The sequence below is a fragment of the Pseudomonas sp. R3-52-08 genome (assembly GCF_003851745.1).
GTDB lineage: Bacteria > Pseudomonadota > Gammaproteobacteria > Pseudomonadales > Pseudomonadaceae > Aquipseudomonas.
In genome coordinates, this window is the sequence record NZ_CP027730.1 from 2,732,307 (window position 1) to 2,962,044 (window position 229,738).

Consider the following 229,738-nt stretch of genomic DNA (forward strand, 5'->3'; position numbering starts at 1 on the left):
GCGTAGGGGACGATGATCAAGTGTTCCAGGGACGGCAGCCGTGCGAGGATTTCATTGAGCTTGGCGCTCTGGTCGAGGGTCTTGCCGGCGTAACGATAACCGGCGCAAGTGATCAGCACCTTGGGTTCGATCTGGCCAAAACGGTCGATCACGCCTTGGGTGCCGAAGTCCGGTGAAGAGCACGACCAGATTGCCCCGAGGCTGGTGGTGGCGAGCATGCCGACCAGGGTTTGCCAGGTATTGGGCATGCACGCCGCCACACGGTCACCCACACCGACACCGGCCGAGCGCAGGCTGTTTTGCAGGCCGGCGACATGTTCGGCCAATTGCGCGTAGCTCAATTGTTCACGCTGGCCGTCTTCACTGATGGCAACCACCGCCGGGTGATCGTCGCGACGGCGCAGCAAGTGCTCGGCGAAGTTCAGGGTAGCGCCGGGAAACCACTGGGCGCTGGGCATGTCGGCGCTCTCGATCAACGTGGCGCTGGGCGGGCTGCGAAATTGCACCTCGAAGAACGCCACGATCGCCCTCCAGAAGTCCGGGCGCTGGTCGATGCTCCACTGGTGCAGGGCGGGGTAGTCGCCCAGTTGCAGGTTGTGGTGCGCATTGATGTAGCGGCGGAACTGGTCCATGCGCGTGTTGGCTATGCGTTCCGGGGAGGGTTGCCAGAGGATGTCGGACATTGCGGGGTCTCTTGTACTTGTATGAGGGGTGTCAGACAAAGCAAGTCCAATGTGGGAGGGGGCTTGCTCCCGATGGCGGTGTTTCAGTTTGCACATTCATTGACTGACCCACCGCTATCGGGAGCAAGCCCCCTCCCACATTTGGATATCTTCTGTTCGGTAGACCGTGGTTACTGGGCCAACCAACCGCCATCAATATTCCACGCCGCGCCACGCACCTGGCTACCGGCCTCACTGCACAAAAACAGCACCAGCTCACCCAGCTGCGGCGGCGTGACGAACTCCAGCGACGGTTGTTTCTCCGCCAGCAGATCATGCTGCGCCTGCTGCGGGCTCACCCCCTTGGCCGCGCGATCGTCGATCTGCTTCTGCACCAGCGGCGTCAGCACCCAGCCCGGGCAAATTGCATTGCACGTCACGTTGCTGGTCGCGGTTTCCAGGCCCACAACCTTGGTCAGGCCGATCACCCCGTGCTTGGCCGCCACATAGGCCGCCTTGCCCACCGAGCCCACCTGGCCGTGCACCGAGGCGATATTGACGATGCGCCCCCAGCCTTTGGCCTTCATGCCCGGCAGGCTCAAGCGCGTGCTGTGGAACACCGATGACAGGTTGATGGCGATGATCGAGTCCCAGCGCTCCACCGGAAAATCTTCCACCGCCGCCACATGCTGGATGCCGGCGTTATTGACCAGTATGTCGACGCCGCCGAATTCACGCTCGGCATAGGCCAGCATTTCGGCGATCTGCGCCGGGTCGCTGACGTCTGCCGGGTGATGCCCGACCTTGCCGCCAAACGCCTGCACCTGGGCGATCACGCCGCTGGCATCGCCGAAGCCGTTGAGGATCAGGTTGGCGCCGGCCTTGGCCAGGCTCAGGGCAATGCCCAGGCCGATGCCGCTGGTGGAGCCGGTGACCAGGGCGGTCTTGCCGTTCAATGTCGTCATGAAAACCTCACACTATGCCGGTGGCGTAGAACGTACCGATCACCACGAACACCGCGAGGGTCTTGATGATCGTGATGCCGAAAATATCCTTGTAGGCTTCGCGGTGGGTCAGCCCGGTCACCGCCAGCAGCGTGATCACCGCGCCGTTGTGGGGCAGGGTGTCCATGCCGCCGCTGGCCATGGCCGCGACCCGGTGCAGTACTTCAAGGGGGATATTGGCCGCATGGGCCGCTGAAATAAAGCTCTCGGACATGGCGGCCAGGGCGATGCTCATGCCGCCGGACGCGGAGCCGGTGATCCCCGCCAGCAGGGTCACGGTAATGGCTTCGTTGACCAGCGGGTTGGGGATGCCCTTGAGCCAGTCCGCCAATACCAGGAACCCTGGCAGCGAGGCGATCACTGCACCGAACCCGTATTCGGAAGCGGTGTTCATCGCTGCCAGCAGCGCGCCGCTGACCGCACTTTTACTGCCCTCGGCCAGCTTGCTTTTGATCGCCGAAAAACCGCACACCAATACCACGATAATCCCCACCAGCAGCGCCGCCTGCACCGCCCAGATCGCGGTGAGCTTGGCGATTTCGGTGGTCACCGGGGCGCTCATGCCCGGCAGGCTGAGGCTGTGGGTCTTGCCGTACCACTGCGGGATCCAGTGGGTGAACAGCAGGTTCATCACCCCCACCAGAAGCAACGGCGACAGCGCGATCCAGGGGTTGGGCAGGGCCAGGTCCTCGGCGGTTTCCGGCTCGTTGCGCAACTCGGTGCCATAGCCTTCACCCGCGCGCTGGGCCTTGTTGCGCTGGCGCGACAGGTAGAGCATGCCGGCGCAGAACACGAAAATCGTACCAATCAGCCCCAACCACGGCGCCGCCCAGGCGGTGGTGTTGAAGAAGGTGCTGGGGATAATGTTCTGGATCTGCGGCGTGCCGGGCAGGGCGTCCATGGTGAACGAGAACGCACCGAGGGCGATGGTGGCCGGGATCAGGCGCTTGGGGATATTGCTCTGGCGGAACATCTCCGCGGCAAACGGGTACACCGCAAACACCACCACGAACAGCGACACGCCGCCGTAAGTGAGCAGGGCACAGACCAACACAATCACCAGCATCGCCTGGCGCGTGCCGAGCAAACGAATGGCGGCGGCGACGATGGAACGCGAGAACCCCGACAACTCGATCAGCTTGCCGAACACCGCACCGAGCAGGAACACCGGGAAATACAGCTTGATGAAACCGACCATTTTCTCCATGAACACCCCGGTAAAGGCCGGTGCGACAGCGGAAGGGTCAGTCAGCAGAACAGCGCCGAGGGCGGCGATCGGGGCAAACAGGATAACGCTATAGCCACGGTAGGCAGCCAGCATCAGCAACGCCAGGGCTGCCAGAGCAATGATCACACTCATGGTGTGTCTCCAATTGTTATTTTTGTGGGTGAAACGCTGGAGAACGGCTATAGCGAGATGTGTGCCATGTTTCTAACTTATTGAAATATAAGTAAATTAATTATGTTGTCTATGATGATTTTCGACTTTGTCTCAATTCAGAGACCGCCACCGATCAAATGTGGGAGGGGGCTTGCCCCCGATGGCGGTGGATCAGCCAGTGAATATATGAGCTGGCTGACCGCTATCGGGGGCAAGCCCCCTCCCACAGGGATTGTCTTTATAGTGAGATTTGAGTCTCATGTTGGAGACTGCGCAATCCCCAACCCCACCATCTTCTTGTACAGCGTCGAGCGTCCCAGTCCCAATCGCCTCGCCGCCTCTACCACATTCCCTTCGCAGCGCTCAAGTGCCGCCGTAATCACCTGCCTATCAAACCGCTCCCGCGCCGACGCAAACGTCTCACCCTCGGCCGTGGCTACCGCACCACGCGCCACCGGCCTGAACGTGCCAATCGCCGCCCGAATCTCCCCGGCATTCAACACCAGGTCATCACTCAACAACGCCGCCCGCTCGAGCACGTTGCGCAGCTCACGGATATTTCCCGGCCAGGCATGCTGCGCCAACAGCGCCAGGGCTTCGCGGTCCAGTTCATGCTGGCTGCGCAGTTCCTCGAGGATCGCTTCGCTCAGCGCCGGAATATCCTCCAGCCGCTCACGTAGCGGCGGCACCTGGATCGGCAACACGTTCAGGCGGTAGTACAAGTCCGCACGAAACTCGCCACGCTTGATCGCCGCTTCCAGGTCCATGGACGTCGCTGCGATCACCCGCACATCGCTGTGCAGCATTTCGTTGGAGCCCACCGGTTCGAATTCCTTTTCCTGCAGTACCCGCAATAACTTGCTTTGCAGCGGCAGCGGCATGTCGCCGATTTCATCGAGGAACAGCGTGCCGCCCTGGGCGATCTGGAATTTGCCGGGACGGCCCTTGCGGTCGGCGCCGGTGAAGGCGCCCGGGGCGGTGCCGAAAAATTCAGCTTCGAGCAAGTCGTGGGGGATCGCCGCGCTGTTGATGCTGACGAACGCCTTGTGGGCTCGGGGCGAAGCACCATGGATGGCCTGGGCGAGCAATTCCTTGCCGGTGCCGGTTTCGCCGAGCAGTAGCACCGGCGATTCGGCGCTGGCACTGCGCCGCGCACGGCGCTTGACTTCAAGGCTGGCGGCGCTGGTGCCGATAAAGTGCGCGAAGTTGTATTTGCTTTGCCGCGAGCGCAACAGCGAACGCGTGGACGCCAGTTCCTGCTGCATGCTCAGGTAGCGCTCGATCAGCGGCGACAGGTTGCGCAGCTCATCGAACAGCGCAAAGCCAATCGCACCGATCACCGCGCCCGCATCGTCGTGGATCGGCAGGCGCATCACCACCAGCGGGCCCTTGGGCGTGTCCTGGATATCCAGCAGAATCGGCCGGTCGTTGCGCACCACCTGGCGCAACAGGCTGTTGGAAATCACCTGCTCGCAGGGTTGGCCGATGGCCTGCTCGGCGCTCTTGAGGCCGAAACGCTTGGCGTAGCGCTCGTTCATCCAGACGATATTCGCATCACGGTCAACGATCACCGTGCCTTCGCTGGACTGCTCGATGATCTCGAACAGCGACTGAATGGCCAGGCCGCGAACGTGTTGGTAGTCCTTGAGGTTTTCGGTGGTGTTCATAGTCATAGCGCCGATTGATGGTCCAGCAGGTGAAGCGTGGCGAGGGAGCCCGCTCGCCACTATAAACGCGCTTCTACAAGGGGATGTGTGCGGCAGCCAACAGTTCCTTGGTGTAGGGATGCTGCGGCGCTTCGAACACGGCATGGCTGGGGCCGCGCTCTACCACTTTGCCGTCCTTGACCACGATCATATCGTGGGCCATCGCCCGCACCACCGCCAGGTCATGGCTGATGAACAGGTAGGTCAGGCCGTATTTCTCCTGCAGTTCGCGCAACAAGGCCACCACTTGTTTTTGCACCGTACGGTCCAGCGCCGAGGTCGGTTCATCCAGCAGCATCAACGCCGGCTTTAGCACCAGCGCCCGGGCGATAGCAATGCGCTGGCGCTGGCCACCGGAAAACTCATGGGGGTAACGGTGCCGGCTGGCAGGGTCCAGGCCGACGTCCTTGAGCACCTGGATCACCTGCGCTTCGCGCGCGTCGAGGCTGCACGGGGCGTGGACTTCCAGGCCCTCGCTGATGATCTGTTGCACCGACATGCGCGGGCTGAGGCTGCCATACGGGTCCTGGAACACCACCTGCATCTGCTTGCGCCATGGGCGCATCTGCCGGTGGTTGAGCGGGTCGAGGGCCTCGCCCTGGAAGCGGATGCTGCCGGTGGAATCGAGCAGGCGCAGGATCGCCTGGCCCAGGGTCGACTTGCCCGAGCCGGACTCACCGACAATCCCCAGGGTCTTGCCGCGTTGCACACTGAGGCTGATACCGTCCACCGCCCGCAGGTAGCGCTTGGGTCGCAGCAGCCCGCCGCCGAGAGCAAACCGCACGCTCAGGTCGTTCACCTGCAATACGGTCTCGCGCTCCTCGCCGCACAACACTTCAGCCGAGGGCTCGGCGTCCAGCAGCAAGCGGCTGTAGGGGTGCTGTGGCGCGGCAAACAAGGCCTGGCAGTCGGCCTGCTCGACGATCTCGCCGGCGCGCATCACGCACACCCGCTGGGCAATGCTGCGCACCAGGTTAAGGTCATGGCTGATCAGCAGCAGTGACATGCCCAGGCGTTGCTGCAACGACTTGAGCAGCAGCAGGATCTTGCGCTGCACGGTCACGTCCAGTGCGGTGGTGGGTTCGTCGGCAATCAGCAGCTCCGGCTCGCAGGCCAGGGCCATGGCGATCATCACCCGCTGGCGCTGGCCTCCGGAGAGTTGATGGGGGTAGGCCTTGAGCCGCTCCTGGGGTTTCTGGATGCCGACCAGGTCGAGCAGCTCGAGGATACGCGCCTGCGCCGCCTTGCCGCCCAGGCCCTTGTGCAGCAGCAGGGTCTCGCCGATCTGCTTTTCGATCGTATGCAGCGGGTTCAGCGAGGTCATCGGCTCCTGGAAGATCATGGCAATACGGTTGCCGCGCAGCTTTTGCAGGGCCTTAGGCGACGCGCCCATCAGCTCCTGGCCGCGATACTTCACCGAGCCTGTGCTGAGCGTGCCGGCTTCGGGCAGCAGTTGCAGGATCGAATGAGCGGTCACCGACTTGCCCGAGCCCGACTCACCCACCAGCGCCAGGCACTCGCCGGGGCGCACGTCCAGGTTCACATTGCGCACCACGGTGTGGCCGCTGAACGCCACGCTGAGGTCACGGATTTCGATCAGGTTCATATGCAGTCACTCATGAGCGAGGGTCGAAGGCATCACGCAACGCCTCGCCGATAAACACCAGCAGCGACAGGATCAGCGCCAGGGTGAAAAACGCCGTCAGGCCCAGCCATGGGGCTTGCAGGTTCTGCTTGCCCTGGGCGATCAACTCGCCCAGCGACGCACTGCCGGCCGGCATGCCGAAGCCGAGGAAATCCAGGGCGCTCAAGGTCGAAATCGCCCCGGTCAGGATGAACGGTAAATAGCTCAAGGTGGCGGTCATGGCATTGGGCAGGATATGCCGGCCAATGATCTTGCCGTCGCCCAGGCCCAGGGCGCGCGCGGCCTTGACATACTCCAGGTTGCGCCCGCGCAGGAACTCGGCGCGCACCACATCCACCAGCGCCAGCCAGGAAAACAGCGCCATGATGCCCAGCAACCACCAGAAATTCGGCTCGACAAAGCCTGACAGGATAATCAGCAGGTACAGCACCGGCAGGCCCGACCACACCTCCAGGATGCGTTGCCCCAGCAAGTCTACCCAGCCGCCGTAGTAACCCTGCAACGCCCCGGCGGCAATGCCGATGGCGGCGCTGATCGCGGTCAGCGCCAGGGCAAACAGGATCGACACCCGTGCGCCGAAGATCACCCGCGCCAGCACATCCCGCGATTGATCATCGGTGCCCAGCCAGTTCACCGTCGACGGCGGGCTGGGGGCAGGGCGGGCCAGCTCGTAATTGGGCGTGTCGTCGCTGAACGGGATCGGCGGGAACCACATCCAGCCGCCGTCCTGCTTTATCAGCTTCTGCACGTAGTCACTGCGGTAGTCGGCCTGGAACGGCAGTTGCCCGCCGAACTGCTGTTCGGTGTAGCGCTTGAATACCGGGAAATACAGCTCGTGCTTGAAACTGAGCACCAGCGGCTTATCGTTGGCGATCAACTCGCCACCGAGGGTCAGGATAAACAAGCCGATAAATAGCCACAGCGACCACCAGCCGCGACGGTTTTTCTTGAAGCGCTCGAAACGCCGACGAGCCACGGGCGACAGATTGAGCATCAGGCGTTCCTCGCAGCGAAGTCGATACGCGGGTCCACCAGGGTGTAACAGAGGTCGCCGATGAGTTTTATCAAGAGGCCGAACAGGGTGAAGATAAACAACGAACCAAACACCACCGGGTAGTCCCGTGAGACGGCCGCTTCATAGCTCATGCGGCCCAGGCCGTCGAGGGAGAAGATCACTTCGATCAGCAGGGAACCGGCGAAGAATACGCTGATGAACGCTTGGGGAATCCCGGAAATCACCAGCAGCATCGCGTTGCGAAACACATGGCCGTACAGCACGCGGCGTTCGCTCAAGCCCTTGGCGCGCGCGGTGACCACGTACTGCCGGGTAATTTCGTTGAGGAACGAGTTTTTGGTGAGGATGGTCAAGGTGGCGAACCCGCCGATCACCAGTGCCGTGACCGGCAATACCAGGTGCCAGAAATAGTCGGCGATCTTGCCCACGGTGCTCAGTGTTTCGAAATTTTCCGACACCAACCCGCGCACCGGGAACCAGTTCAGCGACGTGCCGCCGGCAAACACCACGATCAGAAACATCGCAAACAGGAACGCCGGCATCGCATAGCCGATGACTATGGCGGTGCTGCTCCACACATCGAAGCTGCTGCCATGGCGCACCGCCTTGCGGATGCCCAAGGGAATCGACACCAGGTAAGTGATCAAGGTGGCCCACAGGCCGAGGGAAATGGTGACCGGCATCTTTTCCAGGATCAGGTCGATCACCGTCGAGCCGCGAAAGAAGCTGTTGCCGAAGTCCAGTTGGGCGTAGCTCTTGAGCATCAGCCACAGGCGTTCCGGTGCAGGCTTGTCGAAGCCGTATTGCTTTTCGATGTCCTTGATCAGCTTCGGGTCCAGGCCACGGCTGGCCCGCGAGCCGCTGATACCTTCGCCTGCGCCGCCGCCCACACCACCGCCGCCGATGCCTTGCAAGTGGGCGATGGCTTGTTCCACCGGCCCTCCGGGCGCGGCCTGCACGATCACGAAATTCACCAGCAGGATGATCACCAGGGTCGGGATGATCAGCAGCAGGCGCCGCACGATATAGGCAAACATCAGCGCGCATCCCCGCGTTTTTTCAGCTCGGCTTGCATCTGCTCGTTGGTCAGCGGCGTCGGGCTGACTTCCCACCAGGTTTCCAGGGCTTCATCGTTTTTCGCCTCGATGGCCGGGCGGCCGAAGCGGTTCCACCACGCGGCGGACGTGCCGGGCGGGTAGTAGTTGGGAATCCACAGGTAGTTCCACTGCAGCACCCGGTCCAGGGCGTGCGCATAGGTGAGCATCTGTGCCTGGGTGTCGGCCTTGACCAGGCCCTTGATCAGGCGGTCGACGGCCGGGTCCTGGAGCGCCATGTAATTGTTGGCGCCCGGATCGAACGCGGCGGCGGAACCGAAGAAATTGTACAGCTCCATGCCCGGCGAGGTGGTGACCGGAAAACCGGTGACGATCATGTCGTAGTCCCGCGCCATCAAGCGGTTGACGTACTGGGAGGAGTCGATGCGGCGGATATTCAAGGTGATGCCGATCTGCGCCAGGTTGCGTTTGTACGGCAGCAGCAGACGTTCCAGGCCCGCCTGGGCGTTGAGGAAGGTGAACTCTAACGGCTCGCCCTCGGCGTTGACCAGTTTGTCGCCTTCAGGCTTCCAGCCCGCCTCTTCCAGCAGGGCCAGGGCCTGCAACTGTTTGTCACGGATCATGCCGCTGCCATCGGTAACGGGCGCCTTGAATACCTGGGTGAACACCTCATCGGGAATCTGCCCGCGCAAGGGTTCCAGGATCGCCAGTTCTTCCTGGGTCGGTAACTGGGTGGCGGCGAGCGGGCTGTTGGAGAAATAGCTTTGCTGGCGGATATACAGGTTGCGCATCATCTGCCGGTTGGCCCATTCGAAATCCCACAGCATGGCCAGGGCCTGGCGCACGCGGCGGTCCTTGAACATCGGGTTTTGCACATTGAAGACATAGCCCTGGGCCGGTTGCGGCATCTCCTTGGCCAAATGCGCGCGTTGCAGGCGGCCATCGTCAAGGGCCGGGCCGTTATAACCGATGGAGTAGCCAGTGGCGGAAAACTCCCGATTGAAGTCGTAGGCACCGCCGCGCAGCACCTGGCGCGCCACTTCGGTGTCACCGAAATACTCAAGGCTCAAGTGATCGAAGTTGTACAGGCCACGGCTGACCGGCAAATCCTTGCCCCACCAATCGGGGTCGCGAGTAAAAGTGATGGTGTTGCCGGAGTCGATCTTGCTGACCTTGTACGGGCCACTGCCGAGTGGGGCTTCATAGCCGCCGCCGTTGGCGAAGTCGCGGCTCTTCCACCAATGTTTGGGGAACACCGGCAGGGTGGCGAGATCCAGGGGCAGGGTGCGGTTTTCATTGCTGGAAAAGTCGAAACGCACCTGGCGCTCGTTTTCGACTTCGACATGCTTGACGTCGGCGAACAGCGTGCGAAAACGCATGCTGCCTTGGGTCATCAACAAGTCGAAGCTGTAGCGCACGTCTTCGGCGGTGATCGGTTTGCCGTCGGCAAATCGCGCCTTGGGATTGAGGTAGAACCGCAGCGACAGGCCGTCGTCGGCGCGTTCCATCTTCTGAGCGACCAGGCCGTAGACCGTGTAGGGCTCGTCCAGGGAGCGCTGGGCCAGAGGCGCATAAACCCAGCCATCGACCTGGGAGACACCGATGCCTTTATCGACATACGGCAATACATGGTCAAAGCGCCCGATTTCCAGGGCGGAGCGGCGCAGGCTGCCGCCTTTGGGGGCATTGGGGTTGGCATAGTCGAAATGGCTGAAGCCGTCGGGGTACTTGGCCGGCTCGCCATACACCGTGAGGGACGCTTGTGGCGCCGCGATCACGGCGTTGCTGGTCAGGAACACGACCAGGGTGATGCTGAACAGTCTGGGAAAAGCCAATCGCATTATCAGCCTTGAGCGCGGATGAACAAAAATAGAGAGCTGTACGTTAACGGCTTAAGCGTCGTCAGTCATCACATGCACAACGGCCCGCCAAATGGCGGGCCGTTGTCTACAACATCAGCACAGACTGAATCAGTCCTGGCGGCTGGTGACTTCCAGCAGGTGATAACCGAACTGGGTTTTCACCGGGCCTTGTACGGTATTGACTGGGGCGCTGAACACCACGCTGTCGAATTCCTTGACCATCTGGCCGGGACCGAACGAACCCAGGTCGCCGCCTTGACGGCTGGACGGGCAGCTGGAGTTGGCTTTGGCGACTTCTGCGAAATCAGCGCCGCCTTCGATCTGGGACTTGAGTTCGTTGCACTTGTCTTCAGTGGAAACGAGGATGTGGCGGGCGGTGGCTTTGGCCATGGGAAATAACTCCTTGAGTAAAAAAACGGTGAGCCTACCGGATTCAGGCGGTTATTTCCTGGCAAAGTTCCGTCTACTTGCCTGAGCGGGCCGGAAGCGGCCTGGCCCGCGGGGTTCAGGCCAAAACGATGTAGTCGTTTTGTTGGATGATGGCGGCATGCGGGCCTTGTACAAGATGCACATAACGGCCGTCCACCAGGTCGATGGGCAGGCAGTCGTCGATATCCATTACCGCGTCGATGTGGGCCTGGGACCAGTGGCGCAACAGGTGCTGCTTGCCCTTGCTCATCGCTTCGCGCTTGTCGCGCGCCACCAGCAACAGGTAGTGATGCGCCTCGCCGAAGCGGTTGGCCTCATAGCCGCCGAGGTTGAGGAAATACAAGCGAGGCGCATCGCCATGCGGCGCCAATTGACTGAATTCGACCTTCCAGCCGTCGACGCCATCGACCGCCATCCACGAATCAATGTGCACGCCCTTGGGGCTGCCAAACCAGGCGTCGCGCAACTGCGGGTAGGTGGCCTGTAGCGTATCCGCCACGGCAAACGCGACATCGTGTACTTCGATCCGGGCCCTGGGGTGCTTGCCCCCGAGCATCACGACAAACAGCATTGCGGGTGATTCCTGGCGATTGATCAGAGGCCAACCATACTGCGATTGAACCCTTTTGTCCGGTCAATGCCACACTGTTAATCCGCGAACTCATCAGGAGGTTGTCATGCGTACTATCGATCTGGCCGGTGTTCCCGTCCCTGTCATCGGCCAGGGAACCTGGCGCATGGGCGAAGACCCAAACCAGCGCCGTGCCGAAGTGGCCGCCTTGCAGCTGGGTATCGACGAAGGCCTGACCCTGATCGATACCGCTGAAATGTACGGCGAAGGCGGTGCGGAGGAGGTGGTCGGCGAGGCCATCAAGGGCCGCCGCGACCGGGTATTCTTGGTGAGCAAGGTCTATCCGCACAATGCCAGCAGCCACGGCGTGCCCCGCGCCTGCGAAGCCAGCCTTCAGCGCCTGGGTACCGACTACATCGATCTGTACCTGCTGCATTGGCGCGGCCAGTACCCCCTTGCAGAAACTGTCGAAGCGTTCGAGCGTCTGCGCGAAGCTGGCAAAATCGGCCGTTGGGGTATTTCCAACTTTGATGTGGCAGACCTGCAGGAACTGGCGTCCCCCGCGTGTGCGACCAACCAGGTGCTCTACAACATTGAAGAACGTGGTATTGAATTCGACCTGCTGCCATGGTGGCAACAGCACCATCTGCCCTTGATCGCTTACTGCCCGATTGCCCAGGGCGGCGATCTGTTGGCGAGCCCGACGCTCAAGCAGATTGCCCATCGTCATGAGGCCACCCCCGCGCAAGTCTCTCTAGCCTGGGTTTTGCGTCAAGAAGGTGTGATCGCCATCCCCAAGGCAGTAACGCCCGAGCACATACGGCAAAATGCCGCTGCTGCGGAGCTGGTGTTGGACGAACATGACCTGGACGCGATCGACCGCGTTTTTGGCGCCCCCAAGCGCAAGCACCCGCTGGCGATGGTGTAGCGCGAGCAGGAACGGCACCTTCCCTGGGCCGTTCCCGCCACCGCCGCGGTTAGCCGGCTACTGGACTGCGCCAGTCGTCCGAGCCTGAAGTGCCGGCTACTTCATGGGTCCAGACGATCTTGCGATAGGTGAAATACACGTCCTCCAGATGGGTGAAGTGGGCGTTGTCCGGGTCCTGGCAGTTGGGCATGCGCGACTGGATGTCCACGATCGTCGCGCCTTCCAGTTCAATGGTGAAGTAGTGCTCCTGGGTGCCTGCCGAAGAGGTGCGAAACCATTCCAACCGGCATGACACTTCTTCCCCCGAGGTCAGTGCGCTGAATAGCAGGGGCGAGGATTTGTCGAAGACCTTGCTGATCATCAGCGGTTTATGCACGCGCTGGCCGGTAGGCTGGCCCGATTGCGGGTCGCGGGGAATGATCACCTGATGGGCAAATGCCTGCACCAGAATCTGATCCTCGTGGCCTTCCTGATAAATGTTGCCTACCGAGTCCTGGGTAAATGTACCTGCGGTGATCAAACCTTGTTTGACACCGGTGACTGAGAGGTACGCGGGTGTTGGCATGACGGGTTTCCTTGTCTGATTGAGTAGGTGCTCCCGAGCGATGAAGTTGTCGGCCGGGTGAAATGCCTTTAACAAAAAGCGTGCCTGAAAGTGCGTGGGTCAATGAAATCAAGGTGTAGAAAGTTAGAGCGTTTCATAGGGGGCTGATTTTGCGGGTTTTTAGTATTTTAAGTTGCACATAAGTGCGCAGTTAGTTGCTCATGGTGAGAAGTGAGTAATCAGGCGCAGTTGGCGGTGATCGCGGGCTATTTAACTTGATTAAGTGCGCAAATTACTGCGCAGGCCTTGATTTTAGAGGGCTCGTAGGAAATTCCTTAAGTGTGAGGCTGTGGCTTGCTGACTGTTTTTTTGATGGCTAAGGTTCGTTCACTTCGTTGTGTGTTGAACGAGGGTTAAGCGCAGCTCTGCTACGCATTTCCCAGCATCAAGTTTGCCTATTCAGCCTTCATAGTTGTGTGCAGCCCAAAAATGGTTCATTCAGAAAAGTTGTGCGCTTATTACCAGGAACTTGCACGGAAACCTTGTTCGCCAGGGGATTTCGCCGGCAATGACGTGCGCTTTTCAAGTGAGTTTGAAACCGTGGAAGCCGAGGTTGCCAAGGCGCAGTCCATACATGGCGCGGGCCTGCCGGACTGGCGGCAGGTCTGCGAATTCAGCGAGCGCCTGTTGCGTGAGCAGTCCAAGGACCTGCGCCTCGCTGTGTGGCTCACCTGGGGACTGCATCAGCGTGATTCATTCCCGGGGTTGCTGGCCGGCCTCGGTTTGCTGGTTTATCTCTGTGAGCATCACTGGGCGGCGGTCTATCCCACCAAGCTGCGCACCCGCGTTGCCGCATTGGGTTGGCTGGTGACGCGCCTGGCCCCGCTCTTCTCGCAGAACCTGTCGCTTGTCGACCGATTGCCCTTGTTCCAGGCGCTGCAGGCACACCTCGTGCGCCTTGATGAGCTATTGAACGAACGCCTTGGCAGCGACGCCCCGTTGTTGTTGCCGATCCGGCGACAACTGGCGGAACGTCTGGCGCGTGCCACGCAAGACGGCGCGCAGTCAGCGGGCGCTGCGGGCGTGATCACCCAGGTCAGGCAGGCGCTCACGCAGTCGCTCAAGCCTGAGCTGCTGATCAACAATGAAAAAGATGCCCACAAAGTGCTGCGCGCCTTACAGGAACAGGCCCGTACATTGTGTGCCTGGTGGTTGCGCCAGAATGCCACCGACCTGCGGGCCTTGCGTTTGGGACGCACCTTGGCGTGGCTGAGCCTGGTCAATTATCCCGATGCCAACAGTGAGGGGGTGACGGCGTTGCGCCCGCTGGCTCCCGACAAGCTTAAACGTTACCAGGATCGTCTCTGCCAAGGCCATCACGCCGAGCTGTTGCTTGAGCTCGAGGTCAGCCTGGCGGGCGCATTGTTCTGGTTCGATGGGCTACGCATGCTCTGGGAATGCCTTGAAGCCTTGCACGCGAACTTGGCCATGACCGAGCTGGAAACGAGCTTCGCGCTGTTATTGCAACGTTTGCCGAACCTGCCCGAATTGCGCTTCGACGACGGCACGCCGTTTGCGGGCGCGGCGACCTGTGAGTGGATCACGCTTCATGTTGTTCGCCACCTGCACAAAGCCGAGCCTTTCAATGCCGTTGCCGATGGCGGCAGCGAACCCTGGGAAGCCGCCTTGCAGACGGTCATGCCCAGCTTGCGCAAGGACGGGCTCAAGGCTGCCGTCGGCGTGCTCAAGCAGGGTTTGCACAGCGCTGGCAGTGAGCGCGCGCGCTTTAATTGGCGGCTGGCACTGGCCAGGTTGTGCATGCGCGCGGGCAAGCCTGACCTGGGCAGAATCCAGCTGGAACAGCTGGACCTCGAACTACAACGCGCGGGCCTGGACCGCTGGGAGCCGGAACTGGCCCTGCACGTCGGCCGGCTCCTGTACCGCTGCTATGACCTGTTGCCGCAAAACCACGCCGTGCGCGAAAGCAAAGACGCCACGCATCGCCGGTTGTGCCAGTTCGATCTGGAAGCAGTACTCGAATAAAAATCATCAAAAAGGAGAAGCACCATGGCCAAAGACGGTTCGGTAGCACCCAAGGAACGTATCAATATCACCTTCAAACCCGCGCTTGGTGGTGCACAGGAGGACGTCGAGCTGCCGTTGAAACTGTTGGTGCTGGGGGATTTTTCCCAGCGCGACGACCCGCGCAAGCTTGAGGATCGCAAGCCTATCGGGATCGACAAGAACAGCCTCGACGAGGTGTTGGCCAAACAGGCCCTGAATTTGACATTGAGCGTGCCCAATCGGCTTCAGGATGACGCTGAGGTTGAAGAACTGGCGATCCAGGTGCGAATCAACTCGATGAAGGACTTCAACCCCGCCAGCCTGGTCGAGCAAATACCGCAGTTGCAAAAGCTGATGGTGCTGCGTGAGGCATTGGTGGCACTCAAGGGCCCGCTGGGCAACACCCCGAGCTTTCGTAAAGCCATTGAGCAGGCCCTGGCCGATGACGACTCCCGTGCTTGGGTGCTGGCCGAACTGGGGCTGAGCAGCCCTGATGCCAAACCTATTCAGTAAAAGGACACTGATACCATGACGACTACCCAGTACAACTCGCTGCCTCTGCCCAAATCCGCCGACGAGTGCAGCATTCTCGACAACATCATTGCCCAGACGTTGCTGAGCGCCGATGACGAGGCATACAGCATCGCCAAGCGGGGTGTGTCGGCGTTTATCGAAGAATTGGTCAAGCCTCACAACCGCGAAGAACCGGTCAAGAAGCGTCTGGTCGACCGGATGATTGCCGAGATTGATGCCAAGCTCAGCCAGCAAGTGGACGAGATCCTGCACCACCCGGACTTCCAGGCACTTGAGGCAGCCTGGCGAGGGCTGCAACTGCTGGTAGAGCGCACCAATTTTCGCGAGAACATCAAGATAGAGCTGCTGAATGTCTCTCGGCAGGACCTGCTGGACGACTTCGAGGATTCCCCGGAAGTGACCCAGTCGGGGCTTTACAAGCATATCTACAGTGCTGAATACGGCCAGTTTGGCGGCCAGCCGGTTGGGGCGATCATCGCTAACTACTTCCTGTCCCCCAGCGCGCCTGATGTGAAACTCATGCAGTACGTTTCCAGTGTCGCCGGTATGGCTCACGCGCCGTTCATCGCGGCCGCCGGGCCAGGCTTCTTTGGTCTGGAAAGCTTTACCGGCCTACCTGACCTCAAGGATCTCAAGGATCATTTCGAAGGCCCGCAGTTTGCCAAGTGGCAGAGCTTTCGCCAGAGCGAAGATGCCCGCTACATCGGCCTTACCGTACCGCGTTTTTTATTGCGCACGCCGTACGACCCCCTTGAGTGCCCGGTCAAAACCTTTGCCTACCAGGAAAATGTGGTCAACAGCCACGAGCACTACCTGTGGGGCAATACGGCCTACGCCTTCGCCACTCGCCTGACCGACAGTTTCGCGCGCTTTCGCTGGTGCCCGAACATCATCGGCCCCCAGAGTGGCGGGGCGGTCGAGGACTTGCCGCTGCATCATTTCCAGAGCATGGGTGAGATTGAAACCAAGATCCCTACCGAGGTACTGGTTTCAGACCGGCGCGAATACGAGCTGGCGCAAGAAGGGTTCATCGCCCTGACCATGCGCAAGGGCAGTGACAACGCTGCCTTCTTTTCCGCCAGTTCCGTGCAGAAACCCAAGACGTTCGGCATCAGCGAAGAGGGCAAGGCAGCGGAGCTGAACTACCGGCTCGGTACCCAGTTGCCTTACATGATGGTGATCAATCGCCTTGCCCACTACCTCAAGGTCCTGCAGCGCGAACAACTGGGCTCGTGGAAGGAACGGACCGACCTGGAGTTGGAACTCAACAAGTGGATTCGCCAATACGTGGCGGATCAGGAAAACCCCAGTGCCGAGGTGCGCGGGCGCCGTCCGCTGCGCGCAGCGCGCATCGTCGTCAGCGATGTCGAGGGTGAGCCGGGCTGGTACCGCGTCAGTTTGAGCGTACGGCCGCATTTCAAGTACATGGGAGCGGACTTCACCTTGTCCCTCGTCGGCAAGCTCGACAAAGAATGAGCCGAGGCCAGGGGATGCGCCACCAAAACAGCCTTTTCGAGCGCCTCGAGCCCGATGCGTGCGCCAGCGTGTGCCGCATGACGTCCGTCGCCGCGCATTTGACGAAAATGCTCAGCACCCGCGCCGGCAGCGTCCAGACGCTGCTGGATTACGGCTTGCCTGATCTCAATGATATGCGGCTCAGCCTGCATGAATCCCTGACCCAGTCACGCCTGCTGATCGAGCGCTTCATCCAGGCTTACGAACCACGGCTGGTGAATGTTCGCGTCAGAGTGCTCCCGCGCGTCCATGAAACGTTGGCACTGGCATTTGCCATCGAGGCCGGGCTGCTCATCGACGGTGGCACACAATCTGTCGTGTTCCATGCGCGCCTGGCGGATGCCGGGCAGGTAGAGGTCTGCGCAGATGGCCTTTAACCGCTATTTTCAAAGCGAACTCAGTGCCCTGCGACAACTCGGGCGGCGCTTTTCCGAGCGCAACCCGGCCCTGGCACCGTTTCTCGCCGAGACCGGTCAAGACCCGGATGTGGAGCGTTTGCTGGAGGGTTTTGCATTCCTGACCGCACGCCTGCGCCAGAAGCTCGATGACGAGCTGCCTGAGTTGACGCATTCCCTGATGCAGCTGTTATGGCCCAATTACATGCGCCCAATGCCTGCTTTCAGCATCCTGCAATTTGACCCGTTGAACTGCGCCGGCCCCAGCGTTCGCGTGGCACGGGACACCGCAGTGGAAAGCGTGCCCATCCAGGGCGAGCGTTGCCGTTTCAGAACCTGCTATGCCACCGATGTGATGCCGCTGCAACTTCGTAGCCTGGATTACGCCTGCCAGGGCGAAGCAACCTGGTTGGACCTGCGCCTGACCCTGAGTGCAGAGGGGAATTTCAGTGCGCTGACATTCGAATCGTTACGACTGCACCTGGCCGGAGACCACTATGTGAGCCAAGGCCTGTACCTCAGCTTGTTGCGACATCTGGATGGCATCCATCTGCAGCTATTGGATCAAAACGATTTGCCGGTCAACGGGATCGATGGTCAACCTGCGACGCTATGGCTCAGCGCCAGCCAGGTTCAGCCGGTGGGTTTTGCAGAGGAACACGCATTAATTCCTTACCCGCAAAACACCTTCCGTGGTTATCGCCACTTGCAGGAATATTTCACGTTTCCCGAGAAATACTTGTTTGTCGATGTTCAAGGGTTGGGTGCGCTGCATCGATTGCCCCAAGAGGTGCTCAAGCAGGCACATGGCATGGTGTTGCGCTTCGAGCTGTGCACCCAGGGGCATGCGCTCCAGCGCCCCACCCTGGACAACGTCAAGCTGTACTGCACGCCTATCGTCAACCTGTTCAGTCACGACGCGATACCCATTCGGCTGGATGGAAAACAGGATGAATACCTGCTGTTGCCGGGGGAATATTCTCCGGAAAACGCCGGGGTGTTTTCGGTTGACCGTGTTACCGGATGGCGTCCTGGCGGCTTGGGCTATCAAACCTACGTGCCCTTTGAGTCGTTCGAGCATGACCATGATGGCGAAACTTCGCGGGCGCTGCCCAGCTTCAGCATCCGTCAACGGCCGTCGGTCCAGCATGACGGGCTGGCTACCTGGATAGGCTTTGGCGATCGCTGCGAGCAGGGCCCGGAAACACTGTCGATCGAGCTGACCTGTACCAATGCCGGTCTGCCGCGACAGCTAAGGGCAGGTGAGATCAACCAGCCCGGCGAGCACACCCCTGAGTCATTGACGTTCCGTAACATCACTGCGCCAACCGCGAGTTTTGCGCCGCCACTGGACCAGGATTATCTCTGGAAGCTCATCAGCAACATGTCGCTCAACTATGTGTCGCTGACCGATATCAACGCATTGAAAGTGATTCTCGCGACCTACGACCTGCCGCGCTATCACGATCGACAGGCGCTGAAAATCAGCCAGAAAAAGTTGGGCGCGCTGCGCTCTATCCAGCACGAAGCGGTTGACCGGTTGCACCGGGGCCTGCCGATTCGCGGATTGCGGGTGGACCTGACGGTGGATCCCCTGGGGTTTGCAGGCCAGGGCGATCTGTTTGTGTTCGCTTCGGTCCTCAATCAGTTCTTTGCGCTTTACGCCAGCCTCAATTCGTATCACGAGTTGCGAGTGATCAGCACACAAGGAGACGTGTATCTATGGCCGTTCCGGATGGGGCAGCAACCCCTGCTTTGACTCAGCTTTGCCATGCCATCCGCGAATACACGCTATTCCAGGCGGTGGTGCAGGTGGTCGCACGTTTACGTGAAGCTCATCCCCTGCTGGATGAGGATGCGCTGTATGACCAGCTGGAATTCCAGGCCAATCCAGGCCTGGGGTTTGCAGGACACGATATCGACCGTGTGGAGTTTTTCCTGGACCACGGGCACTTGCGGGCGCGTCTGCGCATCAACGTGCTGGGGTTGTTTGGCGCGGGCTCACCATTGCCCGCGTTTTATGCCGAGCAGGCGTTTGCGGAGCGCGCAGGTGGTAACCCCACGCGGACTTCCTCGATATGTTCCACCACCGACTGCACCGTCTGATGTTACCGATCTGGCGCAAATACCGTTACCGGGCCTGCTTTCAAAAGGGCGCCAGTGATGGGTTTTCCCAGCAAATGTTTGCGCTGATTGGCCTCGGCAGTCACGCGATACGGGGCGCCTCGCTTCTTGATTGCAAGCGCTTGCTGCCTTACCTCGGGCTTCTGAGCCTGCGCGCGCACTCGGCTGCGTTGATGGAGACCGTCCTGCGGTATTACTTCAAGCATGCCCAGGTGTTCATCGAGCAATGGGTCGAACGCACGGTGGACGTCGCGCATTCGCAGCGCAATGACTTGGGCCACGCCAACTGCACGCTTGGCCACGACCTGGTATTGGGGCGTCGCATCGCTGATCGCAGCGGCAAGTTCAGAGTGCACATCAAGGCCCTGGGTTGGCAGCGTTTTCACGACTTTCTGCCCACGGGAACGGCCTATGCCCCCGCGTGCTCGCTGGTACGTTTAACCGCGCGAGACGCGTTGCAATTTGACCTGCGCCTGGTACTGGCACCCGGCGAAATCAGGGCGTTGCATATCGGCGAAAACAATGTGTGCCGCCTGGGTTGGACCAGTTGGCTGGAACATGAGCGAGCGGACGGTGCGATCACGCTCGCCGGCCATTTTCATTAAGGATTGATGAGCATGATTAATGTGGACCTGCAACAACTGATCCTTGCATTGACGGCCCAGACCCGCCGGGACCTGACGCGCGCGGCTGAGCGCTGCATGGCGCGTGGTGGTCATGAAGTGTTGGTGGAGGATCTGCTTCTGGCCTTGCTCGAGCATCCCGCCGGGTTGATGGCCAAGGCACTGGCAGATGCCGACGTTTCCCTGGGCGAACTGCAAGCAGCCTTGCAGCCCAGGAGTGAGCAGAGCGCTACACGCAACCCGGTGTTCGCCCAGGCCTTGGTGCTGTGGTTACAACAAGCCGTGATGGTTGCACACGTAGAGTTGGGCCAACGTTGCGTCGATCACGGTGCCCTGTTGCTGGCACTTTTACAGCACCCGCTGGAGCATGCGGGCAGCTGGTATCACGCGGTGCTCAGCCGTCTAAATACCGGCAGGGTGCGTGATTTTCTGCAGGGCCAGCCCTGCGAAAGTCAGCCGATTGTCACGGAGTCGCTGTTGCAGCGCTTTACCCAGGACCTCACCCAGCATGCCCGTGAGGGCCGGATAGACCCAGTGCTGTGCCGCGAGCGCGAAATACGGCAATTGATCGACATCCTGGTGCGGCGGCGCAAGAACAACCCGATTCTCGTGGGGGAGGCCGGGGTGGGGAAAACGGCGATCGTCGAAGGGCTTGCGTTGCAGATCGCGGCTTTGCAGGTGCCCGAGGCCCTTAAAAGCGTTCGCGTGCTGACCCTCGATATGGGCTTGCTGCAAGCGGGTGCTGGCCTCAAAGGCGAGTTCGAGCGACGTCTCAAAGGTGTGATTGATGAAGTGAACGCATCGCCTGAGCCGGTCATCCTGTTTATCGACGAAGCCCATACCTTGGTGGGCGCTGGCGCCCAGCCGGGAGGCCTGGACGCGGCCAACCTGCTCAAGCCGGCCCTGGCGCGCGGCGCGCTGCGTACGATCGCCGCTACCACCTGGTCGGAATACAAGCAGTACATCGAAAAGGACCCGGCATTGGCGCGGCGGTTCCAGCCGGTACTGGTCGAGGAGCCGAGTGTCGAGCAGGCAGTGTCGATTCTGCGGGGACTGGTGCCTGTCTATGAAGCGAGCCATGGCGTGTATGTCCGTGATGATGCGGTGGTAGCAGCGGCCCACATGAGCGCACGCTATCTGGTGGGCCGACAGTTGCCTGACAAGGCGGTGGACGTGCTGGACACCGCCTGTGCCAGCGTCCGCACGCGTCAGGCAATGCCGCCTGAGGCCCTGCAGGCGTTACGCGCCGAACTGATCGAGGGCCAGCGGCAGGCGCGGGCGCTGAGTCGAGACTTTGATAGCGGATTGCCTGTGGATGCGCAGGCCCTTCAGGCGCTGAAGTTGCGCCTGGAAACCCTTGAGCACCAGCGCCAGGTACTGGAGCAACAGTGGCTTGAGCGCGATGGGCCGTTGGTGAAACCTGAGGTCTGCCCGCACGGCGTAGCGCATGTCATCAGCGCGTGGACCGGTATTCCCGTCGAGCAGCTGGCCCTTGAACCGAACACAAAAGTGCTTGGGTTTGCCGCGGCCTTGCGCTCGCGCGTGCTTGGGCAGGACCACGCGGTGCAGGCCCTTGATCGTGCCTTGCGCGCCGTTGCCGCCGGGCTCAACAAGGTCGATGCCCCTGTCGGGGTGTTTCTGCTGGTGGGGCCAAGCGGTGTAGGCAAGACAGAAACAGCCCTGGCCCTGGCGGATCTTCTGTACGGCGGTGAACGGTTTGTCACCACCATCAATATGTCGGAGTACCAAGAGAAGCACGCGCTTTCCCGATTGATCGGTGCGCCACCGGGTTATGTCGGTTATGGCGAGGGCGGGGTTTTGACCGAAGCCGTACGCCAGCGTCCCTATTCAGTCGTGCTGCTCGACGAGGTGGAGAAGGCCGACCCTGAGGTATTGAACCTGTTTTACCAGGTCTTTGACAAAGGGCGCGCGAATGATGGCGAAGGGCGGGAAATCGACTTTCGCAACACCGTGCTGCTGATGACATCCAACCTCGCCAGCGACGCTATCAACGCGCTTTGCGCAGGCGGTCAACGACCTGAACCCCAGGTGCTGCAAGACGCCATTTACCCGGTGCTGCATGCCCACTTCAAGCCCGCATTGCTCGCCCGTATGCGCGTCATACCGTATTACCCGATTGACGAGCAGGTGCTGCACGACGTGGCAGAGCTCAAGCTTGCGGGCCTTGGCCAACGGCTGCACTCGCGCAAACTGGCATTCACCTACACGCCAGAATTGGTCGCGCACATGACCGAGCGTTGCGCGGACGGTGACAGCGGTGCGCGGTACATCGACCATTGGATCGAGCGCCATTTGTTGCCGCAGATGGTGGACGGTCTGCTCGGCGCCATGGCCATGGAGACCCCGGTTTCCTCGGTGCATGCGCGATTGGATGGCAACGGCCTGCCGCTCTGCGAGTTCAGCCAATGACCGACCTTGATCAATTGCCTGACCCGCTTGCCCACGCCAACGCCTTGATCGGCTGCTTCACACGTATAGGCCTGGACAGTGACGGCGCTTCATTGCCCGGCGCGTGCGTTTCAGCGGTGGCGCAACTGAGTCACTGTGAGCTCACCCAGTTGTACCGGCTTGACGAAGCGACCGGCCGGCTTGAGCTGGCCGCCCAACACCTGAGCGCGACGCCCTCGGTGGCGGTGGCGACTTCAAGTATCGATCCGCGACAGGTGCCTTTACTGCGCGACACACTGGATCAAGGCGCCGCGGTCAGTGTGGATGATGTGCAAAACAGCCCTTACGACCTGGGTTTCTTGCCGGTGCTCGCATCACCTTGGCGCGCCTTGTTGAGTGTGCCGCTGTTCAACCGCCTCAATACGCTCACAGGCGTGCTGCTGTGCGTGACCCAACGCCCGGCAGCGTTGCAAGGCTACGCGTCCTCGCTGGGCCAGTTCGCCAGCTTCGCCTTGCACCAACTGGCCCTGCTGCGCAGCCTGCGGTGGGTGCCGGCTGTTGCGCCGCAAGGGCGCCCAGTGTCGCTGACAGGCACGTATGGCCTGATTGGCCATAGCACAGCGATGGCGCAAACGTGCCAATTAATCAGCAAGGTGCTGCATACCCCTTATACCGTCCTGCTACGGGGAGAAACCGGCACCGGCAAAGAGGTGGTGGCTCGGGCCATCCACTTGGCAGGGCCGCGTGCAGCCAAGGCTTTCGTGGTGCAGAACTGCGCTGCGTTCCCGGAAGGCTTGTTGGAGAGCGAGCTGTTCGGCTACCGCAAAGGCGCATTTACCGGTGCCGAGCGCAACTATGCAGGGCTGTTCGACGCCGCCCATGGCGGCACGTTGCTGCTGGATGAAATCGGCGATATGCCACTGACCCTGCAAGCCAAGTTGTTGCGTGTATTGCAGGAAGGTGAGGTTCGCCCATTGGGCGCCAGTGCTGCGCACAAGGTTGATGTGCGCATCATCGCGGCGACCCACCGTGACCTCGCAGCCATGGTCGCCGAAGGCAGTTTTCGCGAGGATCTTTATTACCGGCTTGCCCAGTTCCCCATCCAGTTACCGGCCTTGCGTGAGCGAGACGGGGATGTGCTGCAGCTGGCACGGCATTTCGCCGACAAGGCGTGCGCAAGCCTGGGAAGGACACCTGTGGAATGGTCGAATATCGCCCTTGATCAACTGTCGAGTCATGCCTTTCCTGGCAACGTGCGTGAACTCAAGTGCCTGGTGGAGCGAGCCGTTCTGCTGTGTGACGACAACGTGATCCTGCCGGCGCACCTGTCGCTTCCCCAGGCGTCGGCCGCGACCGCCGTTGATGATGTCACGCTGCGCCAGCGTCTGGAGCGGGTAGAGCGCGTGTTCCTGCTCGATTGCCTGCACAAGAATCGTGGCAACCGGACCCGTACGGCGCGTGAGCTCGGCGTCGCACGGCGCACGCTGCTTTACCGGCTTGCACGCTTGAACATTCCTTGCGGCGAAGCCAGCGGGGAGCGTTGAACGGTGCATCCGAGGATTGCCGAGATCATTGCCGCCGTCATCGATATGAAGTCGGCGGGCCTTTTCACCGAGGAGAAACCTGATGCCTGATCGTCCGTGGCACGTCGTCGTGCTTGTGTTGTGTCTGCTTGGCGGTTGTAACGCCAATTACGTATTCGATGATGCCCAATACCGTCCTTTGGGTGAGCCCCAGGCGGTGACCCGTGGCCGATAAGAAAGAGGGAGCTTGACCATGCGGCTTGTGTTTGAGGTAAGTGAGGCCGCAGGCGCAGACCCTGTGTCCACGGTGCGCAAAGTGTTTGACGGCGTGGGCGGTGTGATTGGGCGTGGCTCTGGCTGTGACTGGGTCATCCATGATCCCAGCCGGCTGCTCTCCAGTCACCACGGTTTGGTGGGTTACCGCGAAGGTCGTTACTTTCTGACGGATATCAGCAGCAACGGTATCGGCATGGCAGGCAGTTGCGAACGGTTGCACAAAGGGCAGGCGCGATTGATCGAAGATGGCGACGTGTTCGAACTGGGTGCGCTGTCGATACGCGCGCGGTTGATGGAGCCGATTCCACTTTTGCGTGAGCAGCCCATCACCACGGGAGTGCCGATTCCCGACGATGCTTTCCTGGCCCTGGACCCGTTGCAGGCACTGGACCTTGAGCATCAGCGACATAGCACCTCGGATGAACTGGCAGCTTTGAATGCGGGCGTTGGCGAGCCCGGAGAGTGGGCGGACCGGCACGCCGCCGACCGTGAGCATGTGGCAATGCCGTGCCGGGTGGAGCCCGTCAAGGAGCTTCCCGTAGCGGACTCTGTCGCGACGGCACCGCCGCTGGATGACGTCTTCTGGACGGAGTTTGCTGCGGCGCTGGGGCTTGACCTGGGCCGCCTTGACCACGTTGCCCGAAAGGCGCTGGCGATCAAGGTGGCGCGCCTTTGTCGGCTGGAGGTTGAACGGCTGCAACACAGCCGGGCCTTTGAAGAACAGGTTCGCCTGATCTCAACCCTGCACAGCGATTATCCAGGATGATGTCCATGTATCGAATCACCCTCACGCCCCTGTTGCTCACGCTCGGCCTGTTGGCTGGCTGCAGCGCCGTATCGCCTTTTTCGACATTGACCAAACTGGACCTGGTACTGACCGCCAGTGAGCAGGTCAACCCGGACCTTCATGGCCGACCCTCGCCGGTCGTGCTGCAACTGATTGAACTGCGCCATGGCGTAGCTTTCGAGAATGCCGACTTCTTCAGCCTGTATGACCACGCCGAGCAGGTATTGCCAAAGGACTGGGTGAGCAGCGAGGAAATAGAGCTGCGCCCAGGGGACCGACTGGCGCTCAAGCTGAGTGTCGGGCCAAAAAGTCATTTTGTGGGCGTGCTGGCGGCGTACCGAGACTTGCCGCACGTTCAATGGCGGCTGCTCGTTCCGCTCACCGCGCAGCAATTGAACCGTGCCGAGCTGGTACTGGACCACGACGGAATCCGGCTTGCCGACCCGCGCTCCGGCAAGGAGGTGCAGTGATATGCACGCGCATAAAGTCATTTGGCAGGAAGGCATGCTGTTGCGGCCGCAGCACTTGCAGCACAACGACCGCCATTACCAGCAACAGCTCAACCAGACGCGTTTGCTGGGTCCTGACGCCTGGGGCTTCCTCACGCTGGAACTCGATGTGCAGTACCTCAACCTGGGCAAACTGGTGGTCACTCAAGCCAGCGGTGTGTTGCCGGACGGTAGCCTGTTCGACCACGGCACCGCGATGGAGCCTCTGGTATTACAGGTACCCGCCAACCCAGGGGAACAGGCTGTTTACCTGGCGCTGCTGCTGGCAACCGGCAACCAGATTGAAGCCCGCCAACCGGAGCAGGGCGATGTCCTGGCGCGCTACCTCGCTTGTGAGGTGGAGGTAGGTGATTCGAACGCCGGTGCCGACGCTCGCTGTCGGATTCACTGCGCGCGACCTGATTTGCGTCTCCTGCTGGGTGAGCAGCACAGGGAGCAGGGCTTCGTCAGACTCAAGGTCGCCCAGGTGCTGGAGTCTACCGATGCGGGGGGCGTGCGCCTGGATGCGGAGTTCGTCCCGACGTTCATTTTTATGCAGGATCGCGGGTATGTATCGTCTTGTCTCAAGGAGGTGATCGGCCTGCTGGCGTCGCGGGGGGATGCCATCGCGGCGCGGATCCGGGGCGAGAGCAGCGCCGCCGGCACGCAGGTGGGCGATTTCCTCATGCTGCAAGTGATCAATCGTACCGAGTTGGAGCTGCGCCACTGCTTGAGCCAGGCCCAGGTTCGCCCTGAAGCGGTGTTCCGCGCACTGGTGGCGCTGCTCGGTGAGTTGTCGACGTTCGCCAGCGATAGCAGGCGCCCGGCGCTGGATGTGCATTACCGGCACGCTGACCAGGGGGCAAGTTTCCGGGGGCTGATGGAGGCTGTGCGTACGGTGCTGTCGGTCGTGCTGGAACAGCACTCCATCGAGTTGCCATTGCAACAACGTCAGTACGGCGTATTGGTTTGCCCGGTCAGCGACCTGAAATTGCTGGGTACGGCGACGTTCATCCTGGCGGCTACGGCGCAATGTGATTCGGAGACATTGCGCCAACGCCTGCCAGCGCATTTGAAAGTCGGCGCGGTTGAGCGCATACGCGAATTGGTCAATCTGCACCTGGCGGGTATCAAGGTCAAACCACTGCCCGTGGCGCCGCGCCAGATCCCGTTCCACGCCGCCAAGACCTATTTCATGCTGGACATGAATGCCCGCGATATCGCGCAGCTGGAGCAGTCGGGTGGCTTCGCGTTCCATGTCGGGGGCGAGTTCGCCGGGCTTGAGCTGACCTTCTGGGCCATCAGGAATTGAATGCTATGGACAGTGAATACTCGCAGGACGAAAAAACCGTCCTGCTCGATCGCGACGGCCACGGGCCCGCGCAAGGGCCGCTCACGGAGTTCCCGGCGCCGCCGCGCTATGAACAATTGCAGGACCGGATGATCTACGCGAGCCAAGCACTGGGTGCGCACAGCTTCACCACAGCGCTCAATCCCCTCGTGGTCGCCGCCTGGGAGCTATTGTCGCAAGTGGTCCAGCTCAAGGGCTGCTCCGGTCGGGAAAACCTCATCACGATCAACGACCGATTGTCATCCGCGGTGACTCAATTCGAAACCCGTGCCTTGCAGGGGGGCGTTGAAAACACCCAAGTCATGTCTGCGCGCTACGTGTTGTGCAGCGTGATCGACGAAGCAGTCGTCACCACGTCGTGGGGCGCTCGAAGTGACTGGTCGAAGGTGAGCCTGTTGAGTCGCTTTCATCACGAGACGTTTGGCGGCGAGAAAGTATTCCAGTTGCTGGAACGCCTGGCGCGCGACCCGGTAAAACACTTGGCGATGCTGGAGCTGGTGTACCTGTGCCTGTCCCTGGGGTTCGAAGGTAAATACCGGGTGATGGAGCGGGGGGTAGTGCAACTCGAAGCCGTTCGCGATGGCCTGTATCGACAGATCAGGCAGGTGCGAGGCAATCCACCGTCGGCGTCGGTGTTGCCGGAAGGGCAGGGGCGCACGCGACGCAGGCACGTACGCGTCATTCCGGTTGGCGGGTGTGTGGCCTTCACGCTGTGCGGTTTGCTCGCGATGTACACGGGATTCGCCTGGGTGTTGGAGCGAGAAAGGGCAAGTGCGCTGCAAAGCCTTCAATTGTCGGCGTCGGATCTTACCCGCACGCCCTAGTAAACGCAGGGAGCAACGAATGAACGCATTCTTCAAGGGCGTGGGCGCCGTGCTGGCCAAGGTTTGGGTGTGGAGCCTGATGCTGGTGCTTTGCTGCGCTGCATTTGTGTGGTACGCCGGACCGCTGTTGGCCGTGGACGACCACCGGTTCTGGCAAAGCGCCACTGCCCGCCTGTTGACCCTCAGCGTATTGTTTCTACTGTGGGGATTGGCGATGGTCCTGGCTGGCGGGCGCCGTGCTGCAGGACTCGAAAGGCCGGCTCCGCCAACCGCTCATCCGCCATTGAGAGCGGTGGAGGACGAGCAGAAGCACGTCCGTGGACGTTTCAAGGAAGCCCTTCATCGGTTGAAAACGTCTGCGCGCTATGGCGAGCGCAACGCACGTTGGCGCCATGATTTGCCCTGGTACCTGGTGATCGGTGAGCCGCGCAGTGGCCAGACCCAACTGTTGGCGGCAGCGGGTTTGCAGTCACCGTTCGATCAGGTTGACACGCGACCGACGGGCGGCAGCGGGCAGTGTGACTGGTACTTCGCCGATGAAGGGGTGCTTATCGACACGCCAGGGCGCTATCTGATTCAACCAGACCGTTCGGTGGATGCCGCCGGCTGGACCACGCTGTTGGCCAGCCTGAGGTGGCGGCATCGAGTGCGCCCGCTCAACGGCGTGGTGGTGACGCTGTCGGTAGACAGGCTCCTGAGCGGTAATGAGCATGACCTGGAGCAACTGGCGCGCCATGTCCATTCGCGCGTGCAGGAAATTCAGCAGGTGCTGCAGGTGGACGTACCCCTCTATCTGGTGGTGACCCAGGCCGATCGACTGGCGGGGTTCATCGAGTACTTCGACTCATCGTCAGGGGACGATGTCGGAGCGGTGCTGGGCCAACCTCTGGAGGCTGACAAGGCGGGCAATGACATCACCCAGGTTCGCCGAGCGTTCGAGCAATTACTGCAACGTTTGCACGGCGAACTGATTGAGCGATTGCATCAGGAGCGCGATGTCGAGCGCCGCGGGCGAATGCTTGATTTTCCCCAGCAGACCGCGCAAATAGGCGAGCGTTTGTGCCTGTTTATCGAGTGGGCGTTTTGCGCCCATCGCTACCAGCGCATCAGCGGCTTGCGCGGGTTCTACCTGACCTGTGCCAGCGACAGCCGCAGCCATTTCGTGCAGGGCCTGTTCAGTCGGGTGATCTTTGCCGGAGCGGACCTGGCCGCCTTGCAGACCCGGGAGCGCCAGCGCATCTGGCGGCGCAATGGGTTGCTGGGGATGGCGGCTGCGCTGGTCCTGGCGGGTGCCGGGGGGCTGTGGATGCACAGTTACGCGGCCAACCAACAACGTTTGGCTCATATCGCTGCACTTAGCGCCCCCGTCGTGCAGGGTAGCGATGAAACCTTGACACTCCTGGCGCTGCTGGACGCTCGCTGGGCGGCGACCCAGGTGTTTCCCACACCAGGCGACACTCCGCTGATCGAGCGAGCCGGCCTGTATCAGGGCGAGGTCAGCCGACCGTGGGTGGCGCGCGCCTATGAGCAGGCGTTGCAGCAGCGACTGCTGGGCCGCACCGTTGCCCTGCTCGAAGAGCAGGTACGCGCCAGCCTCGGCGATCGCGAGCGCCTGCTCGACAACTTGCGTGCGTACCTGATGCTCAATCTGCGCGAACGCCGGGATACCGCGTGGTTGGCGCAGCATATGGCCAGCCATTGGTCGCTGCGGTTTCCCGGTGATATGCCGGTACAGAAGCGCCTGAATGAACATTGGGCGCGACTGCTTGAGCAGCCATTTTCCGCCCGCCTCAACGACGAGTTGGTGGCTCAGGCGCGGGCCGCGCTGCGGGGCGAGTCATTGGCCGACGTGGTGTACCGGGTGCTGCGCGAACAATCGCGCGACCTGGAGCCGTTGCGTCTGGCCGAGGGCAAGGTCTTTGCCGCCATCGATCCACCGGTTCCTGGCTTCTACACCAAAAGGTATGTGCAGTACTTCGAAGCGCAAGGCCCCAGGCTGGTAAACGCCATCGCCCAGGATAACTGGGTACTGGGCGAAGGCACTGACTTGAGCAACCAGGATCTGCAGCGCTTGATGATCGAACTGCAACAGCGCTACTTCAGTGAGTATGCCCAGGCCTGGAGCGACGCCCTCGGTCGCGTCAGGCTGCTGCACACCGACGGCCTGCGCGAGGATGCCGAACGGCTCGCGGGGCTGACGTCGGCCCAATCGCCAGTCCTTCTGCTATTGCAGCAGCTTCGTGAAAATACCCGTTTACTGCCGGGCCTGGAGCTGCCAGCAACGATGGCCCAGCCGTCAGGCGCGTTGGGCGTGATCGCCAAGGCTGCGGTGGCGCAGGGGCAGGCTGCCTTGGGCGACTCGGCACGCCGGGCTTTGCAGCGGCGTTTTGAACCCTTGCATCAGTTGCTGGATGAGCAGCAGAACCCCAGCGCGGAGCTGGCCCAGGGGTTGCGCCTGCTCGACCAATTGCACCTGCAATTAGCGACGCTGAGCCGTGAGGGTTCGCCGGAGCAGGCGGCCTTTTTGCGGGCAAAGCGGCGGATGGACGGCCAGCAGGACGTGCTGGGCGACCTGCGTGCAGCGTCCAGCCGTTTGCCGCTTCCGCTTGCCGGTTGGTTTGAAGGGATTGGCGATCAGACGTGGCGCCATTTATTGGACCAGGCCTATGCCCATGTCAATCAGCGCTACCAGAGCGAGGTGCAGGGGCTTTACGCCAGGGCGATTCGCCAACGGTACCCGTTCAATGCCCACGCGACGAGTGATGTGGCCCTTGACGATTTTCGTGAGTTCTTTAAACCCCAAGGCGTGTGGGCGCGTTTTTACGAGGGGTACCTGCGCTCGTTTGTCACTGCGGATGGCACGCGCTACCGGTTGCGTGGGCTGGACGGACAGGGTTTGCCGATCTCGCGTTCGCTGCTGGATCAACTGACGAAAGCCCAGGTTATCCGACGCAGCTTTTTCACCGAAGATCAGGGAGAGTTGGCGGTGGGCTTTACCTTGGCGCCCTACAGCCTGGATCAGTCGGTCAACCGAGCGATCCTGCGATTGGGTGAAAAGCAGTTGGAATACCGGCACGGCCCGATCATACCCATGACGTTCCGGTGGCCCATCGAAGCAGATAACGGACGCGCCAGCCTCGTACTGGAGAGGGGGGGCGAATTGCGCCCCCTGGGTATCGAGAAGAGCGCCGGCGCCTGGTCGTTGTTCCGGTTTTTCGACTTGCTGCAACGCGAGCCTGCGAGTGACCGCAACGCGCAGATCGTCAAGGCTGACCTGGCCGGATTGCGTGCCAACTACCTGCTGACCAGCCAACGGACACCCAGCCCATTTGAGATGGACACGTGGCGCACCTTCCGTCTGCCGGAGCAACTGTGAACCCGATGCGGCCCACATGGCGCAGCGCCGGGCGTACACAGCGCGGGCAGTCACGGCCGCGCAATGAGGATGCCCTGCTCGATTGTGCGCAAGGAGGCTGTTGGGCGGTGGCGGACGGCATGGGCGGGCACCGGCACGGCGATCTCGCGAGCGAATGGGTGATCAGCAGCCTGGCTTCGTTGTCGGCGCAGGGCAGCCTTGACCAGCGGGTCGATGCGGTTCGACAACGGCTGCAAGGTGTCAACCGGCGGCTGGCGGATGCGCGGCGCACCGGCAGTGCGACGATGGGGAGTACGGTGGTCACACTGTTGCTGGATAACGGGCGTGCGGCCTGTGTGTGGGCGGGGGACAGCCGCTGTTATTTGTGGCGTGAACAACGCCTGTACCAGCTGTCGAAAGATCATTCGCTGTTGCAGCGCCTCATGGACGAGGGGCAGTTGAGTGCGACGCAAGCTCGGGCCCACCCTGATGCCAGAGCCTTGACCCGGGCCATTGGCGCGCACGCGTCATTGCGGCTTGAGGTGCTGGAGCTCAGGACCCGCCCTGGCGATGTGTTTTTATTGTGCAGTGATGGTCTCTACCAGGCCCTCAGCCATGTCCAGCTGGGCCTGGCGTTGAGTGCAGGCGGGCCGCAGCAGGTCGTGGAAAGATTGTTCGCCAGCGCGTTGCGCGCCCCGGCACGCGATGATTTGACCGCCGTCGTGGTGCACTCATGAGTGCGGCATCAACTCCCCCGGTTTTGCTCGTTGGCCGCTACCACCTTGAGCAGGTCGTGGGCCGGGGCGGGATGGGCGTGGTGTACCGTGCGCGCGATCTGTTACATGAGCAATTTGGCGAGCCTTGTTCCGCTGTGGCGCTCAAGCTGCTGGACGAGTCTTTATCTGCATGCCCGGACGCCCATGTATTGCTGTTCAGCGAGTTTGCCCTGGCGCGCCGCCTGCGACATGAGCGCGTGGTGAGGGTGTATTCGTTTGAGGTGGATACATCCAGCCAGATCGCCTTTTTTACCATGGAGCTGCTGCATGGCCTGACGCTGGACCGACTGCTTGTGGAATGCCCTGATGGATTGCCGTGGGCAGAGCTGCAACCGATTGCCCTGCAACTGCTGGACGCGTTGGTTTATGCCCATCAACACAACGTGCTGCATGGCGATATCAAACCGGCCAATGTCATGGTGGGCGAAGCGGGCGTGCGTTTATTCGATTTCGGCCTTGGGCAGTCATTTGCGCAGACCCCGGCGGACTTGGCGGCGGTGAATCGCAGCCGGTTGAATGCCTGGACCCGGGCCTATGCGGCGCCTGAATTACTGGCGGGTGGCGCGTTGACGCCCGCTGCGGACCTCTATGGCGTGGCGTGCGTCCTGTATGAGCTGGCCCAGGGCAAGCGCCTCGGGGAACGTCAACCGGGCGCCGGGCTGCCTCGGCCCAGGCAGTTGCCCCGACGTTGCTGGCCGGCACTGCACACCGCCTTGGCGCAAGACCCGCAACGCCGGGCCCTAACGGTCGCCGAGTTGCGGCAGGTCATGGGGTGCAGGCGGCTTCGCTGGTTCGGCTAGCCAGAACGTCAGCCAGCCAGGTCATGCAGTTGGCAGTAGTCGGCCCAACTCATGCCGGCCATCTGTGCGACTTCCTTGTGCACCTCGAGGCGCTGAGTTTCGAAGGCTTCGCTGGACTCGGCAGTCAGCTTGAGGGTCAGCTCCCAGGCGAACAGGCCCTGGCGCTCGGCCTGCGCCTCGAACGCTTCATACAGACGCTCGGTACGATACTGCGCCACGGTTTCTCCCCTGGCCTGGGCAGCCAGTGGGTTGAGGTTGTTCAATTCAGCGGCCACATCCGGGTGTTCGTGCAGGAACCGGTCCAGTGCGCGTTGATAGTTATCGCCAGGTGCTGACAACGCCAAGCCCCTCAGCGAGAGAGAGGGGAGTCGACGTCGGGCGCGTGCCCGTCGACGTGACGCCGAGCGCGCTTGCGCGACCTGCGCTGGAGCCAGCGTTGCAACGGTGCCAGTAAAAAGAACATCAGGTAGGCGACAAGCACCAACGTCAAATCTATCCAGGTCTCCGCGACGGGCCCGGTATACAGTTCGATGACGTTCTTGATGATAAATAACAGCGCCACGCTGCACAGCCACAACAGGATGGTGACAAATAGGGGGCGCATGGTGCTGGACCGCTTATGGTGCATGGTAAGGCTCTCTCTCCTTTGTGCCTGCTTCTGGCCAGGCAATATTCCCTGAGTGGGCACCCGGTGTTAACCAGGTTGTAACATCCTTTAACAAACGGAAACGCGGCGGATAATACCGACTCAGACAGGTTTAGGGGATGACTCAGGTCAGAAAGTTCGATTTTTTATCTAGGAATTTTCACAGCCCCCAGGTTTTTTTTGCTGAAAAGCCCGGTGAGATGGCAAAAAGCTTTCGCGCCGAGCATCAGGGCGTGTAGCGTTGACGGGTATTCCGGCGCTGATCTCCAGACCCCGCGAATACGGGCAGAGGGCGGCTCATGGCGCAAACGCTGTTCAAACTTTTCCTTACCCAGCGCCTGGCGGCCCTGGCCAGTATCGAGTCGTTGCGTGCGATTCGGGAGGGATTGTTGTGGATCCTGCCGTGCCTGTTGGTGTCTGCCATTTTCCTGATCCTGTCCGAATGCGCCAAGGTGCTGGGCTTCAGCCCACCAACAGTGAGCTTTCTTTCGGGCCTGCATGACCGGATCAGCTCGGTGATTCCACTGCTGGTCGCCGCTTCCATTGGCTATATGCTGGCCATTCAGCACCGCTTGCCACAACTGCCAATAGCCTTTTTGTGCCTTGCCAACGTAGTGGTGGCCACGTTTCTTTTGCGCGAATACCCTCGGGCTTCGGCCACCTTCCTGCTGTTCATTGCCATCGCGTCGCCGCTGATCAATGTGCCGTCCATCGCCTGGTTGCACCGTTTGCGTTGGACTCGCCTGGTGAATGAAGACCTGATCGGACACAACCTCAAGGGCACGATCAACATGGTGCTGCCCGGTGCGATCACTGCGCTGGCATTGGTGGTGGTGTTGTCGTTGCTGCTGCAGATCCCCTATGTGGCGCAACTGCAGGGACCGCAGGTGCTCAATGCGTTACAGGCGCCTTACGGCAGCGGTTTGTTTGTGACCTTGATGAACTCGCTGTTGTGGTTTTTCGGGATTCATGGCGTGTACGCCATGCAGCCGCTGTTCGACGTGCTGGATCAAGCTGTGGTGCTCAACGGCGCAGCGCTGGCGGCGGGTGAGCCGGTCCAATACCTGCTTAACAGCGGCCTGTTGGGCAGCTTCGCATTTATCGGTGGGTCGGGCGGCGCGTTGTGCCTGCTCCTGGCAATCCTGCTGTTTTCCAGGAGCCAGTCCATGCGGTTACTGGCGATGGCCAGCTTGCCGCTGTCGTTATTCAATGTCAGCGAAGTGCTGTTGTTCGGTTTGCCGATCATCCTCAACCCGCGGTTGTTCATACCCTTTCTGCTGGTGCCGGCGGTCAATGCGACGGTGGCGCTGGCGGTGGTGCAACTGGGTTGGGTAGCACCGGCCGTGGCCAGCGTGCCGTTTACCGCACCGGTGTTGCTCAATGCTTACCTCAGTACCCATGGCGACGTCGCGGCCGTGGTATTGCAGGTTGTACTGATGGGCCTGGGGACGCTTGTGTATGCGCCGTATGTACGGGCGATCCATCGCCAGGCAAGTGACGGCGGCACGGTATACCTCAAATCCCTGGACATGACATTTCGCGGCCTGGAGGAGAAGGGGCGGTTGCTGGAGTTCGACCCGGTACTCGCGTCGCACCGCGCCCTGGCCCGGCAGGCCATTGAGTTGAACCGGATCCAGCAGATCAGCGACTACGAGTTCTATCTTGAGTTTCAGCCCCAAGTCTCCACCCGTACCGGCCTGTGTACCGGCTGCGAAGCCTTGATGCGCGCCCGGGACGGCGAGGGCACGGTGCATTCACCCTGGGAGTTCCTGCAATGGTTGGCACAGGCCCGGTTGATGCCGGATGTGGACGTGTGGGTGGCGTCCCAGGCCGTACGCCAGTATCAACAGTGGAAGAAGGCCGGTTTTGAATTGCCCATGACCATCAATGTCTCCAGCGTCACCCTCAAGGACGCGGCTTATGGTAATCGCCTGGTGGAAATTCTCGCCCAGGCCCAGGGCTGGGTGTCGGTGGAAATCACCGAAGATGCGCTGGTCAGCGATATCCAGGCGACCCGTCAGACCATCCAGAAACTGCAGGCATTGGGGGCAAAGGTATATATCGATGACTTTGGCACCGGGTTTTCGGCGTTGAGTTACCTGCATCAGTTTCCGGTGGACTTCATCAAGATTGATCGCAGCTTCGTGGTTGCCCAGCACGATCCCAAGGGCGCTCAGGTGCTGACCGGCATGCTGCGTTTCTGTGAGGCGCTCAACCTGGGCGTGGTGGTGGAAGGGGTCGAGACCGCCGAGCAATTGGCGTTTCTGAATACGGGGGCTGAGTTGTTCATTCAGGGCTGGTATTTCAGCAGGGCGTTGCCGGGGCATGAAGTGCCGCAGTTTGTGCGCGAGCGGGCGGGATTGGGGTGATCTGGCAGTCATGGGCTTAGGTATCTACACAACTTTGTAGCAGCCTACGGTAACCACGATGCGAAGCGAGTCGCTCTTGATCTTGCTTTTGATCTAGGCGCCCCGTTAAACCACGCTGTCGGATTACGGGCACACCGAGCCTAAGCGAGGTGCCGAGTGGTGGGGCAAGAGCGTTTTGCTTACTTTTGCGCTTTTCAAAAGTGAGACGCCGTAAGGGCGGAACCCATAGCAGCCGTTACCGCAGCAACGGATATGTACTCGCTCGGATCCAACATCCTGGTCGGCTGTCAGGCCGCCATCGGGGGCAAGCCCCCTCCCACATTTAGGTCGCGGGGTATCAGTTAGAGAGTCTTCGGCTCCTGAGCCGTCACAGGTTCAGGGCCGTGCCAAAGTTGTGTAGATACCTATGGCCATCGGGAGCAAGCCCCCTCCCACATTTGGAACGCGGGGCATCAGTTAGAGAGGCTTCGGCTCCTGGGCCATCACAAGTTCAAAGCCGTGCCAAAGTTGTGTAGATACCCATGCAGTCATGGGGCCGACCGCTTTGGCGGCCGGCCCCGTTCAAATGCAAGCCGGCTTGCTAGACCGCCTCGTAGCCCCGATTGGTCCGCTCGATCTCCTCGACCAGTGCGTCTATCCCCTCCAACCGTGCCCGATTGTCATGGTCCCAAGGATGAAAGCCCGGTTTGAAATAGTGCAGCCACGGCCGCAGCATGCGCGCAAAGATGCCCTTGGGGGCATACAGAAACTTGAGCATGCGCCAGAACCCCTGCAGATGCCCACCCGACTTGCGGTCGGCAATCAACAGGCGCACGTGGAAATCGAACACCACCAGCCAGAACAGCAGCGTGGTAAACAGCATGGTGCCGGTGCGCAGCAAGTAGCGCTTGGGCCCAGGCGTGATCACCCGGTTCCACACATCGAAGGCCACCGCTTTATGTTCGGTTTCCTCAAGGGCGTGCCAGTACCACATCTGTTGGTAGCCCTTGAGTGAGTCGCCGAAACGCGACGGGTCGCTCAGCAGGATTTCCGCGAGCATCGCGGTGTAGTGCTCAAGGGCGATGGTCACCGCGAGGTTAAAGGACGGCGGCAGGTGTTTCTTTTGCAGGTCGAGGAAGAATTTCAAGCGGCGATCGAGGCTGTGCGCCGGCAGGCCTGCCGCTTGCAGCAGGTCGTTGTAGGCCACGTGTTCCCGGCTGTGCATGGCCTCCTGGCCGATGAAGCCCTGGATTTCTTTCTTGAGGTCCGGATCGTCGATGCGGGAACGGTAGTGGCGCACGCTGTCCATGAAAAACAGCTCGCCCTGGGGAAACAGCAGCGACAGGGCATTGAAAAAGTGCGTGATGAACGGGCCTTGTTCATGCCAGTTGGTGATGCGCCCGGCGGGCAGGGCGAAGCGGATATCACGGCGAATCGGCAACATGGGGTGTGCTCCTGTTCAGAGACGGGGCTCGTCGTTGGTTTCAAACACGGGCGTGCGTGGTTTGGGCGCCATGCGCCTGCTGGCAAACACCACCAGCGCTTGATAGGCCGCCGGCAGGCAACGGGCGAGCAGGTCGAGCAAATACGCGTCGCGGCCGATCAGCACGCGGCGTTTGTTTTTGCGCACGCCTTGCAGGATCACCTTGGCGGCCTGGTCGGCGTCGGTGATAAACAGCTTTTCGAAATCGGCGCGTGCCTGTTGTTCGCTATGGATAAGGAAACCGGTCATGTTCGCGTCAATCCGGCTGCTGCGGCAGATGTCGGTGCGAATTCCGCCAGGATGCACGCAGGTGGCGGAGACGCCGCAGCGTTGCAGGTCCAGTTCCTGGCGTAGCGCTTCGGTAAAGCCGCGCACCGCGAACTTGCTGGCGTTGTAGCCACTCATGCCGGGCTGGGCGAACAGGCCGAACACGCTGGAGGTGTTGACGATATGCCCGTCGCCGCTGGCCTTCAGGTAAGGCAGGAACGCCTTGGTGCCATGCACCACGCCCCAGAAATTGATGCCGACGATCCACTCCAGGTCGGCATAGTCCACGCCTTCCACGGTGCTCGACAGCGCCACTCCGGCATTATTGAAGACCAGGTTGACCTGGCCATGCTCGGCCGCACAACGCGCCGCCCACTCCAGCATGGCTTGACGGTCCGAGACATCCAGTACCTGAGTGGTGACGGTCACCGGCGACAGGGTCGAGGTCCTGACCAGGTCCCGTGTGCGCTCCAGCCCCTGGCTGTTCTTGTCGGCCAAGGCCAGGTGGCAACCCTCCCGTGCCAGGGCCAGTGCCAGTGCGCGACCCATGCCGGAGGCCGCTCCCGTGATTGCCGCCACGCGGCCGGTGAATGACTTCATGACAGACTGCCTTCTGTGGCGCAATGAGGGGTGGGTGCGGGGCGCGGCACAGGCACAACGGGCGCCCGGCTGACCACATAGTCCTTGAGCGCAAAATGCCGGGTGACTTGCTTGAACCGCCACGTCGAGCCGGGCCACAGCGTGGTGTTCTTGCCGGTACGCGGGTCGAGGTACCAGCTTTGGCAACCGCCGGTATTCCAGATGGTGCGCTTGAGCTTGCCTTGCAATTGCGCGTTGTAGGCCTGCTCCACGGCGGGTTTGACCTCCACCATGGCGATGCGTTGGCGCTGCATCTGTTGCAACGCATCAAGGATGTAAGCGACCTGGGCTTCGATCATCAGAATCATCGAGTTGTGCCCCAAGCCGGTGTTGGGCCCGACGATCAGGAACAGGTTTGGATAGCCCGGCACCGTGGTGCCTTTATAGGCATGGGCGCCGTCGTGCCAGGTGTCCATCAGGTCGACGCCGTTGCGCCCGATGATGCAGCCACGGGGCAGCGGATCGGCAGCCTGGAACCCGGTGCCGAAGATCAGGCAATCGGCGGGGTGCTTGATGCCGTCAGCCGTGATCACGCCATCGGCTTCGACCCGCAGCACCTGGTCGGTCACCACCTCGACATTACTGCGTGACAACGCCGGGTAGTAGTCGTTGGAGATCAGCACACGCTTGCAGCCGATGGTGTAGTCCGGCGTCAGAATCTTGCGCAGGGAAGGGCGGGCCACTTGTTTGCGCAAATGACGCAGGGCGATTTTCTGCACCATCTTCATCAAGCGCGGGTGCAGGGCAAAGCCCACCACACGGCCTTCCAATGCCCAATAAAAGGCGCTACGCACCAGCCTTTGGGTCACTGGCAGATGCTTGAACAGCCAGCGTTCGACATGTGAGATCGGCCGGTCGGGTTTGGGCATGATCCAGGGCGGCGTGCGCTGGAACAGGTCCAGATGCGCCACTTGCGGCGCAATCTGCGGCACGAACTGAATAGCACTGGCGCCGGTGCCGATCACTGCCACGCGCTTGCCCTTCAAACTGTAGTCATGGTCCCACTGCTGCGAGTGGAAACGCTTGCCTTTGAAACTGTCGAGCCCAGGAATATCCGGCAATGCAGGACGCGACAGGCCACCCATGCCCGACACCAGCACTCGCGCACTGACTTGGCGGCCATCGCTGAACGTCAGTTGCCAGCGTTGCTGCTGATCATCGAACACCGCCCGTTGAAGGCCCATGCCGAAACGCAGGTACGGCGCCAGCCCGAACCGCCGCGCGCATTGCTCCAGGTAAGCGCGAATCTCCGCTTGCGGGGCAAATTGGCGCGTCCAGTCGGGGTTGGGCGCAAAGGAGAAGGAGTAGACATGGGACTGCACGTCACAGGCACAGCCAGGGTAGTGGTTGTCACGCCACGTACCGCCGAGTGTGTCGGCCTGCTCAGCGACGAAGAAATCGCTGAGCCCGGCTTGCTTGAGTTTGATCGCCATGCATAGGCCGGCGAAGCCCGAGCCGATGATGGCGATGTCGATTGCGTCGCTGTGGGCATTCATAAGCGGTCCTTGGTGGGCATCGGATGTGCTCCTGTTTTTCTTTTGTGTTTTAGATAGAACACCATTGCAAAGGAAAATTGAATTAATTATTTTAAAAAAGATTTTAAATAATCTACCTGAAAATTTCGCCTACGCTAGGACCTTGTTCGATCTATGCGACTTGTCCGACAGACGCGCATGGAGGCTGGGTCCAAGGTGTGGACGAAGGTTGAGGCCTTGATCAATCCCGATCAGGTCGCCAGCAGCAGGGAAGCAGAGGACCGAGCTATGGCTGTCGAGTGGGTTGTCGCTGCAGGTGTAGTGATAGGCGCGAGCGCTGTGTCGTGGGCTTTCAGCGCCTGGATGACACGGCGTATTGAAACCGCCGTTCCGATCAACGGGCGCGTCGTCGAGGTGGATGGCGAGCGCTTTCATTATGTAGACGAAGGCCAAGGCCAGGCGCTGGTGATGATCCACGGGCTGATGGGCAGCAGTCGCAACCTGACTTATGCGTTGTCCGGTCAGTTACGTGGGCAGTTCCGCGTCATCAGCGTCGATCGCCCAGGGTCCGGCTACTCCAGTCGGCACCACCACACGGCGGCAGACCTGCCGGCCCAGGCGCGCCAAATGGCCGCTTTTATCAAAACCCTCGAGCTGGATCAGCCGCTGGTGCTTGGGCATTCCCTGGGCGGTGCGGTTGCCCTGGCATTGGCCCTTGACCATCCGCATGCGGTATCTGGCTTGATCCTGGTGGCGCCCTTGACCCATCCCCAGCGCATGCTGCCGTTGGTGTTCCTGCCCCTGGCCGTGCGCCCTGCCTGGCTGCGACGCTGGGTGTCGCGCACCTTGACCCTGCCCATTGGCCTGTTGACCAAGGGCGCGGTGGTCAAGGGCGTATTCGCCCCCGATGCCGCCCCGCCAGACTTCGCCACGCGCGGCGGCGGTTTGCTGGGGATGCGTCCCGAGAACTTCTACGCGGCGTCCACTGAGATCAACCGAGTCAACGATCACTTGCCGGACATGGTCAAACGCTACCCGCAATTGACGTTGCCAATCGGCCTCATCTACGGCGCCCGGGACAACGTGCTCGACTTCCAGAAACACGGTCAGGGCCTGGCCAGCAAGGTGCCCGGGCTGAAACTGCAGGTGGTGGAAGACCGAGGGCACATGTTGCCGATTACCGCCACAGAGCGAGTGGTGGCGTTGGTCGAGCAGACCGCCAAACGGGCTGGGCTTGCACGAAGCGCCGCCGTATTGCAGCCCTCGTTTGCCTTGGCGGGCAAATAACCATGTCATGCGATCTGCGGTTCCAGCGCGTCGACGCCCGCCCTAGACACCTGGCCGGCGCTCTGAAAAAGAGACTGCCCGGTCACACAAAAAGGCCCGGATAAACTGGTTGACGACCTAACGATTCCGCGCTATTTATTTAAAAAATTATTTCAATTTCTAATTTGAAACATTTTTTGAAATGCCTAAGAGCGAATAAAATAATGAAAAAAACGCCTTTTATCGCATGGTTGATGTCTTGGAGCGGCCAGCGCTCCGCCCTCCTGTTTGCTGCCTCCGCCTGCGCTCGGAGGTGGGCATGAACCCGTCCCTGGCGATGCCAGGCGTCTGGGCCGACGGCAAGCGTTACCTGTGGTGGCTCGGCATCATGCCCCTGGCGACTCCACTGCTCTCGGGGGCCCTGGCTATCGGCACCGGTATTCAGCAACTGTGGTGGATCGGTGTGCTGGTCATCTTCGGCTTGATCCCATTGATCGACGGCCTGTTGGGTGAAGACCTCAGCAACCCGCCGGAATCTGCCGTCAGCCATCTCGAATCCCAGCGCTACTACCGTTGGATCGTCTATACCGGCGTGCTGTTTGTGATCGCCTCGGTCGTGATCACCGGTTGGCTCGCCGCCGGCGGCATTGACTGGATTATCGGCGGCGGGCTGCTGCGGGCCACCGCGACGCTCGATCCGTCGAGCGGGCTGGCACATGCCGCAGCGTTCATTAGCGCCCGCACCGAGTTGCACGGCCCCGTCAGTGGCTTCACTTATCTGGGCATGGCGATGTCCACCGGGGCCGCTACCGGTATCGCGATCAACACCGCCCATGAGCTGGGGCATAAACCCAAGCCATTGGAAGTGTTCCTGGCCAAGGTCACGCTGGCGCCGACGTTCTACGGGCACTTCTACACCGAACACAATCGTGGCCACCACGTACGCGTCGCCACACCGGAAGATCCGGCCAGTTCGCGCCTGGGTGAAAGCTTCTGGGCCTTCCTGCCGCGCTCGGTATGGTTCAGCGCTCGCTCGGCCTGGAACCTGGAGCGCGAACGCCTGCGCAAACTTGGCCTGCCGGCCTGGCACTGGAAGAACGCGGTGCTCAGCGCCTGGATGTACAGCGTGCTGCTCTGGGGCGCGATGATTGCCTGGCTGGGCGCGGCAGTGATCCCGTTCCTGATCATTCAGGGCGTCTACGGTTTCTCGTTGCTGGAAGTGGTGAATTACGTCGAGCATTACGGCCTCAAGCGCCAGAAATTGCCCAATGGTCGTTATGAGCGCTGTTCGCCGCGGCACTCCTGGAACAGTAATCGAATAGTCACCAATATCTTCCTGTTTCAATTGCAACGGCATTCCGATCATCATGCCAACCCCACGCGGAGTTATCAGTCGTTGCGCCACTTTGATGAGTCGCCGCAACTTCCCTATGGTTACGCGAGTATGATTGTCTGGGCCTATGTGCCGTATTTGTGGCGGCGCCGGATGGATCATCGTGTATTGAATAATTATGCCGGTGATATCACCTTGGCTAATCTCCAGCCTTCACAGCGCTTGAAGTATCTGGAGAAGTACAGCGGCGAAGCCAAGCCGTTTTAATTTGAAATAAAAACGCGTTTTTCGAGTGTATTTCGATAAGGATTTCTACGTCGATTGTTTGTTAGCTTAGTTACAAGATGGTTGTTTACCCGAACGAAAATAATTTCAAGAGAAGGGCGTAAACATGCAAGTAACTCAGGTCACTATAAAGTTCACCGTTAAAGTCGTACTGGCCGCGCTGGGCCTGATCGCGTGGCATCACGCACAGGCCGCCCGTATCGAACCTGCCGGTAGCGCGTTTACAGCCCAGGGCCCAATCAGCTTCTCCAAAGGCGCGTTGATCAGTGCCGACTGCACCATCAAGGTGGCCGGCAAAGTGACGGCCGATGGGACATCCGTCAATATCGACAAAGTGGCGTTCGATGGCGGGCTCAAGTGCAGCCGGGTCGAAGCTATTAATTTGCCATGGGTCTTGATTGCAAAGGATATAAAAAGCGGCTCGATGTCGAAGATCAGCGTCGACGTGCATGCATTCGGTCTGGGCGGCAAGTGCGGTCCTTCTACCGCAGTCGGTACGTGGGATAACGCCACCGGCAAGTTGGAGGCTGTCAATGTACCTATTGGTGATGATTGCACCATTAAAGCGGTGTCAATCAAGATGCCGCCTGATTTCAAAGTAGTTGAATAAGGTTGTCGGACTTAACTGAATTTGGCTGGAATATGAAGCTCTGCAGTTTTACAGGTGGCTTCGTGTTCATGGTCATTACCCCAGGCGAATAACTCGCCATTACATGTGAGGCAAAATAATGAAAAGCTTGAAAACCCTCGTTTGTGCAACTTCGTTTGCAATGTGCTTTGGCGCCGCGTCGATGGCCAGTGCGGCTTCCGTCTCTCCGGACGGTCCGTTCTCGACTAACGCAGGCACCATCGTGGTGAAGTCGCCTTCGTCTTTTGGCGCGGCAGTGACATGCGGTATCACTTTTACCGGCAACGTTAGCGGTGGCGTGGCCTCGATCAACGGCGCAACGCTGACCGGCGGCGGTCTGTGCGCTTTGCCAACGCTGACTAACCTGCCTTGGGTATTGACTGCCTCGACGGGCACCACCGGTACCGTGACCAATGTCGGCTACAAGATCAGCTCGATCCCAGCCACCAACTGCGGACCAACCCCTATCGCAGTCAACTGGGCTGCAGGGACCAAAACCCTTTCGGCCGCCAATCAGTCGCTGAGCGGAAACTGCACTGTGGTTTCGCTGAACGTTGTCGCCCCGACGCTCACGGTAAACCCGTAAGCGCGTGACTCCGTAAAGGGCTGATCACCCGTTGAAATGCCGGCGCCCCCCGCGAGGCGCCGGTCAACGGTAAATCGCCTTCACTTATCACCCATCCCTGATTGTCATACACCGTTCCAGTACAGGCGCTTTTGAACAACGCTCCATGGCTACACGACCCACCGGCAGGGGCCGGGCGCACATAATAATAGGGAGTACCGCATGAATAATAAGAAACAACACGCTTACACGTTACTGGGACTGGCCCTGCTGGGAGGCCTGATCACTACGGGGCATGTGCAGGCGGGCGGGTTTTCCACGCCCACTTATGGCGCCCCCGGTTGGGGCCGCGCATTTGGTGGCGGTTCTCTGTTCAAGAATGACCCGAGTGCGGCGTACAACAACCCAGCGGCCATGGCGTTCATCGATTCAACCATCGTGCAGCAGACCGTCGATTACGCCCGGATCAAGATCAAATATTCCGGCCAGGCGTATGACCATAACGGCAACCCGGTGACCAACACGCCAGTGCTGGATGACCAAGGCAACCTGGGCGATCCGACCCTCAATACCAATAATGGCGGCCAGGGCGGTTTCACCGCATGGCTGCCCACCGGTTTTATGGTCATGCCCATCGGCGACCGCTTCGCTTTTGGCCTGAGCCAGGTCGTACCGCAAGGTATGAAAAGTACGTGGAACGAAAACTCAAAGCTGCGGGATTTCGCGGTCGACACCAAAATCGAGACCATCGGCCTGACAGGCTCCCTGTCGTTCAAGGTCAATGATGAATTTTCGGTCGGTGGTGGTGCCATCGTTCAGCGCAGCCAGGGCAACGTCAGCCAGAACGTTGATCTGTTGGCTGCCGCAGATGTCTCTCCCGGGCTTGGTGGCACCGGTTTTCCGAGCGGTGTCGGGCATTCCTTGATGCGCGTGAAAGTCGACAATATCTCGGTGGGCTGGTTTGGTGGCGTGGTTTGGAAACCAACGCAGCAAGACACGCTGGGCTTGAATTATCACGCCAAGATCAAAAACAAGATGACCGGCAAGTACGACGTTTATACGGACGCCATTGGCCGTAACGCGATGACCAACCCTATTGGTCCGAACGGAGAGACGCTGGTTGAAATAGCCTATCCCGGCCTCAGCCTGTTCCCGGATGGTGCGCATGCCAGTGCTCAATTGGATATTCCGGCGACTGCTGCGATTGACTGGGTCCATCAGTTCAATGACCGCTGGACGCTCGGTGTGAGTGCGCAGTGGACTGAGTGGTCCTCGTTCCAGGACCTCACACTCAAGTCTCAGGGCTCGACCATTGTTGCCATTCCCTACAACTACAAAAACGCGTGGATGACCTCAATCGGCGGCGACTACAAAGCCACCGACGAGCTCACCCTGCGTGCAGGTGTGGCGTATGACCAGACGCCTACCCGTAACTCCACCCGCGATCCGCGGATCCCTGATGGCGATCGTTATTTCCTGGCGTTTGGTGCCGGGTACGACATCAAGGCAGTGCCAGGCCTGTCAGTGGATGCCGCGTACTCGCACCAGTTCGTCGAAAAGGTCAACCTGAAAACCAAGAACGTCGATCGCCTCGGCGCTGCTCAACTGGACGGGAAGGCTGAGTCGTCAGGTGACGTCGTGAGCTTGTCGGCGACCTATAAGTTCTAGTCACGTACCTGACCGTGTTGAAGCCGGGTATTCAGCGCATCTTGAGACCCGGCGCACACTGACACGCTTACAGAACAATCCGCAGAACCTAATCGGAGCCACATGACTGATGCAATTAGGCTGCCTCGTTCAGCCCTGAATATTTTCGCCTGACCATTAAATAAAAATTTCAAAACAAAATTTGAATTTATTTTCCCGAGTTTGTAGTGTGGCTCTACGCCCCGCTCAATCCGAGCGGTCCGCACGGGTGCCACGCCCTGAATCAAGTAGAGGTATCCCATGGTTATCTGGTTATTGGTGGGTTTCGTTACGGCGATTGCCCTGGCGTATCGACAAGCCGCTGCCACCCTGTGGCTGGGCGCCGGCCTGGTATGGCTGGCGGCTGGCTATCTGTTCAACGCAGTGGCCGCATTCGGCGCTACCGTCGCAGCGGTGCTGGTGGTGTTGCCGGCCTTGTTGCTGGCGATCAAACCCCTGCGCCGCGTGCTGTTGACCCGCAAGGCCCTGGGGCTGTTTCGTACGATCATGCCGGCGATGTCCGACACCGAACGTGCGGCCATCGAATCGGGAACCGTGTGGTGGGACGCCGAGCTGTTCAGCGGCAAGCCCAACTGGCAGCGCCTGCTGCAAGCCGCGCCGGCCAGCCTGAGTGCCGAGGAGCAGGCGTTCCTCGACAACGAAGTCGAAACCCTGTGCGACATCGCCAACGATTGGGAAACCACTCAGGTGTGGCAAGACATGTCCCCCGAGGGCTGGCAGTACACCAAGGATGCCGGCTTTCTCGGCATGATCATTCCCAAGCAGTACGGCGGCAAAGGCTTCTCCCACTACGCGCACTCACAAGTGGTGATGAAGCTGTCGACCCGCTGTTCGGCCGCGGCCATTTCGGTGATGGTGCCCAACTCCCTGGGGCCCGCCGAACTGCTGCTGCATTACGGCACCGAGGCCCAGCGCAACTATTACCTGCCGCGTCTGGCGCGGGGTGAGGATATTCCGTGCTTTGCGCTGACCAGCCCATATGCCGGCTCCGATGCCGGGGCCATTCCCGACGTGGGGATTGTGTGCAAGGGCATGCACGAAGGCGAGGAGGTGCTGGGGTTCAGCGTGACCTGGGACAAGCGTTACATCACCCTCGGCCCGATTGCCACGGTGCTGGGCCTGGCGTTCCGTGCCGAGGACCCGGACGGTTTGCTCGGTGCCGCAGGTGCCTTGGGCATCACCTGCGCGCTGATTCCCACCTCCCATCCAGGCGTGAACAGCGGCCGTCGCCACTGGCCGCTGAATGCGGTATTCCAGAACGGTCCGACCACCGGCAAGGATGTGTTCATTCCGCTGGAATGGGTGATCGGCGGTCGCGAACAAGTTGGCAACGGCTGGCGCATGCTGATGGAATGCCTGGCGGCGGGCAGGGCGATTTCACTGCCGTCGGCCAACGTCGGTCTGGGCAAAGTGGCAGTCCGTGGCACCACCGCCTACGCTGCGATGCGTAAGCAGTTCGGCCTGCCCATCGGCAAGTTCGAAGGGGTGCAGGCACCGTTGGCCCGCATGGCCGGGCACTTGTATGCCTGTGATGCGGTGCGCAAGGTGTCGGTGGCGTCCCTGGATGCCGGCGAGAAACCTTCGGTCATCTCGGCCATCGCCAAATACCACGTCACCGAGCGCGCGCGAATGATCGTCAACGATGGCATGGACATCGTCGCCGGCAAGGGCATCTGCATGGGGCCCAATAATTTCCTGGCGCGCGCCTATCAGCAAAGCCCCATCGCCATCACCGTGGAAGGCGCGAACATCATGACCCGCTGCCTGATCATCTACGGCCAGGGCCTGATCCGCTGCCATCCCTATGTGCTGCGCGAAATGGAAGCGGCGCGCAACCCGGACCAGCGCAAGGCCCTGCAGGCGTTCGACAGCGCGATGTTCGGCCATGTGAGTTTTGTACTGGCCAACACCGTGCGTGCCACGGTACATGCGCTGACCGCTGGCCGGCTGCTTTCTGCGCCGGCCAAGACTGACCCGGCGCTGGCTTCCTACTACCGCCAGGCCAATCGTCTGTCGGTGGTGCTGGCATTGGTCTCGGATGTTTCCATGGGGGTGCTGGGGGGCGCCCTCAAGCGCAAGGAAAGTATCACCGGGCGCCTGGGCGATATGCTGTCGCAGTTGTACATCCTGTCTTGCGTGCTCAAGCGCTTTGAGGACGACGGCCGGCCCCAGGCCGACTTGCCGCTGGTGCATTGGGCGGCCCAGGACGCATTGCTGCGCGCCCATGAAGCGCTGGCCGAAGTGCTCGACAATTACCCGTCCAAAGCCGCTGCGGCGGTGCTGCGGGCCTTGAGTTTCCCGTTTGGCATTCCTTTGCGCAAACCGTCGGATCGCCTGTTGGCCCAAGTCGCCGAGGTCGTACAGACCCCCGGCGAAACCCGCGACCGTTTGCTCGCCAACTCCTACATTCCGCGCCCGGAAATCGACAAGCTGGCCTATGGCGAATTGGGGTTCCGCCTGTTGCCCCAGGTGGAGCTGATCGAGGCACGGCTCAAGCCCGTCATCAAGCAGGGCGTGCTCGCGCCGATGCCGATTTCGTCTGCGGCCTTTACCGGCTGGCGCGTCAAGGCACGGGCGTTGGATCTGATCAGCGACGACGAAGACGCTTTGCTCGCACGCTATGTGGAATACGCCGACCACGGCATCCAGGTCGACGATTTCCCGCAGGACTTCGGTTTGCTCGAGGCCCTGCAGCAGCGCAAGCAGGCGTTGGAGCCCGCCGCCAAACGTCGCGCCAGCCAAAGCGAGAACGCTTCGGTCAATTAATCCAAACGCGGTCCCAATGTGGGAGGGGGCTTGCTCCCGATAGCGGTGGCTCAGATGCAGATTCACTGACTGACACTCAGCTATCGGGGGCAAGCCCCCTCCCACATTTGATCGGATTTACAAAGCAGGATTTGTGTTATGAGTGACCGCTACCTTTCTTTCGTCAATTCCCCCTGGGGGCGCCGCCTGGCCCAGGCCGTTGGCTTGCCGCAACCCTTGCCCCTGCAACGCCATCGCAGCGGCCAGCACGGGTTGACCAACCCGGTCATCGTCGCCGGGGCAGGGCGCCTGACCGAGCACGTACATCGCCTCTTCAGCAACACCGACACCGTCGCCGCCACCGCGGCGACCGTCAAGGCGCCGTCGACGGTGAAGGTGCAGGGCGCGGTGTTCGATGCCACGCACGTGGCCGACCTGCAGCACCTGGATGAGCTCTATACATTCTTTCACGCCAACGCCAGACGCCTGAGCCAACACGCGCGCGTGGTGGTACTCGGCACCGCACCGGAACATTGCCAGGACTTGCCCCAGGCCGTCGCCCAGCGCGCGCTCGAGGGGCTGGTGCGCTCGCTGGGCAAGGAGCTGCGCCGGGCGATCACCGTGCAATTGATCTACGTGGCGCCGGGCGCCGAAGACGCGTTGGACAGCAGCCTGCGTTTTTTCCTGTCGCGCCGTTCGGCTTATGTGTCGGGGCAAGTGATACGCCTCCAGAAGCCGGTGGACAGTCACATCACCCTTCACTGGGACAAACCGTTCGCCGGCCGTCGCGCCTTGGTGACCGGTGCCTCCCGCGGCATCGGCCTGGCCATCGCCCAGGTGTTGGCGCGCGACGGTGCCCATGTGGTGTGCGTCGACGTGCCTCAGGCCCAGTCGGCGCTGCAGCAGGCCGCCGACAGTGTGGACGGTTCGGCATTGCCCCTGGACATCACCGCGCCGGATGCCGCCGCGTTATTGCAGGCGCATGTCAGCCAGTATGGCGCCTTCGATGTGGTGGTCCACAATGCCGGAATCACCCGCGACAAGACCATCGCCAAGATGACCGAAACCGCCTGGCGCAGTGTGCTGGCGGTCAACCTCGAGGCGCCGTTGCAGCTCAGCCAGGCGCTGCTGGACAACCACGGCCTGAACCCCGGTGGGCGGATTGTGTGCGTCTCGTCGATTTCCGGTATCGCCGGCAACCTCGGGCAGAGCAACTACGCCACGTCCAAGGCCGGGGTGATCGGCCTGGTGCAGGGGCTGGCCCCGCGTGCGGCGGCACAGCAGGTGACGGTGAATGCGGTGGCGCCAGGGTTTATCGAGACGCAGATGACCGCGAAAGTCCCGCTGTTGATCCGCGAGGCTGGGCGGCGTATGAATTCCTTGCTTCAAGGCGGCCAACCGGTCGATGTGGCCGAGACCATCGCCTGGCTGGCGCATCCGGCGTCCGGTGGGGTCAACGGCCAGGTGGTGCGGGTGTGCGGCCAAAGCCTGCTGGGAGCCTGAACCATGGACTATGTGACCCAGATCATCGACCCGCCACCCTCGCGCATCCAACTGGTGCTCGACGCTGTGCGTGGCTTGCGCAAGCCCGAGCCTGGGTCCGCGCCGCCATTGCCCAAGGAGCGTCTGGTACGCCCGGCGGTGGAACTGTCGAGCGCCGCCATCGCGGCGTATGCGCGTGCCTGTGGCTTTCGTCGCGAGCAAGGCGTGCCGCTGTCCTATCCCCACGTGCTGGCGTTCCCTTTGCACTTGATGCTGCTGACCCGACCCGGCTTCCCGTACCCGGCCAGCGGCATGGTGCATTTGGCCAATCGTATTCGCCAGCACCAACGTTTGCATGAAGGCCAGGCGCTGCGCCTGGAAGTGTTTTGCGAACGCTGGGTTGCCCATCCAAAGGGGCAGGCGTTGAGCATCGCGACCCGTGCCTACGGCGCGGGCGCCCTGGTATGGGAAAGCGACAGCCTGTACCTGCGCCGGAATGTGAAAAATCCCGTCGGGGAGCGGTGGGTGGACGCACTGCCGTTACAGGACGAGGGCTTGCTACGCACCCAGCGCTGGGTATTGCCCGCCGATCTGGGGCGCCAATTTGCCAAGGTCTCGGGGGACTTCAACCCGATCCATACCTCGGTGATGGGCGCGAAACTTTTCGGCTTTCGCCGCGCCATCGCCCACGGCATGTGGACCCTGGGCCGTGCGCTGGCGGCACAGCAGCCACCGGGTGGCCTGGACCACGCCGAGGCCCACTGCGATTTCAAGTTGCCGATCTTCCTGCCCGGCCAGGTCGCCCTGTGGGGCCGCCCCGTGACCGGCCCGCTTCGGGAATTCGAAGTGCGCAATGTGGCCGGCGACAAACCGCATATGCGCGGGTTGTTGCTGTGGGATCAAACGCCTGGAATGAGAGCCTTACATGAGTGACTACAGCTTCAATCCGCCACCGACCCGACGCGTGGCGATCATCGGCGGTAACCGCCTGCCGTTTGCCCGTTCCAATACCGTGTATGCCCATGACAGTAACCAGGACTTGCTGGTGGCCGCCTTGCAAGGCCTGGTGGATCGCTACAACCTGCACGGTCAGCGCCTGGGCGAATTCGTCGCCGGTGCGGTGATCAAGCATTCGCGCGATTTCAACCTGGCGCGCGAGTCACTGCTGTCGACCACGCTGTGCGCGCAGACTCCGGCCTACGATGTGCAGCAGGCCTGCGGCACGGGCCTGGAAGCCGCGTTGCTGGTGGCCAATAAAATCGCGCTTGGCCAGATCGAAGTGGGTATCGCGGGAGGCGCGGACACCACCTCCGACGCGCCCATTGGCATCAACGAATCCCTGCGCCACACCTTGCTTGCGGCCAATCGGGCCAAGGGCATGGGCGACAAACTGAAGGCCTTGTTGAAGGTGCGCCCCTCGATGCTGTTCAAGCCGCTGCTGCCGCGCAATGGCGAGCCGCGCACCGGCTTGTCGATGGGCGAGCACTGCGAAGAAATGGCCAGGCGCTGGCAGATCAAGCGCCTGGCCCAGGATGAGTTGACCCTCGCCAGTCACCAACGCCTCGACGCGGCCTATAAGCGCGGTTTCTTCGACGATCTGATCAGCCCCATCGGGGCCTCGCACGAGACAACAACCTGCGCGCCGACATCAGCGTGGAAAAACTCGCCAGCCTGGCGCCGGCCTTCGACCGCCAGGACGGCACGCTCACCGCCGGCAACTCAACGCCCCTGACCGACGGCGCTTCGGTGGTGTTGCTGGCCAGCGAAGCGTGGGCCGCTGCCAATGGCTGGCCGGTGCTGGCCTACCTGCGCACCGGCGAAACGGCGGCGGTGAATTTCGTCGACGGCACCGAAGGCCTGTTGATGGCCCCGGCCTACGCCGTACCGCGCATGCTCAAGCGCGAAGGCCTGGGCTTTGCCGATTTTGATTTCTTCGAAATCCACGAAGCATTCGCCGCCCAGGTGCTGTGCACGCTCAAGGCCTGGGAAGACCCCGACTACTGCCGCGAGCGGCTGGGCCTGGACGCACCGCTGGGCGCCATCGACCGCGCAAAAATGAATGTCAACGGCGGTTCGCTGGGCTGCGGCCATCCGTTTGCCGCCACCGGTGGCCGGCAACTGGCGGCGTTGGCCAAGGCCATCCATGAGCGCGGCGGCGGTCGCGGCTTGATCTCGATCTGTGCGGCAGGCGGGCTGGGTATTGCCGCCATCGTCGAAAAGTAGCCCTATCCACAACAACAATAAGGACGCAGCCATGAACGCCATCAGCCTGGAACACACCGAACGCATCTGGTTGAACGCCTACCTGCCCGGCGTGCCGGCGGACATCGATGCCGCTATCGAGGCTTACCCCTCGTTGCGCGAAGTGTTCGTGGAACACCTGGAAAAATTCCGCGAGCGGGTGGCGTATGTCAGCATCGGCACGCCCATGACTTACGCCGACTGGCACATCCAGGGCAGCGCATTTGCCGCCTGGCTGCAGGGCCAGGGGGTGAAGAAGGGCGACCGCGTCGCGTTGATGATGCCCAATTGCCTGCAGTACCCGATCTGCCTGCTGGGCACGATCCTGGCCGGCGCGGTGGTGGTCAACGTCAATCCGTTGTACACCGCCCATGAACTCAAGCACCTGCTCAAGGACAGTAGCGCCGAGACCGTGGTGATCTTCGAAAACTTCGCCCACACCCTGGAAAAGGTCATCGCCGGTAGCAGTGTCAAGCGCGTGGTGGTGGCGGCCATCGGCGACCTGCTCGGCACCTTCAAGGGCGCGGCGATGAACTTCATCCTGCGCAGCGTGCAGAAGCAGGTGCCGGCCTTCACGCTGCCTGGCTCGGTGCGTTTCAACCAGGTGCTGAAACAGGGGCGGGCGCTCAATTTTTTGCCCGTCAGCATAAGTCGCGATGAGCTGGCCTTCCTGCAATACACCGGCGGCACCACCGGCGATGCCAAAGGCGTGATGCTCAGCCATCGCAATATTATTGCCAACCTGTTGCAAGCCAAGGCCTGGGTCGGTAATCAACTGGACCAGGACAAGCAGGAGACCAACGTCACCTTGCTGCCGCTGTACCACATCTTTTCTTTGACGGTGAACTGCCTGATGTTCATGTGCCTGGGCGGGCGCAATATCCTGATCGCCAACCCACGGGACGTGAAGCGGGTGCAGATGATCCTGCGCAAGGAACGCTTCAACGGGATCGCCGGGGTCAACACGCTGTTTAACGGTTTGCTGGAGAACAAGGATTTCTGCGCGCGGGACTTTTCCGACCTGCGCATGGTGATCGCCGGGGGCATGGCCACGCACACAGCGGTGGCCAAGCGCTGGAAGGAAGTCACCGGCTTGCCGATCGTCGAGGGCTACGGGCTGACCGAGTGTTCCCCGGTGGTGAGCATCAGCCCCATCGACATCAACCGCATGCGCGAGATGGAATTCACCGGCAGCATCGGCGTGCCCTTGCCGTCGACCTGGGTGCGCTTCGTTCGTGAAGACGGCGAAATGGCCGAAATCGGCGAGCAAGGCGAACTGCAAGTGCGCGGGCCGCAAGTGATGCAGGGCTACTGGAAGCGCCCGAAGGAAACCGCCGAAGTGCTGGATGCCGAGGGCTGGTTGTCGACCGGTGACATCGGCGTGATGGATGAGCGCGGCTACATCCGCCTGGTGGATCGCAAGAAGGACATGATCCTGGTCTCGGGTTTCAACGTATACCCGAACGAAATCGAGGACGTGGTGGCGATGCATCCAGGGGTGGCGGAAGTAGCGGCGATCGGTGTGGAAGATGGCGTGACCGGCGAGAAGGTCAAGATCATCGTGGTGCGCAAGGACCCGAGCCTGACCCAGGAGCAAATCCTCGCCCATTGCCGGGAATATCTGACCGGCTACAAGGTCCCGCGTTATGTGGAGTTCCGCACCACCGAACTGCCCAAAACCACGGTGGGCAAAGTACTGCGCCGAGCCTTGCGCTGATATTGAAGGCGACTGCGATCAAATGTGGGAGGGGGCTTGCTCCCGATAGCGGTGTATCAGCCGACTCATGTATTGGCTGAACCACCGCCATCGGGAGCAAGCCCCCTCCCACATTTAGATTGAGTTCACTTCGACCCAGCGCTCTTCAAGCGCCGCCACACGAATCGCCGTCGCCAGCCGCTCCACCGCCCACGCCGTTTCAAAATCAGTGCCATCCACACCTTGCCCCGCCAGCGCCATGATCAGTTCGTGAACCTCCAGCGTCTTCAACTCGTTGTACCCCAGCTGGTGGCCCGCCGCCGGGCTGAACGCGGCATAGCCGGGCAGGGCCGGGCCGGCGAGTAAGCGCTGGAAGCCATCCTGGCCGGCTCGGCACAGGCGCAGCTCGTTCAAGCGCTCCTGATCGAACGCCAGCGTGCCCAGGGTCCCGCTGATTTCGAAGCTCAGGTGATTCTTATAGCCATGCTTGAGCCAACTGCTGCTCACCGTGCCGCGCGCGCCGTTGGCAAAACGCAGCAGGGCATGCACCTGGTCATCCACGGCGATGCTCTTGAGTTCATGGCTGCCTTTGAGGGCCGGTCGTTGAGCGTGGACGGTGTGGGTATCGGCGCACACGCTGGCCACATCGCCCACCAGGTAATGGGCCATCGACAGTAAATGGCTGCCCAGGTCCGCCAGCGCGCCGCCAGCGTGTCCTACCTCGCAGCGCCACGACCAGGGCGAGGCCGGGTCGGCCATGAAGTCTTCGCTGAATTCGCCCTGGAAACTGATGATCTCGCCAAGCTCGCCGCTGGCAATCATCTGTCGCGCCAGCACGATCATCGGGTTGTGCTGGTAGTTGTAACCCACGCGCGTCACCACACCGGCCGCGCTGGCAGCTCGACGCATGGCATCGGCCTGTTCCAGGCTGACGGCCAGCGGCTTCTCGCAATACACCGCCTTGCCGGCCGCAATCGCAGCCATGGCCATCGGGTAGTGGAGGTGGTTGGGGGTCGTGATGGCCACAACATCGACCTTGGGATCGTCGATCAGCGCCTGCCAGTCGGCATGGGCCTGGGCAAACCCCCAGGCGCTGGCGCAACGCTGCGCGCGCTCGGCGTCGGCATCGGCCAGGGCCGCCAGTGTGAGCGTGACGGGCAGTTCGAACACCGCCCGAGCGTTGTTGAACGCCAGCGCGTGGGCGCGCCCCATGAAGCCTGTGCCGATCAAGCCGATTCCGAGTTCACGCATCGCCGTGGTCCTTTGGATTATTGTTTTCAGGAAGCGTATTAATGGAATAAATATTCTCAAAATTCAATAGATGGAATAAAAATTCATTATCCCGCATGGCGCCATGATGCTCGTTCCCACGCTCTGCGTGGTAACGCCGCCAGAGACGCTCCGCGTCCCATAACATCATCATTTGAGCTGATGCAGCTATATTCACCATGTGGCCAAACGCCGCCAGTTAACAAAAGATAACGTAGCGCCGATTGTCAGACGATTCCAAAGCCCGATAGGATGGCCCGTGCTTGCGTCAGGCGCTCTAGATTGCAGGTTTCAGAGCCCCGCGCAAAGCAACACGACCTAACAATAATAAATGGGAGAAAGGTCTATGAGTGAGCCTGTCATGGGTTGGGTTGTTTGCCGCCCACGCGCCGCACGCAAGCTTGCGTTGCTGGCCACAGCGCTCTCGCTGTTTGGCGCCGTTGCGTTACCCAGCGTCGTCCACGCCGCCAGCGATACCCCCGCCGCAGCGGTGTTTGCGATTGAATCGCCCAAGGCCGCCAAAGGCCTGATGATTGACGTGGTCCACGCCGGCCAGCGCCTGGTGGCGGTGGGTGATCGCGGGCACATCCTCTATTCCGATGACCAGGGCAGCACCTGGACCCAAGCCAAAGTCCCCACCCGGCAGTTGCTCACGGCGGTGTTCTTCGTCGATGCCAGCCACGGCTGGGCGGTCGGCCATGATGCGCAAATACTCGCCAGCAGCGACGGCGGCGCCAGCTGGACCCAGCAATACCAGGACCTCAAGCGCGAAGCGCCGTTGCTCGATGTGTGGTTCAACGACGCCAATCACGGCCTGGCCGTGGGCGCCTACGGTGCGCTGATCGAGACCACCGACGGCGGCCAGACCTGGGAAGACGTCAGCGACCGCCTCGACAACGAAGACCAGTTCCACCTCAACGCCATCGCCTCCATCAAGGACGCCGGCCTGTTTATCGTTGGTGAGCAGGGCAGCATGTTTCGCTCCAGCGACGACGGCCAGACCTGGGAAAAACTCGAAGGCCCCTATGAGGGTTCGTTGTTTGGCGTGATCGGCACCGCTCAAGCGCAAACGCTGTTGGCCTACGGCCTGCGCGGCAACCTGTACCGTTCCACCGATTTCGGCAGCACCTGGGAGCCCGTCGAGTTGAACGCGGCGCGGGGAGCGCTGGAGTTTGGTTTGTCCGGCGCGACCTTGCTGGAGGATGGCGCCATCGTCGTCGTCGGCAATGGCGGCAGCGTGGTGGTCAGCCATGACGACGGCCAGACCTTCAGCGTGTTCAACCGTCCGGACCGTATCTCACTCTCGGCGGTCACTGCGGCCGGCAACGGCAACTTGGTCCTGGTCGGGCAGGGCGGCGTTCGCGTCGCTACAGCTGCTGGCGCCGAACCGACAAAACAATAAGAAGGCGGGGAAAGAATGAGCAGTCATCACAACGATAAAGCGACCTTTCTTGAGCGCCTGATTTTCAATAACCGCCCGGCAGTGATCGTCATCTGCCTGCTGGTGAGTATCTTCCTGTTCTGGCAGGCGACCTTGATTCGCCCGTCCACCAGCTTTGAAAAGATGATCCCCCTCAAGCACCCCTTCATCGAGAAGATGATGGAGCACCGCAACGACCTGGCCAACCTGGGCAACACCGTGCGCATCTCGGTGGAAGCCAAAGACGGCGACATTTTCACGAAGGAGTACATGGAGACCCTGCGCCAGATCAACGACGAGGTGTTCTATATCTCCGGCGTCGACCGCTCGGGCCTCAAGTCGTTGTGGAGCCCCAGCGTGCGCTGGACCGAAGTGACCGAAGAAGGCTTCGCCGGCGGTGAAGTGATCCCGCAGAGCTACAACGGCTCGCCGCAAAGCCTCGACCAGTTGCGCAACAACGTGCTCAAGTCCGGCCAGGTCGGCCGGCTGGTGGCCAACGACTTCAAGTCGAGCATCGTCGATATCCCGCTGCTGGAGTCCTACCCAGACCCGCAGGACCAGGGCAAGTTGCTGGCCCTGGATTACCGCAAGTTCTCCCATGAACTCGAAGACAAGATCCGCGACAAGTTCGAAGCGCAGAACCCCAACGTCAAGATCCACATCGTCGGCTTCGCCAAGAAAGTCGGTGACCTGATCGATGGCCTGGTGATGGTGGTGCTGTTTTTCGGCATCGCCTTCGTCATCACCCTGATCCTGCTGCTGTGGTTTACCAACTGCCTGCGCAGCACCGTCGCGGTGCTCAGCACCACGTTGGTGGCGGTGGTCTGGCAGCTCGGGCTGATGCACTTCTTCGGCTTCGGGCTGGACCCGTATTCGATGCTGGTGCCGTTCCTGATCTTCGCCATCGGCATCTCCCACGGGGTGCAAAAGATCAACGGGATCGCCCTGCAGTCGAGTGAGGCAGACAACGCCCTGACCGCCGCGCGGCGCACCTTCCGGCAACTGTTCCTGCCGGGGATGATCGCAATCCTCGCCGATGCCGTGGGCTTTATCACCTTGCTGATCATCGACATCGGTGTGATCCGCGAATTGGCGATCGGCGCGTCCATCGGCGTGGCGGTGATCGTGTTCACCAACCTGATCCTGCTGCCGGTGGCGATTTCCTATGTCGGCATCAGCCCGCGGGCCATCGCCCGGAGCAAGAAGGACGCGAACCGCGAACATCCGTTCTGGCGCCTGCTGTCGAACTTTGCCAACCCGAAAATCGCCCCCATCTCCATCGCCCTGGCCGTGCTCGCCTTCGGCGGCGGCCTCTGGTACAGCCAGAACCTCAAGATCGGCGACCTCGACCAGGGCGCGCCGGAACTGCGCCCCGACTCGCGCTACAACAAAGACAACAACTTCATCATCAGCAACTATTCGACCAGCTCCGACGTGCTGGTGGTGATGGTCAAGACCCGCGCCGAAGGTTGTTCGCGCTATGAAGCCATGGCGCCGATTGACCAATTGATGTGGAAAATGCAGAACACCGAGGGCGTGCAGTCGGCGATCTCGCTGGTCACTGTGTCCAAGCAGATGATCAAAGGCATGAACGAGGGCAACCTGAAATGGGAAACCCTGTCGCGCAACCCCGACGTGCTGAACAACTCCATCGCCCGCGCCGACGGCCTGTACAACAACAACTGCTCCCTGGCGCCGGTGCTGGTGTTCCTCAACGACCACAAGGCCGAGACCCTCGACCGCGCCGTGCATGCGGTGCAGGACTTCGCCAAGGAGAACAACAAGGACGGCCTGGAATTCATCCTCGCCGCCGGCAACGCCGGGATCGAGGCGGCCACCAACGAGGTGATCAAAGAGTCGGAGCTGACCATCCTGATCCTGGTGTACCTGTGCGTGGCGACCATGTGCATGATCACTTTCCGTTCCTGGGCGGCGACCCTGTGCATCGTGCTGCCCCTGGTGCTGACCTCGGTGCTGGGCAATGCGCTGATGGCGTTCATGGGCATCGGCGTCAAGGTCGCGACCCTGCCGGTGGTGGCGCTGGGCGTGGGGATCGGCGTGGACTACGGCATCTACATCTACAGCCGCCTGGAAAGCTTCCTGCGCGCGGGCTTGCCGTTGCAGGAAGCCTATTACCAGACCCTCAAGTCCACCGGTAAAGCCGTGCTGTTTACCGGTTTGTGCCTGGCCATCGGCGTGTGCACCTGGATCTTCTCGGCCATCAAGTTCCAGGCTGACATGGGCCTGATGCTGACTTTCATGCTGTTGTGGAACATGTTCGGTGCACTGTGGCTGCTGCCGGCACTGGCACGCTTCCTGATCAAGCCCGAGAAGCTGGCGGGGCAGAAAGGCAACTCGCTGTTTGCCCACTAAACGGCAAACAACCTGTAGGAGCGAGGGGGACGCCCAGTTCTTGCTCGCGAAGATCGTCAACGATAACGCGCTCATCCTGAATGAACGCGGCGCTCTCAGGTTCTTCGCGAGCAAGCTCGCTCCTACAGTGAACGATGTTTCACAGGGCTTCGTATCACGGCGCCAACGGCAGGAACCAGCGCTCGGCCAGCCCCTTGTCGATCAAGCCACGGTGCACATCGACCACGGCCTGGGCACTTTGTGCCTTGGCCAACAGCGAGTAATAGCTTTGCTTGCGTTGCTCCCTGGTTTTCAGGTGCGCGGCGGTGTAGCTGGCTTTGGGGGCGTCAGCACTGGCGTAGTGAAAGTGCGCATACCACAACGGGTAGCCCTTCAGGTCAGTGACGGCATATTCCTGTACAAAGTCGCGACGCTCGCCACTCAATTGAATGCGCTCACCGTACCGTGCCACACCGACGCGTTTCTGGCTGATCAGGTACTCAAGATTGCCATGGGTGGGCGCCAGCTCCAGGCACAGCTGAATCCGCAACTCATCACCCTTGGTCGTCAGGCGAACGGCGGCCTGGCGCATTTCGGCCGCGAGCGCTTGGTCGGTTGCCACGCGGGCCTCTGCGGGAAGCGCCTGGATGGCCTGATCCAGTTCCGTGGCAAGTTTGTCGTAGCGTGCAGCCTCGAAATGCAGTACTTCCTGCACATCTTGAGGGTGTCTGGAAACCTTGCGGTAGTCGTCTCCCCTGCGTAGATGGGTATCGAGCATGGCCAGTAATTTACGCGCCTCACCCTTGACCATGCTCAGCCCACGGGCCACCGCGGGTGGTTTGGGAGCAAGTGGCTCGGTGAATGCTATCCACTCATCGCCACGTTGCGAATACAGGCCCAGTAGTTGGTCACCGATCTCGGAGCGTACCTCCACGGTCTCCAGACTGCCGATGGATTTCACCTCGCCGATCAAGGTGCCGCGTTTCGGTGTCTTGATGACCTTTTTTGTCGGTCTTCCTGCCGTTGCCAAATTGCGCTTGGGTGCGCGCCGGCGAGGCTGTACCACCGGTTTGACTTCACCGGCCAATTGCTGGACGGCCTGCTGATAGAGTTCTTCTACCCGCATTGAGAGTCGGGCGAAGTACTCGTTTTCCAGTTCGTCGGCATTGACAATGCCGATCCCCTTCAAGGCGTCCACACTGCGGCCATAGTGTTCTACCAGGCTCTCCAAGACCTTGACGCGATCCTCAGTCGTCAGTTCCAGGGCGTTGAGTTCACTGTGAGTACGCACCTGTTCCTGCAAGGGGGTAAAAATACTGTCCAGGGTGTCGAACAGCGGATGACCAAATTCTTTGATCACGAGCAGCTTGAGGCTGCGGATCTGCAGATCCTTGATTGCCAGAGCGCTGATTTCGTTCGGTCGGTCCTGGGTCAGCCGCGCAAGCACCTCGCTGGCGGCGGCGCCCAGGTTGAACAGTTCATCCAGATAGCGATCCCTCAATTCCAGCCATTGGATCGAACGATCATTGATTTCCAGAGAGTCCTTGATGAACCGCTCATAACCTACAGGGTCACCGATGACGGCAAGTTTCAGCCGCGCACCGGCGACGGTGAAGTCCTTATTGGCATCGTAAAGGGCCGACCGATCTTTTTCGGCAATGACGAAGTGTTTTCGCGCATTGTTGACGGTGTTTTCCATCAAGGACACGACGGTGCGGGTTGCCAGCGGGATACCCAGCTCATCACGCTCCTTCAGGCTCTCCAGCAATTGTCGATACTCGGTCGTCTGCTGTTGCAACGCCCCGTCGAAGCGCTGACGAGTGCCGGCTCGCTGTGCGGCGTTGAAGCGGTTATCGCGCTCGGCGCTTTCCATGACGGATTGTGCAATGTCGGTTGCCCTTTGCCGGTTTGTTTGCAAACTGATGAATTGGTTGTATTCGGCTTCCAATTGGCTGATCCGCTGCGCCCGCCGCTGGCGTTCAGCGGCAATACGTTTGGGGGGCATGCCGCCGCGCAGACGCAGCCGGATATCAACGGACCAGACACCCTGAGTGTCGGTGCGTAAATGCGGGCCACGCCGTTGCGGTGCGGCGGAGTCGACGATCACCACCTCGCCGTCGGGCTCCAGGGTCACCTGGAACCAGTGTGAATCCACCAGGGCGTGCCAGAGGTCATTGATCAGGTACAGACCTTTGCGCGGTCCGTTCAAGATCGGCGCAGGCACAGTGGCCGGAGGCGTGGCGCGGAAGTCGGTCAGGCGCGCGCGTTGGCTGGCCGTGAGCGCATGGGTCTGGGAAAAGCTGAAATCCAGAACGGTATTTTCCGGTTTCGGCAGCACGCCAGGCAACGACACGCCGGCTTGGTGGATGCGCGGCGGGCTGGGTACCGGCCACTGTTCGGCTATGCGTCTTGGCAGTAGCGGCGCCAATGCGTGCTCCTTGAATTCGGTCGCTACCACCGGTCGCGCCCGGTTCACGCTGGGTATACCCTCCAACAGCAACAGGCCGAGGTTGAGCAGCATATCGATAGCCGCCAGCTCGTGGGATTTTGGATCGCTATCACTCAAGGCACTGATGTCGCTGCCAAGGCTGGCATACAGGCTGAACAACCAACCCGTGACCATGGCCGGACCGCGCAACAAGGGCAGCAGGAGGTTACTGAACAGCAGGCTGGCCCCCTCCAGGAATACTTGCCAGCGGCTTTCGCTGTTGGACACCGAATCACTGTCTGCCTGCACCACCAGGGCCCGGGCGTTTTCGCTGTAGAGGTACTGCATCAAACGGCCTGTCACCAGGCATTGGTGCAATTCATCTTGATCGCTGCCCGTGGCCAGTTGGGCTGGTGAGGGAGGCCTGATGTAGGTGAACTCATCGCCAGGATGAAAATGTACGATGTGCGGTTCTTGAAAACCGCCGTTGGCGTAAATCGATCGGGCGCTGTCGGGCAGCCATGTCAGCACGCTGGTTTGCAGGGCACCGGGTTGCGCGATGGCCTGGAACAACGCCTCCCGGCTGGTGAACTCCTGGAGCGGGTCTGAATATAAGGGACGGTACAGGATGTGTGATCCCTCAGCGGTGTCCTGCCCTTCGATGATGTACATGTTGCTCACGATGTCCGGCTGGGCGCCGGGCTCGCGCAACAGTGACAGGTGGCGAATGACGATACCGCGCTGGTCGGCAACGTCTGTGTGCATCAACGCTTCAACCATGTACGCACCGGCACGTGTCAGACCGAATGCCTGCTTGAGGCTCAACTCCAGGGCCAATAGAGGCAGATACACCGACTGTTGGTCGGCGAACAGCACCTCACGCTCTTGTGCCTGGGCCATGTTTTCCAGCAGACGCTCGTTGAGCATCTGGGGGTAATACGTGCCGATGTCCACGCGCTCGATGAGACCGGCGGAGCCGGTGATATAGCCTGGGGTCAGCCAGGAGGGCAGTATCGCTCCCTGACGATGGGCAATGCTCAATTGACCGCTGGGCGCACTCACCAGGTTGTTGATGGCCAACTCCGTCAGACTCATTCGCTTGTGTTGGATAATGCCGACGGTGCCGGGGTAGCCGGCGGCAATCACGAACGTCAGTTCCAGGTCGTCGGGGTGCAAGGCGGATACCTGCGCCGGCGTGTTGAACTGTATGGCATCGTGTTGCAGCGCCTGCAGCAGCGCATCCACTGTAAAGGTCTTGAGGTCCTTGATGTCGCTGAGAAAGGTACGTCCGTTCCCGCGCTGTTTTGCACTGGCCAGGGCCAGGCTCAAACGACGATAGCTAAACTGATCGTCGACGCTGGCCTGTCGCAGCCAGTCCGGAAGCAGCGGACGCAATAGGGTCAGCAGCTCAGGTTGGATATCCGGTGTGTCGAGCAGGTATTGCCCGGGGTCGGTAATTTCGTGGTAGAGCGATTGCAACGCATCGAAGCCCTGGTTGACTGGCAGGCGTAATGCGCCGAGATTTTCCTGCTGCTGATTGAAAATCATCGCGGCCTGGTGATCGAAGATGTTGCCTTCGGGTTCATAGCGTCGGGTCACGATTTGCTGCGCCACGTATTGGGTGCTCAGATGCTCTCCCCAGGCTTGTATCAAGGCGTCCATGGACGAGAACGCCTCGATGCGCCCCCCAGCCTTACATAGCAATGCTGGCGCGGTGCCGTTGATGGTGCGTGTCAGGACTATCTCCGGCCCCAGCAAGGTGACGCGTTGGGGGGCACTGTCGATAGTGGTCTCAAGACAGTAGGCGAATACCGCTTCCTGGCCGTATTGCGCAACTCGCCGTTCGCGGTCCGGGCGGGTGATCAGTTGATCCACGGTCTCACGTTGCCAGACACCCAGTTCGGGTTGCTTGATGGCGCTGATTCTGAGGGTGTCCATCAACATATTGCTCAGCCAGCCCCAGGCATCGGGAACGACGTTGTTCCAATGTTGGAGCAGCGCGTTTTGCAGGGCGATGGGCAGGGTTGTGGGCAGCTCCTTGATCAAGGCCTCGATAACCTTCATGTCGAGCTTTTCCAGGGTCAGGCCAGGCAGTTTCAGACGTTTTGGCGGTGCTACTGAGAGGTAGTAAGACTTATCGCCGACGTCGCTGAAGTCCAGAATCGCACCGCTGGCCAGATACTCACGCACTGCTTGTAGCAGCGGGCGAATCTTGTACTCATTGTGGGTTTGCGGAATGAAGAGAGAGGACTTGGACAGGTCTATCGTGAGGGAAGGGTATTTTTCGGTAATGGATTCGCCGAGTAACTGTTTGATCACATCATTCAGGTCGGGCGGATCGGCAAATCGCGCGCTGACAGCTTTTGCCGTCAGGGGGCGGGGCTCTTGGGGGTATGTATTTGCATGAAAAGTCCTTTTTTACAGGTAGCAGGTGGAATGGTTTTACTCGGCGGCACACGAATGGCAGGGCCATCGAGGCCTTGTCCGGCATGGGTATCTACACAACTTTTGATGCGACGCGAAACCCTGTGGCGAGGGAGCTTGCTCCCGTGACGGTCTGCCAGGCGAAACGTATTTAACGGGTTTATTGCGATTTAATTGTGGGAGCGGGCTTGCTCGCGAAAGCGGTGGTTCAGTCAAGGATGTATTCACTGACACAGCGCATTCGCGAGCAAGCCCGCTCCCACATTTGGCCCGCGTTTCACCCGCTCTATACCTGCCGGCTGTGAGGCCGTCCGGGATCGAGCCCCTTCGCCATCGCAGGTACAGGAGCTCACCTGAGTTGTGTCGATACTTATGCTTATCCGGGCAATAGGCTCAAAAAGAGTTGCTGATCCAGCGGGGCAGTCACGGGGTTATAGAGGTCGCGCACGATGGATTTACTGTCTGCGCCTGCCTTCACGATCAGATCCTTGAGCGTCAAAAAACGATGTTCCGGTCGTTTCAAGTGGGCGGCGGTGTATTCGCTGCCCGCGCTGGTGGGGCTGCTGTAGTGAAAATGCGCATACCACAATACGGTCTGAGCATTTTTCTCGCGCACGGCAAACTCAGAGACATAGTCCTTGGCGGCTGTTCGTTGCGGGCCATGCACCAGGCCGATATCCACCGCGCCGTGGCGGCGCAGGTAGTCGATGTTTTCTTGCCGAGGGCGTTGGGCCTTGTAACCTTCAATGCAGTGCTGCACGCCTTGCTGCCGGATCACACCGGCTTGCTCGCGCAGGCGTGCCACCGTTTGCGCTACCTCTGGTTTGTCCTGGTGAGCGGTGTGTATTTCATCGGCGATCGCCTCGATTCTTTTGGCCTGGTAATCGAGCATATCGCTCCAGTCACGAGGGTTGAGGTCGTCGCGGCGCAGTGGGTCCTTGAGTTTGCGTTTCTGGAATTCGATCGACTTTTCGATGGCCCCGACTTCACCGATCAACCTGTTGCCTTCCCCACGCAGCGTTGCAAAGGCGCGTACCTGAGGTGCGGGGGCGGGCGCTGCCGGTTTGGCGTCGACGATTTCCACCCAGCCTTCTGCGGGGTGCTCCATGAACCGGCCGCTGATTTGCTGGGTGATCGGATTGCGCGTGACAATAGTAGGAAACGGTGTGCCGGCCTCGGTCGGTTGCAGATCGCCGACCAGCGCCCCCTTGTCCCGTGATTTGAAGGTCCGCTTGGTTTGCGACACGGTTTTTATCGGCTTCAAGCTGGCCTGCCGAGGCGGCAGGAATTCTTCCTCGCGCAACAGGTTGGCCAGTTCGGTCTCGGCATTGCTGTTGGCGATTTCCAGGCGTTCGATCAACAGCGTCATGTAGTGAGGGCGGACCAGCGGTGAGTCAAGTTCCACCAGGGAGCGGCAGATTTGCAGGCGTCTGTTGTAGTGCTTGATCAGATTGTTCAGCACATCCTTGTGCTCGCCGGACGTGAACCCCTCGGTGGTGAGCAGATCTATGTGACTGTCCTCTATCGACGACATGGCGCGCTGATAGTTGTCATAGAGACTGAGGAGATACTGTTCTTGTGGGGTTTGAGCAGAAATCGTCAGATCGATGCTCAGGTCGGTCAATTTATCCAGCGACGCAAGGACTACATATATGCGGTTGTAAAATCTGCGTACCGGATCGGCATTGAGATATTTTGTGCGTTGTGAGGCACCGCTTTTCTGCAGCTTGACCATTTCTTCGAGGGTGTTCTCAAGGTCGGTTATAGCCTGCGCATGCAGTTCAGCCGCGGCAAACACGGTCTCCATAAGATCCTGCACATAGGCGGATGACGCAGGATCGTGTGCCGTCCTTTGCAACTCGATCAGCGGTTGCCCCTCATCAGAATAAAAAGACGCGTGGTAAAACGAGCCAAGGCGTTTGATGCGCAGCTCATTGGCGGCGAGGATAGACAGGTATTGATCGATGCATTTCGATTCGTCATCAAACTGATTTTGCACCGCCTTGAATTCCCGATAACGCTTGATCAGGTCTCGGCGCAGTTGCAATAGAACGTCAGTCGTCTGATGAAACTGTTCTTCGCTGATCTTGTAGTTCAAGCGTGCTCTTGAGTACTGGGTCATCCGGGCTGCGTGCTCAGCCACCAGCGACTTGTCTTCAGGTGATGAACGCAACTTGGCGTAGGCAACCTTCAGCTCAACATGGGCTCTTTCAAACTGCCGTTTGGTGTCATTCAGTGCGTCGTCGATAGGCATTACGCGCGTGGTCTCTTGACGCACGGCATCAATTATCCGGTTGAGGTCTTCCCCGATCTCAGTGCGTTTTTGGTCAATTTCCGCCAACTTTGCCTTAAGTCGGTTTTTCGGACCGCCCCCTCGCAGCTTCAGCCCTTGATCCAACGCCCAATGCCCATGTCCGTCGGTCTTGAGCCTGAACCCCGGGTGGGAGGGTTTTTCCGGATGAATAATAAAAACCTCAGCGAACCCAGGAACGATGCTGACGCGAAACAGCAGGCCCGCCACCGACGCGTGCCACTGATGACCGAGACGGTACAACCCTTTGTAGGGTCCAATTTCGACGGCTGAAGGTGCCGGCTCCGGCCATGGGACGTTCAGTTCACGCAAGGCATTGAGCAGTCGTCGACTGGACGAATCCCTTGCGGTGGAGTGAATAAAGTCCACCAGCGTCTTGTCGCCGGCGGGTGGTTCGGCCGCCAGTGCTATCGGACCTTGCTCGACAGGTACCGTCGGTTGCGGTGAAGTGTCGGGCTGTGCACGACGCAGGGCCGCGAGGATCAGCGGGCGATCGTTGTCGGCTGAACGCTGTGAGGGCTTGATGACCGGATGCTCCCCGGAACCTGCGTGCAACAGGATCAGCCCGATGTTAAGCAACACATCCACCCAGGCCAGTTCCCTGGCTGTGGCGTCATCACTTTGCAGCGCAGCGATATCCTGTTGGAGGCTGGTCGCCAATTGCAGCATCCAGCCTGCCAACATGGCCGGCCCCCGCAGCAGCGGCATGAGCAGGGTGTTGAACAGCAGCCAGCCGCCTTCCAGCAGGATCTTCCAGCGGCTCTCGGTATTGGAGACCGAGTCCCGGTCGGCCAGGTCCACCAGCGTCCTGGCGTTGCTGCCATACAGGTACTGACTCAGATTGCCGGAGGCCAGCGACTGCGCCAGGGAACCGTGAACCGCGTCACCGTTGGAGGGGCGGGCCAATTGGGCGGCTGGGGGCGCAGCCCATTGAACGGTGTCGTCTCCTTGGCCAAAGCGCAGGATATGCGGGCTGAGGAAACCACCATTGCTATAGATCGTCCGGGCACTCTCCGGCAGCCAGCTCAGTACACTGTCTTGCAAGGCGCCGGGCTGGGCAATCGCATCGAACAGTGCCTGGCGGGTTGCGAACTCCCGCAGCGCGTCCTGATACAGCGGTCGGTAGAGAATATGAGGGCCGACATCGCTGTTGCGAGGCTCAATGATGAACATGTTGTCGACGATATCCGCAGTGGTATCAGGCGTGCGGGTGAAGGCCAGCGGATGGATCTCTATGTCTTGCCCGTCGACAACGCGTCGGGGTGCATCGCGTTGCATCAAGGCCTTTACGTAGCGGTAGCCCAGGAACGTGAAGCCGTGTTCGGCACGAATCTTGTGTTCCAGCGCCTGAAGCGGCAAATGTACGCTCAACGCCTGATCGAACAGCGCCTCGCGACGGCGCGATTCGCTGCTGTCACTGAGCAGCAGCTCACGGATCTTCTGGGGATAACGCTCGCCGATGTTGACCCGGCTGACCAGCCCGGGTGAACTGCTGAAAAGGCCCTTTTCACCGAGAATATAGTCCGCCGTCAGCCATGGCGGCAGCGGTGTTCCGGATGTGTCACGAAGGGTCATTGCGCCGTGTGGAGCGGCTGCCAGATTGTTGACCGCCAGCTCCCGAAGACTCATGGTCACAGCGCTCAGATAACCGCCGCGCAAATCCCCGACCGGAACATGAAAGGTCAGCTCCAGGTTGCCCGGTTCGACACTGGACTCGGGATGATCCAGGCGTATCAGCTCGCGCAGTGCGCGGTCGGTGAAATCATGCAGGTTTTCGATCCCGTCGAGAAAAGACGCGCCTGCCGTTTGCCGGCGCAGGCGTGCCTGTTCCACCAGCAGCTGACGATAGGCAAACCGGTCACCGGCGTTGGCCGTCTGTAGCCATTGGGGCAGTGCCGCCTTGATCGCCGCCTGGTTTATCGGATCAGGCACGGGCGCCTCATTGAAGAAGGGCGTGGGGTCGGTTATATCGGCGAACAGTTTTTCCAAAGGTCGCACACCGTCATGGGTCGGCAGTTGGATGGCTTCGAGGTTTTCCAGCTGGTGATTCAGCAGCAGGGCTGCCTGGACATCGAAGAGATTGCCGTCGGGTTCATAGCGTTTGATGATGATCTTATCGACCAGTACCTGGCTTTCCAGGCGTTTCCCCCACGCCTGGTTGAAGGCTTCCATTGAGGGGTACGCCTCGACGCTCCCGGAAGCCGCGCACAATAGTGTCAAGTCTCCCTGCACCACCAGAATATCGGGCGTCAGCAGGCGTGTGGTGGTGCCGTTGGCAATCAGGCAGGTTTCGAGGCAGTAGGCATGGATAAACCCGTCTGGATGCGGCATGGCCTGTCGCTCACGACGGTCGGGGTAGCGGGCCAGGTCAAAGAGCGCGTGCTGGGCCGCACGGCGTGCTTCGCCCCACAGGCTGGCCGCACTGCTCAGGTTGCCGGCCAGCAGGTCACCCAGCCATTGCCAGCGGCTGACGCCGGTGTCGCTGTTGAGGTTCCAGTAGGCAGCCAGTGCTTCCTGAAAGTGGAGGGGCAGGGCGTCAGCCAATTGGACGATGACCTGCTCGATAACCCGCATGTCCGGTTCTTTGGGGCCGTTGGCTTCATAAGTCAGATGCCTGGGGGCTTGCTGGGTCAGGAAGCAGCGCCGCCCGTCCACATGGGCGGTAAAGTCCATCGGCGTACTGTTGGCCAGATAGTCGAGTGCAACATCTGTCAGCAGTTTCAGGTCCCAGCCGCTTCGTTGATTGGGTTTGGCGACCTTGGCCTTGCTCAGGTCCAGCAGCAGGGGCGGGTAATGCTCAAGGATGGACTGGTGCAGAACTTGTTCGACTACATCGTGCAGGGTCGGTCGGCTGGCAAACTGGTGCGCGACGGCGTCGGCCGTCAGGTTGCTGCGGTGGGGACGAGGTGGGGATGAAATATCCGGCATGGCAGATTCCGTTCTATGGATAAAGGGCTGTCGTTTTGGGGCCAGAGTGGCGGGTCTGCAATCAATGAGGGTGGTAGCTGGCTACCGCTGAGGACTAAAAGGGCAACGACTCGAGCACGGCATGCTTCAAGCAAACGCCCGACGTTAAACCGTCGAGCGTTTGTGTTCGGATGGCTGTCGGTACGGCTTGAATTTACGGTGCAGGTGCGATGGCTAAAAAGAGTTGGTCCTGAGGCGGCACAATCAGCACGTAGAGGATTTTTTCAATGGGCTCGGCCCCTGGCTCCTGCTGGCTATGCAAGAGCGCTTGTACGTGCTGTTTGAGCAGGTCCTTTTGGGTGTACTTGCGCTGACTGGCCAGCTTCAGGTGTGCTCTGGTATAGCTGGCAGGTGGCGCATCGGCTGTCGCGTAGTGGAAGTGGGCGTACCACAACACGGTCGGAGGCTTTTGCGCTTTGTCATACACGGCATATTCAGTGAAAAAATCACCGCTGAGGGTAGGCCTTTGCGGGTCTGCCTGGCTGGTCAGGTTGATGTCGATTTCTTTCTGTCGCCACAAGTATTCAAGGCTTTGCAGCGTCGGCCACTGGCGTTTGTAAGCCTCACTGCATACACGCTTCGCCATGCGCTGCATGTCTCTGGCGTGTGCCCGGTAGTTGTCGATCAAGTCTTGCGCCGAGGGCTGGCTGCGGTGTTCCCGAGCAATTTCATCGGCCAGGTCGGTTAGTTTTTTCGCCTGCCCGGTGAGCAACTCGTCCCAGTCAGCTGGATTGACATCTTGCCGGGTAAAGGGGTTTTCCAATTGGTGCTGCTGAGCGGTTATGGCCCGTTCAATCTCTGTGCGTTGCTGCACCAGTTTCTCGCCCTGGCTCTTTATCGCTGCCAGGGACCGCGCCTGTGGGGCAGGTTCTGGCACGTCCATCGGTGCCAGGGTTTTTTCCACCCAGGTGTCGGCCTCAAATTGTTCGAACGAAGTAACGGTTTCATCGAAAAATGGGTTGGTGATGGTGAAATGCTCTTGAGGGTGTTGGCCATCAGCAGGCCTGAGGTCACCGACCAGATAGTGTCTATTGCGGGTTTTGAAGATGCGCTTTGTACGGGCTTTTGGTCTGCGCAGCTTTGCCAGCGACGCTTCGACTTCCAGTGCCTCCTGGCTGCGCACCACGGCTTCCAGCTCGTTTTCGGCGAGGGTGCGAGCCCGTCTCAGCCCGCTCAGCAGCCGTTCGGCGATGAGGTGCAGGCGCTGCGGATTAACAAACGTGAGGGCTTCGATGGCGGACGCGTAGCTGCGGTACTTGCCAAGGATAGTGTCATATAGCAGACGCTGTTCCTCGAGAGGATAACCGGTGCTGCTGCGCACTTCGGTGTGCGACAGCAAGACTTCACTCAGCCTCGATTCATCGAGATGTTTGATATACAGCAACTCCAGCGGGGAGGGCTCAACTGCTGACAGTTTTACGACCACCCGCGATAGCGGGATCAGAGCGTGGATTTCCAGATTTTCTGAAAAAAAATGTTGAGGAACGCTGATTTTTGCCAGCAACTCTTCCCGTATCACACGCCCCACCGCTGAGTCCTGCTCTAACAATTCAAGGGTGGTTTCCATTTCGCGGGAGCGGACCGCCATACGTTGGATCACGTCCGCGAGCTCAATTAATCGAGTAACGTGGTCGTTATAGTGCCAGGGACGTCCGCTCTGTATCTCAGGAAGCATGCGCTGCACCAAGTTATTCATTGGCTCGCCACGGTCGCTGAATAGAAAGGTGTCCGCCCATTTTTGCAGATGAAGATGCAGGCGCAGTTGATCATCCCAGAGCGACTTCAGGGTTATTGCCCTGTCCTGGACATGACCACGAGCCCCGGCGCACCGTTCGAGGTCCTGGCCCACCTTGTACAGTTCAATTCGCCGTGGCAGCAAAAGCGCATGCTTTTTTTCCAGGATATCCAGAGAAACTTCATAGCTGACGCGTATCTTTGAGTAGCTCGATATCTCCTGCTCGTGCCGCGTTTGAAGGGCTGTTTTCTGAGCGTCGGTGGCATTTTGCAGAAGCCGCCATACCAGTTTCAACGTACTGATTTGTTTGATCAGGTCATCACGGCTGCTGTTCATTCGAGTCAGCCACGTTCTGAATTCGGCCATCCCATGAGTGAGCTCCACATTGAGCTCTTGCATGCGGCCCTGAAGCAGTTCCAGTTGGCGGCGATTTTCCTCGCGCAGGGCCGCCACGCGCTTGGGACCACCGCCCGTCAGTTTCAGCCCACGATCCAGGGTCCAATGGCCGTTCCCGTCGGTGCTGAGTTTGATGCCGGGATGGTTGGGTTTGTCGGGATGAACAATGAACACTTCGTCAAAACCCGGAACGACAGTGACCCGAAAAAACAGGCCACCCACTGAGGCGTGCCAGTGGTTGTCGACCTTGAACAACCCCTTGAGCGCACCAATAGCGATAGGTTCCGGTACCGGCTCAGGCCAAGGCGTGTTGACCTCGAGCAGTTTTTCCAGCAGACGCGCCGCTGCGCTGTCGCCGGCAAGGGAGCGATCAACGTCCAGCAGGGTTCTGCCGCCCCCTGGCGGTTCGGAAGGGAGGCCAACGATGCCACGTTCAATCAGCGGGAACCCGCTGCCTGCCCGGCTGGGTGGGCGCCTCAAGGGCAATCCTGCAAGGGTCTGTCGGGCGGTATTATCCTCGAGCAACGGCCCGCCTGAAGGTTGTGTGGGCAATCCATGGTGGATCAGTACCATGCCGATGTTGAGCAACAGGTCGACCCATGCAAGTTCCCTGGCAATGGGATCTTCGCTCGTCAATGCCGGCAGGTCCTGATTAAGGCTCAGTGCCAATTGCATGAACCAGCCCACAGCCGCCAACGGTCCGCGCACCAGCATCAATAAAGTATTGAAACCCAGTTGCACCCCTTCGAGAATCAGCGCCCATCGGCTTTCAGTATTGGAGGTTGACTCACGGTCGGCCTGGTCGAGCAACTGACATGCTTCGCAGACAAACAGGTACTCCATCAATTCATTGCGGTTCAGTGCCTGCAGGATCTGATCGTTGCTTTCAGCATCCGCACTTGCCAGTGTCGCGGGTTTGGGGATGCCGGGCAAAGGGTCGAACTCTGAACCTATTCCGCTGATACGTATGTAATGCGGTTCTTTAAAGCCGCCATGGCTGTAGATGTCCCTGGCGTCATCGGCCAACCAGGCCAGTACGCTTTCCTGGATTGTCCCGGGCTGTGCGATGGCCTCCAGTAAACTGTCGCGGCTGGCAAACTCCAGCAGTGACTCACGATAGGCCGGGCGATAAAGCAGGTGCGGTCCGGATTGCGTGTCACGGGGCTCGATGATGAACATGTTCTGCACCACATCAGCCTTGGCGCCGGGTTTGCGTTGAAAGGCGAGGGTGCGCATGACGATTTCATCGGCGTCGACCCAACGCTCTGTACGGTGGGTGCCGACCACTGCCCTGACGCAACGCAAACCTCTTGGCGTCAGCCCGGCTTCACCTTTGATCTTGTGCTCAAGCGCCTGCATTTTCAGGGCGACGGGCCGTTGCCCGCAGAACAGGCGTTTGCGCTTTTCAGCCTCCGGGGTATCACTCAGCAATTGCTGCTGTATATAGGCGGGGTAGTTCAGGCCGACATTGACACGTTGGATCAGTTCGTCCACGTAAGCCGTGGTCAGCCACGTTTCGATCTCCAGGCCTGCGGTGTGACGCAATGTCATGCGGCCTCTGGGTTTTCCCGAGAGGTTTTTCAAGGCCAGATCGACCAGGCTCATCGTGACCTTCTCGATGTAGCCACTTTGCAAGGTGCCGACGGGCACATCGAAGCTCAGTTCCAGTTCGTCGGCTTTGTATTTTGACTGCGCAACGTCTGTACAGGCGGCCTTGGCGTGCAATACGGCGTTTCTCTTCAAGCACAGTTGGTGATTCAAATGACGGGTGGCATAAGTGCGGATATCGTCCAGCCCATCCAGGTAGCCTTCACCCTGCGTCAGGCGTCTGAAGCTGGCTTGTTCGAGTAAGCATTGGCGGTAGACAAAGCGGTCGGCCGGTGAGGCATCTTGCAGCCACCTGGGGAGCGCGGCCTGGATTGGCGATAATGTTTCTATGGCGGTGAGTGGCGAAAGCGCAAACAAATTGGCTGGATTGGTGATCGACGCAAACAGCGTTTCCATGTCGCTGACGGTGGTGGCGCCAGGCAGTCGGACCGCTGCGAGGTCCTCCAGGTGCTGGTTGAGCGCGAGTGCTGCCTGTACCTCGAAAATATCGCCGTCGGGTTCGTACAATTGCCAAGTGATTTTGTCGGCGATGAATTGCTCTGCCACATGTTTACCCCAAGCCTCCCCGAAAGCATCCAGGCTGGTGTAGGGCTCAATCCGGCCTGACACGGTACACAAAAACACCCGCTCGCCGCTGACCACCAGGATGTCGCTGGATTGCAACGTCAAGGTTGTGGCAGCACGTACAAGGTGCGTTTCCAGGGTATAGGCATGGATCGAGTTGTCGGGCCATGGTCGCTTCGCTCTGGCCTCCCGGCTGGGGCAGTTTGCCAGTGTGCTGAGTATCTGCAGTTGTTGGGCATCATCCCCTGATTGGCGAATCGCCGAGGCCCTCAGCAAGCCTTGCAGCAAACCGGCCAGCCATTGCCAACGACTGCCGCCGGCATCACTGTCCTGGTTCCAGTATTCGGTCAGCGCATCTTGAAATCCGATAAACACAATCAAGGGCAGTTCCCGTATCACGCTTTCGACGACGTTCAGGTCATAGGAGACATGCTCATTGGCTGGCAGGGTGAGGCGGGTGCCCGTGGCGTCACTGAGGTAACTGTCGAGGTTGTGGCGCACGGAGAGGTCGGGGAAGCTGCCGTCGGCCATATGTTTGAGGGCCACCTCCAACAGCGGATGCAGGGCTCGGCCGCCGCCGTCACGGGGCAGTGCCAGGCAAAGATCGGAGAGCGCATTGGACAGGGATGGGAATTGTTCCTTCAAGGTGTAGGTCAGCATCTGAGTAGCGACTGAACGCAGGGATGGACGCGTGAGAAATTGTGCTTCTACGGTCTTTTTCAGAAGGTTTTCAGCTGGGGCGCGCGTGGTGGTTGGCACGGGAGTCATCCTTAACGTGGGTTGGCGAGGTCCTCGTAAAGTAATGTCGACGGCGTGCCTGATGCGGTAGTCGGCTACCGCAGGGCGATGGGAAAGAAGAAAGGCGCTAAGGATTGGTCTATCATCGACATTTTTCCCCTTGATGAATGATCCTGATGACTGCCGCCAGCCTGCTTACTGAACTTCAAACCAGCGACATGCTCGAAATCGATGGGCTGCATGCCTTCGATTTCACCTCAGACGAGCAAGGCTTGCGCATGACCTGCATGGACGGCCGGGCCGAGAAGCGCTGGACGTTCAGCCTCGCGCAAGTACAGGCCGCGACCTTTGATGACGCCTTGCAAAGCTGGACCCTCACCGGTGATTCGGGCGAACACCGCCTGGTGTGCATGGCCGCCTTCACCGGCAACAATAACGACGAGGAAGACGAGCATGATGATGCGTAAATTCTGGCCGCTGCTGATGGCCGGCAGTGTGGGGGCGATGTCGGTGCAGGCTGCACCGGCTGACACCTATGAATTGTTGGTGGGCAGCTACACCGCTGGCGCCAGCGAAGGTATTTATCGCCTGCAATTCGACAGCCGCACTGGCCAGTTCCAGGGCAAACCGGTGCTGGCAGCGAAGGCTGACAACCCTTCGTGGCTGACGGTCTCCAAAGACCAGAAGCACCTGTTTGTGGTCAATGAAAACGGTCCCGGCCAGCAAGACCCGGTCGGTCGCGTCAGCAGCTACAGCATCGACCCGAAGAGTCATCAGCTCACCCTGATCAATCAGGTGCAGAGCCTGGGTAACGAGCCGACCCATTCCAGCATCGCTGCGGATGGGCGTTACCTGTTCGTCGCCAATTATTCGGTGGTGGAAGACCCGGGCGGCAGCCTGGCAATCCTGCCGGTGGACGCTACCGGCAAACTGTCGGCGCCGGTGCAGTTGAGCGGGCACCCGGCCAGTCGCGTCAACCCCGAGCGCCAGGCCTCCAACCACGTGCACTCAGTGGTGTCTTCGCCGGATGGCAAGTACGTGTTTGTGCAGGACCTGGGGGCGGACAAAGTATTTGCCTACCATTACGACTCCAAGGCCAATCACGAATTGCCGCTGACCCCGGCCAACCAGGCATCGGTGCAATTGCCACCGGGCAGCGGCCCACGTCACCTGCTGTTCAGCGCCGATGGCAAGCACGCCTGGCTGACCACCGAGATGAGCGCGCAGGTCGCGGTGTTCGATTATGCCGACGGCAAGCTCACCCAGACCCAGTTGGTTGACTACGCCGCCGGGCAACCGGTGTCCGATAAGGCCGGCGCCGCCGTGCATGCGTCCAGTGACGGCAAGTTCCTGTATGTGAGCAATCGCGGCACCGCCAACCAGATCATCGTATTTGGCGTAGACCCAGCCACCGCCCACCTCAAAGAGCTGCAGCGCCGCAGCGTGGAAGGCGACCACCCGCGCGAGTTCAGCCTCGACCCGAGCGGCAAGTTCCTGCTGGTCGCCAACCAGAAGAGCAACGAAATTGTGGTGGTCGAACGTGACCCCAACACCGGCCTGCTGGGTAAAACCGTGCAGAAATTGCCGATCGATGCGCCCAGCGACCTCAAGTTCCTGGTGCGTCAATAAGCCACAGGCCCCGCAACGCGGGGCCTGACCCTAAGTATTAATTCCATTGATGACGGCTACTGTTTCAAAGCATTTCTAAGGTTCAACCCCCGGGCGTAAGTTTGGTTCCAAGGCCTTCCCAGGCCACTCAACCAAACGCACACAAGGGTTACCGACATGAATCTGAACCTCTTCTCCGTCATCGCCGCTTCCGCTGTTTCCGCCACCGTGGCCTTGCCTGCCAACGCCAGCGTGGACGTCGCCGGGAAAAAATCCAGCACCAGCGCCTACACCCAGAAATACCTGCAACAGAGCGCCAACTTTTATGCGGCGCTGGATCACAAGACCCAGGGCTAACACTGATCAACCTGTGGGAGGGGGCAAGCCCCCTCCCACAGGTTGATTGATGTTGGTATCAGGGCTTTGCCATCACCGCGATAAACAGCGGTGACTCCAGAATCCGCTGTAGCCACGCCTGTAGCCGTGGATAGGGCGTACCCGCAAACCACTCGCGATCCACATGGGCGAACTGCCGCACAAACGGCACGATGGCTGCGTCTGCCAGGCTCATGTGCGCGGCGAGCAAGTACTCACGATCCGCCAGCAAACCCTCCAACTTCTGCAAGAACACCTCGCCCTCGGCCCGATAATCTTCCATCGGCTGCTGCGGATAGCGTTCGGCGTACTTGTATCGATTCAAATGATGTTTGAACAGGTCGTCATTTTCGGCGATCAATGCCAGTACCGCAGGATCACCTTGCAGTCGCCAATCGCCGGGGTCGTTTTGCGCCAATGCCCATTGCATGATCTCCAGGCTTTCCTCGATCACCCGACCTTCCACGCTCAGCACCGGAACCGTGCCCTTGGGCGACAATGCCAGCATCTCGGCCGGCTTGGCCTTGAGGCTCACCTCGATAATCTGCACCGCCACCCCCGAGTAGCGCAGCGCCAGGCGCGCACGCATCGCATAGGGGCAGCGCCGGAATGAATACAGCAGCGCTTCGCTCACTTGACCTCCAGGGTGCTCAAGCCATTGCCCTGGCGCTTGACCTGGATCTGCACCGGGATGCGCTCATGCATTTCCTGTACATGGGAAATCACCGCGACCTTGCGGCCCTGAGCCTGCAAACCGTCGAGGGCGTCCATGGCCAATTGCAGTGATTCGGGGTCGAGGCTGCCGAAACCTTCATCGATAAACAGCGATTCGATCTTCAACGTGCTTGACGCCATCGACGCCAGGCCCAAGGCCAATGCCAGGGACACCAGGAACGTCTCGCCGCCGGACAACGAGTGCACCGAGCGCAGTTCATCACCCATTTCCGTGTCCATCACCAGCAGGCCCAACATGCTGCCGCCACGCTTGAGGCGGTAGCGGCGCACCAGTTGGCGCAGCTGCACGTTGGCGTGATGCACCAGCAGGTCGAGGTTGTAGGCCTGGGCGATCTTGCGGAAGGTGTCGCCGGTGGCCGAGCCGATCAGCGCGTTCAGGCGGGCCCAGCGCTGCCATTCGTCATAGGCCTTGGCGATTTGCTCGGCCAGGGCGCTGTTGGCATCCTGGCGGCGCTGGTCCTCGGACTGGCGCGCGCGCAGTTCGGCGCAGTGTTTCTCGCCCTCGGCCAATTGCTGGTTGAGCGCGGCGAGGCTGCTGTCCAGCTGTTCGGCGTCCAGGTTGCCATTGTGCAAGGCCTGGTGCTCGGCGAGGCGTTGTTCGCGCTCTTGCAGCAGTACGCTGGCTTGTTCGACGGCTTTTTCGCAGGTGTGCAACTGCTGGCGCAGGTCGGTGATCTGGGCGTCGTCCAATGCCAGCAGACGCGCCAGACCGTCATCGTCCAGCTCGGGGCGCGCGGCGCGCCACGCGCTGATGCGCGTGTCCAGGGCCTGTCGTTCGCTCTCGAGCGCTTGCTGGCGCTCCTGCACGGCCTTGAGGTCGGCGACCAATTGCACCAGTGCGGAGTGAACGGCGTGCAACTCCTGGCTGGCATCGGCTTCGCTTTGGCGCGACTGGGCGACGGCCTGATCCAGTTGCTGTTGCCACTGTTCGGCGCTCGCGTGCTCGCCCAGCAATGCGCTGAGCGTTTCCTGGGCGTCGCGGTGCTGGGTGGCCAGCTCGGCGACCTGCAGATTCAGCGCCTCCAATTGCTGCTGGCGATGCTGCTGGTGGGTCTGTTGCTTCTCGATGGCCTGCTGACGCTCTTGTTGTTCAGCCAGCTCATCACGCTGATGGCCCAGGTGTTCCAGGCGCTGGCTGACCTGCTGATCGAGTTGCATGAAGGTCGCCGCCGGCTCGCTGCGCAAGCCTTCCAGCGTCGCGCTGGGCAACAGGCTGGCGAAGCTTGCGAGTTCTGCATCGAGGCGTTCGCGGTCGTTGGCCAGGGCGCGCTGCTGGTCGAGCAACAGTTGGCGGGCCTGCTGGCTGGCGTCCTGGGCGGCTTGCAACTGCTGCTGCAAACGCCCGGCGTTCTGTTGCAGGTTGAGCAGGGCGCTTTGGCGCTGTTCGTCCTGGGCGATGCTTTGCGTCAGTTGCGCCAGTTGCTGGGCCAACCAGCTGCTGCGCTTGGCGGCGTCCTGGTTGAACAGCGCAGCGCACAGCGGATGCGCCTGCAGGCTTGGCGCCAACGCTTGCTGCTGCAGCGCAAGCTGTTCCTGCTGCGCCAGGAATTCCTTTTGCTGGGCGATCAGGCCACCCACTTCGCCACGCAGCTCGGTGAGCTTTTCCTTGAGGCTGTCGACGGCTTTCTGCGCCGTGGCCTCTTCGTTTTCATCGTGGCGCCCCAAGCTCTGCAACAACGCTTCGGGCTGGTGATACGGATGTTCGTCGCTGCCGCAGACGGGGCAGGGCTGGTCATCCTGCAACTGCTCGCGCAGTTCCTCGACGCTGGCACTGCGGGCCAGGCGCTGGCGCTCCAGCAGTTGCTTGGTCACCGTCAGGGTTTGCTCGGCCACCGTCAGTTCAGCTTTGGTTTGCAGGCCGGTCTGGTTCAGTTGCTCGCGTTGCTGCGCCGCCTCGGCGAGTTTTTGCGCCAGGCTGCTGGCCTGGGTGTCGAGCTGCTGCTGGCTGTCCCACAAACGTGCCAGGTCTTCGAAGGCACGTTGTTGCTTGCGATTGTCCTGCAAGAGACTGGCGAGCAATTGCAGTTGTTCGGCCACTGCGTGCGGCTCGGCGCCGGCCTCTTGGTACAGCAGGTCCAGGGCTTCGCGCTGCTGGGTGAATTGCGCCACGGCGGCGGTGACGCGCTGTTCGAGTTGCGGCAGTTCGGTCTCGCCCTGATTCAGGCGATTGCCGATCAGCATCAACTGTTGCAAGCGGTCGCGGTAGGCACTCCAGGCGTCGCTCAGGGGCGCGAGGGCGGCGCTGCGCTCCAGTTCAGCGGCCAGGCGTTGCAGGCGCTCGTCGATCTGGGCCTGCTTTTCTTGCAGGCTGTTGAGCAAAATCTGACCTTCGCTGCAGGCGGTGGCGTGCTGCTGCTGGTCTTCGGTGCGCTTGGCCAGTTCCTTGGTCAAGTGGGCGAGGGTGGTCTGTTGTTCGAAGGCCTGGCGCAACAACGGCGCGGCCTGCGCCTGGTTCTGCTGGGCTTGCCCGAGTGCCGACTGGGCGCTGGCCTGCTGCTGTTGCGCCTGTTCCTGGCGGCTGTGCAGCACGGCTTGTTGTGCAAGGTGCTGCTGAATCTGCGTGGCGAGCGGTGCCAGCAAGGCGTCGAGTTCTGCGCGGCGCAGGAAGTGATGGCGCTGTGGGGCGAGCTGGTCCAGGCGCGTCAGGTCCTGGCGCTGCTGGCCCTGGCTGTCCCACTGTTGCTGGGCGTGCTGCAACTGCTCGGCAGCGCTTTGCTGGCGCTCCTGCCATTCGCGCAGTTCCTTGAGCCAGGTGTGCTGCAACTCCAATTGCTTGAGCTGGGCCTGGTGGGTCTTGAGTTGCTGTTGCGCCTGGTTCAGTTGTTGATCCAGCTCGGCGCGCGCTTCGGCGGCCAGGGGTACCACGCCGGTGGCCTGGTCCTGCAACTGTTTGTGGGCGTCCCTGGCGTCCTTGGCCTTGTCGAAGGCGCGGCGGCCAAGTTGGGTGTAGAGCGCGGTGTCGGTGAGCTTTTCCAGCAGTTCGCTGCGCTCGTTGTCGTTGGCCTTGAGAAAGGCACTGAACTCGCTCTGCGCCAGCAGCACCGCACGGGTGAACTGTTCGAAGTTCAGGCCCAGGGCCAGTTCCAGCTGGGTCTTGTATTCGGTTTTCTGGCTGGCCAGCAGTTGCTCGCTGTCCAGGTCGATCAGGCTCTGGCGGCTGCTCTGCAACTTGCCGCTGGCCTTGTCGCGGGCGCGGTTGGCTTCCCAGCGCGCCCGGTAGCGCCGGCCGCTGACGCCGACGAAATCCACCTCGGCGTAGCCACCGCCGGTACCCCGCCTGAGCAGGGTGCGCGGGTCGCCGATGGAAATATCGCTGTCGGCATCCGGCATCTTCGCCTGGCCGGTATCGCCCAAACGCGGCACCGCGCCAAACAGCGCCAGGCACAGTGCATCGAGCAGAGTGCTTTTGCCGGCGCCAGTCGGCCCGGTGATGGCGAACAGACCGGCACTGGCCAGCGGCTCGGCGGTGAAGTCGATCTCGAACGGCCCGGCCAGGGACGCGAGGTTTTTCAGGCGGATGGCGAGGATCTTCATGGCTGTTCGTCCTCCTGTTGCACTTCCTGGAGCAGCACGGCGAAGTCCTTCAAGGTTTGTTCATCCACTTCGCTGCCGTAGCTGTCCTGCCAGGCACGGCTGAACAGTTCCTGGGGCGTGAGCTGGTCGAGTTCGACCAGGCGCTCTTCATCGCCGTCAGCGCGCGGGCCGTTGCCGGCGTATTCGGCGGCGATGCGCACCAGGCGCACGGCCTTGCCTTGCAGGGCGGTTTCGATCTGCTGGCGCAGGTCCGGTTGCGGTTCGTCCAGGCGCACGCGCACTTCCAGCCAGGGATGGCGCTGGGTTTCGGCGAGCAGGTCGATGTCGGGCAGCTCGGCCAGGGCCTTGAGAATATCGGCCAGAGGCGCGGCTTCCAAGCGTTGCAGGTTGACCGAGCGCGGAATCAGCAGCGGTTCGACGCCGACCAGTCGTTCGCCCTGGAACGTTACGTCGAGCACCTGGTGCTTGTAGCTGATTTCGGAAAACGACAGCGGAATCGGCGAGCCGCTGTAGCGAATGCGCTCTTCGCCATTCACTTTTTGCGGCTTGTGCAGATGGCCGAGAGCAACATAGCCCACACTCTTATCGAACAGGCTGGCCGGCAGCGCCTCGGCATTGCCGATGATCAGGCTGCGCTCGGAGTCTTCCGACACCGAACCCCCGGCCATGTGCGCATGGCTGATGGCAACCAGCGCCTGGCCTTTCTTGCGTTTGGCGTTGGCGGCCGCGATCAGCCATTCATGCACTTGGCCGATGCCGCGCAGGTAATCATCGCCCAACTGCGCACCCGTGACTTCCGCCGGGCGCAGAAAGGGCAGCGCCAGGCACCAGGCGACGACCTTGCCTTTGGCGTCCGGCAATGGGATGAGCAGGCGTTCGGCATCCAGTTGGCCGTCATCCAGCCACAGCACACGGCCCAATGCATGGGTGCGCAGACGACGCATCAGCGGGGCGGGCAGCTCGATGCGCGAACCGGAGTCGTGGTTGCCGGCGATCATCACAATCGTCAGCGTGGGGTTTTGTTCGTGGGCGCCGATGATGAAGTCATATAGGCGTTCCTGAGCCTTGAGCGGCGGGTTGACCGTGTCGAAGATATCGCCGGCGATCAACAGCGCCTCCGGGCGATGGGCCTTCAGTTGGCCCAGCAGCCATTCGAGGAAGCAGGCATGTTCGAAGTCGCGTTCCTGGCCGTGCAGGTTTTGCCCAAGGTGCCAGTCGGAGGTGTGAAACAGACGCAAGGCGAACTCCGGGGAGAAGATGAAAAGGAGGGGAGTTTACCTGTATTACTAGCGCAGTGCCTTGGGGGACGCCGGGGTTGATCGTTCCCACGCTCTGCGTGGTAATGCCTCCTGGGACGCTCCGCGTCCCGCCAGGCGCTGCAAGTTCCGCTACTGCACACAGGTGACGCAGAGCGTCACGGGCTGCATTCCCAAGCGGGAGCGTGGGAACGATCTTTGAAGCCGCGCTCCACAGGGGGGGGCGTTATGCCTGGGGTTGCAGGCACTCCAAGGCTCGGTCCGCCAGGGTGCGGGCCATGTCAATCAGGTGGGCGGTGGAGCAGGCCATGTCACGTTGGGCGCCGTTGAGGTCTTCAGCGGTCTGCGTTGCGGTAGTGGCGGCGCAACGTAATAGCGAGGCAATGCTGGCGATGGCGTCCTCGAAGCTCAGGTCTTCGTGGGCGACAAAAATCGGAAAGGGGGGATCGGGGACGAGTTTGTTCATGCGTGAAGCTCCTGCTTGGATTGGGAGCCATTCTTTTGCCGATCTCACACGTCAAAAGGTGGCAGCTATGTGCGGGGTGAGATACCGGAAAGCAGGACCCGGCCAGACCAAAGCCTGCCCGCACATAGCCGCCATAGACGGTCGTAGCGCATGGCGCCTGCTAATACACGGGATCTCACACCCGATCGCTGATATGCAGCGACGAAGCGAAGGCTAGCCAGTGGGTTGAGCAGGCGCAAGGCCGAAGGATTGTCTAGGAAACGTCCTGCAAATTAAAGCGATATGGATTGCTGGCCCTTAACAATGCATGTCCAGCAGGCGATGCAGGCCAACTGTGGGAGGGGGCTTGCCCCCGATAGCGGTGTGTCAGTGACAGGTGTGTTGACTGACACACCGCTATTGATCGTTCCCATGCTCTGCGTGGTAATGGCTCCTGGGACGCTCCGCGTCCCGCCAAGCAGCCCGTGACGCAGAGCGTCACGGGCTGCATTCCCACGCGGGAGCGTGGGAACGATCTCTGACAGTTGCTTGCGTGGTGTCTGGGCTATTTGGGGTAGAGCGGCGGCAGGCTGGTGGTATCGGTGGCCGGGTCTTGTACGCGCTCCGCCACGGGGATGGCCTTGATTGCGCGCCACAGGTCTTCACCCAGCCAATACTGGCCACTTTCGCTGTACAACGCGCCGTTCAGCCCGTCCAACGCATCCGACAGCGGCACGAAGCGCGCGGCCATGTCGGCGAGGGTTTCCGGTTGTTGGCGGGCCCAGGCATCCAGGGCCTGGCGGGTGGCGTGGGGGTCGTTGGCCTGGGTCGCGCGCTTGAGGTCGTCGAGCAGGGTGCGCGGGCTGGGGCCGGTTTGCGCGGCGCGTTGCACGGCGGGTTGGCGGCGGGCGCGCCACCACAGGCCGAAGCCCAGCAGGGTAGTGCAGGCCAGCAGCAAGGTGCTGAGCTGCCACAGCCACAGGCGTTCGTCATCCGGCGCGGTGATGACGGTCGGCGTGGCGGGGGTGTCCACCACCAGGCTCGGGTTGACCGCCACTTGCAGGGTGCGGGCCGGCAGGCTGGTGCGTTCCAGGTGGTCTTCGTGGGTGTTCCACCACACCACTTCCACGGCGGGCAGTTCCAGCGCACCGGCTCGCGTGGGCACCAGTGCCTCGCGGTCTTCGCGGCTGCCAATCAGGCCACGGTCGCTGGTCTGGTTGGCCAATACCGGTTGGTCCGGGTAGCGCCGCAGGCCGTTGACGTCGGTACTGGGCAGCGCCGGCAGTTGCGCGCTGGACAGGCCCTCGACCTTGACCGTGAGGCTGCGCGTCAGCGAGTCACCGACCTGCACATGTTCGGGCACCGGGTTCCAGGCTTCGTCCAGGCTCAGGCTGCGCGCCGGCAACCACGGCGTGTCGGCGGGGTAGAACTCGGGCTTGGGCTTGACCGTCAGCGCAAGCGGCGCTGAGCTGGCGTGGATCAGCTTGCCCGGCTTGGTGCCCTGCAGCGTGTTCTCCTGGGGAGGGCGCGACTCCACCAGGGTCGCGCTGAAGGTCTGCGCCCCAATCGCCAAGGCCCCGCTGTGCTGCGGATAGATCGCGTAGCGGGTTTCGATCACGCCATGGCGGATGCTGTTGATGACTTTTTCATAGGTGCGCGACTCGCCCAATTGCTCGACCCGTGCGTCGGGGATTTGCAGGGGCGTGAGGCTGCTGTCGTCATACAGCGACACCGAGTGATACACGCGCACCGTCAGCAGGGCCTGGGCCTGCACGTAAACGCTGGTCTGGTCGAGGTTGGCTTCGACGAACACCGGTGCCAGTTCGGCGCTGGTGTTCTGGCTGGCGGTTTCCAGCACTTGCAGGGTGATCGGCTGGGTCTTGAGGTCGCCCACCTGCAGCGGCGGGATCACCACGGTGCCGTTTTCCCGGGGCAGCAGGGTGATGATCCAGCGCGTGGTCGCGTGGTTATCGCCGCCCAGGGTGGTGAGCTGGTTGATCTGGCGCGTGCCGCTGACTTCGAACTGCGCATCCAGGGGCGACAGATCGGGCTTGCCGAACTGGGTCACGTCGCTGGATTCCACCGTCAGCTCCACCGTTTCCCCTGAGTTGAGGCGGCTGCGGTCGACGCTGGCGATCAGGTTCGCCGCCTGGGCGTGGCCTGCCGACAAAGCGAGCAAGAGCAGAAGGGTGGTGCGGCGGCTCATCGAGTCTTGTCCTGATGTTGTTGCTGTTCGTACCAGAATTTGCGTCGCAGCAGTTCACCGGGGTTGTCCGGGATCTGTTGCAGCCATTGCTCCAACGCCTGACGATGTTCGCCCTCAAGGCTGGCATCGGCGGGGCGTAGCGGCGGCGTGGTGGTTTGCTCGTCGCCGAGCTCGCTGCCTGGCACTTCGTTACCGTCGGTTGGCGGCGAGCCCGCGGTGTCGGTGGCGCCGTTGGCGGCTTGGCCCTGACCCTGGGTGGATTGTTCGCCACCCTGGGCATTTTGTCCGTCGGCGCCCGGTTGCGCAGTTTGGCCGGGTTGGGTGGTTTCGTCATCCTGGTTTTTTTCGGGTTCGTCGGGCTCAGGCTGGGCTTGTTCGCGCAGCAGGTTTTCCACCAGCGCCTTGTTCTTCAGGGCCGGCTGCAGATCGGGTTGGGCTTCCAGCGCCTGTTCGTAGGCATCGATCGCGGCTTCCAGCTCACCCGATCGGGCCAGGGCATTGCCGCGATTGTAGTGGGCATAGGCGTTGTCACCCTGGGCAAAACGCTTGATGGCTTCGGCATAGTTACCGGCTTCGTACAGGGCCACGCCTTGCCATTGCGGGTCCTGGAAGCGTTCGGCGGCCTCGGCCGGGCGTTTTTTCTTCAGCAGGTACTGGCCTTGCTGGTCGGGACGCAGCCACAGGTCCTGGAATTCGAAGGCATAGCTGGGCTGCGGTGCGACCATCAACAGCAGCGGCAGGCAGAACAGCCAGCCGCGACGCCCGGCGCAGGCGGCCAATAGCAGCAGCGGCAGGAGCAGCCAGTAACCCTGGTCGGCCCAGGTGTCCAGGCGCAGCAGTTGACCGTCGTCGCGCAAGGCCTGGGGCGGGTCAAGTACGCCGAGTTGGCGCAGGTCCTTTTCGTCCAGGCGCGCAGCCCGGTAGCGGCCGCCCATTTCGCTGGCGAACGCCTTGAGGGTCGGGCTGTCGAGGCGCGGGATCAGGATTGCGCCCTGTTCGTCCTTGAGGAATTCGCCGCTTTCCTGGGTGACTGGCGTGCCTTCACGACTGCCGATGCCGAGGATCGACAAGCTCGGCGCCTGGCTGCCTTGCAACAGCAACCGGATACCCTGGCGCTCCTGTTTGGACAGCGAGGAGCCGATCAGCAGCAGGCGCCCCTGGCCGAGGCCGCCGTGCTTGAGCAGGGCCAGGGCTTTTTCCACGGCCAGGTCGGCGCGGTGGCCAGGCGCGGGCATGATCGAGGGGCGCAGCGCTTCAAGCAGGTTACGGCTGGTGGCCAGGTCATCCGACAGCGGCACCAGGGTGTGGGCGCTGCCGGCATACACGATGATGGCGGTTTGCGCATCGGTGCGCGCCTGCAGCAAGTCATAAAGCTTGCGCCGCGCCTGTTCGAGACGGTTGGGCGGGCTGTCGGTAGCGAGCATTTGCGGGGTGAGCTCCAGCAGCACCACCAGCGGGTCGGAAGGCTTCTGGCTGAGTTGTTCAACCCGTTGCCAACTGGGCCCGAGCAGCGCCAGCAACGCCAGCAGCCAGGCGATGCCCAGTACCACCCAGGGCGATTTGCTTTCGCGGCCGTTGCCGCCACTGAGCAGCGTGGCATGGAAGGCCTGGGGCAGGATGAGCTGCCAGCGCCCGGCGCGTTTTTGCCGGTGCCACAGTTGCCACAGCAACCAGCCGAGCAGCGGCAGCAGCAACAGCCACCAGGGGCGCAACCAGTGCGGCCACAAAGCGATCATCGACGCCTCCGCAAGCGCAGGCGCTTGAGGCGCTGGCGCCATTCCGGGCTCTGTGGCAGGAACATGCCCTTGCTCGACAGTTTGGTGTACAGCCGCTGCAAGGCGTTGTTCGGCCAGCGTTCGTGCACCACCAGCAACAGGCTGAGAAGCAGCGCCAGGGCCAGCGGGCCGCTGTACAACGCGTGGGCCGGGCGGGCCTGAGTGGGCTGCTGTTCGACGGGCTCGAGGGTGTCGAGGGTGGTCTTGATCTGTTCCAGCTCGTTGCCATCGCGGGCGCGGAAATACTGGCCGCCCGTCGCCTCGGCGAGGGCCTTCAGCGCCGGTTCGTCGAGGTCCAGGCTCGGGTTCACGCCGAGAATGCCCAGGGAGCCGGTTTGCTCAGGGTCGGCGCCGATGCCGATCGGGTAGATTTTCACGCCTTCTTCAGCGGCCAGGCGCGCGGCGGTGAGTGGGTCGATTTGCCCGGCGTTATTGGCGCCGTCGGTCACCAGGATCAGCACGCGGCTTTGCGCCGGGCGCTGGCGCAGGCGTTTCAAGGCCAGGCCGATGGCGTCGCCGATGGCGGTGTTCTTGCCGGCGATGCCGATGCGCGCTTCATCCAGCCAAGTGCGCACGGTGCGTCGGTCGAAGGTCAGCGGTGCTTGCAGGTAAGCCTGGCTGCCGAACAGGATCAGGCCTACGCGGTCGCCTTCACGGCCCTCGAGAAAATCCCCGAGCAAGTGCTGGACCAGCGCCAGGCGGCTGACGTCCTCGTCCTGCCAGTGCATGTCGGGAAAATCCATGGAGCCGGAGACATCCACCGCCACCAGCAAGTCACGGCCACTGGCGGCAATTGGCAGCGGCTCGCCGAGCCATTCCGGGCGGGCGGCGGCGGTCAACAGCAACAGCCACAGCACCACGAACGGTGCCTGCTGGCGCCAGCCCGGCAGGTTCACCCGAGCGCGGCGCCGGGCCAGGTGTTCGAGGTCGTTGAGGTAGCTGACTTTCAACGCGGGTTCGCCACTGTCGGCCGCTGGCAGGACCAGGCGCATCAACCACGGCAACGGCAACAGGGTGAAGATCCAAGGCCAGGCGAACTCAAACATGTTTGCGAATCCAGGTGTCGACGGCTTGGGTCAGGCCAGCGATGGCCTTGTCGTCGAGTTTGCATTCGGGCTTGTAGGCGCCTTCGACCAGCACCATCCAGCGCGTGAGGCCGGCGGCGGGACAGCGGTTATCGAGGAACGCCAGCCATTTGCGGCCGTTGAGGGTGTGGCTTTGGCTGTAGGGGTAGTCGTTGCGGCACAGGCGCTTGAGCAAGCCATTGAGTTGCTGCAGCCACGCTCCGGCGGGCGCGCCGTCATAGGGTTTGGGCATCAGCGCCAGCTCGGCCAGGGCCGCAATGCGCAGCGGGTCCAGCGGTTGTTCGGCGCGGGCCACGGGGCGGCGCGCGGGCAGGAAACGGCGTAGCCACCACAGGCCCCAGCCCAGCATCGGGAGCAGCAGCAACAACAGCCACCAGCCCGGCGCGGGCGGCCAGAAGCCGATGGCTGGCGGGGCGATCAGCGGTTGCAGTTGGTCAAGGCTGCTCATTGTTTTCTGACCGGGCGCTGTGGGTTGAGGTATTCGCGCAGTTGCTCGACCATTTCACTCTGGGTGCTCAACGGCATCAACAAGACGCGCAGCTTTTGCGCCAGCAACTCCCAGCGGGCGATGCGTGCTTCAGCCTGGGCCTTGTAGGCCTGGCGCAAATCGAAATTGAGCGTATCGAGTTCCAGTTGCGCGCCCCGTTGCGCAAAGCGCAGCAGCCCGGCGGCGGGCAGGGCGTGGTCCAGCGGATCGGAGATGGGCAGCAGCAGCAAATCGCAATGGCGCGACAACAGGCTCAGTTGCTGCTCGGCGCCTTCAGTCAGCGCCCGTTCATCGCAGATCACAATGCCCAGGCTGCCGGGGCGCAGCACTTCGCGGCCGCGGCGCAGGGCCATGCCCAGCGCGTCGGCTTCAGGAAGGCTTTCGGTGTTCAGGCTCTGGTTGACCCGCACCAGGCGGTTAAGCAGTTGCAGCAGGCTTTGCTTGCTGCGCCGGGGTTTGATTTCGTAGTGCTCGCTGTCGCCGAACACCAGGCCGCCCACGCGGTCGTTATGCCCCAGCGCGGCCCAACCGATCAGGCTGGCGGCTTGTGCGGCGAGCACCGACTTGAACATCTGCCCCGAGCCGAAAAACAGCCGGCAGCTTTGCTCGACCATGATGAAAATCGGCCGCTCGCGTTCTTCGTGGAACAGCTTGGTGTGGGGCTCCTGGGTGCGGGCGGTCACACGCCAATCGATGGTGCGCACGTCGTCCCCGGCCTGGTACACGCGCACCTGGTCAAAATCCACACCGCGCCCGCGTAGCTTGGAGTGGTGCAGGCCGATCAACGGGCTGCGCTGGCCGGGGGTGGAGAACAATTGCACTTCACGCACGCGATGGCGCATCTCGATCAGCTCACTGAGCGTGACGTGGATACCCGCGCTCGCGTTCATCGACTTCAAGCGACGGCAACGACGTCAAGAATGCGTTGCACCACGCGGTCCTGGTCAACGCCTGCGGCTTCGGCCTCGAACGACAGAATGATGCGGTGGCGCAACACGTCGAACAGCACCGCCTGGATGTCTTCGGGGCTGACGAAGTCGCGGCCGGCCAGCCAGGCGTGGGCGCGCGCGCAACGGTCCAGGGCGATGGAGCCGCGCGGGCTGGCGCCGTAGGCAATCCACTCGGCCATTTCCGGGTCGAACTTGGCCGGGGTGCGCGTGGCCATGACCAACTGCACCAGGTATTCCTCCACCGCATCGGCCATGTACAGGCCGAGGATTTCCTTACGCGCGGCGAAGATCGCCTGTTGGCTGACGCGGCGCTCGGGCTTGGTTTCGCCGTTGAGCGCTTCGCCACGCGCCTGTTGCAGGATGCGCCGTTCGACGGCGGCATCCGGGAAGCCGATCTTGACGTGCATCAGGAAACGGTCGAGCTGGGCTTCCGGCAGGGGGTAGGTGCCTTCCTGCTCGATGGGGTTCTGCGTGGCCATCACCAGAAACAGCGGCGACAGCTCGTAGGTGCTGCGGCCTACGCTGACCTGGCGCTCGGCCATGGCCTCGAGCAGCGCCGACTGGACCTTGGCCGGTGCGCGGTTGATTTCGTCCGCCAGCACCAGGTTGTGAAAGATCGGCCCCTGTTGAAAGACGAAGCTGCCGGTTTCGGGGCGATAGATTTCGGTGCCAGTGATGTCGGCGGGCAATAGGTCGGGGGTGAACTGGATACGATGGAACTGCGCTTCGATACCTTCGGCCAGCTCTTTGATCGCCTTGGTCTTGGCCAGGCCCGGCGCGCCTTCGACCAGCATATGGCCGTCGGCGAGCAGGGCGATCAGCAGGCGATCGATGAGTTTTTCCTGGCCGAGAATCTGCGTAGAAAGAAAGGTTCGCAGCGCAAGCAGCGCTTCACGATGTTCCATCGATGACGGTTCCTGGAAAGATGAGCCCGGGTGTCAGGGAAAAACACCGGCCTGGGGCGCTTACTTTAATGCATCGTGGGGTGCGGCGACTAACGGCGTGACGGGTATTTTTGGCAAAACTTGTAGGAAATTTGTGTAGGTGGTGCGCTTTCTGTTGTGAAGGCCGTCAATGTGGGAGGGGGCTTGCTCCCGATTGCGGCGGGCCAGTCATATAGAAGTGCCTGACACACTGTCATCGGGAGCAAGCCCCCTCCCACATTTGGTTTCTGGTGGTCTTAAGCCCGGATGTAGGTGCCGGTGCCTTTGAGGATGTTCTGCAGGGTTTCTTCGACTTCGGCCAGGTCGGAGGCGGCCGTGGCGTGGGTGATCTGCAACTGATCCTTGCCCCCCAGAGCATCCGCATCGCCGGCCGCCAGTTCGATCAATAAGCTGGTGTCGCCCAAGGTGACTTTCAGCCCATCCAGGGTCGAAGGCTCGTAATCCCAGGTCAGTTCCACCTCGTCTTCATCCGGATACCGGCTCAGCATGAACATCTCGCCGTTCTTACCGTGGCAGCAGAGCATGGCCATGTTGTCTTCTTCGTCGTCGCACGGGGTGACCATCAAGGCGTCGGTTTTCAGCTGCAGCATGGGGAATCCTGTGTGGAGGAGGGCGTTTGCGCCGGGTGATTGTGCCATTGCGGCGAATTTTATGCTGCATTGTGTGTCAGACCGAGTGCATGACCTGGCGGGCCAAAGCAGTCATTTTTGATACTGGCGGGCCTGAATATTGCCGGTTGCCCAAGTCGCAACCCCACACCTGCTTACCGATGACCGAATATGTCGCAGCACCGCAAGCAGCCGGCTTCCTACACTCGTTAAGCTGCGCAACGGATATGCCCCGTGCCAGGCGCCTGACCTGCCCGTCGTACCGTCACCCGGCGCGGTGAGCATCTTGTGGAAGTTGTATGTGACCTGACTGTCTTGTCCAGCTTCACCCACCTGTCACTCTGATTCGTTTATGGTGCTTGTCATCACTACCAGAACAGAGCTGACGGTCTCCCCGCAAGGGGATAACACGCGACGCTTCCATCAATAACAAGCCCAAGCGGAGTACCACAGATGGCGTTCTTCACCGCAGCCAGCAAGGCCGACTTCCAGCACCAACTGCAAGCGGCACTGGCGCAGCACATCAGTGAACAGGCACTGCCACAAGTGGCGCTGTTCGCTGAGCAATTCTTCGGCATCATTTCCCTGGACGAACTGACCCAGCGTCGCCTTTCCGACCTGGCCGGTTGCACCCTGTCTGCCTGGCGCCTGCTTGAGCGCTTCGACCACACCCAACCGCAAGTGCGGGTTTACAACCCCGATTATGAACGTCATGGCTGGCAGTCGACCCACACCGCGGTTGAAGTGCTGCACCATGACCTGCCATTTCTGGTGGACTCGGTACGTACCGAGCTCAACCGCCGTGGCTACAGCATCCACACCCTGCAAACCACCGTGCTCAGCGTGCGCCGTGGCAGCAAGGGCGAGCTGCTGGAAATCCTGCCCAAGGGCACCCAGGGCGAAGGCATCCTGCAAGAATCGCTGATGTACCTGGAGATCGACCGCTGCGCCAACGCCGCCGAATTGAATGTGTTGAGCAAAGAGCTCGAGCAGGTGCTGGGCGAAGTGCGCGTGGCCGTGGCCGATTTCGAGCCGATGAAAGCCAAGGTCCAGGACCTGCTGGCCGGTGTCGACGCCAGTGAATTCGTGATCGACGGCGAAGAAAAAGCCGAGATCAAGAACTTCCTCGAATGGCTGGTGGGCAACCATTTCACCTTCCTTGGCTACGAAGAGTTCGTGGTACGTGACGAGGCGGACGGCGGTCATATCGAATATGACGCCAGCTCTTTCCTCGGTCTGACCAAACTGCTGCGCGCCGGCCTCACCGCCGAAGACCTGCGCATCGAAGACTACGCCGTGGCCTACCTGCGCGAACCGACCGTGCTGTCGTTCGCCAAGGCTGCACACCCCAGCCGTGTGCACCGCCCGGCTTATCCGGACTACGTGTCGATCCGCGAGATCAGCGCCGACGGCAAGGTCATCAAGGAACACCGCTTCATGGGCCTATACACCTCCTCGGTGTACGGCGAAAGCGTGCGGGTGATCCCTTACATCCGCCGCAAGGTCGCGGAAATCGAGCGCCGCTCGGGCTTCCAGGCCAAGGCGCACTTGGGTAAAGAACTGGCCCAGGTGGTGGAAGTACTGCCGCGTGACGACCTGTTCCAGACCCCGGTCGATGAGCTGTTCAGCACGGTGATGTCGATCGTGCAGATCCAGGAACGCAACAAGATCCGCGTATTCCTGCGCAAAGACCCGTACGGCCGTTTCTGCTACTGCCTGGCCTACGTGCCGCGTGACATCTATTCCACCGAAGTGCGCCAGAAAATCCAGCAAGTGCTGATGGATCGCCTGAAAGCCTCGGACTGCGAATTCTGGACCTTCTTCTCCGAATCCGTGCTGGCCCGTGTGCAGCTGATCCTGCGGGTTGACCCGAAGAATCGCCTGGACATCGACCCGGTGCAGCTGGAAAAAGAAGTGGTGCAGGCCTGCCGCAGCTGGCAGGACGACTACGCCAGCCTGGTCGTGGAAAGCTTCGGCGAAGCCCACGGCACCAATGTGCTGGCGGACTTCCCGAAAGGTTTCCCGGCCGGCTACCGCGAGCGTTTCGCCGCGCACTCGGCCGTGGTCGACATGCAGCATCTGCTCAGCCTCACCGAAGCCAACCCGCTGGTGATGAGCTTCTATCAGCCGCTGGGCCAGGTTTCCGGCCAGCGCGAGCTGCATTGCAAGCTGTATCACGCCGACACCCCGCTGGCGCTGTCCGACGTGCTGCCGATCCTGGAGAACCTCGGCCTGCGCGTGCTGGGTGAGTTCCCGTATCGCCTGCGCCACGCCAACGGCCGTGAGTTCTGGATCCATGATTTCGCGTTCATCGCCGCCGAAGGCGTGAACCTGGATATCCAGCAGCTCAACGACACCCTGCAGGACGCGTTCGTGCATATCGTCCACGGCGATGCCGAGAACGATGCGTTCAACCGCCTGGTGCTCACCGCCGGCCTGCCATGGCGTGACGTGGCGCTGCTGCGCGCTTACGCCCGTTATCTGAAGCAGATCCGCCTGGGCTTCGACCTCGGCTACATCGCCAGTACCCTGAACAACCACACCGACATCGCCCGCGAGTTGACCCGGTTGTTCAAGACCCGCTTCTACCTGGCGCGCAAGCTCACCGCCGATGACCTGGAAGACAAGCAGCAACGCCTGGAACAAGCGATCCTCAGCGCCCTGGACGACGTTCAGGTGCTCAACGAAGACCGCATCCTGCGTCGCTACCTCGACCTGATCAAGGCCACCCTGCGCACCAACTTCTACCAGTCTGACGCCAACGGCCAGAACAAGTCGTACTTCAGCTTCAAGTTCAACCCCCATGCAATCCCCGAGCTGCCCAAGCCGGTGCCGAAGTTTGAAATCTTCGTCTACTCGCCACGCGTCGAAGGCGTGCACCTGCGCTTTGGCAACGTGGCCCGTGGCGGCCTGCGCTGGTCCGACCGTGAAGAAGACTTCCGTACCGAAGTGCTCGGCCTGGTAAAAGCCCAGCAAGTGAAGAACTCGGTGATCGTGCCGGTGGGCGCCAAGGGCGGCTTCCTGCCGCGCCGCCTGCCGTTGGGCGGCAGCCGTGATGAGATCGCGGCCGAGGGCATCGCCTGCTACCGCATCTTCATTTCCGGCCTGTTGGACATCACCGACAACCTGAAAGACGGCGCCCTGGTACCGCCGGCCAATGTTGTGCGCCATGACGACGATGACCCGTACCTGGTGGTGGCGGCGGACAAGGGCACTGCGACCTTCTCCGACATCGCCAACGGCATCGCCATCGACTACGGCTTCTGGCTCGGTGACGCGTTCGCCTCCGGCGGTTCGGCCGGTTACGACCACAAGAAAATGGGCATCACCGCCAAGGGCGCGTGGGTCGGCGTGCAGCGTCACTTCCGTGAGCGCGGCATCAATGTGCAGGAAGACAGCATCACCGTGGTGGGCGTCGGCGACATGGCCGGTGACGTGTTCGGTAACGGCTTGCTGATGTCCGACAAGCTGCAACTGGTCGCGGCCTTCAACCACCTGCACATTTTCATCGACCCGAACCCGAACCCGGCAACCAGCTTCGTCGAGCGCCAGCGCCTGTTCGAACTGCCGCGTTCGGCCTGGACCGACTACGACACCAGCATCATGTCCGAAGGCGGCGGTATCTTCTCGCGCAGCGCGAAGAGCATTGCCATCTCGCCACAGATGAAAGAACGCTTTGACATCAAGGCCGACAAGCTGACCCCGACCGAACTGCTCAACGCCTTGCTCAAGGCACCGGTGGACCTGTTGTGGAACGGCGGTATCGGTACCTACGTCAAGGCCAGCACCGAAAGCCACGCGGATGTGGGCGACAAGGCCAACGATGCGCTGCGCGTCAACGGCAACGAGTTGCGCTGCAAGGTAGTGGGCGAGGGCGGTAACCTGGGCATGACCCAGCTGGGCCGTGTGGAGTTCGGCCTCAATGGCGGCGGCTCCAACACCGACTTCATCGACAACGCCGGTGGTGTGGACTGCTCCGACCACGAAGTGAACATCAAGATCCTGCTCAACGAAGTGGTGCAGGCCGGCGACATGACCGACAAGCAACGCAACCAGTTGCTGGCGAGCATGACCGACGAAGTCGGCAACCTGGTGTTGGGCAACAACTACAAGCAGACCCAGGCCCTGTCCCTGGCCGCACGCAAGGCTTACGAGCGTGCCGCCGAGTACAAGCGCCTGATGAGCGACCTGGAAGCCCGTGGCAAGCTGGACCGCGCCATCGAGTACCTGCCGACCGAGGAGCAGCTCGCCGAGCGCGCCGCGGAGGGCAAGGGCCTGACGCGTCCAGAGCTGTCGGTGTTGATTTCCTACAGCAAGATCGATCTCAAGGAAGCGCTGCTCAAGTCCCAGGTACCGGATGACGAATACCTGACCCGTGACATGGAGACCGCGTTCCCGCCGAGCCTGGTGGCCAAGTTCTCCGAGGCCATGCGTCGTCACCGCCTCAAGCGCGAGATCGTCAGCACTCAGATCGCCAACGACCTGGTCAACCACATGGGCATCACCTTCGTTCAACGGCTCAAAGAGTCGACCGGCATGAGCCCGGCGAACGTGGCTGGCGCCTATGTGATCGTGCGCGACATCTTCCACCTTCCGCACTGGTTCCGTCAGATCGAAGCCCTGGATCACCAGGTGTCCGCCGATGTGCAACTGGAGCTGATGGATGAGCTGATGCGCCTGGGCCGTCGCGCCACGCGCTGGTTCCTGCGCAGCCGTCGCAACGAGCAGGACGCCGGGCGTGACACTGCGCACTTCGGTCCGCACCTGGCGGCGCTGGGCCTCAAGCTCGACGAACTGCTGGAAGGCCCGACCCGTGAAGGCTGGCAGAACCGTTACCAGGCCTACACCCAGGCCGGCGTTCCGGAGTTGTTGGCGCGCATGGTTGCAGGCACGACCCACCTGTACACCCTGCTGCCGATCATCGAAGCCGCCGACGTGACCGGGCATGACGCCGCCGAAGTGGCCAAGGCCTACTTCGCCGTCGGCAGCGCCCTGGACCTGCCGTGGTACCTGCAGCAGATCAGCGACCTGCCGGTGGCCAACAACTGGCAGGCCCAGGCCCGCGAAGCCTTCCGCGACGACGTGGACTGGCAGCAACGGGCGATCACCATTTCGGTACTGCAAATGGCCGACGCGCCACAAGACATGGAAGCCCGCGTGGCCCTGTGGCTTGAGCAGCACCAGGACATGGCTGATCGCTGGCGCGCAATGATGGTGGAAATTCGTGCGGCGGTTGGCACGGACTACGCCATGTATGCGGTGGCCAACCGTGAGTTGCTGGACCTGGCGTTGAGCGGTCAGTCGGTGTTGCAGCCGGCGTGATGCGTTCGTAGTACCCATGTGGGAGGGGGCTTGCTCCCTCCCACACTGATCGTTCCCACGCTCTGCGTGGGAATGCCTCCCGTGACGCTCCGCGTCGCCCGCTCTCAGTCGGGACGCGGAGCGTCCCCAGCGGCATTCCCACGCAGAGCGAGGGAACGATCAGCTCAAGGGTGTTTGAGTAATTTGCTTTCCAGGTGATCCAGATGCTGGGTCATCAAGCCCACCGCAGCGTTTATGTCGCGCTGCTCGATCGCATCCACAATCGCCACATGCTCCTGCCACGCGCAATACGTGCAGGCTTTCGCTTCATATTGGGCAATCACCAACGACGTCAACGGCACCAGGCTGTTGAGGAACTGGGTCAGCGGGCCATTGCCTGCGATGGCGGCCAACAACAGGTGAAACTCCCCCGACAAACGCAGCGCCGGCCCGCGCTGGTCACGCTCGATGCAGTCGCGTTCGCGGCTGATCAATTCCCGCAACTGACGTAGCTGTGCACCGGTGGCCTGGGCGCACACCAGTTGCACCACAGTAATTTCAGTCAGGCGCCGCGCTTCGAGGATCTGCCGCGTCTGGTGCGCGTCCGGCGCCGCCACCTGGGCGCGGTGGTTGGGGCGCAGGATGATCACTTGCTGGTGGGACAGTTTGGCCAGCACCCGACGAATCACACTGCGGCTCACCCCAAAGGTTTCACCCAGGCTTTCTTCGGTAAAGCGGCTGGCCGGGGCGATGCGCTGCTCAAGGATCGCATCGAACAGGCGTGGATAGATGTCATCCACCGAGGGCTTTTTGCCCGCCACCAGGTGCAGTGCGGGGAGGAGGGGGTCGCGTTGCAGCGCGTGAGCGTTCATGGCCGGTCTCCAGAGTATCAACTGCCCAGATGGTCGTCCGGGATGTTCAAGCGAATGCCCATGCGCAGGCCTTCCTGCAGGATGTGCCGACGCATTTCGGCACTGGCCAGGGCGCTGTTCTTGTTACGGATGGCTCGCACCACCGCCTCGTTCTCGCGCAGGCGCTCGGCCAGGTGTTCAGGGGAATTGCGCAGCACCTGGGCGCTTTGCTTGAGCGCGTTGCTGGTTTGTTGCACCACGTTCTGGAAAATCGGGTTGGAGGTCAGGGCGAACAGTTCTTCGTGAAAGCCGATATAGGCGTTCATGCCGGCTTCGGCATCGTCGGCATCGAGGGCTTCGCGCATGTCCATCAGGGTCAGGCGCAGTTGGCCGATTTCCTTGCTGCTGATGGACTGGGCGACCAGGCCGACGATGAAGGGCTCGAGGGTGTAGCGCAGTTGCAGGATGTCTTCCAGGCTGGCATCCGCCACCGCGTCGCTCGACTGCGGCCCGCTGACACTGGTTTCCAGCACCACCACGCCTTTGCCGGGCATGGAACGCACCAGGCCGAGGGTTTCCAGCACAATCACCGCTTCACGCAGGCTCGGGCGGCTGATGCCCATCTGTTCGGCCAGTTCACGCTGGCCGGGCAGCATTTCCCCACGCCGCCACTGGCCGCGCGCCAGGGCGGCGCGCAGTTTTTCCACGACTGAATTGACGACGGTTGAGGTGCTGATCACGTCGTTATCTCCTTAATGTTGCGAATACAATTGTCAGGCTGACACTGGACAAATGTGGGAGGGAGCTTGCCCCCGATAGCAGTGTGTGAGTCACAAAATCCCTCCCAGATTGGCCTGTGTCGCCCTCAGAACTCCTGATGCGCCGGCACCACCGGCTTCTTGGCCTGGAACGCATAACCCTGCTGGCCGTCGAGCACCTTGTTGGCACGCTGGATATCAATGTCTTTTTCCCAGCGCGCAATCGCCACGGTAGCGACGCAGTTGCCTATCAGGTTAGTCAAGGCCCGGCCAATGCCCATGAACCAGTCCACCGCCAGAACCAGCACCAGGCCGACCACCGGAATCGCCGGGATCGCCGTAAGCGTTGCCGCCAGAATCACCAGCGCCGAGCCCGGAATGCCGTGGGCGCCCTTGGAGGTGATCAACGAGACCAGCAGGATGGTCAGCAAGTCGGTCATCGACAGCGGGGTGCCGGTGGCGTTGGCGATAAACACGATGGCCAGGGTCAGGTAGATCGAAAAACCATCCAGGTTGAACGAGTAGCCGGTAGGAATCACCAGGCCAACGGTGGAGCTGCCGATACCCAGATGCTCCAACTTGCGCATGATCTGCGGCAGCACCGCGTCGGAGGAAGCCGTGCCCATCACGATCAGCAGTTCTTCGCGCAGGTACTTGAGCAGCGGCAGCATGCGCAGCCCGGAAAGGCGCATCACCAGGCCCAGGATCAGCCCGACGAAGGCAAAGCAGGTCAGGTAGAACAGGCCCACCAGGCTGCCCAGGTGTTGCAGGGAGTCCAGGCCGTAGGTGCTGGTGGTGAACGCGATGGCGCCGAACACGCCAATCGGCGCCAGGCGCACGATCATGCCCATGATGCGAAAGATCACATGGCTCAGTTCGTTGATCAGCCGCGAGATCCCGGAAGCCGCTTCACCCACCAGGTTCAGCGCGCTGCCGAACAACACGGAGAACAACAGCACCTGCAGCACGTTATTCTCGGCAAAGGCACCGATCACCGAGTTGGGAATCAGGTCCATCAGGAACTGGCTGGTACCGCGAATGTGCTGGCCCTTGTCGGCCAGTTCATTCAGGCCGGCGGAGGACAGTTGCTCCAGATGAATATTCGCGCCGCTGCCGATGCCGGTGCTGAAGGCCATAATCAGGCCGAGCACCAGGGCGACGGTGGTCAGCACTTCAAAGTAGATCACTGACTTCAAGCCGATGCGCCCGACTTTCTTCAAGTCGCCGGCGCCGGAAATGCCGCTGACCACTACGCAGAACACGATCAGGCCGATCAGCATTTTGATCAGCTTGATAAAGCCATCACCCAGGGGTTTGAGTTGCGAGGAGAATTCGGGAAGGGCCAGGCCGCAAATGACGCCGAGCATCAGGCCAATCACGACTTGCAGGAAAATCGAACGCGAGCACCATCTGAGCATGGGAAGGATCTCTATTCGGTGCCCTGGTGGTTCCAGGGCTTAATTGTTGTGGTCTTACCGGTAAGTCCAGTGCGCGGCCAGTCTACGCCCGGTTTTTTTCAAACCACAAGCGAATATTCGTCGGTTGGGGGGCGCCGGTCTGACCAGTGCGCCTGCAACCGCGATGCTTGAGCGGTTGACGGGGCGCAAATTTTTTTGCGTATCATCCGCGCTCGGCATGCGAGGTGATAAATGGACCCATCAGGGCTGACAACGGACGAAACCGGGCGCACCCAGTGCGCGTGGCGCAACGCCGCGCCGCAATACCCGCAGTACCACGACCATGAATGGGGCGTGCCGGTGGCGGATGACATCCAGTTGTACGAGAAGATTTGCCTGGAAGGTTTTCAGGCGGGTATGGCGTGGATCACCATCTTGCGCAAGCGCGAGCAGTTTCGGCAGGCATTCGACGGCTTTGATTTTCACAAGGTGGCGCAGTACGGCGAGGTGCAGATCGAACGCTTGATGAACGACCCCGGTATCGTGCGAAACCGGGCGAAGATCCTGTCCACGATCAACAATGCGCGCCGCGCCTGTGAGCTGGTCAGCGAGACCGGTTCCCTGGCGCGCTGGCTCTGGTCTTTCGAGCCCGGCCCCGAGGAGCGCCCGCCGCTGGTGGACATGGCGTACTGGACGGCCAACCCGACGTCACCGGCTTCGGTGCGATTGTCCAAGGCGCTGAAGAAGCGTGGTTGGACCTTTGTCGGCCCGACCACGATGTATGCGCTGATGCAGGCGATGGGGATGGTCAATGATCATCTGCAGGGTTGCGTTCGCCGTGAGCAAATCGAAGTGCTACGCCGCCAATTCCAACGACCCTGAGTCATTGCCTCAAAGATATTTGAGCCAAGTGATATCCCTGCGCCGCGCCTTAAGCCCGGCAAACCAGCGCACCGGCCGATACAACGCCAGGGGCAGTGCGAACGCCGCCAGCCACACAGCGCCCATGCTGTCGAAACCGAAGTAATTGCCGTGATTCAACCCAAACAACGCGACGGCAGCGACATACAACAGTTTGAGCACATACAGGTGCAGCAGATAAAAGAACATCGGCGCCGCGCCAAAGACCGCAAGGATGCTGATCCAGCGTTTCTGCCCGGCCCGTTCGAATGCCAGCAGCAATAGCAGGCCGATGCCCAGCGTCAGCGCCAGGAACAACAGCGAAGGCGGGTATTTGGTGATGTTGAAAAAGCTCATCAATGTCTGCACGCCGCTGTCATAGGCCTGCCAGGGTTTTTCGCCATAGCCGTTGGCCGCCCGCAACAGCACAAAACCCAGCAACGCACCGGCACCCGCCAGCAGCAAATAACGCTGGCGCACGGCGGGCAGGGCGGCATTCGCAAACCATGGGCCGAGGCCGTAGCCCAGGGCGATCACGCCGATCCACGGCAGCACCGGGTACGTCACGCGCAGGCGCAGGGTGCCTGCCACCTCGATCCAACTGCGCTCATGCAGGATCGACCAGGCAACCTGCAGGGCCGATCCGGGCGCGAAATGCACGCCATCGAGCAAGTTATGCCCGGCGATGATCGCCAGCGCCAGGGTGATCAGCAACGGGCGCGGTAACCACACCAGCGCGGCGAGGGCGAGCATGCTCACGCCAATCGCCCAGATCACCTGCAGGTAAATCACACTGGGCGGCAACTGGAAGGTCCAGGCGAAGTTGACCAGCGTGAACTCCAACACCACCAGAAACAGACCCCGCTTGAACAAAAACGCCGACACCGCGCGCCGGCCCTGGTATTTCTGGCCATACAGCCAGGCCGACAAACCTGTGAGCAGCACAAACACCGGCGCGCACAGATGGGCGAGGGTACGGCTGAAAAACAGCGCAGGCTCAGTCGTGTCGATGCTCATCGGGTCGCCCACCTGGCGGTGCAGCAGAAAGGTTTCGCGCACATGGTCGAGCAACATGAACAGGATCACCAAGCCGCGCAGGGCGTCGATGGAAAGCAGGCGTGGGCGTAGCGCAACAGCGTCAGGCATGGGGGGCGGTTCACAAGGCTGGGCGAAGATGGTTTGTTATTATATAACATTGATCGGCACTTTGCCGCGTCGGGAAGGTACAGGCTCCGGTGTGCTTAATCAGCTTTTTGTCAGGCCGCACTATTCCCACCAGGAATGCCCCCATAAAAACCGCGCATTGTCTTTATCGTCCCGGATCTCGTAGCGTTAGGCCTCATTTCAAGGAGTTCGTCCATGAGCCACCGTCCGCTGCGCCTCTACGTTGATTCGCTGTTTACCAGCCCTTATGCCCTGTCGGTGTTCGTCGCGCTGCAGGAAAAAGGCCTGGCATTTGAAACCGTGTCGGTGGACCTGGGTGCAAGCGAGCATCAGGCTACGGATTATGCGCGGTTGTCACTGACCCAGCGGGTGCCAACGCTGGAGGACGGCGAGTTCTCCCTGTCGGAATCCTCGGCAATCACTGAATACCTGGACGAAGCCTACCCCGAGACGAGCGTTTACCCCGTCGACCTGCAGCAGCGGGCGAGGGCGCGGCAGGTGCAAGCGTGGCTGCGCAGTGACCTGCTGCCGATCCGCCAGGAGCGTTCGACGCTGGTGGTGTTCTGCGGGCAGAAAATGCCGCCCTTGTCGCCACTGGCCGGCGCGGCGGCAGACAAGTTGATCAGCGTGGCGCAGGGGTTGCTGGCGGGTAACCCGGATTACCTGTTCGGCAGCTGGTCGATCGTCGACGTGGACCTGGCGCTGATGCTCAATCGCCTGATCCTCAACGGCGACGTGGTGCCCGCCGAGCTGGTGGCGTACGCGCGGCGTCAGTGGCAAAGGCCGTCGGTGCAGGCGTGGCTCAACCAGCCACGCCCTGGGGTGTAGCGCTCTCGTTGATTTGCGCGACGCGCCGGTCCAAGTCTTCCCAGTCCGCCATGCCCAGCACGCGCGTGGTATTCAAGCCCCGCAGGTAGCCACGCAGCTGTTGGGCACTGGAGGCTTGCTCGTCGGCGCCACTGGCCTCGTTCAGCAGCACATTTTCATATTCGACCAGGTAATCGGCGACCCGCTCGCGAAACTCCGGCAATACGGCTTCGCGGATGCGGTCGAAGGTTTTCTGGTGAGGCTTCATGGCGTGGTCCTTATAGGTTTTATGGGGCTGGGCTGCCTGACACTATCGGTTCAAATGATAGTCACCATCAAGGATCACAAGTTCTGTTTTTATGGCAAAGGCGCAGAATCCGCTCATCGAAACGCTGCTCAAGGAACTGCGCGATGAGGACAATAATCCAGCTGGCTTTGATGACCCTGATGCTCGGCACTGCGGTGCTGGCCAACCCGGCGATTGCCGATGAGCTGCGTACAGGCCATTTGCTGCCACTCGTTGCTAGCGTAGACTCCCTGCAGCGCGCGCAGTCGGTGGGGGTGTTGTACAGCGAAAACACGCGCGACAACCTCAGCTACCTCGAGCGCTACCACGCCATGGCGCTGAATGGCGCCAAGGATGCCCTGGATGCACGCATTCGCGAGGCGTTCGTCAACAGCTCCGATCCGGAACTGGCCATCGACTGGCTGATGCACTCGCTGCAAGGCACATTTGTCTCGGTCACGGTCTATGCCAGCCTGGATGACTTGGTGCAGGCGCATCCGGACGTGGTGGTGGTGCTCGATACCCATAGCCAGCTGCTGACACCGCGTAATGACGTGGTCGAGGCGCGCTTTACCGCGCGGTTCTATGACGCCGACCTGCAATACATCGCCAAGGCCGAAGGCTCGGTGGATAAGCAGGTGCCGTCGGTGTGGGTGCATGACAAGTCAGCACTTGAGATCGCCGCGCAGATCGAGCAGCAGCGAGATGTACAACAAGATGCCTTGAAGCAGTTCGATGCGTCGCTAAAAGCCTTGGTCCGCGCCGGTTGATACGCGGGCCGATGCAAACCTATCTGTTATTTTCAGGAATGTTTATGCGCTCTTTTTTCGCCCCGGCCCTGGCCTTTGCTTCCCTGCTGCTGACCGGTTGTATCACGGCGCCCAATGCCCCCTCGCTGACCCTGCAAACCACCAAGACCCCTGAAGGCTATGTGCAATGCGTCTTGCCCAAGCTTGAAAAGCACGGCATCACCTCGACCGTGACCCAGAACTCACGCCACGCCAAGGTGCTGTTGACCAGCAAGATCGCGGCCGATGATGTGCTGGAAGCCTACAAATCCCAGGACGGCACCAAGGTGTTCCTGTATGAGCGCAAGCCCCTGGCTTCGGCACTCAAGCCGTCGCGGCTGGAGCAGGCGGCGCAGGATTGCCAGTAATCCCAGGATCACGCTGACCACAATGTGGGAGGGGGCTTGCTCCCGATGGCGGTGTGTCAGTCAGCAAAACTGTAGCTGACCCACCGCTATCGGGAGCAAGCCCCCTCCCACATTTGGATGGCGTTCGATTCAGGGCTTTGCTTCGTGGCTGAAGCTGTTCACCGCCTTGACTAGCCCTTGCGCCGCCAACGCCACTAATTCACCGCCTTTTTCCACCGTCGCCAATGCCGGGTCCGAGCCCATGCGCCCGTCGGGGAAGCGGGCGCGGAAGTCCAGTGCTTCGCGGATCGGCCCGGTGTTGGCGATTTTCGGCGCGTAATCGGCTGACTTGATCGAGTCCGGATAGGCCCATTGCGTCACGGCGATCTCCGACGGCGTCGCATGGCTGCCATGGCCCACCGGGAACTGGCGCTGCGCCAGGTCGGTGACGCCCTCCAAATCCCACCAGTTGACCAGCTTCAGCGCGAAGCCGGCCGGGCGGCGGGCATAGCTGGCTTCGGCATAGAGCTCGGAAAACGCCGCTTCGATAGTGGCAATATTGCCGCCGTGGCCGTTCAGGAACAGGATCTTGTCGAAACCATGCCCGGCCAGCGAGCGCACCCAGTCGCCGATCGCGGCGATAAAGGTGGAGGGGCGCAACGAGATGGTGCCGGGAAAGCCCAGGTGGTGCTGGGCCATGCCGATATTGAAGGTGGGGCCGACCAGGATGTCGGCGTTCTTCTGCGCCTCGACGGCGATGATTTCCGGGCACATCCAGTCGGTACCCAGCAGGCCGGTGGGACCGTGTTGTTCGTTGGAGCCGATGGGGATCACCACCGTGCGGCTGCGCTCCAGAAACTGCCCGATCTCGATCCAGGTGGATTTATGTAGAAGCATGCGACGCTCTCTTTTATCTGTGGGGACAGGCTATCCGCCACGGATTGTACGACTACTCGCCACCTGTTGGGGTTTGCAATTGAGATAGGTCGAAGACTTCAACCAGCGCTGGTCGGGGTACCAGGAGAACATGAACTGCCCGTCCTTGAGCTTGTCCACCACTTGGCGCGCGACTTGCGGGCGCACTGCCGGGCAGCCCTGGCTGCGGCCGATACGGCCTTCGCGCTTGCTCCACAACGGGCTGACGTAGTCGGCGGCATGAATCACAATGGCGCGGTCACGGGCCAGGTCATTGAAACCGGGCTCCAGGCCGTCCATGCGCAGCGAGTAGCCGTGGGTGCCGAGGTAACTTTCCTGGGTGCGGAACAGGCCCAGGCTGGACTGGTGGCTGCCTTCGAGATTGGAGAACGCGGTGGCAAAGTTTTCACCGGATTTGGCACCGTGGGCCACCAGGTCGCGCAGGACCAAAGTCTTTTTGCGCAGATCGAAGATCCACAGCCGACGGGCGGTCGAGGGCTGGGAGTAGTCAATCACTGCCAGGCGATCGGAACGTTCCTCACCGTTACTGACCGCGCACTGCACCGCGTTCAAGGCGCTTTTGAGCACGATGGGATTGAGTTCTGGAGCCGAGCGCGCCAGGCTGCTATACAAAGAAGGAGGGGGGCCATTGGCGGCGAGCGCAACATTGCTCAGTAACGCCAGGCTCCCGGTGATCAAGCCCAGCTTGGTGATGCCGAGCCGGCGGATAAAAGTCAGCATCTACAGTCGATTCCCCGCTGTGGAGTGGAGCTAAGCAATTGTTCAAAAAACACGCATGTTACTTGAGCATTTGCCTGCTCGTTACACCACTGGTCGCCACAGCCGAAACGCTGCCGCTGGAACCATTGCCGGTCACGACGCCTGCACCGGTTGACCTGGCGCCGCTGCAACAGGCGCTGGCGCAGTTGCCCAGTGTCTGCCCGCAGCTCGCGCCGCATATCGATGCTACCGCGCAATTGCGTCTGCAAGCCTTTTACCAGCAGCAGGGCGACACGCCGCTGTGGTCGGATGACGCGCGCCGGCAAGCCTTGCACAGCCAATTGCTGATGCTGGCCGACGATGGCCTGGACCCCACCCACTATAGCTTGCCCACCGCAGATGCCACGGCCAATGTGCTGTGCAGCGATCTCGCGGTCAGCCAGCAATACCTGCAAGCCCTGCAGGACCTGCATTACGGGCGCCTGCAGCAGTCGCGCTTCGAACCGCTGTGGCACGCCCAGCCGCCGGCCGTCGATCCAAACACCGCGTTGCTTGCCTTCGCCGCCACCGGCCTGCGGGACATGGCCCAGGCGTTCGACCAGGCGCGGCCCAGCGCGGATTTGTATCGCAGCCTGCGTAACGCTTATTCCAGCGTGCGCCAGCAGCCGTTGCCGCATTGGGAGGCGGTCGGCGACGGGCCGCTGTTGCGCCCCGGCATGGAAGACCCACGGGTGCCGGAACTGGCGCGTCGGCTCTACAGCGGCGGTTACCTGACCCAGGAACCCAAGGGCAGCGCCAAGCAGTACCGCGTCGAGTTGGTCGCTGCGGTCAAGGCCTTCCAGCTCAGCCATTCCTTGCAGTCCGACGGGGTGATCGGCGCCGGCACCGTGGCTGAACTGAATATCAGCCCGGCGATGCGCCGCGACCAGTTGCGCATCAACCTCGAGCGGTTCCGCTGGCTGGCCCAGGACCTGGAGCCCGAAGGCGTGGTGGTCAACGTCGCGGCCGCGCAACTGAGCGTGTACCAGAGCGGCATTCCGGTGTGGCAAACCCGCCTGCAAGTGGGCCGCGCCGAGCGCCAGACGCCGTTGCTCAAGTCGCGTATCACGCGGTTGACCCTCAACCCCACGTGGACTATTCCACCCACCATCATGCGCGAGGACAAGCTGCCGGCCATTCGCCTCAACCCGGAATATCTGCGCCAGCAGAACCTGCAAGTGCTCGACGCCGAAGGCCACCCGCTGGCACCCGAGCAGGTCGACTGGGCTCACCCTGGCAATATTTTGCTGCGCCAGGAAGCAGGGCCGCGTAACCCGTTGGGCAAGATCGTGATGCGCTTTCCCAACCCGTATTCGGTGTACCTGCACGACACGCCGAGCCAGCCGCTGTTTACCAAGGGGCCACGGGCGTTCAGTTCGGGGTGCGTGCGCGTTGAGCAACCGTTGTTATTGCGCGACCTGCTGGTCAGCCCGGCCGAGCGCACGCGCACCGATGAGTTACTGGCCACCGGCGTGACCCATGAATTCAGGCTGGCCACGCCGGTACCGGTGCTGCTGGGCTATTGGACGGTGGAAGTGGATCGCCAGGGCAGCCTGGTGTACGCGCCGGATATTTACGCGCGCGACCCGGTGTTGATCAAGGCGATGGGGGCTGTGCTGTAGAACAGAATGGCTTGGTAGCAATGTGGAAAAGGCTAGTGTGGGAGGGGGCTTGCTCCCGATTGCGGTATGTCAGTCAGTTTATCTGTAGCTGACACACCCTCATCGGGAGCAAGCCCCCTCCCACATTTGGATCTGTGTTCATTCAGTTAATTATTCCGGCATCAGTTGCTGACGGCATTCCAGCACAAGCCGTGCGCCGCCCAGTTCGCTGGTGCCGACTTCCAGCTTGAAACCGTGCAGGTTGATGATCGCCGCGACAATCGACAAGCCCAGGCCGAAGCCGCCTTGCTGATCACTTTCATCGACCCGGTAAAAGCGCTGGAACACCGAAGCGCGTTCGGCGGTCGGAATACCCGGCCCGGAGTCGAGGACGTCGATCCGCGTGCTGCCCAGGTCATTGACCGCGCGCAGGATCACCTTGCCTTGGGGCGGGGTGAATTTGATCGAATTGCTCAGCAGGTTGGCCAGGGCCTCGAACAACAGGGCGCGGTCGCCGGTAATCCAGGGCAGTGAATCCGGGGTCTGCAGCACCAGTTCCAACTCACCTTCTTCTGCCAGGGGCAGGTAGAAGTCGTGCAGTTCGCGTAACAGCGGCAGTGGGTCCATCAGCAAAAAGCCTGAACGACGCTGGTGGTCTTCCAGTTCGGAAATGCGCAGTAATCCGCGAAAACGTGCCATCAGCGTGTCGGTTTCGGCAATCGCGTCATCGAGTTTCACCGCATGGGCCGAGTCTTCCTCCGCTTGCTGCTTGATGCGGTACAGCTGCGCGCGCAGGCGCGTCAGCGGGGTGCGCAAATCGTGGGCGATGTTGTCGCACACGCCCTTGACCTCGTTCATCAGCTTTTCGATGCGGTCGAGCATGGCGTTGACGATGGCCGCGAGCATGTCCAGCTCGTCGCGCCGGTCGGACAGGGGCAGGCGGTGCGTCAAGTCGCCGGCGACGATGGCTTCGGCGCTCGCCTGGATCCCGCGAATGCGGCGCAGCGGACGCCGGCGCAGCAGGTGCCAGCCGGCGGCGCCAGGGATGATGGTCAATGACACGGCCCACAGCAGGGCATGCCAGATAATCCGGGTCACCCCGAACAACGAACCGTTGGCGCGCACCAGCACCAGCCAACGGCCGTCTTCGGTGTGGGTGGCCACGGCGTCGCAGCTGTCCTTGGGCAGTTTCGGGTCATCGGAGTCGACGCAGTTGGCCAGGGCGTGGATCTTGCCATCCAGGGGCAGGTCGGGCGGTACTGCGCGGATCGGCCCGCTCAAGGGACGAAACTGCTCGTCGAACAGGCCATAGGCATCCACGCCCTTCATGTCGAAAGTCATGCTGGTGGTCAGTGCGTCTACCAGTTCTTCTCCGTCGAAATGCTGGAACAAATGCTGGCGCTGCATCAGCGAATGGCGCGACAGGTCGCTCAGATACCCCGACACCTCGTAATACAGGACCCCCATGAGGATGCAGCTCCACGCCACGAACAGCGAACTGTACAGCGCCAGCAAGCGGCTGCTGGAAGAACGCCAGCCCTTAGAGGGGTTCAGCAATGACATAGCCCGAGCCTCGTACCGTGCGGATCAGCGGCGGCAGGCCCGGTGGGTCGATTTTTTTGCGCAGGCGACCGATATGCACATCGATCAGGTTGGTGCCGGGGTCGAAGTGATAACCCCAGACTTCCTCGAAGATCATCATCCGCGACAGGATCTGCCCGGTGTTGCGCATCAGAAATTCCAGCAACTTGTACTCGGTGGGCAGCAGGCTCAGCGGCTGCTCGGCGCGGCTGGCTTCGCGGCTGATCAGGTTCAATTCGAGGTCGGCCACGCGCAGCGCGGTTTCGAATTCCTTGACCGTGCTTTTACGCCGCAGCAGTACCTCGACGCGGGCGGCCATTTCATCGGACGCAAAGGGCTTGGTCAGGTAGTCATCGCCGCCGGCGCGCAGGCCGCGCACGCGTTCGTCGACATCGGAGAGGGCGCTGATCATCAGGATCGGCGTCGACACCCCGATGGTGCGCAGGGTGGTGACGATGGCCAGGCCATCCAGTTCGGGCAGCATGCGGTCGAGGGTGATCAGATCGTAATCACCACTCACAGCACGGACCAAGCCTTCGCGGCCATTGTCCACCCAGTCTACGTCCAGTCCATGGCTACTCAGCTCGGCGACGATCTCGCGGGCCGTTACGGCGTCATCCTCGATGGTCAAAATGCGGGTCATAGGATTACCTGGTGAGCGTTCACACTAGAAGTGCGGACATTTTGCCAAGAAGTTGCTGAATGTTTCCTAAATAAAACTTCATCTACGCGAAACCGGTACTTCCAAGCCTTGCCCAATTCAGTGTGGGAGGGGGCTTGCTCCCGATAGCGGTGGGTCATTTTGTCAATGCTTAACTAATACACCGCTATCGGGAGCAAGCCCCCTCCCACAGGGAATGCATAACGCCCGCTCTCTATAAGCAATTCTTGCAACTTGCATGGCTTTAGGAAGTTCAATTTAGTTAACTTGCTGAAATATAAGGATTTTATTTTTTGTTTACGCTGGCACGCTGCCTGCACTGTCCTTTTTGAGACTTGTAACACTATTTTTCATGCCTGGAGCAAAACAACAATGATCACATCCTCATCCACGCTGCAAGAGTCGAGCGCGCTCTCCGGGGTTTCCTGGGGGGCGATTTTTGCTGGTGCCGCTGCGGCGGCTGCGCTGTCCCTGATCCTGGTGCTGCTGGGCTTCGGCCTGGGCTTTTCGGCGGTATCGCCGTGGGCCGACAGCGGCATGAGTGCCAAGGGGCTTGGCATTTCCACGATTGTCTGGCTGGCTTTCACCCAAATCGTCGCGTCGGGCCTGGGCGGCTACATTGCTGGCCGGTTGCGCGTGAAGTGGGCCAACATGCATGGCGATGAAGTGTACTTTCGCGACACCGCTCATGGGTTCCTGGCCTGGGCAGTGGCGACGCTGATCACGGCGATGCTGGTGGTCGGTTCGGTCAGCAGTGTGGTCAGCGGCGGCGTGAAAGCCGGTGCCAGCGTTGCCTCGGGTGCCGCCAGCAGCATGACTCAAGCCGCCGGCAACGCAGCAAAAGGCGCACACAGCGGTGATTTCGGCTACTACGTCGACAGCCTGTTCCGCGACGATCGCCCTGCAGCTGTCAGCGATGACGCCGCACATGCCGTGGTCGGTCGCATCTTCGCTCGCACCCTGAGCAATGATGGCCAACTGGCGCCGGAAGACCGTACCTACCTGGCCCAGTTGATCAGCCAGCGCACCAACCTCAGCCAGGCCGATGCCGAAGCGCGTATCGACAAAGTGTATGGCGATGCCCGCAAAGCCATCGAAGATGCCAAGGTCAAAGCCAAGCAAGCCGCTGATACAGCCGCCAAAGTGGCTGCCTATACGTCGCTGTGGACCTTCGTTGCCCTGCTGATCGGCGCGTTCTTCGCCAGCTTCGCCGCCACCTTCGGCGGTCGCCGCCGCGATGCTGTGGTGTACGTCGAAACCGAAACCTACGTTCGTTAATTCAAGGAGAACATGATGCGCTCATTACTGCTGTGGTTCCTCGGCATTCCAATTCCGTTGATCATCCTGATCGCAATCTTCATGCACTAAACCCGAGCATTACTCGGTCCCATGTGGGAGGGGGCTTGCTCCCGATGGCGGTGGAACAGTCGATGCTGCAAGCGACTGACACACCGCCATCGGGAGCAAGCCCCCTCCCACATTTGGTTTGCGGTGAGCCCGCTTCAGTCGTCGAACCCTACCTGCTCGTGAATCTCATCCACTTTCAGTTCCAAGCGATACGCCACCGCAATGAACAATGCCTGGCACAGGCACAACGTCGCGCTCAGTGAGCGGAAGGCGAACGACGAGCCTTCATTGACCAATAACACCGCGTTTGCCCGCTTGGCCAGGGGCGACAGGTTGCTGTCGGTGATGATCAGGGTCTTGGCCTGATGGTGCTGGGCGATGCGCAGGCAGTGCTGGGTCTCTTTGCCGTAGGGCGTGAAGCTGATGGCGATGACCAGGTCATTGGCGCGCACGCTGCGCATCTGTTCGCGGTAGCTGCCGCCCAGGCCCGAGATCAGGTGGATGCGCTTGTTGGTGTGCTGCAGGTTGTAGACCAGGTAATCGGCCACCGCGAATGAGCGGCGCACACCGACCACGTAGATATTGTCGGCATTGACCACCAGGTCCACGGCCTTGTCGAAGGCAACGTCGTCGAGCTCCATCCCCAGGCGCTCGATGCCCGACAGCGTTGCGTTGACGCATTCACGCGCCAGGTCGCCGCCGCTGGCCTTCTGCGACTTATTGGCGATCATGCTGCGGATGCGTTGCTGGTAGTTCTGCACCGGCGTGGTCTTGTGGGTGTACGCCTCGCGAAACAGCGCCTGCATCTCACTGAACCCGCTGAAGCCGAAACGCTGGGAGAAGCGCACGATGGCCGAGGGATGCACTTCGCATTCACGGGCGATGTCGCTGATGCGGTCGACCATGATCCGGTCGCTCTGCTGGCTCATGTAGCTGGCGATGCGCTTGAGTTGGCGCGGCAGGCTTTCGTATTCGTCGGTGATCAGCTGCAACAGGCGTTCGGCATTGATCGGAGGGCTGGCGATCGTATCTTCCAGGTGGGTCTCGGGATCGGTGCGGGACATGGGCAATCCTTCTGGCGTGTTCGTCTGGTGCGCTGATGGGTGGCGCAAGTCTACAGGGTAGGCGTAAAAAAATACCTCGGCATCACGGCCCGCCTGGGCTGCTGAAACGATGCACGACGGCTGCCGCAGCATTATGCTGGCTTATTGGAAAAAATATTCCACTAAAAATAATTATGGAATAAATATTGATTGCGGCCGCCGGACGTTCTAGTCTGCTCCCACCAAGAGCGTTTGCCGTCGCCACGGCGGCACAACGCAGGCTGATAAAAATAACAGGAGCCAGCATGGGCCAGACTCGTTTTGCCAGTGGGCGTCAATTGGATCTGATTTGCCTCGGACGCCTGGGCGTCGACCTCTATGCGCAGCAAGTGGGGGCGCGGCTTGAGGACGTGTCCAGCTTCGCCAAATACCTCGGCGGTTCCTCCGCCAATATCGCCTTCGGCACGGCGCGGCTGGGGCTCAAGTCGGCCATGCTCAGCCGCGTGGGCGACGACCACATGGGCCGCTTCCTCCTGGAATCCCTGGCCCGTGAAGGCTGCGACGTCAGCGCTGTCAAGGTCGACCCGGAACGCCTCACCGCCCTGGTGCTGCTCGGCCTCAAGGACCGTGAAACCTTCCCCTTGGTGTTCTACCGCGAAAACTGCGCCGACATGGCCCTGCGCGCCGAAGACATCAGCGAAGCCTTCATTGCCTCCAGCAAGGCGCTGCTGATCACCGGCACGCATTTCTCTACCGATGGCGTGTACAAGGCCAGCATCCAGGCGCTGGATTACGCGGCCCGGCACAACGTCAAGCGCGTGCTCGACATCGATTACCGCCCGGTATTGTGGGGCTTGGCCGGCAAGGCTGATGGCGAGACCCGTTTCGTCGCCGACCAGCAGGTCAGCGAGCATGTACAGAAGATCCTGCCGCGCTTCGACCTGATCGTCGGCACCGAAGAAGAATTCCTGATCGCCGGCGGCAGTGAAGACTTGCTCACCGCACTGCGCAAAGTGCGTGAACTGACGTCCGCGACCCTGGTGGTCAAGCTCGGCCCACAGGGCTGCACGGTGATCCATGGCGCTATCCCGGAGCGCCTGGAGGACGGGGCGATCTACCCCGGCGTGCGCGTGGAAGTGCTCAATGTGTTGGGCGCCGGCGATGCGTTTATGTCGGGCTTCCTCAGTGGCTGGCTCAACGACGCAACCGATGAGCGTTGCAGCCAGTTGGCCAATGCCTGCGGCGGCCTGGTGGTGTCGCGCCACGCCTGCGCGCCGGCCATGCCCACACCTGTCGAGTTGGAATACCTGTTCAACAGCCCGGTGCCGATTACTCGGCCGGACCAGGACGCGACCCTGCAACGCCTGCATCGCGTCAGCGTGCCGCGCAAAACCTGGAAGCAACTGTTCGTGTTCGCCTTCGACCACCGCTGGCAGCTGGTCGACCTGGCCCAACGCGGCGGCCAGGATCTGGCGCGCATCAGTGATGCCAAGCAACTGTTTATTCAGGCCATCGAACGCGTCGAGAAAAAACTGGCTGATCAGGGCATTGAAGCCGACGTCGGCCTGCTCGCCGACCAGCGCTTTGGCCAGGACGCGCTCAACGCGGCCAGCGGCCGGGGCTGGTGGATCGCCCGCCCGGTGGAAGTGCAGAACTCGCGGCCCTTGGCGTTCGAGCATGGCCGCTCCATCGGCAGCAACCTGATCGCCTGGCCTCAGGAACAGATCATCAAGTGCCTGGTGCAATTTCATCCCGATGACGCGCCGCTGCTGCGCCTGGAACAGGAAGCGCAGCTCAAGGCGGTGTACGAGGCGTCGATTGTCAGCGGGCATGAACTGCTGCTGGAGGTCATCCCGCCCAAGGATCACCCCTCGACCTATCCCGACGTGCTCTACCGCAGCCTCAAGCGCCTGTACAACCTGGGCATCTACCCGGCGTGGTGGAAGATCGAGGCGCAATCGGCCGAGGACTGGCAAAAGCTCGACGAACTGATCGAAGAACGTGACCCGTACTGCCGGGGTGTGGTGCTGTTGGGCCTGAACGCCTCGGCCGAATGCCTCGCCGACGGCTTCCGGCAAGCCAGCCGCAGCACGACCTGCCGAGGTTTTGCCGTGGGCCGCACGATCTTCCAGGAACCGAGCCGCGCGTGGATGGCGGGGGAGATCGATGATGAAGTCCTGATTCAGCAGGTACAGGCTACCTTCGAACAGCTCATCAACGCTTGGCGCAGCGCCCGAACCTGATCACAGTTCCAAATATGCAATGCAATTCCAATGTGGGAGGGGGCTTGCTCCCGATAGCGATAGTTCAGTTACAGGAGTGTTGCCTGACACACCGCTATCGGGAGCAAGCCCCCTCCCACATAAAGCAGAAGCAGATCTCAGTGATACCTGAAAACAATAAAGGTGCAGCCATGCCCGCAATCCGAATTGGCATCAACCCGATCTCCTGGAGCAACGACGACCTGCCGGCCCTCGGCGGTGAAACGCCGCTGAGCACCGCCTTGAGCGAAGGCAAGGAAATCGGCTACGAAGGTTTTGAACTCAACGGCAAATTCCCCAAGGACGCCAAAGGTGTCGGCGACGTACTGCGTCCCTACGACCTGGCGCTGGTGTCCGGCTGGTATTCCAGCCGCCTGGCGCGGCGTTCGGTGGCTGAAGAAATCGAGGCCATCGCCGGCCACGTCGAGTTGCTCAAACAGAACGGCGCGAGCGTATTGGTGTATGGCGAAGTGGCCGATTCGATCCAGGGTTCGCGCATCCGTTTGATCGAACGCCCGCGTTTTCACAGTGAACAGGCGTGGCAGGCCTATGCCGACAAACTCACAGAACTGGCGCGGTTCACCCTGTCCCAGGGCGTGCGCCTGGCTTACCACCACCATATGGGCGCCTATGTCGAATCGCCCGAGGATATCGATCAGTTGATGGCACGCACCGGCCCGGAAGTCGGCCTGCTGTTCGATTCGGGCCACTGTTACATGGGCGGCGGCGAACCCCTTGAGGTGCTGCGCAAACACATCGCGCGCATCTGCCATGTGCATTTCAAGGACGTGCGCAAACCCGTGGTGCAACTGGCGCGCAACCAGATGTGGAGCTTTCCCGACTGCATCGTCAACGGCACCTTCACCGTACCCGGCGATGGCGATATCGACTTTGCCGAATTGCTCGATGTGCTGTTGGCCGCCAACTACGCGGGCTGGCTGGTGGTCGAGGCCGAGCAGGACCCGGCCGTGGCGCCCAGCTACATCTATGCAAAAAAGGGCTATGACACCTTGCGTGCGCTGCTCAACGAGAGGACTTAACCATGAGCTTGCTGGTCAAGAGCAATAAACGTGGGCAAACCATGGTCGCCCTGGAAGCCGGGCGCCTGGAGTATGTGGGCTTTAGCGCCTATCGCCTGAGCCTGGGCGAAACCTTGCCGGTCAGCGCCGGCGATAAAGAACTGTGCCTGGTGCTGCTCAGCGGCCGGGTGAATATCGAAGGCGAGGGCTTCGACTGGCAGAACCTGGGGGACCGTCAATCGGTATTCGAGGACAAATCCCCGTTCGCCGCCTACCTGCCGCCGGGCACCCAGGCCCTGGTCAGCGCCTTGAGTGACGTGCAGATCGCTGTCTGCGCCGCGCCCGGTGCGAGCGGTTACACCCCGCGCCTGATCCGTCCGGAGCAGTGCAAGCGCAGCGTGCGTGGCAAGGGCGCCAACACCCGCTACGTGTGCGACATCCTGCCCGACAGCGAGCCGGCGCATTCGCTGCTGGTGGTGGAAGTGCGCACGCCGTCCGGGCATTCGTCGAGCTACCCGCCGCACAAGCACGACCTTGATGACCTGCCGCACCAGAGCTTTCTGGAAGAAACCTACTACCACCAGGTCAACCCGCCCCAGGGCTTCGTGTTCCAGCGGGTCTACACCGACGATCGCAGCATCGACCAGGCCATGGCCGTGGAAAACAGTGACCTGGTGGTGGTGCCCAAGGGCTATCACCCGGTCAGCGTGCCGTACGGCTACGAGTCGTATTATCTGAACGTGATGGCCGGCCCCAAGCGCGCCTGGCACTTCCATAACGACCCGCAGCACAGTTGGCTGCTGGACCTCTGAACGGTTTTGCATGGAGAACAACAACAATGAAGTCGCCGTTACGTTTTGCCCTTAACCGCATGGTCGCGCCCAACCTGTCCCTGCCGGATTTCATCCAGTTGGCCGTGGCCTTGAAGTGCGACGCCATCGAGATCCGCAATGACCTCAAGGACCGCCAGATCGAATACGGCGCCCCGGCCAGCCGCGTGCGCCAATTGTGCGCGGCCCAGGGCATCAAGGTGCTGTCGATCAACGCCTTGTACCCCTTTGATGTGTGGAATGACGAGCGCCGTGCCCAAGCGATCGAGCTGGCCACCTATGCCCGGGAATGTGGCGCGCAAGGCCTGGTGATGTGCCCGTTCAACGAGCCGGGCGACACCCGCAACGAAGCCCAGCGCGCCGCCGGTTTGCGCACGGCGCTAAGCGAGTTGGCGCCGATCCTGCGCGAGCACGGGATTCTCGGTTTTATCGAACCGCTGGGCTTCGAAGAATGCGCCATGCGCCGCAAGCGCGTGGCGGTGGACGCGATCCAGTCCATCGGCGGCCTGGATGTGTTCCGCCTGGTGCACGACACCTTCCATCATCACTTGGCCGGCGAGCACGAGTTCTTCCCTGAGCTGACCGGGCTGGTGCACATCTCCGGCGTGGAAGATGCCGAGGCGCCGCTCAATTCGATCCGCGACGGCCACCGCGTGCTGGTGGGCGAGGGCGACATCCTCGGTAACGCCGCGCAGATCGACACCTTGCTGAGCACTGGCTACAGCGGCCACCTGTCGTTCGAGCCGTTTGCCACAAGTGTGCATGAGCTGGCGGATATCCAGCAGGCCTTGGGGGCAAGCATCGCCCACCTGCAAAAACGTTAAGGGGCGCGACATGACCACAACCCGACTGACCATGGCCCAGGCCCTGGTGAAGTTCCTGGATAACCAATACATCGAAGTCGATGGCGTGCAGAGCAAATTCGTCGCCGGCGTGTTCACGATATTCGGCCACGGCAATGTGCTGGGCCTGGGCCAGGCGCTGGAGCAGGACAGCGGCGACCTGGTGGTGCATCAGGGCCGTAACGAGCAGGGCATGGCCCACGCTGCCATCGGTTTCGCCAAGCAGCACCTGCGGCGCAAGATCTACGCGTGTACCGCATCGGTCGGGCCCGGCGCGGCAAATATGCTCACCGCCGCGGCGACCGCGACGGCCAACCGTATTCCGTTGCTGCTGTTGCCGGGCGATGTCTATGCCAGCCGTCAACCGGACCCGGTGCTGCAACAGGTCGAACAGTTCCACGACTTGAGCATCAGTACCAACGATGCATTCCGTTCGGTGAGTAAATACTGGGACCGCATCAACCGTCCCGAGCAACTGATGACGGCGGCGATTCATGCGATGCGCGTGCTCACCGACCCCGCCGACACCGGCGCGGTGACCTTGGCCCTGCCCCAGGACGTGCAGGCCGAAGCCTGGGACTATCCCGACTATTTCCTGCAAAAGCGCGTGCACCGTATTGAGCGTCGCCCAGCCACCGCCGCGATGCTTGGCGATGCGTTGGCGGCCTTCAGCGGCAAGCGCAAACCGTTGATCATCTGCGGTGGCGGGGTTAAATACTCCGGCGCGAATGCCGCGTTGCAGGCCTTCGCCGAGCGCTTCGATATTCCCTTCGCCGAAACCCAGGCGGGCAAGAGCGCGGTGGTGTCCATCCACCCGCTGAACGTTGGCGGCATTGGTGAGACCGGCTGCCTGGCGGCCAACCTGCTGGCGCCCGAAGCGGATCTGATCATCGGCATCGGCACCCGTTATACCGACTTCACCACGTCGTCCAAATCCCTGTTCAAGCACGCCGAGGTAAAGTTTCTCAACCTCAATATTTGCCCCGGCGATGCGTTGAAACTCGACGGCGTGCAAGTGCTGGCCGACGCCAAGGTTGCCCTCGAAGCGTTGGCCGATGCCCTCGGTGATTACCGTTCCGGCTGGGGCGAGCAGATTGCTGATGCCAAGGCGCAGTTGGATGCCGAAGTGGACCGCGTGCATCAGGTCGAATACCACGGTGATGACTTCGTGCCGGAAGTCGACGACCACCTGGACCGCGCGGTACTGCGCGAATTCATCGAGCTGACCGGCTCATGCCTGACCCAAAGCCGAGTGCTTGGCGTGCTCAACGCGACGCTCGCCGATGACGCAATCATCGTCGCCGCCGCTGGCAGCCTGCCCGGCGATCTGCAGCGCGCCTGGCGCAGCAAGGGCGTCAACACCTACCACGTCGAGTACGGCTATTCGTGCATGGGCTACGAGATCAACGCCGCCCTTGGTGTGAAGCTGGCCGAGCCGAGCAAAGAGGTGTACGCGCTGGTCGGCGATGGCTCCTACATGATGCTGCATTCGGAGTTGGCCACCTCGATCCAGGAGCGGCGCAAGATCAACGTGGTGCTGCTCGACAACATGGCCTTCGGTTGCATCAACAACCTGCAGATCGGCAACGGCATGGACAGCTTTGGCACCGAGTTCCGCTATCGCAACCCCGAGAGCGGCAAGCTCGACGGCGGCCTGGTGCCGGTGGATTTCGCCATGAGCGCGGCGGCTTACGGCTGCAAGACCTACAAGGTCAGCAGCGTGGAACAGCTTGAAGCGGCTCTGGCCGATGCGCGTACTCAAACCGTGTCGACCCTGATCGATATCAAGGTACTGCCCAAGACCATGGTGCACGGCTACCTGTCGTGGTGGCGGGTGGGCGTGGCGCAGGTGTCCACCAGCGAACGCACCAACGCCGCCGCGAAAAAACTCAATGAACACCTGGCCAAGGCCCGGCAGTACTAATAACAAGAGGAGTGTTTGTATGTCGTTGAAGCTTGGAGTGATCGGTACCGGTGCCATCGGCCGTGACCATATTCGTCGTTGCAGCCAGACCCTGCTCAATAGCCAGGTGGTGGCGGTCACCGATATCAACCTGGAACAGGCGGCTAAGGTGGTGGCCGAGTTGAAGCTGGACGCCGAGGTATACCCGGATGGTCACGCGCTGATCAACTCGCCGCAGGTGCAAGCCATACTGGTGACCTCGTGGGGGCCGAGCCACGAGGAGTTCGTGCTCGCCGCCATCGCTGCGGGTAAACCGGTGTTCTGCGAGAAACCCCTGGCCGTGACCGCCGAAGGCTGCCGCAGGATCGTCGAGGCCGAAGTGGCGCACGGTAAACGTCTGGTGCAAGTCGGGTTCATGCGCCCTTACGACGAAGGCTATAGCGCCTTGAAAGCCGTGATCGACAGCGGCCAGATCGGCGAGCCGCTGATGCTGCACTGCGCGCATCGCAACCCGACGGTGGGCGAAAACTACAAGACCGACATGGCGATTACCGACACCCTGATTCACGAACTGGATGTACTGCGTTGGCTGCTCAATGACGACTACGTCTCGGTGCAGGTGGTGTTCCCGCGCAAGACCAGCAAAGCCCTGGCCCACCTGCGCGACCCGCAGATCGTGCTGCTGGAGACCGCCAAGGGCACGCGCATCGACGTCGAAGTGTTCGTCAACTGCCAGTATGGCTACGACATCCAGTGCGAAGTGGTGGGGGAGAGCGGCATCGCCAAATTGCCCGAGCCTTCCCAGGTGCAACTGCGCAGCGAGGCCAAGCTGTCGAATGCGATTCTGATGGATTGGAAGGACCGGTTTATCGGCGCCTATGACGTGGAATTGCAGGCGTTCATTGACAGCGTGCGGGCCGGGCAGGTGGGCGGGCCGTCGGCGTGGGATGGCTATGCGGCAGCGGTGGCGGCGGATGCGTGTATTGAAGCGCAGGGCAGTGGGCAGATCGTCAAGGTCAGCCTGCCAAACCGACCACACTTCTACGGCTGATCACAATTTCACAGGTGCAACCGGGTCAATGTGGGAGGGGCGGTGCGACGATTCGACTTGCTCCCGATGGCGGTGTATCAGGTACAGATTTATTGACTGATACTCCGCTATCGGGAGCAAGCCCCCTCCCACATTTTGATTGGGTTAGCACTTCAAGTAAGGGGTGAATTTATGCGAATCGGACTGGTCGGCTATGGCCATGGAGGGCGCTTTTTTCATGCGCCACTGATTGCAACATTGCCGGGCGCCACGTTTGTGGGGGTGGTGACCCGTTCACCCGAGCGGCGTCAGCAACTGAATACCGATCTACCAGGGGTAAAGGCCTTCGACAGCATCGGCCAGATCGTCGAAGCCGGCGTCGATGCCCTGGTCATCTCCACCACCCTCAAGGGCCGCCCGGCGCTGGTGCTGGAAGCCATCGAACATGGCGTGGCGGTGGTCAGCGATAAGCCCTTCGCCGCTAACGCCGAGCAGGCCCAGGCCTTGATCACCGCCGCTGAACGCCAAGGTACGCTGCTCAGCGTCTATCAGAACCGACGTTGGGACTCGGATTACCTGACCCTGCGCAAACTCATCGATGCCGGTGCCTTGGGTGAGATCACCCGTTTCGAGTCCCGTGTCGAACGCTACAGCCCGCAGGCCGTGGGCAATGCCAGCGGCGGCGGCTGGTTGCGCGACCTAGGCAGCCATTTGGTGGATCAGGCCCTGCAATTGTTCGGCCCGGTGGACAAGGTATTCGCTCAATTGCAATTCACCCCTGAGCACCCCAACGTCGATCACGGCTTCTTCGTGTCCCTGACCCACGCCAATGGAGTGGTTTCCCATTTGTGGGGCAACGCCCTGCAGAACTGCCAGGCCCCGCGTTTTCGCGTCAGCGGCACCTTGGGTTGTTACACCGTGGACGGGCTGGATGGCCAGGAAGAAGCATTGATGGCCGGCAAGTCGCCGAAAACCGAAGGCGAGCACTGGGGCGCGGAGGAGCATCGACGCTGGGGCTGGTTCGAACAGGGGCCGGAACGCGAGCGAGTGCCCTCTGAAAAGGGCTGCTGGACCCAGTTCTATCGGCAGTTGCAAACGGCGGTGCAAGGCCAGGGCCCATTGCCCGTGGACGCCTATGACGCGCTGGAAACCACCCGTATATTGGACGCCGCACGCCTCAGCGCCGAGCGCCAGCAGGTGGTTGCAACAAAAATAGAATAAAATTCTAAAACAGGTTGATATGGAAATTATTTTCCAATAAAGTCTTTTCCAGGTTGCATAAAGTACGTCTTGGGCTCGACCCCGGCGACTCAACAAAAACAAGATCAAAAACAACCAGGTACCGTCAGATGAAAATCTTCAACGCTGTACTGCGAGTTTTACGCCCTGCCCACACGCCACGCGCACTGCCCCGCGCCCGGCCGTTCTACTTCTCCTTCCTCAATGTGCTGTGCGTCGAAAACCAGGGCGCGCTGGTCTGCTGCATTCCAGGCGCGCCGGTGGTGCGGGTGCCCGCCGAGCGCTGATAAACGCAACGTCCATAAAACCAACAAGAAAGTGGAGACAGACCGTTCATGAAGACCCCGATTCGTTTTACCGCGCTGGCCCTGTCGATGCTCCTCGCCAGTGGCGTCGCCACGGCCGCCGACATCAAGGTGGGCGTGAGCATGTCCGCCTTCGATGACACCTTCCTCACCTACCTGCGCGAAGACATGGACAAGCAAGCCAAGTCCTATCCCAAGGGCGACGGCGTGCAACTGCAGTTCGAAGACGCCCGCGCCGATGTGGTCAAGCAACTGAGCCAGGTCGAGAACTTTATCAGCCAGAAAGTCGACGCCATCATCGTCAACCCGGTGGACACCGCCTCGACAGCCAACATCATCAAGGCCGCCACCGCAGCGAAAATTCCGCTGGTGTTCGTCAACCGCCGTCCCGACCAGAAAGACTTGCCCAAGGACGTGGTCGCGGTGACGTCCGATGACGTTGAAGCCGGCAAGCTGCAGATGCAGTACATCGCCGAAAAACTCGGCGGCAAGGGCAAGATCGTGATCCTGCTCGGCGACCTGGCGAACAACTCCACCACCAACCGCACCAAGGGCGTGAAGGAAGTGTTGGCCAACTACCCGGGCATCAAGATCGAGCAGGAACAGACGGGTACCTGGCTGCGCGACAGGGGCATGACCCTGGTCAACGACTGGCTGACCCAGGGCCGTGAGTTCAATGCCGTACTGGCCAACAACGACGAAATGGCGATCGGCGCGTCCATGGCGCTCAAATCGGCAGGCACCAAACCCGGCACCGTGTTGATCGCCGGGGTTGACGGCACGCCGGACGGCCTCAACGCAATCACCAAGGGAGAGATGGCCGCCTCGGCGTTCCAGGATGCCAAGGGCCAGGCCGTGGGCTCGGTGGAAGCGGCGCGCAAGATGGCCAGGAACGAGCCGGTGGAGCAGAACGTGGTGATCCCGTTCAAGCTCATCACGCCGGACAACGTCAAAGACTTCAAGTAGCCCTGACCTCACAACCCTAAGCCGGCAGGGCGGTCACGGCCGCCCTGCAGATGGAGTACCTTCCTATGCTCGCTCATGCCACTGTCTCGCAGCCGCCGGGTATCCAGCCGCTGGCGCAGGACGAACCCTACCTGCTGGAAATTCTCAACATCAGCAAAGGCTTTCCCGGCGTCGTGGCCCTGGACGATGTGCAGTTGCGGGTGCGCCCCGGCACGGTGCTGGCGCTGATGGGCGAGAACGGTGCGGGCAAGTCGACGCTGATGAAAATCATCGCCGGCATCTATCAGCCCGATGCCGGCGAAATTCGCCTGCGCGGCAAGCCGATTGTGTTTGAAACGCCCCTGGCGGCCCAAAAGGCCGGGATTGCGATGATCCACCAGGAACTCAACCTGATGCCGCACATGAGCATCGCCGAGAATATCTGGATCGGCCGTGAGCAGCTCAACAGCCTGCACATGGTCAACCACCGCGAAATGCACCGCTGTACCGCCGAGCTGCTGGCGCGCCTGCGCATCAACCTCGACCCCGAAGAACAGGTCGGCAACCTGAGCATCGCCGAGCGGCAGATGGTCGAGATCGCCAAGGCCGTGTCCTATGACTCCGACATCCTGATCATGGATGAACCGACCTCGGCGATTACCGAGAAGGAAGTCGCCCATCTGTTTTCGATCATTGCCGACCTCAAGTCCCAGGGCAAAGGCATCGTCTACATCACGCATAAAATGAACGAAGTGTTCGCCATCGCCGATGAAGTGGCGGTGTTTCGCGACGGCCAGTACATCGGCTTGCAGCGTGCCGACACGATGAACAGCGACAGCCTGATCTCGATGATGGTCGGCCGTGAGCTGAGCCAGTTGTTCCCGGTACGCGAGACGCCGATCGGCGACTTGTTGCTGTCGGTGCGCAACCTGAGCCTGGACGGTGTGTTCACGGACGTTTCGTTTGACCTGCACGCCGGCGAAATCCTCGGCATCGCCGGGTTGATGGGCTCGGGCCGCACCAACGTGGCGGAAACCATTTTCGGCATCACCCCAAGCAGCAGCGGGCAGATCACCCTCGACGGCAAACCGGTGCGCATCAGCGACCCGCACATGGCCATCGAGAAGGGCTTTGCGCTGTTGACCGAGGACCGCAAGCTCAGCGGCCTGTTCCCGTGCCTGTCGGTGCTGGAAAACATGGAAATGGCGGTGTTGCCGCACTATTCGGGCAACGGTTTCATCCAGCAGAAAGCCCTGCGCGCCTTGTGCGAAGACATGTGCAAGAAGCTGCGGGTAAAAACCCCCTCGCTGGAACAGTGCATCGATACCTTGTCCGGCGGCAACCAGCAGAAGGCGCTCCTGGCGCGCTGGCTGATGACCAACCCGCGACTGTTGATCCTCGATGAGCCGACCCGTGGCATCGATGTGGGCGCCAAGGCCGAGATCTACCGCCTGATCGCCTTCCTCGCCAGCGAGGGCATGGCGGTGATCATGATTTCCTCGGAACTGCCCGAAGTGCTCGGCATGAGCGACCGGGTGATGGTGATGCACGAAGGCGAACTGATGGGCACCCTGGATCGGGCTGAGGCCACCCAGGAAAAAGTCATGCAATTGGCCTCCGGTATGACCGTGGTCCACTGACTCCAGAATAAGAAGGTAATTGGCTATGAACGCAATAACAGACAACAAGCCGGCGATGGCACCGGTCAAGAACCGTCGACGCATGCCCACTGAATTGAGCATCTTCCTGGTGCTGATCGGCATCGGCCTGGTGTTTGAGTTGTTCGGCTGGATCGTGCGCGACCAGAGCTTTTTGATGAACTCCCAGCGCCTGGTGCTGATGATCCTGCAAGTGTCGATCATCGGCTTGCTGGCCATAGGCGTGACCCAGGTAATCATCACCACCGGCATCGACCTGTCGTCCGGCTCGGTGCTGGCCTTGTCCGCGATGATCGCTGCCAGTTTGGCGCAGACTTCCGATTTTTCCCGCGCGGTGTTTCCGTCCCTGACCGATTTGCCGGTGTGGATCCCGGTGGCGATGGGCCTGGGCGTGGGGCTGCTGGCGGGGGCGATCAACGGCAGTATTATCGCGGTGACCGGGATCCCGCCGTTCATTGCGACCCTGGGCATGATGGTCTCGGCCCGTGGCCTGGCGCGTTACTACACCGAAGGCCAGCCGGTGAGCATGCTGTCTGACTCGTACACGGCCATCGGCCATGGCGCGATGCCGGTGATCATCTTCCTGGTGGTGGCGGTGATTTTCCATATCGCCCTGCGCTACACCAAGTACGGCAAGTACACCTACGCCATTGGCGGCAACATGCAGGCGGCGCGTACTTCGGGGATCAACGTCAAGCGGCACCTGATCATCGTCTACAGCATCGCCGGCCTCCTGGCTGGCCTGGCCGGCGTAGTGGCTTCGGCCCGTGCGGCGACCGGCCAGGCCGGCATGGGCATGTCCTATGAGCTGGACGCAATCGCGGCCGCAGTGATCGGCGGCACCAGCCTGGCGGGCGGGGTAGGGCGCATCACCGGCACCGTGATCGGCGCGCTGATCCTCGGCGTGATGGCCAGTGGGTTTACCTTTGTCGGGGTGGATGCGTATATCCAGGACATCATCAAGGGGCTGATCATCGTGGTGGCGGTGGTGATCGACCAATACCGCAACAAGCGCAAGCTCAAGCGTTGAGACAATATTGAGGACAGCACCGGTCAAATGTGGGAGGGGGCTTGCTCCCGATTGCGGTGGCTCAGTCAAACAGATGGCGACTGACACTCCGCAATCGGGAGCAAGCCCCCTCCCACATTGAGTAATGCGCCAGCTTGTTCAACCGTTTGTCTTCTATATAGCTCACCTGGACTGAATTTCTTGCTATAAACGCACTCCGATGACCGTTCGCCAAGCCCGTCCTGGTGCTTTTGGGGGTTGATCGGGAAAAATGCCTGTCATTTCAGTTGCTGCGCCTTCAAGTCGGCCTTAGACTGCCGCCCCTCGTAAATTGAGTGCCGGGTGGCGCTTGGAACGGATGGCGCCTTTCCGAGACCTGCAGAGGTCGGCCGGAACGCTCCCTTATTCGCCTTAATGCACGTATTTTTTATAGAGAAATCAATGACAAAGGAAAAGTTGCTGGCCATGCCGGCGGATGACTACATGAATGCCGAACAGCACGCTTTTTTTGAGAAGTTGCTGCAAGATATGAAAGTGGAACACCACGAGCGCATTGAACAGAACCGTATCGCCATTGAAAGCCTGGACACGCCTGCCGACCCGGCTGACGCTGCTTCCGTGGAAGAAGAGCGCACCTGGCTGGTCAATGCCATCGATCGCGACCAGCGCATGTTGCCGCAACTGGAGCGTGCCCTGGAACGTATCAAGGAAGATTCCTTTGGCTGGTGTGATGACAGCGGCGAGCCTATCGGCCTCAAGCGCCTGCTGATCAGCCCCACCACCAAATACTGCATCGAAGCGCAAGAGCGCCACGAGCAGATCGACAAGCACCAGCGTCAAGCCTGATGCGCTGCACGGGGGGCCGCAGGCTCGGCTCCCCAAAGAATTATTCGTTACGCTCTGGTTATTGATCTACTGCATGCACTTGCACTAAAGGCCCATGGATAATGGCCCGATAGTGGCGTTTAATGCAGACACAATAACGACAAGCAGCGGGGTAACGACAATGGCTGGAGACGGATCTCTGACGGGCGCAGCAATGCCACCGCAATCGGTGGCGCGCGTGCTGACCGGCTGGCTCACACCGCTCGCGCAGAGCGCCGTCCTGGTGCTGCTACTGCTGGGCCTCGCGTTTACCCGCTTGCCGATTTATGTGTGCCTGCCGCTGGCCTTGCTGGTGATCTGGCTACCCCGCCTGAAAAGTCCCAAGCCTGGGGTGGCGCACGCTGCGGCCAGCGATGCGATTGGCGAGCTGACGCGCGATCTGTCCTATACCACCAGCCATAACGCACTCTCCGCTGCGGGCGTGGCCTATTCGGTCAAGCAGCTGGCGGCGCGTCTTCAATCGCAACTCGGCGCCTCCCAACAGATCGTCAGCAGCGCGCAAGTGATGATCAGCACCGAACAGGTAACTTCCCAGCTCAGCCGCCAGGCGTTGGGCGCGGCCAGCCAAGCCCATCAGCGCAGCAGTGAAGGCCGGGAAGTGCTGGTGCAGTCCATCACCCGCATGCATCAACTCAGCCAGCGTGCCGATGCCAGCCGCGAGCTGATCGAAGCCTTGAGCCAGCGCAGCGAGGAAATCCAGCGTGTGACGCTGGTGATCCAGTCTATTGCCAGCCAGACCAACCTGCTGGCGCTGAACGCGGCGATCGAGGCGGCGCGGGCCGGTGAACATGGGCGTGGCTTTGCCGTGGTCGCCGATGAAGTACGCGGCCTCGCTGGCCGTACGGCCACGGCCACGGATGAAGTCGGGGTGATGGTCGCTGACATCCAGCAACGTACCGCCCAGGTGGTGGAGCAGATTCGCCAACTGTCGGCGGACCTGCACACCGGTGTTGAACAGGTGGAATCTGCAGGCGAACACCTGGCGAGCATCGCCAGCCTGGCGGCGGATGTAGAAACCCAAGTCAGTGAAATCGCCCAGGGCACCGACACCAACCGCACGCAACTCGACAGCTTGTTCCACGCCGTGGAGCAGATGCGCAGCGACCTCACGGTAAGCGATCAGCAAACCCGCCAGCTCGCCGACGCCGCTGTGCAAATGGAAGGGCAGGCGGAAACCATCAGCGAGCGCCTGGCGCAAGTCGGCCTGGATGACTATCACCAGCGTATCTACGACTTGGCTCGCGAAGGCGCCAGGCGCATTGCCGAACAGTTCGAGGCGGATGCGCTGAGCCGCCGGATCAGCCTCGAGGATCTGTTTGACCGCAACTACACGCCGATTGCGAACACCCGCCCGAGCAAATATAAAACCCGGTTTGACGCTTACACCGACCAGGTGTTGCCCGCCATTCAAGAGGCGCTGTTGCCACGTCATGAAGGCTTGGTGTTTGCGATCGCCTGCACCCAACAGGGCTACGTGCCGACGCATAACAAAGTGTTTTCCCACGCCTTGACCGGGGATGACCAAGTGGACGCAGTGCAGAACCGCACCAAGCGCAAGTTTGACGACCGTACCGGCATACGCTGCGGTAGCCATCAACAGCCCATGTTGCTGCAGACTTACACGCGCGATACCGGCGAGCTGATGCACGACTTGTCGGTGCCGATCATGGTCCAGGGGCGCCATTGGGGTGGTTTGCGTTTGGGCTACAAACCGCAAGGTGCAAAGCCAGGGCGATAACGATACGACGCAGCACCGCCTTCAACAGGCGTGAGGAGGCGCAGGAATGCAAGGCTGCCTGGCAAGGGCTGATGCGCCGGAGCAATCAGGCAGCCTGCATTGCATCAAGCGGCGGGAGACTCGTGCAGCAGGGCGTTGAGGTCATCGACCGCAGGCGCCCATTCGGCGTCGATATGCAATTGTTCCCTGAGGAAGGCCGCTTGTTGCTCGCTCCAGAACGGCGCGTCGATGAGTTTGACGTCATCCGGCAAACGGTGTTCGGCGGTGAAGCGTTCGATGGCTTCCTGGCTGGAATCCAGGCCTAGTTGTTCGAACAGGGTTTCAAGTGTCGGGGTGGTGGTGTCCATAACATTCTCCATGCGGGCTGATCATCGTCCTGCATGTGAGGGGTATGGCACGCCAGAGTTCTATCGGATTATCAAGAACTGAGTGCGCCTGAATCCACGGCGGCTTTCAGCTCCTTGGCGGCCTCTTTTGCTGCGATGGCCGCAGCGTCGACAGTTTTGAACCAGCGGTCTTTCTCTACCTGATGCGCTGTCACTGTGGTCAACGGCGGTTTGGCCCGCATGATGATGACTGCTTGAAACTCACCGTCTACTTCCCTGGCATCGCCATGGATAAAAAATTCGCCAATATCAAATTCCGTCACGTATAGGCTTCTCTTCAAGGTAACTGCACTGATGAAACCTGACCCGCACGGGGCAAACTCCAATGGACGGGTCAGTATGGCAGTTGTTGAAGGGCCGCTGTGCAGTAAAGTCAGCCAGGTGACGAAACGAGTGTGCCGTGCAGACTATACAAATTGGCTTCCAGGGCTTTGGCCAATGCACAGGCCTTGGTGTGATCGCTGCGAAAGCCTTTTATCCTGCCGCTGGTCACTTCCTGGATATGGAAAAAATTCCTTCCGGCCGGCACAACGCGATAAAGCACGGAATGGGAGTACCCATCGGGCGTAGGTAAGCAGTAGTATTGCGGTTCGTCCGGACATGATGAATGCGAGTGGAAGGACGTATCGTCGTGTTGACGTCGTAGCATGCTCAGCTCCTGTCGATCGACCTTGTTGTTATAGCCGCCACATTTCGGGTGGTTTGACTAGTGTTGCTGTTTTAGTATTGTCGTTGGCGGCACGCGCCTGGTTCCATGTCCAGGTGTTTTCTTTTGTGATGCGTGTCGGAAAACTGTGTTTTTAATCGGGTTATTCTCTGAAGTTGCTCGACTCGTATTCTCGGGTCGTTGAACCTGTGATTTGCTGTGTTGCCGGATGACCTCGCATAAGGGCCGCCGCGCTTATCTGTACGGGTCTTATGGGTTTTCTTCAGGTTTTTAACGAGTCTGTGATCGTGCCGTAACGGCCGTTTTTTTGTGCTGCCCGCTCAAGCGGTCAGTGCTATTTCGATGTGGGGACGTTTCCTTGGCAGTCAGTAATCTGGATATGCACGCGTTATTCGTGCTGGGTGATTTGCGCGCAAAGTTGGTCAAGCAGTTTCAATCTCGTTTTGTCTACGTCACCGAGCAGACACCGGAAGGTATCTACGTCGCTGAGATCGATACCGAAGCCGCGTTGGTGGTGGACGACAAGCCACGCCTGGAACTCAAGGTCGGCGACCATTTTCGCGCGGCGGTATTGCCCAGCCGCGAAGGTGGCAAGTTCGAACTGAAATTCCGCGATATCAAGTTGACCGTGTATGGCTTGGGCGACTACGCGTTTGTGTCATCGGCCGAGGGCGAGGGGATTGTGTTCAAGGAAGGCCACAGCGTCATGCTGGTATTTGCTGCCCACGAGCAACTGCAGGAAGGCCTGACCAAAACCCTCAAGGCCGTGACAGGCAAAGCCGCCAAGTGGCGCAAGGGCGAACTGGTGACGTTCAAGGCCAGTGAATAAATATCGCCGCGGCGAACTTCTTTTATCTTCCGGAACCTCTACTACAGTTGAGTTGACTTAACTATTCAGAGGCTTCGCGCATAGCAGCAAAGCCGTCCGCTGATGGCTGCGATATCGCGAGGTGCGAGGGTATGAAAGGAATGCGAACACTGCTGGCTGCATCGTTGACGGCCCTGGGCCTGTCACTGGCGTCAATGCCGGTATCGGCCGCCCAGGCGCCGGTGCACTTTGCCGACCTGAACTGGGAAAGCGGCAGCCTGATTACCGAGGTGCTGCGGTTCATTGTCGAGAAGGGCTACGACTTGCCAACCGACACGTTGCCCGGTACCACCATCACCCTGGAAACCGCCCTGGCCAAGAACGACATCCAGGTGATCGGTGAAGAGTGGGCGGGCCGCAGTCCGGTCTGGGTCAAGGCCGAGGCTGAAGGCAAGGTGGTAGGCCTGGGCGATACGGTCAAGGGCGCCACCGAAGGTTGGTGGGTGCCGGAATACGTGGTCAAGGGCGACCCGAGCAAAAACATCAAGCCCCTGGCCCCTGACCTGAAAAGCGTAAACGACCTGGCGCGCTACAAGGATGTGTTCCGAGACCCTGAGTCTCCCGGCAAAGGGCGCTTTCTCAACAGCCCCATCGGCTGGACCTCGGAAGTGGTCAACAAGCAAAAGCTCAAGGCGTACGGCCTGGACACCAGCTACGTGAACTTTCGCAGCGGCTCGGGGGCGGCACTGGATGCCGAGATTGCGTCGTCGATCCGCCGGGGCAAGCCGGTGCTGTTCTACTACTGGTCGCCCACGCCGTTGATGGGCCGCTATAAATTGATTCAACTGCAAGAGCCGCCGTTCGACGCCGAGGCCTGGAAGACGCTGACGGATGCGGACAATCCTGATCCCAAGCCGACGCGCTCGCTGGCCTCGAAATTGAGCATCGGCGTGTCCACGCCGTTCCAGAAGGAGCATCCGCAGATCGCCGAGTTCTTTGAGAAGGTCGAGTTTCCCATCGAGCCGCTCAACAAAGCGCTGGCGGCGATGAGCGAGCATCACACAGCACCCAGGGACGTCGCCCAGGCGTTCCTCAAGGAGCATCCTGATGTGTGGAAGGCCTGGTTGACGGACGATGTGGCGCGCAAGGTTGAGGCAAGCCTCCAGTAGAGCGCGGGTCAACCTTTGGGAAATGAGCGCGCGGGCTTGTGCAGCGCGCCCGCTCCGCCGACGAAATACCTGCAGAAACCTTCAGGGCGACTATCCTCATTCGCACATTTCTGTGAGGAGCCCGCCATGAGCTTCATCATCGCGCGCTGGATCGTCGCCATTTTTACCTGCATCAGCATGGTGCATCTGTACTGGGCCGCGGGCGGCAAACTCGGCAGCCTGGCCGCCATTCCTCAATTACCGGGCGAATTCGCCAGCGGGCCAAGGCCGGCATTCAAACCCTCGGCGCTGGGCACCTTTCTGGTCGCCATGGGGCTGGTGGCGATTGCGCTGCTCGTCTGTCTGCGCGCCGGGATTTATTTTCCGCCGGTGTCCCATGGGGCGCTGCAATGGGGGATCAGTGCGATCGCCGTGGTAATGTTTGCCCGGGCGATTGGGGATTCGGAGCTGGTGGGGTTTTTCAAAAAAGTCGGCGGCTCCAGGTTTGCCAAGCTGGATACCTTTCTCTATTCGCCGCTGTGCCTGGTGCTGGGCGCCGGGCTGTTGATGGTGGCATGGGGCTGAGGGGTGGAGGATAGGGCAATCTGATGGCCCCTCTGTAACAAAATTCTCGCCAGAATCACTTTTATTTCAGGTGGTTAGGTGAGGAAGCTAATGCGCACTGTTGGAATCATGCTGATTGCCTGTTCCCTGGCCGGCGGCGCGGCAGCCGCGCAGGCTCGGGAGTTGCGCGAGGGCGACAAGTATATGTGCAGTTGGGGCGCAGGCACGGCTGCCAGGGCTCAGGAACTCAAGCTTTCGGGGGTGTCGCTGTACGCCGCGCGGCAAAAGATCCAGACCATCAAATTCAACAAATCGTGGATGCGCATGATGGCCATGGGCATTACCGAGCAGACCTATGACAGCCGTTCACGGCTCAAACCCGAGGCGATTCGCCAGAGTTTTTACCAGGATTGCGTGCGCTATAAGGTGGCGCGTAAATAAGCGTTTTTTTCCTACCGTGCTGCCGAGTGGTTTACAAATCCACGACAAATGCTGTGTAAGTATTTGCATACAATCGCGTGCTTGATCAGGAGGCATGTATGCAAGTGCTTATTCGAGTGGCCACCGTCGAAGACCTCGACACGCTCATTAAAATTCGTACCTCGGTGGTGCAAAACCATTTGAGCCTTGAACAGATGGCTGATCTGGGGATCACGCCACAGGTACTGGCCGACGCGCTGCGCACAGCCCCGTGCGCATGGGTCGCAGAAGTGGACGGCCAGGCAGCGGCCTTTTCCATGGTCGATCTTGAGACCGGCGAGGTGTTCGCGATGTTCGTCTTACCTTCCCACGAGAACCTGGGCCTGGGCCGGCGGTTGATGGCAGTGGCCGAGGCCGCGTTGTTTGTGCATCACGAGCGCGTGTACCTGGTCACTGATGGCCGCGATGAAGTCCGCGCTAACGGGTTTTATCAGCGCCTGGGGTGGCTGAGGGCCGGCCGTGTTGAGGGTGATGACGTTCGCTACGAAAAAAGCAGGGCATACTGACTTCATGAGCGCCTAAGCCCCCGATTAGCTGACAGCTTGCGCAACTTCGTGCTGGAGTGTTGGGCGCTGCAGCGCGCATGTAGGCGATTGAACAAACCGTTATTGAAAACTGTGAAAGTGGAATAACTAATATCCCTTTTTTATAAGTGGATAAAGTTCAAAGCCTTGCCCCTAACTTGCACCAAAAAGTGGCACAAATTTGCCTCTTTCCTTAAAAAACATGTGGTTATTGAATGACTTACGATGCTTCCAATCCGACGAAAGGAAGAAAATAATCTTGTGACGTGTTTTTGCAATCGCTAATATAGCCGTGCGTTCACCTCCCACGGTTTATGCATTTTTAAATCCCAAGTTTCCATCAGCTACTTGGGATTTTTTTTGCCTTGAATTTGACCCTGTGCACAGCAGTGGCAGCACGGCTCGCCAGTCAAACCGTCGCGTCAGAGGCGGCGCAGGAAAGATTTGACGATGTGCCGCGTGGCGTCAGTGGTGTCCAATTCATCGAGAGCGTTGTAGGCGTACCACTGGCAGTCGACGATCTCGTTGCACGGTCGCGCCTCGTCGATGTTCACCACCGAGGCCTCGAATACATGGTGCAGGGTGTCGCGGGCCTTCAGCTCCTGCAGGTACAGCAAGCCGTCCACGTTCAACCCCGTTTCTTCTTCCAGCTCGCGTTCTGCCGCGCCCACCGGGCGTTCACCGCGTTCGACCTTACCGCCCGGCAACGCCCATTTCGATCTTGCCTTGCGCACGAAGAGGATATGCCCCTCGTGTTCGCATATGACCGTGGCCCGTATTTTCATCATCTGTGCCCGTAACGAAATCTCTGTCATAAAAGTGTAATGCAATTGTCATGCTAAGTGGTTATGGCGCGCCAGGGTGTGTATGTGGATACTGCCCGATTGACATAAACGAACGAGGAGAGCAGATGAGCACCGTACGTTGGGGCATGATCGGCTGTGGCAGTGTCACTGAATTGAAGAGTGGACCCGCTTTCTACAAAGCGCCAGGTTCTGCCCTGGTAGCCGTGATGGGGCGGCGCGAGGACGCCGTGCGCGATTATGCGACACGTCATGGCATTGCCCGCTTCTATACCGACGCCCAGGCCCTGATCGACGACCCCGAGGTGGACGCGGTGTACATCGCCACGCCACCCGACAGCCACCTCGAGTACAGCTTGATGGTGGCAGCGGCAGGCAAGCATTGCTGCGTCGAAAAGCCCATGTCGTTGAACGCCGAACAGAGCGCATTGATGCAACGCACCTTCGAGCGCGCCGGGCTGCACCTGTTCGTCTCCTACTATCGGCGCTCATTGCCACGCTTTCAGCAAGTGCGCAGCTGGTTGCAGGAAGGCCGTATCGGCGAGCTACGCCACCTGACCTGGACCCTGTGCAAGCCTGCGGCACAGGCCGACACCAATCCCGCCAATTGGCGCACGGACCCGGCGATTGCCGGCGGCGGTTATTTTGCCGACCTGGCCAGCCATGGGTTCGACCTGTTCCAGTACCTGGCGGGAGATATCGTCGAAGTCTCGGGCTTCACCGCACGGCAGGCCGGGCGTTACGCGGCGGAAGATGCAGTGACCGCCTGCTGGACCTTTGCCAGCGGTGCGTTGGGCATGGGCTGCTGGAACTTCGTGGCAGACCGCCGCGAAGACCGGGTCGAGTTGATCGGCAGTCATGGACGCATCACGTTCTCGGTATTCGAAGACCAGCCGCTGCGTCTTGAAGGGGAGTCCGATGAGGTGCTGGAAGTGCCTTGTCATGCGCACATCCAATGGCACCACGTGCTTGCGATGAATGCCCATATCCGTGGGGAAGCCAAGCACCCTTCGCTGGCAATCGAGGCGCTGAAGACGGATCGAATCCTGGACAAGGTGCTGCAACGTTATTCTCAACATCCCTAGCCGTCGCGATAGCGTGGTGATTCACTTTGTTTAAACGGATATCGCGATGAAATACTGGATGGTGGGGTGGCTGCTGATCATCACCGGCGCAACGGCAGCGCCGCGCAGCCAAGGGCTGCCGGGGGACTTTGATTTCTATGTATTGTCGCTGTCATGGTCGCCGACGTTTTGCCTGACACACCCGAACAATGAACAGTGTTCGGGCAAAGGCTACGGGTTTGTCCTGCATGGCTTGTGGCCGCAGTACGCGCGAGGCGGGTGGCCGGCCTCCTGTGCACCTGATGTGCGATTGACCAACGAGGAAATGCGCAAGGGCGCGACGCTGTTTCCCACCCGTGCGCTGCTCAAGCATGAATGGGCCAAGCACGGCACCTGCAGCGGGCTCGTGCCGCTGGATTACCTGGAGAAAACCGATACGGCACTGGGGGCGGTGGTCATTCCGCCACAACTGCAGCCGTTCAATACGCCGCCGTCATTAGCGGCCAGCGAGATCGAGGCACTGTTTCGCGACAGCAACCCACGCATGGGCAATCACGGGATGGCTGTCATCTGCAAAGGCAAAGTGCTGTCTGAAGTGCGGGTATGCCTGACCAAGGACCTGGCCTTCGCCGGTTGCCCGCGCAGCGTGAAAAGCCAGTGCCGCAGCGGCGATATCCGGATCCCCGCGCAGCGCTGAGCGGATGCCTCGCGCAGCTTGAGGGGCATTTTGTTCAATACCGAGTTCGCTCCAGCCTATAGCGTGATGTCATCCGTATGACATCACGAAAAGGAACCGCAATGAGCTTGATCATTTCCATGGCTGCCTTCGCCCTCGCCACTTCCATTACGCCTGGGCCGGTCAACGTGGTCGCCCTGAGCAGCGGCGCGCGCTTCGGGTTTGCTGCCAGCCAGAAGCACGTGTTCGGCGCTGCGCTCGGCTTCACGCTGCTGTTGATACTGATCGGCCTGGGCCTGCACGAGGTGCTGCTGCGCTGGCCGATCCTGACCCAACTGATCCAGTGGGGCGGGGTGGCCTTTTTGCTGTACATGGCCTGGAAGCTCGCCGTCGATGATGGCCAGTTGCAGGCCGATGGCGCTGCCACGGCGCCATCGATGTTGTACGGCGCGATCATGCAGTGGCTCAACCCCAAGGCCTGGCTGGCCTGTGTGGCGGGAATGGGGCTGTTTGCGGCGGACGGCGATGCCGGGCAAGTCTGGTTGTTCGCTGGCCTCTACCTGGTGATCTGCTACCTGTCGGTGGCGTGCTGGGCCTATGCCGGAACGTTTCTGCGGCGCTACCTGCACAATCCCCAGGGTGTCAGAGTATTCAACCGCTCGATGGCCGCGTTGCTGGTGGCCAGTGTGGGTTATTTGCTGATGGCTTGAGTATTTCGCGGTATTGCCCGGGCGTGGCGGCGAAATGCTGCTTGAACGCACGCTGGAAATGCGCCTGGTCGGCAAAGCCTGCGGCCAGGGCCACGTCGGCAATCAGCTCGCCATGGCGCAGCTGGGTGCGGGCGAACTGGATACGGCGATTGACCAGAAAGGCATGGGGTGTCAGCCCGTAATACTGTTTGAAGGCGCGAATCAAATAAGACGGCGACAGCTCGGCCGCTTGGCAAATGTCCTCGAGCTTCAGGGCCTCGGTGCAGTGTTCACGGATGTAGTCGGCGGCCCGCTCCAGTTTGTGATTGACCTCTCGTACCGGTGCAAGCGAAGGGTTCAGGCGCTGCTGCACCTCGCTGAAGTAGCTCACCAGCGCGCTCTGTTTGTGCAGCAGTTCGGCCCGCTCATCCACCAACAGGCGGTACAACGCCAGCAAGCCGTTGTACAACGACGGGTCCCGCGTGTGTGGGGAGTTGAACGGGCGGTAACCCTGGTCGGTACTGAAGCCCAGTTGATGCTGCAGGTCGGTCAGCCAGGGCGTGTCGAGGTAGAGCATATGGTAGGACCAATGCTCGTTTTCGATAGGATTGCAGGCATGCACGTCGCCGGGGTTCATCAACACCACAGTGCCGGCGCTGATCTGGTAGGTCTGCGCGCCATGGTGGTAATAGCTGCGCCCGCAGGTGATTGCGCCAATGGAAAAATGTTCATGGGCATGCCGCGTATACGTCACCTTGCGTCCGTCGGCGATGGTGCGCGCCTCGATGAACGGCAAGCGCTCATCGCGCCAGAAGCGCGGCGAGTGCGAAGGGTGGGCGCGAGTGTTCAACGACATGGCGAGGGCTCCGACGTTAAGCGGGCACCAGAAAGGCTGCTTCCAGTAATTGCCGAGTATAGGGGTGTTGTGGGTTGGCGAAAATCGCCCCGGCATCGCCTTGCTCCACTACCTGACCCTGCTTGACCACCATCAACTGGTGACTCAGCGCCTTGACCACCGCCAAGTCATGGCTGATGAACAGGTAGGTCAGGTTGTACTTGGCCTGCAAACCGCGCAGCAGTTCCACCACCTGGCGTTGCACGGTACGGTCCAGCGCCGACGTCGGCTCATCCAGCAGGATCAGGCGCGGTTTGAGCACCAGGGCGCGGGCGATGGCGATGCGCTGACGCTGGCCGCCGGAAAATTCGTGGGGGTAGCGGTGCCGCGACTCCGGGTCCAGGCCGACTTCCTTGAGGGCGGCAATAATCGCCGCCTCCTGCTCGGCGGGCGTGCCCATTTTATGGATGCGCAAGCCCTCGCCGACGATCTCGCTGACGCACATGCGCGGGCTCAGGCTGCCGAAGGGGTCCTGGAACACCACCTGCATTTCGCGGCGCAGCGGGCGTACCTGTTGCTGGGTGAGGCGGTCGAGTTGCTGGCCTTCGAAGCGAATGCCGCCCTGGCTTGCGATCAAGCGCAGGATCGCCAGGCCCAGGGTGGACTTGCCCGAGCCGCTTTCGCCGACGATGCCCAGGGTTTGCCCCTGGGGCAGGCTGAAGTTGATGCCGTCCACGGCCTTGACGTAATCGACGGTGTTGCGCAAAAAGCCTTTCTTGATCGGGAACCAGACTTTCAGGTCGTCCACTTCCAACAGCGGTGGCCCGGCGGCGTTGGTGGCCGGCCCGCCGCTGGGTTCCGCCGCCAGCAATTCCTGGGTGTAAGGGTGTTGCGGCGCCTGGAACAGCGCCTCGCAATCGGCCTGTTCGACGATGCAGCCCTGTTGCATCACGCACACCCGGTGTGCGATCCGGCGTACCAGGTTCAAGTCGTGGCTGATCAGCAATAACGCCATGCCCAGGCGCGCCTGCAGTTCCTTGAGCAGTTCCAGGATCTTCAATTGCACCGTTACATCGAGGGCCGTGGTCGGCTCATCGGCGATCAGCAGTTCCGGCTCGTTAGCCAGGGCCATGGCGATCATCACCCGCTGGCGCTGGCCACCGGAGAGTTCGTGGGGCAATGCCTTGAGGCGTTTGTGCGGCTCGGGGATGCCCACCAGCTCCAGCAGTTCCAGGGTGCGCTGGGTGGCGACCTTGCCGCTGAGGCCCTTGTGCAGGCCGAGCACTTCGTTGATCTGTTTTTCGATGCAGTGCAGCGGGTTCAGCGAGGTCATCGGCTCCTGGAAGATCATCGCGATGCGGTTACCGCGAATGTGCCGCAGGGTCTTTTCCTTGAGCGTCAGCAGGTCTTGCCCGGCGTAGTGGATGGTGCCGGACGGGTGCCGCGCCAACGGGTAGGGCAGCAGGCGCAGGATCGAATGGGCGGTCACCGATTTGCCGGAGCCGCTTTCGCCGACCAGGGCCAGGGTTTCGCCGCGCTTGATATCGAAGCTGACGTTATTGACCACGCGATGGTGATGCTCGCCGGTGACGAACTCGACACTGAGGTCGCGGATTTCGATCAGATTGTCCTGATTCATCTCATTTCCTCGGGTCGAAGGCATCGCGAGCGGACTCGCCGATAAACACCAGCAGGCTCAACATGATCGCCAGCACGGCAAACGCGCTCATGCCCAGCCACGGCGCTTGCAGGTTGGATTTGCCCTGGGCCACCAGTTCGCCCAATGACGGCGAGCCGGCCGGCAGGCCGAAGCCCAGGAAGTCCAGGGCGGTGAGGGTGCCGATGGCGCCGGTGAGGATGAACGGCATGAAGGTCATGGTCGAGACCATCGCATTGGGCAGGATATGGCGGAACATGATCGCGCCGTTCTGCATGCCCAGCGCACGGGCCGCGCGCACGTACTCCAGGTTGCGCCCGCGCAGGAACTCGGCGCGCACCACGTCCACCAGGCTCATCCACGAGAACAGCAGCATGATGCCCAGCAGCCACCAGAAATTGGGCTGCACGAAGCTGGCGAGAATGATCAGCAGGTACAGCACCGGCAACCCGGACCAGATCTCCAGGAAACGTTGCCCGGCCAGGTCCACCCAACCGCCGTAAAAACCCTGCAGGGCGCCGGCGATCACGCCGATGATTGAGCTGAGCACGGTCAGCGTCAGCGCAAACAGCACCGACACGCGAAAACCGTAGATGACCCGCGCCAGTACATCGCGGCCCTGGTCATCGGTGCCCAGCAGGTTGACGCTGGACGGCGGCGCCGGGGCCGGCACTTTGAGGTCGTAGTTGATGCTCTGGTAGCTGAACGGGATCGGTGCCCATAAGGTCCAGGCGTCCTTGGCCTTGAGCAATTCCTGGATATACGGGCTCTTGTAATTGGCTTCCAGGGGGAACTCGCCGCCGAAGGTGGTCTCCGGGTAGCGCTTGAGCGCCGGGAAGTACCAGTCACCGTCGAAGTGCACGGCCAGCGGTTTGTCGTTGGCGATCAACTCGGCGCCCAGGCTCAGCCCGAACAGGATCAGGAACAGCCACAGCGACCACCAGCCACGCTTGTTCGCCTTGAACCGCTCGAACCGGCGGCGATTGAGGGGGGACAGGTTCATCTCAATGCTCCCGGCTGGCGAAGTCGATACGCGGATCGACCAGGGTGTAGGTGAGGTCACCGATCAGTTTCACGATCAGCCCCAGCAGCGTGAAGATAAACAGCGTGCCGAACACCACCGGATAGTCGCGGTTGATCGCCGCTTCAAAGCTCATCAGGCCGAGGCCGTCGAGGGAGAAGATCACTTCCACCAGTAAGGACCCGGTAAAGAAGATGCCGATGAAGGCCGAGGGAAAACCGGCGATCACCAGCAACATCGCGTTGCGGAACACATGGCCGTAGAGCACGCGGTGGTTGGTCAGGCCCTTGGCCTTGGCGGTGACCACGTACTGTTTGTTGATCTCGTCGAGAAAGCTGTTCTTGGTCAGCAGGGTCATGGTGGCGAAGTTACCGATTACCAGGGCGGTCACGGGCAGGGCCAGGTGCCAGAAGTAATCGAGCACCTTGGCGCCCCAACTCAATTCGTCGAAGTTGTTGGACGTCAGCCCGCGCAAGGGGAACCAGTCCAGGTAACTGCCGCCGGCAAACACCACGATCAACAGAATGGCGAACAGGAACGCCGGGATCGCATAGCCGACGATGATTGCCGAACTGGTCCACACATCGAAATGGCTGCCGTGGCGCGTAGCCTTGGCGATGCCCAGGGGGATCGACACCAGGTACATGATCAGGGTGCTCCATAGCCCGAGGGAAATGGACACCGGCATCTTTTCCTTGATCAGGTCGATGACCTTGGCATCACGGAAAAAACTGTCGCCGAAATCCAGCCGGGCATAGTTCTTGACCATGATCCACAGGCGTTCCGGCGCCGACTTGTCGAAGCCGTACATTTTCTCGATTTCCTTGATCAGCGCCGGGTCCAGCCCCTGGGCGCCGCGATAGCTGGAACCGGCCACCGCGACTTCGGCGCCGCCACCGGCGATACGGCTGGTGGCGCCGTCAAAGCCTTCGAGCTTGGCGATCATCTGTTCCACCGGCCCGCCGGGGGCGGCTTGGATGATCACGAAGTTGATCAGCAGAATGCCGAACAGCGTGGGGATGATCAGCAACAGGCGACGAACAATATAGGCCAGCATTCAATCGCCTCCGCTCGCCGCTTCGGCGCTTTGTGTGGTGTCCAGGGGGATCGCCGGTTTGACGTCGGGTTTGGCCCACCAGGTGGCGGTGCCGACGTCATAGCGCGGCGAGACTTGCGGATGGCCGAGGTGGTCCCAATACGCCACACGGAAGGTCTTGATGTGCCAGTTGGGGATTACGTAGTAACCAAACTGCAGCACGCGGTCCAGCGCCCTGGCGTGGGCGATCAGACTTTTGCGCGAGTCGGCGTCGATCAACTGCTCGACCAACTGGTCGACGGCCGGGTCTTTCAGGCCCATGTAGTTGCGGCTGCCGGGTTTGTCGGCGCTGGACGACTTCCAGAACTCACGCTGCTCATTACCCGGCGAGGTGGATTGCGGAAAGCTGCCCACCAGCATGTCGAAATCCCGCGAGCGCAGGCGGTTGATGAACTGCGACACGTCAACCCGGCGAATCACCAGGTCGATGCCCAGGTCGGCCAGGTTGCGCTTGAACGGCAGCAGGATGCGCTCGAATTCGGTTTGGGCCAGCAGGAATTCAAGGGTGACCGGTTTGCCGGTGGTGTCGACCATCTTGTCGTCGACGATCTTCCAGCCGGCCTCTTGCAACAGCTGATACGCCTCGCGCTGCTGCGCACGGATCATGCCGCTACCGTCGGTTTTGGAGGGCTCGAAGGACTGGGTGAAGACTTCGGCAGGGATCTTGTCGCGCAGGGGCTCGAGAATCGCCAGTTCATCCGGGCCGGGTAAACCGGTGGCGGCCATTTCCGAGTTTTCGAAGTAACTGCGCGTGCGGGTATAGGCGCCATTGAACAACTGTTTGTTGCTCCATTCGAAATCCAGCAACAGGCTGATGGCCTTGCGCACCCGGACATCCTGAAACATCGGTTTGCGCGTATTGAACACGAAACCCTGCATACCGGTGGGATTGCCGTTGGGGATTTCTTCTTTGATCAAGCGGCCCTCGGCTACCGCCGGAATGTTGTAGGCGTTGGCCCAGTTTTTCGCGCTGAACTCCAGCCAATAATCGAACTGCCCGGCTTTCAGGGCTTCCAGGGACACGGTGCTGTCGCGGTAATAGTCAGTGATGCGGTTATCGAAATTGTAGAAACCCTTGGCGACCGGCAGGTCCTTGGCCCAGTAGTCCTTGACCCGCTCGTAGCGAATCATGCGCCCGGCCTTGACCTCAGCCACCTTGTACGGGCCACTGCCCAGCGGAATTTCCAGGTTGCCCTTGGAAAAGTCCCGGCTGGCCCACCAATGTTTAGGCAGTACCGGCAATTGCCCGAGGATCAGTGGCAGCTCACGGTTGTTGGTGCGCTTGAATTTGAACAGCACCCGCAACGGGTCCTCGGCGACCACTTCATCCACGTCGGCGTAGTAAGTGCGGTAGAGCGGGGTGCCATCCTTGATCAGGGTCTGGAAGGTGAACACCACGTCTTCGGCGCGGATCGGGTGACCATCATGGAAGCGTGCCTCGGGCCGCAGATAGAAGCGCACCCAACTGTTGTCCGGCGCCTTTTCGATCTTGCCGGCCACCAGGCCGTATTCGGTGATGGGCTCGTCCAGGCTCTGCATGGCCAGCGTGTCGTAGATCAACGGCAGATTGTCTGCGGGCACGCCTTTGCTGATGTAGGGGTTGAGGCTGTCAAAGCCGCCCATGGCCGACTCGCGGAAGGTGCCGCCCTTGGGGGCGTCGGGGTTCACATAGTCAAAATGCTTGAAATCGGCGGGATACTTGGGCGGCTCGTTATACAACGTCAACGCATGTTGCGGGGCGGCCTGGGCCGCGCTGCACAGCAACAGGCTGGCGAATAGAGTACTGCGCAAAGACATCATTGGGCTTTCTCCGAAGCTTTCAGCCACCATGCGCTCAAGCCCAGGCTGTAGGGCGGCGTGGTGACAAACGCGAACCGGTTGCGGTACGCCAGGCGATGATAGTTGAGGTACCAATTGGGAATGCTGTAGTGCTGCCACAGCAGCACCCGGTCCAGGGCGCGGCCGGCGGCCAGTTGTTCTTCGCGGGTCTGGGCCGCGAGCAGTTGTTCCAGCAGGTGGTCGACCACGGGGTTGGCGATGCCGGCGTAATTCTTGCTGCCCTTGATGGCAGCCTGGCTGGAATGGAAGTACTGCCACTGTTCCAGCCCTGGGCTGAGGGTCTGGTTGAGGGTGACCAGGATCATGTCGAAGTCGAACTGGTCGAGGCGCTGCTTGTACTGCGCACGGTCAACGGTGCGCAGGTGCGCGTCGATGCCGATACTGATCAGGTTCTCGACATAGGGCTGCAGGATGCGCTCCAGATTCGGGTTGACCAGCAGGATTTCCAGGCGCAGCGGTTGCCCATCCTGGTTCAACAGGCGTTGGCCGGACAGCTTCCAGCCGGCCTCGCCGAGCAGGCCCAGGGCGCGGCGCAGGGTGTCGCGGGGGATGCCGCGACCGTCGGTCTGCGGCAGGCTGAAGGCCTGGGTAAACAGCCTGGCCGGCAGTTGGTCGCGGTAGGGCGAGAGCATCAGCCACTCGTGACCGACCGGAACGCCGGTGGCGGAAAATTCGCTGTTGGGGTAGTAACTCAAGGCGCGTTTGTAGGCATTGCTGAACAGGGTGCGGTTGGTCCATTCGAAGTCGAACATCAACCCCAGGGCTTCGCGCACCTTGGTCTGGCTGAAGGCCGGGCGCCGGGTGTTGATGAACAGGCCCTGGCTCTGAGTGGGGATGCGGTGGGCGATCTGCGCCTTGATAACCTCGCCGCGGTTCACCGCCGGGAAGTGGTAGCCGGTGTCCCAGTTCTTGGCCTGGTGTTCGATATAAATGTCGAATTCGCCCGCCTTGAAGGCTTCAAAGGCGACGTCGCTGTCGCGGTAGAACTCCACCTCCACCTTGTTGTAGTTATACAAACCCTGGTTGACCGGCAGGTTCTTGCCCCAGTAATCCTTGACCCGTTCGAACACCAGCTGGCGGCCGGGGGTGACCTTGCTGATGCGGTACGGCCCGCTGCCCAGTGGCGGCTCGAAGGTGGTGGCCTTGAAGTCGCGGTTCTTCCAGTAATGCTGTGGCAGCACGGGCAACTCGCCCAGGCGCAGGATCAGCAGCGGGTTGCCGGCGCGCTTGAACACAAAACGAATGCGATGGCGATTGAGGATGTCGACCCGTGCCACTTCCTGCAGGTTGGTGCGGTATTGCGGGTGGCCTTCGGTCAATAGAGTCCGGTAGGAAAACGCCACGTCATCGGCGGTAATCGGCGTGCCATCGTGAAAACGTGCCTCATGGCGCAGGTTGAACACCACCCAGCTGCGGTCCTCGCTGTATTCCACCGATTGGGCAATCAGGCCGTAGCTGGACGTCGGCTCATCGCCGGAAGGGGCGTACTGGCCGGTGCCGACCATCAGCGGTTCGTTCAGCTCGTTGACGCCGTACTGCAGGAAGTTACCGGTGGAAACCGGGCTGGTGCCCTTGAAGGTATAAGGGTTGAGGGTGTCGAACGTGCCAAAGGCCATCACCCGCAGTGTCCCGCCTTTCGGCGCTGCAGGGTTTACCCAATCGTAATGGGTGAATTTGGCCGGGTACTTGAGTGTGCCGAACTGCGCGTAACCGTGGCTCTCGGTAATCGTCGCGTTCGCAGCAAAGCTCAAGGCCAGACTTATTAGTAGAAGGAGGGAACGCTTCAAGTCAGAGATCCGATCCGGGCGGCTTGGGCTTTATGATCGGTACAGTAACAGCTTGTTCCGGATGGAAAAAGGCTGCTGAGAGCACTGAAGATCCAATGTGGGAGGGGGCTTGTTCTGGTCAAGTTTTTCCGGACACCGATTACGGTGATCAAGCCGCCTCCTGCTCCATGGCTATTGGCGACAGGTAGTTGTTGTAGCTGTGCAGCCTGATCCGGTTGTATCGCATGAAGAAGCAAGTCATATCCTGCTTGGCTTCTTCAACTGTCGTATAGCCTTTGGTGGGCACCCACTCTGATTTGAGCGTCCCGAAGAAACGCTCTGTTGGCGCGTTGTCCCAGCACTGCCCCCTACGGCTCATGCTTTGCGTTATCCCATGCCCCAGCAGCTCGGATTGAAAGAGCTGGCTGGTGTATTGGCAGCCTTGATCCGAATGAAACATCAAGCCTGCATGTTTGCCTCGAACCTCCACCGCCATTCTCAGCGCCTTGCTAACCAGGTTGGCGTCATTGATCAGAGAAAACGCCCAGCCAACGATTCGGCGGGCGAACAGATCAATGACCGCTGCCAAGTGATACCAGCGTTTCCCAACCATCAGGCTGGTAACGTCGCCGCACCAGACTTGATTAATTGCGGTTGGCTCGAAGTTACGCTCAAGCAAGTTCTTGGCCACAAACGCTTCGACGCCTCTAGAACGATACTGATGGCGGCGGCGCTGTTTGCTGGCCAGATTTGCCTCCGCCATGAGCTTTGCAACTAAATACCGTCCCACCTTGATCTGCTGGGCTTTCAAGTGCTGAGAAATCATCCGCGCGCCTGCACTTTCCCGGCTTTCGACATGCAATTGCACGACTTTTGCTCTAAGCGCGTCACGCTCGGCATTCGGCGCTGAGCGACGCTTGATCCAGTCATAAAACGCGCTACGAGAAACGCCTAGCGCACTGCAAAGCAGGCTGGTCGGATATGAACTCGACTCCCTCAGTTCCTCGATCAGGAAAAACGATCGGGATCCGACATCAAGAGAGCCGTAGCCTTTTTTAAGATTTCAGCCTCAGTCTCCAGGCGCTTGACCTTGGCTCGTAGCTGTTGAAGCTCTCGCTGTTCGTCGCTGATAGCCTTGGTACCTGCCACTGGCTGCCCTTTGTGACGCTCTTTACGAACCTGATCCACCCAGCGGCGCAGAGCCGTAGGGCCAACGGCCATGGATGCACAGACGTCGGGAACTGAGCAGTTATCATCAAGAACCATGCTTGCAGCACGTTGCTTGAACTCGCGGGTATAGGTCTTTCGCTGTTGCATGGAACCTCCTGATTGGGCGAATCATATCGCCCTTAAGAGGTGTCCGGGATCATTAGGCCAGAACAGCTTGCCCCCGATAGCTTTGTGCCAGTCACTACATAGGCTAACTGACCCACCGCTATCGGGAGCAAGCCCCCTCCCACATTAGGTTCCCCGGTGTACTTCAGGCCTTTATCTTGGCCCGGAAACCACCAGCATCTGCCCGGGCTTCAGCGCCTGGCCGGTGCGTGGGTTCCAACGCTTGAGATGTTGCATCTCGACGTTGAAGCGCTTGGCGACCATGTACAGCGAGTCGCCTTTCTTGACCTTGTACTGCACCGGTTTGGTCGCGGCGGCTTTACGCGTGTCCTGCATCACCAGGGTCTGGCCGACCTTGAGCGCCTGGCCGTTGAGCTTGTTCCAGCGCTGCAGGTCATGCACATCGACCTTGTTGGCCTTGGCGATCAGTGTGAGGTTGTCGCCAGTGCGCACCTTGTAGCTGCGGGTACGCCCAGCCACCGCCTTGGTCTCGACTTCGTCGAACACCGGCTTTTTCGGGCGCATGCTCAACAATTCTTCCGGCTTCATCGTCGACAGGGTGCTGGTGAGCAGTTGCGCCTTGGAGGTGGGCACCAGCAAATGCTGGGGGCCGTCCAGGGTGGTGCGTTGTTTCAGGGCCGGGTTGAGCTGGAACAGCTCGTCTTCATCGATTTCCGCCAGCGCGGCGACCCGGGACAGGTCCATGCTTTGCTTGACTTCAACCACTTCGAAATACGGCGTGTTGGCAATCGGGTTGAGGTTGACGCCATACGCCTCGGGGGCCAGCACCACCTGGGACAACGCCAGGAATTTGGGCACGTAGTCCTTGGTTTCCTGGGGCAGCGGCAGGTTCCAGTAGTCCGTCGGCAGGCCGAGCTTCTCGTTGCGCTCGATGGCACGGCTCACCGTGCCTTCACCGGCATTGTAGGCCGCCAGGGCCAGCAGCCAGTCGCCGTTGAACATGTCGTGCAGACGGGTCAGGTAGTCCAGTGCGGCGGTGGTGGAGGCGGTGATATCGCGGCGACCGTCGTAGGCGCGGGTCTGGCGCAGGTTGAAGTAGCGCCCGGTGGACGGAATGAACTGCCACAAGCCGACCGCATCGCTGCGCGAATAGGCCATCGGGTTGTAGGCACTTTCAATCACTGGCAGCAGCGCCAGCTCCAGGGGCATATTGCGTTCTTCAAGGCGCTCGACGATGTAATGAATGTAGAGGCTGCCGCGTTCGCCGGCGTTCTCCAGGAAGGACGGGTTGCTGGCGAACCACAGGCGTTGTTGCTCGATGCGCGGGTTGACCCCTACGCCGTCCTGCAATTGAAAGCCCCGACGCATGCGTTCCCAGACATCCTGGGGCACTTCGGGGCTAGGCTTCTCTGAGAGCCAAATAGGTTTTTGCTTGATCTTGGCAGCAAGATTGGGTTTGGGTTGCACGGTGGATTGTGCAGCGTAATGAGTCGATTGGCAGCCCGCCAGAGTTGCGGAAACGGCCACCGCCACGGCTTGAGCCAGGCGGGTCAATGCGTCTGAAGAAATGGATTTACGAATAGATGACGACATTGGCTGGAAGTAAGTTCCGGGCAAAAATGTCGGGCGATTCTAGAAAGCGCTTCGGTTCCGGTCAACCATTCAGAAATTACGTATCAGATTGCGTCCGCTTAGAACTTATCTTTCCAAGCCCTCAAGCTAGCAAACACCTCGGCCCCAGAGCGGTTGTCGCGTCCGTTCCGTTCGTCCGCTTTTTGTTTAACGGATGTTTCAGAGGTGCGTAGAAAAGGGTTGGTGCGTTTTTCCAGGGCCAGGTTGGACGGCAGCGTCATCTCGCCACGGGCACGCAATTGAGCGACTTCCGCGACCCGTTCAGCGATGTCGGCATTATCCGGTTCCACGGCTTGGGCAAACTTGAGGTTACTTTGTGTGTATTCGTGGGTGCAGTACACCAGGGTGTCGGCAGGCAGGGCAGCCAGGCGTTCCAGGGACGCGTGCATCTGTTGCGGCGTGCCTTCGAACAGGCGACCGCAACCGGCGGCAAACAGGGTGTCGCCACACAGCAGCACGCCTTGATGGTAATAAGCGATGTGGCCAAGGGTGTGGCCGGGCACTGCATACACATCGAAATCCCAGCCGAGCACGGTGATGCGGTCGTTGTCCTGCAAGTCGACGTCCCGTGCCGGGATTTTCTCGTTCGCGGGGCCATACACCCTGGCGCCGGTGACCGTCTTGAGTTGCTCGACGCCGCCGACGTGGTCATGGTGATGGTGGGTGACCAGGATATCGCTGAGGGTCCAGGCCGGGTTCTGCTTGAGCCAGGCGAGCACCGGCGCGGCGTCACCGGGGTCGACCACGGCGCAACGGTGGGTTTGCTCATCCTGTAACAACCAGATGTAGTTATCGGTGAAGGCGGGCAGGGCACTGATCTGTATCATTCTTCGATTCGCCAAGCTGAACACATTGGTGCATCTTAGAACGTCTAGGCGAGTTGGAGAATGCAATGACTGATAAAGCGTTCGCCCAGGCCGATCCTGAGTGGCTGGCCCTGATCGGTGCAGCCCGCGAATGGTTGTCCGGGCCGCTTGGGCAATTTCTGCTGGATGAAGAGCGGCGCATGCTCGATGACGAGCTGGGCCGGTTCTTTGGTGGCTACCTGGTGCATTACGGCCCGTCGGCCGAAACGCCGCCGTGCGCACCGCAGGTACAACGCAATGTACGCCTGGGGGCGCCGTTGCCGGGCGTGGAAATCGTCTGCGAGGAGCAGGCCTGGCCGTTGAGCGAACACGCCGCCGATGTGGTGGTATTGCAGCATGGCCTGGATTTTTGCCTGTCTCCCCATGGCTTGTTGCGCGAAGCCGCCAGCAGCGTGCGTCCCGGTGGCCATTTGCTGATTGTCGGCATCAACCCCTGGAGCAGTTGGGGCCTGCGCCACGCGTTTGCCCAGGACGGCCTGCGCCAGGCGCGCTGCATCGCACCTTCACGGGTGGGCGACTGGCTGAACCTGCTGGGCTTCGCGCTGGAGAAACGCCGCTTCGGGTGCTATCGTCCGCCGCTTGCGTCCGCCAAATGGCAGGGGCGCCTCGCCGGCTGGGAACGCCGCGCAGGTGCCTGGCAACTGTCGGGTGGGGGCTTCTATTTATTAGTGGCGCGCAAGATCGCGGTCGGGCTGCGGCCGGTGCAGCAAGTGCGCCGCGAACCGCTCGCCAAGCTGGTGCCGATGCCCCTGGCCAAGGTCAACCGCGAACAGCGCGAACCGTAAAACCTCTTTTGATTCAGGCTCAATAACCGATGACCGATAGCGTAGAACTCTTCACCGATGGCGCCTGCAAGGGCAACCCCGGCCCCGGCGGCTGGGGCGCATTGCTGGTGTGCAAGGGCGTGGAGAAGGAGTTGTGGGGCGGCGAAGCCAACACCACCAACAACCGCATGGAGCTGATGGGCGCCATTCGCGGCTTGGAAGAGCTCAAGCGGCGCTGCAACGTCCTGCTGGTGACCGATTCGCAATATGTAATGAAGGGCATCAACGAGTGGATGGTCAACTGGAAGAAGCGCGGCTGGAAAACGGCGTCCAAGGAACCGGTCAAGAATGCCGACCTGTGGCAATTGCTCGATGAGCAATGCAACCGGCATGACATCACCTGGAAATGGGTGCGTGGGCATATCGGTCATCCCGGCAATGAACGGGCCGACCAACTCGCCAACAGGGGCGTGGATGAAGTGCGCGGCTACAAGCAGAGCTGAAGCCTGCTGACGTGTTAACATCGCGCCCTTTGACTCACCCCACACCGTTGAGAGCTGAACCCTGATGGCCATCCGATCCGTTGTACTCGATACCGAAACCACCGGCATGCCGGTGACCGATGGTCACCGGATCATCGAAATCGGCTGTGTCGAACTGATGGGCCGCCGTCTGACCGGTCGTCACTTTCACGTCTACCTGCAACCGGACCGCGACAGTGACGAAGGCGCGATCGGCGTCCACGGCATCACCGACGAGTTCCTCAAGGGCAAGCCGCGCTTTGCCGAAGTGGCCGATGAGTTTTTCGAGTTCATCAACGGCGCCCAACTGATCATTCATAACGCGGCGTTCGACGTCGGCTTCATCAATAATGAATTTTCCCTGATGGGGCAGATGGATCGAGCGGATATTTCCCAGCACTGCTCGATCCTCGACACCTTGATGATGGCCCGCGAGCGTCACCCGGGCCAACGCAACAGCCTCGATGCCTTGTGCAAACGTTACGGCGTGGACAACTCCGGCCGTGAACTGCACGGCGCCTTGCTCGACTCCGAGATTCTGGCTGAGGTCTATCTGGCCATGACCGGTGGGCAGACCAGCCTGTCGCTGGCCGGTAATGCCACCGATGGCAACGGTTCGGCGGAAGGCTCGGGCAATCGTCCCTCGGAGATCCGTCGCCTGCCGGCTGATCGCAGGCCTACGGCTATCATCCGTGCCAGCGAGCAGGATCTGGCCGAGCATGCCGCACGATTGGACGCGATCGCCAAGGCAGCCGGTGCGCCAGCGTTGTGGACTCAATTGACCCAACAATGATCCTGGTTTGATGCAGTAAAAAAATGTGGGAGAGGGCTTGCCCCGAAGTGGTCCACTGTAGGAGCGAGCTTGCTCGCGAAAAACGTCCAGGCAACGCACTCATTCTGAATAAACGCGGGGGCCCTGAGCTCTTCGCGAGCAAGCTCGCTCCTACAAAAAGCCTTCACTGACTGGCATTAGGGCTTGGCCCCTCCCACAGGGGATCTTCGTGCTCATGACATGGGCGTCAGACTTTGAACTGGCGCAAGAGCCCGTCAAGCTGCTCACTCAAGCCGCGCAGTTGCGCGCTCGCCACGCTCGACTGTTCAGCCGCCAGCGCGGTGCTGTGGGATAAGCCGGCCGCCTGGGTGACGTTCTGGTTGATGTCTTCCACCACATGGGCCTGTTGCAGGGTGGCACTGGCAATCGAGGCGTTCAGCCCGTTGAGATTATGCAGCGCCTGGCCGATGGCACTGAGGCTTGCACCGGCCAGGCCGGCTTGTTCGATGGTCAGTTGCGAGGCGCTGTGGCTGTCGCTGATGACCTTGACCGCCGCTTCCGAATGGCCCTGCAACCGCTCGATCATCGCCTGGATCTCAGCCGTGGATTTCTGCGTGCGCTGGGCCAGCAACCGTACCTCATCGGCCACCACGGCAAACCCACGACCCTGCTCGCCGGCGCGTGCGGCCTCGATGGCGGCGTTGAGCGCGAGCAAATTGGTTTGGTCGGCAATTGAACGAATCACTTCCAGCACGCCGCCGATCTGGGTGCTCTCGCTGGACAGGGTGCGGATAACCTCCACGGCCTGGCTGATGGTGCTGGAGAGCTGGTCGATCTGCTGCAAACTGCCGTCGATGTTGACCTGGCCTTGTTGCGCCTGGGCCTGGGCGTCGCGCATTTCGCTGGCGGCGTGCTCGGCGTTCTTGGCCACGTCCTGCACGCCGTAGGTGACTTCATTGATCGCGGTGGCCACCAGTTCCATCTGTTGCGACTGCTGCTGGCTGCGGTCGTGGGCCTGGCTGGCGTTGTGGCCCAACTCGATGGACGACTCGCCCAGGGCGTTGGCGCACACCTGCAATTGGCCGACCACCTGGCGCAATTTGGCGGTGAACGCATTGAAGTGCTGGGACAGCTGGGTGACCTCGTCGCGCCCGTGGGTATCGAGGCTGCGGGTCAGGTCGCTTTCACCGCTGGCGATGTTGCCCATGGCATTCACCGCCGCCTGCAACGGTTGCAGGATGCTGCGCGCGATCAACAGCACCAGCAGGGCCATGATCAGCGCGATGCCCAGGCCGATGGCCGAGGCTTTCCACACCTGGACGGTGAACTCGGCCTGCACGTCGTCCACGTAGACGCCCGAGCCGATAATCCAGCCCCAGGGTGCGAACAACTGGATGTAGGAGGTTTTCTGCACCGGCGCATCGGCCCCCGGTTTCGGCCAGCGGTAATTGACGATGCCGGCGCCCTTGGCCTTGGCCAGGCTCACGAACTCGTTGAACACCGCAAACCCGTCCGGATCGCGGATCGCCGAGAGGTTCTGGCCGTCCAGCTTGGGATTGGCCGCGTGCATGATCATCACGGGGGTGAGGTCGTTGATCCAGAAGTAATCGTCGTGGTCGTAACGCAGGCCGCGCACTGCGCTCAGGGCTTGCTGCTGCGCCGCTTCGCGGGTGAGCGCGCCGGTTTTTTCCAGGTTCTGGTAGTAGCTCAACACACCGCTGGCGGTTTGCACCACGTGCTGGGTCTGTTGACGCTTGGCCTGGTAGAGGTCGTCCTGGATCTGTTTGAGCATCAACGCGCCCAAGGTCAGCAGCATCAGCACGGCGACTACCAGGATCAGCCAGAGACGTCGGCTGATCGACATATTGCGCAAACTGTTCATCGTCCTGTCACTCCGTGCCTTTTATAATTGTGGGTGTTGCATCGACTTTTTCGGCTTGTCTGATAGGCTTTCGGCCCGTAATCGAAAAACCTGAGTACTGCCTGATTTTTCACGGAATTTTTGCAGTCCGGCATTGAGAATCGATGCCGGGCGCTGCAGCACGCTCGTTGTCAGTGAACTTAAAAAACATAAGAGGCATGCCAGGCGCGTGACCTTTGGAGAAAGCATGGATTTTTGGACTGCCATACAGGCATTGATTCTTGGCGTGGTCGAGGGGCTGACGGAGTTCCTGCCGATCTCCAGCACCGGCCACCAGATCATCGTCGCCGACCTGATCAACTTCGGTGGCGAGCGTTTCGAGGCATTCAATATCATTATCCAGCTGGGCGCGATCCTGGCCGTGGTCTGGGAGTTTCGCCGCAAGATCCTCGATGTGGTTATCGGCTTGCCCACTCAGCGCAACGCCCAGCGCTTCACCGTGAACCTGATCATCGCCGTGTTGCCGGCGGTGGTGCTGGGGGTGATTTTCGCTGACCTGATCAAGCATTACCTGTTCAACCCGATCACTGTGGCCACGGCCCTGGTGGTGGGCGGCGTGGTCATGTTGTGGGCTGAACGTCGCCAACATGCCGTTCATGCCGAAACCGTGGACGACATCACCTGGAAAGACGCGCTCAAGGTCGGCGTCGCCCAGTGCCTGGCGATGATTCCAGGCACTTCGCGCTCCGGTGCGACGATTATCGGCGGCCTGCTGTTCGGCCTGTCGCGCAAGACCGCCACCGAGTTTTCATTCTTCCTGGCCATGCCGACCATGGTCGGTGCAGCGCTGTACTCGGGCTACAAATACCGCGACCTGTTCCAGCCGGCGGACCTGCCGGTGTTCGCCATCGGCTTTGTCACCTCGTTCATCTTCGCGATGATCGCGGTCAAGGGCCTGCTCAAATTTATTGCCAACCACAGCTACGCGGCCTTTGCCTGGTACCGGATCGCGTTCGGCCTGGTGATCCTGGCGACCTGGCAATTCGGCTGGATCGACTGGACCGCCGTCAAGCCATGAGCATTCAGCATCCGCGCCTGAAGGCATTGGTCCTGCTAGTGCTGTGCGCCGCGCCGCTGCTGGGTGCGGCGCTGCTGTGGCAGCGCGGCGAGACGGTCATCCCACTGGCGGCCTACGGGGTGGTCAGCGTGGTGGCGTTCTTTCTGTACTGGAGTGACAAGCGCAAGGCCCAGACCGAGGGCCGGCGCATCCCGGAAAACATCCTGCACGCCGTCGAGTTGGCGGGCGGTTGGCCGGGGGCGTTGATCGCCCAGCAAGTGTTCCGGCACAAGACGCGCAAGGTGTCTTACCAGGTGCTGTTCTGGGTGATCGTGCTGCTGCATCAAGTGTTCTGGCTGGACCAGCTGTTTCTCGGCGGCACGCTACTGTCGGTCCTATAGCAACAACCCCACCTGCGTGCGCTTGGGCAGCTTGCTTACCACCAATTGGTGGGAGCGTTGCAACAAACCACGCAGTTCCTCGGGCGCCAGCGGGTAGGGCGTGTTCATGATGATCCATTGCGCGCGTGCCAGGTACGGCGCCGGGTGGATGCCTGGGCGGTCGACGTGGCCGAGGAACAGTTCCTTGTCGACCTTGAACGCCAGCGAGTCGCCGCGCAGGTTCTGCAGCGCGAACATCTTGTTGCCGGCGATCGAGAATACCCGTACGCCGCCCCATTTGTAGTCCTCGCGTGCGCCCGGCAGGCTCAGGCAGAATTGCGCGACTTGCGCTTCGGTCATGCTCATAGCAGGCGATCTCCACAGCCTTTGAAACCTTCTTCCAGGTAGTCGATCCAGGCGCGAATGGCCGGCAGCACGCCGCGCCGGTGCGGATACACGGCCTGCAGCCAGCCGCCGGGCAACGACCATTGCGGCAGCAGCTGCACCAGTCGGCCGCTGGCCAGTTCCTCTTCGCAATACATCATCGGCAGCACCGTGAAGCCCACGCCCATGAGCGCGCTGGTCTTGCGTACGATAAAGTCTTCGATGCCCAGGCGCGCCTCCATGACCAGCTCGTGAGCGTTGCCCTGGGGGTCGATGATGCGCTGGTGCACCATGCGGTCCGCCTCGAGTGCGCCCATTATCGGTAATTGCCTGAGGTCGTCCAGGCTGTCGACCTGCCGATCACGCAGCAGTGCCGGGCTGGCCACCAGCACGGTGTGTGCCTGGCGCAGGCGTTTGGTGACCAGCAACGGATCTTCGTCGCCCAGTTCGCGCACGCGCAAGGCTACGTCGATCCCTTCGCCCACCAGGTCGACGCGGCGGTTGACCAGGGTCATGTCCAGTTGCACCAGCGGGTGCGCGGCGAGAAAGCCGGCCACCAGTTCCGGCAGGATCTGCTGGGCCAGGCCGACCGGGCAAGTGACCCGCAGACGCCCACGGGGCTCGGTGGACATGCTGGCCACGGCCTCATCGGCCATCTCCGCTTCCAGCAACATCGCCTGGCAGTGGCGCAGGTAGCGCTCGCCGACGGCGGTCAGGGTCAGTTGCCGGGTGGTGCGTTGCAGCAGGCGCGCGCCCAGGCGTTCCTCCAGCTCGGCAATGCGCCGCGACAGGCGCGATTTGGGAATCCCCAGCAGGCGGCCGGCGGCGGCGAAACCGCCGGCTTCGACGACTTTGGCGAAATAGTAGAGGTCGTTGAGGTCTTGCATGGTCAGCCTATTGTCCTGTCAGTGGGACAATCTATCGCATTCCAGATGGCTTATCGACCATTGGTTGGATGCGTAGCATCAACACCATCTGATCGCCCCTGCCGATCCCACCCTCGGAGATCCACCATGAAACTGTTGCATATCGATTCCAGCATCCTCGGCGACAACTCCGCTTCCCGTCAGCTCAGCGCCGGCGTGGTCAAGGCATGGCAGGCCGCCGAGCCGGGTGTGGAAGTGACTTACCGTGACCTCGCCAGCGAAGGCATCAACCATTTTTCCGGCGCCACCCTGGGTGCGCTGGGCACCGCTGCCGAACTGCGCGATGCCGCGCAAAAGCATGAAGCCGAACTGAGCGCATCGTCGCTGGCTGAATTCCTCGCCGCCGATGCCGTGGTGGTGGGCGCACCGATGTACAACTTCACCATCCCGACCCAACTCAAAGCCTGGATCGACCGCATCGCGGTCGCCGGCCAGACCTTCCGCTACACCGAGGCTGGCCCTGAAGGCCTGTGCGGCAACAAGAAAGTCATCATCGTCTCCACCGCCGGCGGCCTGCATGCCGGCCAGGCGTCCGGTGCCGCCCATGAAGGCTACTTGAAGTTGCTGTTCGGCTTTCTCGGCATCACTGATATCGAAATCGTACGTGCTGAAGGCCTGGCCTACGGCGACGAAGTGCGCAGCAAAGCCTTGAGCGACGCCAACGTGCTGATCAGCGAGCACTTGTTCGCCGCTGCGTAAGGCTTGTGTAAATGTTCGTCGCGGCCGGTTTCAATCTGAAGCCGGGCGTCTAAACTCTGTATTCTGTTCGCCTGAGCGCGAGCGGAGTACGGAGTTTTTGCATTTATGGCCCAGGTTATGCACGCTTGGGTTCACTACCCTGGAATTTTCATACGGCATGCCGGTTCTCACGCAGCAAAGGTGGACATCCCCATGATGCGTCTCTGTGCTGTTTTGGTTCTTTCCCTGTGCGGCGGCCTGCTTTCAGTGCACGCCGCGCCTGCGCCGCACCCGCATTGGAGTGTGGGCTTTCATCGCATGAGCGTCCTGGACCCGCTGGATTCGCAGCCGATGAAGGCCATTGCGTTCTACCCCTCCACCGACACCGAGCACACCACGACGCTGGGCGCCTACCATGTGGCTGCCGGCGAAGACGCCAAGGTTGCCATCGGCCGTTTCCCGATGCTGATGTTGTCGCACGGCAATACCGGTACGCCGCTGGCCCTGCATGACCTGGCCACCTCGCTGGCGCGCAAGGGCTTTGTGGTGGTGGCGGTGCTGCACCCCGGCGACAACTACAAGGATCACAGCCGCCTGGGCACCGTGAGCAATCTGTATGGCCGGCCGATCCAGATTTCCCAGGCAATCACCGCGACGCTGGACGACCCGATGCTGTCGCCCTTCGTCGACATCGACCAGGTGGGCGTGATCGGCTATTCGGCCGGCGGTGAAACTGCGCTGATCCTGGCGGGGGCCAAGCCGGATTTCGAGCGTTTGCGCCGCTATTGCCAGCAGCGCCCGGAGGACCGTGACGCCTGCAACACCAAAGGCGAACTGGTGGTCGACCGTGACGACTTGCAACCCCAGGCCGACCCGCGCATCCATGCCCTGATGCTGATGGCGCCGCTGAGCCTGATGTTTGGTCGCCACACCCTGGCTGACGTGCACGTACCGGTGCTGCTCTACAGTGGCGATGGCGACAAATTGGTGGCGGTGGACAAGAACGCCGCCGCCCTGGCGCGCAAACTGCCGGAGCCGCCGGACTTCAAACTGTTGGCCGGGGCAGGGCACTTCGTGTTCATGGCGCCGTGTGACAGCGACCAATTGGCGACGATGCCGGCCATCTGCACCGATGCCGACGGTGTCGACCGTGAGGGCATCCACCGCGATCTGGTCTCCGAGGCCGGGCGCTTTTTCAGTCACACCCTCGGCGAAGCCACCCGTGCCGGGTTACAGACGGCCGATCAGTAAGCGCGACGCTTGAGCAGCACGGTCAGTGCCAGCGCCGTGACTGACAGCAGCGCCGCGCAGAAGAATATCCAGCCATAGCCGAGGTTCAGCGCCACCGCGCCCATCAACGGGCCGGCAATCGCCAGGGCCAGGTCGAAAAACACCGCATACGCACTCAGCCCGGCGCCACGGCTACTGTCTGGCACGCGCTTGATAGCCTCGACCCCTAGCGCCGGGTACACCAATGACAAGCCAAAACCGGTCAACCCCGCGCCAATCAACGCCACGCCGGTCGACGGCGCCAGCCACAACAGCGTAAGGCCCAGGGTCTCGATGAGCATGCAGGCGATGGCGGCGGTGAAACCGCCCACGCGGCTAATGGCGGAAATGAACACTAGGCGCGACGCGATAAAACACACGCCAAATACCGTCAGGCAGTACGCTGCGCCGGTCCAGCCGCGATTGAGGTAGTACAAGGTGATAAAGGTGGTCAGCGTGCCGTAGCCAATCGAGGCCAGGCACAGGCTGGCGCCAAACGGAGCGATACGTCCGAACACCGCCCAGAACGGCAGGCGCTCGCCGCGCACCACCGGCACCGAGGGTTTGTTGCGGATCAGCACCAGGCCCAGCGCGGCCAGCCCCGTCAGCGCCAGGCCCAGGCTGGCGAAGCCATAGTCGGCCACCATCACCACCCCCAGCGGCGCGCCAATGGCGATGGCGCCGTAGGAAGCGATACCGTTCCAGGAAATCGACCGGGCCGTGTGTTCGGTGCCGACCGCGCCCATGCACCAACTGATGGTGCCCACGCCAATCAAGCCCTGGGCCACGCCCAGCAACAGTCGACCGGCGATCAGGATGGCCAGGCTCAGCGCCGGCAGGTCCTCCAGCAGCACCGCGATAAACGTCAGCACGCCACTGATCAGGATGCCGGCCAGGCCCAGCACAATGGCGCGCTTGGTGCCGACGTTGTCCGACATGCGCCCGGCCATCGGCCGGCTGAGCAAGGTGGCGAGGTATTGCGAACCAATGGTGACCCCGGCCACGACGGCGCTGTAGCCCAGGTGTTCGTGCACATAGCCTGGAATTACCGCAATCGGCAGGCCGATGCAGATAAACGCAATGAAGGTGTAGAAGACGATGGAGACGATCTGCAGGGTGATCGACAGGGAGGAGGGGGCGGCAGGCATGTGAACTCGTTCGCTGGCGGGCGGTGCGGCCATGATGCCACTGCGCTGTTCAATGTGGGAGGGGGGGTGCCCCCTCCCACATTGGAACCTGTTTGGCCCGGCAGCTATGCGCTGTTCTTAGAACACCACACCCTGGCTACGCAGGTAGTCGTCATAGGTGCCGCTGAAGTCGATCACGCCGTCTGCGCTCAACTCGATGATGCGGGTAGCCAGGGACGATACGAACTCGCGGTCGTGGCTGACGAAGATCAGCGTGCCCGGATAGTTCTCCAGCGCCAGGTTCAGCGCTTCGATGGATTCCATGTCCAAGTGGTTGGTCGGTTCGTCCATGATCAGCACGTTCGGCTTTTGCAGGATCAGCTTGCCGAACAGCATGCGGCCTTGTTCACCACCGGAGATCACTTTTACCGACTTCTGGATTTCGTCGTTGGAGAACAGCATGCGGCCCAATGTGCCACGAATCATCTGCTCGCCCTGGGTCCACTGGCCCATCCAGTCGAATAGGGTGAGGTCGTCTTCGAAGTCATGGGCATGGTCCTGGGCGTAGTAGCCCAGTTCCGCGGCGTCGGTCCACTTGATGCTGCCGGCGTCCGGGGTCAGTTCGTTGACCAGGGTGCGCAGCAGGGTGGTCTTGCCAATACCGTTCGGGCCGATGATCGCCACGCGCTCGCCGGCTTCAACCTGGAAGCTGAAGTCCTTGAACAATGGCTTGCCGTCAAAACCTTTGGCCATCTTCTCGACCATGACCGCCTGGCGGTGCAGCTTTTTGTTCTGTTCGAAACGGATGAACGGGCTCACACGGCTCGAAGGCTTGACCTCGGCCAGTTGGATCTTGTCGATCGCCTTGGCGCGGGAAGTGGCCTGCTTGGCTTTCGAGGCGTTGGCCGAGAAGCGGCTGACGAAGGACTGCAGCTCGGAGATCTGCGCCTTCTTCTTGGCGTTGTCCGACAGCAGTTGCTCGCGGGACTGGGTCGCCACGGTCATGTACTCGTCGTAGTTGCCCGGGAACAGGCGCAGCTCGCCGTAGTCCAGGTCAGCCATGTGGGTGCACACGCTGTTCAGGAAGTGACGGTCGTGAGAAATGATGATCATCAGGCTGGAGCGCTGGGTCAGGATGTTTTCCAGCCAGCGAATAGTGTTGATGTCCAAGTGGTTGGTCGGTTCGTCGAGCAACAGCACTTCCGGGTCGGAGAACAGCGCCTGGGCGAGCAATACGCGCAGCTTCCAGCCGGGCGACACTTCGCTCATCGGGCCGAAATGCTGTTCCAGGGGAATCCCCAGGCCCAGCAGCAGCTCACCGGCGCGGGATTCGGCGGTGTAGCCGTCCATCTCGGCGAACTCGGTTTCCAGCTCGGCCACGGCCATGCCGTCTTCTTCGCTCATTTCCGGCAGCGAGTAGATGCGGTCGCGTTCGGCCTTGACCTTCCACAGCTCTTCGTGGCCCATGATCACGGTGTCGAGCACGGTGAATTCTTCGTAGGCGAACTGGTCCTGGCGCAGCTTGCCCAGGCGCACGTTCGGCTCGAGCATGACCTGGCCGCCGGACGGTTCGAGGTCGCCGCCGAGGATTTTCATGAAGGTCGACTTGCCGCAACCGTTGGCACCGATCAAACCATAGCGGTTGCCGGCGCCGAACTTGACCGAGACGTTCTCGAAGAGCGGCTTGGCGCCGAACTGCATGGTGATGTTAGCTGTGGAGATCAATTACTTTACCTATCAATGGGTTGCGAGCGTGACGGCAGGAGCCTTCAGGCATGCGTCAACAGCGACATCGAGGCGCGAAACCCGGTCGCTGAGCGCAAAATCTGGAATGTGTGTTGGAATTTGGCGCGCATTGTCGCATATGTCAGGCGACAGGTGTATGGCGAGCGAAGGATGGTTTTGCCAGTGTCTCGGGCATGGCCAGCCCTACCAGCAGCAACGCGACGGCCGCCACCCCGGCCAGGGTCAGGAAGGCGGCGTTGTAGCCGGCCATTTGCACCACGAAGCCTGCCAGGCTGCTGCTCAGCGCCGCGCCCAGGCCAAATACCGTGGACAGCGCGCCGAGGCTGACATTGAAGCGGCCGGTGCCTTGGGTCAGGTCCTTGACGATCACGGGGAACAGCGCGCCGAAAATGCCCGCGCCGATGCCGTCTAGCATCTGCACGGCAACCAGCCAGTAGGGGTCGCTGGACAGGGTATAAAGCACGCCGCGCAACGGCAGAATCATGAAGCCGGCCAGCAGCAGCGGCTTGCGCCCCCAGAGGTCGGCCTTGGCTCCCACCAGCATCGCCGTCGGCACCATCACCAGTTGCGCGGCGACGATGCAGGCCGAGGTCAACGGGGTGGCCATCTGCAGATTGATCTGCGACAACTTCTGGCTGACCAACGGCAGCATCGCGGCATTGGCGAGGTGAAACAGCGCACAGCAGATGGCGAACAGCAACAAGGGGCGGTTGGCGAGCAAGATGTTCATGCCCGAGGGCTGCTCATCGTCAGTATGATGCGCGGGGTCGAAGCCCCGGGCCACCTCATGGTCGATCGCCTTGCCCGGCACGCAACCGACCGCGATGACACTGGCGACGGCCATAAACGCCATCAGGTAAAACACCACCACCGGCCCGAACAGATAGGCCAAACCCCCGGCCAGTAGTGCTGCCACGGCGTTACCGGCGTGATTGAAGGTTTCGTTGCGCCCGGTCCGCCGGGTAAACGCACGCGGCCCGGTGATGCCAAGGGAAATCGCGGAAATCGCCGGGGCGAACACCGACGCGGCGATGGCGCTGGCGGCCTGGGTCAGCGCCACCCAGCCAAACGAACTGACGAAGGGCAGCATCAGGCAACTGAGCGTGACCAGCAGCGCGGCAAGTGCAATCACCGCGCGTTTGCTGCGGGTACGGTCGATCAATGCGCCTGCCGGACCTTGGGTGATCAGCGCGGCAATGCCCGCCAGGGTCATGACCACGCCAATGCTGGCCGGGTCCCATTGATGGACCGCCAGCAGATAGATAGCCAGGTACGGCCCCAGGCCGTCGCGCACATCCGCGAGGAAGAAATTCAGGCTGTCCAGGGACAAGGCAGTGCGCAGGTCTGAGTGATGGGCCACGATGCAACCTTCCAGAGTGCAGTCCAGGGGCCGGACACGCGTTGGGCTAGTGACCTGCGCACTTGGCGATAAGTTTCGCGCTGGCCCAGGGCGTTTTTCTGCGCGCAAAAAAAGCCCGCACATAACGGCGGGCCAAGGGAATCACTGGAGTAGGTAGGCCTCACCCTATAGGCCGGAACGTGAAGGCCTCGTGAAAATGCCGTGATCAAAGCGGATAAGGGCGTCGTTCATGCCCGGCGCACGAAGGTGCGCATGGTTTGCCCCGGGCCGGTACTGAACACGGTGGGCCGGGGCATGCCTTCATCGGCAGCGATAAATACAAAATGATCACCTTCGAGCCGGTAGCTGGCCGGTAGCGACTTGCCGGCGTCCGCGCCGATGGCGTCCACCCAGGTAATGCTCTTGGGCGTGGTGTCGGCGTCCAAGACAAAACGCCCCGCCAGCAAGAGGTCGCCCTCGACCGTGACGACTTCAAACGTGTCCCCGCTGATCCTGGTGATGGCACCTGGCGCGCTATGTGCATCGGCAGGGTTGAGTACGCCGTTGTCTTCCAGGGCGGTTTGCTCCCAGGCACCTTGCAGGGCGTGGTAATCCGTGACTGAAGGGGATGACATGCAACTTCCTTTTGCTGAAGGGGGGAAGGGGATTGTATCCGCACAGGGGCAGTGCCTTCAGGTGGCGGGATTTTTGCTTTATGGGACAGCTATTTGACAGCATTTTCATGTTGTATTAGCTACGCTTGTAGCGTGATTAATCCCACATCAAAATATCTTTTTGGCTACACATCGACATAAAGCAGAAATAATCCTTAAATACGCGGGATTTTTCGTCAGACTCCGTAGTCAGATTGCCATCGTTCCGCCGTGCTCAGGGCGTTGTCCCTGATTTGAAGCCTTAGGACTTCTTCGAGTGATGGCCTTTTAGTATTAATTAAGGTGTGCTTATTTTGAATCGTACTTCCCCGCCAGCGTCTGATGAAATTGATCTGTTTGAATTGTTTCACGCCATCTGGCGACAAAAAAAGCTGATCGTGGGGTGTACGATTCTGGCGGGAGTTTTAGGCGTGGGGTATGCCTTCCTGGCGCCCAAGACCTACGAGGTCAGCAGCGTGCTACGGCCTGCGGCGATCAACGAGCTGGATGCGTTGAACCGCTCTGAAGTGTATAAATTGCCGCCCGCCGATGCGTTGCTAAAAGTGGGCGCGCAGTTGGACTCCTACGAGGCTCGCCTTGGGTTCTTCAAGGATCACGAGGAATTGTTCAAGGCGTTTCAGAAACCAGGGCAAACCCTGGAACAGAGTTTTGAAGCCTTCAATCGAAACTCGGTCAACCTCATCCTGCCGGACCCGAAGAAGTCCGACTCGCTGAGCAACTACATCCGTCTGGAATTGCAGTACCCGACCGATGTTGATGGGGTGAAAATTCTCAACGGGTTTGTCGACTACGCCATTGCCGCAGAGCGCCAGCAGGTCGGCGCCGACCTCAAGGTGATCGTGAATAACCGCTTGTCCGAGCTCAAGGGCAAGATCGACGCGGCCCGGGCCAACTACGACACCGAAAAGGAATCGAAAATCGCCAAGTTGCTCGAGGCGGACCGTCTCAAGCGTGCCCAATTGCAGGACGAACTCAGCGCCCTGCGCTTGCAGATGAAAATGGAGCGGACCAACCGCCTGGCGGAATTGGCTGAAGCCATCGGCATCGCTCAGTCCATGGGGATCAAAACACCGACCACGCCATCCTCCATGGCCGACTCCGCGCGAACCGGCTCGAGCCAGGTGATGCGCACCGAAGTCAACAATCAGAAGATTCCGCTGTACTTCATGGGTACTGAGGCCCTGGAGGCCGAGCGCGCCGCGCTGCAAAAGCGCACCAGCGATGACTTCACCAATCCGCGTATTGCCGAAATTGGCAAGGAACTCCAGCTGTTGGACGCGAACCGCGAAGTTGAAGTGCTGCGCAAACGTGGCAATGAAGACATCTTCCTGCAGGACGTCGAGCCGCTTCGCGCCGAAGTCGCCAGGTTGCGTGGTTTGAACATCGACATGAGCAACCTGAAGCTGGTGACAATTGACCGTCGCGCCCAGGAGCCTCTGGCACCGATCAAACCGAAAAAAGCTCTGGTCATTGCGTTGAGCCTGGTGGGCGGGTTATTGCTCGGGCTGATGGTCGCGCTGGTCCGCCACCTCATGTTTACCCAGCGTGGTGCAGTACCGTATTCGGCATTGGAAGACAGCAGTTTTTCACGCCGCGAACGTAAGGACGATCAGCTTTAAGCCGTAGCGACGTCTCTGGCCGGCGGGTCCTGGGGGCCCGCCGGCACAACCTCCCCAACACACTCAGTGGACAGCTTTTCACAATTCTTAGTTAACCTTTGGTTACAAAGTATGGCTAAATAACGGCCAATGGTCACACATCGGAAGGTCATCCTGCCGGTCGTGTCGCCTGTATGTGAATTGTGATTTCAGGTGCTGCTTATCCATCCTCGGCCGTTGTGGGCCCGCAGGAGCAGCCTGTTCTCTCCCTGACGTGTGACGAATCCCTTGAAACTCATCATTGTTGCTCTCTACGTTGCCTCCATCGCGTATGTACATTTGCGTGGCCGGGTGCGACACAAGTTGGGTCGCCAGCTCAGCGATCACTCGACGTTCCTGGCGCCGATCAACTGCTTCCTTTATCTGTTCTCCAAGCAACCCAGCCGCCCTTATCTGTCGCCCAGCGATTTTCCGGACCTGAGCCCATTGCAGGCGCACTGGGAAGAAATCCGCCAGGAAGCCCAGAACCTGATGCGCGCCGGAGAGATCAAGCGTTCGGAGCAATACAATGACGTGGGCTTCAACTCGTTCTTCAAGTCCGGCTGGAAGCGCTTCTATCTGAAGTGGTACGGCGACAGCCATCCTTCGGCAATGAAGCTGTGCCCGCGCACCACCGAACTGGTGCAAAGCATCGGCTCGATCAAGGCCGCGATGTTCGCCGAGCTGCCGCCGGGCTCCAAACTGGTGCGTCACCGTGACCCCTATGCGGGCTCCTACCGCTATCACCTGGGGCTGGATACCCCAAACGATCCGGGCTGCTACATCAATGTGGACGGCGAGAGCTATTACTGGCGCGACGGCGAGCCGGTGATGTTCGACGAGACTTACATCCACTACGCGGAAAACACCACGGCGCACAACCGCATCATTCTGTTCTGCGACATCGAGCGGCCGATGAAATACCGCTGGGCAGCCGCGTTCAACCGCTGGTTCAGCCGCAATGTAATGGCCGCTGCGGGTTCGCCCAATGATGAAGGCGACAAGACCGGCGGCCTCAACCGCGCTTTTACCCGCTTGTACAAGATCCGTTTGCGCGGCAAGGAGCTCAAAAAGCGCAACCGCACGCGCTACTACCTGGAAAAGTGGGCGATCTTCGCTTGCCTCGCGCTGATCTTCATCCTTATCTGAGCCCCACCCGTGGCGCGGATCACTTCGGTGGTTTGGCGCCCAGCTTGTCCCACATCTTCTTGCTGATCTTCTGTCGATTGGCATAGCCGGCCCAGGGGTCGGTCTTCAAACTCTGCAAGCGTTCGTGCAGGTTGGCGACTGTCCATTGCTGGGAACTGCGCAACCCATTCAACTCTTCCCGGCTGATCGGTACCGAAACCGGTAGGCCGGGTCGCGCCCGCACGGAGTAAGCGGCTACCGTGCTGGCGCCCCGGGCGTTGCGCAGATAATCGATGAAGATTTTGCCCACGCGGTTTTTCGGGCCGCTGGTGGCGGTGAAGCGCTCGGGCAGTTGCTGGGTCATGAATTGGGCGATGGCCTTGGCGAAGGCTTTCACGCTGTCCCAGTCGTCTCGCCGGGCCAGCGGTACGATCAGGTGCAAGCCTTTGCCACCGCTGGTTTTGACGAAGGCCTGCAAGCCCAATTCATCCAGCACCGAGAGGGTCAGTTGCGCAGCTTCCAGCATGGCCTTCCAGGGCAGGGCGGGGTCCGGGTCGAGGTCGAGTACGAACAGGTCGGGGGTTTCGATCTTGTCCGTGGTGGCGCCCCAGGTGTGCAGCTCGACCGTGCCCATTTGCACGGCGCCGACCAGGGCGTCTGCAGTGTCTATTTCCATCAGGCGTGCATGGCCGGGGTCCAGGGCCTGGTCCAGTTGCTTGATGTGCGGGATCGTCATGCGTTCGATGTGCTTCTGGAAGAACTGTTCGCCTTCGATGCCCTCCGGCGCCCTGAGCAGCGACACGGGCCGGTTGCGCAGGAACGGCAGGATCCATGCGCTGGTGTCGGCGTAGAACTGCGCCAGTTGCTGCTTTTGCGTACCGCTCTGCTTGTCGATGACGCGATCAGGGTGGGTGATTTTCAGGTCCTTCACGGTTTTCACCTCCTTCTCGGTTTTTTTCGCCGCCGGCGCCTTGACCGATTTGGCCGCGCGCGGCAGTTCGTGAATGATCTGCGCGGCGGGCTTGTCGGTGCGCATGCCCACAAACGCGGCCTGGCGCACCACGCCTTCACGGGTCCATTCGGCAAATTGCACCTCGCCGACCAGGCTCGGCTCGACCCAGTGCACGCCACGCGCCTGGGCGCTGGTCAACGGCTTTTGCAGTGGCGAGTCGTCACGTTCGAGCGCGGTGAGCTTGGTGTAGATGGCTTTCAGTGACGCCTGGTCGAAGCCGGTGCCCACACGCCCGGCGTATACCAGCCCGGCGTCGTCGTTGACCGCCAACAGCAGCGCGCCAAACCCGGTGCGCGAGCCTTGGGGGCGGGTATAACCGACAATCACAAACTCCTGGCGCAAGCGGCATTTGAGCTTGATCCAGTCGTCACTGCGCCTGGACACGTAAGGGCTGCCGGCACGCTTGCCGATGACGCCTTCCAGGGCCAGGTCGCAGGCGCTTTCGAAAATGTCGCGGTGGTTGGCCGCAAACGCTTCGGAGAAGCGCAGCAGCTTGCTCTTGCTGGCGGACAGCGCGGATTTGAGCGCGGCGCGACGCGTTTCGACCGGGTCTTCGCGCTGATCGCGGCCATTCAGAAAGGGCGCGTCGAACAGGTAATAGACGATGTCGAGGCTGCGGCCGATGTCGAAGGCATTCTGCAACGCCTGGAAATCCGGCAGGCCGTCGCCGTTGAGGCTGACCACCTCGCCGTCCAGCCAGCTGTCCTTGAGCTTGAGCGCTTGCAAAGCCTTGGCCTGACGCGGCAGGCGCTCGGTCCAGTCGTGCCCGTTGCGGGTGAACAGGCGCACTTCACCTCCTTGGATGCGCGCGAGGATGCGGTAACCGTCGAACTTGATCTCGTACTGCCAGTCACCTTCCGGTGCCCGATCGACCAGGGTGGCCAATTGCGGGGAGAACTGCTCGGGCACGGCGGTGGCCTGCTTGCGCGTGCTCGCCTTGGGAGCTGCTTTGGGTGCCGCTTTGGTTTTCGCCTGAGCCTTGGCCTTGGGCTTGCCGACCACCGCGTCGCTCAGCACGCTGGCGGGTTCGGCCTGGACAATATCGTATTCGGCGATGGGCCGTGCCTGCTGGTCTTTTTCCTTGATCAGCAGCCATTGTTGCTTGTCGCCGCTACCCTTGAGCCGGGTGCGCACCAAGGTCCAGTCCCCCGAGAGTTTCTCGCCGACCAGGCTGAATTTGAGTTTGCCGGCCGCGTAGGCCTTGTGCGGGTCGTCATGGGGTTGCCAGATGCCGCGGTCCCACACGATGACATCCCCGGCGCCGTATTGGCCGGCGGGAATACTGCCCTCGAAGCCACCGTAACTCAGTGGGTGGTCTTCAACGTGGACCGCCAGGCGCTTCTGGCTCGGGTCCAGGCTCGGGCCTTTGGGCACCGCCCAGCTCAACAGCACGCCGTCGAGTTCCAGGCGAAAGTCATAGTGCAGGTTACGCGCGTCATGCTTCTGGATCACAAAGCTCAAGGCCGAGGCTTTGCGCTTGCCGGCCGGTGAGTCGCCGGCGGGTTCGGCGGTAATCCCGAAGTCGCGTTTACGGTTGTACTCGCTCAGGGGCTTTGCCATGTCGTTCTCCAGCCAATGGCAGGCTCAAGAGGCCTTTTTGTTGGATTTCTTCGCAGCGGGTTTTTTCGCCGCAGGTTTGCCCGCCAAGCTGCGCTTGAGCAGTTCCGTCAGGTCGATCACATCGGCCGATTTGCGCTCTTCGCTGCCTTCGGTCGATTCCACGTCTTCGATCTTGCCGGCCTTGGCCTTTTTCTCCACCAGCGCCATGATTTTTTCCTGGAAACTGTCGCGGTATTCCTCGGGTTGCCAGTCGGCGCTCATGTCTTCCACCAGGCGCTTGGCCATGTCCAACTCGCCCTTGGCCAGGGTGGGTTTGGTCACATCGCTGCCAAGTTCCAGCTCATCCAGGCTGCGCACCTCGGCGGGCCAGCGCAGCATGACCAGCACCAGGGCCGACTCCAGCGGCATCAATGCGGCAAGATGCTGCTTGGTATGCAACACCACATTGGCCAGGGCGACCTTGCCGGTTTTCTTCAGGGTTTCGCGCAGTAGCGCGTAGACCTTGCCGCCGCGTTTATCCGGGGCCAGGAAGTAGGGCGTGTCGATGTTTTGCAGGGGGATCTGGTCGCTGGCGACAAAGGCGATGATTTCGATGGTTTGGGTCGATTTGGGGTGGGCTGAGCGGATCTCATCTTCGCTGAGCACCACGTAGCGGCCTTTTTCGTAAGCTACGCCCTTGACGATATTTTCCTTGGTGATTTCCTTGCCCGTGGCCTTGTTGATGCGCTTGTAGCCCACCGGGTCCATGCTGCGTTTGTCCAGCCAGTCAAAATCGACGCCTTGGGCAGACGTCGCCGACACCAGCGACACCGGGATGTGAACCAAACCGAAACTGATGGCGCCTTTCCAGATTGCCCGGGGCATAAGTGCATCTCCTACAAAGATAAGTCTGTGTTCTGGTGACTCGTGGGCCTGGGCAAAAGTTTCGGCGAGCGGATGCTCGGACAGATCGTGTTACACCTGATGAGCAACTATTTAATGTCGCCAGACGAACCCCTGGGGTAGCGTGTTATCGAAAGCACGTACTCCTCGGCATAGAGAGGCATCGTCATGAACCGTTATGTGCGTCATCTTGCAGCGCTGGTTGCAGTACTGGCCTCGGCCCTGGCCCTGGCTCCACTGACCCAGGCGCAGAACCTGCCGGGTCGTTACGACTCCAACAACAGCCCTATTCACCGGGCCAACCCCAACAGCATGCAGGGCACCCAGCCCAATACCCCGGCCGTTCGCGGTATCCAGACCGCGCCGACCCAACCTCGGCCCACCTTGGAAAACGGCGGGATCGGCAACAGTTATCCCAAGCGTGACGCCGCGCCCAGTCGCCCGAATACCGAAACCAAAGCTCCCACCTATGATGCCAACGGCAATCGCCGGTAAGGATCCGTCTTATGTTTCTACGCAAAACCCTGCTAGCCGCTCTTTGCGCAACCACGCTGCTGCCAATGGCTGCGGTTCAAGCCGCCGATGCCCAACAGTTTCCCAGTGAACAAGGCAGCATCACTGCGACGCCGGTCGCCAAGGGCCTGAATCGCCCCTGGGCGGTGGCATTCCTGCCGGACAGGCAAGGTTTCCTGGTGACCGAGCTTCCCGGCCAGCTGCGCTTTGTCAGCCCGGACGGCAAGCTGTCCGCGCCGTTGACCGGCGTGCCCCAGGTGTGGGCCAAGGGGCAGGGCGGTTTGCTCGACGTGGTGCTGTCGCCCGACTTCAAGCAAGACCGCATGGTCTACCTGTCGTACGCCGAAGGGGGCGGCCAGGATGGCAAGGCCGGGACCGCCGTGGGGCGAGGGCGCCTGGCCGATGACTTGAGCGGCTTGAAGGACTTCACGGTAATCCTGCGCCAGGAGCCCAAGCTGTCCACCGGCAACCACTTCGGCTCGCGCCTGGCGTTTGACCGTGACGGCTACCTGTTCGTGACCCTGGGCGAAAACAATGTGCGGCCCACCGCCCAGGACCTGGACAAGCTGCAAGGTAAAGTCGTACGCATTTATCCGGATGGTCGCGTACCCGACGACAATCCTTTTGTTGCCCAGCCTGGGGTACGCCCCGAGATCTGGTCCTACGGCCAACGCAACCCACAGGGCCTGGCGTTGAACCCCTGGAGCGGGACGATCTGGGAAAACGAACATGGGCCACGGGGCGGTGATGAAATCAACATCATCGAACGCGGCAAGAACTACGGCTGGCCGCTGGCGACGCACGGCATCAACTATTCCCTCACGCCGATCCCCGAGGCCAAGGGCAAGACCGCCGAAGGCACCGTGGCACCGCACCATGTGTGGGAGAAATCACCAGCGATCAGTGGCATGGCGTTCTACGACGCCGACCGTTTCAAGGCCTGGCAGCACAACCTGTTTATCGGCGCGCTGGCCAGCAAAGAGCTGATCCGGCTGCAGTTCGATGGCGACAAGGTCGTCCATGAAGAACGTCTGCTGGGTGATTTGAATGCGCGGATTCGCGATGTGCGGCAGGGGCCGGATGGCTATCTGTATGTGCTCACGGATGAGGATGATGGGGTGCTGTATCGAGTTGGGCTGAATCAGGACTGAGTAACAGCCGCGCGGATCGTTCCCACGCTCCCGCGTGGGAATGCAGCCCCTGACGCTCCGCGTCACCTGTGTGTATTAGGGACGCGGAGCGTCCCGGGAGGCATTCCCACGCGGAGCGTGGGAACGATCGGCTTGCTGCACCTACAGGCCCAACTCCGACAACCCCGGATGATCATCCGGACGCCGCCCCAGCGGCCAGTGGAACTTGCGTTCACTTTCCTTGATCGGCAAATCGTTGATGCAGGCAAAGCGATTGGTCATCAGGCCGTTTTCGTCAAACTCCCAGTTTTCATTACCGTACGAACGAAACCAGTTACCGGAGTCATCGTGCCACTCATAGGCATAGCGCACGGCGATGCGGTTGCCGGTGAAGGCCCATAGCTCTTTGATCAGTCGGTAATCCAGCTCTTTGGCCCATTTGCGCGTGAGGAAGCCCTTGGCCTCTTCGCGGTTATGGGCGAACTCGGCGCGGTTGCGCCACTGGGTGTCCAACGTGTAAGCCAGCGACACCCGTTGCGGGTCGCGTGAGTTCCAGCCGTCTTCGGCCAGGCGCACTTTTTCAATCGCTGACTCGCGGGTAAAGGGCGGTAGTGGTGGGCGGACTTCTGGGTTAGAGGACATGGAACGGCTCCTGAAAAGTTATGAAAGTGCATCGACAGTAGTTCAAAGCCCCAATAGGGTCCGCGCCATCGCTTGCGCAGTATCGGCAGCCGTTGAATCGCCCATCACCAGGGCAACGGTAATGGCGCCATCGATCAGGATCAGCAGCTGCGCGGCCTGCCGCTCCGGGTCGGGGGTGCCATGGGCTTGACACAGTTCAAGCGCGTACTCGAACAGTTTCTGTTTGTGAGCCTTGGCCAGCAGGCGTACCGGGGCTTGCGCGTTGCCGGTTTCGCCACTGGTATTGATAAAGGCGCAGCCGCGAAAATCCGCCGAGTCGAACCAGCTTTTCAGCGCGCTGAACAGCGCCAGCAGGCGCTCGCCGCTGTCTTCATGGCGCTCGACTTGCGTGCGCAGCCAGCGCATCCAGCGTTCGTCGCGGCGCTGCAGGGCGGCAATCACCAGCTCATCCTTGTTGCTGAAGTAGCGATAAATGCTTTTTCTCGAGACGCCGGCGGTTTTCACCAGCAAGTCCATGCCGGTGGCGGCGATGCCGTGGCGATAAATCAACTTCTCGGTGACGTCGAGAATAATGTCGCGGGTTTCATTAAGAGTCATATCGTTCATGCCTCAGACAGTAGAACGATCGTTCTTCTTGGTCAATGGATATTTTTCCCTGTGCGCCGACGAGACCTGAGCACCCCCATGGTGTAAGCTTTGGGCCTCTTCGGATTCGACCCATTGCGAGCCTTATGCCGTCGTTCTTCAAACGCTCCCTGTTGCCTAAACTGCGCGGTTTCCCGCTGTCCACCGATGCCATCGAGGTGTTGCCCAGCGCCGATGCCTATCGGCGCTGCCTGCTGGAGAAAATCCCCCAGGCCACCCGGCGCATCTACATCGTTGCGTTGTACTTGCAGCAGGATGAGGCGGGGCAGGAGATCTACGACGCATTGCACGCCGCCAAAGCCGCACGGCCGGCGTTGGACATCGTCGTGGTGGTCGACTGGCTGCGCGCCCAGCGTGGCCTGATCGGCGCCGGCAAGCAGCCGGGCAATAGCGCCTGGTACCAAGCCATGACCCAGGGTCACGCCAGTGAAGTGCCGGTGTACGGCGTGCCGGTGCAAACCCGCGAGCTGTTCGGCGTGCTGCACCTCAAGGGTTTTGTGATCGACGACACGGTGCTGTACAGCGGCGCCAGCCTGAACAACGTGTACTTGCACAAATTCGACAAGTACCGCTTCGACCGTTATCACCTGATCCACAGCCAGGCGCTGGCCGACTCCATGCAGCACCTGGTGGAACATGGCCTGGTCGCGTCCAAGGCGGTGCATCGCCTCGACCTGCCCAACCCGCCCACCACCCGCAGTCTGCGCAACGACATCGGTGACCTGCGCAGCCGCCTCAAGCATGCGGCGTATGACACCAGCGCCGGGCAGTTGCCCAATGGGCACTTGCAGGTCAGCCCGTTACTCGGTGTCGGCAAAAACAACCCGCTCAGCCGGGTGATCCTCGAGCTGATCGCCAGCGCCCAGCAGCAACTGACTATCTGCACGCCGTACTTCAACCTGCCGCTGCCGGTGACGCGCGAGATCAACCGGGCCCTGGCGCGCGGGGTGAAGATCGACATCATCGTCGGCGACAAGACCGCCAACGACTTCTACATTCCGCCCAGCGAACCCTTCAAGGTGATCGCGGCGTTGCCGTATCTGTATGAAATCAGCCTGCGTCGCTTTGCCAAGCGCCATCAGCCGATGATCGACAGCGGCCAGTTGAACCTGCACCTGTGGCACGACGGTGACAACAGTTACCACCTTAAAGGCTTGTGGGTCGACCAGCGCTACACCTTGCTGACTGGCAATAACCTCAACCCCAGGGCGTTCCGGCTCGACCTGGAAAACGCCTTGCTGATCGACGACCCCCAGGGCCAGTGGTTGGCGCCGCGTGCGCAGGAGCTTGCGCATATTTTCCAACACACCACGCGCATCGCCGGCTACCAACAACTGCAGACGCTGGTGGATTACCCGGTGGCGGTGGGCAAGTTCCTGCGCCGGGTCAGCCGGGTGCGCATCGAGCGGTTGCTCTACCGGATTCTGTAAAAACACCTGGCAAAAAAACACCCAGGCTCCGAACGGGGCCTGGGTGTTTTTTTTGCGCGGGGGCTTAGTTCAGGCCCAATTTACCGCGCAGCATCGACAGGTCTTCAGCCAAGGTATTGACCGGACCCACCAAGGCCTTGCGGTCGTTATCCTTGACCTTGTCGTAGGTCTGAAAACCGCCGTCCGGGGTCTTGTACTTGGCCAGGATCTTGTCCACGGTGGCGAAGTTCTTGTCGACCTTGGCCAGGAATACCTTGTCTTGTTTCTCGATCTGGCCACGGAACAGGTCAACGATCTTCTTCGCGCCGTCGATGTTGCCCTGGAAGTCGTACAGGTCGGTATGGCTGTAGCGGTCTTCTTCGCCGGAAATCTTGGTGGCGGCAACTTCTTCGAGCAACGCCGCGGCGCCGCCGACAACTTTTTCCGGTGGGAAGGTCAGGCCGTCTACCCGGGTTTTCAGGTCCAGCACGTCGCTGTTGAGCTTGTCGGCGAGGGCGTCGAGACCCTGGGTGGTGTTTTCGGCGAACAGGCTGTATTCGATGCGGTGAAAGCCGGTGAAGTCTTCGGCCTTCACGCCTTTTTCGTGATCGTCGACCCGTGAGTCGATGGAGGCGTCGAGGTCACTGAATAGCTCGGCGATCGGCTCGATGGATTCATAATGCACGCGGGTCGGCGCATAGAGTTTCCGGGCGGTGGCCAGGTCGCCTTTTTTCACGGCGTCGGTGAAGGCCTGGGTTTGGGTGACCAATTCACCGATTTCCTCGGTGACATAAATTTTGTAGTCCGACACCGGACCGACCAGGTCCAGCGGCGCCGTGGCGGCAAAGGCGGACAGTGGCGAAAGGGTCATCAGCAACGACAACGCGAGGGTCGACTTCTTCATGGGACGGTATCCGCTCTGAGTGTGTTTTAGGTAACGGCAGTGGTTCGAGGGTGCGTTGCTGCAAGCAGTGTGCGCCCGATGAAATCGTCGGGCCCCGTGACCCCCGGCAAGGTGAAGAAATAGCCGCCGCCGACGGGCTTGAGGTATTCCTCTAAGGGCTCGCCGTTGAGCCGGGTTTGCACGCTGATAAAGCCTTTCTCCAGATCAGCCTGGTAACAGATGAACAACAGCCCCATGTCCAGCTGACCGTTTTTATTGACGCCGTTGGAGTAGTTGAACGGCCGCCGCAGGATCAGGTTGGCTTGGGTCTGCGGAGTGCGCGGGTTGGCCAGGCGGATGTGGGCATCGAGCTTGGTCAGCTTGCCTTCCGGGTCCTTGCTGTAGTCCGGGACCTGGGATTCATTTTGGCCATCCATCGGCGCGCCGGTGGGCTTGATGCGGCCGATGATGCTTTCCTGTTCCTGCAGTGGGGTGCGGTCCCAGCGCTCGACGAAGTTACGGATGATGCGCACGGCCTGGTAGCTGCCGTTGGCCGCCCAGGCCGGTTCGTCACTGCCTGGCTGCACCCACACGATCTGGTCCATGGCCTTGGCGTCGTTGGAATTGGGGTTGGCTGAACCATCGCGAAAGCCCAGGAAGTTACGCGCACTCTGCGCCGGCTCGCCGGGTTTGGCCGGCGCCTGGGGCGGTACGCTGCCTTCCTGTTTCCAGCGCACCAGCAGCAGGTCGGGCAGGTTCTTTACGATGTCGCGCAGGGCGTGGATGTTGGTGTCCGGGGTGTTGGAGCTGAACTGCAGGCTCAGGTCGCCGTGGCACTGCGAAGGTTCCAGCGCATCGTTGGGGAAGCCGACCATGCGCGTCAGGCGCTTGGGCTTGGCCGCGCCGAGGCCGAAGCGTTCATCGAACAACGACTCACCGACCGAGACCGTGATGGTCAGGTTATCCGGTGTCACCACCGGGCCGAGGATGCCGGAGTCGGTGGGCGGCAGTTTCGGGTCGACTTGCGGCACGGTGCCGCCGGTCATCAGGAAGGCGATGCGCTCGTTCAAGGTGCGGAACAGGCGCTCCAGGTCTTCACGGTCGCTGGCCAATACGTCGAACGCCACGAGCATGCCGCAGGCGGGACGCGGGGTGACGATGCCGCTCTGGTGCTTGCCGAAGAACGCGTGGTGGTCCTGGGTCTTGTCACTGCGGGGCGCGGTGGTGACTTGCTCGGCGGCCGCCGCCATGGCCGGACAGGTCAGGGTGCTACCGGCAATCGCCGCGCCGGTGGCGGCCATGCCCAGCAGGACACGGCGGCGTTGGAGGTCAAATTGTGCTGAATCACTCATGTATGCGTTCGTCTCACTGCAGGCCGGAAAGGCCAAGGGCGGGGTCGATTCCATCGAGTGCGGCGGCCAGGGCCTTGGCCTTGTCGGCGATCTGCTTGCGCTGATCGGCGTTCACGCTGTCATAGGTGGCGTAGCCGTTGTCGACCTTGAAGCCTTGGAGTTCGGCATCAAAGGCGGCAAGGGCGCTGTCGACGTTGGGGAGCAGCTCGGCGGCGGACTTGGCCAACAGCGGCCGCATCAGCGCGACGACCTTGTGGGCGACCTCCAGGTTGGCGGCAAAACCGTTGAGGTCGATGTGGCTGTAGCGTTCCTCTTCACCGCTGGTGGCGCGTACATCCGCCAGGCTATTGAGGTTGCGCACCACAATGCTCACCAGTTGCTCCGGTGGCAGGGATTGGGCCAGCAGTTGCTGCTTGAGGGTGCTGACGTCGTTGGCCAACCGTTGCGCGACGGGCGCCAGGCCGTCGAGGCTGCGCTGCTGAAACAGGCTGTATTCCAGGCGATGGAAGCCACTGAAGGCCGGGTCCTGTTCGCGCTTTTCAAAATAATCGGCGCGGGCGTTGATCGCGTTGTCCAGCTCGGCCAGGCGTTGCGATGCCGGCGCCAACCGTTGGTAGGCTTCGCGGGCCGGTACATACAGGGCTTGGGCCTGGGCGAGGTCGCCGGCATCGATCGCGTGTTGCAACGCGGTGACCGCCTTCACCAGTGCAGTGCCCTGGCCGCTCAGGTAAACGCGGAACTCCGACAGCGGCCCGATAAACGCCACCATCGACGGCTTGGCCTTGGCCTGGGCCTCGGATTGCTCAGTCGGCGTGACATGCAAGGTGCCGCGGGGATTGCTCAGCAGACCGCAGGTGATCGCGTAGTCGCCGGGCTGCAGATTGGCATTGATCACCTGGCTCAGGCCGGGGGCAATATTTTCCCGCTCTTCGACGACCAGGACGCCATCGAGGATTTCCCATTCCACCGCGCGGTCGGAGCGGTTGATGATGCGAAAACTCGCACGCCCGGCGGGCACCGTCAGGGCGTTGGGCTCGCAAGCGTGGCCGTGGATGGTCACCGCGATCTCATTCTGGTTGGCCTGGCGCTTGCTGGCAGCCAACTGCGCGGCGTAATAGAACAGGCCACCGGCGGCGATCATCACGACCACCGAGCCGGCCACGGCCCAGCGCAGCGCGCGGGACGACGGAGCCGGTTGAGGGGTTGGGTTGGACAAGAGACGGTCCTTACTGGCTGGAGACGGAAGAAGTGGAGGTGACAGGCTTGGCCGAAGGCGAGGGCAGGAAGAACATCACCAGCGCCACCACCAGGTAAATCAGATAGGCGCCGAGGGTGCTGACGGTCGGCGCTTCCTGATAACCGAACAAACCGGCAAGCACTGAGCCCAGCGGGCTGTCCATGGGCAGCGCGGCGCTGAAATCGAACAGCACGGTCTGCAGGTGATTCCACACGCCCGCTTCGTGCAAGGCTTGCACCGAGTTGGCGAGAATGCCGGCGGCCACCACGAGGATGAACAGGCCTGTCCAGCGGAAAAACGCACCGAGGTTCAGGCGCATGCTGCCGGTGTAGATCAGGAAACCGACGATGATCGCCAGGATCAGGCCGAGCAGGGCGCCGACAGGTGCACCCGGGCCCTCGCTCTGCTGGAACACGGCGAGCAAGAAGAACACCGTTTCCAGCCCTTCGCGGGCCACGGCGAAGAACACCATGGCGATCAGCGCGAAGACTTGGTGTTGGGAGCCGGCCAATGCGTGGTCCAAGGACGCATGCAGCGAATGTTTGATTGAGCGCGCCACCTTGCGCATCCAGAACACCATGGAACTGAGAATGCCCACCGCGACCAGTCCGACGATGCCTTCGAACAATTCCTGCTGTTTCTGCGGGAATTCGGCACTGACCAGTTCCAGCCCGCCGCCCACCAGCAACGCCAGCGCAGCCGCGAGAAATACGCCGATCCACACAGCGGGCATCCACTGGCCGCGCCCGGTCTGTTGCAGGTAGCTGGCGATGATGCCGACGATCAACGCCGCTTCAATGCCTTCGCGCAGCATGATTAAAAAAGGAACGAGCATCGGGCACCAGGGCGTAACTAGATAGGAGGCTAAGTTGTAACATAATGATACTCATTGCCAAACAAGAAATATTGACCTTTGCTGAACGTGGGCTGAACGGTGGTGGCGAAGCGCAACCGCCCTTATCATGCAGGCCACCCGAACCGCAGCCGGATTGCCCAACAGCCCATGTCGGAAAAAGACACCATCTCCATCCACCTCGTGCGCGAAGCCCTGCTGCAGAGCTGTGCGCCGGGCGCGGCCACCGTCGAGGCGTTAAGCAAAGTCGGGATTGACCCGGTGCTGCTGGAACAGCCCGGCGCACGGGTGGCCGCCACCGCCTATGCGCGCTTGTGGCGTTTGCTCGCACGGCGTAGTGATGACGAGTTTTTTGGCATGGACCCGCGCAAGCTTAAAACCGGCAGCCTGGCGTTCCTGTGTCGTGCCGCTATGGCACAACCGAGCCTGGTGGCCGGCCTGGAAACCGGCCTGGATTTTCTTTCACTGATGTTTGAGCGCTTGCCTGCCCAGTTGGTGCGCCAACAAAGCCTGGCGGAAATCGTGTTGCTCGAACCGGAGCCCGAGCCCAAGCGCGCGTTCACCTATTTCACTTACTGGATGATCGTCCACGGCGTCGCCTGCTGGCTGGCGGGGCGGCGCATCCCGATTCTGGCCATCGAATTGCGCTGCGCACGGCCGGACTTTTGTGATGATTACCAAGTGATGTTTTCCGACAACTTGCGCTTTGATCGGCCACGCACCCGCATGATCTTTTCCGCCGAGTGCCTGGACCTGCCGATCAAACGAACCCCACAGGAATTGCAGCGTTTCCTCAGCCACGCGCCGGCCAATATCCTGGTCAAATACCGCGACCCGCAAAGCCTTGCCAGCCGCATCAAGCATGACCTGCGCCACATGCCCCCACACACCTGGCCGGAGACCGACGGCCTTGCCGCCACCCTGTGCATCTCCGCGTCCACCCTGCGCCGCCGCCTGGCAGAGGAAGGCCAGACCTACCAGGGCCTCAAGGACAGCGTACGCAAGGAACTGGCGATTGTGTGGCTGGCTGAGCCGCAGATCAGCTTCGCCCAGATTGCCGAGCGATTGGGGTTTGCCGATACGAGTTCGTTTTATAAGGCGTTTCGTAAGTGGAGCGGGTCGAATCCGGGGCATTATCGGAGTTTGATTCTTAACGACGCAACGTAGAACAATGATCGTTCCCACGCTCTGCGTGGGAATGCCACCCGGGACGCTCCGCGTCCGCTTTCAGCGAAAACTCAGGCACTTGCGCAATGGTGACGCGGAGCGTCACGGGATGCATTGCCACGCGGAGCGTGGGAACGATCAGGACGCTCCAAGCAAAAAAAAGCCCCGCGACCGAATCGATCGCAGGGCTAAAAATTGGCTGGATGCGACCAACCAAAGGAGCTCTTTACATCACTTGGCGGTAGCGACCACCGTGTCCGGCTGCCAGCCACCTCCCAGCGCCTTGTAGATCGCAACGATGCCGCGATACAGATCCACTTCGGCCTGGGCCTGGGAGTCTTCGGCGGCCAGGCGTTCGCGTTGGGCGTCGAGCAGGACCAGGAAGTCCACGGTGCCTTCGCGGTAGCGGATCGCGGCCAGGTCGGCGGCGGCGCGGCTGGATTCGCTTTGGCGGATCAGTGAGACCAGGCGTTGCTGACGCTTGCCGTAGTCACTGAAGGCGTTTTCAGATTCTTCCAGGGCCAACAGCACTTGCTGTTCGTAGTTCGCCAGGGCGCCATCGGCTTCGGCGTCCGCGCCGCGCAAGCGGGCGCGTACGCTGCCCAGGTCGAAGGCGGCCCAGGTGATGCTCGGGCCAAGGGCCCAGGCATTGGCGGCGGACGAGCCGATCTGCGAGCCGCGCCCGGCGGTGAAGCCGAGGAAGCCGCTGAGGCTGACCCGTGGGAACAGGTCGGCCTTGGCCACGCCGATGCGTGCGGTGGCGGCGGCCAGTTTGCGCTCGGCGCTGAGGATGTCCGGGCGCCGTTGCAGCAGTTGCCCCGGGTCGCCGATCGGCAGCGCCTTGGCAATCGCTGGCAGGTCTTTCGGGCTCAGGTCCACGCTCAGTTTGTCGGGGCGCTGGCCGAGGAGGGTGGCGATGCGGTTACGCTCGCGCACTTGCTCGGCCTGCAGTTGCGGCACGCTGGCTTCCACCGACGCAAGGCGCGCATCGGCGCGTTCCACGTCGAGTTGGTCGCCCACGCCGGCATCGCGCAGGCTGACGGTGATGCCGCGGGAGTCCTGCTGGTTTTTCAGGTTGTCCAGGGCAATGCGTTCACGCAGTTGCGCGCCACGCAGTTGACCGTAGGCATCCACCAGTTCAGCGATCATGGTGACTTGCAGCTGGTACAAGTCAGCCTCAGCGGCCTGCTGGTCGGCGTCGGTGGCTTCCAGGTTGCGCTGGATGCGACCGAACAGGTCCAGTTCCCAGGCCATGTCCAGGCCGAGGTCGTAGCGCTCGGTCTTGACGCGGCGGGTAGTCTGGCCGGGAATCTGGCCCTTGCCCTGGTCACTGCTGACGCGGCTGGTGATGGTCGGCATGGCGTCGTTGCTGGCGTCATCGCGGATCGCACGGGACGCACGCAGACGGGCAAAGGCGACGCGCAGGTCGCGGTTGCCCTGCAGCGACTGGGTGACCAACTGGTTGAGGGTCGGGTCCTCGAACTGCTGCCACCAGATGCCTTCGAACCTGGCATGGTCATATTGCTTGGCATCGGCGGCGGCCGTGATGTTGGCCGCTTCCGGGGTCTGGGCTTTGTAGTCCGGGCCCACGGCACAGGCGCTCAGCGCCAGTACCAGCAAGCTCGGCAGGAATACTTTCACGCTCATTGCTGTGTCTCCAGCTTCAAGGCCTTGGCCGCTTTGCGTGCTTCGCTGCGCTCCACATAGCGACGGATCAGTACGTAGAACACCGGCGTCAGCAACAGACCGAAGAAGGTCACCCCGATCATCCCGGAGAACACCGCCACGCCCATGGCATGCCGCATCTCGGCACCGGCACCGCTGGACAACACCAGTGGCACCACACCCATGATGAAGGCGAACGAGGTCATCAGGATCGGCCGCAGACGCAAGCGGCAGGCTTCCAGTACCGCAGCGAGCGGGTCGAGGCCTTCCTGCTGTTTATCCTTGGCGAACTCGACGATCAGGATCGCGTTCTTGCAGGCCAGGCCCACCAGTACGATCAGGCCGATCTGGGTGAAGATGTTGTTGTCGCCGCCGGAGATGATCACCCCGGTGATGGCCGACAGCAGCGTCATCGGTACGATCAGGATCACCGCCAATGGCAGGCTCCAGCTTTCGTACTGGGCGGCCAGTACCAGGAACGCCAGCAGCACGCAGAGCGGGAACACAAACAGCGCGGTGTTGCCCGAGAGGATTTGCTGATAGGTCAGGTCGGTCCACTCGTAGGTCATGCCGTTGGGCAGTTCATCCTTGAGCAGTTTTTCAATCGCGGCCTGGGCCTGGCCGGAGCTGTAGCCCGGTGCGGCGTTGCCGTTGATTTCAGCGGTGATAAAGCCGTTGTAGTGCATCACGCGGTCCGGCCCCGAGGTGTCGCTGACCTTGATGAAGGTCGCCAGCGGGATCATCTCGCCTTTGTTGTTACGCACTTTCAGCTGGCCGATCTGGTCGGAGTCCTGGCGGAACTGTTGCTCGGCCTGCACGTTGACCTGATAGGTACGCCCGAAGCGGTTGAAGTCGTTGGCATACAACGAACCCAGGTAGACCTGCAGCGTGTCGAAAATGTCGCTGATTGCCACGCCGTGGGTCTTGGCCTTTTCACGGTCGATGGCTGCATCGACCTGCGGCACGTTGACCGTGTAGCTGGTGAACAGGCCGAACAGCTCAGGCACGCCGTGGCTTTTGGTGATGACGTTCTGCACTTCTTTATACAGCTCGTCATAGCCGAGGTTGCCACGGTCTTCGATCTGCAGGCGGAACCCGCCGATCGTGCCCAGGCCTTGTACCGGTGGCGGCGGGAAGATCGCCATATAGGCTTCTTCGATACTGGCGTACTGGCCGTTCAGCGCACCGGCAATCGCACCCGCCGACATGCTCGCGTCTTTACGCTCGTCGAACGGTTTCAAGGTCACGAACACGATGCCGCTGTTCGGGCTGTTGGTGAAACCGTTGATCGAAAGGCCGGGGAACGCAATCGCGCTTTCCACGCCAGGTTGCTTCAGGGCGATGTCCGACATGCGCTTCATCACGCTTTCGGTACGGTCCAGGCTCGCGGCGTCGGGCAGTTGGGCGAAGGCCACCAGGTATTGCTTGTCCTGGGCCGGTACGAAACCGGTCGGCGTGTGGGCAAACCCGAAGAATGTCAGCACCATCAGGCCGGCGTACACGAACAGGGCGATACCCGTGCCGCGAATCACCCGGCGCACGGTACCGACGTAGCCATGGCTGGCCTTTTCGAAAAAGCGGTTGAAGGGACGGAACAGCCAGCCGCCGAAGATCTTGTCGAGGAACCTGGAGAAACGATCCTTCGGTGCGTCGTGGGCGCGCAGCAACACGGCCGCCAGGGCAGGGGACAGCGTCAGCGAGTTGAATGCCGAGATCACCGTCGAGATGGCAATGGTCAAGGCAAACTGTTTGTAGAACTGCCCGGTCAAGCCACTGATAAAGGCGGCCGGAATGAACACCGCACACAGCACCAGCGCCGTGGCGACGATCGGGCCGGTCACTTCACGCATGGCTTTTTCGGTGGCCGGGAATGGCTCCAGGCCCAGTTCGATATTACGTTCGACGTTCTCCACCACCACGATGGCGTCGTCGACCACGATGCCGATGGCCAGTACCAAACCGAACAACGACAAGGCATTGAGCGAGAACCCGAACAGGTGCATCACCGCAAACGTACCGATCAACGACACCGGCACCGCCACCAATGGAATGATCGAGGCGCGCCAGGTCTGCAGGAACAGGATCACCACCAGCACCACGAGGATCAGCGCTTCAAACAGGGTGTGCACCACCGCTTCGATGGAGCCGCGTACAAAGATCGTCGGGTCATAGGCGATGCGGTAATCCATGCCGGCCGGGAAGCCTTTTTTCAGCTCGGCCATCTTGGCGCGCACATCGTTGGAAATATCGATGGCGTTGGAGCCCGGACGCTGGAAAATCGGAATCGCGACGGCAGGCTGGTTATCGATCAACGAGCGCAGCGCGTATTGGCTGGAGCCCAGCTCGACCCGGGCGATGTCCTTCAGACGGGTGATCTCACCGTTGGCGCCGGCGCGAATCACAATGTTCTCGAACTCCTCCTCGGTGACCAGGCGGCCCTGGGTATTGACCGACAACTGGAAGCTGGTGTCACTCGGCGCCGGCTGGGCGCCCAGGGCACCGGCGGCCACTTGGCGGTTCTGTTCGCGGATCGCGTTGACCACATCGGTTGCGGTCAGGTTGCGCGAAGCGGTCTTGTTCGGGTCCAGCCAGACGCGCAGCGAGTAGTCGCCCATGCCGAACAACTGCACGTCGCCGACGCCGCCCAGGCGGGCCAGCTCATCCTTGATATTGAGGATCGCGTAGTTGGACAGGTACAGCATGTCGTAGCGCTGATCCGGGGAGGTCAAGTGCACCACCATGGTCAGGTCGGGAGAGGCCTTGTCCACGGTGATACCGATGCGCGTTACTTCCTCAGGCAGTTTTGGCTGAGTCCGCGTCACCCGGTTTTGCACCTGCACCTGCGCGTTGTCCAGGTCGGTGCCCAGGGCGAAGGTGATGGTCAGGGTCAGCTTGCCGTCGGCGGTCGATTGCGAGGACATGTACAACATGTTCTCGACACCGGTAATGGCTTGCTCCAGCGGAGCCGCCACGGTTTCGCCGATGACTTTAGGGTTGGCGCCGGGGAAGTTGGCGCGTACCACCACGGTCGGCGGCACCACTTCCGGGTACTCACTGATGGGCAGTTGGAACAGCGAGATGGCACCGGCGATCAGGATCAACAGCGACAGCACCGCTGCGAAGATCGGCCGCGAAATGAAGAACTTGGAAAAATTCATCTTGAGTCGTATCCCTTAACCGCGTGGAGTCGCGCTGCTGGCGAGCTTGGGCGCGGGTTTTTCCGGCGCCACTTGCTCCAGGTTGCTGGCTTCAAGCGCTTGTCGTTGTTGGGCCAAGGCGGCGAGGGTTTCCTGGCTGGCCATCGGAATGGTTTCCGGTGCGACCGGCGAACCTGGGCGTGCGCGCTGCAGGCCCTTGACGATAATGGTGTCGTCCTTGTTCAAGCCGCTGCGCACGATGCGCAGGCCTTCGATCTTCGGCCCCAGTTCCACCGCGCGATAGGCGGGCTTGTCGCCTTCCATCACCAGCACGAACTTCTTGCCCAGGTCGGTGCCCACGGCTTCGTCGTTGATCAGCACGGCGGAGTAGGTGCCGCTGCCCACCAGCTTCAAGCGCGCATACAGGCCAGGGGTGTATTCGCCCTTGCTGTTATCGAACACCGCGCGCCCACGGATGGTGCCGGTAGCCGGGTTGACCTGATTGTCGACGAAATTCATCTGGCCCAGGTGCGGGTTGCCGGTTTCATTCGACAGGCCCAGGTACACCGGGGTGGTTGCGCCGCGACGGCCTTGGCGGGCCAGCTCGGTGTACTTGAGGAATACACGCTCATCGGCGTCGAAGTAGGCGTAGACCTTGTCGGTGGAGACCACGCTGGTCAGCGCGGTGGTGTCGGCGGTCACCAGGTTGCCGGCGGTGATCTCGGCGCGGCTGACGCGGCCGCTGATCGGCGACGTGACGCGGGTAAAGCTCAGGTTCAACTTGGCCAGGTCCAACTGCGCCTGAATCCCGGCAACAGCGGCGCGGGCTTCCTGGGCGGCGGTGGTGCGCGAGTCGGCCAGTTCGGCGGAGATCGCATTGCTCTGGCGCAGGCGGTCACCGCGTTGCGCTTCGTTATCGCTGCGGGTAGCGGCGGCTTTCGTTTGCGCCAACTGGGCTTCGAGGCGGCGTACCTCGGCCTGGAACGGACGTGGATCGATCTGGAACAGCAGGTCGCCTTTCTTGACCAAAGCGCCTTCGGTGAAAGCGACTTGGTCAATCTGGCCCGACACGCGTGGACGAATCTGTACGGTTTCCGGTGCTTCCAGGCGCCCGGTGAATTCATCCCACTCGTTGACCGGCTGCTCGAGTACCTTGGCCACGCTGACTTTCGCCGCTGGCATGGCGGCCGCTTGGTCCGGGGTCTTGCCGCATGCGCTCATCACCACCACGGCCAGGATCGCCAGGGGGAAGCGCAAATGTTTGAGTGACTGTTCCATGAGGTGCATCCGCCAATGTATTGAGATGGGCGGATCATGCGCGGGGAGACGGTATGTCACGAATCGAATGAAGCAAAGGTAACTATCATTCGGAATGATATAAGCGCGGGATCAGCCCTCTAGCATGGGGGTTTCGTTAGGGTGCTATCAATGCCCTTGATGGCAACAGTCTATTGCGCAGGCTGCAAGAGACTCACGCGAGAGCGCCGTTATCCCTTCAACACTAACGACATGCCCGGATAGTGGGCGCAGATGAACTCAACAAACGCGCGAACCTTCGGCGCCGCAAGGCGCCTGGATGTATGCAGCACCCACAGCGCGGGTTCCATTCCGTGCACCGTACCCCACTGGACCAACTCACCACGGGCAAGCTGGCTCCCGGCAATGGACTGTGGAATCAGGGCGGCGCCTGCACCGGCAACAGCCGCATCCCGCACCATCAATAACGAAGAGAACCGTAGCTTGGGCTTAGGCTCCAGCACCAGCTCCCCGCCATCGAGATGCCAGTGGGTGGGCTCGAAATTCGACGTCACGATAGCGGCAACGGGCCGGACCGCGCCGGGCAGCGGCTTGAGCACCGCCGGCGCCGCCACCACGATCAGTCGGTCTTTGGCGAAGCAGCGGCCAACCAGGCTGCTGTCCGGGCTGGGGTTGATGCGGATGGCAACGTCAAAGCGTTCCTCTACAAGGTCAACCAGGCGATCCTCGGCGACGACTTCGATCTCCACTTCAGGGTAGGCGGCGCAGAACTCGGCGCCAATGCGCCCCATCGCAAGCTGGGAAAACAGCACCGGGGCAGCCACGCGCAAGCGTCCGCGCGGTGTTGAGATGCCCTCACGAGCCGCCGTCAAGGCTTCGATCACCTCGCCCAGCGGACCTTCCGTGCGCGTCATCAGCACTTCACCGGCTTCGGTGAGTTTCAAGCCGCGTGCGCTGCGCTCGATCAGCCTGACGCCCAGTTGCTCCTCCAGGTCAGCGATGCGGCGCGACAAGGTCGCCTTGGCTATACCGCTCGCACGGCTGGCCTTTCCGAGCCCTTCATTGGTGGCGACGAGGGCAAAATCGATCAGCGCGTTCAGGTTCATGGTGTTCCACTTTTGAAACGAAGTGTCTGTATTTTGGCGTCTGTGCTCCGCCTGCGCAACAGCATATCGTTGAACACATCGCAGCGAGCGTTGCGGATTTCACTCACTAACTTATCTAAACCCACTGCAGGAGTTTCACCATGAGCATTCTGGTTATTGGCGCCACCGGCACGATTGGTTCACTCGTCACCCAAGGCCTTGCCGAGGCGGGCGCCGAGGTCAAGGCCCTGGTTCGCCAGGCGGGCAAGCGTGATTTCCCCAAAGGCGTCACCGAGGTTGTTGCGGACCTTACCGATGTCGTCACCCTGCGCGCCGCGCTGTCGTCGGTGCGCACGCTGTTCCTGCTCAATGCCGTGACGCCCGACGAGGTCACCCAAGCCCTCATCACCTTGAACCTCGCGCGTGAGGCGGGGATCGAGCGCATCGTTTACCTGTCGGTGATTCATGCCGACACCTTCACCCAAGTGCCGCATTTCACCGGCAAGCACACGGTTGAGCGCATGCTCGAAAGCCTCGACATGCCCGCGACGATCCTGCGCCCCGCTTACTTTATGCAAAACGACCTCATGGTCCGGCAGACCATTCAGGACTACGCGGTGTACCCGATGCCCATTGGCTCGGCCGGGGTTTCAATGATCGATACGCGCGACATCGCCGATGTGGCCGTGGCAGAACTGTTGCGACGCGATAAAGCACCTTCCGCGCTTGCGCGCGTAACCCTGGAATTGGTCGGGCCAACCGCCCTGACGGGTGCCTCCGTGGCGAAGATCTGGAGTGCCGCCTTGGGCCGCGAGATCGCCTACGGCGGTGACGATGTGGTGGCCTTCGAAGGGCAACTGGCTGCCTACGGCCCCGCTTGGTTGGCGTACGACATGCGCCTGATGATGGCCGCTATCCAGACGTTCGGGATGCACGCCGCCGAAGGTACCGTGGAGCGGTTGGAGGCGATCATCGGGCATCCGTTGCGTGCCTATGAGGACTTTGTGCGTGAAGCGACGGCCGGCTTCGTCAGCCAACCGCACTAGCAGCGCCGTATCGCCGTCGAACCGCAACGCTGCAGCAATTCAATCTGATCCGCCGGCACCAGCGTACGCAGGGTCTTGTACAGCACCCGGGTTTCCAGCAGGTTCCACACCCGCAGCATGGTCTCCAATGCGTCGAGGGGTTTGCTGATGAAATCCCGGGCGCCCAGGGCCAGGGCGCGCAGGCGCGTGTCGCGGGTTGCGTCGGCGGTGAGTACCAGGATCGGCAGGTATTCGCCTTGAGGGATGCGCCGGTTGAGTTGTTCCAGCACGGCAAAGCCGTCGAACTCCGGCATGTGCAGGTCGAGGATCACCAGGTCCGGCTCGAAGCTGTTGAACAACTCCAGGGTGCGCAGCGGCTGGGTGCTGCTCAGCACGTTGGTCAGCCCCTCGCGCGCCAGCAGTTGCTCCACCAGGTCGAGGTTCGGGCGTTGGTCGTCGATGATCAGGATACGCAGGTCGAGGTTCACGCAGGCTCCGGAAAAGCTTGGTCGAGGTGGGCAAGAAACCCAGGCACGTTGATCGGTTTGTTCAATACGGCGGTGGCGCCGGCCTGCAGCAACGCCTGGCGGGTCAGGTCGCTGGCGTCGGCGGTGATCATCAGCACCGGTGTGTCGCGGCTGATCGGTGACTGGCGCAAGCGTTGCAGCACCTTCAAGCCGTCGATGTCGGGCAGCGACATATCCAGCAGGATCAGCTGTGGCGCATGCTGCGCGGCGAGGTCCAGCCCCAACTGGCCTTGCATGCTCGACAGCAGGCGAATGCCGGGCCGGCGTTGCAGCAGGGTTTCGATCAACGCCAGGCTGGAGAGGTTGTGTTCGATGCACAACACCTTGCCTTGGAACGTGCTGGCGACGGGGGCAGGGCGCTTCAATTCGGGCTCGATGCCGGGCGTGGCGCCATTGTGGGCGTGGGCCAAGCGCACGAAGGGCAGTTCCAGGGTGAAGCGCGAACCGATGCCGGGCTGGCTCTGCACCTTGAGTTGGCCGTCCATGTTTTCCAGCAGGCTTTTACTCAGCGCCAGGCCCAGGCCGCTGCCTTCCACATTCGGGTCGGCCCCCAGGCGTTCGAACGGCTTGAACAGTTGCCCGATGTGATCGGCGGCGATGCCGTTGCCGGTATCGCACACCGACACGCTGATCCGCTGCCCGTGGATGCCGATCTCAAGGCTCACCTGACCCTCGCGGCGGTTGTATTTGATCGCATTGGACAGCAGGTTCAGCAGCACCTGGGTCAGGCGTTGGCGATCGGCGACGATGCCGGTATCCGCCGCCAGTGCCGGCAGCGGCTGAAGCTGCGCGCCCGCGTCGGCGGCCATCGGCGACACCAGGGTCAACGCCTCTTGCAGGGCACTCGCCAGGGGGATCGGCGCGATGTTCAACGCCAGGCTGCCGGCCTCGATCTTGGCGATGTCCAACACTTCGTTGATCAGCGTAAGCAGATGCTGGCCGGCGCGCAGAATGTGCCCGACATTGGCCTGTTGCGTCTTGGGCACGTCCATGTCCAACAACTGTGCGAAGCCCAGGATCGAGTTGAGCGGGGTGCGCAGCTCATGGCTCATGCGCGAGAGGAATTCACTTTTGGCACGGCTGGCGCGTTCGGCTTCCTCGCGGGCGGTGCGCAGGGCGATCTCCGCCGCACGGCGGTCGGTAATGTCGCGGGTAATCTTGGAGAACCCGCGCAGCGCCCCGGTGGCGTCGTGTTGCGCGGTGATCACCACGCTGGCCCAGAACCGTGTGCCATCCTTGCGGCAGCGCCAGCCTTCTTCGGTGTAATCGCCGTTGCGGGTGGCTTCGCGCAATGCCAGGTCGGGGTGCTGCGGGCATTCCTCGGGCAGGTAGAACAGTGAAAAATGCTGACCGATGATCTCCTGTTCGGTATAGCCCTTGATCCGCTGCGCGCCGTTGTTCCAACTGGTGACATGGCCCGCTGTGTCGAGGGCGAAGATCCCGTAGTCCTTGACCCCGTCGATGATCAGCCGCAGGCGCTCTTCGTTGTCGCGCAATGCGCGTTCGCGTTCGGCCAACAATAACCCAGCCTCCACCAGGCGGGTGCCCAACTGGCCGATTTCGTCTTTTTCCGGGGGCTGTGGCAGCAGCGGCGAGCCCTGGGCCAGGCGCTGGGCATTGCGCTGCACATTCTGCACCCTGGCCACGATGCCCTTGGACAGAAACAACACCGCCACAATCGCCCCGAACAGCCCGCAGATCGCCGCCAGCCAGGTGGACAGCAACAGTCTTTGGCGGGTATCGGATGCCGCAGCGCTACGCTCGGCCAGCAGCGAGTCTTCAAGGGTGAGCATGGTGCTGATGTGTTGGCGCAGGGCATCGAGGATGTGTTTGTTGCTGATCAGGATGGCGCTGATGGCTTGCGGTGTGGCCTTGCTGTCCTTGAGCATTTGCTCCAGCCCGTCGACCTTGGCCTCGATCAGCGGTTTGATCGCGCTGAGCTGCTCGCGCACGCGTTGATCGCGCACATTGCGGTCGAGCCGGCGCAGGGCTGACTCGATCTGCGGCTTGGCGTTCAGGTAGGTGGGCAGGAAGTCTTCGCGGTGGGTGAGCAGGTAACCGCGCACGCTGGCGGCGGCTTCGGCGAGCAGGGTATGCACGGCCTGGATATCGCCTTGCACGCGCAACACGCGGCGCACATCTTCTTCGGCGCGGGCGGTCTGGCGCTCCGTGGTGTAGATCAGCACCAGGGACAGCAACAGCACCACCAGGGGCAGCGAAATGACCACCAGCGCTTTGCCGCGTAACGGCAGGTCGGCCCAATATTTTTTCATCGGCGTCGCTTCATGGTGGCGTCACCAGGCCCAGGGCGATGCCCCGCACGGCGGCCTGGGTGCGGTCGGCCGCGCCGAGTTTGCCGATCACCCGCTCCACATGGGCCTTGGCCGTGCCGGTGGTGATGCCCAGCTGTTCGCCGATGGCCCGGTTACTCATGCCGGTGGCGACCAGGCCGAGCACCTGGCGCTCCCGTGGGGTCAGTGGCTCGCCGGGAGCGGCACCGCTGGCCTGGCGTTCGGTCATGCGCCGCAGCAGCCGGGCGCTGACCGCCGTGTTAAGCGCTTCGCCGCCGGCGGCCACCTGTTGCAACGCCTGAATCACCTCGGCGCGGCTGGCATCTTTGAGCAGGTAGCCCACTGCACCGGCTTGCATGGCCGCCTCGAGGTACTCGGGGCTGTCGTCCATGGTGAATATCACCACCTTCACCTCCGGCAGGCGTTGTTGCAGCAAGCGGGCGGCGCCCAAACCGTTGAGGCCGGGCATGCGGATGTCGAGGATGACGATGTCTGGCAGCAGTTGCTCACACAGCTCCACCGCTTGCAGGCCATCGCTGGCTTGACCGACCACCTCGAACTGCGGGTGGCCCGCCAGCAGGGAGACGAAGCCGGTGCGCGTGACTTCATGATCGTCCGCCAGCACCAGGCGCAAGACGTGGGTCATTGAGGGACTCCGTTCCAGTGGGCTGGCACGCGAGCGTGCAGTCGGGTACCGCCGTCGGTGGCGCTGGCGCAGGTGAAGCTGCCGCCCAGCAGGCTGGCGCGCTCCTGCATGGTGGCGAGGCCCAGGTGCTGGGCGTCATCGAGTGACGGCTCCGACGTGAAGCCCTTGCCATTGTCATCAACCCGCAGCGACGCGTGACCGTCACGCAGCGCCAGAGTCAATTGCACCTGGCTGGCGCGCGCATGCTTGAGCACATTGTTGATGGCTTCCTGGCCGATCCGGAACAGGGCGATCTCCACTTGGCTGGGTAAGCGCGTGTCACAGTGCGCCTGCCAGAGCACGTTGATGCCGGCGTCACGCAGGCGGTCGGCTTCTTTATCGAGGGCTTTGAACAGACCGAAATCATCCAGCACCGTGGGGCGCAGGCCCGCGATCAGTTGCCGACCCTCGCCGACCGAGTGTTGGGCCAGGGTCAGTATCGCCTGCAGGTCGGCGGCCAATGCGTCCGGCAGCGGCGGGCAACGCCCGGCGAAGCCTTGCAGCCGTTGGTGCAGACCCGCGAGGGTTTGCGCCAGGCCATCGTGCAGGTCGTAGGCCACACGCTTGCGTTCATCCTCCTGGGCGCGAAGCAAGCGGTTGACCAGGTCGGACAGGGTTTTGTCGCGCGTCTTGAGGGTGCTCAGCAGCCGCTCGTTTTCAAGGTGGGCAGCCAGCAAGGTGGCGAGCAGTTGCAGCGATTCGCTGTCCTCATGCTCCGGCGTGCGCAGGCTGACGCTATTGCCCAGCACCAGTACGCCAATGGCAGGGCCGTCGCCGGCGCGCAACGGCACTTGCAACACACTGGGCAAGTCCTCTGATGGCCGTTCCTGCCAACACGGCGTGCGCAGGCTGCGGTCGGCGAGGTCGGCGAGGCTGCTCAATCGCGCCGGGTTGCCATGGCGGGCGCTGGTGTGTGCGATGCCGTCGGCGTCCCACTCCTGCAGCAGCCCGTGGTCCATCGCCAGAAACCCACAGGCCCGCGCGAGTACGCGTTCGCGCATGGCGTCGGGGGCCAGTTCGCGCAATTGCTGCCCGGTATCCACCAACAGGCGCAGGCGCGCCGTACGACTTTCCGACTGGCGGAAATGCGCGCGCATGGCCAAGGCGCTGGCGGGGTCATGGGGGTTGTCATGCACGGATAATGCTCCAGTGGACGGCGGGCGCGAGGGGGATGTATTAAACATCGTTGAACACCTTGGCGCTATCTGCCAAATGGCATAGGTAAACACCTCCGGTTGGCCGATGGCGGGCGCCGGGGAGGAGGGCAAAGTGGGCTCAACGACGACCACTGGAGTAACGCCATGACATTCAAGATCGCGCCGCTTGCCCTGATATTTGCCCTGAGCGCACCGATTGTTCACGCTGCCGAGACAGCCCCCTATGTCTACCGTGAGGTGGCCCAGGCGCCGGCCAATGTGAAAGACCGCGAGATTGCCGGGCTGTTCGACCGCTGGAACAGCGCCTTGCAGACCGGCAACGTTAAATCGGTAGTGGACCTCTACGCACCGGGCGCCGTGTTGCAGCCGACCGTGTCGAACCAGGTGCGCACCACGCCGGAGCAGATCACCGACTACTTCGACCACTTCCTGATGCTCAAGCCGGTGGGCCAGATCAACTACCGCGAGATCCGCCAACTGGGCAGCAACGTCGCCATGGACAGCGGCGTGTACACCTTCACCCTGACCGAATCGGACGGCAAGGTACGCCAGGTGCAGGCACGCTATACCTTTGTCTATGAGCAGGTGGGCGGGCAGTGGAAAATTCTTAACCATCACTCTTCGGCGATGCCGGAGGTGCAGGCCAAACACGCCGGGAAGTAACCGCTGGAACAAAAATGCCCATGCCTGTGCCGGTGTGGGCTTTTTTTTGCGGTCAGCCCCGTTGAAGGGCTGGGGGGGACAGGGCTGTACTGCACAATGGCGTTTTCTTGCGCCCATTCTGTACTCTATAAATCCAATAAGACGTGGATTATCGCATAATTTAAGCCATTAATATCCAATATACTGGATTTACCAAGCTTGTTAGTCACTGTGGTTAACTCTATAGTCACGGGGGTTAACTGGCAGAGCATGGGCTGGGTACACACTATGTTGGATTTAAGCTTCAGCAAGCCGAGCGAGGTCGTCAAGCGCCTCTGCGATCGCTTGCGCACAGAGCGCCTGGCGCTGGACATGACACAAGCTGACCTGGCCGGACGTGCCGGCATCGGCACCAACACCGTGTCCAACCTTGAAGCCGGGCGCAATGTCGGGTTCGAGAACGTGGTCCGGGTGGCGATGGCCCTTGGCCGAACCAAGGAACTCGAAGGCCTGTTCCTGCCGAAGCTGGACAGCATCGAGGATATTCGACGCTACGAAAACAGCGCCAATCGTCTGCGTACCAAGAGGAAGCCCGGCAATGCTTGAGCAGGTGAATGTCTTCTACGAGGGCTGGGGCGAGCGGTGGCAATGGGGCACGCTGGTCTCCACGACCGCCTTGACCGGTCGCCCATTGATCCTGTTCGAGTACAGCCATCAAGCCAGGCAAAGGGGCTTGGAACTGTCCTCCTATACGCTGCCGTTGGAGGGGGCTCAACTGCGCCGAGACTTTCCAGACCACCAGCTGTACTTGCCAGGTCCTGTTTACGACGCGTTGCCGGACGGGTGGGGCATGATGCTGATGGACCGACTGTTCAGGCGCCGCGGGCTCAGTACGGCGCGAATCGGCCCACTGGAACGGCTGGCCTACGTCGGTAGCAGCGCGATGGGCGCCATGACGTTCGAGCCCGTGGTACCCGAAGGGCTGGAATCCACTGCCCACATTTCGCTGGAGCAGCTTGCCAGCGAAGTGCACGAAGTGCTCCATGGCGATGGAGGAGAGTTCCTGCAGACGTTGCTGTTGGTGGGCGGCTCGCCTCAAGGCGCCAGGCCCAAGGCCCTCGTTTATCGCGATCCGGAAACGGGAAGGTTCACCACCGCTGTCACGCCGGACTTTGAAGCATGGTTGATCAAGTTCCCGGCCAAAGAAGAACAGGCCGAGGTGTGCGCCATCGAAATGGTGTATGCCCAATGCCTGCGCCTGTGCGGTATCGAGACCGCTGACACGCAGTATTTCAGTCTGCCCGGTGGCTTGGCAGCGTTTGCCTGCAAGCGATTTGACCGCCGGGACGGCGAGCGCATACCCATGCAAAGCCTTGCGGCCTTTACGGGGGCCAATTACCGGTCTCCTGGGGTGTTGGACTATGTCAACTTCGTGCGGGCAACGCAGATGTGTACCAACGACGTGCGAGAAATGGCGGTGGCGTTCGAGCGTGCCGTCTTCAATGTAGCGTTCAACAACAGAGACGATCATCCCAAGAATTTTGCCTATGTCATGTCCAAAGGCGGTCAGTGGAGACTGTCTCCGGCTTACGACGTAACCTTCTGCGAGGGGCCAGGCGGCTACCACCAGATGGACGTGATGGGAGAAGCCCTGTCGATTTCTCGCGCGCACATGCTCAGGCTTGCCGAGGAAGCCGAGCTGCCCCCGGAGATTGCAGGCCGAGTGATTGACGGCATTTGTGAGGTAGCGAGCCGGTTTGCAAGCATCGCCGAAGACCTGTACCCACAGGCGATTACCCGAGACACCTTGCGCATGATCCAAGGCCGCATCGATCAGAACGTAGCCCTGCTACAACCCGATCAAAAGGGGACGCTCAGCTCAGGATCGAAGCCGCCACGGAGAAAGAGCCCGTTCAAAAAGTGAAACGGCTCGGTGCAGGAAACGGTTGAAGCGCGCGGCATCACGGCGCAGCCCTGCCTGTTGGCCGCCAATCAGGCACAGATGGGCCATCTGGCCCATCACTTCGGCTTCGCCGGGCCCGTGCACCACGCTGCGGCAAGTGCGTATGGCGAAGTCCAGGCGCCTTGCGTCCACGCGTTGCTGGAACTCGCCCACCAACGGGTCGTGCAGCGACCAGGCGCGGATCGAAATTTCACGCCCGGGTTGTTTCTCAGCGGCAATACTCAAGTAGCGTTTCAAGGTTTCGCCCGCGCCACGACCCTGCGCGGCATAAGCGAGCATGCGCTCCGTGTAGTCTTCCTCCCAGGCGGCCAGCAAGGCGCGGACAAAATCTTCGCGATTGCGGAAATGGTGGTAGAAGGATCCACGGGTCACATTCAGTCGGCGCGACAGACTCTCGGCCGACACGCCAGGATGCCCCACTTGATCGAGCGCCTCAAAACCCGCCGCGATCCAATGGTGCCGCGTTAGTGTGCTCACCCGTTATTCACTCCCTATTTAGCGCCATACAGGCTGTGTATGGTGCGCAAACGATGGATAGGCTACGAACACCCGCATAGATGGCCGCTGCGTTTTGCAGGCCTGCCTGTTCATGGAGTTCGCCTTGAAGAAAATCGTCCTGGTTGCTTTCGACCATTTCACCGATATCGACCTGTTCCTGATGTGGGACATTCTAGGCCGCAATACGGAGGACTGGCACGTGCGAATAGTGGGTGCCAGCCCCATCGTGCGATCAGCGCACGGCTTGCCTGTTTCGGTGCACGGTCCGCTTCGCGAGGCCAATAGCGCAGACGCGGTATTGTTCGTCAGCGGTAAGCAAGGCATACCCGCTGCACTTGCCGCCCCGGATTTCCTGCCGGTGTTTGAACTTGACCCCAAACGCCAGCGCATCGGCGCCATCTGCGCCGGCGCTTTCATTCTTGAACGGCTCGGGCTGCTCAACGGCCTGGCCACGACGCACCCGGATGCACGATCACACCTGCAGGCTCTGGGAATTGAGTGCATGGACCGGCCGCTTGTCTTCCAGGGAAACGTTGCAACCGCTGGCGGATGCCTTTCGGCGCTCTATCTGGTGGGATGGCTGGTGGAGTCCTGGTTCGATGTCGACAAGCGCCGTGCGACGTTGCTCCCGGTACTGCCAACCGGCCAGCAAGCGCTCTATGATGCCTTGATCGGGCTCAGTATTCGGCAAGGAGAAGTGGGCACCTTAACGACATCCCGTTGATCCATGCTCATGCCCCTTAGCACCCAAAAGAGATTCCCCCGATGCCCCGAGAATGCGAGCTCGTTACGTCCGTGCCTGTTCCCTCAAGGTCCAGTATCACCCACCTTTATCAATCGATGCACCTGGCGGACGCTTTTGCGATTCGGCTCCCGGCAGGTACATCCGCTGACGCGGATGTGCTGGTGCGATTCATCCTTTCCCACCAGCCAGCGTGGATCGGCTGGCTCATGACGGTGCGCGACACGATCGTTGCCTGTTTTGGTCTCAAGACCGCCAGGTACCTGGCATCACTGGCTGATCGGGTTGGCGTCTTCAAGGTCTACAGCACCCACCGCACCGAAATTGTGTTGGGCGAAGACGACAAGCACCTGGACTTTCGCATATCGCTCCTGTGTGCGGATGAGGCCGAGCCAGATGGCAGTCGCCAACTGGTTTTTTCAACCGTGGTGCACTGCCACAACCGCCTGGGCCGGGCCTACATCATGGTTATCGCGCCGTTCCACCGCTTGGTTGTCAAGGCCAGCCTGGTTCGGGCGGCGCGCGTCGGTTGGCCGCTGGCTAACCGCCCCTGAGGCCCAGGGCGCAGCGCTCCATTCATCAGCACTTCAGTTCAGCGAACGGCTGACATCACGCAGGCGCACGTCGTTCAGGTTGCCAGTGGAGGCCAACAGGTGCAACTGAGCCATCAGAATGGCATAGCGCTGTTGGACCAGACGTTGCTGGGTATCGGTGACCACCTGTTGGGCGTCCAGCACATCGGTGTTGATACGCGAGCCGGCTTCGAAGCCGTGGGTCACGGCGGCGAGGTTGATCTGGCTGGAGTTCAGCACCTGCTTGAGTGCCCGGTATTGGCTTATGCCGTTCGTGACTTGCAGGTAGGCCTGACGCGCCATCAGCCCGGCGTTGCGGCGCGCCTCTTCCACTTCATCCGCCGCCTTGCTTTGCAGTGCGTGAGCTTCGCGCATGCGGCTGCTGGTGCGACCGCCGCTGTAAAGTGGAACGCTCAACTTGACCCCTACCACGGTCTGGTTATAGCGATTTTGCGGCAATGTGACGTCGTACACATCACCGCCGACCGAAGCGAAGCGGCCATGGGCGGCGATCAGGTCAAGGGTCGGCAAGTGGCCGGCCCGTTCCTTGTCGATGTCCATTTCAGCCAGGCGCTGGGCAATCTGTGCCGACTGCACGGCCAGGTTGCCTTGTTGCGCGGTGCTGGCCCAATCACCTATGGCGGCGGGCATTGGGGCACTGAACTGCGGCTCTTTGCTTGACCACGGGCGCGCCTGTGTGGCGGTCAATTGGGTGAGTGTTTCGTTGGCAATGTCCAATGCGCCACGCGCGCCAATCTGTTCGGCAAATGCCTGGTCATACTTGGCCTGCACCTGTGCGAGCGTGTTGGCGGTGGTGGCGCCATCGGCCAGCAGTCGTTGGCTGCGGCCCAGACGCTCACGCAGCGTTTGCAGTTGTTGCGTGCGTGTATTCAACAGTTCCTGGTTGAGCAGTACATCGAAATAAGCGCGGGCAACGCGCAGCATCAGGTCCTGGCGCGCCTGTTCCGTGTGGACTTCACTGGCGCTGATCAAGAGCTTGCTCTGATCGTGGGCAATCACGTTCTGCCAGCGCAGCAGTGGTTGTGTAAGGACCACCGCGTAGGCGTTGGTGTTATTGCGATTGCGGTGGTAGTCGGATGAATCCTCGGCATCGACCCAGGCCGCGCCGCCGGTGACAGACAGGTCCGGCAGCAGGTCGGCGCGGCTTTGCGGTTCCTTTTCCGCCGTGGCCAATTGCTGGGCCTGTGCAGCGGCGAACTGCATGTCATGGGTCAGCGCCTTTTGGTAGAGGTGATACAGGTCATCTGCCGACACCTGTGCGGGCGCGCAGGTCAGGGCCAGCAAGCACAGGGGCGTGAGCAGTGTGGTGGTGTCGAGACGCAGGCCTGGAATACGCAAGGGGTGTGCTCCACTGAAAAATTTATCGACTGACGGGGCTTCTACGCATCATCAGCACCATTGGAATACCGATGGCCATCACGGCTCCCAAGGTGCCGAACAACATGCTGAACGCCAGCATTTGCCCCTGCTCGCGCGCTTGCAGGTAAGGCATCAGGGCTATGGCTTGCTGATGGCTCGCCAGGCCCAGGGAGAGAAACAACGGGTCGGTCTCCACGCCTGCCCAGCCGCTCGCGACGAGACTGGATTCGGTGACGTGTTCGGAGAGCAGGCGATAACGCTCCCACGAGAATCGCGTGAGCAGCGTGGCGGCGATGGCGATGCCGACACTGCCGCCCAGCTGGCGCATCAGGTTCAGGACCCCCGAGGCGCCGGAGATCAATGTCAGCGGCAGGCGGCGCATCGCCAGGTTGGTCAGCGGTACGAAGATCATGCCCAGGCCCAGGCCACGGATCACCAGGGGCCAATAAAGCGTGTCCGGGTTACTGTCGAGGGTGAACTGGGTGTGCAGGAACATGGCATAGCAGTACATCACGATGCCCAAGGTCACGAACACGCGCTCGTCGATTCTGTTTTCCTGGGACAGCTTGCCGATCACCAGGGTGCTGATGGCGCTGGCCACCGCACCTGGAAAAATCACCAGTCCGCTCTGGTAGGCGCTTTGTGCCAATAAGGTCTGCAGGAACAGCGGCACCATGAACAGGGTGCTGTACAGCCCGAAACCCACGCAAAAGGCACAAATGCATCCCATCAGGAATTCACGGTTCTGAAACAGCGCGACATTGACGATGGGGTTGGTCACCCGCCGTTCCCACCAGAAGAAGCCCACCAGGCTGAAGCTGCTGAGCAACAGGCAGGCGACGGTCCAGTTGGACGCCATCCAGTCCCAATGTTCGCCGCGCTCGAGCAGGATCTGCAGGCTACCGACCCCCAGGGCCAGCAAGCAGAAGCCGCTGTAGTCGACGCTGCTGGGTTTTTGCTCGTTGGGCGAGTCGCTGATACACAGCCAGCACAGCAGCAGGGCCACGGCGCCGATCGGCAGGTTGATCAGGAAGATCCAATGCCACGACAACGTGTCGATCAGGTAGCCGCCGACGGTCGGGCCCAGGGTCGGCCCCATCATCACGCCCACGCCGTACAACGCCATGCCGCTGCTGACCTTTTCCTTGGGGAACACGTCGTAGATGATTGCCTGGGAAATACCCAGCAACCCGCCGCCTGCCAGGCCTTGCAACACCCGGAACGCGACCAGTTGCCACAGTTCGGCCGACAGTGCGCAACCCAGGGATGCCAGCACGAATACTGCAGTTGATACCAGGTAATAGGTACGCCGCCCAAACCACGCCGACAGCCAGCCACTGACCGGCAGAATGACCACGTTGGCCACGACGTAACCGGTGGAGACCCAGGAAATTTCATCGACCGAGGCACCGTAGGTGCCCATCAGGCTGGGAATCGCCACGTTGACGATGGTGACATCCAGCAACTCCATCATCGACACCAGCGTGACGGTGAACGCAATCAGGTAGGGCGACCTCATAGCGTCTGGCTGCCGTTGTGGTGTGTGGCGACTTCAACAAAGGCACTCATGCCCGGGCTCAACAGCGCCTTGTAGTTATCCGGCACACCGGTAAGCGCGATGCGTACCTGCACACGCTGAACCACCTTGGTGAAGTTGCCCGTGGCATTTTCCTGGGGCAGCAAGGAGAACTTCGCCCCGGTGGCCGGTGCCAGGCTTTCGACGACGCCGTCGAAGGTGTGCCCGGGGAACGCATCTACGGTAACCCGGGCATTCTGGCCGACGCGTACGCGGCCCACCTGGGTCTCCTTGAAGTTGGCGGTGATCCACAGCGGGTCGGTTGCAATCAGGCTCATGAGCTTTTGGCCGGCAACCACGAACTGGCCGGGCTCCACCTCTTTTTTCGAGACAATGCTGCGCATCGGCGCGGTCTGGCGGGCGTCGTTCAGCTTGATCCTGGCTTGTTCCATTTCGGCTTGCGCGGCGGCGATCCGGTAGTCCTGCACCTTGAGTTCAGCCTTGTTGGCCAAGGTGCTTTGAGCGGCGGCCTGAGTATTACTGCGCGCCACTTCCTGAGCATGACGAAGGGCGTCGAAACGCGCCTTGGCCACTTCCTGGTCCTGGGTGCTCAGCGCGCCTTGAGCACCCAGGCGACGGGCACGTTGGTAGTCATTGCGCGCCTGCTCAAGGTTGGCACTCGACTGCGCCAGGGCCGCCTGCGCGGCTTCACGCAGGGCAACCGCACCGAGGACCTGGCTGTCCAGCGCACCCGGCCCTCCGGCGCGCCCGGCGGCGGCAAGCAACGCTTGCCATTGTGCTTCGCGCTGCTGCAGCTGGTAGTGATATTCACTGTCGCGTATCTGAAACAGCAAGTCACCGCTTTGTACGGTGACGTTGTCCGTCACCGGCACACTGATCACTACGCCCGTTAGCTTGGCCCGCACCGGGATAATCACCCCATCGAGTTCTGCATTGTCGGTACTCACGTAGGTGCTGGAATACTGCCAGCGCTGCCAGCCCAACATCAGCAGCCCGCCCACCACGACGCCGCACAGCGTCAGTTTTACCAGCTTGCCTTTGGTCATGAGGTACTCCCTGTAATTGCGCGTCTGTGTCAAGCAGGCTCAGAAACGGTTTCGACCTCACGCACAGGGCGGTCCGCAGTGGAATGGGCCTTGTCCAGCAGGAACTGGTGCACGCTGTTCCACAGCTCGATCCGTGAATTGATGGCGGTCTTGGCACTCTCGACCATATGCAGGTGTTGCGCGGGTGTGGTGACGATCTCGGCGATGATGCGCTTGGCTGCCGGACCGTGGTCGTCGCCGTCCATTTCGATGTGGCGCTTCAAGTAGTACGTGAGCATCGGTACATCATGTTCACTGACCGACCATTGCGACAGCAGTCGGCCAAACATATCTGGGATGATGTCTTCACGACCAAAGAAAAAGTACGCCAGCACCGCTTCGGTCGTGCCGTGTTGTGCAATGTCGAGGGTTTGGCACATGAACACTTTCGCCGCCGTTGGGATAGCCGGGTCGTTGAGCGCCTTTGCCAGGGGAACCTGGGCCTTGATCGCTGCCAGGAAGCGGCGGAATACCGTGCTGTCGGCACCGATTTCATCCATGGCCGTGAGGTACAAATCCAAGTGGCTGATAAAACCGCCATTGGGGTGCTCGTCGGTTTCTTCGCCGACCACGATTTCATTGATCAGACGGGCGGCGGTGATGTGTACCGGCGGCACCCAGGGCAACTCCACACAGGTAAGGTCGCGCTGGATGCGCTTGAGCAAGGTCATGAAGTCCCATACGGCGAACACATGAAACTCCATCAGCGTGCGCACGTCTTCGAGGGTGCGGATGTTTGCAAACAGCGGATGGCTGAACAGCTGTTCGCGTTCGGTTTCAATGTGGCTATCGATGTTAAAAGGCATAGGTGCTCCTGCGGCCTGAGGGTTCAGGCGGAAAATCCATGGGGAAATTAAGGGTGTTTGTCGTTCAGCGTGTTTCCACGATAGGGGTGGCGACTGCAGGCGTATCGGAAGGACCGAACGAAGTGCTTTTCAAGCAGGTATTGCCGGCCTGCATACCATCCCGCGTCCAACAGGTGGCGGTGTACCTGGGGCAGTCGCCAGCACGGCACTGCGGGATAAAAATGATGCTCCAGGTGAAAATTCGAGCCGGCGTGCAGCCAGGTGTTGAAGCGCGAAGTGCGTGAGCGCGCTGGCGGCTGTTGATGGCCCGCTTCGAAAGCATGTTCCTGATAGGCATTGACCGCCGAGATCAGGAACGCCACCGCCAGGCTCAAGGAAAACCCCAGAAGCAGCCCGTCGATGCGCCAGATAGCCAGCCCGTAAAGGCTGAGCCATCCAGCCTGGCAGGCAATATTGCAGCGAGCCAGCCGTTGCACCTCGATCGCACTCAGCGGCAGTGGCGAGGGCGTGTTCAGTGGGCCGAAGGCCAGGCGCCAAGTGGCCTGCAGATAGCGCAGGGTGGCGACCAGGCGCGACAGCATGATGCGGCTTGCCAGCGTGTGGTAACGCGAAAAGAGCCGGTAGTCCGGGTCCTTCTCGCTGTTGCTGTAACGATGGTGTTGCCAATGGTCCACGAAATAACCGGTCACACAGAACCCTGGCAGCAACGAACTGGTGGCAATGCCCAAGTAGCAACTGTGCAAGGGGTTCGCACTCAAGTTGAAGTGAAAACCTTCATGCCCAAGGATCGCTTGCAGAAACAACCCATATCCGGCCAATACCACCAACGGCGAGCACACCAGCACCCAAAAAACGGAGGAGGTGCTCACCACCCACACAAACAGTGCGAGAGGTAACAGGTAGAGACTCAAGGCGTAGGCAATGATCAGCAAGGATTCTCCTGATCGGGCCCTGAACAAGGCACGGTCGAGGCGGACCTGGGGTTTGGGATGCGGGTGGCTGGCCATTGGCTACGGCTTACTCGATCAGTTCAGGTTTGAGTGCCAGGTGGCCGCCACGCGTGAGCGTGCGCAGGCGCAGGGCGATAAAAGTATCAATCACGCTTGGCATGCAGCGCGCGGTGTACATGGCCAGCGTGCCCATGAACGTCAGCCCACGGTTGCGCAGGCCATTTTTCTGGCAGGCGCGCACCAGGCCGGCAGCGGCTGCCTCCAGTTTTTCTTCCAGCGACAGCAGGGTCTTGTCACCCCACTTGAACGTCACCAGGCGCTTGACCGACAGGCCCACACGCTGCGCCGGCAAGTGGATTGCAGTGTCAATGAACCCCGGGTACACCGTGACCACGTCGAGTTCGCCGCGGTACTGCATGCGCAACACATCCGAATAAGCGCTCAGTGCACGTTTGCTGGCAGCGTAGGCGGCCACGTAGGGCGCGTTCACCAGCGCGAACAGTGACGACACGTTGACCACTTTGCCGCGTTTGCGCAGCAACCCCGGCAGGAACCCCGAGACCAATTGCCATGGTGCGAACAGATTCACATCGACCGCGCGGGTCACTTCATCGGTAACGCCGGTTTCGCCGCGTTCCAGGGTCAGGATGCCGGCGTTATTGACCAAAATGTCGATGTCACCGAAATCGGTGCTGATGGCACTGATTGCGGCGGCCAGAGCGTGACGGTCGCACAGGTCGACTTGATAAAACGCGTCCAGCAGGCTGCCCTCCTGCGGCGTAAGTATGTCTAGACCAATCACCGTGGCGCCCTGTTGCTTGAGCTTGCTGGCGGTCGCCAAGCCCAGGCCGCGCGCGGTACCGGTGATTACGATGATTTTTCCGAGCAGGTTCATGGGTGCGCTCCGGTCATGCTGAAGGTTGAGTCGGTCAAGTAGGTGTCGAGGTTGGTCGCCATCGAGATCTTTGCCGGGGGATGGAATTGCAGGCCGCGGCAGGCCAGTAAGCCGTTGGAACTCTGGTTGCTGGTGATGAACGCCATCCCCCCCAACATGGCGTGGGCCTGGTCGGAGAGCTGGGCAAGCCGCCGTTCGATGCCGTAGCGCACCAACAGCAGGCGGGCCAGCACATTCGGCAAGTCCTGCGGGTTGCGCTCGATATCCAGGGCTGCGCCTTCCAGTGCACTGATCGCCAATTGCAGGTCGGCTGCCAGATCCACGCGGTGATGGGCTGTCCAGCGTGCGGCGTCGGTCACTGACTCGACCAGACCCGCGCAGGCGCCTACATAAGACGCGCAAATCAGCAGTTCGAACCAGATAAACCCCACGGTCTGCACGTCACCCAGCAGGTGGGTGTAGCCGGCGGAAAACAGCATGCGCTCAGGCACCAGCACGTCGTTCAGGCGCACTTCGATGCTTTCAGCAGCGGCCAGGGCGCTGTTCTGCCAGAAGGCACTGCGGCTGATGCCCGATGCAGTGGCGGGAATCAAAGCGACCATCAGTTCTTCACCCGCCGGGGTTTGGCGGATGTAGCTGGCAGTGAGCAGGTCCATCGACTGGCCGAGGCAGCAGGGCTTTTTGCTGCCGCTGAGCAGTACCCCTTCCGGGGTGTGCACCGCCTGCATGGCCGAATCGAGGATCCCGGCGCCCGAAGTGCCCTCGGCAAAACCCGACGACAGCAGCAGGCGGTTTTGTGCGACGGCGGCCAGCAACAGACCTTCGGCGCCGCCGCCGTTTTGTGTGAGTGCCAACAAGCTCGCCACGGAAAACTGGTGCATGGTGCTGGCCACCGCCAGTGAGGGCGACCGCGCGCCAATGGCGATCTGCACATGCATTGCGTCGAGGATGTCCGCACCCAGCCCGCCTGCTGCGCGGTTGACCAACAAGCCCACCGGACCATGTTGCTTGAACAGGGCGATGACGTCGCTTTGGGGGGCTTCGCGCTCGCCGGCCGGTATCGCCGCCAGACGCTCGTCAAAACCCGGGGCGTAGCGTTGAAGCAGGGCGCGCGAGCGATTCAGCAATGACAGTGACATGGTTCACGCCTTCAAGTAGCTCGCCGGAAACAGGCCGGTGATGATTGAGTGGATGTTTTCCCGAATGGCCTGTGTGGCCACCGGGTCGAGCATGTCCGCAAGCATCGGAAGGCCCAGGTCGAAGCGTGATTCAAAGGTGATGATCGCGTCTTTGCCGTCCGGTAAAACCTGCCAGGTGCCGGAGAAGTGATCGACATCGCCGGCCATTTGCTCGAAATGAATCTCCCGGGTCTGAGCATTGAACGTGTCGCGCTCCTGCCACTTGAGGATGCCGCTGTGGAAGTTGACCTCCCAGGAGGTGAACGAGACCTGGTCGCTGACTTTGTTGATGGTGATGTTACGCACCGATTTACACAGCTCGACGTACTTGCTGAAATCGCTGATCACGGCAAATACTTCATCAGCGCAGGCATGGGGAATGTGGGCCTGCACGTTGACTTCTTGCATGGGGGAAACTCCATTCAAAGGGATGGCATTGAGGTGGTCAGCGCCTGCGCGAAGCCTTCGAGCAACCAGTTGCAATCCTGGGCGGTCAACAGCGGCGATGGCGTGAGCCTCAGCACCCGATGATCATTGAGCGAGTGGCACACAATGATTCGTTGCTCGATAAGGGCCATGACCATGTTTGCTGCGATCGACGCGTCGGCAAATTCAAAGCCGAACAGCAAACCTGCGCTACGCAGCTCGACTCGCTCGGTCCAGCCCCGTTGTTGCAACAGCGCGCTGAAGCGGGCATGCAGGTCCTGCCCAAGCAGCCGGGCACGCGCTACCAGGTCTTCTTGCACCATCACTTGCAGCGTGGCCTGTACCGCCGCCATGGCCAGCGGATTGGCGCCGAAGGTCGAGGTATGAACCGTGGGGTTGCGGTTGAAAGGCGCATAGATCGTAGCGCTGGCAACCATGGCACTCACCGGTACGCAGCCGCCCGACAGGCTTTTACCTACCAGCATGATGTCGGGCACCACCTGCTCATGGTCGCAGCCCCACCAGTAGCCGGTGCGGCCCAGGCCAGACTGGATTTCATCGATAATCAGCACGGCGTCATATTGGTCGCACAGCTCGCGCACACGTTTGAGATAGCCTGGCGGCGGCAGGACCACCCCAGCTTCGGCCTGGATCGGTTCGAGGATCACGCAAGCCTTTTGCGACGATGCCCGCAGTTGCTGCTCCAGTGCCACGCTGTCGCCAAACGGCACAAAGTCGCTGTCGCTGAGCACCCCACTGAACGGCTCGCGGTAGCTTTCGCGGCCGGTGACGGCGAGGGCACCGAGGGTCTTGCCATGGAAGCCGCCGAGAGTTGACAACGTGCGGCGGCAGCCGTTGAGGCGGGCGAGTTTAAGGCCTGCTTCAGTGGCCTCGGCGCCCGAGTTGCAAAAGAACACATACTCCAGATTGCCTGGGCAATGTGCAGCCAGTGCGTGCGCGGCAAAAGCCTGTTGCGGATTGAGCAATAGCTTGCTCGCCAGCGCATTTTTCTGCAGTTGCCGGGCGACCGCTTCCACGACCACCGGATGGCCATGGCCCAGGAAAAACACGCCGTATCCGCCGGCGTCCAAGTACTGGCGGCCTTGCTCGTCATAGATGTAGACGCCACGGCTGGACTGCTCGATCGGCAGGTTCATCAGCGAAGCGAGGCGTGCGTAGCCCGAGTTGACATGCTTGCGCAAATACTGGTCGACCTGTGCGGCGTCGATGGCGGGTTCGGCGACAAGCGGGTTCATGCCGCGCTCGCTTGTGTGGACGGTAACAGCGGCTGCTTGAGCATCCTCGTCAAGGCTCCCAGCTTGGGTGCCAGGTGGTTGAGCGACAGCAGTAACTCACGGCTGACATCGCGCTGGCTGAACGCCGTTTCGCCGAGTAACTGCGGCAAGGACGTGGGCAGCGGCGTGCGCAGGCAGGCATAGCGGCACAGCTGTGTGGCGCGGGTCAGGGCGGCCTGGATATTGCCGCTCAGCGCCGGAAGAAATACCGGGCGGATCAACCGTTCGTAAATGTCCGGCGCCAGGCATCGTGGCCGTGTGAACGGTTGCGCCTGGGCTTGCATGGACTGGCACATCAGGTCCAGCAGACCATCGAGATCAAGGGACTGGGAACCGCTGGTAAGAAAATAGTCTTCGCCGATTAAACGCTGGCGCAGCGCGTTGGTAATGGCCTGTGCCGCGACATCACGGGCGATCAGGTCGACATAGCCGGCAGACGGGCAGGGCACGATGGGCAGCACGCCGGACATCATCAGCCCCATGGTCATATGAAAGCCCTGGAAGTTGGGCATGAACCCGGTCTTCGCATCGCCAATGATGATGGATGGGCGAAAAATCGACACATCGATACCGGCCGAGCGAACCAGGGTTTCGGCTTGGCGCTTGGCGACTTCGTAAGGGGTTTCGGCTTGGACGCCTTCGTAATAGTCGCAGGGATGGGTGAAGGCGGTGCTGATGTGATACAGCGGAACCTTGGCTTGCTTCACAAAGGCCACTACGTTTTCGGTGCCGAGGTAGTTCACCGAAAAAATCTGATCGATATCGCCGTCCAGGCGAGTCACCGCTGCGGCGTGGATCACCCAGTCGACACGCTCAAGCAGCGCTGCATGAACGTCGTCGGCCAGCCCCAGGCGAGGGCTGCAGATATCGCCCGTGAGCACTTCCACCCGGGGATCGCGGATGCGGCTTTTACGCGCCAGGCAGACCAAGTCAAAGTCTTCTGCCAGGCAGTCGATCAGTGACTCACCCAGTACGCCTGAGCCTCCTGTGAGAAGGACGGTTAATTTTTGCTGTGCTGACATGTAGGGCGCTTCCCTGCGGACTCATCGAAACAATTAACGGGGCCATTCGCCGAATCGCAGGCACGGGTGCCCCTAGCGAACACTTTTTATTCACGGTCGGTGGCGCTGAGTGGCTCTGGAGGGAGACGATCAGCGCTTACCGTTTTTGCGAATAAGATGCGATCGATATTGGCGTTTTGATATCAGCGCGTCTTGAACGAAACGCTTGTCTTGCGCAAAACCTCTGCGGCAGTGCGCGGCGTCATACCAATCATGCGGCGCATGATGCGGGCCAGGTGCGCCTGGTCGGAGAAGCCACCTTCGGCGGCGGCGTCCGATAACGTCGAACCGCCGGCCAGGGATTTGGAGGCCTGTTCCAATTTGTTCCAGATGATCCATTGGGAGAGGGACACCCCCATCTGGTGGGTGGCGACGCAGCGCAAGCGTGGGCTGGACAACCCCACCGCATGGGCAGCGCGACTGACGCTACCGGGACCGTCGCGGTCCAGGCGCAGAATATTCAGGGCTTTGTAAAGCCTATGGTCGATCGGCGTGGTAATCGCGAGCAACCGCGAGAGGGCGTCGACAAAGTGCGGGAGGGATGTGGCGCGGCGAAAGCACTCCAGTAATTCGTCACTGGCCAGGGCGATGCCATTGTCTTGCAGCAATGCATTGAGCGCACGGCCCAATGCCGAGTCCGGGCTGACATACACAAACGCCACTGGATGACTGTCGGCCACGGCCCGGTGTTCGACGTTGGGCCCGATGATCACACCGGCTGCGCGGACCAACTGTCCGGGCAACTCCAGGGTGACCGGCTGGCCCAAGCCGATGCACAGTTGGATAGCGACATGGGAGTGGGCGGTGTTTTGATCGGCACGGCCAATGTAGCCGGCCCACGAGTCGCCAAAGGTAACGCTGCCATCCCACATTAAAGGTCTTCCTGACGCACTGGGTGAGTGTTGCACGCGTGCAGGGTAGGCCTTCGCAGGTCTGGATTCAAGTGAGTGGTGCGCTCTAAAGCTTGCCCGCATGTAGCACGGGGACGCAATGGCGCTTGGTGGCACAGCCCTTTTGAAATGGCTGTGTCACCTGCCTTACTGACAGCGCCTCACTGCTCCTGGCTGCAATCACGCGGCGTGATGCCTTTCTCTTTGGCGTACCCGGCTGCGGAGGCTTCGATGATCGGTCGCAGCAGCGCGCGGTCGGCCTGGACCCAGTCGCTGATCAGGTTCCAGCGCTGGCCGTCCCATTGCTGGAAGCGCACGGCGCCGCCGCCTTCGTGGTCGGCGCAGGACAGTTTCAGCGGTTGCACCAGGCCCTTGGCGCCCAGCGCTTGCAGGCGCGCGTCGTCCAGGTTCAAGTGTTCGAAACCCCAGCGCACTTGCTCGCCGGTGAGGGGCTTCTGGCCATATTTTTCCTGGGCCAGGCGCAGGGCTTCGACGTTCAGAATGCCGTTGACCACGCCCAGGTTGTAATACACGGTGCCAAATCGCTTGGGGTCGGCCAGGTTGCCCTTGCCGGCATTCACCACGCTTTGCGCGATGCCTTGCAGCACCGGGAAGTCAGTGCCCGACGGGTGCGTGGTGATCGAGATAAACCCCTTGGCGGCGGCACCGGCCGGCACCACGTCTTCTTCGGAGTTGCTCCAGATATTGCCGATGATGTGATCGGCCGGGTAGCCGACTTTCTGCGCGGATTTAAGCGCCACCGGATTCATCACGCCCCAGCCGCGCAGGATCACCCAGTCGGGCTTGAGGCGACGGATGTTCAGCCATTGCGATTGTTGCTCGTTGCCGGGGTGTGGCACTTCCAGCAAGGTCAGTTCGAAGCCGGCGTTTTTCGCCAGGGTCTGGAGCACGCCATTGGTTTCCTTGCCATAGGGCGAGCCGTGGTAGAGCACCGCGATTTTCTTGCCCTTGAGCTTGTCGGCGCCGCCTTCGCGCTGGCCGATGTAGTTGATGATCGCCGAGACTTCCGAATACGGGTTCAACTGCAACGGGAATACGTAAGGGAATACGCTGCCGTCGGTGGAGTCGGTGCGGCCATGGTTGATGGTGATCAGCGGCAACTTGTCGGCCGTGGAGCGTTCCAGCGTGGCGTAGGCGATGCCCACTGACAGCGGGTTGGTGGCGGCGGCCGGCGCACCGTTGAGTCCGCCCTTGAGGCGTTCATAGCATTCGACGCCTTTTTCCACCACGTACTCGGTCTCGCATTCGCTCCAGGTCAGCTTGACGCCGTTCACGCCGCCTTTGGCGTTGATGTATTGCAGGTAGTCGATGAAACCGCCGAAGAAACCGCTGCCGCCAGCGGCGTAAGGGCCGACCCGGTAGCTTTGCAAGGGGAAGTATTGTTCGTTGGCGGCCTGGGCGCCGGCCGTGAGCCCAGCGGTGATCAGGGCCAGGCACAGGGCCAGGCGGCGCAGCGATAAGCGGTGTGTCATGGAGGTCATTCCTGGGGGGGTTATTGAGTTCAGTAACGCAGCGGCCAAACCCTGGCCCGTTGACGAAAGCGCTGCCACAGACGGGCCAGCCCCTCCGGTTCCTTGATCAGAAAAACGATGATCAGCGCGCCAAACAGCATCTTCTGGATGTTTTCCAGCTGGCCCGCATCCATCAGCCCGGCGGGCAACAGGGCGAAGAGGTTGCCCAGCAGGATCGGGAATAACACGATGAACGCGGCGCCGAGGATGTTGCCGAGCACGCTGCCCAGGCCGCCGATAATGATGATGAACAGCACCTGGAACGAGCGGCTCAGGTCAAAGCCGTGGGGTTCCACCGTGCCCAGGTAGGCGAACGCCCACAGGGACCCGGCGACGCCCAGGTAGAAGCCGCTGATTGCAAACGCCAGCAGCTTGGCCTGCAACAGCCCAATACCGATCACGGCAGCGGCGGTGTCCATGTCGCGCACGGCCATCCAGTTACGCCCCAGTTCGCTGCGCACCAGGTTTTTACCCAGCCAGAACAGCGCCACCACCACGGCTAGTGTCAGCACGTAGCGGCCGCGCGGTGAGCTGAAATCCAGTCCGCCAATCAGCAGCGGCGGGGAGGTGATCACGCCGGACGCGTTGTCGTTGGTAAACCAGCTGAAGCGGGTGAGTACCCACTCCACCACGAATTGCGCGGCGAGGGTCGCCACCAGCAGGTAGAACCCCTTGATGCGCAGGCTCGGCAAGCCGAAGAACACCGCCACCCCGGCGGCAATCACGCCGCCCAGGGCAAAGCTGACCAGCAGCGGCAGACCGGGTACGCGCAAGTGCAGGTTGTAGGCGGCAAACGCGCCCACGGCCATGAACGCCGCCGAGCCCAGTGAGAGTTGCCCGGCGTAGCCCGTCAGCAGGTTGAGCCCGAGCCCGGCCAGCGACAGCACCAGCAGCGGCACCAGGATCGCGCTGAACCAATAGTCATTGCCCAGCCAAGGCACCGCAAAAAAAGCCAGGCCCAGCAGCAGCCACAGCGCGACGCGGTCCTGACGCAGGCGAAAGGTGCGGCGCTCGGCCGCATAGGAAGTGCTGATTTGACCGGCTTCTTGATACAGCATGCAGGGAGTTCCTCAGGGACAATCAAACCCGTTCGATGGCGCGCTCGCCGAACAGCCCGGCAGGCCGCACCAGCAGGAACAACAACGCCAGGACGTACGGCACCCAGTTTTCAATGCCGCTGCCGATGACCGGGCCTAGGTAGATCTCGGCGACTTTCTCTGCCGCGCCGATGATCAAGCCGCCGACAATCGCGCCGCTGATGGACGAGAGCCCGCCGATGATCAGCACCGGCAGCGCCTTGAGCACCACCAGCGAAAGCGAGAACTGCACGCCCAGGCGGGCACCCCAGAGCAACCCGGCCACCAGGCCGACACACCCTGCCGCCGCCCACACCAGGGCCCAGATGCGGGGCAGGCGGATACCGATGGCCATGGACGCCAGCGGGTCGTCGGCCACCGCGCGCAACGACAGGCCCACCCGCGTCTTGTTGAACAGCAGCGACAGGACGATCACCAGCACGGCTGCGGTGCCGGCGGCAAACAGGTCGAATTGCGAGAGCAGCATGCCGCGGATTTCCAGCGGTTCGTCGGCGATGCCCAAGTCCAGTCCGTGCACCTGTGCGCCCCATAGGAACTGCGCAAACCCTTCGATCATGTAGGACAGCCCAAGGGTGGCCATGAACAGGATGATCGGTGGCCGGTTGACCAGCGGGCGCAGTACGACTTTTTCAATCAGCAGCGCCAGCACCACCATGCTCGCCAGGGTGACCAGGAACGCCCAGGCGAACGGGAAGCCGCGCTCCAACAGGCTGACAAACGTCAGCGCGGCAAACAGCACCATGGCGCCCTGGGCAAAATTGAACACGCCGGAGGCCTTGTAGATCAGCACAAAACCAATCGCCACCAGGGCATACATCACACCCGCCAGCAGCCCGCCGATCAGCACTTCGAAGAAAAATTCCATGCTCAGGTACCCAGGTAGGCGGCGATCACGTCGGGGTTGGCGCGCACTTGTTGCGGGGTGCCGTCGCCGATCTTGCGACCGTAGTCGAGCACTACCACGTGGTCGCACAGGCCCATGACCACGCCGATGTCGTGTTCGATCAACACCACGGTGGTGCCGAACTCGCGGTTGATGTCGCGGATGAACTGGCTCATCTGCGCCTTCTCCTGGGCGTTCATGCCGGCCATGGGTTCATCCAGCAACAGCAGGGTGGGTTCGGCGGCCAGTGCGCGGGCCAGTTCGACACGTTTTTGCAGGCCATAGGGCAGGGTGCCTACCAGCACATGGCGCCAGGGATGGATCTGCAGAAAGGCAATCACCTTTTCCGCCTGCAAGCGGTGCGCGTCGTCCTCACGCGGTGCCCGGCCCAGGCGCAGCATTTGCTCGAGCCAACTGCTGCGGCGCTTGAGGTTGCGCCCGGTGAGCACGTTGTCGAGCACGCTCATGCCCTTGAACAGCGCGATATTCTGGAAGGTCCGCGCAATCCCGCCTTCGGCCGCCTGGTGCGCGCGCATGCGTCGACGGGTCTGGCCCGCGTAGCGAATGCTGCCGCTTTGGGGGTGGTAGACCCCGTTGATGACATTGAGCAGCGAGCTTTTACCGGCGCCGTTGGGGCCGATCAGGCCGCAGATGTCGCCGGCCTTGACCTCAAAGCTGATGGAAGTAATGGCCTTGATGCCTTTGAACGACAGGGAGATGTCATCGAGCCGCAGTAATACCGCTTCAGTGGATGTGCGCATGGAAGGCTCGTCAGGCAGATTGAGGCAGCAAGTGGTCGCTGGGTTCGTGGCGGGAAGCGGGTTCTTGCCAATGGCCGGGATGGATGCCCAGGGCACCGAAGAACGCCGCACTGTCCGGATTCAGCGCTGGCCCGACCAACAAGGGCACGCGCAGGCGGCTCATCCCCAGTACATCCAGCAGTGGCCGACGGACCAGCCAGTGCCCCAGCCAGCGGCGCAGGAGGGATGGGCTCGGCTGCATGGCCCAGCGGTACACGCGATGGCTGAACGTCCCCGGCAGCGGCAGGCGTTCACGCACCCACTGCTCCAGGCGTGCATAGGATTCGCGGGTGCCCAGCACCAAGGTCGGGCCCAGCTCGCGCCGGTCGATGTCGCGGGTGGCCAGGGCCTCCGGAAAGTTCAGCCCAAAGCCGGCATGCAGCCAGGGTGCAAGCAGGTAGCGTGCTTGCCCGCTGGCGGCAAACACCCGTGCGGCCAGGGCCTCGTCGTCGGCGCCGAGGTGTTCCCGGTCGACCAGCGCACGGCCGCCCGCGAGCAACTGCGCATGGGTCAGGCGCAGGGTGGTCTCGGCATGAAAGACGAAGGCCGTGGCGTCGGGTTGCGGCGTGTGGGCGGGGGGCGAGGCATCGGTACGCAAGTCGGCATAGTCGATCAAGCCGGCGTCCGGGTACTGGCTCAGGCCACGCCCGTCGAGGAACACCACCACGTCGCGCTCACGCAGTTGTTGCAACGTGTCCAGGTCTTGCACGATCACAAAGCGTGGCCGCAGCACGTCCAACAACGCCTGGTTGTCGCGCTCCGGGTCGAGCAGTGTGACGCTGGCGCCCAACCATTGCGCCGCCAGCGCCAGCAACAACGCTTCGGGACGCGCCTGGCTGATGATCAACAGGTCATCGTCACGCCCCAAGCTGCGCTGATGCAAGGCAGCGGCGAGCTGGCTGACCTCGCCAGCCACCTCGCTCCAGCTGCGCTCATGCCAGATGCCCAGGCGCTTGTAGCGCAAAGCGATCGCCGACCCGCGGATGTGGGCTTGACGCAACAGCGCCTGGGGCAATGTCTGGGGCATGGATACATCCTTCGGGGTAGGAGCACAGGTGATTGCATGCGCCATGCCAGAGGGATAAGTGGTTGTATTTCAAATGGATAGGTGGCGTGCCTGGGGATTGGCGTGTGTTGATTCAGTACAAGCTGTCCAAGCACTGTTGGTGCATGAACAGTGCTGACGCGAGGCACGACCGGCAGGCTGTCGGGAGTGCGCCTCGGTCATCACTCCCGTATTTCAGCGGTTTATTCGCGCTGAGTCGATCTTAAAACCTGCGCCAGTCGCTTTCTCCTTTCAAGTTCCTGGCTGCGCGGCCGATCCAGTCCTTAGCGCTCCGAGCAGTCTCCCTCGAAGTACGCCGACGCTTCAAACCAGCTCCACAACAATAAAAACCTAACGGGGTTAGCCATGACCATTTTACAGCGGGTTATCGGGGGCTTTGCGGTGCTTGTGCTGTTGCTGCTGACCATGGCAGGGGTCAGCTATCAAAGCACGCATTCTATAAGCGAGCGTCTGGGCATCATCACGAGCCAATCGGCACCATTGAGTCGCGCGGCCAGTGAGTTGTACGTGCATATCCTGCGCGCCAACCAGGCGTTGCTGGCCATGCTGATCAGCGCCGATGTCAAACAGATCGACGCCGGCAAGCAAGCGTTCACCGACAGCATTACCCAGTTCAATCGCTTGCTCGACAGCACGGCGGTCTATGTGGTCGACCGCGACGAGTTGAAGGCTGGCCTCGCCCAGCAGCGCCAGTTAGTGACGGCCTACGCCGACCAGGCGCAAACCCTGATGGCCTCGCACCGTGAGCATGTGCAGCAACTCGCGTTGACGCGCGTGCTGCAAGGTTACAGCAGCGGCCAGGGTTCGCAGTTGGCGGGTTACCTGCGCGATTACATTGCTCGGGCCCGCAGTGCCGGCGACGCACAACAGGTGGCGGCGGCTGAAAAACTGCTGTTGGAAGTCAACAAATCCTATGACGGGCTGGCCGCGCATGCGGCGACGCCAGCCATCGACACCTTGCAACGCGTGCTGAACCTGCAGGACGAGGTCATCAGCACGCGCCTTCAGGCGCTGTTGGCCGTTGACCCCAGAGGCGGGCGGATTGCCGCCGTGATGGTCAATCGTCTACTCACCGATCTGACCGGCGCCGACGGCGTGTTCCATGCCTACCTCGCCGAGGCAAAATTGAGTGCGCAGGTTGTGCAGCAACGCACGGCGGTAGAAGTCGCCCTGCAATCCACCCTGGGCAAGATTGGCGAATTTGGCAGCCAGGCCCTTGAGGTCGCCAATCACGCCCGGGACGATGCCAACGCCACCATCGGCACCAGCCGCAGCCTGGTGCTGATCGCCTGTGTACTTGCGGTGCTGGCCGCCGTGCTGATCGGCATTTGGGTCGCCTTCAGCCTGCGTCGTCCCCTGGCGGCGTTTCGCGAGGTGCTCAAGCAACTGACGGCCGGCGATATGCGTGTCAGTTTCGATGTCTCGCGCAAGGACGAGTTCGGGGAGCTGGGGGGCTACCTGAATGAATTGACCATCGCCCTGCGCAAAACCTTCCGTGAGCTGATCAGCTCCGCCGATGCCCTCGCGACCACGGCGGACAACAATGCCTTGAGCAGCGAGCAGACTACTCGCGTAGTGGATGAGCAAAAAGACAGGTTGCAGTCGGCGGCCTCGGCCATGACTGAGATGGAAAGTACCGTGGAAGAAGTCGCACGGCGCGCGCAAGACACCCGCAAGGCGGTGGACGACACCAGTGACCTCACCGATCAAGTGCAGGAGCGTGTGGCCGAGACCATCGTCAACATTCGCCTTCAGGCCGAGCAGGTAAACAAAGCCACCGAGGTTACCGACGAACTGCAGAAGTACGGCCACAATATCGAAGGCATTGTGGTTGCCATTCGTACCATCGCCGAACAGACCAACTTGCTCGCACTCAACGCGGCTATCGAAGCCGCGCGTGCGGGCGAACAAGGTCGAGGTTTTGCCGTCGTCGCTGATGAAGTGCGCTCCCTGGCAAGTCGTACCCAGACCTCTACCAGCGAAATCCAGGAAATGATCGGACGGATGCAGGAAAAAATTCATTCCGTGGTCCAGGTGATGAACGAGAGCCAGGTGCAGTCGGGCCAATGCGTGTCGCTGGCCTCGGGAGCCGGTGAATTGCTGCATTCGATGAGCGAGGCGGTCGGCACGATTCGCGATATGAACATCCAGATTGCTGCGGCCACCGAGCAGCAGAGCGCCACCGTGGCGGAAACCAGCCGGATGGTCATCCAGATCAATGATTCGGCGCAGCAGACGGCCGAAGGTGCCGAGCAATCGGCCAGCAGCAGCCAACGCTTATCGGCCATGGCCAAAGTGCAGCGTGAACTGCTTCATCAATTCAGCGTTTGATCCTCGGGAGCTAGAAAATGAAAGCATGGTTCAGATGTTTCCTGGGGGCGGCGCTGTTAACCACAGGCCTGGCCCAGGCCGCTACCCCGCTGGTGGGCGTGGCCATGGCCAAATACGACGATAATTTCCAGGCGTTGCTGCGCAATGGCGTGCAGCAAAAGTCGGCGGCGATGGATATCGATATTTTCATGGAGAATGGGCAGGACAATTCCGAATTGCAGCTGCGGCAGTTTCGCAACCTGATCCATTCCAAAGTCGACGCGATCATCGTGGCCGTGGTCGACGGCAAAAGCACGCCGCAGATGATGCAGTTGGCCAGCGAAGCGAATATTCCCCTGGTCTTCGTCAACCGCAATCCCTCGCCCGAAAAGCTCACCGCGCGCGCTGCGTTTGTCGGCTCCAATGAACTGGAGTCAGGCACGTTGCAGATGGAAGAGTTGGCACGCCGGGCCGGCTACAAGGGCAACGTGGTGATTCTGGTCGGCGACCCCGCCAATGCGTCCTCATTGATGCGCACCGAGGACGTTGAAAAAGTCGTCGCCAAGTACCCGGACATGAAAATCGTGCAGAAAAAAGTCGCCAACTGGGAGCGTAGCCAGGCCGCCACGGTGGTCATGGACTGGGTGAAGCAGGGCGTCGATTTTTCGATTGTCGCGGCCAATAACGACGAAATGGCGATCGGCGCGATCATGGGCCTGGAGAAGGCCGGCAAGCAGGCCAAGGATTACTGGGTAGGGGGCATCGACGGTACGTCGGATGGGCTCAAACTCATGGCGGATGGAAAGATGGCTGTCAGTGTGTTCCAGGATGCTGTAGGGCAGGCGAGTGGAGCGGTTGATGCGGCTGTCCGCCTGGCGCGTGGCGAAAAGCTGGATACACCGATCATCTGGGTGCCGTTCCAGTTGATTACTCCGGAGAATCGTCAGCAGTTCGAGTGACGGGCGATGTGAATCGGCTCAAGGGACGGGCGCGGTTGAACCGGCCCGCCCCTTTGAACATAGGTAGCCAGCAGCAGTGGGGGAGGCGGGCAGGTAGTGCACTTGCCGACCCAGCCCCAGCTTGACCACAGCGTCACGCGGGATCGCTCTCAGCGTGTGAGTTGAAAGCTGTCTTCAATCAGTGAGTGAATTTCTTGCGCGCCGAGTGGGCCGTTCAGCAGGACGGTAATCCAATGCTCTTTATTCATATGATAAGCCGGGTAAATGCCGGGCTTTTTCCTCAAGGAGCCGACCAACTCGGGCTCAACTTTCAAGTCGAGTACGTCAACCCGCGCATCTTGATCAACGCCTATTTTCTCGGCAGGAATTTCCATGAGCAGGGCATACCATTTCTCATTGTCCGAATGTCTGAAGACGGCGTAGTCGGGGAATTTCTCCCATGGGTGATCAGGCTTTGTCTGGTATTTCTTCAGTATGTAATCGATCAATTGCTGGCGGTTCATGTAGTGCTCCTTAGTCTGATAGCGCTCGTTTGCCGAGAATCCTCCCGGCATCTTGTGCAGGAGGCAGTCCAAATGCCCGTGAATAATCCCTGCTGAATTGTGTCGCACTTTCATAGCCGACTTCGAAGGCCGCCGCCATGACGCTCTTGGCGTGGGCCACCATCAGTGTTCTAGCCTGGAGCAGGCGAACCCGTTTTTGATATTGCAAAGGACTCAGGTTGGTGACTGCCTTGAAGTGGCGATGAAACGCCGAGACGCTCATTGATGCTCGTTGCGCCAGGCGCTCCACCCCAATTGGCTCAGCGAAGTCACGGCGGATCCACTGGATCGCCATGTTGACTCGGGCCATCGCCGTATCCGGTGCTGCAATTTCCCGCAGCATCCAGCCATGGGGGCCCTGGAGCACACGAAAGATGATCTCCCGTTCATAAACCGGGGCCAGGGCTGCGATGGCGTCTGGATCGCCCATTAATCGCAACATTCGCACCCAGGCATCCATCAGGTCGGTTGTGACTGGCGCTACGGAGAACCCGAGATTGTTCTCAGGGCGGCTGACAGGTTTGGGCAAGTCTTCAAATAGCGTTGACAATACAGTTGGGTCAAGAGTGAGGCTGACTGCCAAGTAAGGTTCTCCCGATACGCTTGGATGAACAGACCCCACTGCTGGCAAATCAATGGACATGACGAAATAGGTCGCAGGGTCATACTGAAGCGTCCTATCCCCCACGCTCATGCTTTTACTGCCTTGCAGGATCAGGTTGATCATCGGGTCATAGACCGCCGCCAGCATGTGTTCGGGGATCTTGCCCTTGACCATGGCGACGCGTGGGATGCCCGTTTCGGTGCGGCGATTTTCAGCCTTGGCCGCGAGCGACCTGAGTTCATTCAGTTGATTGTCCATGTCGGGATGCTGACGGCAGAAACCTGCGCCTGCAAGTGAAAAGCAGAAACAGGCAGGTTTCGAGTAGAAATGGGTACGACCCTGGCGATCGTGATGAGTACTGTGGGGCCACCTATAAGCCACAGAGGAACATCAAATGAGCGTCATCGTCATTACCGGCGGCAGCCGTGGAATCGGTGCCAGTGCCGCCGAGCAGATTGCTCGGCGCGGTATGGGTGTCATCCTCACCTACAACGCTGATTCCCAGGCTGCCGGCGCAGTCGTGGAACGCATCGAACGCGTCGGTGGCAAGGCTGTCGCTCTCAAGCTCGACGTGTCTGATGTTGGCAGCTTCGTAGCGTTTCGCAAGTCAGTGGTACTGACCTTACAGGACACTTGGAACGCTAACATGCTGGGTGGCCTGGTCAACAATGCCGGGTACGGGCTGTTCAATCCCTTGGCAACTGTCACCGAAACGCAGTTCGATGGCCTGTTCAATGTGCACCTCAAAGGGCCGTTTTTTCTCACTCAAACCCTCCTGCCGCTGTTCGCGGAAAATGCCAGTATCGTCAACCTGACCAGTGCCACTACCCGCGTCGCCACCGCTGGCGTGGCGCCCTATGCTGCCTTCAAGGGCGGGCTCGAGGTGCTCACCCGTTACATGGCCAAAGAATTCGGCGAGCGGCGAATACGAGCCAACGCGGTATCACCCGGCGCCATCCGTACCGAATTGGGCGGGGGGCTGAACGCTGAGTTCGAGGCGAAGCTGGCGGCGCAAACGGCACTCGGCCGGGTCGGCGAGCCGGAAGACGTCGCGCGCGTTATCGCCATGTTGCTGTCAGAGGAGGGCGCCTGGATCAATGCCCAGACCCTCGAAGTAGCCGGCGGCTACAACATCTGAATCATGAGGGTTTTGCCATGCTGGATCATATATTTTTGTCCGTGAGCGATATCGCACGGTCCATCCGTTTCTACGAAGCTGCCCTGACCCCGTTGGGTATCACCGCGCGCCTGAACTACGACGGCAAGGACGGCCCACCGGGGCATCCTGACCTGAAAGGCTTCGGTGCCAACGGCCGGATGTTTTTCTGGTTGCGTGAGGGCGTTGTGGAAGAGCGCGCGGTACATGTAGGTTTTGTCGCAAGCAGCCAGGCTGAAGTTGATGCCGCCTATACCGCTGCGCTGCATCAGGGAGCGGTCGACAACGGCCCGCCTGGGGCACGCTTGCATTACGATCCCGACTACTACGCGGCCAATGTGCTGGACCCGGATGGGTACAGCCTCGAATTTGTTTTTAAGAAATGGCAGCACATCCAATAAGTACCCTAAGGCTTATCCAGGGGGTCACGATCCGGATCGAGTACGGCACCTGACGGAAATTTTGCCGGTGAATTTGGTGAAAAGCTCATCGCGGGCACTCCGCTGGGTCGCTTCGGTGAGCCGGAAGATATCGCACCCCTCGCCGTGTTTCTGGCATCGCGGCATTCGCACTGGGTGACAGGTGAATCCATCACCCAGGATGCGCTCCGACTGACCGAAAGAATAAATATCGGCGGTGTCTATGAAGTTGATCCGTTGCGCCAGAGCTTGGACAATCAACCTGTTGGCTTCGCCCTGTTCAACCGCGCCGATTGCGGCCCACATACCCGCGTTAGCATTACCTCCGAGCGTCATCGTGCCCAGGCACAGCTCGGATACATACAAGCCCGTACGGCCAAGTCGCTTGTATTGGTGGCCGCTTGCCCGATCTGAGCAAGGTACGTTTACTTTGAGGGATGTGTTGACTCGTCTTCAGCTACTCAACGCGCGTCTGCCAACCTTAACTACGACGCAGATTTGATTGCGCCCATTGTTCTGCGCTGGTCACTGGTAATCCATGTATTGCGTTGAATGTCCTCGCTACATCCCACGCCACACCACAGCCCATAGCAAAAACTGCCCGGTATTTTCGTAAATTATCGTCAGGTTTTTCTGCAAGGTCTGCTAGCAACTGCTGCACGCTAAGCTCTCGGCGCTCGACTTTCCGTTCGATGACTTGCTCAACCAAATCAGCCAAAGCGCCGTAGGTAAGGGTGTCACCAGCAGTGTATACGACCTGATTAATAAGGCGCGGGCTGTGCAGGACAATGGCTGCGGTGAGCGTGCCTATGTCTTCCGGTGTTGTCACCGTAACCATAGTTTCAAAGCTGCCCAACGCATTGACCTGCCCGGCGGTCAGGTCAACGACCCCGAAAGCTGGATCGAATAGAAAGCTGGTGAACATGCCGGTGGTGATACCGAGCGGTCTGGACGCTCAGGAAATCGTGCGTCTTTCACAGGATGCCTGTCGCGCACTTAGCGAGGACGAGGATGGTCTCAAGCGCGATATCCTCAGTCATTCCGGTAACCGATGGTTACTAGGCGTAGTGCATGCGCTGGGTGTGAGTAGCCCCTTGCGGCACTCGGAGTTACGCCGCCGATTGCACGGCGTCACTCAACGCATGCTCACTCACACGTTGCGCCAGCTGGAGCGCGACGGGCTGATCTCTCGTCACGATTTTGGCGAGAAGCCCTTGCGTGTCGAATACGCTCTGACCGAACTTGGAATGGGATTATTGGTGCAGATGATTCCTCTATGGGCGTGGGTGATCGAACAGTCGGAGAGGTTTAATGAGGCACGGAGCCGTTATGACAAACGGTAAAGGTCGGATAGGAGGATTTACTGTTAGATAAACAAAGGTCTATCGCTATCTCCCCGTTTGATAATATTCCCAACGATTAGCTTCCCAGTTTGACCCAGCGAAATGGAAGTAAGTCGGTAGTTCACTCGTTTTCCGACGTAGCGGGGGAGTGACATCAATCAGTTGCCTCGCACGAGTGGCAGTCAGTTAATCAGTAAGCGTGACGTCCGGAAATACACACTTAAGTTCGTCTGGCTGTAGCCAGCAAGGCGGCTGCCCCGAGCATCATTCCACCCGTTATGCGATGGATAACCGACAATTTCCGTTCCGAAGGGCGCAGAGATCGAGTGATGCTGCCAGCGAGGGCCCAGCCTATAGCGGCGATAAACTCGACCGCAATGTAGATTGCACTTAAAACGATGAACTGGGCAGTGAAGGAGGCGCCAGCACCAGAAACAATGAATTGGGGAACAAAAGCAGTGAAGAGCAAGATTGCTTTGGGGTTGGTCATGGCAGTCATGAACTCCCGGCGTGCCAAGGAGTAGGCATCGAAAGGCTGGATTAAGCCCGAAGCCCCATCTTCGTTACAATCACGGCCTATCATCATATTTACGCCGAGATAGACAAGATAAAGAACACCGGCCCATTTAAGAATCTGGAAAGCAGGTTCAGACGCCTCTAGCAATGCTCCCAAACCGACAATCACCATCGCGATCATCAATACAAAGGCCATACACCGACCTAACAGGGCGACCACTGTAGGCAGCAAACCCCGCCTGCTGCCATTTGCGAATGCAAGCAGGTTGTTGGCGCCTGGTGAGATCGAAACGATTGCTGCTGCGGGGAGAAACAGAAGGATTTGGGCTAGGGTCATGGTTGGAACCTCGGCATCGGTAATGTTTGATTCTAGCCAGGGTATGCATCCGGCCAAGTCATCTAGTCGCGCTTATTCACTGACCAATGCGCCGTGGAGAGATCAACAGCTTTTTCTAGGACTGCCTGCAACATCTTCTCCGACGATTGTCCCTTGCTGAAGCTCTTCTCTGAATACTCCTCGGTCGATTTATTGATGAGAACGAGCGATCCCGATTGCTCTCTCTGTTCTTGATAAAGTCTTTCGATACTATTCCTGAAGCCATCAGGATAGGCCGACCTCTCAACAGCAGGCAGATCATCGAAATAGTCCATGATGCCTTTGAATACTTCACTATTGTCGCCTCCATTCGTTATTTTGGCGTACAGCTTTGAGAAGTATGCTTCGTCCTGTTTGTTAAGCTCCCCATAAGCGGCATAGCGCTCGGCATCGGTATAGGTTCCCGTGTCATCATAAACAATCGCGCTTAGGCCGTTTCGCGCCATGCCCTCAAACGGATTAGGAAGATTTTTAGGTGGGACTTGAGAGAGGCCGATGGAGTAATCCAGTGACTTCTGGCCTAACGCCAAACGGTCAGGGTCATCCGTTTTGGGGAGCATGTCTTCCTTGTTGTAATTCCCGCCAGCAATGCGGTGCCCGAAATTATAAATATCCTTTTGCCCTTTTTCATGCATTTCTTTCAAATCGCTTTCTGACATAGATACTTGTCGTTCGCTAGAGCTGCTTAGAATATAAAGTGCCCGAGCAGAGCTGGATATTGAAACAGTTTTCTCTGTACCTGAGGAGAGGTTATCCGAAGAAGAATCAGCAGACGTCTCCGAACGAACGATCTCTTGCGCAGAGACTTTTGCGGGAGTACCCGCCTGATAAGTTTTAATCGAGATATCCATTATAATATTCCAGAAGTTGGATAATAAAGCATAGCTATTTCCCGCTAGGATGCCTAGGAACCTCCAGACAAGCCCTCAAATGCGCTGAAATACGATCAATGCCGCTTCTGATCTTTGCCTGCTTGGCCGGTCTTCAGGCTCAAACGACAGGGCGGTCACGTCACTTCCAGAGCAACAGCATCAGGCATAAGCCGGTGCTCTCACTCTGCCGTCTTGGCCTCGAATACTTGAGATGCTCCACCACCGGATTGTCCTGCTCGAAATTGGCGGATATGGAGCTACTGCTGCGCGATGAAGTGCACCGACAAGCTCAGAGACTGGAGTAGATTTGTGGGGATTTCTCAGGGACAGATTTATTTTTAAGATAATAAATCTGTCTCCTTTTTTGCTTTTTTTGAGTCAATCAACCGTCGTTCAATCTCGCGGGGCCTGGACGGTCGAACTTCCAATGCTCGCGAGAAAAGTTTCGGTATCCCGATTAGACCGCAGGCGAACAACGCGGCAATCTGATGGCGCTGTTGCCACAAGTTGCTGCATCTTTGCTCGCGCTGTTTTTTTCGTCCGCCACATGAATCTAAAAAACTCCGGCAGGTTGGCCAGCAGTTCGGGGCAGTTCTGCGGCAGGTCAGGCCGAGACTGACCACGTTGGAGCAGCGTTCTGCGCAGTACGCGCATGAATCGAAGCGTTGCAGATCGGTCAATCCAAATCAACAGATCTGCACGTGCCAGCCGGTTATCCCACGTGGCTGAATGGCCACCTTCGAATATCCAGCAATCTCGTGCCTCTACTTCGAGGCAAAGCTGCGTCTTCTCGTCCCGGCTTCTTTCGATCCACCCTGGCTGCCAGTGGATAGTGTCGATATGAACAACCGGTAGCCCCGTGCGCTGGCCAAGCTCACGCGCCAAAGTGCTTTTGCCCGCCCCAGGTTGACCAACTATCATCACCCGTTGCATCGAAGCTCCTTCTCGCTATGCAAGTTGATTTTTTGGGGTGGCGATTTTACGTCAATGCCTATCTCGGTCAACAACAAGCGCCTCAGCACAGCAGGCAGCTCCTGGCCGAAACCACGCACTCAAACACCCCGCCCAATCAAACAGCAACATCTCCCGCAAAATACGGAGATTTCCCGAAATACTCGATCAACAATTCCGCAAAGATCCGGATCTTCTGCGCAGGATGCTGACCGGCCGGGCGGACTAAGTAAGCACCCGCTGGCGGTGGTGGATACCGCGTCATGATCGGCACCAGTGCGCCGGATGCCACGCTGTCATACGTGAGGCAATCGGGCAGGTACGCGACCCCGAGTCCTGCGACTGCGGCGGCGACTAGCGCGATGCCGTTGTCAGCCTTGAAGCGTCCTTGCGGGCGAATGGCGACGATCTTGTCGCCATCCATGAATTGCCAAGCTTCGGTGCTTTGCATCAGGGCTTGATGGGCGGCTATCTCCTCAGGTTTCTCGGGTGAACCATAAGCCTTGATATAGCCCGGACTCGCGACCAGCTTGCCGTTGATCGGGCCGATGCGTCTTGCGATCAGGTTGGAATCCTGAAGGTAGCCGACGCGGATCGCGCAGTCGTAACCTTCGGCGATGAGGTCAACGAAGCGGTCGCTGTAGCAGGTCTGGATCTGAAGTTGCGGGTGCCGCACGGCCATTTCCGCCAGTACGGGGGCGAAGTGAGTCGGGCCAAAAGAAAGCGGCGCGGCCACTCGTAAACGACCCTGCAGCGCTCCGGCAGGCAGGATCGCTTCCCTGGCTGACTCCATTTCTGAGCAGACCCTCGCTGCATAGTCGCGAAAGGTCACGCCGGCCTCAGTCAGCGCCGCACCGCGAGTCGAGCGTGTCAGCAACTGCACGCCAAGCTGCGCTTCCAATCGCGCCAGCCTGCGACTGACGATTGACTTGGACACGCCCAGCCGGGCTGCGGCAGGCGAAACGCCTCCCGCGTCAGCAACCTCTACGAATGTCTGAAGCTCTTCGATATCCAAACGGTGTTCCTCATTTCGCGACACAGCCAAACACTTGGCAACACTACCGGATTAAGCATCGAAACAGCACAGTGTTGTTCGCAGGCAGCGTCGGCGCTGGCGTATGCCGCTCATTACCAATCCAATTCATAACGACAACACGGGATCTACTAATGACTTTTCGTAACGGCCTTACATCGCTTCTTCGTCCTGAAGATTCGGTACTCGTTCTGATCGACCACCAGCCTTTCCAGCTCACTAATCTGAACAGCCATGAGCCGCAAATGGTGGTCAACAATGCGACGGCGTTGGCGAAGGCAGCCAAGGCGTTCAACGTGCCTACCATCTTGACCAGCGTGATCGCCGAGCGGGGCGGTTTCATCTTTCCGCAAATCCTCGATGTTTTTCCCGGCCAAGAGGTGATTGATCGGACGCTGATCAACACCTGGGAAGACCAGAAGGTGGTGGACGCGGTAAAAGCGACGGGCCGCAAGCAACTGGTTATCGCGGGTCTGTGGACCGAAGTCTGCGTCGCCATGCCCGTGATCCAGGCACTCGGCGAAGGGTGGGATGTAACGGTGATCACTGACGCATCCGGCGCGGTTTCGGTCGAGGCCCATCAAGTGGCGATCCAGCGCATGATTGCGGCGGGTGCGAACATGATGACTTGGCTCGCTCTCGCTGCAGAGTGGCAACGTGACTGGGCTCGGGAGGAAACCGCCGGTGCGCTGACCGATGTGCTGCTGCAGCATGCTGCCGGTAGCGGTATTGCGTATCTGTGGGAGCAGCAGTTGCTCAACGCGCCAGTGCCGGCCAGCGCCGGGTGATCTGAGTGGGGGATGAAGAGCTGGTTGATCGATGTCTGGCCACGGACATTGCGAGTCTTCATCTCCTCTCGCAGCAACTGGAGAGGTCTGTTCAGCAGAATGTGAGCCGTCGGTCGCGAAGGGAAATCGGGTATTGATATATCGGAAAATCTCGATATCATCCGAGCTATGGACTTACTCGAAATATTCAAAGCACTCTCAAATCCGGTACGCCTTCAAATCCTGAAAGGCTTGAAGGACCCCGTGAACAATTTCCCTGCGCAGGATGAGGGTGACGTTTTCACGGTGGGTGTTTGCGTCAGCAGTATCCAGGAGGGTATCGGGCTGTCGCAGTCTACGGTGTCGGGTTATCTGGCAACCCTGCAACGAGTGGGCCTGGTCGAAGTCAGGCGCATCGGCCAGTGGACGTACTACAAACGCAATGAAGCAACTATCAGTGCCCTTGCCGAGTTGATCGGGAAAGATCTGTAATTTTTTACCACACCATATCGAGATATCTCGATATTCCTTTTTATCGATACGAGGATTTCAAAATGAAAGCGATGCTACTCAAATCATTTGGCGGCCCGGAATCGTTCGAACTCTGCGACGTACCCAAGCCAGTGCCGGGTGTGGGACAGGTCTTGGTGCGGGTACACGCAACCTCCATCAACCCCTTGGATTTTCAGGTTCGGCGCGGCGATTACGCTGACCTGGTGCCACTGCCGGCGATTACCGGACATGACGTTTCGGGCGTTGTCGAAGAAGTCGGGCCGGGGGTGACAGGCTTCGCTCCGGGGGACGAAGTTTGGTACACCCCGCAAATATTCGACGGGCCAGGCAGTTATGCCGAGTACCACGTTGCGGCCGAAAGCATCATCGGCCACAAACCGCCATCGCTGAGCCATCTTGAGGCGGCAAGTCTGACTCTGGTTGGCGGCACGGTGTGGGAAGCACTGACCGTGCGAGCGGCGCTCAGGGTAGGGGAAAGCATTCTGATACACGGCGGCGCGGGAGGCGTGGGTCATGTAGCGATCCAAGTCGCAAAAGCCATTGGCGCGCGGGTCTTCACCACCGTGCGCGAAGCAAACTTTGAGTTCGCCCGTAGCATGGGTGCCGATGTGCTCATCGACTACAAAAAGGAAGATTACGTCGACGCCATCCTGCGAGAAACCGGCGGCCAAGGTGTGGATGTGGTGTTCGACACCATAGGCGGCGACACCCTGTCGCGCAGCCCGGATGCGCTGGCTCAACTGGGCCGCGTGGTCTCGATTGTCGACATCGCGCAGCCGCAAAACCTCGTTCAGGCCTGGGGCAAGAACGCCAGTTATCACTTCGTCTTCACCCGACAAAACCGCGGCAAGCTTGATGAGCTGAGCACGTTGGTGGCTCGCGGTCAGTTGCGCCCACACGTTGGCGCGGTCTATTCGCTGGCCGATATCGGCCTGGCCCATGCTCGGTTGGAAAGTCCAGAGAACGGCCTTCAAGGCAAAATTGCGATTGCAGTTGAGCCATCGCTTATTTCCTGAGCGCCTATTTTCAGCCGTCTAAGTCGTATCAGAGGAAATGCCATGATTTATGAAATTGCTCTGCTTCCCGTACACAAAGAACGCACTGACCAATTCAAAAGTGCCTTCGCCGAGGTCGCGCCGTTGCTCACCCGCGCGAAGGGTTACGGCGGCCACTTGCTCGCGCAAGGAATCGAAACCCCCGAGCATTTCAACCTGATAGTGCGCTGGGCTTCACTTGAAGATCACTCGCCAGGCTTCGAGGCGAGTGATGACCATCAGATGTTCATGCTGGGCCTGGAGGACTATTTTTCTGAAGAACCGACGGTCCACCATATCGAAGGAGCAGTTTTCTAACTGGATCGATGCTCAGTGGACGGCATCGCTCGCCGCACTCCACCGTTCACACCTGATCCAACGCCTCAATCACACCTTTGTCCTCGCCCAGAAAACCACCGCTCTGGTGCTGCCAAAGCCGCGCATAAACGCCATTCTTTGCCAGCAGTTCACTGTGGGTTCCCTGTTCGATAATGCGCCCGTCATCCATCACGATGAGCCGGTCCATGGCGGCAATCGTCGACAGTCGATGGGCGATGGCGATTACGGTTTTGCCTTGCATCATCTCATCGAGGCTTTCCTGGATTGCGACTTCGACTTCCGAGTCCAGCGCGCTGGTGGCTTCGTCGAGCAGCAGGATCGGGGCGTTTTTGAGCATGACCCGGGCAATTGCCACGCGCTGGCGTTGGCCGCCCGACAACTTGATGCCGCGCTCACCGACCAAGGTGTCGTAGCCGCTATGACCTTGGCGGTCGCTGAGTTGGCTGATGAACTCGTCGGCCTGTGCATTGGCGGCGGCGCTGCGGATTTGTTCGTCGGTCGCGTCGGGTCGGCCGTAGGCAATGTTGTCGCGGATCGAACGGTGCAGCAGGGACGTATCCTGCGTGACCATGCCGATTGAGGCGCGCAGGCTGTCTTGCGTCACTTTTGCGATGTTTTGGCCGTCGATGCAAATCTCGCCGCTGTCGACATCATAGAAACGCAGCAGCAGGTTGATCAGCGTGGATTTACCCGCACCGGAGCGTCCGACCAGGCCGATTTTTTCGCCAGGACGGATGTTCAGGTTGAGGCCGCTGAGCACTTGGCGCTCGCCGTTGTAGTTGAAGCTGACATTGTTGAAAGTCACCGCGCCGCCGGCGGTTTGCAGCGCGCCCGCATCCGGCGCGTCCTGCACTTTGGTGCCGAGGGTCAGCGTCGCCATGCCATCCTGGGCGGTGCCGATGCTTTCGAACAGCGAAGTCATTTGCCACATGATCCAGTTCGACATGCCGTTGATCCGCAACGCCATCGCAGTGATCGCCGCCACGGCACCCGCGCCGACCGCGCCGTCATGCCAGAGCCACAACGCATAACCGCCCGCCGACATGATCAACGCCACTACCAGTGCCTGATTGACGATCTCGAACTGGCTGACCAGGCGCATCTGGCGGAAACCGGTTTGCTTGAAATCCTCCATCGCCGCACGCGCGAAATGCGCTTCGCGATTGGAGTGGGAAAACAGTTTCACCGTGGTGATGTTGGTGTAAGCGTCCGAAATTCGTCCGGTCATCATCGACCGTGCGTTGGCCTGCTCCTGGCCGACTTTGCCCAGACGCGGCACGAAATACCACATGGCCAAGCCGAACAACACGAACCAGGCCATGAAGGGCAGGATCAGCTTCAGCGCGAAGCCGCCGGCCAGCGCGATGATCGCGATGAAATACACGCCGATCCCCGGCAGGATCTCGATCATTGTGAACAGCACGTCGCGCACGGCCAGCGCAGTCTGCATGACTTTGGTGGTGACGCGGCCGGAGAATTCATCGGAAAAAAACGCGAGACTTTGTCGCAGCATCAGGCGATGGAAATCCCAGCGCAGCCGCAACGGCAAGTTGATCGCCAATACCTGGTGCTGCACCATCGTGCGCAACGCCACCAGCCCGACGCTGGTCACCATGACAATGCCCATGCCCCACAACACGCGGCTTTCCTGCGCCGCCGCTTCACCGCCGGCCTGCCAGGTCGAGAGCAGATCGACGATTTGCCCCAGAAACGAAAACAGCCACGCTTCGTAGATCGACACACCGGCACTCAGCAGCGCCAGCGCCAGGATGTAACCGCGAGCGCCGCGCGTGCAGGCCCATAGGAACCGGGCCAGGCCAGCGGGCGGCGGTGGCACTTCGTCAGGCGGGAAGGGGTCGAGTCTTCGTTCAAATACACGAAGCATGCTGGTCTCCAAAACGATCAAGTTGAGGGGATTCTGCCATCGAACGGATGCTTTGAGGGTTTTGCGAACGCTGGGGGCCGCGATGAGGCGAGGTATGCGATATCTTGCCGACCTCAAAATCGGCTCATATTCATGGAGGAAAAAATGCGGATGTGCACCACAGGTGCCTCGTGTGCGGGCGTCACTACGCTGGGGCAAAACTTCGCAACGCTGCTCGGTGTACGGCATGTCGATGTCGATGATTTTTCTGGATGCCGACGCACGACCATCCCGATTTTTTAGGACGCAATCGAGTTTGGCACGAGGCTTGGGTATCCGGCAGAAGGCGCCGGTGTTGCGTGTTGATGGGGTGGAGAGTGCTGAGACGATAGTTGCGGGCGTGGCTCAAGAGGTGCGGATGCGACACGGAGCGATTCTGTAAACACAATGCCTGGTCGAACAAGCGGTGAATGCCGCGCTGACCGAAGCGTTTGACGCGGCGCGGGCATTGCTGATTGATAGCTTACACCGTCTGCGGCGGGCAGGACCGGTGACCAAGCCCATTTGTGCCACCGCGGCATGTCTGAAATTCCATCTGATCGCATTTCCCTGGCTCCCCGAAACCCCTAATTTAGACGCCTAAGCATGTGGCTGAAGGATGAGAGTTATTCTTCAATTAGCGCTCGACCACTGTTGATCAACCCTGCAAAGCGCTTGGCGTCCAGAGGTGGAATGCGCGTTCAGGCTGTGACGACTTAGTACGCAGCCTCGGGTATGCGGTTAATGCACATGAATTGATTCAGGGGAATGATCAAAAAATTATGCCGCACGTGGAATGCCTATTTTTGTTCTGCCGTCTTATATGGACTTTTAACTAAATGTCTATGGGTTTCATATTAAGAGAGCGCAGTAATGATCAGATTTAATGACCTAGCCATTTTTGTACGTGTGGCAACCGTTGACAGTTTCTCCGTCGTGGCCAGGGAAATGGATCTCTTTCCTGCTCAAATCAGCGCCGCTATCAAGCGCTTGGAGTGTGAACTTGATACGCGCCTGTTTGCGAGATCAACAAGAAGTCTGCGCCTGACAGCCGAAGGCGAACGTTATCTGCCTTACGCTCGGGAGGTTTTGAATACGCTCAGTGAGGGGCGAGCCGGGTTACAACAGGACGATCGTAAACTCCATGGCGTCTTGCAGATCGCCAGTGCCTCAGATTTCGGGAGAAATGTGTTGCTTCCCTGGCTGATCGATTTTCGACGAGACAACCCTGGTCTGGTGCTTCGGGTGATGTTGTCCGATAGCGTCTCGGACATCTTTCGCGATCCGATAGACGTAGCCGTCAGGTATGGCACAGTACAAAACGCCGACTTTATCTCGTTGCCTTTAGTACCTGACAATCGCCGCGTACTGGCTGCATCGCCGGCTTATATAGCACTCCACGGGCGGCCCAAGTCCGTGGAAGATCTTAAGACTCATGCGTGTCTTCGTTTCCATATGAATGGAAAACTCTACGACAGATGGATATTTCCCAAGTTGCCGGAGAGCGACTTCGTTATTGTAAACGGCCCGGTTCTAAGCGATGACGCAGACGTCATTCGACGATGCGCCATCGCGGGAGAGGGGATTTTGTACAAATCATGGATGGACGTGTGTGAAGATGTCAGTGCCGGTCACTTGGAGGTATTACTACCTGAGGTTCCAGGTGAGCTTTACCCTTTGAGTTTCGTTTGCCCGCACAGGAAACAGTTTACCCCGGCGATTCGTTTGCTTTACGCGTACTTGAAAGATAAGTGTGAATCGCTGTTAGTGACGCACGCCTAGGCGTGCGGCAGACGTTATTGTGCCAACACCTGGCTGCTTCAACCTGGCTGGACAGAAAGCCCGCGATAGTCGGTGTAGCCTTCCTTCCCTTGGCTGAACCACGTCGAACGATCCTCCTGCCTCAATGGCAAGCGACGGCGAAGTACCTCTGGCAGCTGGGGATTGGCGATAAATGGACGTCCGAACGCCACGGCATCGGCAATACCCGCTTCCACAACGGCCTCGGCCCGAGCCGAATCGTAATCTGAGTTAAGGATAAGCGTGCCTTTGAAGGCATTACGAATAATGGCTGCGCTTGGAGGGTATTCCGAGACGCCAAAACTCCCATCAGCCGGCGGCTCGCGAAGCTCGAGATGGGCGACACCGATCTCGGATAACACGTCAGCGGCGTGGGTAAATAAAGGCACAGGATTACTGTCCCTCACGCCCTGGTCATGACTGCTGGGGGTTAACCGAACACCCGTCCGATCTGCTCCAACGACTCCCGCGACCGCTTGCGTCACTTCCTTGAGCAGCCTGACCCTGTTCTCAATTGAGCCTCCATAGGCGTCGGTTCGAAAGTTGCCGCTGTCGCGTAAAAACTGATCGATCAGGTATCCGTTGGCGGCGTGAATCTGGACGCCATCAAACCCCGCCAGCAATGCATTCCTGCCTGCCTGGGCGAAATCGGCAATCAGTTGCGGGATCTCCTCGAGCGGCAGCGCTCGAGCCTGGGAGTAGGGTTGTTTCCCAGCGTAGGTATGGGCCAGTCCAGGTGCTGTCGTCACCGAGGGACCTATGGGCTGTGCGCCATCAAGGAAGCTGGGATGTACCACCCGGCCCATGTGCCACAGTTGAGCGATTATTCGACCACCGCCAGCGTGCACGGCGTCGGTAATCAATCGCCAGCCGGCAATTTGCTCAGCGGACCAGATACCGGTTGCATAGGCCCATCCCAAGCCTTGCTGGCTGATGCCGATCGCCTCGCTGATGATAAGCCCCGCCGTCGCACGTTGAGCATAGTAGTCAACCATGATGGGGGTAGGGACGTGGTTCTGCGTTCCCCTGGCCCGAGTCATTGGGGCCATGATGATGCGGTTAGGTAATGTCATGGCGCCCAGACGCAGGGGCTCGAACAGTGTGGCCATGTGGATCTCCTTTGTGTTGACGAGATTGTCAGGTTTAAACCAGGCGGGCGCCGCCATCGACGTTGATCGTGGCGCCGTTCATGAAACCGTTGCTCATCAGGAAAACCACTGCCGCGGCCGCTTCGTCGGCTGTGCCCAGGCGGTGCAGGGGCAAGGTTTTCTCCAGTGCAGCGACAAAGCCATCGCGCGCATCGCCCATGGCTTTCGCGAGGATTGGCGTATCGATAGGGCCTGGAGACAGGGTGTTGACCCGAATAGGCGCCAATTCGAGGGCCAGGCCGCGGGCGAATGCCTCCATGGCAGCTGATGCAGCGGCGAGCACCGCCGTGCCGTGCGCATTGGGTCTATCTGCGAGCGCACCGGAAATAAAGGTGACGGAGCCGTCTTTGGCAAGGCGATTACCAAGCGCTCTCAAGGCATATACCGAGGCCCAGATTCGCTCGTCGAAAGCGCGTTGCAAATACGCCACATCCGCTTCGAGCACTTTGCCGGCGACGAACGTACCGGCCAGCAGCACCAGGTGATCAACCTTTGGGATATCGGCCAGAGCGGCCTCGATTTGTTCGGGCTTAGTGACATCAGCGGCACGCCAGCCATCCAGCTCGTGGGTATTGGCGGCTTGCTGTGCCCGGTCCGGATTGGAGCCGATCACGAAGACCTTTGCACCAGACGCCTTGGCCTGAATTGCAGTTGAAAGGCCGATTCCCGATGTGCCGCCCACGACTACCACGGTTTGACCCAGAAGGGGGTGTGGGCGTACGTTGCTATGGCCTGGGTTGGAAATATCGATCATCGCTGTTGGCTCCTCTAGGGCATCGAATTGATGCTGCGAGGACAGCCTATGGGTAACCTTCAAAGTTGATAATAGGGGTTCAGGTGGTTACTATTATTCCATGAAAGCACAAATTGGATTGGACCGCCTGACAGGCCTTATTGCGTTTGCTCGCACGGCCTCGCTGGGCAGCTATACAGCCGCTGCACGGGATCTCTCCGTGTCACCCTCGGCCGTCAGCAAAAGCGTTCAGCGCCTGGAAGAGCATTTAGGTCTGCGCCTCTTCAGTCGCACCACCCGCTCGCTGACCCTGACTCCCGAGGGACGTGAACTGTACGAGCGTGCATTGCGGGTGATCCGGGAAATCGAGGACATTGAGCAGACTGCGGTAGCGTCGAGAGGCGAGCCGTCAGGCACTCTGAAAGTAACCGCACCGCTTCCCATCGGCGTCAACATTCTTGCTCCTGCGCTCCCGGCATTCCGTGAGCGTTACCCGAAACTGGCGGTGGACTTGCGGCTTGGCGATCAATTCGCCGACATTATCGAGCAGGGGATAGATGTCGCCATCAGGGTCGGCAACCTGGCTGACTCCAGGCTGGTTTCCAAGCCTCTCGGCCCACACCGAATTTGCACCTTCGCATCGCCCGGCTATCTCGCCAGAAAGGGCAAACCGCGCAACATCGATGATCTGGTCAATCATGATTGCATCAATTTCCGTTATCAGAGTTCGGGACAGGCGCTACGCTGGCCCTTCCAGGTGGGGGAGCGCGTTGTCGAGATCACTCCCGACGCCACCATGACTATTGATGTGAGCGATGCGGTCGCGGTGACGCTCGTGGCAGGCGGCGGTATTGGTATCTCTCCGACTTATGTTGCTGCGCCTTTTGTGCTGAGGGGGGAGTTGGTACCGGTGTTTCCCGAATATGCGGTAGACAGATTCGTCATCACCGCTCTCTGGCCCGAAAGCCGCAGAGGCAATCCAAACGTGAAGGTATTTGTAGACTTCCTACAAGAAGTGTTCCCGGTACCGGCCCCTTGGGATGTGATAGTCGAATCGGCGGGTAATAATCCCTAAGGACGTACGAC

195 protein-coding genes and 8 pseudogenes (1 of these 203 running past the window's edge) are annotated in these 229,738 nt (G+C 60.9%); 96 read left to right on the forward strand and 107 right to left on the reverse strand.

Going from position 1 to position 229,738, the window contains the following annotated elements:
* The 10 genes from C4J91_RS12550 to C4J91_RS12595 form a co-directional block, all read right to left on the reverse strand.
* Nucleotides 1-683 carry the start of an acetoacetate--CoA ligase gene (locus tag C4J91_RS12550; protein WP_124362617.1) on the reverse strand. The gene continues 1,270 nt to the left of window position 1, outside the view, so the window shows 683 of its 1,953 coding nt (coding positions 1-683); it begins with the start codon at nucleotides 681-683; its stop codon lies off the left edge, out of view.
* 170 nt (nucleotides 684-853) lie between these two features.
* Nucleotides 854-1,627, reverse strand: a complete 774-nt coding sequence (locus C4J91_RS12555; protein WP_124362618.1) for a 3-hydroxybutyrate dehydrogenase — start codon at nucleotides 1,625-1,627, stop codon at nucleotides 854-856.
* 7 nt (nucleotides 1,628-1,634) lie between these two features.
* Nucleotides 1,635-3,026, reverse strand: a complete 1,392-nt coding sequence (locus C4J91_RS12560) for a GntP family permease (protein ID WP_124362619.1) — start codon at nucleotides 3,024-3,026, stop codon at nucleotides 1,635-1,637.
* Nucleotides 3,027-3,304: 278 nt separating this feature from the next.
* Nucleotides 3,305-4,714, reverse strand: coding sequence for a sigma-54-dependent Fis family transcriptional regulator (locus C4J91_RS12565; RefSeq protein WP_124362620.1), 1,410 nt, complete (start codon nucleotides 4,712-4,714; stop codon nucleotides 3,305-3,307).
* 73 nt (nucleotides 4,715-4,787) lie between these two features.
* Nucleotides 4,788-6,359: an ABC transporter ATP-binding protein gene (locus C4J91_RS12570; protein ID WP_124362621.1), complete on the reverse strand. Its 1,572-nt coding sequence runs from the start codon at nucleotides 6,357-6,359 to the stop codon at nucleotides 4,788-4,790.
* Between the two features lie 10 nt (nucleotides 6,360-6,369).
* Entirely contained in the window at nucleotides 6,370-7,392 is a 1,023-nt protein-coding gene (locus tag C4J91_RS12575) for an ABC transporter permease (RefSeq protein ID WP_164484536.1), read from the reverse strand.
* Complete coding sequence (locus C4J91_RS12580) at nucleotides 7,392-8,450, reverse strand: microcin C ABC transporter permease YejB (protein WP_124362623.1); 1,059 nt, start codon at nucleotides 8,448-8,450, stop codon at nucleotides 7,392-7,394. The genes C4J91_RS12575 and C4J91_RS12580 overlap by 1 nt, the downstream gene beginning before the upstream one ends.
* A complete protein-coding gene (locus C4J91_RS12585) occupies nucleotides 8,450-10,309 on the reverse strand; it encodes an extracellular solute-binding protein (RefSeq protein ID WP_124362624.1) in 1,860 nt (619 codons plus the stop codon). The genes C4J91_RS12580 and C4J91_RS12585 overlap by 1 nt, the downstream gene beginning before the upstream one ends.
* A 129-nt stretch (nucleotides 10,310-10,438) precedes the next feature.
* Nucleotides 10,439-10,720, reverse strand: a complete 282-nt coding sequence (locus tag C4J91_RS12590; RefSeq protein WP_124362625.1) for a peptidylprolyl isomerase — start codon at nucleotides 10,718-10,720, stop codon at nucleotides 10,439-10,441.
* A gap of 115 nt (nucleotides 10,721-10,835) precedes the next feature.
* Nucleotides 10,836-11,330 carry a DUF1543 domain-containing protein gene (locus tag C4J91_RS12595; RefSeq protein WP_124362626.1) on the reverse strand — a complete coding sequence of 165 codons (495 nt, stop codon included), beginning with the start codon at nucleotides 11,328-11,330 and terminating at the stop codon, nucleotides 10,836-10,838.
* 106 nt (nucleotides 11,331-11,436) lie between these two features.
* Here C4J91_RS12595 and C4J91_RS12600 point away from each other — a divergent pair, with 106 nt between their 5' ends.
* A complete protein-coding gene (locus C4J91_RS12600; RefSeq protein WP_124362627.1) occupies nucleotides 11,437-12,258 on the forward strand; it encodes an aldo/keto reductase in 822 nt (273 codons plus the stop codon).
* Nucleotides 12,259-12,307: 49 nt separating this feature from the next.
* Here C4J91_RS12600 and C4J91_RS12605 read toward each other — a convergent pair whose 3' ends face one another.
* Nucleotides 12,308-12,823: an Hcp family type VI secretion system effector gene (locus C4J91_RS12605; RefSeq protein ID WP_124362628.1), complete on the reverse strand. Its 516-nt coding sequence runs from the start codon at nucleotides 12,821-12,823 to the stop codon at nucleotides 12,308-12,310.
* A 468-nt stretch (nucleotides 12,824-13,291) separates the two neighbouring features.
* Between C4J91_RS12605 and tssA the strand changes: the two genes are divergently transcribed.
* The 16 genes and pseudogenes from tssA to C4J91_RS12685 all read left to right on the forward strand — a co-directional run bounded on the left by tssA (nucleotide 13,292) and on the right by C4J91_RS12685 (nucleotide 32,646).
* The gene (tssA, locus tag C4J91_RS12610; RefSeq protein WP_124362629.1) at nucleotides 13,292-14,845 is read left to right on the forward strand and encodes a type VI secretion system protein TssA; all 1,554 of its coding nucleotides are present in this window, start codon (nucleotides 13,292-13,294) and stop codon (nucleotides 14,843-14,845) included.
* A 24-nt stretch (nucleotides 14,846-14,869) separates the two neighbouring features.
* A complete protein-coding gene (gene tssB / locus C4J91_RS12615) occupies nucleotides 14,870-15,379 on the forward strand; it encodes a type VI secretion system contractile sheath small subunit (RefSeq protein WP_124362630.1) in 510 nt (169 codons plus the stop codon).
* A 15-nt stretch (nucleotides 15,380-15,394) separates the two neighbouring features.
* The gene (tssC, locus tag C4J91_RS12620) at nucleotides 15,395-16,876 is read left to right on the forward strand and encodes a type VI secretion system contractile sheath large subunit (protein ID WP_124362631.1); all 1,482 of its coding nucleotides are present in this window, start codon (nucleotides 15,395-15,397) and stop codon (nucleotides 16,874-16,876) included.
* Nucleotides 16,877-16,890: 14 nt separating this feature from the next.
* Nucleotides 16,891-17,292, forward strand: coding sequence for a type VI secretion system baseplate subunit TssE (gene tssE, locus C4J91_RS12625; protein WP_124362632.1), 402 nt, complete (start codon nucleotides 16,891-16,893; stop codon nucleotides 17,290-17,292).
* Entirely contained in the window at nucleotides 17,282-19,069 is a 1,788-nt protein-coding gene (gene tssF, locus C4J91_RS12630) for a type VI secretion system baseplate subunit TssF (protein WP_124362633.1), read from the forward strand. Before tssE ends, tssF begins: the two co-directional genes overlap by 11 nt.
* Nucleotides 19,033-20,039 (forward strand): annotated as a pseudogene (tssG, locus tag C4J91_RS12635) (type VI secretion system baseplate subunit TssG). The gene tssF and the pseudogene tssG overlap by 37 nt, the downstream one beginning before the upstream one ends.
* Nucleotides 20,040-20,051: 12 nt before the next feature.
* Nucleotides 20,052-22,487, forward strand: coding sequence for an AAA family ATPase (locus C4J91_RS12640; protein WP_124362634.1), 2,436 nt, complete (start codon nucleotides 20,052-20,054; stop codon nucleotides 22,485-22,487).
* Entirely contained in the window at nucleotides 22,484-24,010 is a 1,527-nt protein-coding gene (locus C4J91_RS12645; protein WP_124362635.1) for a sigma-54-dependent Fis family transcriptional regulator, read from the forward strand. The genes C4J91_RS12640 and C4J91_RS12645 overlap by 4 nt, the downstream gene beginning before the upstream one ends.
* A gap of 82 nt (nucleotides 24,011-24,092) precedes the next feature.
* Nucleotides 24,093-24,224: a type VI secretion protein gene (locus C4J91_RS12650; RefSeq protein WP_124362636.1), complete on the forward strand. Its 132-nt coding sequence runs from the start codon at nucleotides 24,093-24,095 to the stop codon at nucleotides 24,222-24,224.
* A gap of 18 nt (nucleotides 24,225-24,242) precedes the next feature.
* Nucleotides 24,243-25,031, forward strand: a complete 789-nt coding sequence (gene tagH, locus C4J91_RS12655; protein ID WP_124362637.1) for a type VI secretion system-associated FHA domain protein TagH — start codon at nucleotides 24,243-24,245, stop codon at nucleotides 25,029-25,031.
* Between the two features lie 5 nt (nucleotides 25,032-25,036).
* The gene (tssJ, locus tag C4J91_RS12660; protein WP_124362638.1) at nucleotides 25,037-25,522 is read left to right on the forward strand and encodes a type VI secretion system lipoprotein TssJ; all 486 of its coding nucleotides are present in this window, start codon (nucleotides 25,037-25,039) and stop codon (nucleotides 25,520-25,522) included.
* Between the two features lies 1 nt (nucleotide 25,523).
* The gene (gene tssK / locus C4J91_RS12665) at nucleotides 25,524-26,852 is read left to right on the forward strand and encodes a type VI secretion system baseplate subunit TssK (RefSeq protein WP_124362639.1); all 1,329 of its coding nucleotides are present in this window, start codon (nucleotides 25,524-25,526) and stop codon (nucleotides 26,850-26,852) included.
* A 5-nt stretch (nucleotides 26,853-26,857) separates the two neighbouring features.
* Nucleotides 26,858-27,715 carry a type IVB secretion system protein IcmH/DotU gene (icmH, locus tag C4J91_RS12670; protein WP_124362640.1) on the forward strand — a complete coding sequence of 286 codons (858 nt, stop codon included), beginning with the start codon at nucleotides 26,858-26,860 and terminating at the stop codon, nucleotides 27,713-27,715.
* Nucleotides 27,716-27,734: 19 nt separating this feature from the next.
* A complete protein-coding gene (tssM, locus tag C4J91_RS12675; RefSeq protein WP_124362641.1) occupies nucleotides 27,735-31,091 on the forward strand; it encodes a type VI secretion system membrane subunit TssM in 3,357 nt (1,118 codons plus the stop codon).
* 5 nt (nucleotides 31,092-31,096) lie between these two features.
* Entirely contained in the window at nucleotides 31,097-31,807 is a 711-nt protein-coding gene (locus C4J91_RS12680) for a PP2C family serine/threonine-protein phosphatase (protein WP_124362642.1), read from the forward strand.
* Nucleotides 31,804-32,646 carry a serine/threonine-protein kinase gene (locus C4J91_RS12685; protein WP_124362643.1) on the forward strand — a complete coding sequence of 281 codons (843 nt, stop codon included), beginning with the start codon at nucleotides 31,804-31,806 and terminating at the stop codon, nucleotides 32,644-32,646. Before C4J91_RS12680 ends, C4J91_RS12685 begins: the two co-directional genes overlap by 4 nt.
* An 8-nt stretch (nucleotides 32,647-32,654) precedes the next feature.
* Here C4J91_RS12685 and C4J91_RS12690 read toward each other — a convergent pair whose 3' ends face one another.
* Nucleotides 32,655-32,984: a DUF6388 family protein gene (locus C4J91_RS12690; protein WP_124362644.1), complete on the reverse strand. Its 330-nt coding sequence runs from the start codon at nucleotides 32,982-32,984 to the stop codon at nucleotides 32,655-32,657.
* Nucleotides 32,985-32,995: 11 nt separating this feature from the next.
* On the reverse strand, nucleotides 32,996-33,274 hold the full coding sequence (locus tag C4J91_RS12695) for a hypothetical protein (RefSeq protein ID WP_124362645.1): 279 nt from the start codon (nucleotides 33,272-33,274) through the stop codon (nucleotides 32,996-32,998).
* A 317-nt stretch (nucleotides 33,275-33,591) separates the two neighbouring features.
* Here C4J91_RS12695 and C4J91_RS12700 point away from each other — a divergent pair, with 317 nt between their 5' ends.
* Complete coding sequence (locus C4J91_RS12700) at nucleotides 33,592-35,661, forward strand: EAL domain-containing protein (protein WP_124362646.1); 2,070 nt, start codon at nucleotides 33,592-33,594, stop codon at nucleotides 35,659-35,661.
* A gap of 580 nt (nucleotides 35,662-36,241) precedes the next feature.
* Here C4J91_RS12700 and C4J91_RS12705 read toward each other — a convergent pair.
* From C4J91_RS12705 to C4J91_RS12715, 3 genes are read right to left on the reverse strand one after another with little or no spacing between them, the layout of a single operon-like run.
* Nucleotides 36,242-37,084: a metal-dependent hydrolase gene (locus C4J91_RS12705; protein ID WP_124362647.1), complete on the reverse strand. Its 843-nt coding sequence runs from the start codon at nucleotides 37,082-37,084 to the stop codon at nucleotides 36,242-36,244.
* A gap of 15 nt (nucleotides 37,085-37,099) precedes the next feature.
* Entirely contained in the window at nucleotides 37,100-37,990 is an 891-nt protein-coding gene (locus tag C4J91_RS12710; RefSeq protein WP_124362648.1) for an SDR family oxidoreductase, read from the reverse strand.
* Nucleotides 37,987-39,525 (reverse strand): NAD(P)/FAD-dependent oxidoreductase, encoded by a 1,539-nt coding sequence (locus tag C4J91_RS12715; RefSeq protein ID WP_124362649.1) that lies wholly within the window; start codon nucleotides 39,523-39,525, stop codon nucleotides 37,987-37,989. Before C4J91_RS12715 ends, C4J91_RS12710 begins: the two co-directional genes overlap by 4 nt.
* Nucleotides 39,526-39,792: 267 nt before the next feature.
* Here C4J91_RS12715 and C4J91_RS12720 point away from each other — a divergent pair, with 267 nt between their 5' ends.
* The 10 genes and pseudogenes from C4J91_RS12720 (at nucleotide 39,793) to C4J91_RS12765 (ending at nucleotide 53,473) form a co-directional block, all read left to right on the forward strand.
* Nucleotides 39,793-40,791 carry an alpha/beta fold hydrolase gene (locus tag C4J91_RS12720; RefSeq protein WP_124362650.1) on the forward strand — a complete coding sequence of 333 codons (999 nt, stop codon included), beginning with the start codon at nucleotides 39,793-39,795 and terminating at the stop codon, nucleotides 40,789-40,791.
* 298 nt (nucleotides 40,792-41,089) lie between these two features.
* Nucleotides 41,090-42,370, forward strand: a complete 1,281-nt coding sequence (locus C4J91_RS12725) for an alkane 1-monooxygenase (protein ID WP_124362651.1) — start codon at nucleotides 41,090-41,092, stop codon at nucleotides 42,368-42,370.
* Nucleotides 42,371-42,494: 124 nt separating this feature from the next.
* Nucleotides 42,495-42,998 carry an alkane oxidation protein activator PraA gene (gene praA / locus C4J91_RS12730; RefSeq protein WP_124362652.1) on the forward strand — a complete coding sequence of 168 codons (504 nt, stop codon included), beginning with the start codon at nucleotides 42,495-42,497 and terminating at the stop codon, nucleotides 42,996-42,998.
* Between the two features lie 118 nt (nucleotides 42,999-43,116).
* Nucleotides 43,117-43,602, forward strand: a complete 486-nt coding sequence (gene praB, locus C4J91_RS12735; RefSeq protein ID WP_124362653.1) for an alkane oxidation protein activator PraB — start codon at nucleotides 43,117-43,119, stop codon at nucleotides 43,600-43,602.
* Nucleotides 43,603-43,803: 201 nt separating this feature from the next.
* A complete protein-coding gene (locus C4J91_RS12740; protein ID WP_124362654.1) occupies nucleotides 43,804-45,249 on the forward strand; it encodes an outer membrane protein transport protein in 1,446 nt (481 codons plus the stop codon).
* A 279-nt stretch (nucleotides 45,250-45,528) separates the two neighbouring features.
* A complete protein-coding gene (locus C4J91_RS12745) occupies nucleotides 45,529-48,054 on the forward strand; it encodes an acyl-CoA dehydrogenase (RefSeq protein WP_124362655.1) in 2,526 nt (841 codons plus the stop codon).
* A gap of 138 nt (nucleotides 48,055-48,192) precedes the next feature.
* Nucleotides 48,193-49,536: a 3-oxoacyl-ACP reductase gene (locus C4J91_RS12750; RefSeq protein WP_124362656.1), complete on the forward strand. Its 1,344-nt coding sequence runs from the start codon at nucleotides 48,193-48,195 to the stop codon at nucleotides 49,534-49,536.
* A 3-nt stretch (nucleotides 49,537-49,539) separates the two neighbouring features.
* Nucleotides 49,540-50,448, forward strand: coding sequence for a MaoC/PaaZ C-terminal domain-containing protein (locus tag C4J91_RS12755; RefSeq protein WP_124362657.1), 909 nt, complete (start codon nucleotides 49,540-49,542; stop codon nucleotides 50,446-50,448).
* Nucleotides 50,441-51,738: pseudogene (locus C4J91_RS12760) on the forward strand (acetyl-CoA C-acetyltransferase). The gene C4J91_RS12755 and the pseudogene C4J91_RS12760 overlap by 8 nt, the downstream one beginning before the upstream one ends.
* 31 nt (nucleotides 51,739-51,769) lie before the next feature.
* On the forward strand, nucleotides 51,770-53,473 hold the full coding sequence (locus C4J91_RS12765) for an AMP-binding protein (protein WP_124362658.1): 1,704 nt from the start codon (nucleotides 51,770-51,772) through the stop codon (nucleotides 53,471-53,473).
* A gap of 114 nt (nucleotides 53,474-53,587) precedes the next feature.
* Here C4J91_RS12765 and C4J91_RS12770 read toward each other — a convergent pair whose 3' ends face one another.
* Together C4J91_RS12770 and C4J91_RS12775 are read right to left on the reverse strand one after the other, a co-directional pair.
* Complete coding sequence (locus C4J91_RS12770) at nucleotides 53,588-54,703, reverse strand: Gfo/Idh/MocA family protein (protein ID WP_124362659.1); 1,116 nt, start codon at nucleotides 54,701-54,703, stop codon at nucleotides 53,588-53,590.
* Nucleotides 54,696-54,902: a hypothetical protein gene (locus C4J91_RS12775; protein WP_124362660.1), complete on the reverse strand. Its 207-nt coding sequence runs from the start codon at nucleotides 54,900-54,902 to the stop codon at nucleotides 54,696-54,698. The genes C4J91_RS12770 and C4J91_RS12775 overlap by 8 nt, the downstream gene beginning before the upstream one ends.
* A 180-nt stretch (nucleotides 54,903-55,082) precedes the next feature.
* On the opposite strand from C4J91_RS12775, the gene C4J91_RS12780 reads away from it, so the two are divergent.
* Both C4J91_RS12780 and C4J91_RS12785 read left to right on the forward strand, forming a co-directional pair.
* The gene (locus C4J91_RS12780) at nucleotides 55,083-56,123 is read left to right on the forward strand and encodes a YCF48-related protein (protein ID WP_177412852.1); all 1,041 of its coding nucleotides are present in this window, start codon (nucleotides 55,083-55,085) and stop codon (nucleotides 56,121-56,123) included.
* A 15-nt stretch (nucleotides 56,124-56,138) separates the two neighbouring features.
* On the forward strand, nucleotides 56,139-58,514 hold the full coding sequence (locus tag C4J91_RS12785; protein WP_124362662.1) for an RND family transporter: 2,376 nt from the start codon (nucleotides 56,139-56,141) through the stop codon (nucleotides 58,512-58,514).
* 154 nt (nucleotides 58,515-58,668) lie between these two features.
* Here C4J91_RS12785 and C4J91_RS12790 read toward each other — a convergent pair whose 3' ends face one another.
* Together C4J91_RS12790 and C4J91_RS12795 are read right to left on the reverse strand one after the other, a co-directional pair.
* A complete protein-coding gene (locus tag C4J91_RS12790; RefSeq protein ID WP_124362663.1) occupies nucleotides 58,669-63,240 on the reverse strand; it encodes a dermonecrotic toxin domain-containing protein in 4,572 nt (1,523 codons plus the stop codon).
* A gap of 481 nt (nucleotides 63,241-63,721) precedes the next feature.
* The gene (locus C4J91_RS12795) at nucleotides 63,722-68,230 is read right to left on the reverse strand and encodes a dermonecrotic toxin domain-containing protein (RefSeq protein ID WP_124362664.1); all 4,509 of its coding nucleotides are present in this window, start codon (nucleotides 68,228-68,230) and stop codon (nucleotides 63,722-63,724) included.
* On the opposite strand from C4J91_RS12795, the gene C4J91_RS12800 reads away from it, so the two are divergent.
* Nucleotides 68,201-68,572: a hypothetical protein gene (locus C4J91_RS12800; RefSeq protein ID WP_124362665.1), complete on the forward strand. Its 372-nt coding sequence runs from the start codon at nucleotides 68,201-68,203 to the stop codon at nucleotides 68,570-68,572. The genes C4J91_RS12795 and C4J91_RS12800 overlap by 30 nt on opposite strands.
* Nucleotides 68,573-68,777: 205 nt before the next feature.
* Here C4J91_RS12800 and C4J91_RS12805 read toward each other — a convergent pair whose 3' ends face one another.
* On the reverse strand, nucleotides 68,778-73,694 hold the full coding sequence (locus C4J91_RS12805) for a dermonecrotic toxin domain-containing protein (RefSeq protein ID WP_124362666.1): 4,917 nt from the start codon (nucleotides 73,692-73,694) through the stop codon (nucleotides 68,778-68,780).
* A 146-nt stretch (nucleotides 73,695-73,840) separates the two neighbouring features.
* On the opposite strand from C4J91_RS12805, the gene C4J91_RS12810 reads away from it, so the two are divergent.
* The 3 genes from C4J91_RS12810 to C4J91_RS12820 all read left to right on the forward strand — a co-directional run bounded on the left by C4J91_RS12810 (nucleotide 73,841) and on the right by C4J91_RS12820 (nucleotide 75,629).
* Nucleotides 73,841-74,131: a DUF5629 family protein gene (locus C4J91_RS12810; RefSeq protein ID WP_124362667.1), complete on the forward strand. Its 291-nt coding sequence runs from the start codon at nucleotides 73,841-73,843 to the stop codon at nucleotides 74,129-74,131.
* Entirely contained in the window at nucleotides 74,118-75,293 is a 1,176-nt protein-coding gene (locus tag C4J91_RS12815; RefSeq protein ID WP_124362668.1) for a lactonase family protein, read from the forward strand. The genes C4J91_RS12810 and C4J91_RS12815 overlap by 14 nt, the downstream gene beginning before the upstream one ends.
* Before the next feature lie 156 nt (nucleotides 75,294-75,449).
* Nucleotides 75,450-75,629, forward strand: coding sequence for a hypothetical protein (locus tag C4J91_RS12820; protein ID WP_124362669.1), 180 nt, complete (start codon nucleotides 75,450-75,452; stop codon nucleotides 75,627-75,629).
* A 58-nt stretch (nucleotides 75,630-75,687) separates the two neighbouring features.
* Here C4J91_RS12820 and C4J91_RS12825 read toward each other — a convergent pair whose 3' ends face one another.
* The 11 genes from C4J91_RS12825 to C4J91_RS12875 all read right to left on the reverse strand — a co-directional run bounded on the left by C4J91_RS12825 (nucleotide 75,688) and on the right by C4J91_RS12875 (nucleotide 89,654).
* Nucleotides 75,688-76,281: a glutathione S-transferase gene (locus tag C4J91_RS12825; protein WP_124362670.1), complete on the reverse strand. Its 594-nt coding sequence runs from the start codon at nucleotides 76,279-76,281 to the stop codon at nucleotides 75,688-75,690.
* Nucleotides 76,278-79,916: an AAA family ATPase gene (locus C4J91_RS12830; protein WP_124362671.1), complete on the reverse strand. Its 3,639-nt coding sequence runs from the start codon at nucleotides 79,914-79,916 to the stop codon at nucleotides 76,278-76,280. Before C4J91_RS12830 ends, C4J91_RS12825 begins: the two co-directional genes overlap by 4 nt.
* Complete coding sequence (locus C4J91_RS12835; protein ID WP_124362672.1) at nucleotides 79,913-81,154, reverse strand: exonuclease SbcCD subunit D C-terminal domain-containing protein; 1,242 nt, start codon at nucleotides 81,152-81,154, stop codon at nucleotides 79,913-79,915. Before C4J91_RS12835 ends, C4J91_RS12830 begins: the two co-directional genes overlap by 4 nt.
* A gap of 244 nt (nucleotides 81,155-81,398) precedes the next feature.
* The gene (locus tag C4J91_RS12840) at nucleotides 81,399-81,638 is read right to left on the reverse strand and encodes a DUF6124 family protein (RefSeq protein ID WP_124362673.1); all 240 of its coding nucleotides are present in this window, start codon (nucleotides 81,636-81,638) and stop codon (nucleotides 81,399-81,401) included.
* A gap of 544 nt (nucleotides 81,639-82,182) precedes the next feature.
* Complete coding sequence (locus tag C4J91_RS12845; protein WP_124362674.1) at nucleotides 82,183-83,823, reverse strand: BatD family protein; 1,641 nt, start codon at nucleotides 83,821-83,823, stop codon at nucleotides 82,183-82,185.
* Nucleotides 83,820-85,559 (reverse strand): tetratricopeptide repeat protein, encoded by a 1,740-nt coding sequence (locus tag C4J91_RS12850; protein WP_124362675.1) that lies wholly within the window; start codon nucleotides 85,557-85,559, stop codon nucleotides 83,820-83,822. The genes C4J91_RS12845 and C4J91_RS12850 overlap by 4 nt, the downstream gene beginning before the upstream one ends.
* On the reverse strand, nucleotides 85,556-86,644 hold the full coding sequence (locus C4J91_RS12855; protein ID WP_124362676.1) for a VWA domain-containing protein: 1,089 nt from the start codon (nucleotides 86,642-86,644) through the stop codon (nucleotides 85,556-85,558). The genes C4J91_RS12850 and C4J91_RS12855 overlap by 4 nt, the downstream gene beginning before the upstream one ends.
* On the reverse strand, nucleotides 86,637-87,131 hold the full coding sequence (locus C4J91_RS12860) for a DUF4381 domain-containing protein (RefSeq protein ID WP_124362677.1): 495 nt from the start codon (nucleotides 87,129-87,131) through the stop codon (nucleotides 86,637-86,639). The genes C4J91_RS12855 and C4J91_RS12860 overlap by 8 nt, the downstream gene beginning before the upstream one ends.
* Nucleotides 87,128-88,060, reverse strand: a complete 933-nt coding sequence (locus tag C4J91_RS12865) for a DUF58 domain-containing protein (protein ID WP_124362678.1) — start codon at nucleotides 88,058-88,060, stop codon at nucleotides 87,128-87,130. The genes C4J91_RS12860 and C4J91_RS12865 overlap by 4 nt, the downstream gene beginning before the upstream one ends.
* Before the next feature lie 5 nt (nucleotides 88,061-88,065).
* Complete coding sequence (locus C4J91_RS12870; protein ID WP_020301524.1) at nucleotides 88,066-89,025, reverse strand: MoxR family ATPase; 960 nt, start codon at nucleotides 89,023-89,025, stop codon at nucleotides 88,066-88,068.
* A gap of 275 nt (nucleotides 89,026-89,300) precedes the next feature.
* Complete coding sequence (locus C4J91_RS12875) at nucleotides 89,301-89,654, reverse strand: hypothetical protein (protein ID WP_124362679.1); 354 nt, start codon at nucleotides 89,652-89,654, stop codon at nucleotides 89,301-89,303.
* Nucleotides 89,655-90,125: 471 nt separating this feature from the next.
* Here C4J91_RS12875 and C4J91_RS12880 point away from each other — a divergent pair, with 471 nt between their 5' ends.
* Entirely contained in the window at nucleotides 90,126-94,994 is a 4,869-nt protein-coding gene (locus C4J91_RS12880) for an NAD-glutamate dehydrogenase (protein WP_124362680.1), read from the forward strand.
* Nucleotides 94,995-95,158: 164 nt separating this feature from the next.
* Here the strand turns inward: C4J91_RS12880 and C4J91_RS12885 are convergent, their stop codons facing one another.
* From C4J91_RS12885 to C4J91_RS12895, 3 genes are all read right to left on the reverse strand, one after another.
* Nucleotides 95,159-95,845 carry a GntR family transcriptional regulator gene (locus tag C4J91_RS12885; RefSeq protein ID WP_124362681.1) on the reverse strand — a complete coding sequence of 229 codons (687 nt, stop codon included), beginning with the start codon at nucleotides 95,843-95,845 and terminating at the stop codon, nucleotides 95,159-95,161.
* 17 nt (nucleotides 95,846-95,862) lie between these two features.
* Complete coding sequence (locus C4J91_RS12890; RefSeq protein ID WP_124362682.1) at nucleotides 95,863-96,564, reverse strand: FadR/GntR family transcriptional regulator; 702 nt, start codon at nucleotides 96,562-96,564, stop codon at nucleotides 95,863-95,865.
* 125 nt (nucleotides 96,565-96,689) lie between these two features.
* Entirely contained in the window at nucleotides 96,690-98,000 is a 1,311-nt protein-coding gene (locus C4J91_RS12895) for a C4-dicarboxylate transporter DctA (protein WP_124362683.1), read from the reverse strand.
* Nucleotides 98,001-98,231: 231 nt separating this feature from the next.
* Between C4J91_RS12895 and C4J91_RS12900 the strand changes: the two genes are divergently transcribed.
* Nucleotides 98,232-98,861, forward strand: coding sequence for a DNA-3-methyladenine glycosylase I (locus C4J91_RS12900; RefSeq protein WP_124362684.1), 630 nt, complete (start codon nucleotides 98,232-98,234; stop codon nucleotides 98,859-98,861).
* A 9-nt stretch (nucleotides 98,862-98,870) separates the two neighbouring features.
* Here the strand turns inward: C4J91_RS12900 and C4J91_RS12905 are convergent, their stop codons facing one another.
* On the reverse strand, nucleotides 98,871-100,025 hold the full coding sequence (locus C4J91_RS12905; protein WP_124362685.1) for a DUF1624 domain-containing protein: 1,155 nt from the start codon (nucleotides 100,023-100,025) through the stop codon (nucleotides 98,871-98,873).
* A gap of 213 nt (nucleotides 100,026-100,238) precedes the next feature.
* Here C4J91_RS12905 and yfcF point away from each other — a divergent pair, with 213 nt between their 5' ends.
* The gene (yfcF, locus tag C4J91_RS12910; protein WP_124362686.1) at nucleotides 100,239-100,871 is read left to right on the forward strand and encodes a glutathione transferase; all 633 of its coding nucleotides are present in this window, start codon (nucleotides 100,239-100,241) and stop codon (nucleotides 100,869-100,871) included.
* Here the strand turns inward: yfcF and C4J91_RS12915 are convergent.
* Entirely contained in the window at nucleotides 100,846-101,118 is a 273-nt protein-coding gene (locus C4J91_RS12915; protein WP_124362687.1) for a hypothetical protein, read from the reverse strand. The two genes, yfcF and C4J91_RS12915, sit on opposite strands and share 26 nt — an antisense overlap.
* 143 nt (nucleotides 101,119-101,261) lie before the next feature.
* Between C4J91_RS12915 and C4J91_RS12920 the strand changes: the two genes are divergently transcribed.
* Nucleotides 101,262-101,906: an ATPase gene (locus C4J91_RS12920; RefSeq protein ID WP_124362688.1), complete on the forward strand. Its 645-nt coding sequence runs from the start codon at nucleotides 101,262-101,264 to the stop codon at nucleotides 101,904-101,906.
* Between the two features lie 44 nt (nucleotides 101,907-101,950).
* Nucleotides 101,951-102,292, forward strand: a complete 342-nt coding sequence (locus tag C4J91_RS12925) for a hypothetical protein (protein WP_124362689.1) — start codon at nucleotides 101,951-101,953, stop codon at nucleotides 102,290-102,292.
* Between the two features lie 129 nt (nucleotides 102,293-102,421).
* Here C4J91_RS12925 and C4J91_RS12930 read toward each other — a convergent pair whose 3' ends face one another.
* Both C4J91_RS12930 and C4J91_RS12935 read right to left on the reverse strand, forming a co-directional pair.
* Nucleotides 102,422-103,168, reverse strand: a complete 747-nt coding sequence (locus C4J91_RS12930) for a creatininase family protein (protein WP_124362690.1) — start codon at nucleotides 103,166-103,168, stop codon at nucleotides 102,422-102,424.
* A 30-nt stretch (nucleotides 103,169-103,198) separates the two neighbouring features.
* The gene (locus C4J91_RS12935; RefSeq protein ID WP_124362691.1) at nucleotides 103,199-103,927 is read right to left on the reverse strand and encodes a murein L,D-transpeptidase catalytic domain family protein; all 729 of its coding nucleotides are present in this window, start codon (nucleotides 103,925-103,927) and stop codon (nucleotides 103,199-103,201) included.
* Nucleotides 103,928-103,965: 38 nt separating this feature from the next.
* On the opposite strand from C4J91_RS12935, the gene C4J91_RS12940 reads away from it, so the two are divergent.
* Nucleotides 103,966-105,567, forward strand: coding sequence for a murein L,D-transpeptidase (locus tag C4J91_RS12940; RefSeq protein ID WP_124362692.1), 1,602 nt, complete (start codon nucleotides 103,966-103,968; stop codon nucleotides 105,565-105,567).
* A 150-nt stretch (nucleotides 105,568-105,717) separates the two neighbouring features.
* On the opposite strand, the gene C4J91_RS12945 is transcribed toward C4J91_RS12940, so the two are convergent.
* Both C4J91_RS12945 and C4J91_RS12950 read right to left on the reverse strand, forming a co-directional pair.
* A complete protein-coding gene (locus tag C4J91_RS12945) occupies nucleotides 105,718-107,109 on the reverse strand; it encodes a HAMP domain-containing sensor histidine kinase (RefSeq protein ID WP_124362693.1) in 1,392 nt (463 codons plus the stop codon).
* The gene (locus C4J91_RS12950) at nucleotides 107,087-107,770 is read right to left on the reverse strand and encodes a response regulator transcription factor (RefSeq protein ID WP_122539638.1); all 684 of its coding nucleotides are present in this window, start codon (nucleotides 107,768-107,770) and stop codon (nucleotides 107,087-107,089) included. The genes C4J91_RS12945 and C4J91_RS12950 overlap by 23 nt, the downstream gene beginning before the upstream one ends.
* Before the next feature lie 390 nt (nucleotides 107,771-108,160).
* Here C4J91_RS12950 and C4J91_RS12955 point away from each other — a divergent pair, with 390 nt between their 5' ends.
* Nucleotides 108,161-109,066 (forward strand): hypothetical protein, encoded by a 906-nt coding sequence (locus C4J91_RS12955; RefSeq protein WP_124362694.1) that lies wholly within the window; start codon nucleotides 108,161-108,163, stop codon nucleotides 109,064-109,066.
* 224 nt (nucleotides 109,067-109,290) lie between these two features.
* Here C4J91_RS12955 and C4J91_RS12960 read toward each other — a convergent pair whose 3' ends face one another.
* Nucleotides 109,291-110,199: a MurR/RpiR family transcriptional regulator gene (locus C4J91_RS12960; protein WP_124362695.1), complete on the reverse strand. Its 909-nt coding sequence runs from the start codon at nucleotides 110,197-110,199 to the stop codon at nucleotides 109,291-109,293.
* 82 nt (nucleotides 110,200-110,281) lie between these two features.
* Nucleotides 110,282-110,485, reverse strand: coding sequence for a hypothetical protein (locus tag C4J91_RS12965; RefSeq protein WP_124362696.1), 204 nt, complete (start codon nucleotides 110,483-110,485; stop codon nucleotides 110,282-110,284).
* Between C4J91_RS12965 and iolC the strand changes: the two genes are divergently transcribed.
* From iolC to C4J91_RS13025, 13 genes are all read left to right on the forward strand, one after another.
* Nucleotides 110,484-112,421 (forward strand): 5-dehydro-2-deoxygluconokinase, encoded by a 1,938-nt coding sequence (gene iolC / locus C4J91_RS12970; RefSeq protein WP_124362697.1) that lies wholly within the window; start codon nucleotides 110,484-110,486, stop codon nucleotides 112,419-112,421. The two genes, C4J91_RS12965 and iolC, sit on opposite strands and share 2 nt — an antisense overlap.
* Nucleotides 112,422-112,591: 170 nt before the next feature.
* Nucleotides 112,592-113,479 carry a myo-inosose-2 dehydratase gene (gene iolE / locus C4J91_RS12975; protein WP_124362698.1) on the forward strand — a complete coding sequence of 296 codons (888 nt, stop codon included), beginning with the start codon at nucleotides 112,592-112,594 and terminating at the stop codon, nucleotides 113,477-113,479.
* 2 nt (nucleotides 113,480-113,481) lie between these two features.
* Nucleotides 113,482-114,270: a 5-deoxy-glucuronate isomerase gene (gene iolB, locus C4J91_RS12980; protein ID WP_124362699.1), complete on the forward strand. Its 789-nt coding sequence runs from the start codon at nucleotides 113,482-113,484 to the stop codon at nucleotides 114,268-114,270.
* A gap of 26 nt (nucleotides 114,271-114,296) precedes the next feature.
* Entirely contained in the window at nucleotides 114,297-115,112 is an 816-nt protein-coding gene (locus C4J91_RS12985; RefSeq protein WP_124362700.1) for a TIM barrel protein, read from the forward strand.
* A 10-nt stretch (nucleotides 115,113-115,122) separates the two neighbouring features.
* Nucleotides 115,123-117,054: a 3D-(3,5/4)-trihydroxycyclohexane-1,2-dione acylhydrolase (decyclizing) gene (iolD, locus tag C4J91_RS12990; RefSeq protein WP_124362701.1), complete on the forward strand. Its 1,932-nt coding sequence runs from the start codon at nucleotides 115,123-115,125 to the stop codon at nucleotides 117,052-117,054.
* 19 nt (nucleotides 117,055-117,073) lie between these two features.
* A complete protein-coding gene (locus tag C4J91_RS12995; protein WP_124362702.1) occupies nucleotides 117,074-118,084 on the forward strand; it encodes a Gfo/Idh/MocA family protein in 1,011 nt (336 codons plus the stop codon).
* Nucleotides 118,085-118,255: 171 nt separating this feature from the next.
* On the forward strand, nucleotides 118,256-119,284 hold the full coding sequence (locus tag C4J91_RS13000; RefSeq protein WP_124362703.1) for a Gfo/Idh/MocA family oxidoreductase: 1,029 nt from the start codon (nucleotides 118,256-118,258) through the stop codon (nucleotides 119,282-119,284).
* A gap of 128 nt (nucleotides 119,285-119,412) precedes the next feature.
* Complete coding sequence (locus tag C4J91_RS27565) at nucleotides 119,413-119,589, forward strand: hypothetical protein (protein ID WP_163001556.1); 177 nt, start codon at nucleotides 119,413-119,415, stop codon at nucleotides 119,587-119,589.
* Between the two features lie 48 nt (nucleotides 119,590-119,637).
* The gene (locus C4J91_RS13005) at nucleotides 119,638-120,573 is read left to right on the forward strand and encodes a sugar ABC transporter substrate-binding protein (RefSeq protein WP_124362704.1); all 936 of its coding nucleotides are present in this window, start codon (nucleotides 119,638-119,640) and stop codon (nucleotides 120,571-120,573) included.
* 65 nt (nucleotides 120,574-120,638) lie between these two features.
* Nucleotides 120,639-122,192, forward strand: a complete 1,554-nt coding sequence (locus tag C4J91_RS13010) for a sugar ABC transporter ATP-binding protein (protein WP_124362705.1) — start codon at nucleotides 120,639-120,641, stop codon at nucleotides 122,190-122,192.
* A gap of 25 nt (nucleotides 122,193-122,217) precedes the next feature.
* Complete coding sequence (locus tag C4J91_RS13015) at nucleotides 122,218-123,240, forward strand: ABC transporter permease (protein ID WP_124362706.1); 1,023 nt, start codon at nucleotides 122,218-122,220, stop codon at nucleotides 123,238-123,240.
* A 420-nt stretch (nucleotides 123,241-123,660) separates the two neighbouring features.
* Entirely contained in the window at nucleotides 123,661-124,065 is a 405-nt protein-coding gene (locus C4J91_RS13020) for a TraR/DksA C4-type zinc finger protein (RefSeq protein ID WP_003191666.1), read from the forward strand.
* A gap of 544 nt (nucleotides 124,066-124,609) precedes the next feature.
* Nucleotides 124,610-125,842, forward strand: coding sequence for a methyl-accepting chemotaxis protein (locus C4J91_RS13025; RefSeq protein ID WP_372238313.1), 1,233 nt, complete (start codon nucleotides 124,610-124,612; stop codon nucleotides 125,840-125,842).
* Nucleotides 125,843-125,946: 104 nt separating this feature from the next.
* On the opposite strand, the gene C4J91_RS13030 is transcribed toward C4J91_RS13025, so the two are convergent.
* Both C4J91_RS13030 and C4J91_RS13035 read right to left on the reverse strand, forming a co-directional pair.
* Nucleotides 125,947-126,189 (reverse strand): DUF2789 domain-containing protein, encoded by a 243-nt coding sequence (locus tag C4J91_RS13030; protein ID WP_124362708.1) that lies wholly within the window; start codon nucleotides 126,187-126,189, stop codon nucleotides 125,947-125,949.
* A gap of 71 nt (nucleotides 126,190-126,260) precedes the next feature.
* Nucleotides 126,261-126,491 (reverse strand): hypothetical protein, encoded by a 231-nt coding sequence (locus tag C4J91_RS13035; protein ID WP_124362709.1) that lies wholly within the window; start codon nucleotides 126,489-126,491, stop codon nucleotides 126,261-126,263.
* A 762-nt stretch (nucleotides 126,492-127,253) separates the two neighbouring features.
* Here C4J91_RS13035 and C4J91_RS13045 point away from each other — a divergent pair.
* The 5 genes from C4J91_RS13045 (at nucleotide 127,254) to C4J91_RS13065 (ending at nucleotide 130,401) form a co-directional block, all read left to right on the forward strand.
* Nucleotides 127,254-127,724: a hypothetical protein gene (locus tag C4J91_RS13045; protein WP_124362711.1), complete on the forward strand. Its 471-nt coding sequence runs from the start codon at nucleotides 127,254-127,256 to the stop codon at nucleotides 127,722-127,724.
* A 131-nt stretch (nucleotides 127,725-127,855) separates the two neighbouring features.
* Complete coding sequence (locus tag C4J91_RS13050; RefSeq protein WP_124362712.1) at nucleotides 127,856-128,872, forward strand: ABC transporter substrate-binding protein; 1,017 nt, start codon at nucleotides 127,856-127,858, stop codon at nucleotides 128,870-128,872.
* 126 nt (nucleotides 128,873-128,998) lie between these two features.
* The gene (locus tag C4J91_RS13055) at nucleotides 128,999-129,436 is read left to right on the forward strand and encodes a DUF3995 domain-containing protein (protein ID WP_124362713.1); all 438 of its coding nucleotides are present in this window, start codon (nucleotides 128,999-129,001) and stop codon (nucleotides 129,434-129,436) included.
* A 90-nt stretch (nucleotides 129,437-129,526) separates the two neighbouring features.
* Complete coding sequence (locus tag C4J91_RS13060) at nucleotides 129,527-129,856, forward strand: hypothetical protein (RefSeq protein WP_124362714.1); 330 nt, start codon at nucleotides 129,527-129,529, stop codon at nucleotides 129,854-129,856.
* A 98-nt stretch (nucleotides 129,857-129,954) separates the two neighbouring features.
* Nucleotides 129,955-130,401: a GNAT family N-acetyltransferase gene (locus C4J91_RS13065; RefSeq protein ID WP_124362715.1), complete on the forward strand. Its 447-nt coding sequence runs from the start codon at nucleotides 129,955-129,957 to the stop codon at nucleotides 130,399-130,401.
* A gap of 440 nt (nucleotides 130,402-130,841) precedes the next feature.
* Here C4J91_RS13065 and C4J91_RS13070 read toward each other — a convergent pair whose 3' ends face one another.
* Complete coding sequence (locus C4J91_RS13070; RefSeq protein ID WP_124365144.1) at nucleotides 130,842-131,204, reverse strand: NUDIX hydrolase; 363 nt, start codon at nucleotides 131,202-131,204, stop codon at nucleotides 130,842-130,844.
* A 125-nt stretch (nucleotides 131,205-131,329) separates the two neighbouring features.
* Between C4J91_RS13070 and C4J91_RS13075 the strand changes: the two genes are divergently transcribed.
* The 3 genes from C4J91_RS13075 (at nucleotide 131,330) to C4J91_RS13085 (ending at nucleotide 133,672) form a co-directional block, all read left to right on the forward strand.
* Nucleotides 131,330-132,307, forward strand: a complete 978-nt coding sequence (locus tag C4J91_RS13075; RefSeq protein WP_124362716.1) for a Gfo/Idh/MocA family protein — start codon at nucleotides 131,330-131,332, stop codon at nucleotides 132,305-132,307.
* Nucleotides 132,308-132,353: 46 nt separating this feature from the next.
* Nucleotides 132,354-132,983, forward strand: a complete 630-nt coding sequence (locus C4J91_RS13080; RefSeq protein WP_124362717.1) for a ribonuclease T2 — start codon at nucleotides 132,354-132,356, stop codon at nucleotides 132,981-132,983.
* A 101-nt stretch (nucleotides 132,984-133,084) separates the two neighbouring features.
* A complete protein-coding gene (locus C4J91_RS13085; RefSeq protein ID WP_124362718.1) occupies nucleotides 133,085-133,672 on the forward strand; it encodes a LysE family translocator in 588 nt (195 codons plus the stop codon).
* On the opposite strand, the gene C4J91_RS13090 is transcribed toward C4J91_RS13085, so the two are convergent.
* The 10 genes from C4J91_RS13090 to gloB all read right to left on the reverse strand — a co-directional run bounded on the left by C4J91_RS13090 (nucleotide 133,614) and on the right by gloB (nucleotide 145,620).
* Nucleotides 133,614-134,507: an AraC family transcriptional regulator gene (locus tag C4J91_RS13090; RefSeq protein ID WP_124362719.1), complete on the reverse strand. Its 894-nt coding sequence runs from the start codon at nucleotides 134,505-134,507 to the stop codon at nucleotides 133,614-133,616. The genes C4J91_RS13085 and C4J91_RS13090 overlap by 59 nt on opposite strands.
* A gap of 16 nt (nucleotides 134,508-134,523) precedes the next feature.
* Nucleotides 134,524-136,125, reverse strand: coding sequence for an ABC transporter ATP-binding protein (locus C4J91_RS13095; RefSeq protein WP_124362720.1), 1,602 nt, complete (start codon nucleotides 136,123-136,125; stop codon nucleotides 134,524-134,526).
* A 1-nt stretch (nucleotide 136,126) separates the two neighbouring features.
* Nucleotides 136,127-137,146 (reverse strand): ABC transporter permease, encoded by a 1,020-nt coding sequence (locus tag C4J91_RS13100; protein WP_124362721.1) that lies wholly within the window; start codon nucleotides 137,144-137,146, stop codon nucleotides 136,127-136,129.
* 1 nt (nucleotide 137,147) lies between these two features.
* Nucleotides 137,148-138,221: a microcin C ABC transporter permease YejB gene (locus tag C4J91_RS13105; protein WP_124362722.1), complete on the reverse strand. Its 1,074-nt coding sequence runs from the start codon at nucleotides 138,219-138,221 to the stop codon at nucleotides 137,148-137,150.
* Nucleotides 138,222-140,060: an extracellular solute-binding protein gene (locus C4J91_RS13110; protein ID WP_124362723.1), complete on the reverse strand. Its 1,839-nt coding sequence runs from the start codon at nucleotides 140,058-140,060 to the stop codon at nucleotides 138,222-138,224. It abuts the gene before it with no gap.
* On the reverse strand, nucleotides 140,057-141,886 hold the full coding sequence (locus tag C4J91_RS13115) for an extracellular solute-binding protein (protein ID WP_124362724.1): 1,830 nt from the start codon (nucleotides 141,884-141,886) through the stop codon (nucleotides 140,057-140,059). The genes C4J91_RS13110 and C4J91_RS13115 overlap by 4 nt, the downstream gene beginning before the upstream one ends.
* A gap of 148 nt (nucleotides 141,887-142,034) precedes the next feature.
* Nucleotides 142,035-142,877, reverse strand: a complete 843-nt coding sequence (locus tag C4J91_RS13120) for an IS3 family transposase (RefSeq protein WP_305955271.1) — start codon at nucleotides 142,875-142,877, stop codon at nucleotides 142,035-142,037.
* Nucleotides 142,874-143,182, reverse strand: coding sequence for a transposase (locus tag C4J91_RS27775; RefSeq protein ID WP_256681590.1), 309 nt, complete (start codon nucleotides 143,180-143,182; stop codon nucleotides 142,874-142,876). The genes C4J91_RS13120 and C4J91_RS27775 overlap by 4 nt, the downstream gene beginning before the upstream one ends.
* 171 nt (nucleotides 143,183-143,353) lie before the next feature.
* Nucleotides 143,354-144,754 (reverse strand): transglycosylase SLT domain-containing protein, encoded by a 1,401-nt coding sequence (locus tag C4J91_RS13125; protein WP_124362725.1) that lies wholly within the window; start codon nucleotides 144,752-144,754, stop codon nucleotides 143,354-143,356.
* A gap of 98 nt (nucleotides 144,755-144,852) precedes the next feature.
* On the reverse strand, nucleotides 144,853-145,620 hold the full coding sequence (gloB, locus tag C4J91_RS13130) for a hydroxyacylglutathione hydrolase (RefSeq protein ID WP_124362726.1): 768 nt from the start codon (nucleotides 145,618-145,620) through the stop codon (nucleotides 144,853-144,855).
* 65 nt (nucleotides 145,621-145,685) lie between these two features.
* Here gloB and C4J91_RS13135 point away from each other — a divergent pair, with 65 nt between their 5' ends.
* The 3 genes from C4J91_RS13135 (at nucleotide 145,686) to dnaQ (ending at nucleotide 147,737) form a co-directional block, all read left to right on the forward strand.
* Entirely contained in the window at nucleotides 145,686-146,444 is a 759-nt protein-coding gene (locus C4J91_RS13135) for a class I SAM-dependent methyltransferase (protein ID WP_124362727.1), read from the forward strand.
* 29 nt (nucleotides 146,445-146,473) lie between these two features.
* On the forward strand, nucleotides 146,474-146,926 hold the full coding sequence (gene rnhA, locus C4J91_RS13140) for a ribonuclease HI (RefSeq protein ID WP_057725161.1): 453 nt from the start codon (nucleotides 146,474-146,476) through the stop codon (nucleotides 146,924-146,926).
* Between the two features lie 70 nt (nucleotides 146,927-146,996).
* Nucleotides 146,997-147,737 (forward strand): DNA polymerase III subunit epsilon, encoded by a 741-nt coding sequence (dnaQ, locus tag C4J91_RS13145; protein ID WP_164484583.1) that lies wholly within the window; start codon nucleotides 146,997-146,999, stop codon nucleotides 147,735-147,737.
* A 226-nt stretch (nucleotides 147,738-147,963) separates the two neighbouring features.
* On the opposite strand, the gene C4J91_RS13150 is transcribed toward dnaQ, so the two are convergent.
* On the reverse strand, nucleotides 147,964-149,598 hold the full coding sequence (locus C4J91_RS13150) for a methyl-accepting chemotaxis protein (RefSeq protein ID WP_124362729.1): 1,635 nt from the start codon (nucleotides 149,596-149,598) through the stop codon (nucleotides 147,964-147,966).
* 226 nt (nucleotides 149,599-149,824) lie between these two features.
* On the opposite strand from C4J91_RS13150, the gene C4J91_RS13155 reads away from it, so the two are divergent.
* Together C4J91_RS13155 and C4J91_RS13160 are read left to right on the forward strand one after the other, a co-directional pair.
* Nucleotides 149,825-150,655, forward strand: coding sequence for an undecaprenyl-diphosphate phosphatase (locus tag C4J91_RS13155; protein WP_124362730.1), 831 nt, complete (start codon nucleotides 149,825-149,827; stop codon nucleotides 150,653-150,655).
* A complete protein-coding gene (locus C4J91_RS13160; RefSeq protein WP_124362731.1) occupies nucleotides 150,652-151,035 on the forward strand; it encodes a DUF1294 domain-containing protein in 384 nt (127 codons plus the stop codon). Before C4J91_RS13155 ends, C4J91_RS13160 begins: the two co-directional genes overlap by 4 nt.
* Here C4J91_RS13160 and C4J91_RS13165 read toward each other — a convergent pair.
* A complete protein-coding gene (locus tag C4J91_RS13165) occupies nucleotides 151,030-151,380 on the reverse strand; it encodes an MmcQ/YjbR family DNA-binding protein (RefSeq protein ID WP_124362732.1) in 351 nt (116 codons plus the stop codon). The two genes, C4J91_RS13160 and C4J91_RS13165, sit on opposite strands and share 6 nt — an antisense overlap.
* A complete protein-coding gene (locus C4J91_RS13170; RefSeq protein WP_124362733.1) occupies nucleotides 151,377-152,285 on the reverse strand; it encodes a LysR substrate-binding domain-containing protein in 909 nt (302 codons plus the stop codon). Before C4J91_RS13170 ends, C4J91_RS13165 begins: the two co-directional genes overlap by 4 nt.
* Before the next feature lie 126 nt (nucleotides 152,286-152,411).
* On the opposite strand from C4J91_RS13170, the gene C4J91_RS13175 reads away from it, so the two are divergent.
* On the forward strand, nucleotides 152,412-153,023 hold the full coding sequence (locus tag C4J91_RS13175) for an FMN-dependent NADH-azoreductase (protein WP_124362734.1): 612 nt from the start codon (nucleotides 152,412-152,414) through the stop codon (nucleotides 153,021-153,023).
* 192 nt (nucleotides 153,024-153,215) lie between these two features.
* Nucleotides 153,216-154,253 carry a dienelactone hydrolase gene (locus C4J91_RS13180; protein ID WP_124362735.1) on the forward strand — a complete coding sequence of 346 codons (1,038 nt, stop codon included), beginning with the start codon at nucleotides 153,216-153,218 and terminating at the stop codon, nucleotides 154,251-154,253.
* Here C4J91_RS13180 and C4J91_RS13185 read toward each other — a convergent pair.
* The 4 genes from C4J91_RS13185 to C4J91_RS13200 all read right to left on the reverse strand — a co-directional run bounded on the left by C4J91_RS13185 (nucleotide 154,247) and on the right by C4J91_RS13200 (nucleotide 159,118).
* Nucleotides 154,247-155,419 carry an MFS transporter gene (locus C4J91_RS13185; protein ID WP_124362736.1) on the reverse strand — a complete coding sequence of 391 codons (1,173 nt, stop codon included), beginning with the start codon at nucleotides 155,417-155,419 and terminating at the stop codon, nucleotides 154,247-154,249. The two genes, C4J91_RS13180 and C4J91_RS13185, sit on opposite strands and share 7 nt — an antisense overlap.
* Before the next feature lie 117 nt (nucleotides 155,420-155,536).
* Nucleotides 155,537-157,123, reverse strand: coding sequence for an ABC-F family ATPase (locus tag C4J91_RS13190; protein WP_124362737.1), 1,587 nt, complete (start codon nucleotides 157,121-157,123; stop codon nucleotides 155,537-155,539).
* A gap of 142 nt (nucleotides 157,124-157,265) precedes the next feature.
* Nucleotides 157,266-158,504: an MFS transporter gene (locus C4J91_RS13195; RefSeq protein WP_124362738.1), complete on the reverse strand. Its 1,239-nt coding sequence runs from the start codon at nucleotides 158,502-158,504 to the stop codon at nucleotides 157,266-157,268.
* Nucleotides 158,505-158,731: 227 nt separating this feature from the next.
* Nucleotides 158,732-159,118 carry a TIGR03067 domain-containing protein gene (locus C4J91_RS13200; protein ID WP_124362739.1) on the reverse strand — a complete coding sequence of 129 codons (387 nt, stop codon included), beginning with the start codon at nucleotides 159,116-159,118 and terminating at the stop codon, nucleotides 158,732-158,734.
* Nucleotides 159,119-159,450: 332 nt separating this feature from the next.
* On the opposite strand from C4J91_RS13200, the gene C4J91_RS13205 reads away from it, so the two are divergent.
* Complete coding sequence (locus C4J91_RS13205) at nucleotides 159,451-160,776, forward strand: Wzz/FepE/Etk N-terminal domain-containing protein (protein WP_124362740.1); 1,326 nt, start codon at nucleotides 159,451-159,453, stop codon at nucleotides 160,774-160,776.
* 267 nt (nucleotides 160,777-161,043) lie between these two features.
* Nucleotides 161,044-161,943 carry a lipid A hydroxylase LpxO gene (gene lpxO / locus C4J91_RS13210; protein ID WP_124362741.1) on the forward strand — a complete coding sequence of 300 codons (900 nt, stop codon included), beginning with the start codon at nucleotides 161,044-161,046 and terminating at the stop codon, nucleotides 161,941-161,943.
* A gap of 19 nt (nucleotides 161,944-161,962) precedes the next feature.
* On the opposite strand, the gene ligD is transcribed toward lpxO, so the two are convergent.
* Entirely contained in the window at nucleotides 161,963-164,494 is a 2,532-nt protein-coding gene (gene ligD / locus C4J91_RS13215; RefSeq protein WP_124362742.1) for a DNA ligase D, read from the reverse strand.
* Between the two features lie 24 nt (nucleotides 164,495-164,518).
* Entirely contained in the window at nucleotides 164,519-165,358 is an 840-nt protein-coding gene (locus C4J91_RS13220) for a Ku protein (RefSeq protein WP_124362743.1), read from the reverse strand.
* Nucleotides 165,359-165,544: 186 nt separating this feature from the next.
* Between C4J91_RS13220 and C4J91_RS13225 the strand changes: the two genes are divergently transcribed.
* Nucleotides 165,545-165,871, forward strand: a complete 327-nt coding sequence (locus C4J91_RS13225) for a hypothetical protein (protein ID WP_124362744.1) — start codon at nucleotides 165,545-165,547, stop codon at nucleotides 165,869-165,871.
* Between the two features lie 11 nt (nucleotides 165,872-165,882).
* A complete protein-coding gene (locus C4J91_RS13230) occupies nucleotides 165,883-167,040 on the forward strand; it encodes a PQQ-dependent sugar dehydrogenase (RefSeq protein WP_124362745.1) in 1,158 nt (385 codons plus the stop codon).
* A gap of 141 nt (nucleotides 167,041-167,181) precedes the next feature.
* Here the strand turns inward: C4J91_RS13230 and C4J91_RS13235 are convergent, their stop codons facing one another.
* The gene (locus tag C4J91_RS13235; RefSeq protein WP_124362746.1) at nucleotides 167,182-167,661 is read right to left on the reverse strand and encodes a nuclear transport factor 2 family protein; all 480 of its coding nucleotides are present in this window, start codon (nucleotides 167,659-167,661) and stop codon (nucleotides 167,182-167,184) included.
* Between the two features lie 42 nt (nucleotides 167,662-167,703).
* Nucleotides 167,704-168,267, reverse strand: coding sequence for a TetR/AcrR family transcriptional regulator (locus tag C4J91_RS13240; RefSeq protein ID WP_124362747.1), 564 nt, complete (start codon nucleotides 168,265-168,267; stop codon nucleotides 167,704-167,706).
* A 125-nt stretch (nucleotides 168,268-168,392) separates the two neighbouring features.
* Here C4J91_RS13240 and pssA point away from each other — a divergent pair, with 125 nt between their 5' ends.
* On the forward strand, nucleotides 168,393-169,736 hold the full coding sequence (pssA, locus tag C4J91_RS13245; RefSeq protein WP_124362748.1) for a CDP-diacylglycerol--serine O-phosphatidyltransferase: 1,344 nt from the start codon (nucleotides 168,393-168,395) through the stop codon (nucleotides 169,734-169,736).
* Nucleotides 169,737-169,800: 64 nt separating this feature from the next.
* Here the strand turns inward: pssA and efeO (C4J91_RS13250) are convergent, their stop codons facing one another.
* The 4 genes from efeO (C4J91_RS13250) to efeU are packed head-to-tail and all read right to left on the reverse strand — an operon-like array spanning nucleotide 169,801 to nucleotide 174,022.
* Nucleotides 169,801-170,619, reverse strand: coding sequence for an iron uptake system protein EfeO (gene efeO, locus C4J91_RS13250; protein ID WP_124362749.1), 819 nt, complete (start codon nucleotides 170,617-170,619; stop codon nucleotides 169,801-169,803).
* Between the two features lie 26 nt (nucleotides 170,620-170,645).
* Complete coding sequence (gene efeB / locus C4J91_RS13255; protein WP_124362750.1) at nucleotides 170,646-171,950, reverse strand: iron uptake transporter deferrochelatase/peroxidase subunit; 1,305 nt, start codon at nucleotides 171,948-171,950, stop codon at nucleotides 170,646-170,648.
* Between the two features lie 13 nt (nucleotides 171,951-171,963).
* Nucleotides 171,964-173,166 carry an iron uptake system protein EfeO gene (gene efeO, locus C4J91_RS13260; protein WP_124362751.1) on the reverse strand — a complete coding sequence of 401 codons (1,203 nt, stop codon included), beginning with the start codon at nucleotides 173,164-173,166 and terminating at the stop codon, nucleotides 171,964-171,966.
* A gap of 10 nt (nucleotides 173,167-173,176) precedes the next feature.
* Complete coding sequence (gene efeU / locus C4J91_RS13265; RefSeq protein ID WP_124362752.1) at nucleotides 173,177-174,022, reverse strand: iron uptake transporter permease EfeU; 846 nt, start codon at nucleotides 174,020-174,022, stop codon at nucleotides 173,177-173,179.
* Nucleotides 174,023-174,190: 168 nt separating this feature from the next.
* Between efeU and C4J91_RS13270 the strand changes: the two genes are divergently transcribed.
* A complete protein-coding gene (locus C4J91_RS13270; protein WP_124362753.1) occupies nucleotides 174,191-175,207 on the forward strand; it encodes an AraC family transcriptional regulator in 1,017 nt (338 codons plus the stop codon).
* Between the two features lie 231 nt (nucleotides 175,208-175,438).
* Here C4J91_RS13270 and C4J91_RS13280 read toward each other — a convergent pair whose 3' ends face one another.
* The 4 genes from C4J91_RS13280 to C4J91_RS13295 all read right to left on the reverse strand — a co-directional run bounded on the left by C4J91_RS13280 (nucleotide 175,439) and on the right by C4J91_RS13295 (nucleotide 182,372).
* Nucleotides 175,439-176,854 carry an efflux transporter outer membrane subunit gene (locus C4J91_RS13280; RefSeq protein ID WP_124362754.1) on the reverse strand — a complete coding sequence of 472 codons (1,416 nt, stop codon included), beginning with the start codon at nucleotides 176,852-176,854 and terminating at the stop codon, nucleotides 175,439-175,441.
* Nucleotides 176,851-180,030, reverse strand: coding sequence for an efflux RND transporter permease subunit (locus C4J91_RS13285; protein WP_124362755.1), 3,180 nt, complete (start codon nucleotides 180,028-180,030; stop codon nucleotides 176,851-176,853). The genes C4J91_RS13280 and C4J91_RS13285 overlap by 4 nt, the downstream gene beginning before the upstream one ends.
* Before the next feature lie 15 nt (nucleotides 180,031-180,045).
* On the reverse strand, nucleotides 180,046-181,287 hold the full coding sequence (mexE, locus tag C4J91_RS13290) for a multidrug efflux RND transporter periplasmic adaptor subunit MexE (protein WP_124362756.1): 1,242 nt from the start codon (nucleotides 181,285-181,287) through the stop codon (nucleotides 180,046-180,048).
* Between the two features lie 209 nt (nucleotides 181,288-181,496).
* Entirely contained in the window at nucleotides 181,497-182,372 is an 876-nt protein-coding gene (locus C4J91_RS13295; protein ID WP_124362757.1) for a LysR family transcriptional regulator, read from the reverse strand.
* Between the two features lie 140 nt (nucleotides 182,373-182,512).
* Between C4J91_RS13295 and C4J91_RS13300 the strand changes: the two genes are divergently transcribed.
* Entirely contained in the window at nucleotides 182,513-183,397 is an 885-nt protein-coding gene (locus C4J91_RS13300) for an NmrA/HSCARG family protein (protein WP_124362758.1), read from the forward strand.
* Here the strand turns inward: C4J91_RS13300 and C4J91_RS13305 are convergent.
* The 4 genes from C4J91_RS13305 to C4J91_RS13320 are packed head-to-tail and all read right to left on the reverse strand — an operon-like array spanning nucleotide 183,394 to nucleotide 188,015.
* Complete coding sequence (locus C4J91_RS13305; protein ID WP_124362759.1) at nucleotides 183,394-183,864, reverse strand: response regulator; 471 nt, start codon at nucleotides 183,862-183,864, stop codon at nucleotides 183,394-183,396. The genes C4J91_RS13300 and C4J91_RS13305 overlap by 4 nt on opposite strands.
* On the reverse strand, nucleotides 183,861-186,176 hold the full coding sequence (locus tag C4J91_RS13310; RefSeq protein WP_124362760.1) for an ATP-binding protein: 2,316 nt from the start codon (nucleotides 186,174-186,176) through the stop codon (nucleotides 183,861-183,863). Before C4J91_RS13310 ends, C4J91_RS13305 begins: the two co-directional genes overlap by 4 nt.
* Nucleotides 186,177-186,186: 10 nt before the next feature.
* Nucleotides 186,187-186,840 carry a response regulator transcription factor gene (locus tag C4J91_RS13315; protein WP_124362761.1) on the reverse strand — a complete coding sequence of 218 codons (654 nt, stop codon included), beginning with the start codon at nucleotides 186,838-186,840 and terminating at the stop codon, nucleotides 186,187-186,189.
* Complete coding sequence (locus C4J91_RS13320) at nucleotides 186,837-188,015, reverse strand: sensor histidine kinase (protein WP_124362762.1); 1,179 nt, start codon at nucleotides 188,013-188,015, stop codon at nucleotides 186,837-186,839. Before C4J91_RS13320 ends, C4J91_RS13315 begins: the two co-directional genes overlap by 4 nt.
* Nucleotides 188,016-188,180: 165 nt before the next feature.
* On the opposite strand from C4J91_RS13320, the gene C4J91_RS13325 reads away from it, so the two are divergent.
* The 3 genes from C4J91_RS13325 to C4J91_RS13335 all read left to right on the forward strand — a co-directional run bounded on the left by C4J91_RS13325 (nucleotide 188,181) and on the right by C4J91_RS13335 (nucleotide 190,602).
* Nucleotides 188,181-188,699, forward strand: coding sequence for an SgcJ/EcaC family oxidoreductase (locus C4J91_RS13325; protein ID WP_124362763.1), 519 nt, complete (start codon nucleotides 188,181-188,183; stop codon nucleotides 188,697-188,699).
* Nucleotides 188,700-188,966: 267 nt separating this feature from the next.
* A complete protein-coding gene (locus tag C4J91_RS13330; protein ID WP_124362764.1) occupies nucleotides 188,967-189,284 on the forward strand; it encodes a helix-turn-helix domain-containing protein in 318 nt (105 codons plus the stop codon).
* Nucleotides 189,277-190,602 (forward strand): type II toxin-antitoxin system HipA family toxin, encoded by a 1,326-nt coding sequence (locus C4J91_RS13335; RefSeq protein ID WP_124362765.1) that lies wholly within the window; start codon nucleotides 189,277-189,279, stop codon nucleotides 190,600-190,602. Before C4J91_RS13330 ends, C4J91_RS13335 begins: the two co-directional genes overlap by 8 nt.
* On the opposite strand, the gene C4J91_RS13340 is transcribed toward C4J91_RS13335, so the two are convergent.
* On the reverse strand, nucleotides 190,558-191,118 hold the full coding sequence (locus tag C4J91_RS13340) for a TetR/AcrR family transcriptional regulator (RefSeq protein ID WP_124362766.1): 561 nt from the start codon (nucleotides 191,116-191,118) through the stop codon (nucleotides 190,558-190,560). The two genes, C4J91_RS13335 and C4J91_RS13340, sit on opposite strands and share 45 nt — an antisense overlap.
* 124 nt (nucleotides 191,119-191,242) lie before the next feature.
* Between C4J91_RS13340 and C4J91_RS13345 the strand changes: the two genes are divergently transcribed.
* Together C4J91_RS13345 and C4J91_RS13350 are read left to right on the forward strand one after the other, a co-directional pair.
* Nucleotides 191,243-191,863, forward strand: coding sequence for a DJ-1/PfpI family protein (locus C4J91_RS13345; protein WP_124362767.1), 621 nt, complete (start codon nucleotides 191,243-191,245; stop codon nucleotides 191,861-191,863).
* Nucleotides 191,864-191,904: 41 nt separating this feature from the next.
* On the forward strand, nucleotides 191,905-192,435 hold the full coding sequence (locus tag C4J91_RS13350; protein ID WP_124362768.1) for a DUF2867 domain-containing protein: 531 nt from the start codon (nucleotides 191,905-191,907) through the stop codon (nucleotides 192,433-192,435).
* A gap of 33 nt (nucleotides 192,436-192,468) precedes the next feature.
* On the opposite strand, the gene C4J91_RS13355 is transcribed toward C4J91_RS13350, so the two are convergent.
* The 16 genes from C4J91_RS13355 to C4J91_RS13430 form a co-directional block, all read right to left on the reverse strand.
* Nucleotides 192,469-193,812, reverse strand: a complete 1,344-nt coding sequence (locus C4J91_RS13355; protein ID WP_124362769.1) for a TolC family outer membrane protein — start codon at nucleotides 193,810-193,812, stop codon at nucleotides 192,469-192,471.
* A gap of 22 nt (nucleotides 193,813-193,834) precedes the next feature.
* Nucleotides 193,835-195,352, reverse strand: a complete 1,518-nt coding sequence (locus C4J91_RS13360; protein WP_124362770.1) for a DHA2 family efflux MFS transporter permease subunit — start codon at nucleotides 195,350-195,352, stop codon at nucleotides 193,835-193,837.
* The gene (locus C4J91_RS13365; RefSeq protein WP_124362771.1) at nucleotides 195,349-196,416 is read right to left on the reverse strand and encodes an HlyD family secretion protein; all 1,068 of its coding nucleotides are present in this window, start codon (nucleotides 196,414-196,416) and stop codon (nucleotides 195,349-195,351) included. The genes C4J91_RS13360 and C4J91_RS13365 overlap by 4 nt, the downstream gene beginning before the upstream one ends.
* Nucleotides 196,417-196,445: 29 nt before the next feature.
* Nucleotides 196,446-197,261: a DUF3050 domain-containing protein gene (locus tag C4J91_RS13370; protein ID WP_124362772.1), complete on the reverse strand. Its 816-nt coding sequence runs from the start codon at nucleotides 197,259-197,261 to the stop codon at nucleotides 196,446-196,448.
* A 47-nt stretch (nucleotides 197,262-197,308) separates the two neighbouring features.
* Entirely contained in the window at nucleotides 197,309-198,193 is an 885-nt protein-coding gene (locus C4J91_RS13375; RefSeq protein WP_256658969.1) for a fatty acid desaturase, read from the reverse strand.
* An 85-nt stretch (nucleotides 198,194-198,278) separates the two neighbouring features.
* Nucleotides 198,279-199,106 (reverse strand): SDR family oxidoreductase, encoded by an 828-nt coding sequence (locus C4J91_RS13380; RefSeq protein WP_124362774.1) that lies wholly within the window; start codon nucleotides 199,104-199,106, stop codon nucleotides 198,279-198,281.
* A complete protein-coding gene (locus C4J91_RS13385) occupies nucleotides 199,103-200,245 on the reverse strand; it encodes an acyl-CoA dehydrogenase family protein (RefSeq protein WP_124362775.1) in 1,143 nt (380 codons plus the stop codon). Before C4J91_RS13385 ends, C4J91_RS13380 begins: the two co-directional genes overlap by 4 nt.
* 3 nt (nucleotides 200,246-200,248) lie before the next feature.
* Complete coding sequence (locus C4J91_RS13390) at nucleotides 200,249-200,692, reverse strand: type II toxin-antitoxin system RatA family toxin (protein WP_124362776.1); 444 nt, start codon at nucleotides 200,690-200,692, stop codon at nucleotides 200,249-200,251.
* A gap of 14 nt (nucleotides 200,693-200,706) precedes the next feature.
* Complete coding sequence (locus tag C4J91_RS13395; RefSeq protein WP_124362777.1) at nucleotides 200,707-201,966, reverse strand: aspartate aminotransferase family protein; 1,260 nt, start codon at nucleotides 201,964-201,966, stop codon at nucleotides 200,707-200,709.
* A complete protein-coding gene (locus C4J91_RS13400; RefSeq protein WP_124362778.1) occupies nucleotides 201,963-203,027 on the reverse strand; it encodes an SDR family oxidoreductase in 1,065 nt (354 codons plus the stop codon). The genes C4J91_RS13395 and C4J91_RS13400 overlap by 4 nt, the downstream gene beginning before the upstream one ends.
* A gap of 182 nt (nucleotides 203,028-203,209) precedes the next feature.
* Entirely contained in the window at nucleotides 203,210-203,938 is a 729-nt protein-coding gene (locus C4J91_RS13405; RefSeq protein ID WP_124362779.1) for an AraC family transcriptional regulator, read from the reverse strand.
* Nucleotides 203,939-204,117: 179 nt separating this feature from the next.
* A complete protein-coding gene (locus C4J91_RS13410) occupies nucleotides 204,118-205,449 on the reverse strand; it encodes an ABC transporter substrate-binding protein (RefSeq protein WP_124362780.1) in 1,332 nt (443 codons plus the stop codon).
* A 29-nt stretch (nucleotides 205,450-205,478) separates the two neighbouring features.
* The gene (locus C4J91_RS13415; protein WP_124362781.1) at nucleotides 205,479-206,546 is read right to left on the reverse strand and encodes a branched-chain amino acid ABC transporter permease; all 1,068 of its coding nucleotides are present in this window, start codon (nucleotides 206,544-206,546) and stop codon (nucleotides 205,479-205,481) included.
* A gap of 22 nt (nucleotides 206,547-206,568) precedes the next feature.
* Entirely contained in the window at nucleotides 206,569-207,450 is an 882-nt protein-coding gene (locus C4J91_RS13420) for a branched-chain amino acid ABC transporter permease (protein WP_124362782.1), read from the reverse strand.
* Nucleotides 207,451-207,452: 2 nt separating this feature from the next.
* Nucleotides 207,453-208,229 carry an ABC transporter ATP-binding protein gene (locus C4J91_RS13425; protein ID WP_124362783.1) on the reverse strand — a complete coding sequence of 259 codons (777 nt, stop codon included), beginning with the start codon at nucleotides 208,227-208,229 and terminating at the stop codon, nucleotides 207,453-207,455.
* A 10-nt stretch (nucleotides 208,230-208,239) separates the two neighbouring features.
* Entirely contained in the window at nucleotides 208,240-209,295 is a 1,056-nt protein-coding gene (locus C4J91_RS13430) for an AMP-binding protein (RefSeq protein WP_124362784.1), read from the reverse strand.
* Nucleotides 209,296-210,387: 1,092 nt separating this feature from the next.
* On the opposite strand from C4J91_RS13430, the pseudogene C4J91_RS28135 reads away from it, so the two are divergent.
* The 3 genes and pseudogenes from C4J91_RS28135 to C4J91_RS13440 all read left to right on the forward strand — a co-directional run.
* A pseudogene (locus C4J91_RS28135) lies at nucleotides 210,388-210,759 on the forward strand (methyl-accepting chemotaxis protein); the annotation flags it as partial.
* Nucleotides 210,760-210,960: 201 nt separating this feature from the next.
* A complete protein-coding gene (locus C4J91_RS28140; protein ID WP_372238181.1) occupies nucleotides 210,961-211,665 on the forward strand; it encodes a methyl-accepting chemotaxis protein in 705 nt (234 codons plus the stop codon).
* A gap of 17 nt (nucleotides 211,666-211,682) precedes the next feature.
* Nucleotides 211,683-212,603, forward strand: a complete 921-nt coding sequence (locus C4J91_RS13440) for a substrate-binding domain-containing protein (RefSeq protein WP_124362786.1) — start codon at nucleotides 211,683-211,685, stop codon at nucleotides 212,601-212,603.
* 149 nt (nucleotides 212,604-212,752) lie between these two features.
* Here C4J91_RS13440 and C4J91_RS13445 read toward each other — a convergent pair whose 3' ends face one another.
* Nucleotides 212,753-213,106, reverse strand: a complete 354-nt coding sequence (locus tag C4J91_RS13445) for an MmcQ/YjbR family DNA-binding protein (RefSeq protein WP_124362787.1) — start codon at nucleotides 213,104-213,106, stop codon at nucleotides 212,753-212,755.
* A 10-nt stretch (nucleotides 213,107-213,116) separates the two neighbouring features.
* The gene (locus tag C4J91_RS13450; RefSeq protein ID WP_124362788.1) at nucleotides 213,117-214,007 is read right to left on the reverse strand and encodes an AraC family transcriptional regulator; all 891 of its coding nucleotides are present in this window, start codon (nucleotides 214,005-214,007) and stop codon (nucleotides 213,117-213,119) included.
* A gap of 136 nt (nucleotides 214,008-214,143) precedes the next feature.
* Here C4J91_RS13450 and C4J91_RS13455 point away from each other — a divergent pair, with 136 nt between their 5' ends.
* The 3 genes and pseudogenes from C4J91_RS13455 to C4J91_RS27985 form a co-directional block, all read left to right on the forward strand.
* Nucleotides 214,144-214,887, forward strand: coding sequence for an SDR family NAD(P)-dependent oxidoreductase (locus C4J91_RS13455; RefSeq protein ID WP_124362789.1), 744 nt, complete (start codon nucleotides 214,144-214,146; stop codon nucleotides 214,885-214,887).
* Between the two features lie 17 nt (nucleotides 214,888-214,904).
* On the forward strand, nucleotides 214,905-215,306 hold the full coding sequence (locus tag C4J91_RS13460) for a VOC family protein (protein WP_124362790.1): 402 nt from the start codon (nucleotides 214,905-214,907) through the stop codon (nucleotides 215,304-215,306).
* A 36-nt stretch (nucleotides 215,307-215,342) separates the two neighbouring features.
* Nucleotides 215,343-215,498: pseudogene (locus C4J91_RS27985) on the forward strand (SDR family oxidoreductase); the annotation flags it as partial.
* A gap of 57 nt (nucleotides 215,499-215,555) precedes the next feature.
* Here the strand turns inward: C4J91_RS27985 and C4J91_RS27780 are convergent.
* Both C4J91_RS27780 and C4J91_RS13475 read right to left on the reverse strand, forming a co-directional pair.
* Nucleotides 215,556-215,660 (reverse strand): annotated as a pseudogene (locus tag C4J91_RS27780) (hypothetical protein); the annotation flags it as partial.
* A gap of 145 nt (nucleotides 215,661-215,805) precedes the next feature.
* A pseudogene (locus C4J91_RS13475) lies at nucleotides 215,806-216,261 on the reverse strand (NmrA family NAD(P)-binding protein); the annotation flags it as partial.
* Between C4J91_RS13475 and C4J91_RS13480 the strand changes: the two are divergent.
* Nucleotides 216,248-216,667, forward strand: a complete 420-nt coding sequence (locus tag C4J91_RS13480; RefSeq protein WP_124365146.1) for a helix-turn-helix domain-containing protein — start codon at nucleotides 216,248-216,250, stop codon at nucleotides 216,665-216,667. The pseudogene C4J91_RS13475 and the gene C4J91_RS13480 sit on opposite strands and share 14 nt — an antisense overlap.
* Before the next feature lie 220 nt (nucleotides 216,668-216,887).
* Here C4J91_RS13480 and C4J91_RS13485 read toward each other — a convergent pair whose 3' ends face one another.
* The 4 genes from C4J91_RS13485 to C4J91_RS13500 all read right to left on the reverse strand — a co-directional run bounded on the left by C4J91_RS13485 (nucleotide 216,888) and on the right by C4J91_RS13500 (nucleotide 220,397).
* Nucleotides 216,888-217,520, reverse strand: a complete 633-nt coding sequence (locus C4J91_RS13485) for a LysE family translocator (RefSeq protein WP_124362791.1) — start codon at nucleotides 217,518-217,520, stop codon at nucleotides 216,888-216,890.
* Nucleotides 217,521-217,582: 62 nt separating this feature from the next.
* On the reverse strand, nucleotides 217,583-218,410 hold the full coding sequence (locus C4J91_RS13490) for a hypothetical protein (RefSeq protein ID WP_256658970.1): 828 nt from the start codon (nucleotides 218,408-218,410) through the stop codon (nucleotides 217,583-217,585).
* A gap of 414 nt (nucleotides 218,411-218,824) precedes the next feature.
* Complete coding sequence (locus C4J91_RS13495; RefSeq protein WP_124362792.1) at nucleotides 218,825-219,364, reverse strand: AAA family ATPase; 540 nt, start codon at nucleotides 219,362-219,364, stop codon at nucleotides 218,825-218,827.
* Nucleotides 219,365-219,500: 136 nt separating this feature from the next.
* On the reverse strand, nucleotides 219,501-220,397 hold the full coding sequence (locus tag C4J91_RS13500) for a LysR family transcriptional regulator (protein WP_124362793.1): 897 nt from the start codon (nucleotides 220,395-220,397) through the stop codon (nucleotides 219,501-219,503).
* A 152-nt stretch (nucleotides 220,398-220,549) separates the two neighbouring features.
* Here C4J91_RS13500 and C4J91_RS13505 point away from each other — a divergent pair, with 152 nt between their 5' ends.
* The 4 genes from C4J91_RS13505 (at nucleotide 220,550) to C4J91_RS13520 (ending at nucleotide 223,047) form a co-directional block, all read left to right on the forward strand.
* Nucleotides 220,550-221,203 (forward strand): hydrolase, encoded by a 654-nt coding sequence (locus C4J91_RS13505; RefSeq protein ID WP_124362794.1) that lies wholly within the window; start codon nucleotides 220,550-220,552, stop codon nucleotides 221,201-221,203.
* A 168-nt stretch (nucleotides 221,204-221,371) separates the two neighbouring features.
* On the forward strand, nucleotides 221,372-221,674 hold the full coding sequence (locus C4J91_RS13510) for a helix-turn-helix transcriptional regulator (RefSeq protein WP_101209484.1): 303 nt from the start codon (nucleotides 221,372-221,374) through the stop codon (nucleotides 221,672-221,674).
* Nucleotides 221,675-221,736: 62 nt separating this feature from the next.
* A complete protein-coding gene (locus C4J91_RS13515) occupies nucleotides 221,737-222,711 on the forward strand; it encodes a zinc-dependent alcohol dehydrogenase family protein (protein WP_124362795.1) in 975 nt (324 codons plus the stop codon).
* A 42-nt stretch (nucleotides 222,712-222,753) separates the two neighbouring features.
* A complete protein-coding gene (locus C4J91_RS13520) occupies nucleotides 222,754-223,047 on the forward strand; it encodes an antibiotic biosynthesis monooxygenase (protein WP_124362796.1) in 294 nt (97 codons plus the stop codon).
* 46 nt (nucleotides 223,048-223,093) lie between these two features.
* On the opposite strand, the gene C4J91_RS13525 is transcribed toward C4J91_RS13520, so the two are convergent.
* Nucleotides 223,094-224,953 (reverse strand): ABC transporter ATP-binding protein, encoded by a 1,860-nt coding sequence (locus C4J91_RS13525; RefSeq protein ID WP_124362797.1) that lies wholly within the window; start codon nucleotides 224,951-224,953, stop codon nucleotides 223,094-223,096.
* 144 nt (nucleotides 224,954-225,097) lie between these two features.
* On the opposite strand from C4J91_RS13525, the pseudogene C4J91_RS27790 reads away from it, so the two are divergent.
* The 3 genes and pseudogenes from C4J91_RS27790 (at nucleotide 225,098) to C4J91_RS13540 (ending at nucleotide 226,753) form a co-directional block, all read left to right on the forward strand.
* A pseudogene (locus C4J91_RS27790) lies at nucleotides 225,098-225,374 on the forward strand (hypothetical protein).
* A 3-nt stretch (nucleotides 225,375-225,377) separates the two neighbouring features.
* A pseudogene (locus C4J91_RS28145) lies at nucleotides 225,378-225,575 on the forward strand (hypothetical protein); the annotation flags it as partial.
* A 269-nt stretch (nucleotides 225,576-225,844) separates the two neighbouring features.
* Nucleotides 225,845-226,753, forward strand: a complete 909-nt coding sequence (locus C4J91_RS13540) for a LysR family transcriptional regulator (protein WP_124362798.1) — start codon at nucleotides 225,845-225,847, stop codon at nucleotides 226,751-226,753.
* A gap of 38 nt (nucleotides 226,754-226,791) precedes the next feature.
* On the opposite strand, the gene C4J91_RS13545 is transcribed toward C4J91_RS13540, so the two are convergent.
* Together C4J91_RS13545 and C4J91_RS13550 are read right to left on the reverse strand one after the other, a co-directional pair.
* Nucleotides 226,792-227,880: an alkene reductase gene (locus C4J91_RS13545; RefSeq protein WP_124362799.1), complete on the reverse strand. Its 1,089-nt coding sequence runs from the start codon at nucleotides 227,878-227,880 to the stop codon at nucleotides 226,792-226,794.
* Between the two features lie 34 nt (nucleotides 227,881-227,914).
* Complete coding sequence (locus C4J91_RS13550) at nucleotides 227,915-228,673, reverse strand: SDR family oxidoreductase (protein ID WP_124362800.1); 759 nt, start codon at nucleotides 228,671-228,673, stop codon at nucleotides 227,915-227,917.
* Nucleotides 228,674-228,773: 100 nt separating this feature from the next.
* Between C4J91_RS13550 and C4J91_RS13555 the strand changes: the two genes are divergently transcribed.
* Nucleotides 228,774-229,727, forward strand: a complete 954-nt coding sequence (locus tag C4J91_RS13555) for a LysR family transcriptional regulator (protein WP_124362801.1) — start codon at nucleotides 228,774-228,776, stop codon at nucleotides 229,725-229,727.
* The last annotated feature ends 11 nt before the right edge of the window (nucleotides 229,728-229,738 follow it).

Bases quoted from the DNA above. Each gene is read 5' to 3' on its own strand.
- C4J91_RS12555 (WP_124362618.1), bottom strand. From the start codon at position 1,627: ATGACGACATTGAACGGCAAGACCGCCCTGGTCACCGGCTCCACCAGC.
- C4J91_RS12560 (WP_124362619.1), bottom strand. From the start codon at position 3,026: ATGAGTGTGATCATTGCTCTGGCAGCCCTGGCGTTGCTGATGCTGGCT.
- C4J91_RS12565 (WP_124362620.1), bottom strand. From the start codon at position 4,714: ATGAACACCACCGAAAACCTCAAGGACTACCAACACGTTCGCGGCCTG.
- C4J91_RS12570 (WP_124362621.1), bottom strand. From the start codon at position 6,359: ATGAACCTGATCGAAATCCGTGACCTCAGCGTGGCGTTCAGCGGCCAC.
- C4J91_RS12575 (WP_164484536.1), bottom strand. From the start codon at position 7,392: ATGCTCAATCTGTCGCCCGTGGCTCGTCGGCGTTTCGAGCGCTTCAAG.
- C4J91_RS12580 (WP_124362623.1), bottom strand. From the start codon at position 8,450: ATGTTTGCCTATATCGTGCGGCGCCTGCTGCTGATCATCCCGACCCTG.
- C4J91_RS12585 (WP_124362624.1), bottom strand. From the start codon at position 10,309: ATGCGATTGGCTTTTCCCAGACTGTTCAGCATCACCCTGGTCGTGTTC.
- C4J91_RS12590 (WP_124362625.1), bottom strand. From the start codon at position 10,720: ATGGCCAAAGCCACCGCCCGCCACATCCTCGTTTCCACTGAAGACAAG.
- C4J91_RS12595 (WP_124362626.1), bottom strand. From the start codon at position 11,330: ATGCTGTTTGTCGTGATGCTCGGGGGCAAGCACCCCAGGGCCCGGATC.
- C4J91_RS12600 (WP_124362627.1), top strand. From the start codon at position 11,437: ATGCGTACTATCGATCTGGCCGGTGTTCCCGTCCCTGTCATCGGCCAG.
- C4J91_RS12605 (WP_124362628.1), bottom strand. From the start codon at position 12,823: ATGCCAACACCCGCGTACCTCTCAGTCACCGGTGTCAAACAAGGTTTG.
- tssA (WP_124362629.1), top strand. From the start codon at position 13,292: ATGGTTCATTCAGAAAAGTTGTGCGCTTATTACCAGGAACTTGCACGG.
- tssB (WP_124362630.1), top strand. From the start codon at position 14,870: ATGGCCAAAGACGGTTCGGTAGCACCCAAGGAACGTATCAATATCACC.
- tssC (WP_124362631.1), top strand. From the start codon at position 15,395: ATGACGACTACCCAGTACAACTCGCTGCCTCTGCCCAAATCCGCCGAC.
- tssE (WP_124362632.1), top strand. From the start codon at position 16,891: ATGCGCCACCAAAACAGCCTTTTCGAGCGCCTCGAGCCCGATGCGTGC.
- tssF (WP_124362633.1), top strand. From the start codon at position 17,282: ATGGCCTTTAACCGCTATTTTCAAAGCGAACTCAGTGCCCTGCGACAA.
- C4J91_RS12640 (WP_124362634.1), top strand. From the start codon at position 20,052: ATGATTAATGTGGACCTGCAACAACTGATCCTTGCATTGACGGCCCAG.
- C4J91_RS12645 (WP_124362635.1), top strand. From the start codon at position 22,484: ATGACCGACCTTGATCAATTGCCTGACCCGCTTGCCCACGCCAACGCC.
- C4J91_RS12650 (WP_124362636.1), top strand. From the start codon at position 24,093: ATGCCTGATCGTCCGTGGCACGTCGTCGTGCTTGTGTTGTGTCTGCTT.
- tagH (WP_124362637.1), top strand. From the start codon at position 24,243: ATGCGGCTTGTGTTTGAGGTAAGTGAGGCCGCAGGCGCAGACCCTGTG.
- tssJ (WP_124362638.1), top strand. From the start codon at position 25,037: ATGTATCGAATCACCCTCACGCCCCTGTTGCTCACGCTCGGCCTGTTG.
- tssK (WP_124362639.1), top strand. From the start codon at position 25,524: ATGCACGCGCATAAAGTCATTTGGCAGGAAGGCATGCTGTTGCGGCCG.
- icmH (WP_124362640.1), top strand. From the start codon at position 26,858: ATGGACAGTGAATACTCGCAGGACGAAAAAACCGTCCTGCTCGATCGC.
- tssM (WP_124362641.1), top strand. From the start codon at position 27,735: ATGAACGCATTCTTCAAGGGCGTGGGCGCCGTGCTGGCCAAGGTTTGG.
- C4J91_RS12680 (WP_124362642.1), top strand. From the start codon at position 31,097: ATGCGGCCCACATGGCGCAGCGCCGGGCGTACACAGCGCGGGCAGTCA.
- C4J91_RS12685 (WP_124362643.1), top strand. From the start codon at position 31,804: ATGAGTGCGGCATCAACTCCCCCGGTTTTGCTCGTTGGCCGCTACCAC.
- C4J91_RS12695 (WP_124362645.1), bottom strand. From the start codon at position 33,274: ATGCACCATAAGCGGTCCAGCACCATGCGCCCCCTATTTGTCACCATC.
- C4J91_RS12700 (WP_124362646.1), top strand. From the start codon at position 33,592: ATGGCGCAAACGCTGTTCAAACTTTTCCTTACCCAGCGCCTGGCGGCC.
- C4J91_RS12705 (WP_124362647.1), bottom strand. From the start codon at position 37,084: ATGTTGCCGATTCGCCGTGATATCCGCTTCGCCCTGCCCGCCGGGCGC.
- C4J91_RS12710 (WP_124362648.1), bottom strand. From the start codon at position 37,990: ATGAAGTCATTCACCGGCCGCGTGGCGGCAATCACGGGAGCGGCCTCC.
- C4J91_RS12715 (WP_124362649.1), bottom strand. From the start codon at position 39,525: ATGAATGCCCACAGCGACGCAATCGACATCGCCATCATCGGCTCGGGC.
- C4J91_RS12720 (WP_124362650.1), top strand. From the start codon at position 39,793: ATGGCTGTCGAGTGGGTTGTCGCTGCAGGTGTAGTGATAGGCGCGAGC.
- C4J91_RS12725 (WP_124362651.1), top strand. From the start codon at position 41,090: ATGAACCCGTCCCTGGCGATGCCAGGCGTCTGGGCCGACGGCAAGCGT.
- praA (WP_124362652.1), top strand. From the start codon at position 42,495: ATGCAAGTAACTCAGGTCACTATAAAGTTCACCGTTAAAGTCGTACTG.
- praB (WP_124362653.1), top strand. From the start codon at position 43,117: ATGAAAAGCTTGAAAACCCTCGTTTGTGCAACTTCGTTTGCAATGTGC.
- C4J91_RS12740 (WP_124362654.1), top strand. From the start codon at position 43,804: ATGAATAATAAGAAACAACACGCTTACACGTTACTGGGACTGGCCCTG.
- C4J91_RS12745 (WP_124362655.1), top strand. From the start codon at position 45,529: ATGGTTATCTGGTTATTGGTGGGTTTCGTTACGGCGATTGCCCTGGCG.
- C4J91_RS12750 (WP_124362656.1), top strand. From the start codon at position 48,193: ATGAGTGACCGCTACCTTTCTTTCGTCAATTCCCCCTGGGGGCGCCGC.
- C4J91_RS12755 (WP_124362657.1), top strand. From the start codon at position 49,540: ATGGACTATGTGACCCAGATCATCGACCCGCCACCCTCGCGCATCCAA.
- C4J91_RS12765 (WP_124362658.1), top strand. From the start codon at position 51,770: ATGAACGCCATCAGCCTGGAACACACCGAACGCATCTGGTTGAACGCC.
- C4J91_RS12770 (WP_124362659.1), bottom strand. From the start codon at position 54,703: ATGCGTGAACTCGGAATCGGCTTGATCGGCACAGGCTTCATGGGGCGC.
- C4J91_RS12775 (WP_124362660.1), bottom strand. From the start codon at position 54,902: ATGGTGAATATAGCTGCATCAGCTCAAATGATGATGTTATGGGACGCG.
- C4J91_RS12780 (WP_177412852.1), top strand. From the start codon at position 55,083: ATGGGTTGGGTTGTTTGCCGCCCACGCGCCGCACGCAAGCTTGCGTTG.
- C4J91_RS12785 (WP_124362662.1), top strand. From the start codon at position 56,139: ATGAGCAGTCATCACAACGATAAAGCGACCTTTCTTGAGCGCCTGATT.
- C4J91_RS12795 (WP_124362664.1), bottom strand. From the start codon at position 68,230: ATGCGGGTTATCGAGCAGGTCATCGTCCAATTGGCTGACGCCCTGCCC.
- C4J91_RS12805 (WP_124362666.1), bottom strand. From the start codon at position 73,694: ATGACTCCCGTGCCAACCACCACGCGCGCCCCAGCTGAAAACCTTCTG.
- C4J91_RS12810 (WP_124362667.1), top strand. From the start codon at position 73,841: ATGACTGCCGCCAGCCTGCTTACTGAACTTCAAACCAGCGACATGCTC.
- C4J91_RS12815 (WP_124362668.1), top strand. From the start codon at position 74,118: ATGATGATGCGTAAATTCTGGCCGCTGCTGATGGCCGGCAGTGTGGGG.
- C4J91_RS12820 (WP_124362669.1), top strand. From the start codon at position 75,450: ATGAATCTGAACCTCTTCTCCGTCATCGCCGCTTCCGCTGTTTCCGCC.
- C4J91_RS12830 (WP_124362671.1), bottom strand. From the start codon at position 79,916: ATGAAGATCCTCGCCATCCGCCTGAAAAACCTCGCGTCCCTGGCCGGG.
- C4J91_RS12840 (WP_124362673.1), bottom strand. From the start codon at position 81,638: ATGAACAAACTCGTCCCCGATCCCCCCTTTCCGATTTTTGTCGCCCAC.
- C4J91_RS12845 (WP_124362674.1), bottom strand. From the start codon at position 83,823: ATGAGCCGCCGCACCACCCTTCTGCTCTTGCTCGCTTTGTCGGCAGGC.
- C4J91_RS12850 (WP_124362675.1), bottom strand. From the start codon at position 85,559: ATGATCGCTTTGTGGCCGCACTGGTTGCGCCCCTGGTGGCTGTTGCTG.
- C4J91_RS12855 (WP_124362676.1), bottom strand. From the start codon at position 86,644: ATGTTTGAGTTCGCCTGGCCTTGGATCTTCACCCTGTTGCCGTTGCCG.
- C4J91_RS12860 (WP_124362677.1), bottom strand. From the start codon at position 87,131: ATGAGCAGCCTTGACCAACTGCAACCGCTGATCGCCCCGCCAGCCATC.
- C4J91_RS12865 (WP_124362678.1), bottom strand. From the start codon at position 88,060: ATGAACGCGAGCGCGGGTATCCACGTCACGCTCAGTGAGCTGATCGAG.
- C4J91_RS12870 (WP_020301524.1), bottom strand. From the start codon at position 89,025: ATGGAACATCGTGAAGCGCTGCTTGCGCTGCGAACCTTTCTTTCTACG.
- C4J91_RS12875 (WP_124362679.1), bottom strand. From the start codon at position 89,654: ATGCTGCAGCTGAAAACCGACGCCTTGATGGTCACCCCGTGCGACGAC.
- C4J91_RS12880 (WP_124362680.1), top strand. From the start codon at position 90,126: ATGGCGTTCTTCACCGCAGCCAGCAAGGCCGACTTCCAGCACCAACTG.
- C4J91_RS12885 (WP_124362681.1), bottom strand. From the start codon at position 95,845: ATGAACGCTCACGCGCTGCAACGCGACCCCCTCCTCCCCGCACTGCAC.
- C4J91_RS12895 (WP_124362683.1), bottom strand. From the start codon at position 98,000: ATGCTCAGATGGTGCTCGCGTTCGATTTTCCTGCAAGTCGTGATTGGC.
- C4J91_RS12900 (WP_124362684.1), top strand. From the start codon at position 98,232: ATGGACCCATCAGGGCTGACAACGGACGAAACCGGGCGCACCCAGTGC.
- C4J91_RS12905 (WP_124362685.1), bottom strand. From the start codon at position 100,025: ATGCCTGACGCTGTTGCGCTACGCCCACGCCTGCTTTCCATCGACGCC.
- yfcF (WP_124362686.1), top strand. From the start codon at position 100,239: ATGAGCCACCGTCCGCTGCGCCTCTACGTTGATTCGCTGTTTACCAGC.
- C4J91_RS12915 (WP_124362687.1), bottom strand. From the start codon at position 101,118: ATGAAGCCTCACCAGAAAACCTTCGACCGCATCCGCGAAGCCGTATTG.
- C4J91_RS12920 (WP_124362688.1), top strand. From the start codon at position 101,262: ATGAGGACAATAATCCAGCTGGCTTTGATGACCCTGATGCTCGGCACT.
- C4J91_RS12925 (WP_124362689.1), top strand. From the start codon at position 101,951: ATGCGCTCTTTTTTCGCCCCGGCCCTGGCCTTTGCTTCCCTGCTGCTG.
- C4J91_RS12930 (WP_124362690.1), bottom strand. From the start codon at position 103,168: ATGCTTCTACATAAATCCACCTGGATCGAGATCGGGCAGTTTCTGGAG.
- C4J91_RS12935 (WP_124362691.1), bottom strand. From the start codon at position 103,927: ATGCTGACTTTTATCCGCCGGCTCGGCATCACCAAGCTGGGCTTGATC.
- C4J91_RS12945 (WP_124362693.1), bottom strand. From the start codon at position 107,109: ATGTCATTGCTGAACCCCTCTAAGGGCTGGCGTTCTTCCAGCAGCCGC.
- C4J91_RS12950 (WP_122539638.1), bottom strand. From the start codon at position 107,770: ATGACCCGCATTTTGACCATCGAGGATGACGCCGTAACGGCCCGCGAG.
- C4J91_RS12955 (WP_124362694.1), top strand. From the start codon at position 108,161: ATGATCACATCCTCATCCACGCTGCAAGAGTCGAGCGCGCTCTCCGGG.
- C4J91_RS12960 (WP_124362695.1), bottom strand. From the start codon at position 110,199: ATGTCCCGCACCGATCCCGAGACCCACCTGGAAGATACGATCGCCAGC.
- iolC (WP_124362697.1), top strand. From the start codon at position 110,484: ATGGGCCAGACTCGTTTTGCCAGTGGGCGTCAATTGGATCTGATTTGC.
- C4J91_RS12965 (WP_124362696.1), bottom strand. From the start codon at position 110,485: ATGCTGGCTCCTGTTATTTTTATCAGCCTGCGTTGTGCCGCCGTGGCG.
- iolE (WP_124362698.1), top strand. From the start codon at position 112,592: ATGCCCGCAATCCGAATTGGCATCAACCCGATCTCCTGGAGCAACGAC.
- iolB (WP_124362699.1), top strand. From the start codon at position 113,482: ATGAGCTTGCTGGTCAAGAGCAATAAACGTGGGCAAACCATGGTCGCC.
- C4J91_RS12985 (WP_124362700.1), top strand. From the start codon at position 114,297: ATGAAGTCGCCGTTACGTTTTGCCCTTAACCGCATGGTCGCGCCCAAC.
- iolD (WP_124362701.1), top strand. From the start codon at position 115,123: ATGACCACAACCCGACTGACCATGGCCCAGGCCCTGGTGAAGTTCCTG.
- C4J91_RS12995 (WP_124362702.1), top strand. From the start codon at position 117,074: ATGTCGTTGAAGCTTGGAGTGATCGGTACCGGTGCCATCGGCCGTGAC.
- C4J91_RS13000 (WP_124362703.1), top strand. From the start codon at position 118,256: ATGCGAATCGGACTGGTCGGCTATGGCCATGGAGGGCGCTTTTTTCAT.
- C4J91_RS27565 (WP_163001556.1), top strand. From the start codon at position 119,413: ATGAAAATCTTCAACGCTGTACTGCGAGTTTTACGCCCTGCCCACACG.
- C4J91_RS13005 (WP_124362704.1), top strand. From the start codon at position 119,638: ATGAAGACCCCGATTCGTTTTACCGCGCTGGCCCTGTCGATGCTCCTC.
- C4J91_RS13010 (WP_124362705.1), top strand. From the start codon at position 120,639: ATGCTCGCTCATGCCACTGTCTCGCAGCCGCCGGGTATCCAGCCGCTG.
- C4J91_RS13015 (WP_124362706.1), top strand. From the start codon at position 122,218: ATGAACGCAATAACAGACAACAAGCCGGCGATGGCACCGGTCAAGAAC.
- C4J91_RS13020 (WP_003191666.1), top strand. From the start codon at position 123,661: ATGACAAAGGAAAAGTTGCTGGCCATGCCGGCGGATGACTACATGAAT.
- C4J91_RS13025 (WP_372238313.1), top strand. From the start codon at position 124,610: ATGATCAGCACCGAACAGGTAACTTCCCAGCTCAGCCGCCAGGCGTTG.
- C4J91_RS13030 (WP_124362708.1), bottom strand. From the start codon at position 126,189: ATGGACACCACCACCCCGACACTTGAAACCCTGTTCGAACAACTAGGC.
- C4J91_RS13050 (WP_124362712.1), top strand. From the start codon at position 127,856: ATGAAAGGAATGCGAACACTGCTGGCTGCATCGTTGACGGCCCTGGGC.
- C4J91_RS13055 (WP_124362713.1), top strand. From the start codon at position 128,999: ATGAGCTTCATCATCGCGCGCTGGATCGTCGCCATTTTTACCTGCATC.
- C4J91_RS13060 (WP_124362714.1), top strand. From the start codon at position 129,527: ATGCGCACTGTTGGAATCATGCTGATTGCCTGTTCCCTGGCCGGCGGC.
- C4J91_RS13065 (WP_124362715.1), top strand. From the start codon at position 129,955: ATGCAAGTGCTTATTCGAGTGGCCACCGTCGAAGACCTCGACACGCTC.
- C4J91_RS13070 (WP_124365144.1), bottom strand. From the start codon at position 131,204: ATGAAAATACGGGCCACGGTCATATGCGAACACGAGGGGCATATCCTC.
- C4J91_RS13075 (WP_124362716.1), top strand. From the start codon at position 131,330: ATGAGCACCGTACGTTGGGGCATGATCGGCTGTGGCAGTGTCACTGAA.
- C4J91_RS13080 (WP_124362717.1), top strand. From the start codon at position 132,354: ATGAAATACTGGATGGTGGGGTGGCTGCTGATCATCACCGGCGCAACG.
- C4J91_RS13085 (WP_124362718.1), top strand. From the start codon at position 133,085: ATGAGCTTGATCATTTCCATGGCTGCCTTCGCCCTCGCCACTTCCATT.
- C4J91_RS13090 (WP_124362719.1), bottom strand. From the start codon at position 134,507: ATGTCGTTGAACACTCGCGCCCACCCTTCGCACTCGCCGCGCTTCTGG.
- C4J91_RS13095 (WP_124362720.1), bottom strand. From the start codon at position 136,125: ATGAATCAGGACAATCTGATCGAAATCCGCGACCTCAGTGTCGAGTTC.
- C4J91_RS13100 (WP_124362721.1), bottom strand. From the start codon at position 137,146: ATGAACCTGTCCCCCCTCAATCGCCGCCGGTTCGAGCGGTTCAAGGCG.
- C4J91_RS13105 (WP_124362722.1), bottom strand. From the start codon at position 138,221: ATGCTGGCCTATATTGTTCGTCGCCTGTTGCTGATCATCCCCACGCTG.
- C4J91_RS13110 (WP_124362723.1), bottom strand. From the start codon at position 140,060: ATGATGTCTTTGCGCAGTACTCTATTCGCCAGCCTGTTGCTGTGCAGC.
- C4J91_RS27775 (WP_256681590.1), bottom strand. From the start codon at position 143,182: ATGCAACAGCGAAAGACCTATACCCGCGAGTTCAAGCAACGTGCTGCA.
- C4J91_RS13125 (WP_124362725.1), bottom strand. From the start codon at position 144,754: ATGTCGTCATCTATTCGTAAATCCATTTCTTCAGACGCATTGACCCGC.
- gloB (WP_124362726.1), bottom strand. From the start codon at position 145,620: ATGATACAGATCAGTGCCCTGCCCGCCTTCACCGATAACTACATCTGG.
- C4J91_RS13135 (WP_124362727.1), top strand. From the start codon at position 145,686: ATGACTGATAAAGCGTTCGCCCAGGCCGATCCTGAGTGGCTGGCCCTG.
- rnhA (WP_057725161.1), top strand. From the start codon at position 146,474: ATGACCGATAGCGTAGAACTCTTCACCGATGGCGCCTGCAAGGGCAAC.
- C4J91_RS13150 (WP_124362729.1), bottom strand. From the start codon at position 149,598: ATGAACAGTTTGCGCAATATGTCGATCAGCCGACGTCTCTGGCTGATC.
- C4J91_RS13155 (WP_124362730.1), top strand. From the start codon at position 149,825: ATGGATTTTTGGACTGCCATACAGGCATTGATTCTTGGCGTGGTCGAG.
- C4J91_RS13160 (WP_124362731.1), top strand. From the start codon at position 150,652: ATGAGCATTCAGCATCCGCGCCTGAAGGCATTGGTCCTGCTAGTGCTG.
- C4J91_RS13165 (WP_124362732.1), bottom strand. From the start codon at position 151,380: ATGAGCATGACCGAAGCGCAAGTCGCGCAATTCTGCCTGAGCCTGCCG.
- C4J91_RS13170 (WP_124362733.1), bottom strand. From the start codon at position 152,285: ATGCAAGACCTCAACGACCTCTACTATTTCGCCAAAGTCGTCGAAGCC.
- C4J91_RS13175 (WP_124362734.1), top strand. From the start codon at position 152,412: ATGAAACTGTTGCATATCGATTCCAGCATCCTCGGCGACAACTCCGCT.
- C4J91_RS13180 (WP_124362735.1), top strand. From the start codon at position 153,216: ATGATGCGTCTCTGTGCTGTTTTGGTTCTTTCCCTGTGCGGCGGCCTG.
- C4J91_RS13185 (WP_124362736.1), bottom strand. From the start codon at position 155,419: ATGCCTGCCGCCCCCTCCTCCCTGTCGATCACCCTGCAGATCGTCTCC.
- C4J91_RS13200 (WP_124362739.1), bottom strand. From the start codon at position 159,118: ATGTCATCCCCTTCAGTCACGGATTACCACGCCCTGCAAGGTGCCTGG.
- ligD (WP_124362742.1), bottom strand. From the start codon at position 164,494: ATGGCAAAGCCCCTGAGCGAGTACAACCGTAAACGCGACTTCGGGATT.
- C4J91_RS13220 (WP_124362743.1), bottom strand. From the start codon at position 165,358: ATGCCCCGGGCAATCTGGAAAGGCGCCATCAGTTTCGGTTTGGTTCAC.
- C4J91_RS13225 (WP_124362744.1), top strand. From the start codon at position 165,545: ATGAACCGTTATGTGCGTCATCTTGCAGCGCTGGTTGCAGTACTGGCC.
- C4J91_RS13230 (WP_124362745.1), top strand. From the start codon at position 165,883: ATGTTTCTACGCAAAACCCTGCTAGCCGCTCTTTGCGCAACCACGCTG.
- C4J91_RS13235 (WP_124362746.1), bottom strand. From the start codon at position 167,661: ATGTCCTCTAACCCAGAAGTCCGCCCACCACTACCGCCCTTTACCCGC.
- C4J91_RS13240 (WP_124362747.1), bottom strand. From the start codon at position 168,267: ATGAACGATATGACTCTTAATGAAACCCGCGACATTATTCTCGACGTC.
- pssA (WP_124362748.1), top strand. From the start codon at position 168,393: ATGCCGTCGTTCTTCAAACGCTCCCTGTTGCCTAAACTGCGCGGTTTC.
- efeO (WP_124362749.1), bottom strand. From the start codon at position 170,619: ATGAAGAAGTCGACCCTCGCGTTGTCGTTGCTGATGACCCTTTCGCCA.
- efeB (WP_124362750.1), bottom strand. From the start codon at position 171,950: ATGAGTGATTCAGCACAATTTGACCTCCAACGCCGCCGTGTCCTGCTG.
- efeU (WP_124362752.1), bottom strand. From the start codon at position 174,022: ATGCTCGTTCCTTTTTTAATCATGCTGCGCGAAGGCATTGAAGCGGCG.
- C4J91_RS13270 (WP_124362753.1), top strand. From the start codon at position 174,191: ATGTCGGAAAAAGACACCATCTCCATCCACCTCGTGCGCGAAGCCCTG.
- C4J91_RS13280 (WP_124362754.1), bottom strand. From the start codon at position 176,854: ATGAGCGTGAAAGTATTCCTGCCGAGCTTGCTGGTACTGGCGCTGAGC.
- C4J91_RS13285 (WP_124362755.1), bottom strand. From the start codon at position 180,030: ATGAATTTTTCCAAGTTCTTCATTTCGCGGCCGATCTTCGCAGCGGTG.
- mexE (WP_124362756.1), bottom strand. From the start codon at position 181,287: ATGGAACAGTCACTCAAACATTTGCGCTTCCCCCTGGCGATCCTGGCC.
- C4J91_RS13295 (WP_124362757.1), bottom strand. From the start codon at position 182,372: ATGAACCTGAACGCGCTGATCGATTTTGCCCTCGTCGCCACCAATGAA.
- C4J91_RS13300 (WP_124362758.1), top strand. From the start codon at position 182,513: ATGAGCATTCTGGTTATTGGCGCCACCGGCACGATTGGTTCACTCGTC.
- C4J91_RS13310 (WP_124362760.1), bottom strand. From the start codon at position 186,176: ATGAAAAAATATTGGGCCGACCTGCCGTTACGCGGCAAAGCGCTGGTG.
- C4J91_RS13315 (WP_124362761.1), bottom strand. From the start codon at position 186,840: ATGACCCACGTCTTGCGCCTGGTGCTGGCGGACGATCATGAAGTCACG.
- C4J91_RS13325 (WP_124362763.1), top strand. From the start codon at position 188,181: ATGACATTCAAGATCGCGCCGCTTGCCCTGATATTTGCCCTGAGCGCA.
- C4J91_RS13330 (WP_124362764.1), top strand. From the start codon at position 188,967: ATGTTGGATTTAAGCTTCAGCAAGCCGAGCGAGGTCGTCAAGCGCCTC.
- C4J91_RS13335 (WP_124362765.1), top strand. From the start codon at position 189,277: ATGCTTGAGCAGGTGAATGTCTTCTACGAGGGCTGGGGCGAGCGGTGG.
- C4J91_RS13350 (WP_124362768.1), top strand. From the start codon at position 191,905: ATGCCCCGAGAATGCGAGCTCGTTACGTCCGTGCCTGTTCCCTCAAGG.
- C4J91_RS13360 (WP_124362770.1), bottom strand. From the start codon at position 195,352: ATGAGGTCGCCCTACCTGATTGCGTTCACCGTCACGCTGGTGTCGATG.
- C4J91_RS13365 (WP_124362771.1), bottom strand. From the start codon at position 196,416: ATGACCAAAGGCAAGCTGGTAAAACTGACGCTGTGCGGCGTCGTGGTG.
- C4J91_RS13370 (WP_124362772.1), bottom strand. From the start codon at position 197,261: ATGCCTTTTAACATCGATAGCCACATTGAAACCGAACGCGAACAGCTG.
- C4J91_RS13380 (WP_124362774.1), bottom strand. From the start codon at position 199,106: ATGAACCTGCTCGGAAAAATCATCGTAATCACCGGTACCGCGCGCGGC.
- C4J91_RS13385 (WP_124362775.1), bottom strand. From the start codon at position 200,245: ATGTCACTGTCATTGCTGAATCGCTCGCGCGCCCTGCTTCAACGCTAC.
- C4J91_RS13390 (WP_124362776.1), bottom strand. From the start codon at position 200,692: ATGCAAGAAGTCAACGTGCAGGCCCACATTCCCCATGCCTGCGCTGAT.
- C4J91_RS13395 (WP_124362777.1), bottom strand. From the start codon at position 201,966: ATGAACCCGCTTGTCGCCGAACCCGCCATCGACGCCGCACAGGTCGAC.
- C4J91_RS13400 (WP_124362778.1), bottom strand. From the start codon at position 203,027: ATGTCAGCACAGCAAAAATTAACCGTCCTTCTCACAGGAGGCTCAGGC.
- C4J91_RS13405 (WP_124362779.1), bottom strand. From the start codon at position 203,938: ATGTGGGATGGCAGCGTTACCTTTGGCGACTCGTGGGCCGGCTACATT.
- C4J91_RS13410 (WP_124362780.1), bottom strand. From the start codon at position 205,449: ATGACACACCGCTTATCGCTGCGCCGCCTGGCCCTGTGCCTGGCCCTG.
- C4J91_RS13415 (WP_124362781.1), bottom strand. From the start codon at position 206,546: ATGCTGTATCAAGAAGCCGGTCAAATCAGCACTTCCTATGCGGCCGAG.
- C4J91_RS13420 (WP_124362782.1), bottom strand. From the start codon at position 207,450: ATGGAATTTTTCTTCGAAGTGCTGATCGGCGGGCTGCTGGCGGGTGTG.
- C4J91_RS13425 (WP_124362783.1), bottom strand. From the start codon at position 208,229: ATGCGCACATCCACTGAAGCGGTATTACTGCGGCTCGATGACATCTCC.
- C4J91_RS13430 (WP_124362784.1), bottom strand. From the start codon at position 209,295: ATGCCCCAGACATTGCCCCAGGCGCTGTTGCGTCAAGCCCACATCCGC.
- C4J91_RS28140 (WP_372238181.1), top strand. From the start codon at position 210,961: ATGGAAAGTACCGTGGAAGAAGTCGCACGGCGCGCGCAAGACACCCGC.
- C4J91_RS13440 (WP_124362786.1), top strand. From the start codon at position 211,683: ATGAAAGCATGGTTCAGATGTTTCCTGGGGGCGGCGCTGTTAACCACA.
- C4J91_RS13445 (WP_124362787.1), bottom strand. From the start codon at position 213,106: ATGAACCGCCAGCAATTGATCGATTACATACTGAAGAAATACCAGACA.
- C4J91_RS13450 (WP_124362788.1), bottom strand. From the start codon at position 214,007: ATGGACAATCAACTGAATGAACTCAGGTCGCTCGCGGCCAAGGCTGAA.
- C4J91_RS13455 (WP_124362789.1), top strand. From the start codon at position 214,144: ATGAGCGTCATCGTCATTACCGGCGGCAGCCGTGGAATCGGTGCCAGT.
- C4J91_RS13460 (WP_124362790.1), top strand. From the start codon at position 214,905: ATGCTGGATCATATATTTTTGTCCGTGAGCGATATCGCACGGTCCATC.
- C4J91_RS13480 (WP_124365146.1), top strand. From the start codon at position 216,248: ATGCCGGTGGTGATACCGAGCGGTCTGGACGCTCAGGAAATCGTGCGT.
- C4J91_RS13485 (WP_124362791.1), bottom strand. From the start codon at position 217,520: ATGACCCTAGCCCAAATCCTTCTGTTTCTCCCCGCAGCAGCAATCGTT.
- C4J91_RS13490 (WP_256658970.1), bottom strand. From the start codon at position 218,410: ATGGATATCTCGATTAAAACTTATCAGGCGGGTACTCCCGCAAAAGTC.
- C4J91_RS13495 (WP_124362792.1), bottom strand. From the start codon at position 219,364: ATGCAACGGGTGATGATAGTTGGTCAACCTGGGGCGGGCAAAAGCACT.
- C4J91_RS13505 (WP_124362794.1), top strand. From the start codon at position 220,550: ATGACTTTTCGTAACGGCCTTACATCGCTTCTTCGTCCTGAAGATTCG.
- C4J91_RS13510 (WP_101209484.1), top strand. From the start codon at position 221,372: ATGGACTTACTCGAAATATTCAAAGCACTCTCAAATCCGGTACGCCTT.
- C4J91_RS13515 (WP_124362795.1), top strand. From the start codon at position 221,737: ATGAAAGCGATGCTACTCAAATCATTTGGCGGCCCGGAATCGTTCGAA.
- C4J91_RS13520 (WP_124362796.1), top strand. From the start codon at position 222,754: ATGATTTATGAAATTGCTCTGCTTCCCGTACACAAAGAACGCACTGAC.
- C4J91_RS13525 (WP_124362797.1), bottom strand. From the start codon at position 224,953: ATGCTTCGTGTATTTGAACGAAGACTCGACCCCTTCCCGCCTGACGAA.
- C4J91_RS13540 (WP_124362798.1), top strand. From the start codon at position 225,845: ATGATCAGATTTAATGACCTAGCCATTTTTGTACGTGTGGCAACCGTT.
- C4J91_RS13545 (WP_124362799.1), bottom strand. From the start codon at position 227,880: ATGGCCACACTGTTCGAGCCCCTGCGTCTGGGCGCCATGACATTACCT.
- C4J91_RS13550 (WP_124362800.1), bottom strand. From the start codon at position 228,673: ATGATCGATATTTCCAACCCAGGCCATAGCAACGTACGCCCACACCCC.
- C4J91_RS13555 (WP_124362801.1), top strand. From the start codon at position 228,774: ATGAAAGCACAAATTGGATTGGACCGCCTGACAGGCCTTATTGCGTTT.